199 protein-coding genes, 1 tRNA gene and 1 pseudogene (1 of these 201 cut by a window edge) are annotated in these 230,686 nt (G+C 54.9%); 112 read left to right on the forward strand and 89 right to left on the reverse strand.

Features of this window, described 5'->3' with window-relative positions:
• Positions 1-206: 206 nt before the first annotated feature.
• Positions 207-821: a flavin reductase family protein gene (locus tag IAE50_RS00005; protein WP_094420414.1), complete on the reverse strand. Its 615-nt coding sequence runs from the start codon at positions 819-821 to the stop codon at positions 207-209.
• Between the two features lie 94 nt (positions 822-915).
• Between IAE50_RS00005 and rlmF the strand changes: the two genes are divergently transcribed.
• Entirely contained in the window at positions 916-1,851 is a 936-nt protein-coding gene (gene rlmF, locus IAE50_RS00010) for a 23S rRNA (adenine(1618)-N(6))-methyltransferase RlmF (protein WP_094420413.1), read from the forward strand.
• Here the strand turns inward: rlmF and ybiO are convergent.
• The 6 genes from ybiO to rhtA all read right to left on the reverse strand — a co-directional run bounded on the left by ybiO (position 1,841) and on the right by rhtA (position 8,462).
• Positions 1,841-4,078 (reverse strand): mechanosensitive channel protein, encoded by a 2,238-nt coding sequence (ybiO, locus tag IAE50_RS00015; RefSeq protein WP_200579254.1) that lies wholly within the window; start codon positions 4,076-4,078, stop codon positions 1,841-1,843. The genes rlmF and ybiO overlap by 11 nt on opposite strands.
• Before the next feature lie 115 nt (positions 4,079-4,193).
• Positions 4,194-4,916, reverse strand: a complete 723-nt coding sequence (glnQ, locus tag IAE50_RS00020; protein WP_023481528.1) for a glutamine ABC transporter ATP-binding protein GlnQ — start codon at positions 4,914-4,916, stop codon at positions 4,194-4,196.
• Positions 4,913-5,572 carry a glutamine ABC transporter permease GlnP gene (glnP, locus tag IAE50_RS00025; RefSeq protein ID WP_023481646.1) on the reverse strand — a complete coding sequence of 220 codons (660 nt, stop codon included), beginning with the start codon at positions 5,570-5,572 and terminating at the stop codon, positions 4,913-4,915. Before glnP ends, glnQ begins: the two co-directional genes overlap by 4 nt.
• Before the next feature lie 86 nt (positions 5,573-5,658).
• Positions 5,659-6,405: a glutamine ABC transporter substrate-binding protein GlnH gene (gene glnH / locus IAE50_RS00030; RefSeq protein WP_094420411.1), complete on the reverse strand. Its 747-nt coding sequence runs from the start codon at positions 6,403-6,405 to the stop codon at positions 5,659-5,661.
• 368 nt (positions 6,406-6,773) lie between these two features.
• Entirely contained in the window at positions 6,774-7,277 is a 504-nt protein-coding gene (gene dps, locus IAE50_RS00035) for a DNA starvation/stationary phase protection protein Dps (RefSeq protein WP_023481476.1), read from the reverse strand.
• Between the two features lie 294 nt (positions 7,278-7,571).
• Positions 7,572-8,462: a threonine/homoserine exporter RhtA gene (gene rhtA / locus IAE50_RS00040; RefSeq protein ID WP_200579255.1), complete on the reverse strand. Its 891-nt coding sequence runs from the start codon at positions 8,460-8,462 to the stop codon at positions 7,572-7,574.
• A 358-nt stretch (positions 8,463-8,820) separates the two neighbouring features.
• Between rhtA and ompX the strand changes: the two genes are divergently transcribed.
• Positions 8,821-9,336 (forward strand): outer membrane protein OmpX, encoded by a 516-nt coding sequence (gene ompX, locus IAE50_RS00045; protein ID WP_023481426.1) that lies wholly within the window; start codon positions 8,821-8,823, stop codon positions 9,334-9,336.
• 68 nt (positions 9,337-9,404) lie between these two features.
• On the opposite strand, the gene IAE50_RS00050 is transcribed toward ompX, so the two are convergent.
• Positions 9,405-10,994 carry a phosphoethanolamine transferase gene (locus IAE50_RS00050; RefSeq protein ID WP_200579256.1) on the reverse strand — a complete coding sequence of 530 codons (1,590 nt, stop codon included), beginning with the start codon at positions 10,992-10,994 and terminating at the stop codon, positions 9,405-9,407.
• 277 nt (positions 10,995-11,271) lie between these two features.
• On the reverse strand, positions 11,272-11,403 hold the full coding sequence (mntS, locus tag IAE50_RS00055) for a manganase accumulation protein MntS (RefSeq protein ID WP_054804083.1): 132 nt from the start codon (positions 11,401-11,403) through the stop codon (positions 11,272-11,274).
• 186 nt (positions 11,404-11,589) lie between these two features.
• Here mntS and mntR point away from each other — a divergent pair, with 186 nt between their 5' ends.
• The 9 genes from mntR (at position 11,590) to IAE50_RS00100 (ending at position 22,264) form a co-directional block, all read left to right on the forward strand.
• Entirely contained in the window at positions 11,590-12,060 is a 471-nt protein-coding gene (gene mntR, locus IAE50_RS00060) for a manganese-binding transcriptional regulator MntR (RefSeq protein WP_023481508.1), read from the forward strand.
• The gene (locus tag IAE50_RS00065; protein WP_200579257.1) at positions 12,057-13,166 is read left to right on the forward strand and encodes an anion transporter; all 1,110 of its coding nucleotides are present in this window, start codon (positions 12,057-12,059) and stop codon (positions 13,164-13,166) included. Before mntR ends, IAE50_RS00065 begins: the two co-directional genes overlap by 4 nt.
• Before the next feature lie 101 nt (positions 13,167-13,267).
• On the forward strand, positions 13,268-14,377 hold the full coding sequence (locus IAE50_RS00070) for an HlyD family secretion protein (RefSeq protein WP_200135712.1): 1,110 nt from the start codon (positions 13,268-13,270) through the stop codon (positions 14,375-14,377).
• The gene (locus IAE50_RS00075) at positions 14,374-15,945 is read left to right on the forward strand and encodes a DHA2 family efflux MFS transporter permease subunit (protein ID WP_076769596.1); all 1,572 of its coding nucleotides are present in this window, start codon (positions 14,374-14,376) and stop codon (positions 15,943-15,945) included. The genes IAE50_RS00070 and IAE50_RS00075 overlap by 4 nt, the downstream gene beginning before the upstream one ends.
• A gap of 1 nt (position 15,946) precedes the next feature.
• Positions 15,947-17,470, forward strand: coding sequence for an efflux transporter outer membrane subunit (locus IAE50_RS00080; RefSeq protein WP_124969010.1), 1,524 nt, complete (start codon positions 15,947-15,949; stop codon positions 17,468-17,470).
• A 100-nt stretch (positions 17,471-17,570) separates the two neighbouring features.
• Positions 17,571-18,611 carry an aldo/keto reductase gene (locus IAE50_RS00085; RefSeq protein ID WP_200579258.1) on the forward strand — a complete coding sequence of 347 codons (1,041 nt, stop codon included), beginning with the start codon at positions 17,571-17,573 and terminating at the stop codon, positions 18,609-18,611.
• A 200-nt stretch (positions 18,612-18,811) separates the two neighbouring features.
• Entirely contained in the window at positions 18,812-20,188 is a 1,377-nt protein-coding gene (locus IAE50_RS00090; protein WP_094420403.1) for a glycoside hydrolase family 1 protein, read from the forward strand.
• A gap of 23 nt (positions 20,189-20,211) precedes the next feature.
• Positions 20,212-21,531, forward strand: coding sequence for a PTS sugar transporter subunit IIC (locus IAE50_RS00095; protein WP_200579259.1), 1,320 nt, complete (start codon positions 20,212-20,214; stop codon positions 21,529-21,531).
• Between the two features lie 16 nt (positions 21,532-21,547).
• Positions 21,548-22,264 (forward strand): GntR family transcriptional regulator, encoded by a 717-nt coding sequence (locus IAE50_RS00100; protein WP_023481777.1) that lies wholly within the window; start codon positions 21,548-21,550, stop codon positions 22,262-22,264.
• A 179-nt stretch (positions 22,265-22,443) separates the two neighbouring features.
• Here the strand turns inward: IAE50_RS00100 and ldtB are convergent, their stop codons facing one another.
• Positions 22,444-23,364 carry a L,D-transpeptidase gene (ldtB, locus tag IAE50_RS00105; RefSeq protein WP_023481393.1) on the reverse strand — a complete coding sequence of 307 codons (921 nt, stop codon included), beginning with the start codon at positions 23,362-23,364 and terminating at the stop codon, positions 22,444-22,446.
• 207 nt (positions 23,365-23,571) lie between these two features.
• Here ldtB and IAE50_RS00110 point away from each other — a divergent pair, with 207 nt between their 5' ends.
• Positions 23,572-25,164, forward strand: a complete 1,593-nt coding sequence (locus IAE50_RS00110) for an ABC-F family ATPase (protein WP_023481823.1) — start codon at positions 23,572-23,574, stop codon at positions 25,162-25,164.
• Positions 25,165-25,687: 523 nt separating this feature from the next.
• Here the strand turns inward: IAE50_RS00110 and IAE50_RS00115 are convergent.
• Together IAE50_RS00115 and IAE50_RS00120 are read right to left on the reverse strand one after the other, a co-directional pair.
• The gene (locus IAE50_RS00115; protein ID WP_200579260.1) at positions 25,688-28,054 is read right to left on the reverse strand and encodes a TIM-barrel domain-containing protein; all 2,367 of its coding nucleotides are present in this window, start codon (positions 28,052-28,054) and stop codon (positions 25,688-25,690) included.
• A 15-nt stretch (positions 28,055-28,069) separates the two neighbouring features.
• Positions 28,070-29,371, reverse strand: a complete 1,302-nt coding sequence (locus tag IAE50_RS00120; protein ID WP_023481536.1) for an MFS transporter — start codon at positions 29,369-29,371, stop codon at positions 28,070-28,072.
• Positions 29,372-29,675: 304 nt separating this feature from the next.
• On the opposite strand from IAE50_RS00120, the gene IAE50_RS00125 reads away from it, so the two are divergent.
• On the forward strand, positions 29,676-30,749 hold the full coding sequence (locus IAE50_RS00125; protein WP_200579261.1) for a LacI family DNA-binding transcriptional regulator: 1,074 nt from the start codon (positions 29,676-29,678) through the stop codon (positions 30,747-30,749).
• Here IAE50_RS00125 and IAE50_RS00130 read toward each other — a convergent pair.
• The 6 genes from IAE50_RS00130 to moeA all read right to left on the reverse strand — a co-directional run bounded on the left by IAE50_RS00130 (position 30,746) and on the right by moeA (position 38,810).
• Positions 30,746-32,005, reverse strand: a complete 1,260-nt coding sequence (locus IAE50_RS00130) for a DUF1479 domain-containing protein (RefSeq protein WP_200579262.1) — start codon at positions 32,003-32,005, stop codon at positions 30,746-30,748. The two genes, IAE50_RS00125 and IAE50_RS00130, sit on opposite strands and share 4 nt — an antisense overlap.
• A 151-nt stretch (positions 32,006-32,156) precedes the next feature.
• Positions 32,157-32,972, reverse strand: a complete 816-nt coding sequence (locus IAE50_RS00135; RefSeq protein WP_023481346.1) for a Cof-type HAD-IIB family hydrolase — start codon at positions 32,970-32,972, stop codon at positions 32,157-32,159.
• Positions 32,973-33,206: 234 nt separating this feature from the next.
• The gene (locus IAE50_RS00140; RefSeq protein ID WP_200579263.1) at positions 33,207-35,639 is read right to left on the reverse strand and encodes a formate C-acetyltransferase/glycerol dehydratase family glycyl radical enzyme; all 2,433 of its coding nucleotides are present in this window, start codon (positions 35,637-35,639) and stop codon (positions 33,207-33,209) included.
• Between the two features lie 4 nt (positions 35,640-35,643).
• The gene (locus IAE50_RS00145) at positions 35,644-36,543 is read right to left on the reverse strand and encodes a glycyl-radical enzyme activating protein (RefSeq protein WP_200579264.1); all 900 of its coding nucleotides are present in this window, start codon (positions 36,541-36,543) and stop codon (positions 35,644-35,646) included.
• Positions 36,544-36,804: 261 nt separating this feature from the next.
• Positions 36,805-37,575, reverse strand: a complete 771-nt coding sequence (gene moeB, locus IAE50_RS00150) for a molybdopterin-synthase adenylyltransferase MoeB (RefSeq protein ID WP_200579265.1) — start codon at positions 37,573-37,575, stop codon at positions 36,805-36,807.
• 2 nt (positions 37,576-37,577) lie between these two features.
• Positions 37,578-38,810, reverse strand: coding sequence for a molybdopterin molybdotransferase MoeA (gene moeA, locus IAE50_RS00155; protein ID WP_200579266.1), 1,233 nt, complete (start codon positions 38,808-38,810; stop codon positions 37,578-37,580).
• Between the two features lie 170 nt (positions 38,811-38,980).
• On the opposite strand from moeA, the gene gsiA reads away from it, so the two are divergent.
• The 6 genes from gsiA to IAE50_RS00185 all read left to right on the forward strand — a co-directional run bounded on the left by gsiA (position 38,981) and on the right by IAE50_RS00185 (position 45,696).
• Positions 38,981-40,852: a glutathione ABC transporter ATP-binding protein GsiA gene (gene gsiA / locus IAE50_RS00160; RefSeq protein ID WP_192869573.1), complete on the forward strand. Its 1,872-nt coding sequence runs from the start codon at positions 38,981-38,983 to the stop codon at positions 40,850-40,852.
• A 33-nt stretch (positions 40,853-40,885) separates the two neighbouring features.
• Positions 40,886-42,424 carry a glutathione ABC transporter substrate-binding protein GsiB gene (gsiB, locus tag IAE50_RS00165; protein ID WP_200579267.1) on the forward strand — a complete coding sequence of 513 codons (1,539 nt, stop codon included), beginning with the start codon at positions 40,886-40,888 and terminating at the stop codon, positions 42,422-42,424.
• Positions 42,425-42,473: 49 nt separating this feature from the next.
• The gene (gene gsiC, locus IAE50_RS00170; protein WP_200579268.1) at positions 42,474-43,394 is read left to right on the forward strand and encodes a glutathione ABC transporter permease GsiC; all 921 of its coding nucleotides are present in this window, start codon (positions 42,474-42,476) and stop codon (positions 43,392-43,394) included.
• 2 nt (positions 43,395-43,396) lie between these two features.
• Positions 43,397-44,308: a glutathione ABC transporter permease GsiD gene (gene gsiD / locus IAE50_RS00175; protein ID WP_034813897.1), complete on the forward strand. Its 912-nt coding sequence runs from the start codon at positions 43,397-43,399 to the stop codon at positions 44,306-44,308.
• Positions 44,309-44,490: 182 nt separating this feature from the next.
• Positions 44,491-44,709 (forward strand): hypothetical protein, encoded by a 219-nt coding sequence (locus IAE50_RS00180; protein WP_200579269.1) that lies wholly within the window; start codon positions 44,491-44,493, stop codon positions 44,707-44,709.
• Positions 44,710-44,967: 258 nt separating this feature from the next.
• Entirely contained in the window at positions 44,968-45,696 is a 729-nt protein-coding gene (locus tag IAE50_RS00185; RefSeq protein ID WP_200579270.1) for an HNH endonuclease, read from the forward strand.
• Positions 45,697-46,013: 317 nt separating this feature from the next.
• On the opposite strand, the gene rimO is transcribed toward IAE50_RS00185, so the two are convergent.
• The 4 genes from rimO to IAE50_RS00205 form a co-directional block, all read right to left on the reverse strand.
• A complete protein-coding gene (gene rimO / locus IAE50_RS00190) occupies positions 46,014-47,339 on the reverse strand; it encodes a 30S ribosomal protein S12 methylthiotransferase RimO (RefSeq protein WP_200579271.1) in 1,326 nt (441 codons plus the stop codon).
• Between the two features lie 152 nt (positions 47,340-47,491).
• Positions 47,492-47,803 carry a hypothetical protein gene (locus tag IAE50_RS00195; protein WP_232045049.1) on the reverse strand — a complete coding sequence of 104 codons (312 nt, stop codon included), beginning with the start codon at positions 47,801-47,803 and terminating at the stop codon, positions 47,492-47,494.
• 8 nt (positions 47,804-47,811) lie between these two features.
• Complete coding sequence (locus IAE50_RS00200; RefSeq protein WP_200579272.1) at positions 47,812-48,156, reverse strand: cupin domain-containing protein; 345 nt, start codon at positions 48,154-48,156, stop codon at positions 47,812-47,814.
• A 72-nt stretch (positions 48,157-48,228) separates the two neighbouring features.
• On the reverse strand, positions 48,229-49,119 hold the full coding sequence (locus IAE50_RS00205) for a DMT family transporter (RefSeq protein ID WP_200579273.1): 891 nt from the start codon (positions 49,117-49,119) through the stop codon (positions 48,229-48,231).
• 102 nt (positions 49,120-49,221) lie between these two features.
• Between IAE50_RS00205 and IAE50_RS00210 the strand changes: the two genes are divergently transcribed.
• Complete coding sequence (locus IAE50_RS00210; protein WP_200579274.1) at positions 49,222-50,556, forward strand: PLP-dependent aminotransferase family protein; 1,335 nt, start codon at positions 49,222-49,224, stop codon at positions 50,554-50,556.
• On the opposite strand, the gene IAE50_RS00215 is transcribed toward IAE50_RS00210, so the two are convergent.
• Positions 50,553-51,302, reverse strand: coding sequence for a nucleotidyltransferase domain-containing protein (locus tag IAE50_RS00215; protein ID WP_200579275.1), 750 nt, complete (start codon positions 51,300-51,302; stop codon positions 50,553-50,555). The two genes, IAE50_RS00210 and IAE50_RS00215, sit on opposite strands and share 4 nt — an antisense overlap.
• Before the next feature lie 14 nt (positions 51,303-51,316).
• Complete coding sequence (locus IAE50_RS00220) at positions 51,317-52,066, reverse strand: DeoR/GlpR family DNA-binding transcription regulator (RefSeq protein ID WP_094422890.1); 750 nt, start codon at positions 52,064-52,066, stop codon at positions 51,317-51,319.
• A gap of 104 nt (positions 52,067-52,170) precedes the next feature.
• On the opposite strand from IAE50_RS00220, the gene IAE50_RS00225 reads away from it, so the two are divergent.
• Positions 52,171-52,557: an NUDIX hydrolase gene (locus tag IAE50_RS00225; RefSeq protein ID WP_200579276.1), complete on the forward strand. Its 387-nt coding sequence runs from the start codon at positions 52,171-52,173 to the stop codon at positions 52,555-52,557.
• Positions 52,558-52,571: 14 nt separating this feature from the next.
• Positions 52,572-53,174: a LysE family translocator gene (locus IAE50_RS00230; protein WP_200579277.1), complete on the forward strand. Its 603-nt coding sequence runs from the start codon at positions 52,572-52,574 to the stop codon at positions 53,172-53,174.
• Between the two features lie 10 nt (positions 53,175-53,184).
• Here the strand turns inward: IAE50_RS00230 and IAE50_RS00235 are convergent, their stop codons facing one another.
• Positions 53,185-53,643, reverse strand: coding sequence for a YbjP/YqhG family protein (locus IAE50_RS00235; RefSeq protein ID WP_200579278.1), 459 nt, complete (start codon positions 53,641-53,643; stop codon positions 53,185-53,187).
• Between the two features lie 192 nt (positions 53,644-53,835).
• On the opposite strand from IAE50_RS00235, the gene IAE50_RS00240 reads away from it, so the two are divergent.
• Together IAE50_RS00240 and IAE50_RS00245 are read left to right on the forward strand one after the other, a co-directional pair.
• Positions 53,836-54,501, forward strand: a complete 666-nt coding sequence (locus IAE50_RS00240) for a DUF2625 domain-containing protein (protein ID WP_200579279.1) — start codon at positions 53,836-53,838, stop codon at positions 54,499-54,501.
• A gap of 121 nt (positions 54,502-54,622) precedes the next feature.
• Positions 54,623-55,516, forward strand: a complete 894-nt coding sequence (locus tag IAE50_RS00245; protein WP_200579280.1) for an alpha/beta hydrolase — start codon at positions 54,623-54,625, stop codon at positions 55,514-55,516.
• Here IAE50_RS00245 and IAE50_RS00250 read toward each other — a convergent pair whose 3' ends face one another.
• The gene (locus tag IAE50_RS00250; protein WP_200579281.1) at positions 55,517-56,098 is read right to left on the reverse strand and encodes a histidine phosphatase family protein; all 582 of its coding nucleotides are present in this window, start codon (positions 56,096-56,098) and stop codon (positions 55,517-55,519) included.
• An 18-nt stretch (positions 56,099-56,116) separates the two neighbouring features.
• A complete protein-coding gene (locus IAE50_RS00255; protein ID WP_139568160.1) occupies positions 56,117-56,500 on the reverse strand; it encodes a helix-turn-helix domain-containing protein in 384 nt (127 codons plus the stop codon).
• 110 nt (positions 56,501-56,610) lie between these two features.
• Here IAE50_RS00255 and IAE50_RS00260 point away from each other — a divergent pair, with 110 nt between their 5' ends.
• Positions 56,611-57,660, forward strand: coding sequence for an NAD(P)-dependent alcohol dehydrogenase (locus IAE50_RS00260; RefSeq protein ID WP_094420382.1), 1,050 nt, complete (start codon positions 56,611-56,613; stop codon positions 57,658-57,660).
• A gap of 10 nt (positions 57,661-57,670) precedes the next feature.
• Here the strand turns inward: IAE50_RS00260 and IAE50_RS00265 are convergent, their stop codons facing one another.
• Positions 57,671-58,036, reverse strand: a complete 366-nt coding sequence (locus tag IAE50_RS00265; protein ID WP_200579282.1) for an SH3 domain-containing protein — start codon at positions 58,034-58,036, stop codon at positions 57,671-57,673.
• A gap of 183 nt (positions 58,037-58,219) precedes the next feature.
• On the opposite strand from IAE50_RS00265, the gene IAE50_RS00270 reads away from it, so the two are divergent.
• Positions 58,220-58,603, forward strand: coding sequence for a biofilm formation regulator BssR (locus IAE50_RS00270; protein WP_042718451.1), 384 nt, complete (start codon positions 58,220-58,222; stop codon positions 58,601-58,603).
• 130 nt (positions 58,604-58,733) lie between these two features.
• The gene (locus IAE50_RS00275; RefSeq protein WP_200579283.1) at positions 58,734-59,840 is read left to right on the forward strand and encodes a PQQ-dependent sugar dehydrogenase; all 1,107 of its coding nucleotides are present in this window, start codon (positions 58,734-58,736) and stop codon (positions 59,838-59,840) included.
• 152 nt (positions 59,841-59,992) lie between these two features.
• Here IAE50_RS00275 and IAE50_RS00280 read toward each other — a convergent pair whose 3' ends face one another.
• Complete coding sequence (locus IAE50_RS00280; protein ID WP_200579284.1) at positions 59,993-60,622, reverse strand: glutathione S-transferase family protein; 630 nt, start codon at positions 60,620-60,622, stop codon at positions 59,993-59,995.
• A gap of 233 nt (positions 60,623-60,855) precedes the next feature.
• Between IAE50_RS00280 and dacC the strand changes: the two genes are divergently transcribed.
• Positions 60,856-62,058 (forward strand): serine-type D-Ala-D-Ala carboxypeptidase, encoded by a 1,203-nt coding sequence (dacC, locus tag IAE50_RS00285; protein ID WP_200579285.1) that lies wholly within the window; start codon positions 60,856-60,858, stop codon positions 62,056-62,058.
• Between the two features lie 28 nt (positions 62,059-62,086).
• On the opposite strand, the gene deoR is transcribed toward dacC, so the two are convergent.
• Positions 62,087-62,845, reverse strand: coding sequence for a DNA-binding transcriptional repressor DeoR (gene deoR / locus IAE50_RS00290; RefSeq protein ID WP_124968939.1), 759 nt, complete (start codon positions 62,843-62,845; stop codon positions 62,087-62,089).
• Between the two features lie 64 nt (positions 62,846-62,909).
• Positions 62,910-63,518: an undecaprenyl-diphosphate phosphatase gene (gene ybjG, locus IAE50_RS00295; RefSeq protein ID WP_200579286.1), complete on the reverse strand. Its 609-nt coding sequence runs from the start codon at positions 63,516-63,518 to the stop codon at positions 62,910-62,912.
• Between the two features lie 252 nt (positions 63,519-63,770).
• On the opposite strand from ybjG, the gene IAE50_RS00300 reads away from it, so the two are divergent.
• Positions 63,771-65,003, forward strand: a complete 1,233-nt coding sequence (locus tag IAE50_RS00300; protein ID WP_042711731.1) for an MFS transporter — start codon at positions 63,771-63,773, stop codon at positions 65,001-65,003.
• Positions 65,004-65,032: 29 nt separating this feature from the next.
• Here IAE50_RS00300 and IAE50_RS00305 read toward each other — a convergent pair whose 3' ends face one another.
• Entirely contained in the window at positions 65,033-66,235 is a 1,203-nt protein-coding gene (locus IAE50_RS00305) for an MFS transporter (protein ID WP_042711730.1), read from the reverse strand.
• A gap of 170 nt (positions 66,236-66,405) precedes the next feature.
• Between IAE50_RS00305 and IAE50_RS00310 the strand changes: the two genes are divergently transcribed.
• A complete protein-coding gene (locus IAE50_RS00310; protein ID WP_200579287.1) occupies positions 66,406-66,870 on the forward strand; it encodes a hypothetical protein in 465 nt (154 codons plus the stop codon).
• A gap of 197 nt (positions 66,871-67,067) precedes the next feature.
• The gene (locus IAE50_RS00315) at positions 67,068-67,286 is read left to right on the forward strand and encodes a hypothetical protein (protein WP_200579288.1); all 219 of its coding nucleotides are present in this window, start codon (positions 67,068-67,070) and stop codon (positions 67,284-67,286) included.
• 322 nt (positions 67,287-67,608) lie between these two features.
• Here IAE50_RS00315 and IAE50_RS00320 read toward each other — a convergent pair whose 3' ends face one another.
• Positions 67,609-69,294, reverse strand: a complete 1,686-nt coding sequence (locus IAE50_RS00320; protein WP_023481407.1) for an aspartate:alanine antiporter — start codon at positions 69,292-69,294, stop codon at positions 67,609-67,611.
• 280 nt (positions 69,295-69,574) lie between these two features.
• On the opposite strand from IAE50_RS00320, the gene IAE50_RS00325 reads away from it, so the two are divergent.
• The 11 genes from IAE50_RS00325 (at position 69,575) to IAE50_RS00375 (ending at position 80,989) form a co-directional block, all read left to right on the forward strand.
• Positions 69,575-69,946 carry an inner membrane protein YbjM gene (locus tag IAE50_RS00325; RefSeq protein WP_094420370.1) on the forward strand — a complete coding sequence of 124 codons (372 nt, stop codon included), beginning with the start codon at positions 69,575-69,577 and terminating at the stop codon, positions 69,944-69,946.
• Between the two features lie 84 nt (positions 69,947-70,030).
• Complete coding sequence (nfsA, locus tag IAE50_RS00330; RefSeq protein ID WP_200579289.1) at positions 70,031-70,753, forward strand: oxygen-insensitive NADPH nitroreductase; 723 nt, start codon at positions 70,031-70,033, stop codon at positions 70,751-70,753.
• A gap of 73 nt (positions 70,754-70,826) precedes the next feature.
• Positions 70,827-71,729 carry a 30S ribosomal protein S6--L-glutamate ligase gene (gene rimK, locus IAE50_RS00335; RefSeq protein ID WP_200579290.1) on the forward strand — a complete coding sequence of 301 codons (903 nt, stop codon included), beginning with the start codon at positions 70,827-70,829 and terminating at the stop codon, positions 71,727-71,729.
• Between the two features lie 85 nt (positions 71,730-71,814).
• The gene (locus IAE50_RS00340) at positions 71,815-72,297 is read left to right on the forward strand and encodes a YbjN domain-containing protein (protein ID WP_200579291.1); all 483 of its coding nucleotides are present in this window, start codon (positions 71,815-71,817) and stop codon (positions 72,295-72,297) included.
• A gap of 349 nt (positions 72,298-72,646) precedes the next feature.
• Complete coding sequence (gene potF, locus IAE50_RS00345) at positions 72,647-73,759, forward strand: spermidine/putrescine ABC transporter substrate-binding protein PotF (protein ID WP_076769621.1); 1,113 nt, start codon at positions 72,647-72,649, stop codon at positions 73,757-73,759.
• Between the two features lie 139 nt (positions 73,760-73,898).
• Positions 73,899-75,032: a putrescine ABC transporter ATP-binding subunit PotG gene (gene potG / locus IAE50_RS00350; protein ID WP_023481693.1), complete on the forward strand. Its 1,134-nt coding sequence runs from the start codon at positions 73,899-73,901 to the stop codon at positions 75,030-75,032.
• A 9-nt stretch (positions 75,033-75,041) separates the two neighbouring features.
• On the forward strand, positions 75,042-75,995 hold the full coding sequence (gene potH, locus IAE50_RS00355) for a putrescine ABC transporter permease PotH (protein ID WP_023481728.1): 954 nt from the start codon (positions 75,042-75,044) through the stop codon (positions 75,993-75,995).
• Positions 75,992-76,837 (forward strand): putrescine ABC transporter permease PotI, encoded by an 846-nt coding sequence (gene potI / locus IAE50_RS00360; RefSeq protein ID WP_042716478.1) that lies wholly within the window; start codon positions 75,992-75,994, stop codon positions 76,835-76,837. Before potH ends, potI begins: the two co-directional genes overlap by 4 nt.
• A 66-nt stretch (positions 76,838-76,903) precedes the next feature.
• A complete protein-coding gene (locus tag IAE50_RS00365) occupies positions 76,904-77,380 on the forward strand; it encodes a YbjO family protein (protein WP_232045018.1) in 477 nt (158 codons plus the stop codon).
• A 42-nt stretch (positions 77,381-77,422) separates the two neighbouring features.
• Positions 77,423-78,550 carry a 23S rRNA (uracil(747)-C(5))-methyltransferase RlmC gene (rlmC, locus tag IAE50_RS00370; protein WP_200579292.1) on the forward strand — a complete coding sequence of 376 codons (1,128 nt, stop codon included), beginning with the start codon at positions 77,423-77,425 and terminating at the stop codon, positions 78,548-78,550.
• A 111-nt stretch (positions 78,551-78,661) separates the two neighbouring features.
• Entirely contained in the window at positions 78,662-80,989 is a 2,328-nt protein-coding gene (locus IAE50_RS00375; RefSeq protein WP_200579293.1) for an FdhF/YdeP family oxidoreductase, read from the forward strand.
• A 240-nt stretch (positions 80,990-81,229) separates the two neighbouring features.
• Here the strand turns inward: IAE50_RS00375 and artJ are convergent, their stop codons facing one another.
• The 6 genes from artJ to IAE50_RS00405 form a co-directional block, all read right to left on the reverse strand.
• Entirely contained in the window at positions 81,230-81,961 is a 732-nt protein-coding gene (artJ, locus tag IAE50_RS00380; protein ID WP_023481799.1) for an arginine ABC transporter substrate-binding protein ArtJ, read from the reverse strand.
• Between the two features lie 168 nt (positions 81,962-82,129).
• Positions 82,130-82,798: an arginine ABC transporter permease ArtM gene (gene artM, locus IAE50_RS00385; protein ID WP_023481628.1), complete on the reverse strand. Its 669-nt coding sequence runs from the start codon at positions 82,796-82,798 to the stop codon at positions 82,130-82,132.
• The gene (gene artQ / locus IAE50_RS00390) at positions 82,798-83,514 is read right to left on the reverse strand and encodes an arginine ABC transporter permease ArtQ (protein WP_200134004.1); all 717 of its coding nucleotides are present in this window, start codon (positions 83,512-83,514) and stop codon (positions 82,798-82,800) included. The genes artM and artQ overlap by 1 nt, the downstream gene beginning before the upstream one ends.
• A 6-nt stretch (positions 83,515-83,520) precedes the next feature.
• Entirely contained in the window at positions 83,521-84,252 is a 732-nt protein-coding gene (gene artI, locus IAE50_RS00395) for an arginine ABC transporter substrate-binding protein ArtI (RefSeq protein WP_023481785.1), read from the reverse strand.
• Positions 84,253-84,271: 19 nt separating this feature from the next.
• A complete protein-coding gene (artP, locus tag IAE50_RS00400) occupies positions 84,272-85,000 on the reverse strand; it encodes an arginine ABC transporter ATP-binding protein ArtP (RefSeq protein ID WP_023481454.1) in 729 nt (242 codons plus the stop codon).
• 209 nt (positions 85,001-85,209) lie between these two features.
• Positions 85,210-85,725 carry a lipoprotein gene (locus tag IAE50_RS00405; protein WP_200579294.1) on the reverse strand — a complete coding sequence of 172 codons (516 nt, stop codon included), beginning with the start codon at positions 85,723-85,725 and terminating at the stop codon, positions 85,210-85,212.
• Between the two features lie 100 nt (positions 85,726-85,825).
• Here IAE50_RS00405 and IAE50_RS00410 point away from each other — a divergent pair, with 100 nt between their 5' ends.
• Positions 85,826-86,671 carry an N-acetylmuramoyl-L-alanine amidase gene (locus tag IAE50_RS00410; RefSeq protein ID WP_200134003.1) on the forward strand — a complete coding sequence of 282 codons (846 nt, stop codon included), beginning with the start codon at positions 85,826-85,828 and terminating at the stop codon, positions 86,669-86,671.
• A 35-nt stretch (positions 86,672-86,706) separates the two neighbouring features.
• Positions 86,707-87,267: a WG repeat-containing protein gene (locus IAE50_RS00415; protein ID WP_232045017.1), complete on the forward strand. Its 561-nt coding sequence runs from the start codon at positions 86,707-86,709 to the stop codon at positions 87,265-87,267.
• Positions 87,268-87,272: 5 nt separating this feature from the next.
• Here IAE50_RS00415 and IAE50_RS00420 read toward each other — a convergent pair whose 3' ends face one another.
• The 4 genes from IAE50_RS00420 to poxB form a co-directional block, all read right to left on the reverse strand.
• Positions 87,273-88,286: an NAD(P)-dependent oxidoreductase gene (locus tag IAE50_RS00420; RefSeq protein WP_054804032.1), complete on the reverse strand. Its 1,014-nt coding sequence runs from the start codon at positions 88,284-88,286 to the stop codon at positions 87,273-87,275.
• Positions 88,287-88,376: 90 nt separating this feature from the next.
• Positions 88,377-89,813, reverse strand: coding sequence for a DUF2867 domain-containing protein (locus IAE50_RS00425; protein ID WP_200579295.1), 1,437 nt, complete (start codon positions 89,811-89,813; stop codon positions 88,377-88,379).
• Between the two features lie 9 nt (positions 89,814-89,822).
• Complete coding sequence (gene ltaE, locus IAE50_RS00430; RefSeq protein ID WP_042716327.1) at positions 89,823-90,821, reverse strand: low-specificity L-threonine aldolase; 999 nt, start codon at positions 90,819-90,821, stop codon at positions 89,823-89,825.
• A gap of 38 nt (positions 90,822-90,859) precedes the next feature.
• Positions 90,860-92,578, reverse strand: a complete 1,719-nt coding sequence (gene poxB, locus IAE50_RS00435; RefSeq protein WP_200134000.1) for a ubiquinone-dependent pyruvate dehydrogenase — start codon at positions 92,576-92,578, stop codon at positions 90,860-90,862.
• A gap of 152 nt (positions 92,579-92,730) precedes the next feature.
• Between poxB and IAE50_RS00440 the strand changes: the two genes are divergently transcribed.
• A complete protein-coding gene (locus tag IAE50_RS00440; RefSeq protein WP_042716323.1) occupies positions 92,731-93,159 on the forward strand; it encodes a DoxX family protein in 429 nt (142 codons plus the stop codon).
• 114 nt (positions 93,160-93,273) lie between these two features.
• On the opposite strand, the gene hcr is transcribed toward IAE50_RS00440, so the two are convergent.
• The 3 genes from hcr to IAE50_RS00455 form a co-directional block, all read right to left on the reverse strand.
• Positions 93,274-94,242: an NADH oxidoreductase gene (gene hcr, locus IAE50_RS00445; RefSeq protein ID WP_200133999.1), complete on the reverse strand. Its 969-nt coding sequence runs from the start codon at positions 94,240-94,242 to the stop codon at positions 93,274-93,276.
• A gap of 10 nt (positions 94,243-94,252) precedes the next feature.
• Positions 94,253-95,905, reverse strand: a complete 1,653-nt coding sequence (gene hcp / locus IAE50_RS00450) for a hydroxylamine reductase (RefSeq protein ID WP_200133998.1) — start codon at positions 95,903-95,905, stop codon at positions 94,253-94,255.
• A 143-nt stretch (positions 95,906-96,048) separates the two neighbouring features.
• Entirely contained in the window at positions 96,049-96,948 is a 900-nt protein-coding gene (locus IAE50_RS00455; RefSeq protein WP_200133997.1) for a lysine exporter LysO family protein, read from the reverse strand.
• 177 nt (positions 96,949-97,125) lie between these two features.
• On the opposite strand from IAE50_RS00455, the gene IAE50_RS00460 reads away from it, so the two are divergent.
• Positions 97,126-98,784 (forward strand): ATP-dependent endonuclease, encoded by a 1,659-nt coding sequence (locus IAE50_RS00460; protein WP_200579296.1) that lies wholly within the window; start codon positions 97,126-97,128, stop codon positions 98,782-98,784.
• On the opposite strand, the gene IAE50_RS00465 is transcribed toward IAE50_RS00460, so the two are convergent.
• The gene (locus tag IAE50_RS00465) at positions 98,781-99,737 is read right to left on the reverse strand and encodes a VirK/YbjX family protein (RefSeq protein ID WP_200579297.1); all 957 of its coding nucleotides are present in this window, start codon (positions 99,735-99,737) and stop codon (positions 98,781-98,783) included. The two genes, IAE50_RS00460 and IAE50_RS00465, sit on opposite strands and share 4 nt — an antisense overlap.
• A gap of 159 nt (positions 99,738-99,896) precedes the next feature.
• On the opposite strand from IAE50_RS00465, the gene macA reads away from it, so the two are divergent.
• On the forward strand, positions 99,897-101,012 hold the full coding sequence (gene macA, locus IAE50_RS00470; protein ID WP_200133994.1) for a macrolide transporter subunit MacA: 1,116 nt from the start codon (positions 99,897-99,899) through the stop codon (positions 101,010-101,012).
• Positions 101,009-102,955, forward strand: coding sequence for a macrolide ABC transporter ATP-binding protein/permease MacB (gene macB / locus IAE50_RS00475; RefSeq protein ID WP_200579298.1), 1,947 nt, complete (start codon positions 101,009-101,011; stop codon positions 102,953-102,955). The genes macA and macB overlap by 4 nt, the downstream gene beginning before the upstream one ends.
• A gap of 63 nt (positions 102,956-103,018) precedes the next feature.
• Here macB and cspD read toward each other — a convergent pair whose 3' ends face one another.
• Positions 103,019-103,240, reverse strand: a complete 222-nt coding sequence (cspD, locus tag IAE50_RS00480) for a cold shock-like protein CspD (RefSeq protein WP_023481381.1) — start codon at positions 103,238-103,240, stop codon at positions 103,019-103,021.
• A gap of 573 nt (positions 103,241-103,813) precedes the next feature.
• Between cspD and IAE50_RS00485 the strand changes: the two genes are divergently transcribed.
• From IAE50_RS00485 to clpA, 3 genes are all read left to right on the forward strand, one after another.
• Positions 103,814-104,971, forward strand: a complete 1,158-nt coding sequence (locus tag IAE50_RS00485; protein WP_076769633.1) for a triacylglycerol lipase — start codon at positions 103,814-103,816, stop codon at positions 104,969-104,971.
• Between the two features lie 331 nt (positions 104,972-105,302).
• Positions 105,303-105,623 carry an ATP-dependent Clp protease adapter ClpS gene (gene clpS, locus IAE50_RS00490; protein ID WP_023481436.1) on the forward strand — a complete coding sequence of 107 codons (321 nt, stop codon included), beginning with the start codon at positions 105,303-105,305 and terminating at the stop codon, positions 105,621-105,623.
• A 31-nt stretch (positions 105,624-105,654) separates the two neighbouring features.
• On the forward strand, positions 105,655-107,943 hold the full coding sequence (gene clpA, locus IAE50_RS00495) for an ATP-dependent Clp protease ATP-binding subunit ClpA (RefSeq protein ID WP_023481807.1): 2,289 nt from the start codon (positions 105,655-105,657) through the stop codon (positions 107,941-107,943).
• 603 nt (positions 107,944-108,546) lie between these two features.
• Here the strand turns inward: clpA and infA are convergent.
• The 6 genes and pseudogenes from infA to trxB all read right to left on the reverse strand — a co-directional run bounded on the left by infA (position 108,547) and on the right by trxB (position 114,427).
• The gene (gene infA, locus IAE50_RS00500) at positions 108,547-108,765 is read right to left on the reverse strand and encodes a translation initiation factor IF-1 (protein ID WP_001040187.1); all 219 of its coding nucleotides are present in this window, start codon (positions 108,763-108,765) and stop codon (positions 108,547-108,549) included.
• Positions 108,693-108,869 (reverse strand): annotated as a pseudogene (locus IAE50_RS25890) (hypothetical protein); the annotation flags it as partial. The gene infA and the pseudogene IAE50_RS25890, both read right to left, overlap by 73 nt.
• Before the next feature lie 185 nt (positions 108,870-109,054).
• Positions 109,055-109,756 carry a leucyl/phenylalanyl-tRNA--protein transferase gene (gene aat, locus IAE50_RS00505; RefSeq protein WP_054804024.1) on the reverse strand — a complete coding sequence of 234 codons (702 nt, stop codon included), beginning with the start codon at positions 109,754-109,756 and terminating at the stop codon, positions 109,055-109,057.
• Between the two features lie 102 nt (positions 109,757-109,858).
• Positions 109,859-111,580 carry a cysteine/glutathione ABC transporter ATP-binding protein/permease CydC gene (gene cydC / locus IAE50_RS00510; RefSeq protein ID WP_200579299.1) on the reverse strand — a complete coding sequence of 574 codons (1,722 nt, stop codon included), beginning with the start codon at positions 111,578-111,580 and terminating at the stop codon, positions 109,859-109,861.
• Positions 111,581-113,347 (reverse strand): cysteine/glutathione ABC transporter permease/ATP-binding protein CydD, encoded by a 1,767-nt coding sequence (gene cydD / locus IAE50_RS00515; protein ID WP_200579300.1) that lies wholly within the window; start codon positions 113,345-113,347, stop codon positions 111,581-111,583.
• Between the two features lie 114 nt (positions 113,348-113,461).
• Positions 113,462-114,427 carry a thioredoxin-disulfide reductase gene (gene trxB, locus IAE50_RS00520; RefSeq protein WP_200579301.1) on the reverse strand — a complete coding sequence of 322 codons (966 nt, stop codon included), beginning with the start codon at positions 114,425-114,427 and terminating at the stop codon, positions 113,462-113,464.
• 548 nt (positions 114,428-114,975) lie between these two features.
• Here trxB and lrp point away from each other — a divergent pair.
• The 6 genes from lrp (at position 114,976) to IAE50_RS00550 (ending at position 124,510) form a co-directional block, all read left to right on the forward strand.
• The gene (lrp, locus tag IAE50_RS00525; protein WP_000228469.1) at positions 114,976-115,470 is read left to right on the forward strand and encodes a leucine-responsive transcriptional regulator Lrp; all 495 of its coding nucleotides are present in this window, start codon (positions 114,976-114,978) and stop codon (positions 115,468-115,470) included.
• A 120-nt stretch (positions 115,471-115,590) separates the two neighbouring features.
• Positions 115,591-119,595, forward strand: a complete 4,005-nt coding sequence (gene ftsK, locus IAE50_RS00530; RefSeq protein ID WP_200579302.1) for a DNA translocase FtsK — start codon at positions 115,591-115,593, stop codon at positions 119,593-119,595.
• A gap of 117 nt (positions 119,596-119,712) precedes the next feature.
• Positions 119,713-120,324: an outer membrane lipoprotein chaperone LolA gene (gene lolA / locus IAE50_RS00535; protein WP_094420343.1), complete on the forward strand. Its 612-nt coding sequence runs from the start codon at positions 119,713-119,715 to the stop codon at positions 120,322-120,324.
• A 9-nt stretch (positions 120,325-120,333) separates the two neighbouring features.
• Positions 120,334-121,677 carry a replication-associated recombination protein A gene (locus tag IAE50_RS00540; RefSeq protein ID WP_054803086.1) on the forward strand — a complete coding sequence of 448 codons (1,344 nt, stop codon included), beginning with the start codon at positions 120,334-120,336 and terminating at the stop codon, positions 121,675-121,677.
• Positions 121,678-121,769: 92 nt separating this feature from the next.
• Positions 121,770-123,062 (forward strand): serine--tRNA ligase, encoded by a 1,293-nt coding sequence (gene serS / locus IAE50_RS00545; RefSeq protein WP_200579303.1) that lies wholly within the window; start codon positions 121,770-121,772, stop codon positions 123,060-123,062.
• A gap of 299 nt (positions 123,063-123,361) precedes the next feature.
• Positions 123,362-124,510: an MFS transporter gene (locus tag IAE50_RS00550; protein ID WP_042714176.1), complete on the forward strand. Its 1,149-nt coding sequence runs from the start codon at positions 123,362-123,364 to the stop codon at positions 124,508-124,510.
• A 79-nt stretch (positions 124,511-124,589) separates the two neighbouring features.
• On the opposite strand, the gene pflA is transcribed toward IAE50_RS00550, so the two are convergent.
• The 4 genes from pflA to ycaO all read right to left on the reverse strand — a co-directional run bounded on the left by pflA (position 124,590) and on the right by ycaO (position 130,880).
• The gene (gene pflA, locus IAE50_RS00555) at positions 124,590-125,330 is read right to left on the reverse strand and encodes a pyruvate formate lyase 1-activating protein (RefSeq protein WP_042714174.1); all 741 of its coding nucleotides are present in this window, start codon (positions 125,328-125,330) and stop codon (positions 124,590-124,592) included.
• A 192-nt stretch (positions 125,331-125,522) separates the two neighbouring features.
• Positions 125,523-127,805, reverse strand: a complete 2,283-nt coding sequence (gene pflB, locus IAE50_RS00560; protein ID WP_094420341.1) for a formate C-acetyltransferase — start codon at positions 127,803-127,805, stop codon at positions 125,523-125,525.
• 51 nt (positions 127,806-127,856) lie between these two features.
• Positions 127,857-128,714, reverse strand: a complete 858-nt coding sequence (gene focA / locus IAE50_RS00565) for a formate transporter FocA (RefSeq protein WP_042718762.1) — start codon at positions 128,712-128,714, stop codon at positions 127,857-127,859.
• A gap of 405 nt (positions 128,715-129,119) precedes the next feature.
• A complete protein-coding gene (gene ycaO, locus IAE50_RS00570; RefSeq protein WP_200579304.1) occupies positions 129,120-130,880 on the reverse strand; it encodes a 30S ribosomal protein S12 methylthiotransferase accessory factor YcaO in 1,761 nt (586 codons plus the stop codon).
• A gap of 137 nt (positions 130,881-131,017) precedes the next feature.
• Between ycaO and IAE50_RS00575 the strand changes: the two genes are divergently transcribed.
• From IAE50_RS00575 to IAE50_RS00640, 14 genes are all read left to right on the forward strand, one after another.
• Entirely contained in the window at positions 131,018-131,710 is a 693-nt protein-coding gene (locus IAE50_RS00575; RefSeq protein ID WP_054803088.1) for a DUF421 domain-containing protein, read from the forward strand.
• A gap of 162 nt (positions 131,711-131,872) precedes the next feature.
• Complete coding sequence (gene serC, locus IAE50_RS00580; RefSeq protein ID WP_042714146.1) at positions 131,873-132,958, forward strand: 3-phosphoserine/phosphohydroxythreonine transaminase; 1,086 nt, start codon at positions 131,873-131,875, stop codon at positions 132,956-132,958.
• Positions 132,959-133,024: 66 nt separating this feature from the next.
• Positions 133,025-134,308, forward strand: a complete 1,284-nt coding sequence (aroA, locus tag IAE50_RS00585) for a 3-phosphoshikimate 1-carboxyvinyltransferase (protein WP_200579305.1) — start codon at positions 133,025-133,027, stop codon at positions 134,306-134,308.
• Between the two features lie 134 nt (positions 134,309-134,442).
• Positions 134,443-135,210 (forward strand): M48 family metallopeptidase, encoded by a 768-nt coding sequence (locus IAE50_RS00590; protein WP_023481474.1) that lies wholly within the window; start codon positions 134,443-134,445, stop codon positions 135,208-135,210.
• A 163-nt stretch (positions 135,211-135,373) separates the two neighbouring features.
• The gene (cmk, locus tag IAE50_RS00595; protein WP_023481374.1) at positions 135,374-136,057 is read left to right on the forward strand and encodes a (d)CMP kinase; all 684 of its coding nucleotides are present in this window, start codon (positions 135,374-135,376) and stop codon (positions 136,055-136,057) included.
• A 121-nt stretch (positions 136,058-136,178) separates the two neighbouring features.
• Positions 136,179-137,852, forward strand: a complete 1,674-nt coding sequence (gene rpsA, locus IAE50_RS00600) for a 30S ribosomal protein S1 (RefSeq protein WP_023481457.1) — start codon at positions 136,179-136,181, stop codon at positions 137,850-137,852.
• A 180-nt stretch (positions 137,853-138,032) separates the two neighbouring features.
• Positions 138,033-138,317 carry an integration host factor subunit beta gene (ihfB, locus tag IAE50_RS00605; protein ID WP_007374142.1) on the forward strand — a complete coding sequence of 95 codons (285 nt, stop codon included), beginning with the start codon at positions 138,033-138,035 and terminating at the stop codon, positions 138,315-138,317.
• A 217-nt stretch (positions 138,318-138,534) separates the two neighbouring features.
• The gene (locus IAE50_RS00610) at positions 138,535-140,799 is read left to right on the forward strand and encodes a ComEC family protein (RefSeq protein WP_200579306.1); all 2,265 of its coding nucleotides are present in this window, start codon (positions 138,535-138,537) and stop codon (positions 140,797-140,799) included.
• A 36-nt stretch (positions 140,800-140,835) separates the two neighbouring features.
• Entirely contained in the window at positions 140,836-142,584 is a 1,749-nt protein-coding gene (gene msbA / locus IAE50_RS00615) for a lipid A ABC transporter ATP-binding protein/permease MsbA (protein WP_042714223.1), read from the forward strand.
• Positions 142,581-143,558 carry a tetraacyldisaccharide 4'-kinase gene (lpxK, locus tag IAE50_RS00620; protein ID WP_200579307.1) on the forward strand — a complete coding sequence of 326 codons (978 nt, stop codon included), beginning with the start codon at positions 142,581-142,583 and terminating at the stop codon, positions 143,556-143,558. Before msbA ends, lpxK begins: the two co-directional genes overlap by 4 nt.
• A gap of 45 nt (positions 143,559-143,603) precedes the next feature.
• Complete coding sequence (locus IAE50_RS00625; protein ID WP_200579308.1) at positions 143,604-144,836, forward strand: winged helix-turn-helix domain-containing protein; 1,233 nt, start codon at positions 143,604-143,606, stop codon at positions 144,834-144,836.
• Between the two features lie 50 nt (positions 144,837-144,886).
• Positions 144,887-145,069: a Trm112 family protein gene (locus tag IAE50_RS00630; RefSeq protein ID WP_200579309.1), complete on the forward strand. Its 183-nt coding sequence runs from the start codon at positions 144,887-144,889 to the stop codon at positions 145,067-145,069.
• Entirely contained in the window at positions 145,066-145,815 is a 750-nt protein-coding gene (kdsB, locus tag IAE50_RS00635; protein WP_200579310.1) for a 3-deoxy-manno-octulosonate cytidylyltransferase, read from the forward strand. The genes IAE50_RS00630 and kdsB overlap by 4 nt, the downstream gene beginning before the upstream one ends.
• Before the next feature lie 133 nt (positions 145,816-145,948).
• Positions 145,949-146,842, forward strand: coding sequence for a YcbJ family phosphotransferase (locus tag IAE50_RS00640; protein ID WP_023481603.1), 894 nt, complete (start codon positions 145,949-145,951; stop codon positions 146,840-146,842).
• Here the strand turns inward: IAE50_RS00640 and elyC are convergent.
• Positions 146,819-147,598 (reverse strand): envelope biogenesis factor ElyC, encoded by a 780-nt coding sequence (elyC, locus tag IAE50_RS00645; protein ID WP_094422882.1) that lies wholly within the window; start codon positions 147,596-147,598, stop codon positions 146,819-146,821. The two genes, IAE50_RS00640 and elyC, sit on opposite strands and share 24 nt — an antisense overlap.
• A 118-nt stretch (positions 147,599-147,716) precedes the next feature.
• Between elyC and cmoM the strand changes: the two genes are divergently transcribed.
• The 7 genes from cmoM to IAE50_RS00680 all read left to right on the forward strand — a co-directional run bounded on the left by cmoM (position 147,717) and on the right by IAE50_RS00680 (position 158,357).
• The gene (gene cmoM, locus IAE50_RS00650; protein WP_094420333.1) at positions 147,717-148,511 is read left to right on the forward strand and encodes a tRNA uridine 5-oxyacetic acid(34) methyltransferase CmoM; all 795 of its coding nucleotides are present in this window, start codon (positions 147,717-147,719) and stop codon (positions 148,509-148,511) included.
• Complete coding sequence (mukF, locus tag IAE50_RS00655) at positions 148,504-149,826, forward strand: chromosome partition protein MukF (RefSeq protein ID WP_094420332.1); 1,323 nt, start codon at positions 148,504-148,506, stop codon at positions 149,824-149,826. Before cmoM ends, mukF begins: the two co-directional genes overlap by 8 nt.
• Positions 149,807-150,511 carry a chromosome partition protein MukE gene (gene mukE, locus IAE50_RS00660; protein ID WP_023481680.1) on the forward strand — a complete coding sequence of 235 codons (705 nt, stop codon included), beginning with the start codon at positions 149,807-149,809 and terminating at the stop codon, positions 150,509-150,511. The genes mukF and mukE overlap by 20 nt, the downstream gene beginning before the upstream one ends.
• Entirely contained in the window at positions 150,511-154,959 is a 4,449-nt protein-coding gene (gene mukB, locus IAE50_RS00665) for a chromosome partition protein MukB (protein ID WP_200579311.1), read from the forward strand. Before mukE ends, mukB begins: the two co-directional genes overlap by 1 nt.
• Before the next feature lie 181 nt (positions 154,960-155,140).
• On the forward strand, positions 155,141-156,946 hold the full coding sequence (ldtD, locus tag IAE50_RS00670) for a L,D-transpeptidase (RefSeq protein WP_200579312.1): 1,806 nt from the start codon (positions 155,141-155,143) through the stop codon (positions 156,944-156,946).
• Positions 156,947-157,134: 188 nt separating this feature from the next.
• A complete protein-coding gene (locus tag IAE50_RS00675) occupies positions 157,135-157,683 on the forward strand; it encodes a YcbK family protein (RefSeq protein WP_054803098.1) in 549 nt (182 codons plus the stop codon).
• Positions 157,684-157,709: 26 nt separating this feature from the next.
• The gene (locus IAE50_RS00680) at positions 157,710-158,357 is read left to right on the forward strand and encodes an MBL fold metallo-hydrolase (RefSeq protein WP_023481588.1); all 648 of its coding nucleotides are present in this window, start codon (positions 157,710-157,712) and stop codon (positions 158,355-158,357) included.
• 47 nt (positions 158,358-158,404) lie between these two features.
• On the opposite strand, the gene IAE50_RS00685 is transcribed toward IAE50_RS00680, so the two are convergent.
• The 4 genes from IAE50_RS00685 to pncB form a co-directional block, all read right to left on the reverse strand.
• Positions 158,405-159,595, reverse strand: coding sequence for an amino acid aminotransferase (locus tag IAE50_RS00685; RefSeq protein ID WP_054803099.1), 1,191 nt, complete (start codon positions 159,593-159,595; stop codon positions 158,405-158,407).
• 186 nt (positions 159,596-159,781) lie between these two features.
• Entirely contained in the window at positions 159,782-160,870 is a 1,089-nt protein-coding gene (locus tag IAE50_RS00690; protein ID WP_124968848.1) for a porin, read from the reverse strand.
• A 606-nt stretch (positions 160,871-161,476) separates the two neighbouring features.
• On the reverse strand, positions 161,477-162,877 hold the full coding sequence (gene asnS, locus IAE50_RS00695) for an asparagine--tRNA ligase (RefSeq protein WP_023481622.1): 1,401 nt from the start codon (positions 162,875-162,877) through the stop codon (positions 161,477-161,479).
• 159 nt (positions 162,878-163,036) lie between these two features.
• Entirely contained in the window at positions 163,037-164,239 is a 1,203-nt protein-coding gene (gene pncB / locus IAE50_RS00700) for a nicotinate phosphoribosyltransferase (protein ID WP_094420327.1), read from the reverse strand.
• Between the two features lie 263 nt (positions 164,240-164,502).
• On the opposite strand from pncB, the gene pepN reads away from it, so the two are divergent.
• On the forward strand, positions 164,503-167,115 hold the full coding sequence (gene pepN / locus IAE50_RS00705; protein ID WP_200579313.1) for an aminopeptidase N: 2,613 nt from the start codon (positions 164,503-164,505) through the stop codon (positions 167,113-167,115).
• 343 nt (positions 167,116-167,458) lie between these two features.
• Here the strand turns inward: pepN and ssuB are convergent, their stop codons facing one another.
• From ssuB to ssuE, 5 genes are read right to left on the reverse strand one after another with little or no spacing between them, the layout of a single operon-like run.
• Entirely contained in the window at positions 167,459-168,235 is a 777-nt protein-coding gene (gene ssuB / locus IAE50_RS00710) for an aliphatic sulfonates ABC transporter ATP-binding protein (RefSeq protein WP_124968837.1), read from the reverse strand.
• Positions 168,232-169,020: an aliphatic sulfonate ABC transporter permease SsuC gene (gene ssuC, locus IAE50_RS00715; protein ID WP_042716665.1), complete on the reverse strand. Its 789-nt coding sequence runs from the start codon at positions 169,018-169,020 to the stop codon at positions 168,232-168,234. The genes ssuB and ssuC overlap by 4 nt, the downstream gene beginning before the upstream one ends.
• 7 nt (positions 169,021-169,027) lie before the next feature.
• On the reverse strand, positions 169,028-170,173 hold the full coding sequence (gene ssuD / locus IAE50_RS00720) for an FMNH2-dependent alkanesulfonate monooxygenase (RefSeq protein ID WP_042716666.1): 1,146 nt from the start codon (positions 170,171-170,173) through the stop codon (positions 169,028-169,030).
• A complete protein-coding gene (locus tag IAE50_RS00725; RefSeq protein WP_023481445.1) occupies positions 170,170-171,141 on the reverse strand; it encodes a sulfonate ABC transporter substrate-binding protein in 972 nt (323 codons plus the stop codon). The genes ssuD and IAE50_RS00725 overlap by 4 nt, the downstream gene beginning before the upstream one ends.
• Complete coding sequence (gene ssuE, locus IAE50_RS00730) at positions 171,134-171,709, reverse strand: NADPH-dependent FMN reductase (protein WP_094420323.1); 576 nt, start codon at positions 171,707-171,709, stop codon at positions 171,134-171,136. The genes IAE50_RS00725 and ssuE overlap by 8 nt, the downstream gene beginning before the upstream one ends.
• Positions 171,710-171,958: 249 nt before the next feature.
• On the opposite strand from ssuE, the gene pyrD reads away from it, so the two are divergent.
• Together pyrD and zapC are read left to right on the forward strand one after the other, a co-directional pair.
• Positions 171,959-172,969 carry a quinone-dependent dihydroorotate dehydrogenase gene (gene pyrD / locus IAE50_RS00735; RefSeq protein WP_023481354.1) on the forward strand — a complete coding sequence of 337 codons (1,011 nt, stop codon included), beginning with the start codon at positions 171,959-171,961 and terminating at the stop codon, positions 172,967-172,969.
• A gap of 167 nt (positions 172,970-173,136) precedes the next feature.
• Positions 173,137-173,679 carry a cell division protein ZapC gene (zapC, locus tag IAE50_RS00740; protein ID WP_094420322.1) on the forward strand — a complete coding sequence of 181 codons (543 nt, stop codon included), beginning with the start codon at positions 173,137-173,139 and terminating at the stop codon, positions 173,677-173,679.
• Here zapC and IAE50_RS00745 read toward each other — a convergent pair.
• Positions 173,676-174,785, reverse strand: coding sequence for a YcbX family protein (locus IAE50_RS00745; RefSeq protein ID WP_200579314.1), 1,110 nt, complete (start codon positions 174,783-174,785; stop codon positions 173,676-173,678). The genes zapC and IAE50_RS00745 overlap by 4 nt on opposite strands.
• A 100-nt stretch (positions 174,786-174,885) precedes the next feature.
• Between IAE50_RS00745 and rlmKL the strand changes: the two genes are divergently transcribed.
• The 6 genes from rlmKL (at position 174,886) to rmf (ending at position 182,819) form a co-directional block, all read left to right on the forward strand.
• Positions 174,886-176,994: a bifunctional 23S rRNA (guanine(2069)-N(7))-methyltransferase RlmK/23S rRNA (guanine(2445)-N(2))-methyltransferase RlmL gene (gene rlmKL / locus IAE50_RS00750; protein WP_200579315.1), complete on the forward strand. Its 2,109-nt coding sequence runs from the start codon at positions 174,886-174,888 to the stop codon at positions 176,992-176,994.
• A gap of 12 nt (positions 176,995-177,006) precedes the next feature.
• Entirely contained in the window at positions 177,007-178,914 is a 1,908-nt protein-coding gene (locus IAE50_RS00755) for an ABC transporter ATP-binding protein (protein WP_094420319.1), read from the forward strand.
• A gap of 11 nt (positions 178,915-178,925) precedes the next feature.
• Positions 178,926-180,197, forward strand: coding sequence for a membrane integrity-associated transporter subunit PqiA (gene pqiA, locus IAE50_RS00760; protein ID WP_042714229.1), 1,272 nt, complete (start codon positions 178,926-178,928; stop codon positions 180,195-180,197).
• The gene (gene pqiB / locus IAE50_RS00765; RefSeq protein WP_200579316.1) at positions 180,187-181,827 is read left to right on the forward strand and encodes an intermembrane transport protein PqiB; all 1,641 of its coding nucleotides are present in this window, start codon (positions 180,187-180,189) and stop codon (positions 181,825-181,827) included. Before pqiA ends, pqiB begins: the two co-directional genes overlap by 11 nt.
• Positions 181,824-182,396: a membrane integrity-associated transporter subunit PqiC gene (pqiC, locus tag IAE50_RS00770; RefSeq protein ID WP_200133969.1), complete on the forward strand. Its 573-nt coding sequence runs from the start codon at positions 181,824-181,826 to the stop codon at positions 182,394-182,396. Before pqiB ends, pqiC begins: the two co-directional genes overlap by 4 nt.
• Before the next feature lie 255 nt (positions 182,397-182,651).
• Positions 182,652-182,819 (forward strand): ribosome modulation factor, encoded by a 168-nt coding sequence (rmf, locus tag IAE50_RS00775; protein ID WP_023481470.1) that lies wholly within the window; start codon positions 182,652-182,654, stop codon positions 182,817-182,819.
• A 69-nt stretch (positions 182,820-182,888) separates the two neighbouring features.
• Here rmf and fabA read toward each other — a convergent pair whose 3' ends face one another.
• Together fabA and IAE50_RS00785 are read right to left on the reverse strand one after the other, a co-directional pair.
• Positions 182,889-183,407, reverse strand: coding sequence for a bifunctional 3-hydroxydecanoyl-ACP dehydratase/trans-2-decenoyl-ACP isomerase (fabA, locus tag IAE50_RS00780; RefSeq protein ID WP_023481591.1), 519 nt, complete (start codon positions 183,405-183,407; stop codon positions 182,889-182,891).
• Between the two features lie 84 nt (positions 183,408-183,491).
• Positions 183,492-185,237: a Lon protease family protein gene (locus IAE50_RS00785; RefSeq protein WP_200579317.1), complete on the reverse strand. Its 1,746-nt coding sequence runs from the start codon at positions 185,235-185,237 to the stop codon at positions 183,492-183,494.
• Positions 185,238-185,419: 182 nt separating this feature from the next.
• Between IAE50_RS00785 and matP the strand changes: the two genes are divergently transcribed.
• Complete coding sequence (gene matP / locus IAE50_RS00790; RefSeq protein WP_023481810.1) at positions 185,420-185,872, forward strand: macrodomain Ter protein MatP; 453 nt, start codon at positions 185,420-185,422, stop codon at positions 185,870-185,872.
• A gap of 86 nt (positions 185,873-185,958) precedes the next feature.
• On the opposite strand, the gene ompA is transcribed toward matP, so the two are convergent.
• The gene (gene ompA, locus IAE50_RS00795) at positions 185,959-187,008 is read right to left on the reverse strand and encodes a porin OmpA (protein WP_023481315.1); all 1,050 of its coding nucleotides are present in this window, start codon (positions 187,006-187,008) and stop codon (positions 185,959-185,961) included.
• 367 nt (positions 187,009-187,375) lie between these two features.
• Positions 187,376-187,885, reverse strand: coding sequence for an SOS-induced cell division inhibitor SulA (sulA, locus tag IAE50_RS00800; protein WP_200579318.1), 510 nt, complete (start codon positions 187,883-187,885; stop codon positions 187,376-187,378).
• A gap of 216 nt (positions 187,886-188,101) precedes the next feature.
• Here sulA and IAE50_RS00805 point away from each other — a divergent pair, with 216 nt between their 5' ends.
• Complete coding sequence (locus tag IAE50_RS00805) at positions 188,102-188,722, forward strand: TfoX/Sxy family DNA transformation protein (protein WP_054803149.1); 621 nt, start codon at positions 188,102-188,104, stop codon at positions 188,720-188,722.
• On the opposite strand, the gene yccS is transcribed toward IAE50_RS00805, so the two are convergent.
• Positions 188,719-190,845 carry a YccS family putative transporter gene (yccS, locus tag IAE50_RS00810; protein ID WP_200579319.1) on the reverse strand — a complete coding sequence of 709 codons (2,127 nt, stop codon included), beginning with the start codon at positions 190,843-190,845 and terminating at the stop codon, positions 188,719-188,721. The genes IAE50_RS00805 and yccS overlap by 4 nt on opposite strands.
• A 16-nt stretch (positions 190,846-190,861) precedes the next feature.
• The gene (locus tag IAE50_RS00815) at positions 190,862-191,308 is read right to left on the reverse strand and encodes a YccF domain-containing protein (RefSeq protein WP_094420311.1); all 447 of its coding nucleotides are present in this window, start codon (positions 191,306-191,308) and stop codon (positions 190,862-190,864) included.
• Positions 191,309-191,430: 122 nt separating this feature from the next.
• Here IAE50_RS00815 and helD point away from each other — a divergent pair, with 122 nt between their 5' ends.
• Entirely contained in the window at positions 191,431-193,485 is a 2,055-nt protein-coding gene (gene helD, locus IAE50_RS00820) for a DNA helicase IV (RefSeq protein ID WP_200579320.1), read from the forward strand.
• Positions 193,486-193,511: 26 nt separating this feature from the next.
• Here the strand turns inward: helD and mgsA are convergent, their stop codons facing one another.
• Complete coding sequence (gene mgsA / locus IAE50_RS00825; protein WP_023481788.1) at positions 193,512-193,970, reverse strand: methylglyoxal synthase; 459 nt, start codon at positions 193,968-193,970, stop codon at positions 193,512-193,514.
• Between the two features lie 136 nt (positions 193,971-194,106).
• Here mgsA and IAE50_RS00830 point away from each other — a divergent pair, with 136 nt between their 5' ends.
• Positions 194,107-194,520, forward strand: coding sequence for a CoA-binding protein (locus tag IAE50_RS00830; RefSeq protein WP_200134056.1), 414 nt, complete (start codon positions 194,107-194,109; stop codon positions 194,518-194,520).
• Positions 194,521-194,549: 29 nt separating this feature from the next.
• On the opposite strand, the gene hspQ is transcribed toward IAE50_RS00830, so the two are convergent.
• Both hspQ and rlmI read right to left on the reverse strand, forming a co-directional pair.
• Positions 194,550-194,867, reverse strand: coding sequence for a heat shock protein HspQ (hspQ, locus tag IAE50_RS00835; RefSeq protein WP_023481608.1), 318 nt, complete (start codon positions 194,865-194,867; stop codon positions 194,550-194,552).
• A 60-nt stretch (positions 194,868-194,927) separates the two neighbouring features.
• Positions 194,928-196,118: a 23S rRNA (cytosine(1962)-C(5))-methyltransferase RlmI gene (rlmI, locus tag IAE50_RS00840; protein WP_200133965.1), complete on the reverse strand. Its 1,191-nt coding sequence runs from the start codon at positions 196,116-196,118 to the stop codon at positions 194,928-194,930.
• A gap of 91 nt (positions 196,119-196,209) precedes the next feature.
• Between rlmI and yccX the strand changes: the two genes are divergently transcribed.
• Positions 196,210-196,491, forward strand: a complete 282-nt coding sequence (gene yccX, locus IAE50_RS00845) for an acylphosphatase (RefSeq protein WP_076769648.1) — start codon at positions 196,210-196,212, stop codon at positions 196,489-196,491.
• On the opposite strand, the gene tusE is transcribed toward yccX, so the two are convergent.
• Together tusE and yccA are read right to left on the reverse strand one after the other, a co-directional pair.
• Positions 196,488-196,817 carry a sulfurtransferase TusE gene (gene tusE, locus IAE50_RS00850; RefSeq protein WP_054803116.1) on the reverse strand — a complete coding sequence of 110 codons (330 nt, stop codon included), beginning with the start codon at positions 196,815-196,817 and terminating at the stop codon, positions 196,488-196,490. The two genes, yccX and tusE, sit on opposite strands and share 4 nt — an antisense overlap.
• A gap of 88 nt (positions 196,818-196,905) precedes the next feature.
• Positions 196,906-197,565, reverse strand: a complete 660-nt coding sequence (yccA, locus tag IAE50_RS00855) for an FtsH protease modulator YccA (protein ID WP_023481827.1) — start codon at positions 197,563-197,565, stop codon at positions 196,906-196,908.
• A 268-nt stretch (positions 197,566-197,833) separates the two neighbouring features.
• Here yccA and IAE50_RS00860 point away from each other — a divergent pair, with 268 nt between their 5' ends.
• Complete coding sequence (locus IAE50_RS00860; protein ID WP_200579321.1) at positions 197,834-199,462, forward strand: ABC transporter substrate-binding protein; 1,629 nt, start codon at positions 197,834-197,836, stop codon at positions 199,460-199,462.
• Positions 199,463-199,602: 140 nt separating this feature from the next.
• A tRNA-Ser gene (locus IAE50_RS00865) sits at positions 199,603-199,690 on the forward strand.
• Positions 199,691-199,817: 127 nt separating this feature from the next.
• Here the strand turns inward: IAE50_RS00865 and IAE50_RS25895 are convergent.
• The 7 genes from IAE50_RS25895 to IAE50_RS00895 form a co-directional block, all read right to left on the reverse strand.
• Positions 199,818-200,297, reverse strand: a complete 480-nt coding sequence (locus tag IAE50_RS25895) for a hypothetical protein (RefSeq protein ID WP_232045011.1) — start codon at positions 200,295-200,297, stop codon at positions 199,818-199,820.
• Positions 200,290-201,156 carry a transcriptional regulator gene (locus tag IAE50_RS00870; protein ID WP_200579322.1) on the reverse strand — a complete coding sequence of 289 codons (867 nt, stop codon included), beginning with the start codon at positions 201,154-201,156 and terminating at the stop codon, positions 200,290-200,292. Before IAE50_RS00870 ends, IAE50_RS25895 begins: the two co-directional genes overlap by 8 nt.
• Positions 201,157-201,448: 292 nt before the next feature.
• The gene (locus tag IAE50_RS00875) at positions 201,449-202,126 is read right to left on the reverse strand and encodes a fimbria/pilus periplasmic chaperone (RefSeq protein ID WP_200133962.1); all 678 of its coding nucleotides are present in this window, start codon (positions 202,124-202,126) and stop codon (positions 201,449-201,451) included.
• Positions 202,116-203,759 (reverse strand): hypothetical protein, encoded by a 1,644-nt coding sequence (locus IAE50_RS00880; protein ID WP_200133961.1) that lies wholly within the window; start codon positions 203,757-203,759, stop codon positions 202,116-202,118. Before IAE50_RS00880 ends, IAE50_RS00875 begins: the two co-directional genes overlap by 11 nt.
• A complete protein-coding gene (locus IAE50_RS00885; protein WP_370568975.1) occupies positions 203,749-206,280 on the reverse strand; it encodes a CS1-pili formation C-terminal domain-containing protein in 2,532 nt (843 codons plus the stop codon). Before IAE50_RS00885 ends, IAE50_RS00880 begins: the two co-directional genes overlap by 11 nt.
• An 18-nt stretch (positions 206,281-206,298) precedes the next feature.
• Entirely contained in the window at positions 206,299-206,967 is a 669-nt protein-coding gene (locus IAE50_RS00890; RefSeq protein WP_200133960.1) for a hypothetical protein, read from the reverse strand.
• 53 nt (positions 206,968-207,020) lie between these two features.
• On the reverse strand, positions 207,021-207,602 hold the full coding sequence (locus tag IAE50_RS00895) for a common pilus major fimbrillin subunit EcpA (RefSeq protein WP_076769653.1): 582 nt from the start codon (positions 207,600-207,602) through the stop codon (positions 207,021-207,023).
• A gap of 1,085 nt (positions 207,603-208,687) precedes the next feature.
• Between IAE50_RS00895 and IAE50_RS00900 the strand changes: the two genes are divergently transcribed.
• From IAE50_RS00900 to IAE50_RS00980, 17 genes are all read left to right on the forward strand, one after another.
• Positions 208,688-211,426, forward strand: coding sequence for a filamentous hemagglutinin N-terminal domain-containing protein (locus tag IAE50_RS00900; RefSeq protein ID WP_200579323.1), 2,739 nt, complete (start codon positions 208,688-208,690; stop codon positions 211,424-211,426).
• Positions 211,427-211,491: 65 nt separating this feature from the next.
• On the forward strand, positions 211,492-213,132 hold the full coding sequence (locus IAE50_RS00905; RefSeq protein ID WP_232045010.1) for a ShlB/FhaC/HecB family hemolysin secretion/activation protein: 1,641 nt from the start codon (positions 211,492-211,494) through the stop codon (positions 213,130-213,132).
• A 5-nt stretch (positions 213,133-213,137) separates the two neighbouring features.
• Complete coding sequence (gene acpS / locus IAE50_RS00910; protein WP_042713458.1) at positions 213,138-213,521, forward strand: holo-ACP synthase; 384 nt, start codon at positions 213,138-213,140, stop codon at positions 213,519-213,521.
• A gap of 19 nt (positions 213,522-213,540) precedes the next feature.
• Positions 213,541-214,296, forward strand: coding sequence for an SDR family NAD(P)-dependent oxidoreductase (locus tag IAE50_RS00915; protein ID WP_200133958.1), 756 nt, complete (start codon positions 213,541-213,543; stop codon positions 214,294-214,296).
• Positions 214,297-214,299: 3 nt separating this feature from the next.
• Positions 214,300-214,848: a 3-hydroxyacyl-ACP dehydratase FabZ family protein gene (locus IAE50_RS00920; RefSeq protein WP_200133957.1), complete on the forward strand. Its 549-nt coding sequence runs from the start codon at positions 214,300-214,302 to the stop codon at positions 214,846-214,848.
• Between the two features lie 14 nt (positions 214,849-214,862).
• A complete protein-coding gene (locus tag IAE50_RS00925) occupies positions 214,863-215,144 on the forward strand; it encodes an acyl carrier protein (RefSeq protein ID WP_200133956.1) in 282 nt (93 codons plus the stop codon).
• A 30-nt stretch (positions 215,145-215,174) separates the two neighbouring features.
• Positions 215,175-216,332 carry an aminomethyltransferase family protein gene (locus IAE50_RS00930; RefSeq protein ID WP_200133955.1) on the forward strand — a complete coding sequence of 386 codons (1,158 nt, stop codon included), beginning with the start codon at positions 215,175-215,177 and terminating at the stop codon, positions 216,330-216,332.
• 98 nt (positions 216,333-216,430) lie between these two features.
• Positions 216,431-218,989, forward strand: coding sequence for a beta-ketoacyl-[acyl-carrier-protein] synthase family protein (locus IAE50_RS00935; protein WP_200133954.1), 2,559 nt, complete (start codon positions 216,431-216,433; stop codon positions 218,987-218,989).
• Positions 218,990-218,993: 4 nt separating this feature from the next.
• Entirely contained in the window at positions 218,994-220,220 is a 1,227-nt protein-coding gene (locus IAE50_RS00940) for a beta-ketoacyl synthase N-terminal-like domain-containing protein (protein ID WP_200133953.1), read from the forward strand.
• Positions 220,217-221,209 carry an ATP-binding protein gene (locus IAE50_RS00945; RefSeq protein WP_232045009.1) on the forward strand — a complete coding sequence of 331 codons (993 nt, stop codon included), beginning with the start codon at positions 220,217-220,219 and terminating at the stop codon, positions 221,207-221,209. Before IAE50_RS00940 ends, IAE50_RS00945 begins: the two co-directional genes overlap by 4 nt.
• On the forward strand, positions 221,206-221,913 hold the full coding sequence (locus tag IAE50_RS00950; RefSeq protein ID WP_200133952.1) for an ABC transporter ATP-binding protein: 708 nt from the start codon (positions 221,206-221,208) through the stop codon (positions 221,911-221,913). The genes IAE50_RS00945 and IAE50_RS00950 overlap by 4 nt, the downstream gene beginning before the upstream one ends.
• A gap of 49 nt (positions 221,914-221,962) precedes the next feature.
• Positions 221,963-222,553: a hypothetical protein gene (locus IAE50_RS00955; RefSeq protein WP_232045008.1), complete on the forward strand. Its 591-nt coding sequence runs from the start codon at positions 221,963-221,965 to the stop codon at positions 222,551-222,553.
• An 11-nt stretch (positions 222,554-222,564) separates the two neighbouring features.
• Positions 222,565-223,863 carry an ABC transporter permease gene (locus IAE50_RS00960; RefSeq protein WP_200579325.1) on the forward strand — a complete coding sequence of 433 codons (1,299 nt, stop codon included), beginning with the start codon at positions 222,565-222,567 and terminating at the stop codon, positions 223,861-223,863.
• Positions 223,864-223,912: 49 nt separating this feature from the next.
• On the forward strand, positions 223,913-224,644 hold the full coding sequence (locus IAE50_RS00965; protein WP_232045508.1) for an outer membrane lipoprotein-sorting protein: 732 nt from the start codon (positions 223,913-223,915) through the stop codon (positions 224,642-224,644).
• Entirely contained in the window at positions 224,641-226,029 is a 1,389-nt protein-coding gene (locus tag IAE50_RS00970) for a hypothetical protein (protein WP_232045007.1), read from the forward strand. The genes IAE50_RS00965 and IAE50_RS00970 overlap by 4 nt, the downstream gene beginning before the upstream one ends.
• Before the next feature lie 11 nt (positions 226,030-226,040).
• Complete coding sequence (locus tag IAE50_RS00975) at positions 226,041-226,973, forward strand: ACP S-malonyltransferase (RefSeq protein ID WP_200579327.1); 933 nt, start codon at positions 226,041-226,043, stop codon at positions 226,971-226,973.
• A 10-nt stretch (positions 226,974-226,983) separates the two neighbouring features.
• The gene (locus IAE50_RS00980) at positions 226,984-227,985 is read left to right on the forward strand and encodes a hypothetical protein (RefSeq protein ID WP_200579328.1); all 1,002 of its coding nucleotides are present in this window, start codon (positions 226,984-226,986) and stop codon (positions 227,983-227,985) included.
• 48 nt (positions 227,986-228,033) lie between these two features.
• Here IAE50_RS00980 and IAE50_RS00985 read toward each other — a convergent pair whose 3' ends face one another.
• A complete protein-coding gene (locus IAE50_RS00985; protein ID WP_200579329.1) occupies positions 228,034-228,603 on the reverse strand; it encodes a LuxR C-terminal-related transcriptional regulator in 570 nt (189 codons plus the stop codon).
• A gap of 381 nt (positions 228,604-228,984) precedes the next feature.
• Here IAE50_RS00985 and IAE50_RS00990 point away from each other — a divergent pair, with 381 nt between their 5' ends.
• Positions 228,985-230,367, forward strand: a complete 1,383-nt coding sequence (locus IAE50_RS00990; protein ID WP_200134051.1) for a diguanylate cyclase — start codon at positions 228,985-228,987, stop codon at positions 230,365-230,367.
• Here IAE50_RS00990 and IAE50_RS00995 read toward each other — a convergent pair whose 3' ends face one another.
• A protein-coding gene (locus tag IAE50_RS00995) for an AraC family transcriptional regulator (protein WP_232045006.1) crosses the window boundary here: on the reverse strand, positions 230,368-230,686 show its 3' portion. The gene runs 572 nt beyond the window's last position; 319 of the gene's 891 nt are visible here — the last part of the coding sequence; its start codon lies beyond the right edge, outside the window; it ends in the stop codon at positions 230,368-230,370.

Here is a 230,686-nt window from a genome sequence, read left to right on the forward strand (position 1 = left end):
GATTGACAAGGGGGGAGCGGTCCCCCCCTTGTCCCGTTCACCGCATAAGAGATTGATGAAACTCCCGAGCGCCTGGTGAACGGAACCGTTCCACAAAATGCCATATGCTAGGCCCATTGCCGGATGGCGCGTCCCGCTTATCCGGCCTACGCCGTTTCAGAAATAATCGTTTTGTAGGCCCGTCGATAATAGCCTGGCGGCGTTGATTAACGATTATCCGGGCGAACCAGATCGAAACGCTGATCCTCGCTAATAGCGTAATAAGCGGACGGTCCTCCGGCACGCAGCACCGGCTGTGCCTTCGCCGTCTGGTAAATCCCCTCTTCGAGCAGCGACTCATCAATATGCACCGCCACCACTTCCCCCAGCACCAGCCAGCTCTCAATCGGGCTGCCGTCGGCGGCGGTGAGCTGGATGCACTGCGACAAACGGCACTCAAAGTTAACCGGGCTTTCCGCCACGCGCGGGGCGCGCACCAGGCGGCTCTCTGCCGGGGTCAGCCCGGCGCGGGCAAACTCATCTTCGCCGTGGGCCAGCGATGCGGAGGTCTCATTCATCTGTACCGCCAGATCGCGGGTGGTTAAATTCCAGACAAACTCTTTGCTCTCGACGATATTCTGCACGCTATCTTTCCAGCCGCTGCTGGCAAAACCAATAATTGGTGGGCGATAGTTAAAGCAGTTGAAGAAGCTATAGGGCGCCAGGTTGCGGCGGCCTTGCCCGTCCAGCGAGGCGATCCAGCCGATAGGGCGCGGGCCGACAATGGCATTCAGCGGGTCGTGCGGCAGGCCATGACCTTTCGCGGGCTCATAAAAATACATAGCGTCTCCTGATGGCAAAAAGTTTCTTCAGGCTCCCTTATTTACCCGGCTGGCGTCAACGGGTATCTTACGCCGCTGTTAACAGGAGAATGCCATGAATGCCCAGAAGCCGGGTCTGCACCCGCGTAACCGCCACCACAGCCGCTACGACCTCGACGCCCTGTGCGCCGTCAACCCGTCGCTGCGCGCCTTTATCACGCGCAATCCGAACGGGGAAGAGACCGTTAATTTTGCCGATCCGCAGGCGGTGAAAGCCCTGAATAAGGCGCTGCTGGCGCATTTCTACGGCGTGCGCGAGTGGGATATCCCGGACGGCTTTCTCTGCCCGCCGGTGCCGGGCCGCGCGGATTATCTGCACCATCTCGCCGATCTACTGGCAGAGAGCGATAACGGCACCATTCCGGCGCAGGCCAGCGTGCTCGATATCGGCACCGGTGCGAATTGCATCTATCCGCTGATTGGCGCCCATCAATATGGCTGGCGTTTTACCGGCAGTGAAGTCAACGCCGAAGCCTTTGCCAGCGCGCAGGCGATCATTGCGGCCAACCCTGGCCTGACCCGCGCGGTGCGCCTGCGTCGCCAGAAAGATACGGCGGCGATCCTCACCGGCATCATTCATAAAAATGAGTCCTACGATGCCGTTATCTGTAACCCACCTTTCCATGACTCGGCGCAGAGCGCGCAGGCAAACAGCGAGCGCAAGCGGCGCAACCTTGGCCAGTCTGTGACGGACGCGGCGAACTTCGGCGGCCAACAGCAGGAGCTGTGGTGTGAAGGCGGCGAAGTAGCCTTTATCAAGACGATGATTGCCGAGAGCAAGCAGTTTGCCCGCCAGGTGCTGTGGTTCACCTCGCTGGTGTCGCGCGGCGACAACTTGCCGGAACTCTACCGCGCACTGACGCAGGTCGGCGCAGTTAAAGTGGTGAAAAAAGAGATGGCGCAGGGGCAGAAGCAGAGCCGCTTTATCGCCTGGAGCTTCCTCGACGAGGCCCAGCGTAAACGCTGGGCACAGAGCCGGTTTAAAGGGTAGGTTGTGCGGGCGGCGTACCGGCGTTCGCCGCCGGTTGCGCTTGCCCAATCCCTTCCGGTGCCGACACCATCTGGTAGGTCTGCACCGGCGGGCGTACGTGGGCGAGGTCGAAATGCTTTTTCACCATCGTGTCGAGGGCGAAACGTACCGTCCACTGCTTTAGCGGCAGGGTGGTGAAGGTGACACGCAGCGTAAAGGCGGTGTTGGTCAGCCCGACCAGCCCGGCAAAATTTGGCTCGCCGATAATCAAACCGCGAATCTCCTCCTGCTCCATCAGTTCCGCCACCGCATCCTTCAGCGCCTGATTGGCCTTGTCTGTATCCTCATGACGATCGACATCGTAGTTCGCCACCACTGAGCCAATCCCGCGTACAAAGTTGGCGAAGGTGGTGATCGATGACCACGGGATAATGTGATACGCGCCGGTATCCTGACGCACGCCGACGGAACGAATGGTCATCCGCTCCACCGTGCCGGTAAGCGGGCCGATGGTCACCAGATCGCCGGTGTTCATCCCATTCTCGAACTGAATAAATATGCCGGTGATAATATCTTTCACCAGGGTCTGCGAACCGAACGAAATCGCCAGCCCCAGCGCCCCGGCACCCGCCAGCAGTGGCGCAATATTCACTCCAATTTCTGAGAGCACAATCATCACCGTAATGGTGCTGATCACCACCGCCAGCGCGTTGCGAAACAGCGTCAGCAGGGTACGTGTGCGCGCGCTGGGCAGCGGGCGACCATGAATATCGGATGTCAGGCGGTTCTCAATAATCGTTGCCAGCAGCGTCCAGCCGACGGCGGAGAAGAAGAGGATCAGCGCGATGCGGATCAGAATATCGACCGCCTTCTCCCCGGCACCATAATTGAGCCAGTGCCAGAAATCGAACAGCCCCCACGCGCTTAACAGCAGCAGAATAGTGGTGCAGGCCACCAGGAAACGGGCGGTCTTCATCGAGGCGGATAACCAGCCGTTAAGACGCTTTTGCAACTCCGGATAGTTGCGCTGCACCTGTGGCGACAGGGTGATGGTTTTATCGAGCCAGCGCGACAGCACGCCGGAGATAAACGCCGAGACGCTGAGGATCGCCAGGCTGCTCAATGACGCACCCATCATAAACTTCAGGCTGTTGCCCGGATCGAACAGCGAGAAGAAGAAGAGCACGATGAAGTAGGCACTGGCGAGCCAGTGCCACACCAGCGCAAAGGCGCGGATAAAGAGGCTGAAGAAGGCCAGCGAGCGGTCTGCCAGCAGGATCAGGTTGTGCTGGATCTCGCGCTTGTTATGAAAAATAAGGTAGAGCGCCCAGAGGGTAATGCAGAGCATGATCACCACATTGGCGAGCGCGCCGAACTGAATGTTCACCTGATTGGAGATAATAGGCACCGCTACCAGCAGCCCATAGCCAATCAGGCTGCTGAGCGCGCTTAAACGCAGGTGCCAGTAGCGCGCCGTCTCATCACGAATATGAAACGGGCGTAGATCGGGAATGCGCGGGCAGAAGATAAGCCGCAGGATCGCTTTGAAAAATTCAATCAGCGCGAAAGCGTTAAGAAACAGGCTCTGCTGAAAGGCGATAGTGCTGTTGCCACCGGTAAGATTGGCGCGCAGCACCTGGCCGACAAACAGCGTCAGCGCCAGCAGCATGATGTCGATAATAAAAGCCCCGACGATCATCGACGGCAGCTGTAACCAGTTGCTGCTGTCGCGGTTTTTACGCCGCCCCCACGCGCCCATGCGGCGGTAAACCGGCGAGACGCAGAAACGCACGGTCCACCAGAAGGCGAAGACCAGCACCGCGAGCAGCATGAAGTGGCTGGCGGCATTGGTGAAGGTTTGCGGGTTAAAGGCTTTATGCGGCGAGCCAGTGATATTGCGCCACAGCTGGGCAAAGCGGGTCGAGAGCGCCTCGCCATAGTAATCCGCCACTTCGGTAACCTTCTCCAGCACCGTTTTCTGCTCTTCAATGGCGGGCGGCGAGATAACCGGCACTGGCTCCTGCGGCGGCGTGGTGGCGACTTTACGCAGCTGGTCGATCAGCTCTTTGCGTGATTCATCATTCTCCAGCACATCGGCCAGCGCGCCATAGGCCGCTTTTTTCTGTTCAACATCGGGTTCGCTGGTTTGCGCTGAGGTGGGTGTAGTGGTTGTGGCGGTAACGCCGGGTATCGTCGCGGCCTGAAGCGGCGCGCACAGCAGGCTAATCAGTAACAAAATCCACGGCATAGCTCCTCCGGTGAGAAAATCCCGCAAAGGGATAAGTATAGGTGCCGGGGGAGGGCGGGAGAAAATTGCGCACAATCCGCAAAAGAAAAACCCCTCCGGCTGGAGGGGTTGGCTGTCAGGAGACGTGTTGCAGGAACTCCTGCAAACGCTGGCTGGGCGGATTCTCAATCAGCTGCTGCGGGTTGCCATCTTCGGCAATGCGGCCCTTATCAATGAAAATCAGACGCGAAGCCACTTTTTCGGCAAAGCCAATTTCGTGGGTCACAATCACCATTGTCATCCCCTCTTCGGCCAGATCCTGCATCACTTTCAGCACTTCGTGACGCAACTCCGGATCGAGCGCCGAGGTCGGCTCATCAAACAGCATCATCTTCGGTTTTACCGCCAGCGCGCGGGCAATCGCCACGCGCTGCTGCTGGCCGCCGGAGAGCTCGGACGGGTAATGATGGGCGCGCTCGGCAAGACCCACTTTCGCCAGCAGCGCTTTCGCCTGCTTTTCCGCTTCCGCTTTGTTGGTGCCGCGCACGCGCAGCGGGCCAAACATCACGTTCTCCAGCGCCGTCAGGTGCGGGAAGAGGTAAAACTGCTGGAACACCATGCCTGCTTCCTGGCGGATCAGGCGCTCATCCACTTTCGGGTCGTTGACCTTCAGACCATCAACAATCAGATCGCCTTTGGTGATCTCTTCCAGCTTGTTGATGCAGCGCAGCAGGGTCGATTTACCGGAGCCGGACGGCCCGATAATCACCACCACTTCGCCCTGGGTAATGTTGAGGTCGATATCATGCAGCACCTGGGTTTTACCGAAGTGCTTGGAAACGTTTTTAAATTCAATCACAGGATTTTCATCCTTTTTTCAAGACGGCGAAGCACGATGTTGAGTGCCTGGGTAATGATGAGATAGATAACGCCGACGGCGGTCCAGATCTCCAGCGCGCGGAAGTTCCCGGCGATGATCTCCTGGCCCTGGCGGGTCAATTCAGCCGCGCCGATAACAATAAACAGCGAGGTATCTTTGATACTGATGATCAGCTGGTTGCCAAGCGGCGGCAGCATACGGCGCAGCGCCAGCGGCATAATGACGTGGCGAATGGTTTCGCGGCGCGACAGACCAAGCGCCATGCCCGCTTCGCTAAAGCCTTTATGGATCGACAGCACCGAACCACGGGTGATCTCGGCAATATAGGCACCGGAGTTGATCATGATCGTCACCACCGCGGCGGTGAAGGTGTCGATGCGCAGATCCGGCAGCGCCATCGGCAGGGCGAAGTAGATGTACATCACCTGCACGACAATCGGCGTGCCGCGGACAATTTCAATAAACACGAGGGCGACGTGGTTTGAGATCCACCCACCGTAGGTACGGGCTAAACCAGCCATCAGGCCGATAACGATACCGCCAGCCAGACCGAGGATCGAGATCCACAAGGTCATTTTGGCCCCGTCCAGTAGAAGCGGAATGGCGGGCCAGATGGCGCTCCAGTCAAACTGCATGTGATTAATTCCTGTATACCGTAGAAGAGACAAATAGCGCGGGGACGAAAGCCGCCCCCGACGTTTAACCTGTTACTTTTTAATAATTATTTAGGCTCAGAACCGAACCATTTTTTGTAGATTTCGTTGTACGTACCGTTCTCGCGCAGGGTTTTCAGCGCGCCGTTCACTTTCTCACGCAGATCGTCGCTGCCTTTCGGGAAGGCGATGCCGTACTGCTGCGCTTCCAGAGAGTCGCCTACCGCTTTAAAACGACCGTTGCCGGCGGTTTTGATGAAGTAGAGGATGTTTGGCGTGTCGTGCAGAACCGCGTCAGCGCGGCCGGTACCCAGTTCCATGTAGGCGTTATCGATGTTCGGGAACTGGCGCAGATCTTTAGTTTTGATATTTGCTTTCGCGTAATCCACGGAGCCGGTGCCGCTCTTAACTGCGATCACTTTACCGTTGAGATCTTTCGCGCTTTTCACGTCGTTGTTGTCGGCTTTCACCATCACCAGCAGGCCGCTTTTGTAGTAGCCGTCGGAAAACTCGATCGCTTTTTTACGCTCTTCAGTAATGGTGATGCCCGCCAGTGCGACATCAACGTTTTTGGTTTGTAGCGCAGGGATGATGCCGCTGAAGTCCATCGGCTTCAGTTCATAATCCAGCTTCAGCTCTTTCGCCACGGCAGCCCACAGGTCGATGTCGAAACCAACGTACTCATTGCCTTTTTTGAATTCGAAAGGAACGAATGCAGTATCGGTAGCCACAACCAGTTTTTTATCAGCAGCCTGAGAAGAAACAGCAAAGGCGAGAGCGAGTGCGGCAAGGGAGAATTTCAATACAGACTTCATAGTGTTTCCTTTTGTATCGGGGGAGCGAGCCCCTGCGAGAATGAACGCAGTATGAAAAAATCATGCCAAGTTTACAACCTATTGTTTTGTAAAGGCGAAGCTTTAACCGGTTGCACAATAAGTGTAGCAATGACACCGCAATGCACCATTTTGAGTCACTCTTTTGGTGCGCTCGCGCGCGATTGTCGGCAGTGCTGCTATTTAGCGCACAACGTGGGCGAGAAACAATCACTTATTAACAATTTTGTGATGAAATAATTACGAAGCGGTAACTTTGTGGCAGGAAGGGGGGAGAAGTGGTGCACCATAAAAGTGCAAACCCCCGCACCGGAGGCGCAGGGGTCAGAACAATAGCGAAAAGATCTGGCTTATTCGATGTTCGCTTCGATAAACCACAGGTACTGATCCAGATCGCGGGAAGCGGCGGTAAAGATATCTGCGGTATCTTCATCTTTCGCTTCGGTGATGGCTTTACGCAGGTCGTTCGCGACAACCGCGTAACGATCGGCCAGCTCTTTCAGGTGATCCTGCACGCTGTGAATGTCCAGCGGGTAGCTTTTCAGTGCCGTTTTGCTGTTGATCACCTGAGTGGTACCCAGTGCAACACCGCCCAGCTGAACCGCGCGCTCTGCCATGGTATCAAGGTGCGTTACCAGCGAAGTACGGAACTGATCCAGCATTTCGTGCACGCCAATAAAGTTCGCGCCGCGCATGTTCCAGTGGGCCTGCTTGGTGATCAGAGACAGGTCAGTGAAGTGGATCACCTGGCGATTCAGCAGCTCAATGGTCGCTTGTTTGTCGCTGTCCGATACATCGTTACGGGTATAAAGCAGATTAGACGCTTTCGTTTTTACCAGTTTAGCGGTACTCATAATCCATATCCTCTTGATGTTTGTGTCCCAGGTAATTACCGGAACTAAGTATAGCACCAGATTAACCGTCGTCGGTTTTGGCTATGCCTATCAGTTCGATAGCGTGATTTAAATATAGGTCACGATTTCGAAAACGTGCAACTAATCGAATGAAATGTAAGATAAATCTAATAAAGAGACAGTGGATAACTAAGAATAATTCTAATTAATAAAGAATTTACTTAAAGCGTAAAAAATAATGTCAAAGGTCTGAATGAATATTCAGCATGAGCGAAATCTCATGCTGAATAATTATTATTTACCAATATCCACTTCTTTTATTGTGGTCTCGCGGCGCAGGGTTAATGTCGACCCCATTGAGGCAATCACAATCGCCATCAAGGCCAGCACCTGCTGGAGCGCAAGCGTCTCACCGAGGAAGATCATGCCCGAGACGGCCGCGAGTGCCGGCTCCATGCTCATTAGCGTGCCGAAGGTACGCGTCGGTAAACGGGTGAGGGCGATCATCTCAAGGGAGTAGGGCAGAGCAGTTGACAGAATCGCCACCGCAATACCGAGCGGTAAAATCGACCAGTGCCACAACACGTCGCCCGCCTGGAACGCGCCAAGGGGAACAAAAACGATTGCGGCAATCAGCGAGCCCAGCGCCACCGTCGCCGGGCCATGATCCTCGCCCGCGCGCTGCCCGCTCAGAATATAGATAGCCCAGCAGGCTCCCGCGCCGAGCGCAAACGCCGCGCCGGTTAAATCAACATGCGCCACATCCTGGCCCAGCGGCAACAGATACCACAGCCCGAGCACGGCGAGGATCACCCAGATAAAATCGACCGCACGGCGGGAGGCGAAGAGGGCGACGGCCAGCGGACCGGTGAACTCCAGCGCCACGGCCACACCGAGCGGCACGGTCTGGATCGCCAGATAGAACATGTAGTTCATCGCGCCGAGCGACAGGCCATAAAAGAGCAGCGGCAATCGCTGTTCACGGGTAAAACGCAAACGCCATGGTTTAAAAACAACCGCCAGGATAAGCGTGCCGAGGGCAAGACGCAGCGCGGTGACGCCGGGCGCGCCAATCAGAGGAAAGAGTGATTTCGCCAGCGACGCCCCTCCCTGAATCGAGGTCATCGCGATAAGCAGAATGATAACCGGTACCCACACCGGCAGTTTACGCGGCAAAACAGGCATCCCTTCTCCGTTAAGTGTCAAATGAGGCAGAGCCGACAGTCTACTTGAAATAGTATTCAGACGGTTGATGGTTGGTTGTAAAAAAGGCTGAAAAAATCCGTATAATGGCGTCCGGGCGGTCGTTTATTGGCCTGTTTATTTAAGAATAATCTGGATGAACGAATTCCAGAACAGGTACCATAATAGTCCGACTCTTGAGAAAAGTGCTTTTTAATGAATGAGTTGTTAAGAAGCGGAAACTTTCTGTTACATGAAAGAACGCTTTAGACTCTATTTCTCTCAAAGAGTTTCCTTATAATTTTTGATATATTTAAATGCGTAGTACCCAGGATTTCTTGAAGCACATTTGAGGTGGATTATGAAAAAAATTGCATGTCTTTCAGCACTGGCCGCTCTTCTGGCGGTTTCTGCAGGTTCCGCAGTAGCATCAACTTCTACTGTTTCCGGCGGTTATGCTCAGAGCGACGCTCAGGGTATTGCTAACAAAACCAACGGTTTCAACCTGAAATACCGTTACGAGCAGGATAACAACCCGCTGGGCGTTATCGGTTCCTTCACCTACACCGAAAAAGATCGTACTACCGGTGAAGGCGTTTATAACAAAGCTCAGTACTACGGCATCACTGCTGGTCCGGCTTTCCGCATCAATGACTGGGCGAGCATCTACGGTGTAGTTGGTGTTGGCTACGGTAAATTCCAGCAGACTGCTGACGTTGCTAAAGTGTCTGACACCAGCGACTACGGCGTTTCTTACGGTGCTGGTCTGCAGTTCAACCCGATGGAAAACGTTGCTCTGGACTTCTCCTACGAGCAGAGCCGTATCCGTAGCGTTGACGTTGGCACCTGGATCGCTGGTGTTGGTTACCGCTTCTAATCGCTTTTGCGATAATAAAAATCCGCCTCAAGGGGCGGATTTTTTTTGCCTGCAAAAAGCATAGACCGTTAACGGCTGCTGCGCGTGTCGAACAGGTCGGTGCCGAGATGGTTATAGTCCACTTTCTGTAACTTAAAGTTGGTTACGTAGACGGGCCCCGCTTTTTTCCCCGAGATGAACGGATAGGCATTTTTGATCTGCGTGGCGGTAATCCCGGTCCACTGCGAGAAGAAGCTCAAAAAGTCGTTGGCGGAGCGGCGCGCCTTAATCAGACGATGTTTTGTCGCATCGCTTGAGACCACCATAAACGGCACCTGGAAGTTCTGCTGAAAATGGTCGTCATGGGCGAGATACTGCACCTCTTTGCCGCGCTCTTTAAACGCCAGACCATGATCGGAGAAGTAGACCATCGAGAAGCTCTCGCCGCTGTTGCGCAGCTGGGAGTAGATCTTGCCCAGCAGATCGTCGGTTTGCGTGATGGAATATAGGTAGCAGGAGGTCTCTTTGGACTGCACAAACTCGTTGTACTTGCCGCCGGTGCGATCGCACGCCTGCGGGTGCGACCCCATCAGATGCAGCACAATCAGCTGCGGTTGATTACGCCGCACGCTCAGCACCTGGTTGGTGAGTTTTAACAGATCCTCATCGCGGGTATTTTTATCCGCTTCAAAGTCGCCCCGTTTCAGGAACTGCACTTCATCGGCGCGCTTGGCAATGCTGGCGATCGCCGTGTCATATTCGCCAATCTGCCCCTGGTTTGAGAACCACCAGGTCTGGAAACCGGCGCGGCTCGCCAGCGTGACAAAGTTATCCTGATACTGCGGCTTGTCGTTGACCACGCGGTTTAAGGTCAGGCCAAGGGACTTCTGTGTCGATCCGCTGGCGGCAATATAGTCGGTAAAGAGATCGCCATTCACCTGGCTGGCAAACGGCGTATTGTTCCAGTGCCCACCAAAAGCGCCCAGCGCATCGCGGCGCGCGCTCTCGCCAATCACCACCACATAGACGTGATACTTCGGATTTACTGCGGTGACCGTCCAGGTATCTTTCATCCCGGAGAGCTGCGCCATGTTCTCCTCTTCCACCTTCACTTCGTGGTAGTTGTAGGCGACATCGCGCACAAAGCGCAGCACCGGCACGCCGGTGTCGATCAGGCGGAACTCAAAGCCGCGAAAGTGGTTCTGTACCGGGCCGATAAAGTAGGCGGCGACGCAAAAGATCACGCCCAGCGTGTCCCACTTCAGCCACGGCGTCGAAGGCACCAACACCCGGCGGCGCAGCGCAATCACGCCCAGCGCGAGGATGCCAACGCTAATCACGTAGTGATACCACGGGAAGATGGTCAGAATTTCTGACGACTCTTCAATATTGGTGGAACGCAGCGCCAGCAGGGTGTTGAAGTTGGGTGCGCCATAAGCCTGACCAAACGGAAAGTAGCTGGCGGCGACCAGCGTGGTGATGGTCAGAAAGATTTTTTGCGCACGCGGCGCATGACGCCAGAGCACGCAGAGCGCGCAGGTGGAGACCACCGCATACAGCACGCTGAATTCGTAGCCGAGCGCAAAGTTAATTAACAGGGACTGCAGGAAATAGAAACCAATCCACGGATTGATCGACTGACCGCGCAGGGCAACGGACTCTTTAAGGATTACGCTCATAGATGATTTCGTGAAACGCCATGTGCTCACCCTGGCGTAAGGGTCAAAACCTGCCGGACAGCGCGCTGAGAGGGGGAGGGGATCCGCGTCTGCGGTGCGCATTGAGTGCAGGGCTGCGCAAAGATAAAGCGCGGCGGGTTCAAGGTCAACAGCAGCTAAGAGATTGTTTTGCGAGAGTGATTGCAAATCCAGCAAAATTACGCGGATTTTGGGGAAAACAGGTCAGTATGAAGCGATAAGATGACAGAAAAATGAAGCGGCGTACCGCGACGCCGCATCAGTGGGTAGGTTTATCTTCGTTCGGCTGCGGCTTACCGTTGACGATATCGCACAACATATTGAGCAGCATTAAACGGACTTTAAAGGGAGAGTGGCTAAACACGCGCATACACCTCTTGAACTCATTCATTGTCACCTCCTGATGATTAGGACCCCTTCGATCCATGAAAGGTGAACGCATTACATACAGATATAGCACAGGCTATATTACATAGCTACGGCTAATACGTTAATTTTTTGTACTGATTCACGGATGGTTTACAATGCGCCTCTCTTATATGATGCTGCACAGCGTCTCACCGTCAGGGGAAGCACTATGAACCGTCGCGCAGGTAAGCAAACAATAAAAAAAGTGACGCTGGTTAATGTCGAAGAGCATGTCGAAGGTTTCCGCCAGGTCCGCGAAGCGCACCGCCGCGAGCTGATTGATGACTATGTTGAACTCATCTCCGATCTGATCCGCGAAGTGGGGGAAGCCCGCCAGGTGGATATGGCCGCGCGCCTCGGGGTGTCGCAGCCCACGGTGGCGAAAATGTTAAAAAGGCTCGCCTCGGTCGGTCTTATTGAGCAGATCCCGTGGCGCGGCGTCTTTCTCACCGCCGAAGGGGAGAGGCTGGCGCAGGAGAGCCGCGAGCGCCACCAAATCGTTGAGAGTTTCCTGCTGGTGTTAGGCGTCAGCCCGGATATCGCCCGGCGCGATGCGGAAGGGATGGAGCACCACGTCAGCGAAGAGACCCTTGAATGTTTCCGTCGTTTCACGCAGCAACACGAGACGCCATCTGAATGAACCTCCCTTTTATTCGCGCCCTGGCGCGTGACCGCTTTCTCCACCTGTTACTGTTAATCGGCGTCGCCCTATGCTTCTTTGTGCCCTTTGCGCCAAAGAAGTGGCCCGCTGCCATCGACTGGCACACCATTATTACCCTTAGCGGTTTAATGCTGCTGACCAAAGGGGTGGAGCTGAGCGGCTATTTTGATGTGATTGGCCGACGCATGGTGCGCCGTTTTCAGCATGAACGTCAGCTGGCTATTTTCCTCGTGCTGGCGGCGGCGGTGCTCTCTACCTTTCTGACTAACGATGTCGCGCTCTTTATTGTCGTGCCGCTAACCATCACGCTGAAGAAGCTGTGCGAAATCCCGGTTAACCGGCTGATCATTTTTGAAGCGCTGGCGGTCAACGCCGGATCCCTTTTAACGCCTATCGGTAACCCGCAGAACATCCTGATTTGGGGCCGTTCGGGGCTCTCTTTCCCGGCCTTTATCTGGCAGATGGCACCGCTGGCGCTGGCGATGATGATCACCTTGCTGGTGCTGTGCTGGTTCTGTTTCTCCGCGAAAGCGCTGACTTACCATAGCGGGCAGAGTTCGAGCGAGTGGAAACCGAAGCTGGTCTGGAGCTGCCTCGGCTTTTACCTGGTCTTTATCACCGCGCTTGAACTGAAGCAGGAGCTGTGGGGGCTGGCGATTATCGCCGTCGGCTTCCTCTTCCTGGCGCGCCGGGTGGTGATAAGCGTTGACTGGACGCTGCTGCTAGTCTTTATCGCCATGTTTATTGATGTCCATCTGCTGACGCAGCTGCCAGCGCTGCACGCGACGCTTGCCAGCACCGGCCAGCTCTCACAGCCGGGCTTATGGCTGACCGCGATTGGCCTGTCGCAGTTTATCAGCAATGTGCCAGCGACCATTCTGCTGCTCAACTATGTGCCGCCCGATACATTGCTCGCCTGGGCGGTGAATGTCGGTGGTTTTGGCCTGCTGCCGGGATCGCTGGCGAACCTTATTGCCCTGCGTATGGCAAACAATCGTCGCATCTGGTGGCGCTTCCATCTCTACTCCATGCCGCTGCTGGTGTGGGCTGCGCTGCTGGGATACGGATTACTCTTAGTCATATAGTGCTGATTTGTCAGTTTATCCTGGCAAATGTATAGCAACCGCCTAAGTTTAGTAAACGGCGCACCCTCGGCGCCGTTACCTGACAGGAACGTTGCGAGATTATGGCAGAAAAGAGAACCCAACCTGACGACGTTCAGGACGACGAAAAAGAGCAGCAAGACGACAAACCCCGCAAACGCCCCGGAAAGAAGCCGCTGATTATTCTCGGCATTGTCGTCGTAGTGATGGTTGTTGTGGCGCTGGTGTGGTGGTTATTAACCCGCAACCAGGAGACCACCGATGACGCCTTCACCGACGGCGATGCAGTGACCATTGCGCCGAAAGTGGCGGGCTACGTGACCGATCTGCGGGTGAAAGATAACCAGCGGGTGAAAAAGGGCGATCTGCTAGTGGTGATCGATCCGCGCGATGCCACCGCTCAGCGCGATCAGGCGCAGGCCCAGCTTGGGCTGGCAACCGCGCAGCTTCACCAGGCGCAGGCGCAGCTCGCGCTCTCCAAAGTGCAGTACCCGGCGCAACGGGATGAAGCCCGCGCGCAGGTACTGAAAGCGAAGGCCGACCTGGCTAACGCCGAAGCCGCGTATAAACGTCAACGCGGTGTCGATCCCCGCGCGACCACCCAACAAAACATTGATACCGCTAATGCGCAGTTGCGCAGCGCCCAGGCGCAGCTTGCCAGCGCGCAGGCGCAGCTGGAAGTAGCCGAGCAGGTGCAGTTGCAGATCCGCCAGCAGGAGACCAACGTCGAGGCGCGCGAGCAGCAAGTAGCACAGGCGAAAGCGCAGCTGGAAACCGCTAACCTCAACCTCTCGTGGACTAACGTCCGCGCGCCGTTCGATGGTTATGTCACCAAGCGTAATGTGCAAAACGGTACGCTGGTGCAGGCCGGAAGCGCGCTCTTTTCGCTGGTCTCCCAGGAGGTGTGGGTGACGGCGAACTTTAAAGAGTCGCAGCTGGAGCGCATGCGTCCGGGTAATAAAGTGACGGTCACCGTCGATGCCTGGCCGGATCTGGAGCTGGAAGGGCATGTCGACAGTATCCAGCAGGGGAGTGGCTCGAAGTTCGCCGCCTTCCCGTCGGAAAACGCCACCGGTAACTTTGTGAAGATCGTTCAGCGCGTGCCGGTGAAGATCGTTATCGATAAGGGACTGGACCCGAACAAACCGCTGCCGCTCGGCCTCTCAGTTGAACCGAAGGTTACGCTGGAATGACCGACCACAGTCATGAAAACTGGCGTCCGGCCAGTAACCCGTGGGCGGTGGCGTGGGTCGTCACCCTCGCGGTGTTTATGGAGATCCTCGACACCACCATCGTCAACGTGGCGCTGCCGCACGTCGCCGGGTCGCTCTCCGCCAGTTATGACGAATCCACCTGGGTGCTGACCAGCTACCTGGTGGCGAACGGTATTGTGCTGCCCATCTCGGCTTTTCTTAGCCGTACCTTTGGCCGCAAACAGTTTTTCCTTATCTGCATTGTGATGTTCACCGTCTGCTCCTTCTTGTGCGGTATCGCCACCGAGCTGTGGGAGATCATTCTGTTTCGTATTTTGCAGGGCTTCTTCGGCGGCGGCCTGCAACCGACGCAGCAGTCGGTGCTGCTGGATTACTTCAAACCGGAAGATCGCGGCAAAGCCTTTGGTCTCTCCTCCATCGCCATTATCGTCGCCCCGGTGCTTGGCCCGACGCTCGGCGGCTGGATCACCGATAACTACTCCTGGCGCTGGGTCTTCTTTATCAATATCCCGGTGGGCATCGTTACGGTGCTGGCGATCTATCAGCTGCTGGAAGATCCGCCGTGGGAGCGTAAATCAAAACAGAAACTCTCCATCGACTGGCCGGGGATTGGCCTGATCGCCCTCGGTCTTGGCTGCCTGCAGGTGATGCTGGATCGCGGGGAAGATGAGGACTGGTTTAACTCCGACTTCACCCGCATCTTTGCGGTGCTGACAGCAGTAGGGATTGTCGGCGCGATCTACTGGCTGATGTATGCCAAAAAGCCGGTGGTCGATCTGCGCTGCATGGCTGATAAAAACTTTACCGTCTCCAGCCTGCTGATGGCCGGGATGGCGATGATCCTCTATGGCAGCTCGGTGGTGATCCCGCAGCTGGCGCAGCAGGATCTCGGTTACACCGCTACCTGGTCAGGGCTGGTGCTCTCGCCGGGAGCCATATTGATTGTGTTAACCATTCCGCTGGTGTTGAAGCTGATGCCGGTGGTGCAGACGCGCTGGATCATCGCCTTCGGCTTCTTCTGCCTGGCGGCCTCCTTCTGGTGGACGCGCTCGCTGACGCCGGATGTCGACTTTGAAACGCTGGTGCTGTTCCGCAGTGCGCAGTCGATCGGGCTGGGCTTCCTGTTTGTGCCGCTCACCACCATCGCCTTTATCACCATTCCGCGGCAGCTGAATGCCGATGCGGCGGCGCTGTTTACTATGTTCCGTAACGTAGCGGGATCGATCGGCATTTCGCTTTCAACGGCGGCGATCACCGAGCGTTCGCAGGCGCATATGTCGCACCTCTCCGAACACACGTCGCCCTTTAATGAGCAGTTCCAGCTGGCGCTGCGGTCAATGGCGGAGTCGGTGCGCAACTTCACCAGCCTGGCGGGCGATCCCTTCTCGAACGCCACTGGACAGATGTACAAAGCGATGGTCGCCCAGTCGCGCATTCTGGCCTACATCGATGTCTTCACCATATTGAGCGTGGTGGCGGTTCTGTTGATCCCATTTTGTCTATTGCTTTCGCCGATCAAGAGCGAAGGCAGCGCAGGAGCACATTAATATGGCATGGCGTCATTTTCCCGTTACCTTTCTGTCACTGTGCCTTGCCGGGTGCGCGGTCGGGCCGGATTACCAGCCCGCGCAGCCGCAAACCCCGGCGCGCTGGAACGATCCGGGTGATGCGTCGGTAAAATCCCGGGCGACGCCGCAGGCGGTTAATCCGCGCTGGTGGACGACCTTTAACTCGCCGCAGCTTAATAGCCTGATTGAACGGGCGATTGCCGGAAATCTATCCCTGCAACAGACGGTGCTGCGCATTGCCGGTGCCCGTGAGCAGATCAACCAGGCGGGCGGCGCGTTTCTGCCAGCGGTGAACGGCTCACTACAGGCGACGCGCCAGCAGCTGGGGCTGGAAGGGGAGCTGAAATCCCATGATGTCTACGGCCAGCTGGAGAATGCCGATCCGGCGGTCAGCGGCGCGCTGGGCGCCTTAACTCAGCCGGTCAATCTCTACCAGGGCAGCTTTGATGCTCAGTGGGAGCTGGATTTGTGGGGCAAAGTGCGCCGTCAGGTCGAGGCCACCACCGCCCAGCAGCAGCAGGCGATTGAGCAGCGCAACGATGCGCTGGTATCGCTGGAAGCGGAAGTGGCGCGCGCCTGGCTGCAACTGCGCGGCGCGCAGAGCATCATTGCTTCACTGAATACCCAGATTCAGAGTGCGCAGGAGACCTTGACCCTGACGCAAAACCGCCAGCAGGGCGGGCTATCGCCGCAGCTGGATGTGGAGAATGCCCGCGCCCAGGCGGCGAACCTCGAAGCGCAGCTGCCGCAGTATCAGGCGCAGGAGCGCCAGGCGATGAACGCGCTGGCGGTGCTGCTCGGCAAAACGCCGGGTGCGCTGGATAGCGAACTGCGCGGCACGCAGCCGCTCCCGGCCTTGCCGGACGTAGTGCCAACCGGCATTCCCTCCACTTTAGCGCGCCGTCGCCCGGACGTGCGCGAAGCGGAAGCGACGCTGCATGCGGCGACCGCGCAAATCGGCGTCTCCGTCGCACAGCTCTTCCCGAGCCTGACGCTTAGCGGCCAGTTTGGTCTGCGTAATAGCGAAACCAACTGGCTGACGGACTGGAGCAGCCACTTCTACAGCTTTGGCCCGCAGGTCTCGATCCCTATTTTCCAGGGCGGACGGCTGGTGTCGAGCGTCAAGCTGGCGCGTGCGCAGCAGGGTGCCGCGGTGCTCAATTATCGCCAGACGGTGCTCAGTGCGCTGAACGATGTCGAGAATGCGCTGGTCAGCTACCGCGCCGATCAGCAGCGTGAAGCGAGCCTCGATAAGACGCTGGAAGCGTTGCAGAACGCCTTCTCGCTTGCCAGCGACAGCTACCGCAAAGGGATTGCCAGCTTCCTCGATGTGCTCGACGCCCAGCGCCAGCTGGCGCAGGCGAGCCAGCAGCGCGAGCAGGCGCGGGTGCAGAGCAGCCTCGATCTCGTCGCGCTCTACAAAGCCCTCGGCGGCGGCTGGGAGCCGTACCAGAATGTGCAACTGCCTGATTACAAAGTCTTTGGCGACGCGCCGCGCGGATAATCAGAGGATTGGGCAAGAAACAGGCAGGATCCCCACATTCGCCGCGCAGGCACGGAGCGTATAACTGATTGCGTCAAACAACCGATGAGGAGACGCTACCATGCGCTACAAAAAACTGGGCAATACCGGACTGTTTGTTTCTGAACTCTGCCTCGGCACCATGACCTTCGGCGGTCAGGAGGATATGTGGGGCAAAATCGGCCAGCTGCAGCAGGCACAGGCTGAAGAGCTGGTTGGTCGCGCTCTCGATGCCGGAATCAACTTTATTGATACCGCTGATGTTTACTCCGGTGGACGCTCGGAAGCGATCACCGGCCAGGCGTTAAAAAACCTGAAGGTGCCGCGCGAAAATGTGGTGGTAGCCACCAAAGTCTTTGGCGAAACCGGCACCGCGGGCGTCAACTCGCGCGGCAGTTCACGCTTTCACATTATTCAGAGCGTGAAAGCGAGCCTCAAGCGCCTGCAACTCGATCATATCGATCTCTACCAGCTGCACGGGTTTGATCCGGCGACGCCAATGGAGGAGACGCTGTACGCCCTCGATACGCTGGTGCAGCACGGGCATGTGCGCTATATCGGCGTCTCCAACTGGGCGGCGTGGCAGATTGCCAAAGCGCTGGGCATCTCTGAGCGCCTGGGCCTCGCGCGTTTTGCTTCGCTACAGGCCTATTACACCATTGCCGGACGCGATCTGGAGCGTGAGTTGGTGCCGATGATGCAGAGCGAAAATGTCGGGCTGATGGTCTGGAGCCCGCTGGCGGGCGGCCTGCTGAGCGGCAAATATGACCGCGACGGCAAAGCCGAAGCGGGCGGTCGCCGGGTGGAGTTTGACTTCCCGCCGGTGAATAAAGATCGCGCTTTCGATTGTGTCGATGTGATGCGCACTATTGCCGACAGCAAAGGCGTCAGCGTGGCGCAAATCGCGCTGGCCTGGCTGCTGCACCAGCAGGCGGTGACCAGCGTGATCATCGGCGCGAAACGCCCGGAACAGCTGGATGATAACCTCGCTGCAACCACCGTGCAGTTGAGCGACGAGGAGCTTAAACAGCTTGATGCCGTCAGCGCGCTGCCGCGTGAATACCCCGGCTGGATGCTGGAGCGCCAGGGCGAGTATCGCCGTAATCAACTGAATCAGCAGTAATTTACCCTCAGAAATAAAGCACAGGCCGGATAAGCATTGACGCTATCCGGCCTGCTGCACTTTGCACCGCTCATCTCTCCCGTTTCACACAATTCTTTCGAAAAGCGTCACAAAACCGCGCTTCTCTCTTTGCCTGTTTTTTCGCCATTCGCTATATGACTAGTCATATACACGAAATGACTAGTCATGGAGAAAGCGCAATGAGCAGAACATTACCGACCGGTTTTTTATGGGGCAACTCTGTCTCCAGTATGCAGACCGAAGGGGCGTGGAATGAGGGCGGAAAAGGGATGTCGGTCTACGATATCCGCGAGGCCAGCGAATTTGCCTCCGACTGGAAAGTCGCCACCGACTCCTATCACCGTTACGAGGAAGATTTCGACCTGATGCAGGATCTGGGCATGAACTGCTACCGCTTTCAGATCGCCTGGAGCCGCGTCTGCCCTGAGGGCGATGGTGAATTCAATCAGCAGGGCATCGATTTTTACGCGCGCTTTATTGATGGTCTGCTGGCGCGCGGCATTGAGCCGATGGTCTGCCTTTACCACTTCGATATGCCGCTGGCGCTGGCGGAAAAGTATAACGGTTTTGTCGATCGCCACGTTCTGGACGCCTTTGTGCGCTACGGCCAGAAGATGATCGACTGCTTCGGCAGCAAGGTGAAGTACTGGCTCACCTTTAACGAGCAGAATATCTACCATATGCCCGGCGCGTTTCAGGTTGGCGGCTACCTGAAGGGCGAGAAAACCCTGCGTGAGCTTTACCAGATCCAGCACCACGTGATGATGGCGCACGTGCTGCTGACCCACTATCTGCACGATACCCAGCCCGGCAAACTGATGGGCGGCATGCTGGCGCACCAGCTGATCTACCCGGCTACCTGCAAACCGCGCGATATCTTCTGCGCCATGCAGTATGACGAATTCCTCAATCAGAACCTGCTGCGCGTCTACGCCGGGCAGGGCTACAGCCCGGCAGTGATGGCGGTGGTGGAAAAAGAGGGATTTGGCGATATCTACCGTGATGAGGATTTGGCGCAGATCGCGCGCGTCAAAAACGACTTTATGGCCTTTAGCTACTACGCCAGCAAAACGCTGGACAGCGACGCCATTGGCACGGATACGCCGGTCAACTACTACCTGCACGAAGGCGACAAGCCCAATCCTTATCTTGAGGCGACAGAGTGGGGCTGGCAGATCGATCCGCTCGGTTTTCGCGCCATCATAACCCGCTACTACAACGACTGGCGGCTGCCGGTCTTCCCGATTGAGAACGGCATCGGTGTGATTGAGGAGTGGGACGGCGTCAACCCGATTGATGATGAGTACCGCATTGCTTATCACCGCGATCACCTGCAGGCGATGCAGGATGCGATGTTTGAAGATGGCGCGCAGGTGATTGGCTATCTCGGCTGGGGGCTTATCGACATCCTCAGCTCCCAGGGCGATATGCGTAAACGCTATGGCGTGGTCTACGTTAACCGCGATAACCACGACCTGAAGGATATGCGACGCGTACCGAAAAAGAGCTACCGCTGGCTGCAACGGGTGATCCGTAGCAACGGGCGTGACATGTAACGCAGTGATAAGAGGGCAGCGCAATGTCTGAGACAAAAATCACGCCGAAAATGCAGTCATTCGTCGATAAGTTCGTGGAGTTCTCCGCCCGCCTGGCAAACCAGGTGCATCTGCGATCCCTGCGAGATGCGTTCGCGGCGGTGATGCCGATATTCATCCTCGCCGGGCTGGCGGTGCTGATCAATAACGTCATTTTCCCCTGGGTGCTGGAGGGCGAGACGCTGGCACGCTTTAAGGTGTGGGGCGAAGCGGTGATTAACGGCACGCTGAATATCGCGGCCCTGTTAATTGCGCCAATGACCGCCTGGTCGCTGGCGCGCAATAAGAACTTCGAAAACCCGGTCTCAGCGGTGGTCATTGCGATTGCCAGCTTTATTATCATGATGCCGATGCAGCTTGATGTGGTGCCGGTGGGGAGTAAAACCACGGTGAGCGTCGCGCAGATGCTGTCGTTTGCCAATATTGGCACCACTGGTATCTTCGCCGGGGTGATTATCGGCCTGCTCTCGACGGAGCTCTTTATCCGCGTCGCCAGCGTGAAGCGCTTCTCCATTTCGCTCGGCGATAATGTGCCGTCGGCGGTGGGGCAATCCTTCTCGGCGCTGATACCGACCATCATCACCCTGTCGCTCTTCGCGATGGTGGCGGCACTGCTGGCGAACCTACTGCATACGGATTTGATCCATCTCATCACCACCCTGATTCAGCAGCCGCTGCGCCAGATCAACACCAGCCTGCCGGGCACGCTGTTTATCTACAGCTTCGGGAACTTCCTCTTTACGCTCGGCATTCACCAGACGGTGGTCAACGGCGTGATCCTCGAACCGCTGCTGCTGATTAACACTAACGAGAATATGCTCGCCTTCGCCAACGGCCAACCGATCCCGCATATCATCAACAGCATTTTTGTGCCGACTTTCGGCATGATTGGCGGCACTGGCAGCACGCTCTCTCTACTGATCGCTATCTTTATCTTCGCAAAACAGCAGTCGGCAAAGCAGGTGGCGCGGCTGGCCATTTCGCCAGGGCTGTTCAACATCAACGAACCGGTGATTTTCGGCCTGCCGATTGTCTTTAACCTGCCGCTGATGATCCCCTTTGTGCTGCTACCGGCGCTTGGGATTTGGTTTGCCTGGTTCTGCACCACGATGGGCTGGATGGCGCGCTGCGTGGTGATGATCCCGTGGACTACGCCACCGATTTTAAGCGCCTGGCTGGCGACGGCGGGCGACTGGCGGGCGGTGGTGGTTCAGTTGATAATCATCATCTTTGGTGTATTCTTCTACCTGCCTTTCCTCAAAATTGCCGAGAGAGTGGCCTTAAGAAACAATGGGATAGACTAAATTACCGGGACGGGTCATGGCGGCAAAATATATCACCATCGCGCGGGAAATTAAGCGGCGCATCCTCAGCCAGCAGTATCCTGCCAGCGCGCCGTTGCCGGACCAGTTCGCGCTGGCGGCGGAATTTAATACCAGCCGCATGACCATCCAGCAGGCGATGCGTCAGCTGATTGTTGAGGGGCTGGTCTATACCCGCCAGGGGCAGGGCACCTTTATCCGCAAAAACTTCCTCCAGCTGTCGCGCTGGGATCTGCCGGGCAGCGACTATTTTGGAGCCACCAAAACCTGGGAGAACGTTGGCGAAGTGACGAGCAAGATCGTGCGCTTCGATCTGCGTTTTGCCAGCGAAAAAGAGCAGGCTTCGCTGCTGGTGGGGCCGGATGAGCCGGTGTATGACTTTGTACGCCTGCGTCTGCTGGAGGGTGAACCGGTGTCGCTGGAGTTCACACTGATGCCCGTAAACCTGGTCCCGGGGCTCAATCGCAGCCATCTCGAAAGCTCGGTGTTTCGCTATGTGCAGGACGATCTGGCGCTAAAAATTATGGGGTCGTACCGCATTGTCCGCGCGCTGAAGCCGTGCGACGAAGATAAGCAGTACCTCAATTGTGATGAGACCGATCCGGTGCTGGAGGTGGAGCAGGTTATCTACCTGGAGGATGGCACGCCGCTGGAGTATGCCCATTGCCATTACCGCTACGATCACGGCGGGGTGATTGTGGTTAACCACGGATAAAAAAGTGCCGCTTTTATTGCCGGATGGCGCGATGCTTATCCGGCCTACAAAACCCGTTACAGGCCACATATCGCGTAGCCGCCATCCCACATAAAAAAAGCGGAGCCGACGCTCCGCTTTTTAAATCAGTTGTAGGCCGGATAAGCGCAGCGCCATCCGGCATTCAAACCGACCGCATATTAGTTCAGACGTACCGGCATACCGGAACGGTTCTGGATCGCCTGGTCAACCACGCTTGAATCAACGTCCGCCTGGCTGGTCACCGCCTGCACCGCTTTGGTCAGCGCGATCGGCACGATTTCGCCGCCGGTAAACTGCGCTTCAGTGGTGGAGAGCGGGTTGTGAACTTCGATATAGCGGCTGCCATCCGGTTCGGTGGTCGCTTTTACCGGCTCATCAATAAACTGCACGCGGGTGCCGACCGGCACGTTCTCGAACAGGAATTTGATGTCGTCGTTACGCAGACGCACACAGCCGTGGCTCACGCGCAGGCCGATACCGAAGTTGGCGTTAGTGCCATGGATCGCATACAGGCGGCCAATATAGAGCGCGTAGAGACCCATCGGGTTATCCGGGCCAGCCGGTACCACCGGCGGCAGCGGTTGACCCATTGCCTGATATTCGGCGTGCATTTTTGCCGTTGGTGTCCAGGTCGGACCGGCTTTTTTACGCTCGACTTTGGTGGTCCAGGCAATCGGGGTATCTTTGCCCAACTGACCAATACCGATTGGCAGCACGATCACCGTGTTGGTGCCTTTCGGATAGTAGTAGAGGCGCATCTCCGCACTGTTAATCACAATCCCTTCATGAACGGTATCCGGCAGGATCAGCTGCTGCGGAACGTTCATTACCGTGCCACCTTTCGGCAGATAGGCGTCAATGCCCGGGTTAGCTTCCAGCATGTTGGAGAGACCCATCTGGTATTCAGCCGCAAAGTATTCCAGCGGCTGGTTATTGCCTTCAGGAATGGTTACGACCTGGTTCTGACCGATCAGACGGCTGCCATCAGTCGGCAGCGGATAAGTCACAGCAGACGCGCTATTGCAAAATCCCACGACAGCAAAGGCCGCCGCGAAGAGAGTTCTTAATTTCATATTCATGTTGTGCGAGATTATTGCCACACTGGCCGTTGGGTTGAGAATGCAGGAAGCGCATTATATGTGCATTCCCCCGTCCAGGGAATTCAGATGTTGACGAAATCACACTTTTTTCCCGTTGTTTGCAGTGTAGCGGCCTGACAGCGGGCAAGAATCTAATTCGGAATTGTGGCATACTATGGCGTTTGTCACATATTTCAGGATATCGCCGTGTTAGTCACCAGCAACGTCACCATGCAGTTCGGCAGTAAGCCGCTGTTCGAAAACATTTCCGTCAAATTTGGCGGCGGCAACCGTTACGGCCTGATCGGCGCGAACGGGAGCGGTAAATCCACCTTTATGAAGATCCTCGGCGGCGACTTAGAGCCGTCGCTGGGTAACGTCTCTCTCGATCCGAACGAGCGCATCGGTAAGCTGCGCCAGGATCAGTTCGCCTTCGAAGCCTTCAGCGTGCTCGACACGGTGATCATGGGTCACGCCGAGCTGTGGGAAGTGAAGCAGGAGCGCGACCGCATTTACGGCCTCGCCGAGATGAGCGAAGAAGATGGCTATAAAGTGGCCGATCTCGAAGTGCTGTATGGCGAAATGGATGGCTACTCGGCGGAAGCGCGCGCGGGCGAACTGCTGCTCGGCGTCGGTATTCCGGTAGAGCAGCATTACGGCCCGATGAGCGAAGTTGCCCCCGGCTGGAAACTGCGTGTGCTGCTGGCCCAGGCGCTGTTCGCTAACCCCGATATTCTGCTGCTCGATGAACCAACCAACAACCTGGACATCGACACCATTCGCTGGCTGGAGCAGGTGCTGAACGAGCGTGACAGCACCATGATCATCATTTCGCACGACCGTCACTTCCTGAACATGGTCTGCACCCACATGGCGGATCTCGACTACGGCGAGCTGCGCGTCTACCCGGGTAACTACGACGAATATATGACTGCCGCCACCCAGGTGCGCGAGCGTCTGCTGTCGGATAACGCCAAGAAGAAAGCGCAGATTGCCGAGCTGCAATCCTTCGTCAGCCGCTTTAGCGCCAACGCCTCTAAATCGCGTCAGGCAACTTCCCGCGCCCGCCAGATCGATAAGATCAAGCTCGACGAGGTGAAAGCCTCCAGCCGTCAGAACCCGTTCATCCGCTTCGAGCAGGATAAGAAACTGTTCCGTAACGCGCTGGAAGTGGAGCAGGTGACAAAAGGCTTCGATAACGGCCCGCTGTTTAAAAACTTCAATATGCTGATGGAAGTGGGCGAGAAAGTCGCCATCCTCGGTACTAACGGCGTCGGTAAAACCACGCTGCTGAAAACGCTGGTCGGTGAGCTTACGCCAGAGAGCGGCACGGTGAAGTGGTCGGAAAACGCCCGCATCGGCTACTACGCGCAGGATCACGCGGCGGATTTCGATAACGACCTGACGGTGTTCGACTGGATGAGCCAGTGGAAGCAAGAGGGCGATGACGAGCAGGCGGTGCGCAGCATCCTGGGTCGTCTGCTGTTCAGCCAGGACGATATCAAGAAACCGGCGAAGGTGCTCTCCGGCGGTGAGAAGGGCCGTATGCTGTTCGGCAAGCTGATGATGGAAAAACCGAATATTCTGGTGATGGACGAACCGACCAACCACCTGGATATGGAATCAATCGAATCGCTGAACATGGCGCTGGAGATGTACCAGGGCACGCTGATTTTCGTCTCTCACGATCGTGAATTTGTAAGCTCACTGGCAACCCGCGTGATTGAGATTACGCCGCAGCGCGTGGTCGATTTCACCGGTAACTATGAAGATTATTTGCGTACCAAAGGTATCGAATAAATTTACCGTCTTTACCGTCGTCTTTCACGCCGCAGGTGCGTTGGCTGCACCGTCGTACCCCGGTCACTTACTTCAGTAAGCTCCCGGGGATACTCAGGTTTGCCGCCTTCCTGCAACGCGAAATACTTAGGTAAATAAAGAAACACATTGCCGGATGGCGCGTAAACGCTTATCCGGCCTACGGGATCGTTACTGCTTTTGTAGGCCGGATAAGGCGAAGCCGCTATCCGGCAAAGGAGCCGATGCCGGATGGCGCGTAAACGCTTATCCGGCCTACGGAATCGCTCTGCTTTTGTAGGCCGGATAAGGCGAAGCCGCCATCCGGCAAAGGAGCCGGTGCCGGATGGCGCGTAAACGCTTATCCGGCCTACGGGATCGTTACTGCTTTTGTAGGCCGGATAAGGCGAAGCCGCCATCCGGCAAAGGAGCAGATGCCGGATGGCGCATAAACGCTTATCCGGCCTACGGGATCGCTACTGCTTTTGTAGGCCGGATAAGGCGTAAGCCGCCATCCGGCATTTTTTTACCTGAATGACCACGCCGTTGCCGGCTTGCCGTTAATCACTAACCGGCGCTTTTCCCCGGCGGGCAAGGTAACATTCAGCGTCTGCCACGCCGGGCGGTAATCGCCGCGCGCGGTAACCTCAAGGTTTATGGTTTCGCTGTCGCAGACCATCTCCCAGCTTAACCACAGCGCATTGCCCTCTTTATAACCCCACGACTCACCATCATCCTCAAACAGCAGGCCGCTGGAACGCCCGGTACCTTTCAGCGGGAAGAGTTGCAGTTCGCGGAAGGTATCGCTTTTCGCCTCCACATGACGAATGCGATCGCTCAGCGGCAAACCAGCACCGGCGCGCACAAGCAGCGGTAATTTTTCCAGCGGTGCATCCAGCGTCACCCACTGGCCCGGCGCGTACCACGCTCCGGTATAAAAATCGTACCAGCCGCTCTCATTGGCGGGCAGCCAGAGACAACGCTCGCGCTGGCCCGGCTCAACCACGCTGGCGACCAGCAGATCGCGCCCGAGCAGGAAGTCGTCGCACTCCTCAAAGGTCTGCGCATCGTGTTCATGATCGAGGAAGGTCGGGCGCAGCATCGGCTCATCATCGGCATGCGCCTGCCACAGCAGGGTGTAGAGATAGGGCAGCAGGCGGTAGCGCAGCTCAATCGCGCTGCGGATCGCAGGCGTTACCGCCGGGTACATCCATGGCTCGTTTACCGTCTGGTCATCATTCCACGAGTGGATGGTAAAACGCGGATGCATCACGCCGTTCTGCACCCAGCGCACAAACAGCTCGGCATCGGGTTTATCACCGGAGAAGCCGCCAACATCGTGCCCGACGTTATAAAGCCCGGACAAACTCATCCCCAGCCCCATGCGGGTGTTGTAGCGCAGCGTCTGCCAGTTGGTGCGGTTATCGCCGCTCCAGGTCTGCACATAGCGCTGCATCCCGGCGCAACCGGAGCGGGAGATGAGATAAGGGCGTTTGTCCGGCGCGAAACGCTGCTGCGCTTCCATCGAGGCGCGCATCATCAGGAGCGGCATCACCGGGCGAATATGCTTGATGGCGATCTCCTCGCCAAAACCGGCGCAGCGCGCTTCGCCATCCCACACTTCAAACTCGTTATTGTCGTTCCAGGTGGAGTCGATCCCCATCTCCAGCAGCTGCGTGGTGACGCCCTCCTGCCACCAGGCGATGGTCTGCGGGTTGGTGAAATCGAGATGCGAACCCTCGTCATCCCAGAAGCTGGAGCGCTCCGGCCCGGGGTTCTCCGAATCGCGAATAAACAGCCCTCTCTCTGCCACTTCGTGATAGCGCGGATGATCCTGCAACAGGCAGGGTTTGATATTGGCCGCCAGCTTCAGCCCGGCATCGTGAAACGCCTGGCTCATCACCTTCGGCTGCGGCACTTTGTCGTAGTTCCAGTTAAAGACGTAGCGTTTGCCGTTGATCGAGGTGTAACCCGATGAGAGCTGGAACGAGTCGCAGGGGATCGCATGCTCTTCACACAGGCGAATAAAGTTCATCAGCTGGTTTTGCGCATCCGGCGCATCGGTGTAGTGCATGGTCGAGCCGCTGTAGCCGAGGCTCCACTTCGGCCCGAAGAGGGTTTTGCCCGTCAGGCGCACAAAGGCTTTAGTGACATCCAGCGCACGCGCGCCAGTAAAAATGTAGTAATCGATATCGCCCGCTTCCGCCTGCCAGCGGCGATAGGCGGTGTGGTAGTTATCGATCTCATTCCCGAGATCCAGCCAGCAGCTGCTGAGGTTGTCATAAAACAGCCCGTAGCTGACATCATCCCGACGGGTGAGGGTGAAAGGGACATGTTTATAGAGCGGGTCGGTGCTTGCCGCGTTGTAGCCCATCGCATCGAGGTTGCGCATCTCATAGCGCTGTCCGGTGCGTTGCAGGTTGCCCGCTTTCTCGCCGAGGCCGTAAAAACGCTCCTCCTTTTTACGGCTGAGGTAGTGCGCCACGCCGTCACCGTGAGCATTGATCTGATAAGCGCTGGTGGGGCGATCGCCTGCCAGCCACTGCCACGCGCCCGCTTCATTGCGGTAGTGCCACTCCAGCCATAACGGCTGGTGCACCGTCACGCGCAGTTGCTCGCTCTCAACGGTCAGCGTCTCCTGCTGCTGTTCAAGCTTCCACGCGGGCAGGCTAAAACCACTCAGATCCTCACGGCTGCGCCCCTCCCACGGCACATCCTCCTCTGGCGCGATGCTCCAGGTGCGCGCCAGCGCCAGCTCGCCCTTGCGCTTAATCAACACGCGAAACAGGTTCGCTTCCAGCACATAGAGGCAGAGCGTATGTTGCCCATCAACCAATAGTTCAACGTGATGAGCGCTCTGTTTTTGTAACGTCCAGTTCTTCAGCGTTTTCATAGCAGACTTCCACAATCAGGCGCGTTTTGCGCGACGTTCAGCAATAAATGCCACCAGGAAAATAGCGCCAATCAGGTCAAAGAAACCCATGGCAATAAACAGCGGGTTGAAGCCAATCTTGTCGGCGGTAACGCCAATCAGCAGTGAGAAGAGGAAGCTGGCGATCCACGCCGCCGAGCCGCGCATGCCGTTGACGGTTGCCATCTGGCCTTTGTCGAATGACTCAACCACCAGCGCGCTCAACATGCAGGAGATGATCTGGTGGCCGAAGCCGCCAATCGAGATCAGCACAATGGTGATATAGGGATCGCGGGTGATCGCCACAATGGCCAGCGAAATCATCAGGAATGCGCCGGTGAGAGAACTGGCAACCACCGAGTTAACGCGTGAGCAGCCGAACCAGCGGGTATAGAGTTTGGTGAGATAGCCGCTGGCGACGCTGCCGAGATCGGCGGCGAGGAAGGGGAGCCAGGCGAACATCGCAATCTGTTTCAGATCCATGCCGTGCTCTTTCGCCAGATAGAGCGGCACCCAGAAGCTCAGCACCGCCCACGCTGGTTCCGCCATAAAGGCCGGAATAGCGATGCCGTAGAAGCGTTTGTTTTTCGATACGTTTTTCAGCGCGGTAAGGAAGGGCAGTTTCACCGCTGGCGGCTCATTATCCTGCTGAATAAAGGCCAGCTCTTCGCGGCTCAGGTTCGGGTGTTTGTCCGGGTTGTGATAAAACGCCCACCACAAAATCACCCACAGCAGCGCCAGCACGCCGGTAAACATAAACGCCCCCTGCCAGCCAAACGAGGCGTGGGCGAAGTAGATAATCGGCGGTGCCAGCATCGCGCCGATGGAGAAGCCGACGCCCGCCCAGCCAGCGGCGACCGGACGCTCCGATTTCGGGAACCACTCGCCGATCGTTTTGGCGTTAGCAGGCGTTGCCGCCGCTTCCGATGCGCCCATGGTAAAGCGCAAAATCGCCAGATGGATCCAGCTGCTTGCGCCAGCGTGGAACATACAGGCCAGCGCCCAGATGATCGCGCAGACCATAAAGCCCACTTTTAGGCCAATCACATCGATTAACCAGCCACACAGCGGCTGGAACAGGGTATACGCCAGCTGAAAGGCGCCGACAATCCATGAATATTGTTCGGTAGTAATACCGAGGCTGGTTTTCAGTTCCGGTGCGAGGATGCCCAGCGAGTTACGGGTGATGTAGTTCACCGTCACGCCAAACAGAAAGAGTACCAGCATCCACCAGCGTAATTTTTTGAAGATCCGGCGACTGCTGGTGGCCGCCACGTCGTTGTTAATCCCCTGGCTCATGGTGTTCTCCGCTCATCGTTTTGTAGGGACGTTGCGTTATCGCGGCCGGGTGAAAAGTTGTTATACCGCCAGGCGCGCGTGATGATTTTTTTCTTGGTTTTTGTCTTAAGAACACACACAACTAGTATGGAAGTTGTATGACACATTTACCGTAGGGGAGAAAAAAGCGCGGCTAAAGTCGAATTTGTGCAAGGATTCTCATCAATCGACCGAATATTGCGGCACACTGCAATCAAAGCCATAAATATCAGGCTTTACGCTCTATGAAAATTTTCCCATTTCACAAACGGAGCAAGATCACAGAATGGATAAAAAGCTCAAAATCAGCGAAATTGCCCGGCGCACAAATCTGTCGACCAGCACCGTTTCGCGGGTGCTGGCGGGAAAAGCCAACACCAGCGAAAAAGCGCGCGCGGCGGTGCTGGCCTGCGCCCGTGAACTGGGGGTGATGGAGGGAATTGCCGCCGGACGGCTGCTGCTCAATAACCTGATTGTCTTCGCGCCGCAGCGCGCCTTTGATGAGCGCTCCGATATCTTCTACTACCGTGTCATTCAGAGCATCAATAAAGCGCTCGAGCCTCACGACGTGCGGCTGCGCTACTTTGCGCTGGAGGAGCTGGACAGCGATGCCAATGAATTTCTGGCGCGTATGAATGCGCCAGAGACGCAGGCGGCGATCCTGCTCGGCATTGACGATACCCATATTCACGAGCTGGCGGCGGATATCGGCAAACCCTGCGTGCTGATCAACTGCCGCGATGGGCGTATGCGCCTGCCTTCCATTGCGCCGGATCACCGCACCATCGGCGAGTTTGCTGCCCGCTATCTCTTTGATATGGGTCATCGCGATGTGGTGAATGTGATGTGCCTGCGCCGTTACACCATGGATCTGCGTCTGGCAGGCATTAAAGCGGCGTGGCAGCAGCAGAACCTGCGCTTTAACAGCAAACGGGATCTCATCACCGTACCCAGTTTTAGCGCTAAAGAGGCGGCGCTACGGGTAGCGGAGTGGCTGGACGATCCAGCGAACAAAACGCCACCGACCGCGTTTCTGGTCAGCGGCGATTTTATGGCGCAGGGGACGGTGCAGGCGCTGCTTCAGCGGGGGTTGCGCGTACCGCAGGATGTGTCGGTGATGAGCATTGACGCCTTTAATCTTGCGGCAATTCAGGATGTGCCGCTCACCGCGGTGCATGTTCCGCGCGATGAACTGGGTGCGGAAGCGGTGCAGCTATTGCAGCAGCGCCTGATCCGCCCACAGGCACCGACCGGCTCGCTGCTGTTAAACGGCACGCTGGCAGTGCGTGAGTCGGTGCGGCGGATACGCCCGGGACAGCGACGCACCGCCGTGGCTGGCGACGGGCTGTATGATGCTTAACTCTCCATCCCCAGCGCGCGCTTACCGTGCGCATTCAGATCGGCGAGCGTAAAGCGGCCTGACCAGTCGCGCTCATAATCCTCGCGCGGGAAATCACCGGGCGAAGCGCCTTGCTCCAGCGCAATCTTCACGGTGCGGGCATAAGCCAGGTTCTTCTCACACAGCGGGGCGGCGGGGATATACATCACATTGCCCCAGCCCTGCTGGTTTTCCACCGGGGCGACTGAGTGGATCACATCGCAGTGCCACCAGACGGAATCGCCCGCTTCCAACGGAGGAATGCTGCTCAGCGCTTCCATCAGCAGCGGGTGCCACTGCTCTGAAACCGGCAGCACGCGGCCGGGTGCCACGCCGCACAGCTCATCGTCCGGCACGTCGTCCAGCAGTGGGCGCAGCAGAATATAGGCCATCGCCTCGGGGATCGGCACCACGTGCAGCAACCCCTGACCAGCGATCATATCCGACAGCGCCGTCCACCCCTGGAAGGTGCGAAAAACCGAACATTTGGTGGTGTTCTCAACCGTGTACTCCTCCACCTCAGTACGGTGCGCCGCATCCCATGGATCATATTGATCCAGTTTGCCGTTAAAGACGTTGGCAAAGACGCGCTGATAGGCCGGCAGCAGCCAGCGCTCCAGCGCGCCGGAGTCCGTATGCGCCCCAAGCCCTTTCGAGGTGGTGCCCGGCGGGCGGCGGCGAATGCGATCCGGATAGATGACGCTGATATCGGGGTTAAACCACGCGCGGCCTTCGCTCTCAAACCGCCACAGCCGGTTGAGGAAAGATTGCGCGGCCGCCATCTCATCGCTCTGGCGCGCCTGCATCTGCGCCTGCGACCAGTAGATCGGGTAGATCTCCGGGCGCGAAGCCTCCAGCGTGCCGAAAAAGCTGTCGCCCGGGCCTTTATAGACCTCATCAAAATGGTTTTCCGCCAGGTAGTCGAGCATCGCGCGATCCCAGCCCAGCGCCTGCTCGCGCGGGAAATGGCTTTTAATCACCACGCAGCCGCGACGTTTGATCAACGCGCGCTGCGCCTCGGTCACGCGCCCGTTGGCGAGATCGGCATAGTTCAGTTGCGGCCAGACGGATTCGCCGCGTGCTTTTATCGCCTTAATCTCCTCCACGCGCTCACTAATACGCGCGCTGAGTTGATCGAAGAGCTGTTGTACATCGCCAATTTGCGCACGCAGCGCCTGTTTCATCTGGCGGATAGCGCCTTTGTGGTCGGCAGGAAGGGTTTCATGGGTAAACGTCATAGGTACCTCTATCTTTCATTCGAAAGTAATTAAGATTACAAATGACAATCTAAGTTAAAAATAAGTTAATGCAAGTTTAAAAACTTGATGGATTGCACAAAGCGGGAACAGGCAGAGGGAGAGTGCCGACGGCGGGGCGTCGGCAGGGGGATCAGCGGTCGAATGGGGCAGTGTTATCCAGCACGGCCTGAATCACATTCAGCACGCCGTGGTGGTTGTTGTCATCGGTCTGGTGACGGGCAATGGCTTTAATCGCGTCGGTGGCGTTGCCCATGGCGAAAGAGTAGTCGGTCATGCGCAGCATCTCGGCGTCGTTTCCGCTATCGCCCAGCGTCACACATGCTTGCGGGGAGAGGTTCCAGCGCTTGAGCAGACGCGAAATACCGTTGGCTTTATGCAGGCCGGGGATAATCAGATCGACAAAGCCGAAGCCGCTGGTCACCGGTTTCATAATCCCGTCGAGCGAGGTGTGCAGTTCATCAACCAGCGCCGGGATCTCGCTGTCCGGCAAATTCAGGGAGAATTTAAACAGCGTATCGTCAATCTGCGTGAAGTCGCGCACCGGCTTTAAGCGGTGATAGTGCTCCGCCATCAGATCGACGAACTCTTGCGGCGCGGCTTCGTTGATATAGGCGCTCTCAAGCCCACAGGCGACAAAGTTCATACCGCCGCCTTTTAACAGCTCGCCCATCACCACCTGGGATTCGTGGCGGGTCAGTTCACCGTGGAACAGCTGCTGCCCATGTTCGTAGACCAGCGCGCCGTTTTCGGCGACGAAGGAGATGCGATCTTTAAGCTCCGGGAAGAAGGAGATGAGCTGGTAGTACTGGTTGCCGCTGGCAACCACGAATTCGATATTGCGCTGCTGGAGTTGCTCGAATTGCGCCATAAACCGCGTGCGATCGTACTTTTTGGCGTCATCAAGAAAAGTTCCGTCCATATCAGTGACGATAACTTTGACGGTCATATATAGCGCTCCTGAATGTCATAACGAGGAGCAACATTCTAGAGAGAATGTGATGAGTTACACAAATTTTATTTCATTCGAAAGTCAACCGTCGTCTTTCGAGCCGCAGGTGTGTTGGCTGCGGTGGCTTACCCCGGTCATTTACTTTTTGTAAACTCCCGGGGATGCGCCACCTTGCCGCCTTCCTGCGATTCGAAATACTTGGTTAAAGCGGAATGGTTTCTAACCTTAACATCACAACGTATGTTCGGTGCGGGCAATAATATCGTCCTGCGCATCCGGCGACAGGGCGGTGAAAAACGCTGAGTAACCGGCAACGCGCACCACCAAATCACGATACCGATCCGGGTGCTGTTTTGCGGCCAGCAGTGTTTCGCGCGAGACAATGTTGTACTGAATATGCCACCCCTTATGAACCTCAAAAAAGGTGCGCAGCAGCGCCATCAGCTTCTGCCGATCGCCGTCATTGTCGAGCGTGGAAGGATTAAGTTTCTGGTTAAGCAGCACGCCGCCGAGGATCGCGCCAACCGGCAGTTTGCCGACGGAGTTGATCACCGCCGTCGGCCCAAGATGGTCGGTACCGGAGGCCGGGCTTGCCCCCTCTGCCAGCGGCGTATGGGCTTTGCGCCCGTCCGGCGTGGCCATAGTTGCCGCGCCAAACGGCACGTTGGCGGAGATCGACGAGGTACCCGCGTAGTATTTGCCGCCAATCGGCCCACGCCCGTAACGCGGGTTATGATACTGCTTCAGCTCGTCGATATAGGTCTGATACGCGCGCACCAGCAGGGCATCCACGCTCTCATCATCATTGCCATACTTCGGCGCGCTGTTGATAAGCCGCTGGCGCAGCTGTTCATGGCTCAGGCCGTCGAAATCTGCCGCCAGCGCTGCGGCCAGCTGCTGTTGACCGATAAGGCCCTGCTCAAACACTAACTTTTTCACCGCCGCGAGGCTGTTGCCAAGGTTGGCGATGCCCACCTGCAGGCCGGAGACCCAGTCATACTTCGCGCCGCCCTGTTTGATGCTCTTCGCCCGCTCAATGCAGTCGTCGACCAGCGCCGAGCAGAGAATATCCGGCACGTTCTCCTCAAGCATGGTGTCGACAACATACTCAATCTCAATCGATTTGCGCGTGTAGTAGCGGATCTGCCGGTCCCATGCCGCTGTCACGTCATCAAAATGGCGGAAGTTGCCTGCCGACAGCGCCTCGTTTTGCGCCAGGAAAACTTTGCCACTGGTGGCGTCACGCCCGCCCTCCAGCGCCGCCAGCATCACGCGGGCGAAGTTGATAAAGCTCATGCCGGTGCAGCGGTAGCCCCATTTGCCGCCGACGGCGGTCTCGATACAGCCAATCGCCGCGTAGTCGTACGCATCGGCAGGCTCCACGCCCAGCGCGATAAAGGCCGGAATGACAATCTCATCATTATTAAACGCCGGCATGCCAAACCCGCAGCGGATCACCTGTACGCAGGCCTCAAGAAAATCGTCACTCATTCCGGCGTGATAGCGCACGCTGAGGTTTGGCTGCGTGGAGCGCAACTGCCCGCAGGATTCGAGGATGGCGTAAGAGAGCGGGTTAACCGCGTCGTGGATCTGGCCGTTGTGCCACACCTGCCCGCCGATGGTGACATTCTGGTAGAGCGGGCTGCCCGCCGAGGCTTTCGAGTGGCTGCCGGAGCGGATTTTGTTCACCTCCAGCAGCTTCAGCCAGCAGCTCTGCAACAGCTCAATGCCCTGCTCGCGGTGCAGCGTCTGTTGCAGCTCGACATCGCGACGCCAGAAGGGGTAGAGATACTGATCCATTCGGCCAAACGACACTGAATGACCGTTGGATTCAATCTGCAACAGTAGCTGGATAAAGTAGCAGAGTTGCAGTGCCTGCCAGAAGGTGCGCGGCGGCTGGTGGGCAATAAGCTCACAGTTCTCGGCGATGGCCAGCAGTTCGTCGCGGCGGCTTTCGCGCGGCTCGTCGGCCGCCATCGTGCGCGCAAGGTCAGCAAAACGCACAATATGCAGGCTGACGGCCTCAAGCACGATATCAATCGCTTTCAGGAACTGCTCGCCGTGCAGATCCGCAAGCTGCGTCAAATCAATCCGCGTGCGGCGCTCGCGCACCTGCTCACGCAGCCCATCCAGCCCTTTTGCCAGCAGCAGCGGGAAGTTCACCGCCAGGTGCGCATCGCCGGAGGTCATATTGCCTTCGGCTTTGATAATGCCGCTCGCAAGCAAAGCTTTTTGTTCGTCGGTAAACATGCCGTAGCAGCGATCCTGCACCGTCTGCCCGCGCCACCACGGGCAGACTTCATGCAGCACGCGTTTATTCGCTTCGCTGACCGCAAAGCCCGCGCCGGGGCGATCCGCAAGTTCATCAATCTCTTTCTCGATCCACGAGACGGTGTATTCCGGGAAGATCGGCGCGGCGCGCACTTCGCTTGCCTGGTTGCCGATAATCAACTCGTCATGTTTGATCCAGATAGTGCGCTGCGCCAGGTGATGAGCTAATGCCAGCGCCCGGCGCACCGGCAGTGGCTTATCCATATGCTGCTGGTAAATCTGCGTGTAGTGCAGCGCGCGTTCGGTGCAGATCGGCGGTTTTACAATCGAGATCAGCGCCTGTTTATGCGCGCGGATGCGCTCAGGCAGCGTGTTGAGTTGCATCAGGGTCATGGTCTTATCCTCGCAATGTCGTCGCCAGCCCTTTCTGGCGGGCAAATGCCGCGGCGAATGCCAGCAGTTCAGGGTCGTCGAGCGGTTTTTCAGGAGCGGTACAGGTTTCGCCGAGCAGGTCAAACTTCTGCATGCCCAGCGTGTGATAGGGCAGAAAGTGGATCTCGCCGACGTGCAGCTGGTCGGCCGCAAAATTAGTAATGGCTTCAATGGAGGCTTTATCGGCGTTAAAGCCAGGGATCAGCGGCACGCGAATAATCATCTTTTTCCCGGCGCGGGCGAGGCGTTGCAGATTATCGAGCACGCGCGCGGCAGAGCCATTCGTCCAGGCACGAAAGGCATTCTCATCGACATGTTTAAGATCGGCGAGAAAGAGATCCACCCACGGCAGTGAGGGTTCGATATAACGCCACGGCACATGCAGGCAGGTCTCAACGGCGGTATGGATGCCGTGCTGATGGCTTTCGCGCAGCAGCGCCTCTGAAAGTTCGGGGTGCATAAAAGGCTCGCCGCCGGAGAGGGTCACGCCGCCGCCGCTGCGATCGTAAAAGGGTTTGTCGCGCAGCACCGTCGCCATCATCTCCGCCACGGATTTCTCCTCGCCACAGACACTCAGTGCTTCGGTCGGGCAGCAGCCGGTGAGGGCATCCAGCGCTGCATCGGTGATCTTTTCACGCTGGATTAAGAGACGATTTTGCGCGCGTTCAATCACCGCGGGCGCAGCGCGCTGGCACAAGTCGCAGCCGGTAAGGCAGAGGCGAGGGTCAAACAGCAGGTCGCGCGAGCGGGCGCGGCTTTCCGGGTTCTGGCACCAGCGGCAGCGCAGCGGGCACCCTTTCAGAAACACCACCGTGCGGATGCCGGGGCCGTCATGGGTTGAGTAGCGCTGAATATTGAAAATCATCGACCATCTCCACATATTTCATATGGAGATTAAATAACTTTCGAATGAAAGTTGCTGTGATGGGGTTCGCGGTTTATGCATCGTGCCCGACAGCGAAATTGCCGGGTGGCGCTGCGCTTACCCGGCCTACAAAACCGCCACCATCCGGCAAAAAGAAGCCCGCAAACCCGTAGGCCGGATAAGGCATTTATGCCGCGATCCGGCAAAAAGACGTCCGCAAACCCGTAGGCCGGATAAGGCGTTTACGCCGCCATCCGGCGATTAAGCCGCGGGCGGTGCGCCATCGCCGCACACTTCACACTGCGGGTTACGCATAAGCTTCATCTCGCGGAACTGGCACTGCATCGCATCGTACATCACGATCTTGCCCGCGGCGGGCGTGCCGTAATGGGTCAACACCTTAATCGCTTCCATCGACTGCATCGATCCGATAACGCCGACCAGCGGCGCCATCACGCCTGCTTCCACGCAGGTCAGCGCATTCTCGCCAAACAGGCGGCTCAAACAGCGATAGCAGGGCGCGCCGTCCGTCCAGGTAAAGACGCTGATCTGCCCCTCCATGCGGATCGCCGCGCCGGAGACCAGCGGCACTTTATGCTGAAAACAGCCGGCGTTGAGTTGGTTACGGATCGCTACATTATCGGTGCAGTCCAGCACCAGATCGTGCGCGGCAATCTGCGCGAACAGCGCCTCTTCATCAAGCAGGGCATTAACGGTGACATACTCGACATGCGGGTTGATACGCAGCAGCGACTCGCGGGCAGAGTCCACTTTAGCGCTACCGATATCCGCATCGCCGTGTAGCGTCTGGCGCTGCAGGTTTGACAGCGCTACCGTATCGAAATCGAGCAGCGTCATGGTGCCTGCGCCCGCTGCCGCCAGATATTGCGCCGCCGCGCAGCCAAGGCCGCCAAGCCCGACCACCAGTACGCGCGCGGCTTTTAAGCGCTCCTGGCCGTCAAAATCGAACCCGCGCAGAGTAATCTGCCGGTTGTAGCGCATCATCTCGCTGTCGCTTAGCTCTTCTGCCATCGTCAGCCTCCGAAGAGATGATTAAACATCTCCACATCTACCCATTCGCCCGCCGCCACGTTGCCGCGCTCGCGCTCCAGCACCACAAAGCAGTTGCCCTGGCTGAAGGAGCTGAAAATGTGCGAGCCCTGATGGCCGGTGGTGCGCACTTCGAGCGTGCCATCTTCGCCACGGCTGACAATCCCGCGCTGGAAATCGAGGCGTCCCGGCGACTTTTTCAGCCCGCCGATAACGCGCGCGCGAAAACGCAGTGGCGTCACATCCGCGCCATTGCCGCTCAGTTTCGCCAGCAGCGGCAGCACCAGTTGGTAGAAGGTTAATGTGGCAGAGACCGGGTTGCCCGGCAGGCCGCAGAACCAGCTATTTGTTAGCTTGCCGAACGCAAAAGGTTTGCCCGGTTTGATCGCCAGCTTCCAGAAGGCGATTTCACCCAACTCATCAAGAATGGTTTTGGTGTAGTCCGCTTCGCCCACCGACACGCCGCCGGTGCTGATCACCACATCCGCCTGGCTGTCGGCGGCGATAAAGGTGTCGCGCAGTTTCTGCGGATTGTCCGGCACAATTCCAAGGTTAATCACCTCATAACCAAGCTGTTCCAGCATCAGGTGGACTGAAAGGCGGTTAGTGTCGTAAATCTGCCCGTCAGCCAGCGGCTGGCCCGGCAGTTGCAGCTCATCACCGGTGGAGAAGAGGGCTACGCGCACTTTGCGCACCACGCTGACGTCGGCAATGCCGAGAGAGGCGAGCACCGGCAGCTCGGCGGCGGTCAGTTTTGTGCCCGCCGTAAAGACGCTGGCGCCTTTGGCGATATCTTCGCCCGCGCGGCGAATGTTTTGGTTAGCGCGCACCTCAGCGGTAAAACGGATGCCGTCGTTGCTCTGCTCCGTCTGCTCCTGCATCACCACCGCCTCGCAGCCCGCCGGGATCGGTGCGCCGGTCATAATGCGTATGCAGGTGCCTTGCGGCCACTCGCCGCTAAAGGGCTGCCCGGCAAAGGCTTTGCCTGCTACCGGCAGCGCATTGCCGCCGTTGAGATCCGCCAGGCGCACGGCATAGCCGTCCATCGCCGAGTTATCAAAACCGGGGACATTCAGCGGCGAAACAACATCTTGCGCGACTACGCGGCCAAAACAGGCGAGCAGCGGCAGGGTTTCATGCTCAGTAAGCGGTGAAATGCGTGACAGCATTTTCGACAGCGCCGTCTCCAGCGAGATCAGGCCATTTGCAGATTCCATAATTTCTATCCAGTCAACGCGAGAAGCGGCCATTATGGCAGAAAAGGGGAGGGGTCAATATGACTTGCGTCTACCTCATTGTTATCACATTGCTTTACATCGTTGTAACGACTTCCTATATTCAGAAATCGTCTTTCCCAAAGGCAGCTATCGTAAAAAAGGAGAGTGGGGTGTCGCAAGGCTTTGAACCAGAGGCAGACGTGGTTCTTGACGTCAGCAATCTGAATATCGCATTTAGCCATGAGAAGCAGCTTACCCCGGTGGTACGTAACCTCTCTTTTAATCTGAAACGGGGCGAAACGCTGGCGATTGTCGGCGAATCTGGCTCCGGGAAGTCGGTTACCGCGCTCTCGCTGCTCAAGTTGATTGAGCAGGCGGGCGGCGAAGTGAACTGCGATCATATCTGCCTGACGCGGCGCAACCGCCAGAAGGTCGATATCAACACGCTCTCCTCCTCGCAAATGCGCAGCGTGCGCGGGGCGGATATCGCGATGATTTTCCAGGAGCCGATGACCTCGCTCAACCCGGTTTTCCCGGTTGGTGAGCAGATTGCCGAGTCGATTCGCCTCCATCAGAAACTGGGCCGCGAGCAGGCGATGCGCGAAGCGCGGCGTATGCTCGACCTGGTACGCATTCCCGAAGCGCAATCCATTCTCTCCAGTTTTCCCCATCAGCTCTCCGGCGGCATGCGCCAGCGGGTGATGATCGCCATGGCGCTCTCCTGTCGCCCGGCGGTGCTGATTGCCGATGAGCCAACCACCGCGCTGGATGTCACGATTCAGGCGCAGATTTTGCAGCTTATCGCCGTGCTGCAAAAAGAGATGTCGATGGGGGTGATCTTTATTACCCACGATATGGGCGTGGTAGCGGATATCGCCGATCGCGTGCTGGTGATGAACCAGGGCGAAGCGGTGGAGACCGGCAGCGTCGAGTGCGTCTTCCGCGACCCGCAGCACCCCTATACCAAAGCGCTGCTGGCGGCGGTGCCGAAGCTTGGCGCGATGAACGGCAGCGATCTGCCGCGCCGCTTCCCGCTTATCTCGGCGAAAAACCCGCAGGTGCAGGAGCCGGAAACGGAGCAGGATACCGTGGTGCCCGGCGAGCCGATTTTGCAGGTTCGCGACCTGGTGGCGCGCTTTCCCCTGCGCGGCGGCTTGCTTAACCGCATCACCAAAGAGGTGCATGCGGTAGAGGGCATCAGCTTCGATCTCTGGCCTGGCGAAACGCTGGCGATTGTCGGCGAATCAGGCAGCGGAAAATCGACCACCGGACGCGCGTTGCTGCGGCTGGTAGAGAGCCAGGGCGGCTCGATTACCTTTAACGGCGAGCGCATCGACACCCTGCCGGATCACAAGATGAAGCTGGTGCGCCGCGATATTCAGTTTATTTTTCAGGATCCGTACGCCTCGCTCGATCCGCGCCAGACGGTGGGCGATTCAATTATTGAACCGCTGCGCGTGCACAATCTTCTCGGCGAAGCGGAAGCCCACCAGCGCGTGGAGTGGCTGCTGGAGCGCGTCGGGCTGAAGCCGGAGCACGCCTGGCGCTATCCGCACGAGTTTTCCGGCGGCCAGCGCCAGCGTATTTGCATCGCCCGCGCGCTGGCGCTGAATCCGCGCGTGGTGGTGGCCGATGAGTCCGTTTCGGCGCTGGATGTCTCGATTCGCGCGCAGATCATCAATTTGCTGCTCGATCTGCAGCGCGAGTTGGGGATCGCGTTTCTCTTTATCTCCCATGATATGGCGGTCGTGGAGCGGATCAGCCACCGTGTGGCGGTGATGTATCTTGGGCAGATTGTTGAGATCGGCCCGCGCCGCGCGGTGTTTGAAAATCCGCAGCACCCCTATACCCGCAAGCTGATGTCGGCGGTGCCGGTGGCCGATCCTGCCCACCAGCCGCCGCAGCGGGTGCTCTTATCCGATGATATGCCGAGTAATATTCGTAAACGCGGGGAAACAATGCAGCGCGTACAGCTGCAAAACGTGGGGCCGGGTCACTTCGTCGCCAGAACGACGCCCGGCAGCACGCAGTCGCGTTTTTAATTGATGACAGACAGGGTTTTTCAGGAGAGCAGCATGACAGAGATCATTTCCCGACACTGGCGGGCCGTTGCAGGCGTGGTTGTCGCGCTGACCGCCCTCCCGGCATTTGCCGCGAAAGATGTGGTGGTAGCGGTCGGTTCCAACTTCACCACCCTTGATCCCTATGACGCCAACGATACACTCTCGCAGGCAGTCGCTAAGTCCTTCTATCAGGGGCTGTTTGGCCTCGATAAAGAGATGAAGCTGGTCAATGTGCTGGCAGAGGGTTACACCGTCTCCGACGACGGGCTGGTCTACACCATCAAGCTGCGCAAAGGGGTGAAGTTCCAGGACGGCACCGATTTTAACGCCGAAGCGGTGAAAGCGAACCTCGATCGCGCCAGCAACCCGGCGAACAGCCTTAAGCGCTACAACCTTTATAAAAACATCGCCAGCACCGAGGCGGTCGATGAGAGCACGGTGAAGATTACCCTCAAGCAGCCCTTCTCGGCGTTTATCAATATCCTCGCCCACCCGGCGTCGGCGATGATTTCACCGGCGGCGCTGAAAAAATATGGCAAAGAGATCGGCTTCCACCCGGTCGGCACCGGCCCCTATACGCTGGACGCATGGAACCAGACCGATTTTGTGAAGGTGAAAAAGTTTGCTGGCTACTGGCAGCAAGGCCTGCCGAAGCTGGACTCCATCACCTGGCGCCCGGTGGTGGATAACAACACCCGCGCGGCGATGTTGCAGACCGGCGAGGCGCAGTTCGCCTTCCCCATCCCCTACGAGCAGGCGGCGGTGCTGAAACGAAACAGTAAGCTGGAGCTGGTCACCAGCCCGTCGATTATGCAGCGCTACATCAGCATGAACGTGACGCAAAAGCCGTTCGACAACCCGAAAGTGCGCGAGGCGATCAACTACGCCATTAACCGCCAGGCGCTGGTGAAAGTGGCGTTTGCCGGTTTTGCCACGCCAGCGACCGGTGTATTGCCGCCGACTATCGCCTATTCACAGAGCTATCAACCCTGGCCGTACGATCCGGCTAAAGCGCGCGAGCTGCTGAAAGAGGCCGGCTATCCGCAGGGCTTCACCACCACGCTCTGGTCTTCCCATAATCACAGCACCGCGCAGAAGGTGTTGCAGTTCACGCAACAGCAACTGGCGCAGGTGGGGATCAAAGTGCAGGTGACGGCGATGGATGCCGGGCAGCGCGCGGCGGAAGTGGAGGCGAAAGGGCAGAAGCAGAGCGGGGTGCGTATGTTCTATACCGGCTGGACCTCTTCGACCGGAGAAGCGGACTGGGCGCTCTCGCCGCTGTTTGCGTCATGGAACTGGCCGCCAACCCAGTTCAACACCGCCTTCTACAGCAACCCGCAGGTTGATAAAGATCTGGCCGACGCGCTGAAAACCACCAGCACAGATGAAAAAGCGCGGCTCTATAAAGAGGCGCAGGATATCCTCTGGAAAGAGTCGCCGTGGGTGCCGCTGGTGGTTGAGAAGCTGGTTTCCGCTCATAACAAAAAGCTGACCGGTTTTTACATCATGCCGGATACCGGCTTTAGTTTTGATAACGCCGATTTGCAATAGATAACTCACGCCGCCTTGCTGAACTGGGGGCGGAGTGAGGGAAGATGAGATGCTGAATTATATTATTAAACGCTTGCTGGGCCTGATTCCGACGCTGCTGATTGTGGCCGTGCTGGTGTTTCTGTTTGTCCACCTGCTGCCGGGAGATCCGGCGCGCCTGATTGCCGGGCCGGAAGCGGATGCCGAGGTAATTGAGCTGGTGCGTCGACAGCTCGGGCTGGATCAGCCGCTGTGGTTGCAGTTCTGGCACTACGTCACCAGCGTGTTGCAGGGGGATTTCGGCGTGTCGATGGCGTCGCGCCGCCCGGTGGTGGAAGAGATTGCCAGCCGCTTTATGCCGACCTTCCTGCTCACCCTCACCAGCATGCTGTGGGCGATGCTGTTTGGGCTGGGCGCGGGTATCGCCGCCGCCGTGTGGCGCAACCGCTGGCCCGATCATCTGGGGATGGCGGTGGCGGTGACGGGGCTTTCGTTCCCGGCCTTTGCGCTCGGCATGCTGCTGATGCAGGTCTTCTCCGTTGAGCTGGGCTGGCTGCCAACCGTTGGCGCGGAGAGCTGGCAACACTATATTCTGCCGTCGCTGACCCTTGGCGCGGCGGTGGCGGCGGTGATGGCGCGCTTTACCCGCGCCTCCTTCGTCGAGGTGCTCAATGAGGACTATATGCGCACCGCGCGGGCAAAAGGGGTCAGCGAAAAGTGGGTGATCCTCAAGCACGGCCTGCGCAATGCCATGATCCCGGTGGTGACGATGATGGGGCTGCAGTTTGGCTTCCTGCTCGGCGGATCGATTGTGGTGGAGAAGGTCTTCAACTGGCCGGGGCTCGGGCGTTTGCTGGTCGATTCGGTGGAGATGCGCGACTACCCGGTGATTCAGGCGGAAGTGCTGCTCTTCTCGCTGGAGTTTATTCTTATCAACTTAGTGGTGGATGTTCTCTACGCCGCCCTTAATCCCGCTATCAGGTATAAGTAAGGATGCGATTGTTAAACTGGCGTCGACAGGCGATTTTAAATGCCATGCCCACGGTAAAACCGGGGCATGTGCGCACTCCGTGGCATGAGTTCTGGCGGCGCTTCTGCCGTCAGCCCGTGGCCATGACCGCCGGGCTGTTTGTCCTGCTGCTGATCCTGCTGGCGGTGATTGCGCCGTGGATCGCCCCGTTTGATGCGGAGAACTACTTCGATTATGACCGGCTGAACGAGGGGCCATCTCTGGTGCACTGGTTCGGCGTAGACTCGCTCGGGCGCGATATCTTTAGCCGCGTGCTGGTGGGCGCGCAGATCTCGCTGGCGGCGGGTGTTTTCGCGGTGCTGATTGGCGCGGCGATCGGCACGGTGCTGGGGCTGCTGGCGGGTTACTACGAAGGGTGGTGGGATCGCATCATTATGCGCATCTGCGATGTGCTGTTCGCCTTTCCGGGTATTCTGCTGGCGATTGCTGTCGTTGCGGTTATGGGCAGCGGTATGGCGAATGTGATTATCGCCGTCGCGGTCTTCTCGGTGCCGGCGTTTGCCCGGCTGGTGCGCGGCAATACGCTGGTGCTGAAACAGCAAACCTTTATCGAGTCGGCGCGCAGTATCGGTGCCAGCGATGCGGTGATCCTCTTCCACCATATTCTGCCGGGCACGGTCTCCTCCATTGTGGTCTATTTCACCATGCGCATTGGCACCTCGATTATCTCAGCGGCCAGCCTCTCGTTCCTTGGCCTCGGTGCTCAGCCACCGACGCCGGAGTGGGGCGCGATGCTTAATGAAGCGCGTGCGGATATGGTGATTGCCCCGCATGTGGCGCTCTTCCCGTCGCTGGCGATCTTCGTCACGGTACTGGCGTTTAATTTGCTGGGTGACGGGCTGCGCGACGCGCTGGACCCGAAAATTAAGGGGTGAGAAGGGGGGCGGAGTTAATAAAACTAACGCGGGCACCAACTCATTGAGATGAGATTCAACTAATGTCCGCTCTGAGCGAGGAGCGGACGTTGGTCATTCATATATTTACGATTTTCTCGTTGACCTGCCTAGACGTATATATCATTAATTCAGAGACTCATTAGTATGCTCGGAGGTTGCATATGTTGGTATATAACGTTTTTGGAAGGCATATAGGTGTTCAACGTAAGAATGAACGGTGGTTGGTATTTCGTGCTGACTTAACGGAGAGAAAGTTTTCTCGACTTTATGACATCGCTATTCCTGACGATATGACTGAAGGCGAAATTGCCGGCTGGCTTGGTGACATATTCCATGAAGCCGCAACCGAGCGTCACCCAAATGTGGAACGCATCGAATAAGGATTTGATGAATAGCATTACTATGAGTACGCTTTTGGCACAAAGCGGACGAACTAACAGAGCTTAAAGTCCGCTCTGTGCGAGGAGAAGATGTTGGCGATTGTTATCATCCGTCAGTAAGGTTTTACTAGAATTATCATGTGAAAATTAACGAGGCTGGTTTGCTTGAAATGGCGAGGCACAGTTTATTGCGTCCCAATCCTAATGCTGGCATAGTGCAAGGATAAAACTCGAAAAACTCATATAAAGGTCTCTCGCATGAGCGAATCACGGAAGCAATTTATATTATCTAAAGGTGCGACTTGTAATAACTGGAACTGGAGTTGGTCATTTACTAACCATGAAAAGAAAATGGTTATCTTTGGTGCATGGAATTTCAATACTGACAATGATAAATCATTGATAATGCACAAAGATTGGGAATATAAAAACAATCGCCGACAAGCTGGTTACTCTCAAGCAATCGAGCATTTGAAATTATTAGATCAAGGATATAACCTATATATTTTTTATCAAGAAAATATTAGTGATGATGAAGATGGACCAAAGATTGGAGAAATTAGTGACAATATCTTTAAAGCTTACATAAAATATGAGGGAGAAGCCTGGTATGCATACCGAAACGCATTCGACTACTTACCTGATGAAATAAGTGAAGAAGAAAATTATTTTGAAGGGACTCGAAAGCTAGTAGCTGTAAATTCTTATGAAAGAAATAAAGATGCTAGAGAGAAATGCATTAGCATTCATGGGCATAAATGCAAAGCTTGTAATTTTGATTTTGAAAAGAAATATGGTGAGCACGGAAAAGGTTTCATCCATGTACATCATATCATACCCTTGAACATGATAGGAAAGCGTTATAAGGTCAATCCAGAACATGATCTTATACCTTTATGTCCTAATTGCCATGCAATGGTACATCGCTTTAAAAATAACGAATTAGATTTAGAAAAATTGAAAGAACTAATATCATCGTGCAAATAATAATATTAAATAACTTCTCGCCTTTAACCATCATCAAAAGGGGCTCTGTAAGCTAAGCAATGTCGGCTCTTGGCACAAATCAGCCTCTCAATAACTCCCCGATAAAATCATTCAGGCTCAGATTAATAAGAGTGATATTGCCCAACGTTGCTCATCCACGTCCTCGTATCCCAGGACAACGAAAATGCTGCAACATCAGGACAAAGCTGGGCAAATTGCCGGATGGCGCGTAAACGCTTATCCGGCCTACGCATTTGTTGAGCCATTCTCTCGCAATAAGCACAAAAAACCCGGCGGGTGCCGGGTTTTTTTATCGCTTAAACGCGTGTGCCCCACAGGTCATACTCGTCGGCGTTCTCTACTTTCACGCGAACTATATCACCTGGTTTGACGTTAGTTTCACCGTTCAGATAGACCGCGCCGTCGATTTCCGGGGCATCGGCCATGCTGCGGCCAATCGCGCCTTCCTCATCCACTTCGTCGATCATCACCAGGATTTCGCGACCGATCTTCTCCTGCAGACGTTCAGCGGAGATACGCTGTTGCAGCTGCATAAAGCGGTTCCAGCGCTCCTCTTTCACCTCTTCCGGCACCTGATCCGCCAGTTCGTTGGCGGTGGCACCCTCAACCGGGCTGTATTTGAAGCAGCCGACGCGATCGAGGCGCGCTTCGGTCAGGAAGTCAAGCAGCATCTGGAAATCTTCTTCGGTCTCGCCAGGGAATCCGACGATAAACGTGGAGCGCAGCGTCAGCTCCGGGCAGATTTCGCGCCAGCGCTTGATGCGTGCCAGCTGGCGATCAACCGCGCCAGGGCGCTTCATCAGCTTCAGAATGCGCGGGCTGGCGTGCTGCAACGGGATATCAAGGTAGGGCAGAATTTTGCCTTCCGCCATCAGCGGGATCACGTCATCCACGTGCGGGTAGGGGTAAACGTAGTGCAGACGCGTCCAGACACCAAGTTTCGCCAGCTGCTCGCAGAGGCCAACCATGCTGGTTTTCACCGGCTCACCGTTATAGAAGCCCATGCGGTGTTTCACATCAACGCCATAAGCGGAAGTGTCCTGCGAAATCACCAGCAGCTCTTTAACGCCAGCATCGACCAGGCGTTTCGCTTCGGACAGCACATCGCCAATCGGGCGGCTCACCAGATCGCCACGCATCGACGGAATGATGCAGAAAGTGCAGCGGTGGTTACAGCCTTCGGAAATTTTCAGGTAAGCGTAGTGGCGCGGCGTCAGTTTCACGCCCTGTTCCGGCACCAGGCTTAAGAAGGGGTTGTGCTGCGGTTTCGGCACATAGTGATGAACATGGGCGAGAACCTGCTCATAGCTGTGCGGGCCAGTGATCTCCAGCACTTTCGGGTGCACTTCGCGGATCTGATCCTCTTTCGCGCCCAGACAGCCGGTGACAATCACTTTACCGTTTTCATTCAGCGCTTCGCCGATCGCTTCCAGCGACTCCTGCACGGCGCTGTCGATAAAACCGCAGGTATTGACGATCACCATATCGGCATCATCGTAACTCGGGACAACATCGTAACCTTCGGTACGCAGCTCTGTAAGGATGCGTTCGGAGTCGACGAGATTTTTTGGGCAGCCAAGAGAGACAAAGCCGATTTTCGGCTGCAGGTTCACATTGCTCATAGTTCAAAAAGTAATCAGTTATAGGATCTTAGGCGAGGGATTGTACAGAGTTCCGGGCGGGATTTATAGCGGATTATCAGCGCAGCGGCATCGCGTGCGGTAAGTTATTTTGCTTCTTTATAGATTGCTGGCTGCGTGTGTGCAGTATGGCTTTAGTCAGGATCAAGAATCTCCTGCACCCAGTCATCCCAGCATGTGCAGCCAAGGTCTGCGACCACCGCGTTTTCATTGGTCTCCAGCCACCACTTTTTAACGGTGGCATACTCCTCAGAAGTCAGCGCAAAGGGGTGCCAGGTGCCCATGCGGCAATCCTGGTCGCAGGGATCGCTGCCCCGTAACAAGAAGTCGTTCAGAAAGGCCAGCGGGGGAAAGTAACCGCTGCCGTCAATAATGCTGAAAATGCCATACGGCACGTGAATATTTGCAGTAAGAATACGTATCGCTTCCGCGCTCTGGTTCATCATTGACCCTTTTACCGCTCCGCTACATCGGTGCGATCACCGCGCGGGGTCGGGTGAGAGAAGACGATAAACTCGACCGCCGCATCAGAATCATTGCGCGCCTGATGTTTTGCTAAAGGCGGGATCTCAATCCCTTGCTGGGCGGCAATATGCTGCTTTGCACCTTCCAGTTCCATTGTCAGCACGCCGCTGAGCACAAAGAAAAATTGCCGCGAGACGGAGTGATAATGGCGCTGCTCCTGTGTCCCGGCGGGCATTTTCTCATGGATAATCATCATCTCAGGCCGCTTCACCAGGTACCAACCGTCGCACCCCTCGCCCCAGTGATAATGCTCGGCATTCTCTTTTGAAATCATTTACTTCTCCTGGTGTACACCTCTTTCCCTACCGTTATACCCATCATCGACGCGCGGCATAACCTGCCTGAATTAGCGGGCGCACTTCCGCGAGCCAATCACGCAGAGGATAACGCCCAGCGTCACCAGTAGCATCAGCGGGCTGACACGCTCGTTGAGCAGCAGGGCGGAGAGGGCAAGCCCGAAAAAGGGCTGCAACAGCTGTAGCTGGCCGACGGCGGCAATCCCGCCGCGGGCCAGGCCGTTGTACCAGAAGATAAAGCCTATCAGCATGCTGAAGAGCGAGACGTAGCTCAGTGCGCCCCAGGCTTGCGCGCTGATATCAACAAGTGTGGCGGGTTGCGTCAGCCAGGCGGCGGGCAGCATCACCGGAAGCGACAGGATCAGCGCCCAGCAGATCACCTGCCAGCCGCCGAGCGTGCGGGTTAAGGCTGCTCCTTCGGCATAGCCCAGCCCGCACACTATCACTGCCGCCAGCATCAGCAGATCGCCAGTCAGCGACACGGCATGACTCTGCGCCAGCGCAAAGGCCACCACCAGCAGGCTGCCAAGCAGTGAGAAGAGCCAGAAGGCGCGCTTTGGCCGCTCGCCGCCGCGCAGCACCGCAAAAATCGCCGTGCAGAGCGGCAGAAGGCCGAGAAAAACAATCGAGTGGGCGGAGGTGACATGCTGTAGCGCCAGGGCTGTGAGAAGCGGAAAGCCAATCACCACGCCGCAGGCGACGAGCAGCAGGGGGAACAGCTGCGCGCGCTGCGGGCGTGGTTCGCGCAAAACACAAACAAGGAGAATCGCCAGCAACCCGGCGAGCGAGGCGCGCAGAAAGGTGAGGAAAAAGGGCGACATCTCCAGCACGGCGATGCGCGTGGCGGGTAGCGAGCCGCTGAAAATCACTACCCCCAGCAGGCCGTGGAGCCAGCCTGACAGCGCGGAATGTGCCGGTTTGTTTAGCGCGGAGTTCACCATCTTGACCTCGTTATAACTGATTAGTGGGAGCTTGAGCATTGATGGGCTGAATGGTAGGTTGAGCCACTTAAGACAATCAAATTATTGTCATGGATACATTTGATGAAAGCGCGCTACAAACAGCTGGTTGATCGCTTCGCTGTGCAGATCCGTACCGGCGAGCTGCCGCCCGGCACGCGTTTGCCGACGCACCGCTGCCTCGCCGGGCAGGAACATATTTCGCTGGCGACCGCCACCCGCGTCTATCATGAGCTGGAGGCGATGGGGCTGGTCAGCGGTGAAACCGGCCGCGGCACCTTTGTCAGAGAGATTGCCCTTCCTCCCGGTCACGGCATCGATCAGCTTGCCATCGCCAGCGACGTGCTGGATCTCAACTTCAACTACCCGTCGGTGAGCGGGCAGGGCGAGCTGCTGCGCGAGGCCCTCAAACGCACGGCAGTGGAGGGCAATATCGAAGCGCATTTGCGCTACCAGCCTCATAGTGGGCGCATCACCGAGCGAGAGGTCTTCGCCGCGCACTTCACGCAGGGGACGTTTCGCCCGGCGGCTGAAAATCTGCTGCTGGTGAATGGCGCGCAGCACGGCTTGACCATTACGGTTATGGGGCTGCTGAAACCGGGCGATGTGGTGGCGGTGGACGCGCTGACCTATCCCGGTTTTAAGGCGCTGGCCGCGCTTTATCATCTGGAGCTGGTGGCCATTCCGGCAGCGCAGGATGGCCCGGATCTGGCCGCACTGCGCCAGCTCTGCCAGCAGCGGCGTATTCGCGCGGTGTATACCATGCCGACAATGCATAACCCGCTGGGCTGGGTGATGAACAGCCCGTCGCGTAAAACGCTGGCCGCTATCGCCCGTGCTCACGATCTGTTGATCATTGAAGATGCCGCCTACGCCTGGCTGGTTCGCCGCGCACCGCCGCCGCTCGCCTGCTTTGCGCCAGAAAGAACGGTTTATGTCAGCGGATTTTCGAAAAATGTAGCGACCGGCCTGCGGGTTGGAGCGGTGATCTGCCCGCCTGAACTACGGCCTGCGCTGGAACGAGCCATCCGCGCTACGACATGGAATGCGCCGTCGCTCATGACTTCGCTGGTCAGCCACTGGATAGAGGAGGGGACGGTGGTCGAGCTCGAAAAGCGCAAGCGGGAAGATGCCCGGCTGCGCCAGCGAATTCTGCAAGAAACCCTGGCCGGTCTGCCGTGCGTGACCCACCCCGACTCTTATTTTGCCTGGCTGCCGCTCTCTGAAGAGTCGCGCGCCGATCGGGTAGTCAAGCAGTTGATGGATAGCAATATCTCCCTCTCAACCGCTGAGCCCTTCTGCACCGCGCAATCGACGCCGCAGGCGCTGCGCGTAGCCCTCGGCTCGATCGCTGTCGACACCCTGCGAGGAGCGCTGCTGATGATCCGCGAAGCAATAGAGTATGAAGCGAGCCGCTAGCGGCGACTCTCCTCCAGCCAGCGCATCAGCGCGTTAAGCCGGGCGGTGAAGTGCGCCGTGTCATCCTCTGGCGTATGGCACTGTTGCAGCAGCCAGCCGATGGCCTGCTGCTGCTGTGGAAAGCGTTGTATAACCCGGCTGGCATACTCCTCCAGCGTCTCGGGCCAGTCGGTATCCTCATCGCTACGTAACAGGTTGGTTGCGCGCAGCAGTTTACGCGCCGCCGCCCGCTGAAGCAGCCGTGCATCGCTCGCCGCTGCCAGCTGCTGCAGGTAGCCTTGCAGGACGGGAATGAAATCACCGTTTACCGCTATAGCAATCTCGCGCGAGGGGGTAAAAGGGGTGAAGCGCAGGGAGAGATCCTCACCCGACACGCAGCGGCAGTGGTGCTTAAGCCAGTAACCCCAGCTGAACCGGTTTTCGTCGGCCAGCGCCTCTGCCAGCGTGCCGCAATCAAAATCGACTTTGCTGATAACCGGATGCTGCGTCTGCACATGCTCCGCAATCACTCGCAGAAGATCGCGTTCCGCCGCGTTCAGCGCGCGCCGGGTAATCAGGCAGACGTCGAGATCCGAGACCCCTGCCACCGCCGCACCTTTCGCCACGCTGCCGTAGAGGTAAATGCTGTGCACGAGGGTGTCGAACCGGGCGTGTAACAGGCCGATCACCTCATCGACCACCGGGCGAAACGCCGGTTGCAGCGGGGTGTCGGGTAAACAGGCGATAAAGCCGTCGGCATCAACCATCGAAAGCGCCTCCGCTACAGCACGCTGATCTGCAACTGCTGGAACAGCGCGCTCATCTTCTCATCGAGCGGCTCATCGACCAGCAGCGTGCTGGCGAGCGTCAGATCGCCAATGCCAAAGGCCGAGGCGGAGTTGATCTTCTCCGGCGACGCCAGCACCACGGTTTCCGCCGCGCGCTCCGAAAGTGCGCGCTTCACGCAGGCCTCTTCATAGTTACCGGTGGTAAAGCCTGCCTGCTCATGCACGCCGGTGACGCCCATAAAAAAGAGGTCAGCATTGATGCGGCGAATGGACTCAATCATCGATGCGCCCACGGTGACCATTGAGTGTTTATATAACTGCCCGCCGATGACGATCACGTCCACATTTGGCAGGTTAATCAATCCGGCGGCGATGGTCGGGCTGTGGGTGACTACGGTAAAGGCCAGATCCGGCGGCAGCAGGGTGATCATCTCTTCCGAGGTGGTGCCGCCGTCGATGATGACGATATTGCCCGGCTGAATAAGATTGACAGCTTTCTGCGCAATGACGCGTTTTGCATGAATGTTCACGCTTTTGCGTACTTCAAATGGCGCAATCGCCGCCGACACCGCCAGCGCGCCGCCGTGCACCCGTTGCAGCAAGCCATCTGCCGCTAACTCCCTTAAATCCCGGCGAATAGAGTCTTCAGAGATAGCAAAGTGCTGGCTTAATTCGCGGGACAAGACCTGCTTATCACGCGCCAGCATCTCGAGTATCTTCTGCTTACGTTGACTGGATAACACGTTTTCCCCTTACACGATTGATCTTGATCTTGCACGATTATGCATGTTAGCGTGCCGCTTGTCAGCCTGACGATCCTAATTTTACGCAGTTTACAGGGGAAACTATGCACGCCATGCTTATTTTAATTGCCGGACCCGTACGCAGCGGCACAAACGGTGATGATGCGTTAATCAAACAGAATCTCGATGCCATGACGCGGGTTGCCGCTAAGGTGTTCGAAAAGGGCCATACGCCGGTGATTGGCGAGTGGCTGGCGATGCCGCTGGCGGAATCGGCCGGGTCGAAGAAGATTGGCGATGAGATTAGCCAGGTCTTTTTGTACCCCGTCGCCCACCGCCTGATTCAACACTGCGATGCCATTTTACGCCTGCCCGGCGATTCGGCAGGCGCCGATAACGATGTGCGCATCGGGCGCGAGCGGGGCCTTACCATTTACAGCGCCGTTGATGAGATCCCCGACTGCGCCGCGCGGGAGTCATCTGTGGCTTAACGAAACGGGATGTAATGGAAATCAATATCATGGGGTTTATCCCCGTGCTTTTACCCGTCGCGCTCTCTCCGGGCGCGAGTTTTACCCTCGCGATGAACAGCGCGCTGGCCGGCGGGCGGGTCGGGTTGCTGCGCACACTGGCGGGCACCGCGCTCGGCATCTACACCCATGCGCTGCTGATTGGCCTTGGGGTAACGGCGATCCTCGTCTCCTCTCCCGCGCTGTTTAACGTGCTGAAATATGCGGGGGCGGCGTATCTGATGTGGCTTGGTGTGCAGCTGATTCGCAGCGGGTTAACGACGAGTGAGATGACGCTACGCGCGGATGGACCAACGGTGACGCTAAAAGAGGCGTGGCTGGCAAACGTGCTCAACCCAAAAGCGATCGTTTTTTATCTCACCGTGGTGTCGCAATTTGCCGGCAGCCGCGGCGATGTCAGCCACTATCTGCTGCTGGCCACGGTGCATGTGCTGGTGATGGGCGCATGGCTGATTGCCCTGAGCAACGTGCTGGTCTTCTCGGCGAAAAAAGCCAATCCGGCACGGCTCAAAAAAGGGGTGAATGTGGTGGGCGGCGCGCTGTTACTCATCTTCTCCGCCCTGTCACTGCTGCACTGAACAGGGTGTGTCAGTAGAGCTTCTGTTCAAAATGCTCCCCGGCGTCAACCACCCGCCAGATTTTCCACTCGCCCGCCTCTTTACGCGTCCAGACCTGAAGATGAGCATGCTTGTTATCTTCTATACCCAGCCAGACATCCAGCAGCATGTTGTCGCCATCGGGCCGCGCCGGTGAAACTTTGAGGTGCGGGATCCACGCGGGGTCGTAATCCTGGGTGTAGGTGAAGTAGTCCGCTGCGAGGATCTCCTGCTCCGGCATCTCATAAATTTCAGCTATACGCCTCAGCAACTTAGCGGAGACATAGTGCCGCATTTCCGCTGTTTTAATCACTTCGTCCGGCGACGTGTTCTCGAAGGCATGCAGATAGAAGTTATAGAACCCGGTCACGTTTTTCTGTACGTCGGTCGCGGTATTAGCGCTGGCGAAGGGCAGATAACAGGCGAGCAGCAGAGAGATAACCAGACGCATGGCGATTCCTGCGAAAGAGAGGTGGGATAGAAAAAGTGCGCTGATCCTGACATTGACCCAGGGCGGAAGAAAGCCTTTTATGCGCTCCGGCAGGGCAGATTTTGGTAGGGTGCAAAGCGGCTTCGCAGCCTTATGGCCAGGCCGCTTTCCGGTATGATGGCAAAGACTTTTACCCCGCCAGCAGGAGAGCGGATGAAGACCTTAACTGAACTTATCGATGTGCACGATCCCGGCTGGGCGGTGGTGCAGGAGTGGCTTAACGCGGCCAGCAACCCTTACGAGGTGCTGGCGAAAGAGGAGGGCAACGCCGAACAGGCGCTGCTGCAATTACAGGTTACCACCCGCTCCCCGCTGGGGGCGCTGGTGTATGAAACCGGCGGGCTGCTGATTGATGATGGCTGGCTGCGTATTCTCGGCTCCGGCAGCGCGCGGCTGGCGCGCGATCCGATGGGCTGGACGCAAACGGTGACAGACGCGGGATCTTTCGGTGCCTTACTGATTGCAGATGATGCGTCGGGCGGCTTTTTTGCCCTTAACGGCGGCGGGCTTGGAGAGGATATCGGCAACGTCTACTACTTCGCGCCGGATGCGCTGGCCTGGGAAGGGCTGGAAGTGGGCTACTCTGCGTTTGTCGAGTGGGCGCTTTGCGGCGATCTGGCGCTCTTCTACCAGACGGTGCGCTGGGCCAACTGGCGGGAAGAGGTGCGTAACCTCGGCGGCGAGCAGGTTTACGCCTTCTTTCCCTTTCTCTGGACCGAGCCGCAGTTGCCGTTGGATGAACGCAAGCGCACGGTGACGCCGATTGAAGAGCAGTGGCGGCTCGCGCAGGAGCTGGCTGAGTCTATCCCTAAGTCGTAAAGGGGCAGAGCAGCGGAACCCGCTGCCGCTTCTCTGTTGCAATCAATAATGATTCCCATTAACGTCTTCCTCCTGATGTTATCTTCAGCCCGCGCGGCTGATGTACAGGGAGAATGGGATCATGCTTTATCGTTTTCACGCCGTGCGCCTGGCGGCGCTGGCTCTGCTGTTCGCCTGGCAAACAAGTTATGCCAGGCCGGATATGGCGCCGCTCGGGCCGAACATCGCCGATCGCGGCTCTGCTTACTATCACTTCACGCAAAAGCAGTTCGATTCCCGGGATGGCAAACGCCACTACAAAGTCTGGACAGGCGTACCCAAAAAAAGCGCGCCGCCCGGCGGTTTTCCGGTGCTCTATATGCTGGATGGCAACGCGGCGATGGATAAGCTTTCGGAGGCGTTTTTACAAAAACTCTTCGCTGCCAACCCGCCGGTGCTGGTGGCGGTCGGGTATCAAACCGATCTGCCATTCGATCTCGATAGCCGGGCGTATGATTACACGCCACCGGGCACCGCCATGCAGCAGCTGCGCGGCGGAGCGGGCGGTGGCAGTGCAGCGTTTCGCCAGTTGCTGGAGGAGACCATCGCGCCAGCCGTCGAAAAGGGGATTGCCATTAACCCGGCGCAGCGCGGGCTGTGGGGGCACTCCTACGGTGGGCTATTCGTGCTGGAGAGCTGGCTCACTTCCTCCTTTTTCACCACCACTTTTTCCGCCGTGCCTTCGCTGGCGCGCAATGATTTTCAGTTGCTGAAAACGATGGAAGCGGTCTCGCCGCAGCAGGCAGCGGGTAAGCACCTCTATCTTATGGAGGGGGACGGGGATCGCCGCGCGCAGGATGAGAACAGCGAGCCTGGCGTGCTGCCGCGTGTTCGCAGCACTATTGCGCAGCTTGATCAGCATGGCGTCCCGGCTACTTACCGCTTATTCCCCGGCCTGACGCACGGGGCGATGTTCGCCACCTCGCTACAGGCGGCGTTACTTCAGCTCTCGCAGGCGGAAAAACAGTCGCTCTGATTATGCCGCCGGGTTATTGTGCCCGGCGGCAGTGAACGTTACCGATGACCAGTAGCCGTTTCCGGTGTGCTCGTGTTTTGCCCAGCCCGCCTTTTCCAGCTCGCGCGCAATCAGGCGGTTAATCACCCCGTGACCCATGCTGATCACACGCTCATGCTGCTGCGCATGGGCGATCAGCATATGCGCCATTTTCTCTGCCCGCTGCATCGTCTGCTTTTTGGATTCCGGCCCTGCCAGCGCGCCGCTGAGCCAGCAGAGGCGAAACAGCACCAGCCACGTCTGTGGCGAGAGGCGAAGCCAGGGGAGGTTGAATACCGGCAAGGGCGCTTCGCGCAGTTCGTCGGCAATCAGATCGGGGGTGAGGTTCACCGCCTGTAACGACGCACGGGCGCGCGGCAGCGGGCTGCTGATAACAAAAGCGTGGCGTTTATCCGCCAGAACGGCGTGGCAATCGGGTTCGCCAGTGACGCCGGAGGCATCATAGCCTGCAATCCAGCCGGGCATGTCCGTGGCTTTTACCCGTGCGGAACCCTGCTGAGCGCTGAATTCAGGCTCGCCATGACGCATTAAAACTATCTCCATTTCACGCTCCTGTGTGTGTTAGCCCTGTGCTTTACGGTAATGGGCTTCCATCTCATCCAGCGCGGCCTGGTTCTCCAGCCCCCACTGGTACATCTGCTCAATCGGCCCGGCGAAGGTTTTGCCCAGCGGCGTGAGGCGGTAATCGACTTTCGGCGGGACAACGTCATAAACGTGGCGGGCGATCAGGCCGCGCTGCTCCAGCTCTTTTAGCGTCTGAAAAAGCATTTTTTTGGATATCCCTTGTAAGCTGCGTTGCAACTCGCCGGTGCGGGCACGCTCATCAGGCCAGTGGTAGAGCGCGTGCAGCACCATTGTGCTCCATTTGACGGAGAAGAGATCCATCAGGCGGCGCGGCGGCGAATCCGCGTAGAAAAAGAGTTTGCCATCAACCCAGGCTGGCATAAGAAGCCCTCATCTGTGGTCACCAAATGGTAACTACTATCAATTGTGAACCTTGCGGACTATAGTCTGCCGCCTTCACGTTATTAACGCCAGCCCAACCTGGAGGCCTTATGAAAATCAATGCACTGGTCGCGGTCGATGCCGCAAAACCGCTGACGTCCGGCGACATTACCCTTCGCCCGCTGCAAAACCAGGATGTGAAAATCGACATTCTTTACTGCGGCGTCTGCCACTCCGATCTGCATATGGCGCGCAATGAGTGGGCGGTAAGCCGCTATCCGCTGGTGCCGGGACATGAAATTGTCGGCCGCGTCAGCGCCACTGGCGCAGGCGTGTCGGCCTTTCAGGTCGGCGATATTGTTGGCGTCGGGGTGATGGTGGACTCCTGCCGTGAATGCCACTTCTGCAAACAGCATGAAGAGCAGTATTGCGAAGCGGGCTTTACCGCCACCTATAACGGGATTGATAAATACACCGGCGACAGCACCTGGGGTGGTTACGCCGAGAGCGTGATTGTCGATCAGGATTTTGTCGTCTCGGTGCCGCAAAACCTGCCGCTGGCGGGCGTTGCACCGCTGCTCTGCGCAGGCGTTACCGTCTGGTCGCCGCTGCGCCACTTCAACGTTAAAGCGGGTGATGCAGTGGGCGTTGTCGGCCTTGGCGGTTTAGGGCACATGGCGGTTAAGCTGGCGAGCGCGATGGGCGCCGAAGTAACGCTGTTTACCACCTCGCCGGAGAAGGGCGAAGATGCCCGCCGTCTCGGCGCAAAACGCGTGGTTGTTTCGCGCGATGCCGCACAAATGGCCGCCTGCCACACCTCGCTGGATTTTATTATCGACTGCGTCGCGGCACCGCACGATCTCGACCCCTACCTGGCGACGCTGAAAACCAACGGTCGCCTGGTGCTGGTGGGTATTCCCGATCAGCCCCACGCGTCACCCAACATCACGCCGATGGTCTTTCGCCGCTTAAGCATCAGCGGATCGTCGATTGGCAGCATCCGCGAGACGCAGGAGATGCTCGATTTCTGCGGCCAGCACGGCATCACGGCGGATGTGGAGATGATTGGCGGTGAAACGATCGAAAGCGCTTTCGCCCGCATGCTGAAAGGCGATGTGAAATACCGCTTTGTTATCGATATGCAGGCTACGCGCTGGTAAACCGCCAGCCTTACATAAGCGCGACGTGCTCCTGCGGTACCCAGCCGAGGTCGCCGTCCGCTTTTTCTGCCAGATACCAGTCGTTAAGGCTCTGATGCACCGTAAGTCGCTCACCGGTTTGCACGGTCAGTTCGTGCGCGCAGTAGGCCTGCTGGCAGACGCCTTGATGGGTGCTGACTGGCGTAAAGAGCTGCTGGGGCGCCCAGCCCGCTTTTCCCGACTCTAATGTCACCCAAATCCAGCCGCGCCATTGCAAATCGCAGTGGCCAATTTGTGCTCTTTCCCCCTTGCGGATAGTCAGCGGATCGGGATAGGCCGAGCGATAGTCACGGATCACTTTTACGGTAGTTTGCTGCGGGTAAGCGACTGCTTTCATTCTCCTTATCTCCTGACGTCGCGAAGCGCTTTTTTAACAAGCGAAACGGCAGCCCAGCCCAGAGCTGGCGCGGCCTGTGTAAAAGATCGTCAAAAGGAGAATATTATTGACCAAACCCATGCCTTTGGTCAAAAAGCGGCCATACTATTAGTCTGCCCAATGGCTGACAAGGGAGGTAAAAGTATGACCGCTGATGAACTCGCTCGTCGTTTAGTTATGAAGTTGATGGCTGCCAGAACAGACCTTGCGGCCTATATCCAGATGCGCAAAGCGAAAGGGTATATGTCGGTCAACGAAAACGATCGTCTGCGAGAGATGTTTTTTGCCCTGGCGCTGGAGATCCGCGATAAAAGCGAAAGACTGCAAGAGATACAGGATCGCGATACGCGCAGCGCCATGTACAGTGCCGAAGAGGCGCTCTCCTCCGCCGCCGTTTCACTGATGAGCGGGCGAAGAGATTGCGCCAACTTTATCTCGGTGAATGTCGATAAGCTGGAGCGTTCGCTCAATATCCTTGATTACAGCATTCAATATCTGAATGAGCACTCTCCGCTTGCTGAAGCCTGAAGCGCTTCCACACCCTGACCATAAGGGGAGCCCGCTCCCCTTTATGCTTAAGCTTTTGTAAAAGCAAACCCACCCGCGAAATCGATGGCTAACCTTTATCCAGGCTTACCGCTTAATAAAGGAGTGCCGTATGCGCCATCTTCCCCTGTCATTACTGTTTCTCTCAACCTCTGTGCTCGCTGCCCCGGCTGCGGTCAACGTCGATGTCCTGCAAACAAAACTCGATCACCCCTGGGCGCTGGCCTTTTTACCCGATGACGGCGGAATGCTGATCACCCTGCGCGGCGGCGAGTTGCGCCACTGGCAGGCGGGTAAGGGGCTTTCCGATCCGATAAGCGGTGTGCCAAAAGTGTGGGCGCAGGGTCAGGGGGGCTTGCTTGATGTGGCGCTGGCACCTGATTTTGCCTCATCAAGGCGTGTGTGGCTGAGCTACGCCGAAGCAGGGCAGGATGGCAAAGCGGGCACCGCCGTCGGCTTTGGTCGCCTGAGCGACGATGGTAAACAGCTTGAGCAGTTCCAGACCGTTTTCCGCCAGCAGCCAAAACTTTCGACCGGTAACCACTTTGGTGGCCGCATGGTGTTTGATGGCAAAGGTTATCTGTGGGTAGCGCTGGGTGAGAACAATCAGCGGCCGACGGCGCAGGAGCTGGATAAGCTGCAGGGCAAGCTGGTGCGGCTGACGGATCAGGGTAAAGTGCCGGAGGGTAACCCGTTTGCAGGCAAACAGGGTGCGCGGCCGGAGATCTGGTCTTACGGCATCCGCAACCCGCAGGGGATGGCGATCAACCCGTGGAGCCAGGCGCTGTGGCTAAATGAGCACGGCCCGCGCGGCGGGGATGAGATCAACGTGCCTGAAAAGGGTAAAAATTATGGCTGGCCGATTGCCACCAGGGGGATCAACTACAGCGGGCTGAAGATCCCGGAAGCGAAAGGCGGCATTGTCGAGGGAACCGAACAGCCAATTTTCTACTGGAAGGAGTCACCGGCGGTCAGCGGCATGGCTTTTTACAATGCCGATACTTTTAAACAGTGGAAGAACAAGCTCTTTATCGGCGCGCTGAAGGATAAGGATGTCATTGTGATGAGCGTCGATGGCAACAAAGTGAGCGAAGATGGCCGCATTCTTGGCGATCGCAATCACCGTATTCGCGACGTGCGCGTCGGGCCGGATGGGTATTTGTATGTCTTAACCGACGAGAGCAACGGCGAGTTGTGGAAGGTGAGCCCGACATCGTAATCGCGCCGGGTGAGTGCCGGATGGCGCGCAGTTATCGGTGTAGGGCAGGTGCGGTTTGTCTTGCCGGATGGCGGCTGCGCCTTATCCGGCCTACGCGTGCACAATGCTTTTGTAGGCCGGATAAGCGCCAGCGCCATCCGGCAATCAAGCCATCACGTTACCGGGATCATCACGTTATGGCGAAACGCCGGGCGCTCGCAAAGCTGCGCGTACCAGCGCTGCAAATGCGGGTGCGTGGCCCAGCTCAGGCCGGGAATATTAAACAGGTTATAGATAAACGGTGCGACGGCGATATCGCCACAGCCAAACGCTTCGCCCGAAAGCCACGGCGTATTTGCCAGCTCATTATCAAGCAGCTGTAACGCGCCATCGAGCGCCTCTTTTGACGACGCAATCACCGCCTGATCGCGCTTTTCTGGTGCCGTTCGTACCAGGTTCATCAGCAGTGGGCTATGTTTGGGGGCCAGCATACTCAGCGACCAGTCCATCCACTTATCACCCTGCGCCCGTGCGGCAGGCGACTCCAGCCACAGGCGGCTCTGACCATACTGCGCGACCAGGTAGCGAACAATGGTGTTCGATTCCCACAGCACGGCACCGGTTTCGTCGTCGCGCAGCAGCGGCACCAGCCCGTTAGGGTTCATCGCCAGATATTCAGGATCGTGATTAACGCCAAACTCCCGGCCCGCCAGAATATGCTCATAGGGCAGCTCAAGTTCATCCAGCAGCCAGCGCACTTTTTTGACATTCGTCGAATTATTCCTTCCCCACAGCGTGATCATTTTTACCCCCGTGCAAAAGTGTGTTTCAGTGAATCTATCGTGGGCGAAACTTAACGTTCTGGCAACGACTTAGAAAAATAATGCACAACAGGCGCGCAACAGGCTGTTATTGCGTAAACTTTAAAAACTTTACCCAGTAGCGGTTTTTTTCGTTTCGTTTGTGCGTTATTACTCACCGTTTGTTACGGCACGGTGATGTGACGTTTTATTGAAAGGATACTCGGGTGGCTTATATGACGCAGTTCTCTCTATCCCTTCGCGGCCTGGCAGCAGGATCCGCGCTGTTGTTTCTCTTCTCCCCGTCGTTATATGCAGTGGAACAGACGCCTGCCGCGCCGCCGGTCGATGCCCGTGCGTGGATCCTGATGGATTACGCCAGCGGCAAAGTGCTGGCCGAGGGCAACGCCGATGAAAAACTCGACCCTGCCAGCCTGACCAAACTGATGACCAGCTATGTGGTCGGCCAGGCGCTGAAAGCGGGGAAAATTCACCTCACCGATACCGTCACCGTCGGCAAAGATGCCTGGGCGACCGGCAACCCAGCGCTGCGCGGATCGTCGCTGATGTTTCTGAAACCGGGCGACCAGGTATCAGTAGCAGACCTGAATAAAGGGGTCATTATTCAGTCCGGCAATGACGCCAGCATCGCCATTGCCGATTATGTTGCTGGCAGCCAGGACTCCTTCGTCAGCCTGATGAACAGCTATGCGCAAAAGCTCGGCCTGACCAATACCACGTTTAAAACCGTCCACGGGCTTGATGCGCCGGGGCAGTTCAGCACCGCGCGGGATATGGCGCTGCTCGGCAAAGCGCTGATCCACGACGTGCCGGATGAGTACGCGATCCATAAAGAGAAAGAGTTCACCTTCAATAAAATCCGCCAGCCCAATCGCAACCGGCTGCTGTGGAGCACCAGCATGAACGTGGACGGAATGAAAACCGGCACCACCGAGGGGGCGGGCTATAACCTCGTCGCCTCGGCAACGCAGGGCGACATGCGCCTGATCTCCGTGGTGCTGGGAGCGAAAACCGACCGCATCCGCTTTAACGAGTCAGAGAAATTGCTTACCTGGGGTTTCCGCTTTTTCGAAACGGTAACACCGGTGAAACCTGACGCCACCTTTGTCAGCCAGCGCGTCTGGTTTGGCGACAGCAGCGAAGCGAAGCTTGGCGCGGGCGAAGCAGGCTCAATCACCATCCCCAAAGGGCAGTTTAAAAACCTGAAAGCGAGCTTCACCCTCAACCAGCCGGAGCTTGAAGCGCCGCTGAAGAAGGGCCAGGTGGTGGGCACCATCAACTTCCAGCTCAATGACAAAACCATTGAGCAGCGCCCGCTGGTGGTGATGGAAGCGGTGAATGAAGCGGGCTTCGTTGGCCGGATGTGGGATTTTGTCCTGCTGAAGTTCCACCAGTGGTTTGGTAGCTGGTTCTCGTAGCCGTGGTGACCGTGCCCGGCGGGCGCGGTCAGTAGAGAAGGGTGATCTGCTCTTTTTTCGCCGCGCTGACCAGGCCATCATCCGGCCGGCGGTCGCTGACAATCACATCGAAACGGTTTAACGCGCCCATGCAGGCCGGGCGCACTTTGCCAAATTTACTGTGATCGACCACCAGCACATGACGCTGCGCGCTGTTCATCGCCCAGTGTTTTACCGGCAGCTCTTCAAGGTTAAAGCAGGTCGCGCCCTGTTCCGTGTGCACGCCCGCCGCCGAGTAGAAAGCGATGTCCGGGCGCAGGTTGCTCAGGGTTTCATTGAAGTTCAGCGGCTTGAAAATGGCGTTGCTGGCGTGAAATTCGCCACCGCTGAGAATGGCGCGGCACAACGGTTTCTCCTGCAGCGCCAGAAAGGTGTTCAGCGAGTAGCAGACGGCGGTGAAGGGCAGATCTTGAGGCAGCGCGTCGATGATCCACGGCGTGGTGGTGCCGCAGTCAAAAAAAGCCATCTGGTGCGGTTGCAGCAGGGCAGCGGCGAGTTTTGCCGCACGGCGCTTCTCCTCGACGAGGCGGTTTTTCTGATCGCTTAACAGATAGTGGCTGGCGGAGCGCGGTTCGAGCACTATATAGCCGCCGAGCAGCACCACCGGAGCGCTGTTGGCACTGAGATCGCGACGAATGGTCATTTCAGAAACGCCCAGTAGGCTGGCTGCCTCTTTCAGATGCAGCTTATCGCTGCGCTTGAGCGCTGCCAGCAGCTGGTTGATCCGCTCGTCACGTCTTGTTTCCATAATTCACCCGAATAAAAGAAAGCCCCGCATAAGCGGGGCCTTTATCTTACCTGCGCCCTGGCGCTTAGTCACGCACCCAGCCGCGACGGATCGGCAAGGCAAAACAGAGGCGATAGATCTGCTGCGCGGCGTGATAAATCTTCTCGCCGAAGGCCTGCCACAGAATTTGTGCGCTCAGGCAGCCGCAGATGCCGACCAGCAAGCCGCCGAGCATATCCAGCGGCCAGTGGACGCCAAGATAAACTCGTGACCAGGCAATGGCGAACGCCGTCACCATCAGGCCTGCGCCGGACCAGAAACGGTGCCAGGCAAGAAACGCGACGGCAAAGGTGAAGATCACCGTACCGTGATCGCTCGGGAAGGAGTCATCCGCCGCGTGTGGCAGGAAGTTATAACCAACATGATCGACAAAAGGCCTGTCGTGGGGAAAGGTATGGCCTAAAATCCATGAGAGCGAGAGGCTGACCACGATCGCCAGCGCCACTTTGATCACCAGCTGACGCTGGGCGCTGACCTGGCTGCGCGGCCCCCATAGCCAGAGACCAACCGCCAGCAGCGGCACGATATTGATCAGATCTTTGGCAATAAAGTGGGCGGCGGTCAGGAGCCAGGCGGGCGAGTCGGGCGTGGCGTTAATCCAGTAGAACAGGGTGTGATTCAGGCTCTCTAACATAGACAGATTACTCTTTGATGACAGTCCGGATTGATCAAAGCGCTCACCATAAAAGCGGTGCGGCACAGGGTAAAGGGGTTTTGTCTTACTCCGCAGAGAGTTAGACGATTCCTGGTCTCAGAGTACGCCCTGTCACTTAAGCAAACCTTAAACGAGTGAATAAGTGCTTTATCTGTTTTTACGGGAGAATTCACTACCGTCGCGCGGTGGCTTTGATTACACTCTGCGCGATTTTTCAAAGGAAGAGATTGCATGCAAAACCATACCCTTTCCGGCCAACGTCTGGGACGACGGGCGCTGTTATTCCCCCTCTGTCTGGTGCTTTACGAATTCTCCACCTATATCGGCAACGATATGATTCAGCCCGGTATGTTGACGGTGGTCGAGCAATATAACGCGGGCATTGAGTGGGTTCCGACCTCGATGACCGCCTATCTGGCGGGCGGCATGTTCTTACAGTGGCTGTTAGGGCCGCTCTCCGATCGCATTGGTCGTCGCCCGGTGATGCTTACCGGCGTGGTGTGGTTTATTGTCACCTGCCTTGCGACACTGCTGGCGCAGAACATTGAGCAGTTCACGCTGCTGCGTTTTTTACAGGGCATCAGCCTCTGCTTTATTGGCGCTGTGGGGTACGCAGCGATTCAGGAGTCGTTTGAGGAGGCGGTCTGTATCAAGATCACCGCCCTGATGGCCAACGTCGCGCTGATCGCCCCCTTGCTTGGCCCGCTGGTGGGCGCCGCCTGGGTGCATGCCGCGCCGTGGGAGGGGATGTTTGTCCTCTTTGCGCTGCTGGCGGCCTTCTCCTTCTTCGGGCTTCAGCGGGCGATGCCGGAGACCGCCACCCGGCTCGGCGAGAAGCTGTCGTTTAAATCCCTGTGGCGCGATTACGCCGAGGTGCTGAAGAACGTGCGCTTTGTTGCTGGCGCGCTGGCTACCGGCTTTGTCAGCCTGCCGCTGCTGGCGTGGATTGCCCAGTCGCCGATTATTATCATCAGCGGCGAGCAGCTCAGCAGCTATGAGTACGGCCTGTTGCAGGTGCCGATTTTCGGCGCGCTGATTGTTGGCAACCTGGTGCTGGCGCGGCTGACTTCGCGGCGCACCGTGCGCTCGCTGATCATCCTTGGCGGCTGGCCGATTGTGGCCGGTCTGCTGCTGGCGGCGGTTGCCACGTTTGCCTCTTCCCACGCCTATTTGTGGATGACGGCCGGGTTAAGCGTTTACGCCTTCGGCATTGGCATTGCCAACGCCGGGCTGGTGCGCCTGACGCTGTTTGCCAGCGAGATGAGCAAGGGCACGGTATCGGCGGCGATGGGCATGTTGCAGATGTTTATCTTCACCGTCGGTATTGAGGTGAGTAAACATGCCTGGCTGATCGGCGGCAACGGGCTGTTCAGCCTGTTCAACCTGCTGAACGGTATTATCTGGCTGGGGCTGATGGTGGTGTTTCTGCGCGATAAGCGCATGGGGAATTCGCTGGAGGGATAGGGCGGCAGCCCGCAGGCGCCGCCCGATAGTTAGCCGGGTTCCGCCTGGGCTTGCGGTTCCGGTTTGGCCACCGCGCGCGCCACCAGCGCGGCAATCAGCACCAGACCAAGCACCACCAGCATCGCGCTGCGCAATCCGTAGTGCTCGCCGAGGAAGCCGAGCAGCGGCGGGCCAACAAGGAAGGCGAGATAGCCGGTTGTTGCCACCACGCTGACGCGCGTCGCGGCATCCGGCCCGGTATCGCTGGCCGCCGAGATGGTCAGCGGGAAGCCGAGCGATGCGCCTAATCCCCATAAAATGACCGAGAAGCCCGCCACCCAGGCGCTGTCGACAAAAATAATCAGGCCGATGCCCAGCGCGCCCATTATCGCGCTGGCACGCACCACGGCGACGCGGCTGTAGCGGTCAATAAACCAGCCGCCGCAGAAGCGCCCGGTGGTCATGCCCAGCGTAAAACCGGTGTAGATCAGCGAGCCGGAAGTAGGGCTGAAGCCGTGACCATCCACCATCAGCAGCGGCAGCCAGTCGTTAGCCGAGCCTTCAGCGAACGCCATCGCCAGCACCACCACGCCAATTAACAGCAACTGCGTATCGCGCCAGAAGGGCATCCCTTTTTGACGGTTCGCGTGCTCTTCGGCGCTGTTTTGCCCGGTCCCCTCCGGCACGGCGGAGATCGCCAGAATAATCGGCACAATCGCCACCAGCGCCGCCAGCAGAATGTGCAGGTCCGCGCTGATGCCAAGGGCAGTTAACGACATCCCGACGCCTGCGCCAACCAGCGTGCCGAGGCTGTAAAAGCCGTGCATCATCGGCAGCACGGTTTTGTTCATCTCCTGCTCAACCACCGCGCCTTCGATATTCATCGCCACTTCGCCCGCGCCCAGGCTGCCGCCAAAGCAGGCCAGACCGACGGCAAAGAGCAGCGGCGAGGCAAACCACAGGGCAATGCTTAAAATCACCATCCCGAGCACTGAGAAGGACATGCTGGCGCGGATCACTTTGCGCGCCCCGAAGCGCTTCACCAGCCATGCCGATGAGAGAATGCCGCTCATCGACCCGACCGACAGACCAAACAGCACCGCGCCCATTTCAGCCGTCGAGACCGAGAGCACATCGCGGATCGCTGGCGTGCGTGATGCCCATGAGGCCATTAATAATCCGGGGAGAAAGAAGAAGGTGAACAGCGCCCATAAGCGATGGCGCAGGGCTTTTCGGGAGGCGTTTTCAGTCATAGATTCACATCAAAAAAAGTAAGGTGAAGTAACACTAGCATTTTTTGCGAGCTTCAGGATTTGTTATGCCAGAAGAAAAGGGCAGATGAGAAAGTTTTTCACTCTCTGCGCTATTGGTGGCAGGATGTTCGCTTTTATAACATGAGCAACGTGATGCAGGCAGGGAAGGGATGATTATCAACACAATAATGTGGTTAGCGTCGACGGCGGCGCTTTTTGCGTGGGTATTCAAGGTCACCCTCAAAAACACCTTTAAAACTAATGCGAAATACTTCGGGATATTCATAGTGGTGCATCTGGCGCTGAATATCGGCGCGATGGCGTTGAGCAAACATGGGGTTGTGCTGGTAAAACACCACTCCAGCGCGATGACGGTCGCAGCCATGACGATCCTGCTGAAAAGCTATATGGTGCTGATGGCGATTATGGCCCTGAGCTTTTTTATCGCACTCGCGGGCAAAGGCGCAGAGAAAATGACGCAGTTTCACACCACCCATAATGCAGCCAACCTGCACCGTAACCCGCTGAAGTTTTACCTGCGCAACCAGTCAGGGATTGTTAACGTCTATCGATGGTTCTTCCTGATAGGTGGGGTTTATATGCTGTGGGCGATGTGGTTTAGGATGAGTTTTTGAAAAGCGCGGCTATGGTAAATATCCGGCGAGGCTGAATTTTAAAAATGCGGAGTCATCTTAAAACCAGGTTGCTGAAGTCGCCGTCCTAAAAACCTCTCCTGTGAATCTGTATATGTTTTATTTTCTTGCCGAAAAAGAACTGGAGCCTAACCAGATTTATATTCGCCGCTGCCTGATCCAGTGCAAAGGAATGGAGAATGAAGTTTGCACAATCTTCTCCCGCTAAGTTTTGTAAATTCATCGGGCTTCAGTCTGCCAGCCTTGTTGAAGGCGTATCGACCGGCGTTTGCTCTTTTGCTTCTTTCGGTAGCCTGTTTATTTTGGATGGCTGGCTTAAATTGGCGGGATTTGTGGGGTTTTTTATCCTGGCCTATTTGATCGCGTGGTTAATGGACTTTCTGAAAGGCGAAGTATAAAGGCATTAAGACACCGGCACGATATACAGACTACGGAAGACTCGTTCAATGGTGGCCACTTTTCATTGTTTTAAAATCAATGAAGAGCGAAACCCGAGAGTTTACGCTGTTGCCGTTATAGCCTCATCAGTTGGTTTACGTGTGTTTAATTTCTTGTTTTTAATTTTTTTAGGCAACAAAAAACCCATCAACCTTGAACCTAAGCGGCGGGGTTGATGGGCTCCACAATCGGGGGACATCAAAGAAAAGCAGTGGCACTAGTTATGACTGACACCCCACAAAAAAGTTCTGCGTATAAGCGAAATATTTCTTAGCTTCGGAGTTATCCGAGCCCTGGCCAGATAATAATGATCAATGTCCCGGCGAGGGTAAGCAGCACGTTGGCGATGGCGTAGGTGCCAGCATAGCCCAGCGCGGGGATGTTGCTGCGCGCGGTATCACTGATGATCTCCATTGCCGGTGCGCAGGTGCGCGCACCCATCATTGCGCCGAAAAGCAGGGCGCGGTTCATTTTCAGCACGTAGGCACCAAACAGGAAACAGATCAACACCGGCACGAGGCTGACAAGCAATCCGGCGATCAGCATCTGTCCGCCGACAACGCCGAGGCCGTTGCCGATGCCGCTCCCGGCGCTTAAACCGACCCCGGCCATAAACACCATCAGGCCGAACTCTTTCACCATCATTAGCGCGCCCTGCGGAATGTAACCAAACGTCGGGTGGTTCGCGCGCAGGAAGCCGAGCATGATACCGGCGAAGAGCAGACCGGCGGCATTACCGACGCCAAAGCTGAAGGAGCTGAACTGGAAGGTGATCATGCCGATCATCAGGCCGACAATAAAGAAGGCGCAGAAGGCGAGCAGGTCGGTCACCTGGCTGTGAATGGAGATAAAGCCGATGCGGTCAGCGATGGTTTTCACGCGCCGCGCATCGCCGCTCACCTGCAATACGTCCCCTTTGTTGAGCACGATATTGTCGTCGATAGGCATTTCAATCTGGCTGCGGATCACGCGGTTAAGGAAGCAGCCGTGATCGGTCAGCTTCAGCTGCGCCAGGCGGCGGCCGACCACATTGTGGTTTTTCACCACCACCTCTTCGGTGACGATGCGCATATCCAGCAGGTCGCGGTCGAACACCTCTTTCCCGTTACGGAAGCTTGGGTCGAGGCGCGCATGGGCGTCCGGGTAGCCGACCAGCGAGATCTCATCGCCCATCTGCAACACCGCGTCCCCGTCCGGGTTAGCGAGAATACCGTTGCGGCGAATACGCTCGATATAGCAGCCGGTCTGGCGGTAGATCCCCAGCTCGCGCAGATTTTTGCCATCCGCCCAGGCCACCAGCTCCGGCCCGACGCGATAGGCGCGGATCACCGGCAGGTAGACTTTGCGGTGAGCATCGGTATCCAGACCGCGCTCGCGGGCGATCTGCTGGGCGCTGGTCTGCAAATCCTGATGCTGTAACTTTGGTAAGTAGCGGGCGCCAAAGATCAGGCTCACCAGACCAATCAGATACGTTAAGGCGTAGCCGAGGCTGAGATTGTCCAGCGCGCTGGCAAGCTGGCTGCTCTCCATGCCCGAGTGGCGCAGCGTATCGCCCGCGCCAACCAGAACCGGCGTCGAGGTCATCGAACCGGCGAGCATCCCGGCGGTTAAGCCGATATCCCAGCCGAAGAGTTTGCCGAGACCGAGCGCAATCAACAGCGCGCTACCGACTAATACCAGCGCCAGCATCAGGTAATTCTTACCGTCGCGGAAAAAAATTGAGAAAAAGTTAGGTCCGGCTTCGACACCAACGCAGAAAATAAACAGCATAAAGCCGAGGTTCAGGGCATCGGTGTTAATGCTGAAATGTTGCTGGCCTAATAATAAAGAAACGACTAAAACGCCAATAGAATTACCCAGTTGGATAGATCCCAGTCGTAATTTTCCAAGGCAAAGCCCAAGCGCCAGAACCACAAACAATAACAGTATGTAATTCCCATTTAACAAATCTGCGACGTTTATATTCACGGAGTCTAACTTCTTGTTTACTTGTAAGCTGTTGATAGAAATGGTGATTTGAGCTAGTGTTTTGCCTATGCGCTGGCGGATAAATTAAAGCCGTGCAACACCAGACACCCCGCACAAAACATAAACTGGCCGTTAGTTTAATCTCATTGCATAACAACGGCTAGTGACAATCGTCTGTTTGCACGGGTGCCATTCAGGCAATAATTGCCGCAACGCTTTATCCGTCCGACATTCTTTAAAACGGTGTAAACGTCGATAGAGAAAAAGTCAGGAGGCGTGTTTGAAGAACAGGCGTAGTTGGTTCGGCGTTATCTGCTGTGGTCTCCTTTTTATCGCAATTTGTCTCTCTCTGGTGATGAATATGCAGGGCAAACTGCCCGCGCCTGGCGATCCGGCGACCGGTTTGCTGCTCTTTACCCTGCCAGGCATCCTGGGCGGTCTGGTCTCCCGTCGCCGCCGCGCCATCGTGCCGCTGGTGGGCGCGCTGCTCGCCGCACCCCTTTGTTATATTTTGATTCATATTTTATTCACCCCGGTACGCACCTTCTGGCAGGAGGTGGCCTGGCTCTTCAGTGCCATGTTCTGGTGCGCTCTCGGCGGCCTTGGCTGCGACTTCGTTTACCGGATTGCGCGCGCGCGGCGGCGCGTCTGACAGGTTGTTCGCAACTTCCGCTTACAACGAGCGCAGCGGCTTAGCCTATACTGAACGACTTGTTTAACTGGGGGATTATTCAACATGACACCTACTATTGAATTGCTGTGCGCCCATCGTTCCATTCGCCACTTTACCGATGAGCCTATTACGGACGCACAGCGCGAGGCGATTATCGCCAGCGCTCAGGCGGCATCGACCTCCAGCTTTTTGCAGTGCAGCTCCATTATCCGCATCACCGATCCGGCTATGCGCGAGCAGCTGGTAACGTTAGCAGGCGGACAACCGCATATCGCACAGGCGGCCGAATTCTGGATCTTCTGCGCCGATTTCCACCGCAACTTTGAGATCTGCCCGGAAGCAAAACCGGGTCTCGCGGAGCAACTGCTGCTCGGCGTGGTCGATACGGCAATCATGGGGCAAAACGCCTTTACCGCTGCGGAGTCGCTGGGGCTGGGCGGCGTCTACATCGGCGGCATCCGTAACAATATCGAAGCGGTCGGCGAACTGCTGCGTATTCCGAAGCAGGTGCTACCGCTGTTTGGTCTCTGCCTCGGCTGGCCTGCCGATAACCCGGATATCAAACCGCGTATGCCAGCTGCCATGCTGGTGCATGAAAACCACTACCAGCCGCTCGATGAAAAGAAACTGGCGGAGTATGACGCGGAGCTGGAGCACTACTATATGACGCGCGACAGCAATAAGCGCCGCGATAACTGGAGCGATCATATCCGTCGCACCATCATTAAAGAGAGCCGTCCGTTTATTCTCGACTATTTGCATAAACAGGGCTGGGCAACGCGCTAATACCCGTTCATCCTGCCCCGTGCTGCGTGTATCATACGCAGGCTTTTAACTGGTCTTCTGCGCGAGGTGCAGGGTGAAAATAGCCGTATTATCCCGGGATGGAACGCTTTACTCCTGTAAACGCCTGCGTGAAGCCGCTGTGCAGCGCGGGCACCAGATTGAGATCCTCGATCCGCTCTCCTGTTATATGAACATCACCCCGGCTGCCTCCTCGATTCACTACAAAGGCCGCCAGCTTCCCCATTATGATGCGGTGATCCCGCGCATCGGCTCGGCCATCACCTTTTATGGCACCGCCGCGCTGCGCCAGTTTGAGATCCTCGGCAGCTATCCGCTCAACGAATCGGTCGCCATCACCCGCGCCCGCGACAAGTTGCGCTCCCTGCAACTACTGGCGCGCCAGGGGATCGATCTGCCGGTTACCGGCATTGCGCATTCGCCCGATGACACCAGCGATCTGATCGATATGGTCGGCGGCGCGCCGCTGGTGGTGAAACTGGTGGAAGGGACGCAGGGGATCGGCGTGGTGCTGGCAGAGACACGCCAGGCGGCAGAGAGCGTGATTGACGCCTTTCGCGGCCTCAACGCCCATATTCTGGTGCAGGAGTTTATTGCGGAAGCGAAAGGATGCGACATCCGCTGCCTGGTGATCGGCAACGAAGTGGTGGCAGCGATTGAGCGGCGGGCGAAAGCGGGGGATTTCCGCTCCAATTTGCACCGCGGCGGGCAGGCGACCGTGGTCGAGATCACGCAGCGCGAGCGGGAGATCGCGCTGGCAGCGGCGCACACGCTCGGGCTGGATGTCGCCGGGGTCGATATTTTGCGCGCCAACCGCGGCCCGCTGGTAATGGAAGTCAACGCCTCGCCGGGGCTTGAAGGGATCGAAAAAGCCACCGGGCTGGATATTGCCGGGCGAATGATCCACTGGATCGAGCGCCAGGCGATGCCGGGATTCTGCCTGAAAACCGGCGGCTAAGAGGATTTTCCTGCCTGAGCATGGTGCGCCCACGGCTTTTTGCGTAAGCTATGGGCAATTTTTTTCCCAACAGAGCACGTTTTCTATGGATTCACTGGTCGTCCCCGGTCTGGACACGCTTCGTCAATGGCTTGATCAACTCAGCATTAACTTCTTTGAGTGCGACACCTGCCAGGCGCTGCACCTGCCACATATGCAGAATTTTGACGGCGTGTTCGATGCAAAAGTTGACCTGGTCAATGATGTTCTGCTCTTTACCGCCATGGCGGAAGTGAAACCCTCTGCGCTGCTGGCGCTGGCGGCAGATCTTTCGGCGATCAACGCCAGCTCGCTGACGGTCAAAGCGTTCCTCGATATGCAGGATGATAATCTGCCGAAGCTGGTGGTGTGTCAGACGCTCAGCATTGGCCCCGGCATCGCCTTTGAGCAGTTCGCGTGGTTTATGCGCCAGAGCGAAGAGCAGGTCTCGATGGTGATTATGGAAGCCAATGCGCACCAGCTGCTTTTCACGCCGGGCGAGGAAGATTCGCTTTCCGGCGACGAAGAGCCGAACAATTTTCTCCACTGATTCCCGCATCAATTAGCGCAGCCACTACCACAGCGGTTGCGCTGCCACATTTTTTATTCTGCTTTTAACCTTTCTTTAAAGAATGATTCACCATCATTCCTCCGCTTCTGGCTTATCCCATAGAGACTTATTGCATAAAAAATTGATAAAAGGCGGTTTTTTATCTGCCCTATAGCCTCAAACCCTGGCTACAGTTATTCTTGCGCTGCTTTAAAAAGCGTGCGGCGTCTGCCGGAGCGATTTTACGCTTCGGCGCAGAGCAGAGTGACAAACTATGCATGAATCTTGCATATCCCAGAAAGCGTAGATTTAGTTCGTAGCTTAACGAGCTTTCCAGAAGGAATGAGATATGAGTGCCTCAAGAAAAAAATGGGTATCGGGTGTTGTTGCGGGTGCGTTAATGGCTCTCTCTGCCGGCACGCTCGCCGCCGGGCAAAAGACGCTGCATGTGTACAACTGGTCTGACTATATTGCGCCGGACACCGTCGCAAATTTTGAGAAAGAGACCGGCATTAAAGTGGTTTACGACGTGTTCGACTCCAACGAAGTGCTGGAAGGCAAATTAATGGCCGGCAGCACCGGGTTTGATCTCGTCGTGCCGTCCGCCAGTTTCCTTGAGCGCCAGCTTTCGGCGGGCGTCTTCCAGCCGCTCGATAAGAGCAAGCTGCCGAACTGGAAAAACCTCGATCCGGAAGTGTTGAAGATGGTCGCGAAGCACGACCCGGATAACAAATACGCTTTCCCTTACCTGTGGGCGACCACCGGTATTGGCTACAACGTCGATAAAGTCAAAGCGGTGCTCGGCAAAGATGTGCCGATCGATAGCTGGGATGTGGTGCTGAAGCCGGAAAACCTTGAGAAGCTGAAGAGCTGCGGCGTCTCCTTCCTTGATGCGCCGGAAGAGATTTTCGCCACCGTGCTGAACTACCTCGGCAAAGATCCCAACAGCACCAAAGCGGATGATTACACCGGCCCGGCGACGGATCTGCTGCTGAAGCTGCGTCCGAACATCCGTTACTTCCACTCTTCGCAATATATTAACGATCTCGCGAACGGCGACATCTGCGTAGCCATCGGCTGGGCGGGCGATGTCTGGCAGGCGGCTAACCGTGCGAAAGAGGCGAAGAACGGCGTTAACATCAACTACATCATTCCGAAGGAAGGGGCGCTGGCCTTCTTTGACGTCTTCGCCATGCCGAAAGATGCCAAAAACACCGATGAAGCCTACCAGTTCCTCAACTACCTGATGCGTCCGGACGTGATGGCCCACATCAGCGACCACGTCTACTACGCGAACGGTAACAAAGCCTCTGTGCCGCTGATCAGCGAAGAGGTGCGTAACAACCCGGCAATCTTCCCACCGCCGGATGTCTTCGCCAAGCTCTTCACGCTGAAAGTGCAGGAGCCGAAAATCGACCGCGTACGTACCCGCGCCTGGACGAAAGTCAAAAGCGGCAAATAAATCAATCACCTGACTGGTGAAAGCGCTGCACCGCGCCGGTGCAGCCGCCCCAAAACGGGACAGCGGGCGCACCTGCTGTCCCGTCATCTGTATGACAACCTGTTGAAGCAGGGTGATGCTTATGCCGGAGAGCACCGTAGTGAATGACGCTATTCCCCGCCCGCAGGCGAAGAGCCGCAAGGTTCTGACGCCGCTGCTGGAGATCCGTAACCTGACCAAATCCTTCGACGGCCAGCACGCCGTGGATGATGTCAGCCTGACTATCTATAAAGGCGAAATCTTTGCCCTGCTCGGCGCATCGGGCTGTGGTAAATCGACGCTGCTGCGCATGCTGGCAGGCTTCGAGCAGCCGACCCACGGGCAGATTATGCTCGACGGCGTCGACCTGGCCCACGTGCCGCCCTACCTGCGCCCGATCAATATGATGTTCCAGTCCTACGCGCTCTTCCCGCACATGACCGTTGAGCAGAATATCGCCTTTGGCCTCAAGCAGGACAAGCTGCCGAAAGCGGAGATCGCCAGCCGCGTCGCCGAAATGCTGCACCTGGTGCACATGAGCGAGTTTGCCAAACGTAAGCCGCACCAGCTCTCTGGCGGCCAGCGTCAGCGCGTGGCGCTGGCGCGCAGCCTCGCTAAGCGGCCAAAACTGCTGCTGCTTGATGAACCGATGGGCGCGCTGGATAAAAAGCTACGCGACCGCATGCAGCTGGAAGTGGTCGATATTCTTGAGCGCGTCGGCGTCACCTGCGTGATGGTGACCCACGATCAGGAAGAGGCAATGACCATGGCCGGGCGTATCGCCATCATGAATCGCGGCAAGTTTGTGCAGATTGGCGAGCCGGAAGAGATTTACGAGCATCCGACTACCCGCTACAGCGCCGAGTTTATCGGCTCGGTCAATGTCTTCGAAGGGTTGCTGAAGGATCGTCAGGAAGATGGTCTGGTAATTGAGTCGCCGGGGCTGGTGCATCCGCTGAAAGTCGACCCTGATGCCTCGGTGGTGGATAACGTGCCGGTCTATGTGGCGCTGCGCCCGGAGAAGATCATGCTGTGCGACGATCCGCCGGCCGATGGCTACAACTTTGCCGTCGGCGAAGTGGTGCATATCGCCTACCTTGGCGATCTCTCTATTTATCATGTGCGGTTGCAGAGTGGGCAGATGATCAGTGCCCAGTTGCAAAACGCGCATCGCTACCGCAAAGGCGCGCCAACATGGGGCGATGAAGTGCGTCTCTGCTGGGATGCCGACAGTTGTGTGGTTCTGACGGTTTAAGGAGCGGCGATGAGTACACTCGAGCCACCGGCCCGCGTAACAAAACCGGGCGGTGTAAAGCTGTGGCTGGCGCGCCTGCAAATGCGCCACGGGCGCAAGCTGGTGATTGCGCTGCCCTATATCTGGCTGACGCTGCTGTTTCTGCTGCCGTTTTTGATCGTCTTCAAAATCAGCCTCGCGGAGATGGCACGTCAAATCCCACCCTATACCGATCTGCTGGAGTGGGCCGACGGGCAACTGACGATTACGCTTAATCTCGGCAATTTCCTGCAACTGACCGACGATCCGCTCTATATCGAAGCCTATTTGCAGTCGTTGCAGGTGGCGGGCATCTCGACCATCTGCTGCTTGCTTCTCGGCTATCCGCTGGCGTGGGCGGTGGCGCACAGTAAGCCGTCGACGCGCAATATTCTGCTGCTGCTGGTGATTCTGCCGTCGTGGACCTCGTTTCTGATCCGCGTTTACGCCTGGATGGGGATCCTGAAAAACAACGGCGTGCTGAATAACTTTCTGCTCTGGCTGGGGGTTATCGATCAGCCGCTGACTATTCTGCATACCAATCTCGCGGTCTATATCGGCATTGTCTATGCCTATCTGCCCTTTATGGTGCTGCCGATCTACACCGCGCTGACGCGTATTGACTACTCGCTGGTGGAAGCCTCCCTCGATCTTGGCGCGCGTCCGCTGAAAACCTTCTTCAGCGTGATTGTGCCGCTGACCAAAGGGGGAATTATCGCCGGTTCGATGCTGGTGTTTATTCCGGCGGTCGGTGAGTTCGTGATCCCGGAGCTGCTCGGCGGGCCGGACAGCATTATGATTGGCCGCGTGCTGTGGCAGGAGTTCTTTAATAACCGCGACTGGCCGGTGGCCTCGGCGGTGGCGGTGATCATGCTGCTGCTGTTGATTGTGCCGATCATGTGGTTCCACAAGCATCAGCAGAAACAGACGGGGGAGAAGGCATGAGCAATTTACCGGTAGTGCGCTCGCCCTGGCGCATCCTGATCCTGGTGATAGGTTTCACCTTCCTTTATGCCCCCATGTTGATGCTGGTGGTCTACTCTTTTAACAGCTCAAAACTGGTGACGGTGTGGGCAGGGTGGTCAACGCGCTGGTATAGCGAGTTGTTCCACGATGATGCGATGATGAGCGCGGTAGGCTTAAGCCTGACGATTGCCGCCTGCGCGGCGACGATGGCGGTGATTTTAGGCACGATTGCGGCAGTAGTGATGGTGCGCTTTGGGCGCTTTCGCGGCGCGAACGGCTTCGCCTTTATGATCACCGCGCCGCTGGTAATGCCGGATGTGATCACCGGCCTGTCGCTGCTGCTGCTGTTTGTCGCGCTGGCGCACGCCATCGGCTGGCCAGCGGATCGCGGCATGCTCACCATCTGGCTGGCGCACGTGACTTTCTGTACCGCTTATGTGGCAGTAGTGATCTCCTCGCGGCTGCGCGAGCTGGATCGCTCGATTGAAGAGGCGGCAATGGATCTTGGCGCTACGCCGCTGAAGGTCTTCTTTGTGATTACGCTGCCGATGATTATGCCAGCGATTGTCTCCGGTTGGCTGCTGGCCTTTACCCTGTCACTGGATGACTTGGTGATCGCCAGTTTTGTCTCCGGTCCTGGTGCCACTACGCTGCCAATGCTGGTCTTCTCCAGCGTGCGGATGGGAGTCAACCCGGAGATCAACGCGCTGGCATCGATTATTCTCGGCGTGGTGGGAATTGTCGGTCTTATCGCCTGGTTCCTGATGGCGAGAACGGAAAAACAGCGCCAGCGTGATATCCAGCGTGCAAGACAGGGCTGAACTCATTAGAATCTGGAAATTGTGTCGTTGATGCCGCGCTTGCGCGGCATTTTTCACAGGGAAATCATGGGATTGGGGTTCTTCAACAAAACCACGCACCACGCGACGCCAAATATACCGGCGTTGGTTCAGGTGGCGGCTATCGCCATCATTACCATTCGCTGTGTCGACGTGCTGATGATCATGAACCTGCTCGGCTGGCGCGGGCTGCTCGACTTCGTGCACCGCAGCGCCCAGACCTGGAGCCTGACGCTGATCTTCCTTGGCAGCCTGATGCTGGTCTTTGTCGAGATCCTCTGCGCCTTCTCGGTGATAAAGGGGCGGCGCTGGGCGCGCTGGCTCTATCTGGTAACGCAACTCACCTCGACCGCCTACCTCTGGGCCGCGTCACTGGGCTATGGCTACCCGGAACTCTTCAGCATCGCCGGCAGTTCGCGCCGTGAGATCTTCCACTCCCTGATAATGCAAAAGCTCCCCGATCTGCTGGTGCTGTTCCTGCTCTTTGTACCGACGCCGAGCCGACGCTTTTTCCGCCTGCAATAACGGTGGTACAATCCTGCCCCCGCAAATTGAAAGGCTTTATCTATGCAGTGCGCTCTCTTCGACGCCGGTCGCTGCCGCTCCTGTGAGTGGATCGACCAGCCGCTCCCGTTGCAACTCTCCGCCAAGATGGATCATCTACGCGCATTGCTCGCCCCCTTTGCGGTGGAGTCATGGTGCGAGCCGCTGAGCGGCCCGGAGCAGGGCTTTCGTAATAAAGCCAAAATGGTGGTCAGCGGCAGCGTTGAAAAACCGCTGCTCGGCATGCTGCACCGCGACGGGACGCCGGAAGACCTCACCGCGTGCCCGCTCTACCCGGAGACCTTCGCCCCGGTATTTGCCGCTCTGAAACCCTTTATCGCCCGCGCCGGGTTAACGCCCTATAACGTGGCGCGCAAACGTGGTGAACTGAAATACCTCTTATTGACCGAGAGCCAGCTCGACGGCGGCATGATGCTGCGTTTTGTACTGCGCTCAGAGGCGAAAATTGAGCAGCTGCGCGCCGCGCTGCCAGCGTTACAGGCGCAGCTGCCGCAGCTAAAGGTGATCTCGGTAAATATTCAGCCGGTGCATATGGCGATCATGGAAGGGGAGAGGGAGATCTTTCTTACCGACCAGCAGGCGCTGGCGGAGAACTTCAACGGCGTGCCGCTCGCTATTCGCCCGCAGAGCTTTTTCCAGACCAACCCAGCGGTCGCCAGCCAGCTCTACGCCACGGCGCGGGACTGGGTGCGCCAGGTTCCGGTTAACCATATGTGGGATCTCTTCTGCGGTGTTGGCGGCTTTGGCCTGCACTGTGCCACGCCGGAGATGAAGCTGACCGGAATTGAGATCGCGCCGGAAGCGATCGCCTGTGCGACGCAATCCGCCGAGGCGCTGGGTCTGCACAATCTCCACTTCCAGGCGCTCGATTCAACCCGTTTCGCCACCGCGCAGGAGTCGGTGCCGGATCTGGTGCTGGTCAACCCGCCGCGCCGCGGCATTGGCGCAGAGCTGTGTGACTACCTGAGCCGCATGGCGCCGCCGTGGATCATCTACTCCAGCTGTAATGCGCAGACGATGGCGAAGGATTTCGCCGCGCTGGCGGATTACCGCGTTGCGCGCGTGCAACTGTTTGATATGTTTCCCCATACTGCCCATTACGAAGTGCTTACCCTGCTTATCAGGCGTTAATTCTCCCGCTTAAACGCCATTTGGCGCGACGAAATACTGACTTTTTTGCCCCACAGGCGCGTTTTTTGTACCAGGCTTAAGCCAAAAGAGACGCGAACAGTGTGGGGCAATATGAAAGAGCAGAAACAATCAACGGTAGGGATCGCGCCATACGGCGGCTCGGCAGGTGGCTGGGGCGCGTTAAAAGCGGTGGCCGATGCGCTGCGTGGGCAGATGTCCGTCAAGCAGGATGTGATTGCGCTATTTAAAGTCAACCAGCCGCAGGGCTTTGACTGCCCCGGCTGCGCGTGGCCAGATCCGCAGCACACCTCCTCATTCGAATTTTGTGAAAACGGTGCTAAAGCCGTCTCGTGGGAGGCGACCAGCAAGCGCGCGACGCCGGAATTTTTCGCGGCGCACACCGTCAGCGAACTGTGGCAGCGCAATGCTTTTGAGCTGGAAGGCGAGGGGCGCTTAACTCACCCGATGAAATATGACGCTGAGAGCGACACCTATCAGGCGATTGAGTGGGAGACCGCATTTCAGGAGATTGGCGCGCTGCTGCAAAGCTATGACGACCCAAATAGCGTTGAGTTTTACACCTCCGGGCGTGCCTCTAACGAAGCAGCGTTCCTCTGGCAACTCTTTGCCCGCGAATATGGCACCAACAACTTCCCCGACTGCTCGAATATGTGTCATGAGCCGACCAGCGTCGGGCTGCCGGAGTCAATTGGCGTTGGTAAAGGCACCGTCGAACTGGAAGATTTTGACCACTGCGACCTGGTGCTTTGCATCGGTCATAACCCTGGCACTAACCATCCGCGTATGCTCGGGACGCTGCGGGAAGTCTCAAAACGCGGCGCGACCATCGTCGCCATCAACCCGCTGCGCGAGCGCGGCCTTGAGCGCTTTACCTCACCGCAAAGCCCGATAGAGATGCTGGCCCTTAGCTCAACCAAACTCGCCTCGACCTACTACAAAGTGCGCGTCGGCGGTGATGCGGCGATGCTGAAAGGCGTCATGAAGATCCTGCTGTCGATGCACGAGCAGGCGCTGGCGAACGGTGAACCGGGCGTAATCGATGAGGTGTTTATCCGCCAGCACACGCAGGGTTTTGCGGAGCTGAAAGCCGATCTCGACGCCACCGACTGGGACCATATCCTGAAAGTCTCCGGTATGGAGCGCGAGGAGATCCAGAATATCGCCCGGCTCTACGCCGAGTCTGAACGCACCATTATCTGCTACGGCATGGGCATCACCCAGCATCAGTACGGCACGCAAAACGTGCAGCAGATTGCCAACCTGCTGCTGCTGCGCGGCAATATTGGCAAAAAAGGGGCCGGCATCTGCCCACTGCGCGGCCACTCCAATGTGCAGGGCGACCGCACCGTTGGCATCACTGAAATTCCCTCTGCCGGGTTTCTCGATAACCTCGAACGGGTGTTTGGTTTTAAACCGCCGCGTGAGCATGGGCACGGCGCGGTGGCTGCCATTCAGGCGATGCGCGACGGCAAAGTGAATGCGCTGCTCTGCCTGGGCGGTAATCTGGCTGAGGCGATCTCCGATCCGCAAGTCACCTTCCCGGCGATGCGCAAGCTCGATCTGGTGGTGCATATGGCGACCAAACTGAACCGCTCCCATCTGCTGCTCGGCAAACACAACTACCTCTTCCCGGTGATTGGGCGGACCGAAACCGATGAGCAGTTATCCGGGGCGCAGAGCGTAACGGTGGAGGATTCAATGTCGATGGTGCACGCCTCACGCGGATCGTTAAACCCGGCCTCTCCACATCTGAAGTCGGAACCGGCGCTGGTGGCGGCCCTTGCGAAAGCGACGCTGCCGCAGACGGTGGTGAACTGGGACCGGATGATTAACGACTACAGCAATATTCGCGACGCCATCGAAGCGGTCTTCCCGGCGTTTGCTAATTTCAATGAACGGGTGAAACAACCGGGCGGCTTCCGCCTGCGTAATGCCGCCTCCGAGCGGGAGTGGAATACACCGTCGGGCTTTGCCGAGTTTAAAGTGATGCAGGGGATTAATGAGGATCCGCGCTCGCTCAAGTGCCACGACCTTGTGCTTACTACCTTACGCAGCCACGATCAGTACAACACCACGCTTTACGGGCTGAATGACCGTTATCGCGGCGTGACCGGGCGGCGGGATGTGCTGTTTATCAATGCCGATGAGGCGGAGCGACGCGAGTTGCGCGTCGGCGATCAGGTGAATGTGGTGGCGCTCGATCCCGAAGGGAACCCCACCTCGCGACGCATGGATAACCTGACGGTTGTGGTGATCGATATGGCACCCGGCTCGGTAGGGGCCTATTACCCGGAGGCCAATATTCTGGTGCCGCTGGACAGCCACGACACCAAAAGCGGTATCCCGGCGTATAAAAGCATCCCGATAGCGATGGAGCGCGTCGAAACGCCGGTCGCCACCTCGGGCGCACGGCGTTAAACGTAAAACCCGTAGGCCCGATAAGCGCAGCGCCATCGGGCATTTGTGCCGAGTTAATTGCCGGATGGCGGCTCCGCCTTATCCGGCCTACAAAAGCGCGCCATCTGGCATTGGTGTGGGATGTAACTGCCGGATGGCGGCTGCGCCTTATCCGGCCTACAAAAGCGCGCCATCTGGTATTGGTGTGGGATGTAATTGCCGGATGGCGGCTAGCGCCTTATCCGGCCTACAAAGAACGGCTTACTGCGGGAACCACTGGTCGCTGATTTTCTGGTAAGTGCCGTCGGCTTTAATCGCTTTCAGTGCAGCGTTGAGCTTCTCAAGCAGCGCTTTGTTATCCGGGCGCACGGCAATGCCAAGACCGGTGCCGAAATATTGCGGGTCGGTCACTTTCGGCGTGGCTACACCCAGCTGCGGGTTGGTTTTCAGCCACTCATTCACCACCGCGGTATCACCAAACACCCCGTCGATACGGCCATTTTTCAGGTCGATAATCGCATTCTGGTAGCTGTCATACGCCACGGTGGTCACTTCCGGGTGCTTATCCTGCAAATATTTTTGATGGGTGGTGCCATTTTCCATACCGATGCGTTTGCCCTTCAGATCGTCGAAGGATTTAAAGGCATCTTTTTTGGCGATCACCAGCGCGGAGTTGGCGTAGTAGGGGTCGGTAAACGCCACCTGTTTGCTACGCTCCGGAGTAATGTCCATCCCGGAGATCACCGCATCATACTTCTTAAATTTCAGCGCCGGGATCAGGCTGTCAAAGGCGTGGTTGGTAAAGGTGCAGTTGGCCTGCATCTGTTTGCAGAGCGCATTCGCCAGATCGATATCGAAACCGACAATCTTATTGCCCGCATCCAGGGATTCAAACGGGGGATAGGTCGCCGACACGCCGAAGCTGATCTTATCGGCCGCAAAGCTCCCTGCAGAAACGGTAGCGAGAAGAGCGGCCAGTATCATTTTTTTCATCAGTAAACTCCTGTCTGTCTATCTTATTGTTGTTACCCGGAGGCATGGGATTAACAATGCCAGTGTATGAATTTATATGCAACTATAATGCTTATTTATTTTATTGAAGATAAAAATAAAGGCGAGTAATGGGGTCATTAGCTCGCCTCTACAGATTACCTATGCAGTTTAGTTGCGCCGCTCAAAGGCCAGCGCTTTGCGTTCAATCAGGCGCATCATCAGCGTCAGCAGGCCATTAACCACCAGATAGATTAAGCCGGCTGCGCCAAACACCGTCACATCGTAGGTGCGTCCATACAGCAGTTGCCCGTGACCCATCACTTCCATCAAGGTAATGGTGTAGGCCAGCGAGGTACTTTTAAATACCAGCACCACTTCGTTCGAGTAGGAGGAGAGCGCACGTTTAAAGGCGTAGGGCAGCAGGATCGCCAGCGTATCTTTCTTACTCATCCCCAGCGCGCCGCAGGATTGCCACTGCCCATCCGGGATGGCGCGAATAGCACCGTAGAAGAGCTGCGTGGTATAGGCCGCGCTGTTAAGTGACAGCGCAATAAGCGCGCAGAGCCACGGCTCAGAGAGCAGACGCCAGATCGCCGGATAGTTCTGCAATGACGGGAACTGCCCCGGCCCGTAGTAGATCAGGAAGATCTGCACCAGCAGCGGCGTGCCGGTAAAGAGCGTGATATAGGCGCGGACAATCTGCGTCAGCACCGGCGTTTTCAGCGTCAGCACGATAGTGAAGAGCAGTGAAAGCACCAGCGCGACAATCAGCGAGGCTACCGTCAGCGTCAGGCTGGTATGCAGCCCCTTGAACAGCTCGGGCATAAACTCAAGCATTATCCCGGCCTCCGTTCAAAGCGCGTCGCGCGCAGATCGATGCGTTTCAGCACCCACTGGCTGAGCAGGGTGATCACCAGATAGATCGCCGCCGCCACGATATACCAGGTAAACGGCTCCTGGGTGCGGGTGGCAATACTTTTGGTTTGCAGCATCAGATCGTTAACGCTTATCAGCGACACCAGCGCGGTATCTTTCAGCAGCACCAGCCACTGATTACCCAGCCCCGGCAGCGCGTGACGCCACATCTGCGGCATCACCAGGCGAAAGAAAATCGCCCCTTTCGATAAGCCCAGCGCCTGGCCTGACTCGCGCTGTCCCTCCGGCACCGCTTTTAACGCACCGCGCAGGGTTTGCGAGGCATAAGCCGCGTAGAGCAGGGAGAGGGCAATCACGCCGCAGAGGAACGGGCTGACGTCGAAATTCTCAATCTGCATCTGTACCGGGATCTGCACAATGCCGAGGTTGAGGGTAAAGCCGTCCGACAGCAGCAGCAGCAGCTGTGAGGCGCCGAAATAGATAAACAGCACCACCAGAATCTCTGGCAGGCCGCGTAAAATCGTCACCAGCGCGGTGCCGATCCAGGCAATCGGTCGCCATTTGACCGACTCCCAGACGGCAAAGATCATCGCCAGCACCAGGCCGATGATCAGCGCGCAGACGGCAAGGCCGACGGTCATCCCGGCGGCGCTTGCTAATGGAAACATTTCATTCATTCAGTATTACTTCTGGAACCATTTGCTGTAGATGGTCTGGTAAGTCCCATCTTTCTTCACTTTTTCCAGCGCGGCGTTAAATTTCTGCTGCAGCTCGGTGTTACCCTGGCGTACCGCGATACCGAGGCCGGTGCCGAAGTAATCTTTGTCGGTCACTTTATCGCCAACGGCGGCCAGTTTAGCGTCAGACTTCAGCCACTCTGTCACTACCGCCGTGTCGCCGAACACGGCATCAATACGGCCATTTTGCAGATCCAGACGCGCGTTCTGGTAGCTGTCGTAAGGCACGGTGGTGATTTCCGGGTGCTTATCGGTGATGAATTTCTGGTGCGTGGTGCCGTTCTGCACGCCGACACGCTTGCCTTTCAGCTGGTCGATGCCGGTGAATTTACCCTTCTGGCCGACGAAGAGCGCAGAGTTGTCGTAATACGGGGTGGTGAACAGCACCTGTTTTTCACGCTCCGGCGTGATATCCATCCCGGCCATTACCGCGTCGAAGCGGCGGAATTTCAGGCTTGGGATCAGGCTGTCAAAAGCCTGGTTGGTGAAAGTACAGGTGGCGTCGATCTCTTTACACAGGGCGTTCGCCAGATCGACATCGAAACCGACGATTTTGTTATTGGCGTCGGTCGATTCAAACGGAGGGTAGCTCGCTTCGGTGGCGAAACGGATGGTCTGGGCTGCTGTAGCGCTAAGGCTGATGCTGGCAACAAGTGCGGCGATCAGTAATTTTTTCATTGTCATTATTCCCGAGTCTTCAGTGAGATAGGTAGTATTTAAACGCGTCGGTCTGCGGCGCGGCAAAGCAGCCCGCATCCCCTTGCTCAACAATGTGACCATTTTCCATATACACCACGCGACTGGCCGTCTTGCGCGCCACTTCCACTTCGTGGGTCACGATAACTTGCGTAATACCGGTTTGCGACAGCTCGCGAATGATGCTGACGATCTGTGCGGTGATCTCTGGATCGAGCGCGGCGGTTGGCTCATCAAACAGCAGCACCTGCGGCTCCATCATCAGCGCGCGGGCAATCGCCACGCGTTGCTGCTGGCCGCCGGAAAGGTGCAGCGGATAGCGATCGCTGTAGGGCTTCAGGCGTAAACGCTCGAGCAGCTTCTCGGCGCGCGCCAGCGCCTCATCTTTGCGTAATCCGAGCACGCGGCACGGCGCTTCAATCAGGTTCTGCTGCACGGTGAGGTGCGGCCAAAGATTATATTGCTGGAACACCATGCCCACATTCTGGCGCAATTCGCGAATCGCTTTATCAGAAGGGGTTTTGGCGAAATCGAAATGATTGCCTGCGATGGTCAGCTGGCCAGAGCGCGGCATTTCGAGCAGGTTCAGCACGCGCAGCAGCGAACTTTTCCCCGCGCCGCTTGGGCCGAGCAGCACCAGCGTTTCACCCTGCGGGCACTCCAGTGTGATATCGAACAGCGCCTGGTGTGCGCCGTAGAAGCAATTGATGCTGTTTAATTTAATACTCATCGAAGCAGTCTGATAGCAATTGAGGCCGCAAATAGTAACGTTGACAGAATAGTTATGCAATATTTGTGCGTTAAAACTTAAAAATAAACCAGGTTTCTACATAAAGTTAGCACATATCACTGGTCGACGTGGGAACCAGGCATAAATGTCGGCATTCCTCACAGAATGCCAGACATTTTACGGGGGTTATTGATGGGTTTAGTCAATACTTACCGGTGTTCAACCGACTGGCGCAGCGTGCCGGCCGGGGCATGCACCGTGCCGCCGAGGTAGCGCACATCATCAACCGTCCAGCACTGGCCTTCGCGGATCATCAGCACCTCGTCCTGCCAGCGCTGATCGCCTTTGGTTAAGGTCACGCGCAGCGGGATATTACGCGCGTCGCTGTTAGGGATGGTAGAAGCGCTGACGACATCGGCTTTCTCCGGTGCCAGGTTACGGCTGGAGAAGGGATCGCCCTTCAGCAGCACGTTATTGCGCGCGTCGCGGCTGGCGGCAGTAAGCATTTTGCTCAGATCGTCACTCAGGTAAGGACGCAGCGAAGACCAGTTAGCGCCCGGATGTTCAATGCGGTAGTCATAGAATTGCTGTGCCACACTATCTGGGCCGCCTTCAACGCAGGCACCGACGCGTGCGCCGGTATCTTTGAAAGCGGGCTCAACGGTGGTACAAGCGCTTAACAGCAGCGCGCACGGCATAACAAGAGTCAAAACTGAATAGCGCATAATGATTTCCTTATTTCTGTTCAGAAGTCGCAACCTTTCAAGAATAGTGTATTGCTCTCATAATGTGTCTGGTAACGCATTGATGGTTAAAAGGAGAAGCATGAAAACGTGGGGAATAGTGCTACTGGCGCTGATACTGGCAGGCTGTGCCAGTGATAAAAAAGATGACAACAAAGGCGTTATTGAGAAACCTGGCTATCAACTGGTGACCCGTTATCAGGCGCAAGCGGCTTATCCCCGCATCAAGGTGCTGGTGATCCATTATACGGCAGATGATTTTGATGTCTCGTTGACTACACTGCTCGGCAAAGATGTCAGTTCGCACTACTTAATCCCGGCCAATCCGCCGCGCGATAAGGGTAAACCGCGCATCTGGCAGCTGGTGCCGGAGCAGAAACTGGCGTGGCATGCGGGGGCCAGCTTCTGGCGTGGCTCGACGCGCATTAACGACACTTCAATCGGCATTGAGCTGGAAAACCGCGGCTGGGAGAAGACGTCGGGCGGCAAAACCTTCGTTCCTTTTGCGCAGGCACAAATTAATGCGTTGATTCCGCTGGTAAAAGATATCGTCGCGCGTTACAACATCCCGCCGCAGAATGTGGTGGCGCATGCGGACATCGCCCCGCAGCGCAAAGACGATCCCGGCCCGCAGTTTCCCTGGCAGGTGCTAGCCGCGCAGGGGATTGGCGCCTGGCCCGATCCGGCGCGGGTGGCTTTTTACCTCAATGGCCGCGCGGAGTACACGCGGGTCAGCAACGCGGCACTGCTCGACCTGCTGGCGCGTTACGGGTATGACGTCAAATCGTATATGACACCGCTGCAACAAAAGCGGGTCATCATGGCATTTCAAATGCATTTTCGCCCGGCGAAGTGGGACGGCGTAGCTGACGCCGAAAGCTTAGCGATCGCCGAGGCTTTACTGGAAAAATATGGTCAGGCAGAGTGATCTCTGCCGACCGGCTTATGACGAGGTCAATGGAGATGGGTTTACGCATCCTTACCGGCGCGCTGCTGATGACGGCTTTTGCCGCTCACAGTGCGCCGACACCGCCCTTTAGCTGTGCTTACTGGGATAAAAAAACCGACAACGTCGAGACCCTCGCCAACTGCGCCACCCTGCAGGAGGGCAAGCTGCTGTTCCTGCCGGAGCTGTTCGAAAAGAGCCAGGATGTGGATGGCATGTCGTGGGTTGGCTTATATGACTATACCCGCCAGGCCGGGCTGCCGGATGCCGATTACTATGTTCGCGCGCCGGATCGCTATCTGCCGGTAGTGCATTTCGATAACGGGCCGGACTGGTTTGTCGAAGGGCTGGTACGCGCCCGGCAGAATGGCAAAGTGGGTTACTGGGACGATTCGTTCCGCAACCATATTGCGCCGCAGTTTGATTACGCCTGGCAGTTTCAGGAGGGTAAAGCGCTGGTCTGTAACGGCTGCAAGCCGCAGCGCGAGGGCGAACATACGGCGCTGGGCGGCGGTGAGTGGTTTTATATCAATAAAAACGGCCAGCGGGTTTCCGAAATCAGGTCCGGGCCGTTTTGAGTCCCTTAGCGGTGCAGCTTGCCGTGATCTTTTAGCCAGAACGCCGTGCGTCTGATGCCCTCATCGAGCGTCACAATCGGCGTGTAGCCCAGCTCCTGCTGCGCGCGTTTGATATCCAGCGTGAAATCAAAATTGAGCTTCGAGACGCCGTAGTGCGTAAAGGCGGGCTCTTTCGCGCGCTTGTCGCCGAAGCGCTCCATACTGCGGGCCACCATATCCAGCATGGTATAGGGCACGGAACGAATACGGCAGTCGATACCCAGCTCATCGATCAGTGTCTGCACAATGGTGCGCAGCGAGCGCGGTTCGCCATTGGTGATATTAAAAGCGCGCCCGGAGGGAAGGGCGTCGCATTCCGGCTGGCTCGCCAGCCACATTGCATGCACCGCATTTTCGTAATAGGTCATATCGACCAGCGCATCGCCGCCGCGCGGTAGCAGCACGCTGCGGTAGTGCTGCATCATCTGCGCCAGGCGCGGGATAAAGACTTTATCGTGCGGGCCAAACAGGCTCTGCGGGCGCAAAATGGTAAAGCGGGTTTGCGGGTTCGCCTGCGCCAGCAGATCGATAACCTGCTCCCCGGCGGCTTTACTGCGGGCAAACTCGTTGGCGAAGCGCCGCGGGCGGAACGCTTCATCAATGTCGCGGTGGTGGTGATAGTCGAAATAGAGCGACGGGGAGGAGATATGAATAAAGTTACGCACGCCCCAGGCAACCGCCCATTCGCCGAGACGGCGCGTGGCGCGCACGTTGGCGAGATCAAACGCTTCCTGAGTACCCCAGGGCGAGGTAAAACTCGAGCAGTGCCACAATGTATCGATACCCGCGAGCATCACTTTCGCCTGCGAAGAGACCAGCTGGGTTAAATCCGCCGGTACAAACTCAGCGCCCATCTTGCAGAGCAGCTTGCCCATCGCTTCGTTGCGGCCCGTCGCCCGGACTGCAATGCCTTTTTGCCGCAGATATTCGACCGCGTTTCGGCCTAAACCGCTGGTTGCGCCCGTGACCAGAACCTTCATAGCAATCCACTGTGTTAAGCGTTTATCGCGCGCATTCTTTCGTGAATCACGTCGTGATGCAATGGGATTGTTAAAAGAAAGGCGATGGGCTCAGACTTTTTCACTGCCTTTTTCCGCAAGCCTGGCGATACGTTGCGCCATACCGCGAAAAATAAACAGATGCGCCGGAAACATCAGCAGCCAGTAAAAGAGCCCCGGCATACCGTGCGGATGCCACCAGGCGCGCACATCCAGCACCCGGCAATCGCCCTTATCTGTCACGGTAAAAACTAACCGCCCAAGCCCCGGCGCTTTCATGCCAAACAGCAGGGCAAGCTGCTGCTCCGGCTCAACGATAATCACCTTCCAGCTGTCTACCGCATCGCCAACCTGCAAATAGGGGCGTTGCGGCCGCCCGTGTGCCAGCTTATGGCCAATAAGCCTGTCGAGCGCGGCGCGGGTTTGCCACAGAGGATTGCCAAAAAAGTAGCGCTCTTTGCCGCCGATGCCGTTGATCACCCGCCATAACGCCTGCGCGCTGGCCTGGGTGGTAACGCTGAAACCGGCCTGCTTCGGGTAGTAGCCATATTGCGGCCGCCAGCGGGAGAAAGCCTGCGGATCGTAGCCCCAGTCGCTGGAGTTCACCAGCTTCTCCTCCTCCTTGAGCGTCCGGCGCACCGCTTCATCAAAGGAGATTAGGGTTTGCGGAATCAAGGCGCGCAGAGTGCGGTCATCCGCCAGCAGGTCATGTTTCAGCCCCTGGATTAACGCTTTCGCAATAGAGGGCGGCACGGAGGTGATGAGGTGTAAAAACCACACCGAGATAAGCCGCGTGGGCAGCGGGAGCGGGATCAGCGGGCGCTTGACGCCGCTCACCGCCATAAAGCGGATAAACTGCTGCTGATAGGTGAACACCTCCGGCCCGGCGGCTTCAAACACCCGGTGCGTATCGGTCGGATGGTTGAGCAACTCAAGCAGGTAGTGCAGCAGATTCTCCAGCGCGATGGGGGTGGTGCGCGAACGCACCCAGCGCGGCGGGGTCAGCACCGGCAGGTTGAAGACCATGTCGCGCATCACTTCAAACGCCGCCGAACCGGCACCAACAATGATCCCGGCGCGCAGCTCGGTGACCGGCACGCCCGCGGCGCGCAGCAGATCTCCAGTGTACTGACGCGCCAGCAGATGATCGGAGTCGCTTCCCTCGTGGGCTTGCAGAGAGCTGAGATAGATCACCTGTTTCACGCCGGAGCCCTGTAGCGCGTCGCGCACATTAAGGGCGATCTGCCGCTCATGAGCGACAAAGTCGCCGCTCTCGCCCATGCTGTGCACCAGATAGTAGAGGGTATCGACATCCTCCAGCAGTGCGGGCAGCGCCTGCGGCCAGAAGAGGTCAATCTCATGCAGCGAGACATTCGCCAGCGCCAGCTTTTGCAGCCGCCCTAAGCGCCGCGCCACGGCTTTCACCTGATGCCCCTGCTCACTAAGGGCTGTTACCAGCCGCTGCCCGATATAGCCACTGGCACCGAGCACTGCTATCCGCTGCGCCACATTTGCTCCTTAGCGCTGCAAAAAGGCCTGCCAGTGGCGAACCACCTCGCCAAGCTGCTGGCGGCTGACATCCAGATGCGTCACCAGCCGCACTACGCTGCCTGCGGTGATCGTCACCCCGCGCTCGCGCATAAACGCGCCCAGCGCCTGGGCGTTATCCCCGACGCGAACAAACACCATATTGGTATCGTGGCGCATCACGTCGACGCCGAGTTCGCGCAGCTGTGTCGCCAGCCAGGCGGCGTTCTCATGATCCTCTTTCAGCCGCTCAACGTTGTTTTTCAGCGCATAGAGCCCGGCTGCGGCTAAAAAGCCCGCCTGGCGCATGCCGCCGCCGGTCATCTTGCGCCAGCGGTTAGCGCGGGCGATATAGGCTTTATCACCGACCAGCAGCGAGCCAACCGGGGTGCCGAGACCTTTGGAGAGGCAGATGGTAAAGGAGTCGCAATATTGCGCGATCGCTTGCAAATCGCAGCCATACTCCACCAGCGCGTTAAAGATGCGCGCGCCGTCAACGTGCAGCGCCAGCCCGCGCTCGCGGGTGAAATTCCAGGCCTGTTGCAGGTAGTCGCGCGGCAGCACTTTGCCGTTATGGGTGTTTTCAAGGCTCAGCAGTTTAGTGCGGGCAAAGTGGATATCGTCAGCTTTGATTTTTGCCGCGACCTTATCCAGCGGCAGTGTGCCGTCGGCGGCAGCATCAATCGGCTGGGGCTGAATACTGCCCAGCACCGCCGCACCGCCCGCTTCGTAGAGATAGTTATGCGCGCCCTGGCCGACGATGTACTCTTCGCCGCGTTCGCAGTGGCTGAGCAGGGCGACCAGGTTAGCTTGTGTGCCGGTAGGTAAAAAGAGGGCGGCCTCTTTGCCGCTCAGTTCAGCGGCGTAGGCCTGAAGTTCGTTAACCGTTGGGTCATCGCCATACACATCATCCCCGACCGGGGCGGCCATCATTGCCTCCAGCATGGCGCGTCCAGGTCGGGTCACGGTGTCACTGCGTAAATCAATCACGGCATTTCCTTATCTTGCGATGGGTAATGCCCTCTGTTTTACCTGAGCCAGTTGGTTTTCGCCAGTTCAACCACCTCATCGCCGCGCCCGTTAATGATCGCGCGCAGCATATAGAGGCTGAAGCCTTTCGCCTGCTCAAGCTTGATTTGCGGCGGCATGGCCAGCTCCTCTTTGGCGACGGTGACGTCAATCAGCACCGGGCCATCAATGGCGAAGGCACGCTGTAGCGCCTCGTCAACGTCGGAGGATTTCTCTACGCGAATACCGGTGATGCCGCACGCTTCGGCGATGCGGGCAAAGTTTGTGGCCTGCAATTCGGTGCCATCGGTCAGATAGCCGCCCGCTTTCATCTCCATCGCCACAAAGCCGAGCACGCTGTTGTTAAAGACGACGATCTTCAGCGGCAGCTTCATCTGCGCCACCGAGAGGAAATCGCCCATCAGCATGCTAAAACCGCCATCACCGCACATCGCAACCACCTGGCGCTGCGGGAAGGTGGCCTGAGCGCCAATCGCCTGCGGCATGGCGTTAGCCATCGAGCCGTGGTTAAAGGAGCCAACCAACCGGCGTTTGCCGTTCATCTTCAGGTAGCGCGCGGCCCACACGGTCGGGGTGCCGACATCGCAGGTGAAAATGGCGTCATCATCGGCGAAATCACTGATGCGCTGGGCCAGATATTGCGGGTGGATCGCCTTATCGCTCGGCTTCGCCAGATCGTCCAGCCCTTTGCGCGCATCGCGGTAGTTCTCCAGCGCTTTATCGAGGAAGGCGCGATCCGTTTTCTGCTCCAGCAGCGGCACCAGCGCCGCCAGCGTCGCTTTGATATCGCCGACCAGCGCCATATCCACTTTACTGTGCGCACCGAGGCTCGCCGGGTTGATATCGATCTGGATGATCTTCGCATCGCTCGGGTAGAAGGCGCGGTAGGGGAACTGGGTGCCGAGCAGCACCAGCGTGTCGGCGTTCATCATGGCGTGGAAGCCGGATGAGAAACCAATCAGCCCGGTCATGCCAACATCAAAGGGGTTGTCATACTCAACGTGCTCTTTGCCGCGCAGGGCGTGAACAATCGGCGCGTTCAGCTTACCGGCGAAGGCCAGTAGCTCTTTATGCGCACCGGCACAGCCGCTGCCGCACATCAGCGCGACATTGCTGGAGTAACGCAGCAGCTGCGCCAGCTTTTGCAGCTCCTCCTCAGCGGGAACCACCACCGGCTGCGGTGCGCGATACCAGTGGCTGCTGGCGCTTTCCGGTGCCGCCTGCAGCGCGACATCGCCGGGCAGCACCACGACGGAGACGCCACGGTTGAGGATCGCTTTGCGCATCGCAATCGCCAGCACTTGCGGGATCTGCTCCGGGTTGGAGACCAGCTCGCAGTAGTGGCTGCATTCACGGAAAAGCTCCTGCGGATGCGTCTCCTGAAAATAGCCGCTGCCGATTTCGCTCGACGGAATATGCGCGGCGATGGCCAGCACCGGTACGCGGTTGCGGTGGCAGTCAAACAGGCCGTTGATCAGGTGGAGGTTCCCCGGCCCGCAGGAGCCTGCGCACACGGCCAGTTCGCCTGAGACCTGCGCTTCGGCGCCTGCGGCAAAGGCGGCGACCTCTTCATGGCGGGTGGGCATCCAGTCGATGGTGCCCATGCGGTTCAGGCTGTCGCTTAGCCCGTTGAGGGAGTCGCCAGTGACGCCCCAAATCCGTTTTACGCCCGCCTGTTCGAGGGTTTTGGCGATATATGCGGCCACTGTCTGTTTCATATTGAGGCTCCTTTTTGTGATCACGATTACAAGCTTAGACAATCAACCGCTGACGAGGCGGGAATATTATATCCATAAGTGAAACAGGGGTTTATTTTGACAGTGAAGAGGCATAGGTTGGTGTCATTCAACGAAAACAGGAATAATTTCAGATGGTTAAATCATTGTTAAATTCAGTTAATAAGATGTTTTCGCATGAGGATTTGGGGCGCTTGCTGCTGCGTCTGGCCGTCGGTGGGCTGATGCTGTTTCACGGCGTGCATAAGCTGATTGGCGGGATTGATGGCATTGCCGGGATGCTGGCGGCAAAAGGGCTGCCGGGGTTTATTGCTTACGGCGTGCTGGTGGGGGAAGTGCTCTGCCCGGTGCTGATTATTCTCGGTATTTTTACCCGCCCGGCGGCGCTGGTGCTGGCGTTTACCATGGTTGTCGCCTGGCTGATGGTGGGCATTGGCGAAACCGGTTCGCTGGAGGTGACCGGCGCGTGGGCGATTGAGAGTATTGTTTACTTCTTCCTTGGCGCGCTGGCGGTGGCGTTTATGGGGGCAGGGCGATATTCCGTCGCGCCCGCGTGGAAGTAATGGTGATGTAAAAATGCCGGATGGCGGCTAGCGCCTTATCCGGCCTACCAGGGCATGTCACCTTTATTTGTAGGCCGGATAAGCGCAGCGCCATCCGGCATGTTGACTTGCACCTTATGCTAAAACCAAATCCCCCTGCGGGTGGCAGGAGCAGGCGAGCACAAACCCCTCGGCAATCTCCTTTTCAGTCAGCGTCATGGTGCTGCTGACTGAATACTCCCCGGAAATCACCTGCGTTTTGCAACAGCCACACACGCCTGCGCGACAGGCGGCGTTGACCGGCATTTTGTTGCTCTCTAGCGCCTCCAGCAGCGTGCTGCCCACCGGCGCATAGAAAGTTTTCATCGGTGAGAGCTTGCTGAACTTCAGCCCGCTGGTGGCGGCTTCGGCAACCGGCGTAAAGAACTGCTCTTTAAAGAAGCGGGTGACGCCAAGTGCTTTCACCTCCTGCTCAACCCATGCCATATAGGGCGCCGGACCGCAGGTCATCACCGTACGCGCACTCAGATCCGGCACCGCGCTCAGCAGCTCGCGGCTTAACCGCCCCGCCACAAAGCCCTCGGTGGCATTGTGCTCCGCCACCAGCGTTACCGGGTAGTTCTGCCACTCATCGGCAAAGATCACATCCTGCGGCGAGCGCACGCTGAAAATCACCTGCACATCCGCCTGCGGACGGTGCTTCGCCAGCCAGCGGCGCATCGACATAATCGGCGTCACGCCGCAGCCTGCCGCCAGCAGCAACAGCTTATCGTTCGGTTCGTTATCGCAGGTAAATTCCCCCTGCGCGTCGGAGAGCCAAAGATAATCGCCGCGCTTAACCTCACGCGTCAGCCACTGCGAGCCTGTGCCCTCATCAATACGGCGAATGGTCAGCGTAATGTATTCACTGACGCCCGGCGTCGAGGAGAGCGTATAGGCACGCAGCGTGTTGGCGCTGTTGCCAATGCTCACCAGCGCATACTGCCCGGCGCGGTAGGGGTAGTAATCATGGCACAGCAGCGAAAGCGTCCAGACATCCGGCGTCTCCTGGTGGATATGGTGCACCTGCATCCGCCACGGGCATTGAGGGGTTGGCATGCTCATTTTTCGCTCCTTATGCGCTCAGTAACTGCTGCATATCCTGCTCGACGGTGGTCACCTGGCGCAGGCCGAACTTCTCGTTCAGCACCGCCAGCAGATCCGGCGTCAGGAAGCCCGGCGCGGTGGGGCCGGTGACAATATTTTTCACACCCAGTGAGAGCAGGGTCAGCAAAATGACAATCGCTTTCTGTTCAAACCACGACAGCACCAGCGAGAGCGGCAGATCGTTAACGCCGCAGCCGAGCTTGTCGGCCAGCGTCACCGCCAGAATTATTGCCGAGTAGGCATCGTTACACTGCCCGGCATCAACCAGACGCGGCAGGCCTTCAATATTGCCAAAGTCGAGTTTGTTAAAGCGGTATTTACCGCAGGCCAGCGTCAGGATCAGGCAGTCATCCGGCACCTGGGTGGCAAAATCGGTGAAGTAGCTGCGCTCCCCGCGCGCGCCGTCACAGCCGCCGACCAGGAAGAGGTGGCGCAGTTTTTCACGGCTCACCAGATCGATCAGCGTATCGACCGCGCCGAGCAGCGTCTGGCGACCAAAACCAACGGTGATCAGGTGTTCGATCTCGCTAAACGGGAAGCCGGACATCTGCTGCGCCTGGCGGATCACCGGGGCAAAGTCGTCGCCTTCAAGGTGGTTAACACCCGGCCAGCCGACGATGCTGCGCGTCCAGATGCGGTCATCATAGGAACCGACGGTTGGGTCGATAATGCAGTTGGAGGTCATCACAATCGGGCCGGGGAAACGGGCGAACTCAACCTGCTGGTTCTGCCAGCCGCTGCCGTAGTTACCGACCAGATGTTTGAATTTACGCAGCTCCGGGTAACCGTGCGCCGGCAGCATTTCGCCGTGGGTATAGACGTTTACGCCAGTGCCTTCGGTCTGTTGCAGCAGGTTATAGAGATCTTTCAGATCGTGACCGGAAATAAGAATGCATTTGCCCGCCACCGCTTTGACGTTGACCTGGGTTGGCGTCGGGTGACCATAGAGGCTGGTCTCACCCGCGTCGAGAATGCTCATCACGCTGAAGTTCATCTTACCGATCTCCATCGCGCACTCCAGCAGGGCGTTCATATCCGCCGGCCAGGTGCCGAGCCACGCCATGATGTTGTGGTAGCGTGCGTAGAGATCGTTATCGTACTGACCGAGCACGTGGGCATGTTCCATGTAGGCCGCCGCGCCTTTCAGGCCATACAGGCAGAGCAGGCGCAGGCCAAGAATGTTTTCGCCAATCGCCGCTTTATCTTTGTTCGGGGTAAATTCCGCTGCCTGGCGCTGTAACGCGCCGAGATCGTCGCTCACCAACTGTAAATCGGCCATCGGGTTGTCTACCTGCGCCTGCGGATCGATCGCCAGACAGAGGGCTTTCAGTGCTTCTCGTTTGGCAATCGCTTCCCGGGCATAACCAATAATGCGCACGGAATCGAAGTTAACGTTGGTCAGGGTGGAGAAGAAGGCGCGCGGCGCGAAGTTATCAATCTCGTGGTCAATCAGATCGTAGTCGCGCGCTTTGCAGGCCCAGGCGGAAAGCCCCTGCAGGGCGGCAATCAGCAGATCCTGGAGATCGGAGGTTTCAGCGGTTTTCCCGCACATCCCCTGCGCGTAAGAACAGCCATTTCCTGCCGGGGTACGGATGGTTTGTTCACATTGCACACAAAACATGGTCACACCTTCTCTAAAGTTATATTTAAAATACATGTTTAAGATTAATAGTGCGGGCGAAGGCGTGAAAGGTCTTTTAGCGGCTATTTACGCAGAGATTGATTTAGCGCAAGTTTGGCGGCAGAAACCCACCGCCGAAGGGATCAGGCAGAGAAGAGCGCCATTAACAGCGGCACCAGCAGGCTGAGTACGAATCCGTGGACAATGGCGGCGGGCACCATCTCCAGCCCGCCAGAGCGCTGCAACACCGGCAGGGTAAAATCCATCGACGTCGCGCCGCATAACCCCAGCGCCGTGGAGCGGCTGCGGCCAATCAGGCCAGGAATTAGCATAATGGCGATCAGTTCGCGCGCCAGATCGTTAAAGAACGCCGCACTGCCAATCACCGGGCCAAAGGATTCAGTAAGCAGAATCCCGGAAAGGGAGTACCAGCCAAAGCCGGAGGCCATCGCCATCCCCGTTTTCAGCGGCAAATCGAGGAGTAGCGCGTTGATCACACCGCCCACCAGCGAACTGGCAGCAACGACCACCGCGATAATCATTCCCCGGCGGTTAAGCACAATCTGTTTCAGGGTCATGCCGCTGTTACGCAGCTGAATACCGACCAGCAGCAGCAGGAAGATCAGTGTGTATTCGCTGGCTTCGGTCGCGTGCTGCAAAAACGCCAGGCCGCTCAGGCCAATCACAAAACCGAGCAGCACTACGCCGCACAGGCGCAACGACTCCAGCGCCATCGCCAGCCGCGATGGCAGCACTTCCTGCTGATGGTGATGGTGCCACGGCAGGGATCGCTCCAGCCACAGCAGCGCACAGGCGTTGCAGAGTAAAATAATCACCACGCTGACCGCGGAATAATGCAATATCGACAGCAGGTTAGCGCTAAGGTTATCAAGGAAGGCGAGGCTGATACCCATAAAAAAGAGGATCACGTAGACAATCCAGCTGAGCAGTTTATTGATCAGTTTGAGTGCAGCAGCATGACGCAGCGGAATGAGGTAGCCCGCCACCAGCGGCAGAAGAATAATTAACAATCCTGAAAACATGAACAGCCCAAATCCTTACGTAAATTTATATGCACTGCAACACACTACAGAAAGGCTGAAAGTGAGTAAAGCTGCGAAAAGTGAGCGATTTTATGCAAATGCAGATTTCAATGGCGCTTCCCGCATGCCGTTATGCTGTTGGCGCAGGGAGAGGGCAACACACCAGGAGGATGAGAGATGATTCTGGAGCGAGTTGAGGTTGTGGGATTTCGGGGTATTAATCGCCTCTCATTGCAGCTTGAACAGAACAACGTGTTGATTGGTGAGAACGCATGGGGCAAATCAAGCCTGCTGGATGCGCTCACCCTGCTACTGTCGCCGCAAAACGATCTCTACCACTTTGTGCGCGATGACTTCTGGTTTCCGCCGGGCGACATCAACGGCCGCGAGCACCACCTGCACATTATTCTCACCTTTCGCGAATCGGAGCCGGGGCGGCACAAAACGCGGCGCTACCGACCGCTGGCGGAGTGCTGGGTGCCCAGTGACGATGGTTATCACCGCCTCTTTTACCGCCATGAAGGTGAGCTTTCCGCCGGGGGCGAAGTAAGGACGCTGCGCGGTTTTCTCGACACTAAAGGCGAACTGCTGCCGCTGCGTGACAGTGATGAGATGGCGCGCCACCTGATTCGCCTCTCGCCGGTGCTGCGCCTGCGCGATGCGCGTTTTATGCGTCGGCTGCGCAGCGGCGGCACGCCGGAAACCCCGCTGCTGGAGAGTACCGCGCGCCAGCTCGATTTTCTCTCCCGCGAGCTGGTCTCACGCCCGCAAAACCTGACCGATGCGCAGATCCGCCACGGCTTATCGGCGATGGTGCAACTGCTGGAGCACTACTTTGCCGAGCAGGGCAGCGGTACGTCGCTGCCGCGCCTGATGCGCCGCCGCTCCCATGATGAGCAGCGCAGCTGGCGCTATCTCGACACCATCAACCGCATGATTGATAAGCCCGGCGGGCGCATGTACCGGGTGATCCTGCTGGGCTTTTTTTCCACGCTATTGCAGGCCAAAGGCTCTGTGCGCCTCGACCGCAATGCGCGTCCGCTGTTGCTGGTGGAAGATCCCGAAACGCGGCTGCATCCGATTATGCTCTCCGTCGCCTGGCAGTTGTTAAACCTGCTGCCGTTGCAGCGTATTACCACTACTAACTCCGGCGAACTGCTGTCGCTGACGCCCGTCGAGCATGTCTGCCGTCTGGTGCGCGAATCGTCACGCGTCGCGGCCTGGCGCCTCGGGCCGGGCGGGCTGAGCGCAGAGGATGGGCGACGCATCGCGTTTCATATTCGCGTCAACCGTCCTTCGGCGCTCTTTGCCCGCTGCTGGCTACTGGTCGAGGGGGAGACGGAAACCTGGGTGATTAACGATCTTGCGCGCCAGTGTGGGCACCACTTTGATGCTGAAGGGATAAAGGTGATTGAGTTCGCCCAGTCCGGCCTGAAGCCACTGATCAAATTTGCCCGCCGGATGGGCATTGAGTGGCATGTGCTGGTGGATGGCGACGAAGCGGGGAAAAAATATGCCGCCACCGTACGCGGCGTGCTCGATAACCATCCAGACCAGGTGCGGGTTCATTTAACCGAACTGCCGGCGCGCGACATGGAGCACTTTATGTATCGCGAAGGGTTTGATGATGTCTATCACCGCGTGGCACAGCTGCCGGCAAACGTGCCGATGAACGCGCACCGGGTGATCACCAAAGCGATTCACCGCGCGTCAAAACCGGATCTGGCCATTGAGGTGGCGATGGAAGCGGGCAGGCGCGGCGTGGAGGCGATCCCGCCGCTGCTGCGTAAAATGTTCTCCCGCGTGCTGTGGCTGGCGCGCGGGAGAGCCGATTAACGCTGGCAACGTGCGGCAGTCTGGCTTTGCAGGCTGTCGAGCAGCTCATAACGGCGGCGATACTCTGCGCGTTTTTTGCTGGCGATCTCCTCGATCGGTTTACGCGGCATCATCAGTGGCAGCACAAAGTCTCTCTGGCCATCGACAACGCCACCGAGCGATTCCCAGAAGCTGTTGTAGTCGGCATGCAGCTGGCGCAGTTTTTTCTTGCGATAGCGCAGGCTCTGGTAGATGTGGGTTTCGTTGCTTACCGCGCGGATCGTTTCTACTTCTAGGAACTGCGCCAGCATCATTGCCGCTTCGACCAGTAGCCGCTTCGGGAACAGCCCGTGACAGGCTTTGGTCGCGCCCTGGATCGCTTCGTGCGGCACATGGGATTTTGGCCCTTGCAGCCCGCCAATGTAGAGCGTGGTCAAACCGTTAAACGGGCAGATGGTGAAGGTGAGGCGCGCCAGCGGCGTCTCCAGCTCGTCATAGAAGGTGAGCGTCGCTTCGCCCTCTTTATCCAGCGCTGCGTCTGACCAGAGACGAATGGAGTAACTCTGCTCATCTTTTCCGGTCAGCCGGGCCAGCCTGCAGCCCGACGTCGTGAGATAGCTGTTCACCATCCCTTCGGGCAGCAGACGATTAAACGTGTCGTAGTGCCAGCAGATCGCCTCGCTGGTTTGCTGACGCGTCAGGTTGACGGAGAGCCAGGGGCGGTGTAACCGGCACGGCAGACCCGGCTGCATATGCAGCTTGCGGGCGAGGTGCGGCTGGTCAACGAGACGTGACAAAAAGTGCGCGGTGGCAAAAGGCATCGCCAGCGAGCGCAGCAGGAATTTACGCCGGTGGGAGCCTTTCTCCCAGGCGGGTCCCGGCACAAGATCGCCGGTAAGCAGAGAAGCGAATAGCTGCCAGGCCGTTTTCGGGAGCGGCCGTTGAGGTTCAAAAACAGTAGCGATAACGGACATGGTGCAACTCACATTTCATTAAGAGATCTCAATTTCATCAGGTGCTGACTCAACGCCTCTTCAATGGATAAGGGAGAAAATGCGAATATGAGGTTTCGTTGAGCCGCTGTTTAGTTAAAATTGCTCTCTCCATCGCATGTCCGATTATCTGGAAATTTTATGAAACTGAAGGGAAAACGCAGGACAGGGTTGTTTGTGCTGATCGTCATCATAGTGCTGGCGGCTTTCTGGCTCTGGAGCAAGTTAAATGCGCCGGTGGTGCAGTATCAGACGCTGATTGTTAAGCCGGGCGAGCTGCAACAAATGGTGCTGGCGACCGGCAAACTCGACGCGCTTCGCAAAGTTGACGTCGGTGCGCAGGTCAACGGTGAGTTACAACGCCTGACGGTCAACATCGGCGATAAGGTGAAGAAAGATCAGCTGCTGGGCATCATTGACCCGGCGCAGGCGGAAAACCAGATTAAAGAAGTGGAAGCGACGCTGATGGAGCTGCGTGCGCAGCGCCGCCAGGCGCAGGCCGAGCTGAAGCTGGCGCAGGTGACTTATGGACGTCAGCAGCAGCTGGTGCAGAGCCACCTGGTGTCGCGCCAGGATCTTGACACTTCGGCCACGGATGTCGCCGTAAAACAGGCGCAGATTGGCACCATAGATGCGCAGATCAAACGTAACCAGGCAACGCTGGATACGGCAAAAACTAATCTCGATTACACCCGCATTCTCGCGCCGATGGACGGGGAGGTGACGCAAATTACCACTCTGCAGGGGCAGACGGTGATTGCCATGCAGCAGGCACCGAACATTCTGACGGTTGCCGACATGAGCACCATGCTGGTGAAAGCGCAGGTCTCCGAAGCGGATGTCATTCATCTCAAACCCGGCCAAAAAGCATGGTTCACCGTGCTGGGCGATCCGGGTACCCGCTATGAAGGGGTACTGAAAGATATTCTGCCGACGCCGGAGAAGGTCAACGACGCCATCTTCTATTACGCGCGTTTTGAAGTGCCCAACCCGCAGGGCGTGCTGCGTCTGGAGATGACCGCGCAGGTGCAGATCCAGCTTACCGGGCAGAAAAACGTGCTGACCATTCCGCTGGCGGCGCTCGGCGAGCCGGTTGGCGATAACCGCTATAAGGTTAAAGTGCTGCGCAATGGCGAGACCCGCGAGCGGGAGGTGATCCTCGGCGCGCGTAACGATACCGATGTGGTGGTGGTCAAAGGGCTGGACGCGGGCGATGAAGTGGTGATCGGCGAGCGGAAAGAGGGCGCGGCGCAATGACCGCCCTGCTTGAACTGAAGGAGATTCGCCGCAGCTACCCCTCCGGCGACGGCATGGTCGAAGTGCTGAAAGGCATTACGCTCACCATAAACGCCGGCGAGATGGTGGCGATTGTGGGCGCTTCCGGCTCCGGTAAATCGACGCTGATGAACATTCTCGGCTGTCTCGATAAGCCGACCCGCGGCACCTATCGCGTGGCGGGAACGGATGTCTCGACCCTTAGCGGCGACGCGCTAGCGCAGCTGCGCCGCGAGCACTTTGGTTTTATCTTTCAGCGCTACCATCTGCTATCCCATCTAACCGCCGCACAGAATGTTGAAGTGCCAGCGGTCTATGCCGGGACGGAGCGCAAAGCGCGGCTGGCCCGCGCCAAAGAGTTGCTGACGCGCCTCGGGCTTGGCGATCGCAGCGAGTATCAACCCTCGCAGCTCTCCGGCGGCCAGCAGCAGCGCGTCAGTATTGCCCGTGCGTTGATGAACGGCGGGCAGGTGATCCTCGCCGATGAGCCAACCGGCGCGCTGGATAGCCACTCCGGCGAAGAGGTGATGGCGATCCTCCATCAGCTGCGCGATCGCGGCCACACGGTGATTATTGTCACCCACGATCCGCAGGTTGCCGCGCAGACCGAGCGGATCATTGAGATCCGCGATGGTGAAATTATTGCTAATCCGCCGGCAAAAACTACCTCCGCTTCTGCGGCAAAACATGAAGGCGTTGTTACGTCCGTCGGCGGCTGGCGGCAGTTCACCAGCCGTTTCCAGGAGGCGCTGACCATGGCCTGGCGGGCGATGGCGGCCAACAAAATGCGCACTCTACTCACCATGCTCGGTATTATTATCGGCATCGCCTCGGTGGTGTCGATTGTGGTGGTGGGCGACGCGGCCAAGCAACTGGTGCTGGCGGATATCCGCTCTATCGGCACCAACACCATTGATGTCTACCCCGGTAAAGATTTTGGTGATGATGAGCCGCAAAACCAGCAGGCGCTGAAGTATGACGATCTGCTTGCCATTCAAAAGCAGCCGTGGGTGCGCTCAGCCACGCCATCGGTATCGCAAAACCTGCGTCTGCGTTACGGCAATATCGACGTGGCGGCCAGCGCGAACGGCGTCAGCGGGCAATATTTTAACGTTTACGGTATGACCTTTAGCGAAGGCACCGCATTTAACGCCGAGCAGCAGGGCAGGCGCGCGCAGGTGGTGGTGCTCGACAGCAATACCCGGCGGCAGCTCTTCCCGGACAAGGCCAGCGTGGTGGGCGAAGTGATTCTGGTGGGTAATATGCCGGCGACGGTGATTGGTGTGGCGGAGGAGAAGCAGTCGATGTTCGGCAGTAGCAAGATCCTGCGCGTCTGGCTGCCTTACAGCACCATCGCCGGGCGAATTATGGGCCAGTCATGGCTTAACTCCATTACCGTGCGCGTAAATGAGGGCTACAGCAGTGAACAAGCCGAACAGCAGCTGACGCAACTGCTCAATCTTCGCCACGGTAAAAAGGATTTCTTTGTCTGGAATATGGACGGGGTGCTGAAAACGGCGGAGAAAACCACACGTACGCTGCAACTCTTTTTAACCTTGGTGGCGGTGATCTCGCTGCTGGTGGGCGGAATTGGCGTGATGAATATCATGCTGGTGTCGGTCACCGAGCGTACCCGGGAGATTGGCATCAGGATGGCGGTGGGCGCACGCGCGGGCGACGTGCTTTCGCAGTTTCTGATTGAGGCGGTGTTTGTCTGCCTGGTGGGCGGTGCGCTGGGTGTGATGCTGTCGATGCTGATCGCCTTCACTCTACAACTCTTTCTGCCCGGCTGGGAGATTGGCTTCTCGCCGGTTGCGCTGTTAACGGCGTTTTTGTGCTCCACCTTTACCGGCGTGCTGTTTGGCTGGCTTCCTGCCCGCAATGCCGCGCGGCTCGATCCGGTGGATGCGCTGGCACGCGAGTAATAAAAATGCCAGCCCACCGGGCTGGCATTTCACTGCACTTTGTACACAACGAGGTCACAGGCGTCAGGCTATCGCTTCCAGTTCTACTGGCACGATAAGACTGGCATGATTGCCTTTAGGGCCCTGGTGTACATCAAACCGGACCGTCTGCCCGGCTTTTAACGTTCTGTAACCATCCATCTGGATGGTGGAGTAATGGGCGAAGATATCTTCACCACCGCCTTCCGGGCAGATGAAGCCAAACCCTTTGGCATTGTTGAACCACTTTACAGTACCCATTTCCATGCTTCGACATCCTTCGTAAAACTTATTTAAGTAAGATGGAATGAACCGGTGGCGGAGCGGCGGGTTGTTCAAAACCTCGCCAACTCACGACTCTACAATTTAGATAATTCGTATAATGCGTCAAGTATTTGGCAAGCATTCTGGGAGACAGCGCATCAATTTTTTGAAGCAGTTAACGCTATGGTAAAAAAATGTGATGCAGGTCTCGAATATGGCTATTCCACAGCTATCTGTTGCGCAATAGAAACCTTAATTACCAGTGATTTAAGATGTAATTTAATAAGTTATTAATTCACGTGAATTATCCTAATTCAAATAAATTAATTACCCTTTCGCCTTAATACGACAATTCAAAAATTATCCGAGAGCATTCTTGTATATTAATCCACTTTAAGGGCTGAAAAGAAAAGCACCGTGAAAGGTACTATTAGCGTCGCAACGTTGGTGTAAATAAAAAAGGATGAAGTTACATTGAAAACTTTAAAGAAATTATCTTTAGCGCTATTGGTATCAGCTTCGCTTATTAATTCCTCTTTCGTCGCGGCAGAGACAGTCGACGCGGCTCCACAAAATATGGCCCAAAAAGGAAATCACTATCCCCTTATTTTTGTTCATGGTGTTGTCGGCTGGGGCCCCGATGAAATGCTGGGTTTCAAATATTGGGGCGGGTTTGATGACACCATTGCCTATCTAAATAGCAATGGGGTGGAGTCTTACGCCGCCGTTGTTGGGCCGGTTTCCAGCAACTGGGATCGCGCGGTTGAGCTCTATTACTATATTAAAGGCGGCACCGTTGATTATGGCGCCGCCCATTCCCTGAAAGCGAACCATGCCCGCTATGGTAAAACCTACCCCGGCATCTATCCGCACTGGGATGAGCACCATAAGATCCACCTCGTTGGGCACAGTATGGGTGGGTTAACCAGCCGCCAGCTGGTGGATATGCTGCAGGACGGCAGCGAAGAGGAGCGTGCGTTCCATGAATCGCACCCGGGAACAGAGCTCTCTCCGCTTTTTGAAGGCGGGAAAGATTATGTTTTCAGCGTCACGACCGTCGCGACGCCAAATAACGGCAGCTCGTTTGCACAAGATAAAAACCTGATCGTTGGCCTGATTGAAGATATGGTTCGCAAAGCGGCGACTATTGCCGGCGTATCGTCGCTCTCTTCATTTGTTTATGATTTCAAACTCGACCAGTTTGGCCTGCGTCGCGACCCGGATGAGAGCCTGGCTGAATATATTCGTGATGTTTTCACCAGCAGCATCTGGGATTCGAAGGATATTGCCTCTTACGATCTCTCGGTAGTTGGCGTCAGTGCGAATAAGCAGTACCTGGAGACTAAGCCCAACGTCTATTATTTCTCACATACCGGTAAAACGACCGTTGGCGTGCCGTTTACCTCTTTCCAGATCCCCGGCGTCTATACCAATCCACTGCTGGTGCCGTCAGCAACCTATATGGGTAAAACCATTACCGATCCGCAAACATCGTTAATTAATGCCACCTGGACGACGAATGATGGGCTGGTGAATTCAGTCTCCAGCTATTACCCCTTTGGTGCCGATGCGAAACCCTATGATGGCCAGCCGAAAAAAGGGCAGTGGAGCTATTACCCGGTAATGTACGATTGGGATCATCTCGACTTTATGGGATTTGATGTTATCCCGCAGGCTTACGTTAATGCTTTCTATGCCGATGTTGCGAGGTCATTACTGGAGCTGGATAAATAGTCCTGAAATAAATAAAAAGACGAACCCTCAGCGGTTCGTTTTTTTATTTAGCATAATGTTTAAAATTTAAAAAAAAGAAAAATAAGAAACATTGAAATCTTTTTACAAAGGTGAAATGGCAAGGATCGCCAAAAAAACCTATAATCGAGCCATATAATGTGCACTAAGCAGGACATCTTCACATAACCATCCACTTAATGTTGTTATTCAAATGCAGGGCGATCCATTATAGTTGCCTGACATCTGATGCTGATTGAAAATGCATCTAAACTCATGTAATCGGCCGATTAGACGTGCGCCGGAACCTGTAACCTAAGATGAAGCGCTAACGATGGGTAAGAGCAATAGCTGGCTGGATTTTGAGCAATTGGCGGAAGATAAACTGCGCGACGCGCTCAAACCGCCATCGATGTACAAAGTGATGATAATGAACGATGACTACACGCCAATGGAATTTGTTATTGACGTGCTACAAAAGTTCTTTTCTTATGATGTTGAACGTGCAACGCAACTGATGCTAACGGTTCACTATCACGGTAAGGCTATCTGCGGTGTTTTCACCGCCGAGGTCGCGGAGACGAAAGTTGCCATGGTGAACAAGTATGCAAGGGAGAACGAGCATCCGTTGCTGTGTACGCTGGAAAAAGCCTGACGTCAGGCAATAAAACTTGGGGGAGGTGCCTATGCTCAATCAAGAACTGGAACTCAGTTTAAACATGGCTTTCGCCAGAGCGCGCGAGCACCGACATGAGTTTATGACCGTCGAGCACTTGTTACTGGCTCTGCTCAGTAACCCATCTGCCCGTGATGCGCTGGAAGCGTGTTCAGTGGATCTGGTGGCGCTGCGGCAGGAACTCGAGGCCTTCATCGAACAAACCACACCCGTCCTGCCGATGAGCGAAGAGGAGCGTGACACGCAGCCGACGCTCAGCTTCCAGCGCGTTCTGCAGCGCGCGGTGTTTCACGTTCAATCTTCCGGACGCAGCGAAGTCTCCGGTGCGAACGTGCTGGTTGCCATCTTCAGCGAGCAGGAGTCGCAGGCGGCTTACCTGCTGCGCAAACATGAAGTCAGCCGCCTCGACGTGGTGAACTTTATCTCTCACGGCACGCGCAAAGACGAGCCGGGTCCATCCTCTGACGCGGGCAGCAGCAGTAGCAGCCAGGCGAGCAGCGAAGAGCAAGCAGGCGGGGAGGAACGTATGGAAAACTTCACCACCAATCTTAATCAGCTTGCTCGCGTGGGCGGAATCGATCCGCTGATTGGACGTGGCAAAGAGCTTGAGCGCGCCGTCCAGGTGCTGTGCCGCCGCCGTAAAAACAACCCGCTGCTGGTGGGGGAATCGGGCGTCGGTAAAACCGCGATTGCCGAAGGGCTGGCCTGGCGAATTGTGCAGGGCGACGTGCCGGAAATTATGGCCGACTGCACCATCTACTCGCTGGATATCGGCTCACTGCTGGCGGGTACTAAATACCGCGGCGATTTCGAAAAACGCTTTAAGGCGCTGCTGAAACAGCTCGAGCAGGACAGCAACAGCATTCTGTTTATCGATGAGATCCACACCATCATCGGTGCGGGCGCTGCGTCCGGCGGGCAGGTTGACGCCGCAAACCTGATTAAGCCGCTGCTCTCCAGCGGTAAGATCCGCGTGATGGGCTCCACGACCTATCAGGAGTTCAGCAACATCTTTGAAAAAGATCGCGCCCTTGCGCGCCGCTTCCAGAAAATTGATATCACTGAACCTTCCGTTGAGGAAACGGTGCAGATTATCAACGGCCTGAAGCCGAAATATGAAGCGCACCACGATGTGCGTTACACGGCGAAAGCGGTACGCGCCGCGGTTGAGCTGGCGGTGAAATACATTAACGACCGCCATCTGCCGGACAAAGCGATTGACGTGATTGATGAGGCTGGCGCGCGAGCACGGCTGATGCCGGTCAGCAAACGCAAGAAAACGGTTAACGTGGCGGATATTGAATCCGTGGTTGCCCGCATTGCGCGTATTCCTGAGAAGAGCGTCTCTCAGAGCGATCGCGATACGCTGAAAAGCCTCGGCGACCGTCTGAAAATGCTGGTGTTTGGTCAGGATAAAGCCATTGAGGCCTTAACCGAAGCGATCAAAATGAGCCGCGCAGGGCTGGGTCAGGACCACAAACCGGTCGGCTCCTTCCTGTTTGCTGGCCCGACCGGCGTCGGTAAAACCGAGGTGACGGTACAGCTGTCGAAAGCGCTGGGCATTGAGCTGCTGCGTTTTGATATGTCCGAGTATATGGAGCGCCACACCGTGAGCCGTTTGATCGGTGCGCCTCCGGGCTATGTCGGTTTCGATCAGGGTGGCCTGCTGACCGACGCGGTGATCAAACATCCGCATGCGGTTCTGCTGCTTGATGAGATCGAAAAAGCGCATCCTGATGTCTTTAACATCCTGCTGCAGGTGATGGATAACGGGACGCTGACCGATAACAACGGGCGCAAGGCCGATTTCCGCAACGTCGTGCTGGTGATGACCACCAACGCCGGTGTGCGTGAAACCGAGCGTAAATCCATCGGCCTTATCCACCAGGATAACAGCACCGATGCGATGGAAGAGATCAAAAAGATCTTTACGCCGGAGTTCCGCAACCGTCTGGACAACATCATCTGGTTCGATCATTTGTCTACCGAGGTGATCCACCAGGTGGTCGACAAATTTATCGTCGAACTTCAGGTGCAGCTGGATCAGAAGGGCGTTTCGCTGGAGGTCAGCCAGGAAGCGCGCGACTGGCTGGCAGAGAAAGGCTACGACCGTGCGATGGGTGCCCGACCAATGGCGCGTGTGATTCAGGACAACCTGAAAAAACCGCTCGCCAACGAACTGCTGTTCGGATCGCTGGTTGATGGCGGCCAGGTCACCGTCACGCTGAATAAAGAGAAGAATGAGCTGGAGTATGGTTTCCACAGTGCGCAGAAGCACAAACCGGAAGCAGCACATTAATCTCTGCATTAACCTCATCAAACCGGGCCCTGTGCCCGGTTTTTTTATGCCTGTCGATAAGTGTGCGTGAAAAAGCGGCGCACCTTCTACTTTGTCAACGCAAGACCTTTTCCGTCACCGCATTAAAACCGTGAGATAAACGGTTCTACAGAGCTAACTGCGGTACTTTGTGTAAACATTCCTAATGTAAATTATTGATATTAATAAAAATATTGCCGTGTAAGTCGTTTTTTTGTAGGTTGTTTTTATGCGCAATAGCGCTGAAGTGGGTTATTGCCATGAAACGGAATCAGAAGTTGGTCAAAAAGGAGGAGATACCATGAGGCATATTTTTATACCTGTCATACTCAGTTTTTTACTGCTTGCTCCGCTTGCCGGAAAAGCCGCTCCCTGTAACTTCTACAGCAAATGGTGGCCAATCTGTCGCGATCCGGCGTCAGGCCCGGATATCGGTACCGCTGAATGGAGAGCCTGTCGCGAGCGGGGCGGCTGCCACTATCCCTGATCGTTAAACAATCTTTTAAATAGGGCTGGAGCAGAAACAGAAAAGGCCGGGATTACCCGGCCTTTAAATTAGGTGCGCAGTTGCGCTAACGGAAGATCTTAGCGGCTACGGAAGACAATGCGGCCTTTGCTCAGGTCGTACGGGGTCAGTTCCACAGTCACTTTATCGCCCGTCAGGATACGGATGTAGTTTTTACGCATCTTACCAGAGATATGCGCAGTGACCACGTGACCGTTTTCCAGTTCTACGCGGAACATCGTATTAGGTAACGTTTCAAGAACGGTACCCTGCATCTCAATATTGTCTTCTTTGGCCATCTAATCCTCGGGGGTATCACTACCATAATTTTTTGAATCGGCAAGATAATGCCGAAGTTCGTGTGTTAAGTAAAGATTTGTGCTGATAAAACGCAGCAAAACAGCTTTTGCCGATTCCCCGCACGCCGCAGCCAGAGCGCCAGTAAAGCGCAACCGTAAAGGGGAGCGGTAGAAGTAAACGAAGGGCATCCCTGATACGAACGACTCCCGGATGGGGCGGGGCAACAGGCAAAAGCTGCTACGAGCGACCATTATAACACTCTGAATACAAATGTGCCGAAAACATTCTTCAACGAGCCGGAAAGAGCCGACGGGGCACCCAAAAGTGCGAAGGCAGCGGGGCCAGACGTAGTTCCGCGAGGTATTGCAGATAGTCGCGGCGGGGGATCTCCACCGCGCCAAGGGAAGCGGTATGGCTATTAAGCACCTGGCAATCAATCAATTTACCGCCAAGTCTCGCAAACTCCTCGCTAAAGACCAGCAGGGCGGTTTTCGAGGCATTTACGCGTCGGCTGAACATCGACTCACCGCAGAAAAGCGAGCCCTGCGCGACGCCATACATCCCGCCTACCAGCTCGTCGCCTTCCCACACTTCAATCGAGTGCGCATGACCCAGTTCATGCAAACGGTGGTAAGCCATGACGATATCGGGCGTAATCCACGTGCCTTCGTCACGATCGTCTGAACAGCCATCAATGACCTGGCCAAAAGCGTGGTTCAGCGTCACGCGATAAGGTGAGGTTTTATGAAAGCGCTTCATGCTGCGGCTGACGTGAAAATTTTCCGGCCATAATACGGCGCGCGGATCGGGCGACCACCAGAGGATAGGATCGCCCGGTGAAAACCACGGGAAAATCCCGCGCTGATAGGCCATCAGCAAACGCGCCGGACTTAAGTCGCCACCGAGCGCCAGCAGCCCGTTGGGTTCACGCAGCGCCGCTTCCGGCGAAGGGAATGCAATAGAGTGACGAGAAAGCTGAACCAGGCGCATGACTGCAACGCTCCACAATGCGACAAGTGACCTCTGTTAATATCGTCATCTTTCGCTCTTGCTTCAGTGTTGGTGACGCGAGAGCGAAAATGAGTCAAACCACTACAGACGCTGCTTAAACTGGTAGTACCGCCCCTGTTTCGCCATTAACGCTGCGTGATTACCTTGCTCAATTATTTGCGCGTTGTCCATTACAATTATCCGATCGTAATTTGCCAGCCCGCGCAGACGATGGGTGACCATTAACAGGGTTTTACCCCTCATCACTTCATCAAGGAGATCAAGGATTTGGCTCTCAGTGGAGGCATCAAGTCCTTCGGTCGGTTCATCCAGTAACACCAGCGGGGCATCATGTAGCAGCGCGCGCGCAATCGCCAGGCGACGCAGTTCACCGCCGGAGAGCTGACGTCCGCCTTCACCGAGCCAGGCGTTAAGGCCATTCTCATCCAGCAGCTTCTCCAGCCCCACGCGTTCCAGCGTCGCGCTCAGTATCTCATCGCTTGCCTGCGGTGAAGCCAGCAGCAAGTTATCGCGCAGCGTGGCGCTAAACAGGTGGACGCGCTGCGGCACCATACTGATAAGCGAGCGCAGATCGGCCTCAGCATACGAGCGTAAGGGGCGATCCTGTAAATGAATCTCGCCCTGCTGCGGATCCCAGGCGCGCGTCAGCAGTTGCAGCAGCGTCGATTTACCACAGCCCGTGCGGCCTAAAATGGCAACATGCTCGCCTGCGGCAATCGATACGTTGAGGCTATCCAGCGCCCGCTGCGGCTGTCCCGGATAGCTAAACGACACGTCGGTCAGCGCCACGCTAACTTGCCGGGGCACGGCGGTGCGCGTGGCAGGAAACGTGACTTCCGGCTGACAGTCAGTAAGCTGCGTCACCCGCGTGGCGGAGGCAATAACTTGCCCAAGGTGCTGGAAAGCGCCGGTAACCGGGGCGAGCGCTTCAAACGCCGCCAGCGCGCAGAAGACAAAGAGGGCGATCAGCGCGCCAGGCTCGGTATTACCGCCGACATCACCAGAGGCGAACCACAGCATGACGATTACCGCCGCGCCGCTAATCGTCAGCATCACGGCCTGCGACACGGCGCTCAGATCGGACTGACGGCGCTGCGCCTCGTGCCAGCTTAATTCGGTGTTTTCCAGCTGCTCGCGATAACGCTGGCTGGCACCAAAAATGGTCAGCTCCGCCTGACCCTGTAACCAGCTGGTCAATTGCTGGCGATACTGCCCGCGGAGTGCGGTGAGGTTTTCCCCCGTCGCTTTGCCGGCGCGATAAAAGAGGGGCGGCAGAATAAGCAGCGTCGCCAGCATAATGCCGCTTAACATCAGAGCCAGCGAGAGATCGAGCACGCTCAGGCCGACCAGCACGACGATAATCACCACCAGCGCCCCCACCAGCGGCGAAATTACACGCAGGTAGAGGTGATCGAGCGTGTCGACATCGGCAACTACGCGGTTAAGCACATCGCCCTGACGAAAACGCGCCAGCCCGGCGGGGGAGAGGGGTAATAATTTACTAAAGGTAGTCACGCGCAGATGTTCCAGCACGCGGAACGTGGCATCGTGGCTGACCAGCCGCTCGAAATAGCGCCCGGCGGTACGGGTGATCGCCGCCCCGCGCACACCGGCGGCGGGTAGCATATAGTTGAAACTGTATAGCCCGGCGACGCCAACCACTGCCGAGGCGGAGAGGAACCAGCCTGAAAGCGTTAACAGCCCAATGCTGGCCAGCAGGGTAACGACCGCCAGCACCACGCCCAGCGTCAGCATCCATTTATGGCGTTTATATAATGCGAGATAAGGCAGCAAGGCGCGCATTTAAATCTCCTCCTGACGATGTGCCAGCAGCGCGGCAAACACGCCCCCGGCGGCGGCAAGCTCGGCATGGCTGCCCTGTTCCACAATGCGTCCCTCCTGCATCACCCAAACGGCATCCCACTCTGCGAGGTTTTCCAGCTGGTGGGTCACCATCAGCGTGGTTTGCTGGCGCGAAGCGCTGGTCAGCGCCTGCATCACGCGCTGCTCGCTGTGCGCATCAAGGCTGGCGGAGGGTTCATCCAGCAGAAGCAACTGGCATGAAGAGAGCAGGGCGCGGGCGACGGCGACACGCTGCGCCTGACCGACGGAGAGGCGAACGGCCTGATCGCCAGGCTGTGTTTCTAGCCCTTCCGGTAACAGGGGCAAAAATTCGCTTACCCACGCCTTATCCAGCGCGGCGTGTAAGGCCGCTTCGCTGGCATCCGGGCGTGATAACAGAACATTCTCGCGCAGCGTGGCGGCGGGCAACTGCGGGTTCTGGCCGACCCAGCTTATCGCGTTGCGCCAGCTGTCGGGCTCAAGCGCGCTCAGTTCAATACCGTTAACGCGCAGCGACCCTTCATAAGGCAGGAACCCCAACAGCGCATTAATTAGCGAGCTTTTCCCCGATCCGCTGCGCCCGACCACCACAACCCGCTGTTGGGAGGAGAGGGTAAAGGTGAGCGGGCCGGCCAGCACCGCGCCTTCGGGCGATTTAACAATTAAATCCTCTGCCGTCAGGGTGACAGGTTCACCCGCGTTAAGCGTGATATCGCCGCGCTGCGGATGGGCAAGCGGCGCTTCCATAAAGGTTTTCAGGCTATCCGCTGCGCCTACTGCCTGCGCCTTCGCGTGGTAAAAGGTACCCAGATCGCGCAGCGGCTGGAAAAACTCCGGTGCCAGCACCAGCGCAAGAAAACCGGCAAACAGCGTCACGCCGGTACCGTAATGGCCGAAATTGAGTTCGCCCAGATAGGAGAAACCAAAGTAAACGGCGACCAGCGCAATGGAGAGCGACGCGAAAAATTCCAGCACCCCGGAGGAGAGAAACGCGAGGCGCAGCACTTCCATCGTGCGGCTGCGAAAATCCTGCGACGCGCGGCGGATGCTTTCCGTTTCCGCTTCGCCACGGCCAAAAATACGCAGCGTCTCCATGCCGCGCAGGCGGTCAAGGAAGTGACCGCTCAGGCGCGCCAGTGCTTTAAAGTTACGGCGGTTAGCATCGGCTGCGCCCATCCCGACCATCGCCATAAACAGCGGGATCAGCGGTGCGGTGCCAAGCAGGATCAGCGCTGCTGCCCAGTTAATCGGGAAAAGGGTGATCACAATTAGCAGCGGTACGCTTGCCGCCAGCGCCATTTGCGGCAAATAGCGGGCGTAGAAGTCATGCATGTCGTCGATTTGTTCAAGGATCAGCGTCGCCCAACTGCCGGCGGGTTTGCCCTGAATCCATGCCGGGCCCGCCTGTTGCAGACGGTCCAGCACGCGGCGGCGTATCGCAAAGCGGATCTGGGCCCCCGCATGAAATCCTACCCGCTCGCGCAGCCAGACCACCCAACTGCGCAGAATAAAGACCAGCACCAGCAGCGCAAAGGGCAGCAGCAGTGCCTCGCGAGGAATGTGCTCGATAATCATATGGTTGAGAATGCTGGCGAGTAGCCACGCTTGCGCGACGATCAGGACGCCGCTTACCACGCCAAGCAGGCGGGAGAGCGTCAACCAACGACGAGAGATAATGCCTTGCTGTTTTAACCAGCGAGTGAGTTCTTGCTGACGGGTTTTATTCATTGCGCGCTTTGCAGGTGAAGTTATCGGATTTTTAGCCTGCGCAATGTTACAACGGTGCAAAAATAAAGGCGACTTAATGTCGCCTTATTTACCTTTGTTACTGACTTGTAAAGATTATTTCTGAACAGCCAGCCCATCGAGGTAGCGTTCAGCATCCAGCGCCGCCATACAGCCAGTGCCAGCGGAGGTGATCGCCTGACGATAGATGTGATCCATCACGTCACCTGCGGCAAACACGCCGGGAATGCTGGTTTGCGTCGCATTGCCATGAATACCGGACTGCACCTTGATGTAGCCGTTTTCCAGCTCAAGCTGACCGTCAAAGATCGCAGTGTTCGGGCTGTGGCCGATAGCGACAAACAGACCGGCAATGTCCAGCGACTCGATATTATCCGCATTTTGCGTATCGCGCAGGCGCAGGCCGCTAACGCCCATCTGATCGCCCGTCACCTCTTCCAGCGTACGGTGGGTATGCAGCACGATATTGCCGCTCTCAACTTTATCCATCAGGCGCTTGATCAGGATCTTCTCCGCGCGGAAGGTATCGCGGCGGTGGATCAGATGCACCTCAGAGGCGATATTCGCCAGGTAGAGCGCCTCTTCAACTGCGGTGTTGCCGCCGCCGATAACCGCGACTTTCTGGTTGCGGTAGAAGAAACCGTCACAGGTGGCGCAGGCAGAAACGCCGCGGCCTTTATAGGCTTCTTCAGAGGCGAGGCCTAAATAGCGCGCGGAGGCGCCGGTGGCGATAATCAGCGCGTCGCAGGTGTACTCAGCGCTATCGCCAATCAGGCGGAACGGACGGTTCTGTAAATCGACGCTGTTGATATGGTCAAAAATGATTTCAGTATCAAATTTGGTCGCATGTTCATGCATGCGCTCCATCAGACCCGGGCCGGTCAGATCGTGCGGGTCGCCCGGCCAGTTTTCCACTTCAGTGGTGGTGGTGAGCTGACCGCCTTTTTCCATACCGGTGATCAGCACCGGCTGCAGGTTTGCACGCGCAGCATAGACCGCTGCGGTATAACCGGCAGGGCCTGAACCAAGGATAAGCAGCTTACTGTGTTTGGCCGTCCCCATGAGATCCTCATTATTGTTTGGCAGACATTGGGCTGGATTGTAGGGAATTTGCGGGCGTAAAAAAAGGGCGTAGCGATTTTGTTAACGATGTGTGTGATAGAAAAGACCGATGGCGGGGCAATGATTTATGCCAAAAACATAACAACTTCTACTGAGAAAAAGGCAGTTATAAGATGAATAAATGAGGATAAGGAATCGACCTTGATGAATATCTGGCATGTTGTACTAAAAAAAGATGTTTTGCTTTGACAATCCCCTGCGCTTTTGCGAAAACATCAAAGGAAGAAAAAAAGCAGTATTTCGCGCGTAACGCACGTTTACGCATGTAAATGCCATTTTACCGGGCTAGCGAAATCTACGCATGGCGTGGACAGACGCCATCCGTGATATCGATAGCTGCCGCAGGCACCGGTCTTCTCAACACAGCCCCTGGGATTATGCAACGGTCAGCTTGCTGGCGCGGCACAATACGACGGGCAAAGATCCTGAACAGTGAAGTGCACAGGGTCAAGACAGGAGTAGGGAAGGAATACAGAGAGACAATAATAATGGTAGATAGCAAGAAGCGCCCTGGCAAAGATCTCGATCGCATTGACCGCAATATTTTAAATGAACTGCAAAAAGATGGGCGTATTTCCAACGTCGAGCTTTCTAAACGAGTAGGGCTTTCGCCAACGCCGTGCCTTGAGCGCGTGCGCAGGCTGGAAAGGCAGGGGTTTATTCAGGGCTATACGGCACTGCTTAACCCGCATTATCTGGATGCATCACTGCTGGTCTTCGTTGAGATTACTCTGAATCGTGGTGCGCCGGATGTGTTTGAACAATTCAACGCTGCAGTGCAAAAACTTGAAGAAATTCAGGAGTGTCATCTGGTTTCTGGTGATTTTGACTACCTGTTGAAAACGCGCGTACCGGATATGTCGGCCTACCGCAAACTGCTGGGCGAAACGCTGTTACGCCTGCCAGGCGTAAACGACACCCGCACCTATGTGGTGATGGAAGAGGTCAAACAGAGTAATCGTCTGGTTATTAAGACGCGCTAATACGGAACAGGTGCACAATCGCTGTTTTTTGATTACACTCCTGTTAATCCATACAGCAACAGTGCCGGGGAGACCCGGCGCTGTTGTCCGTTTTAGCATCAAGGACCTGGAGAGCCTGTCTTGAGCCAGGAATACACCGAAGACAAAGAAGTCACTTTTAACAAGCTAAGCAGCGGACGCCGACTCCTCGAAGCGTTGCTGATCCTCGTTTCCCTTTCTGCCATCTGGCTGATGGCGGCGCTTCTCAGCTTTAACCCATCCGATCCAAGCTGGTCGCAGACCGCATGGCATGAGCCGATCCATAACCTTGGCGGCGTGCCCGGCGCATGGCTGGCGGATACCCTGTTTTTCATTTTCGGCATTATGGCCTACACCATTCCGGTCATTATTATCGGCGGCTGTTGGTTTGCCTGGCGCCATCGCGCCACTGAAGATTACATCGACTATTTCGCCGTCTCGCTACGCCTGATTGGCGCGCTGGCGCTGATCCTGACCTCCTGTGGTCTGGCGGCGATCAACGCGGATGATATCTGGTATTTCGCCTCGGGCGGCGTGATCGGTAGCCTGCTCAGCACCACGCTGCAGCCGCTGTTGCGCAGCAGCGGCGGAACGCTCGCACTGCTCTGCATCTGGGCCGCCGGGCTGACGCTCTTTACCGGTTGGTCATGGGTCACCATCGCTGAAAAAATCGGCAGCGTTATTCTCAATATTCTTACCTTCGCCACCAACCGCACCCGTCGCGATGACACATGGGTTGATGATGAAGAGTATGAAGAAGAGGATGAGTATGATGAGGACGAGGCAAACGACGCGCCTCGCGAATCTCGTCGCGCCCGTATTCTGCGCGGTGCGCTGGCGCGCCGTAAACGTATTGCGGAGAAGTTTGCCAACCCGATGGGGCGCAAAACCGACGAAGCGCTCTTCTCCGGAAAGCGGATGGATGATGAAGAGGAGATCGCCTACAGCGCGCGCGGTGTGCCTGCGCAGCCAGACGACGTGCTCTTCTCGGGACATCGCGCGACGGAAGTTGAGCAGGAGTACGATCCGCTGCTCAATGGTCGCAGCGTGACGGAACCCGTTGCGGCGGCTGCCGTCGCGACAACCGTTGCCGCGCAAAGCTTCGCTGCGCCAACGGAGCCGGTCATGCAAACGCCGCAGCCCGCCGAATGGCAGCATGCGCAGCAGGCACCAGCTTATCCCAATCAACAGGCTGCTTATCAGCCGCCGATGCATAGCGACCCGCAGGCCGCTTATCAGCCGCCGGTGCATCCCGATCAACAAGCTGCATACCAACCACCGATGCAGGGTGATTCGCAGCACGCTTATCAGCAGCCAACGCATTATGACGAAACGGCTGCTTATCAGCACCCTTCCGCGCAGTCCGTGCCAGAGTGGCAGCAGCCGATCGCGGAAGAGCCGTGGACGCCAGATGCGCCGGTAACCCCGCAGCCGCATCAGGAAGAGGTCTACTGGCAACCGCAGCCTGATTCCCAGCAGTGGCAGCCTGAACCGCAAATCGCCCCCGCGCCGGATCCGGTTATTGAACCTGAACCCGTTGTGGAAGAGGCGAAACATACCCGTCCGCCGCTCTACTACTTTGAAGAAGTGGAAGAGAAGCGTGCGCGCGAACGTGAGCAACTGGCCGCCTGGTATCAGCCGATTCCTGAGCCTGCCGAGCCAGAGCCGGTAGCACGACCTTCTGCGCCGTCGATGCCTGTTCCACCAGCTGTGGATCCAACGGCAGTGGCAGAGAGCGTCCTGCCCGCTGCTGCTCAGGCCGCTTCAACGGCCGGTACTGCCGCCGCAGCAGCGGCAGCCAGCGCGCCGGTGTTTGGTCTTGCCGGTGGCGCGCCGCGCCCGCAGGTAAAAGAGGGGATTGGCCCGCAGCTTCCGCGACCTAACCGCGTGCGCGTGCCGACGCGTCGCGAGCTTGCGTCCTATGGCATTAAACTGCCTTCGCAGCGCATGGCTGAAGAGCGTGCGCGTGAAGATGAGGTGCGTGAGCCAGATCAACATCTCTCCGATGATGATGCCGCTATGTTTCAGCAAAACGAGCTGGCACGTCAGTTCGCCGCCACGCAGCACGATCGCTATGGTGAAGAGTATCAGCATGAAACGCCGCAGTTTGCTGCCTCTGAAGCGGAGTTGAATGAAGCCGAAGCGGAAGAGGCTGAGCTGGCGCGTCAGTTTGCCGCATCTCAGCAGCAGCGCTACGGCGCTGAGCAGCAGGCCTTTACGCCGGAAGATGCCGACGTCTCGCCGATGAACACGGCACCTGTGGAGCGTGCGAACGCACCGCTGTTCACACCGCAGCCGCAAGCCTCTGCACAGCCTCATTATCAGCAGCCGCAGCAGCCAGCCGCGCAGCCGATGCAGCCGTCTGCCTATGGTCAGCCTGCCCAGCAGCCGCAGCAGCACTATCAGCAGCCAGCCGCGCAGCCGGTTCAGCCGCCTGCTTATGGTCAGCCTGTTCAGCAGCCGCAGCAGCACTATCAGCAGCCAGCGGCGCAGCCGGTGCAGCCTCCTGCCTATGGTCAGCCTGCCCAGCAGCCGCAGCAGCAATCTGCTCCGCAGCAGCAGGAGAGTCTGATCCATCCATTGCTGATGCGTAATGGTGACAGCCGCCCGGTGCAGAAGCCGACTACGCCGCTGCCGTCGCTCGATCTGTTAACGCAGCCGCCAGCAGAAGTGGAGCCTGTGGACACCTTTGCGCTTGAGCAGATGGCTCGTCTGGTTGAAGCTCGCCTGGCCGATTTCCGTATTAAAGCGGACGTGGTCAACTACTCGCCGGGTCCGGTAATCACCCGCTTTGAGCTGAACCTCGCGCCTGGCGTGAAAGCGGCGCGAATCTCCAACCTGTCACGCGATCTGGCGCGTTCGCTCTCCACCGTCGCTGTGCGCGTGGTGGAAGTGATCCCGGGTAAACCTTACGTTGGCCTTGAGTTGCCGAACAAGAAGCGCCAGACCGTCTATCTGCGAGAAGTGCTGGACTGCGTGAAATTCCGCGAAAGTCCGTCACCGCTCACCGTGGTACTGGGTAAAGATATCGCCGGGGATCCGGTGATTGCTGACCTGGCAAAAATGCCACACCTGCTGGTCGCTGGTACCACCGGTTCCGGTAAGTCGGTCGGCGTCAACGCCATGATCCTCAGCATGCTCTACAAAGCGACGCCGGAAGATGTGCGTTTCATCATGATCGACCCGAAAATGCTCGAGCTGTCGGTCTATGAAGGCATTCCGCATCTGTTGACCGAAGTGGTTACCGACATGAAAGACGCCGCCAATGCGCTGCGCTGGAGTGTCAATGAGATGGAGCGCCGCTACAAGCTGATGTCTGCGCTGGGCGTGCGTAACCTCGCCGGCTACAACGAGAAGATCGCCGAAGCCGCGCGGATGGGTCGCCCGATCCCGGATCCCTACTGGAAGCCGGGCGACAGCATGGCAACCGAACATCCGGTGCTGGAAAAACTGCCGTACATTGTGGTGATGGTCGATGAATTTGCCGATCTGATGATGACGGTCGGTAAAAAGGTGGAAGAGCTGATTGCCCGCCTGGCGCAGAAAGCGCGCGCGGCCGGTATTCACTTGGTGCTGGCCACACAGCGCCCCTCTGTGGATGTGATCACCGGCCTGATCAAAGCCAACATCCCGACGCGTATCGCCTTTACCGTATCGAGCAAGATCGACTCCCGTACCATCCTCGATCAGGGCGGTGCGGAATCGCTGCTCGGCATGGGGGATATGCTTTACTCCGGCCCGAACTCAACCTCTGCCCCGGTGCGTGTCCACGGCGCGTTTGTTCGCGATCAGGAAGTCCACGCCGTGGTGCAGGACTGGAAAGCGCGCGGGCGTCCGCAATACGTTGACGGCATCACCTCCGACAGCGAAAGCGAAGGCGGCGGCGGTGGTTTTGACGGCGGTGAAGAGCTGGATCCGCTGTTCGACCAGGCCGTTAACTTTGTCACCGAAAAGCGCAAAGCCTCGATCTCCGGCGTGCAGCGCCAGTTCCGTATCGGCTACAACCGTGCGGCGCGCATTATCGAACAGATGGAAGCGCAGGGGATCGTCAGCGAGCAGGGGCACAACGGTAACCGTGAAGTGCTGGCTCCACCGCCGTTCGAGTGATGCAAAGTTAGGTAAATAGTACAAATTCAGTTTTTTCTTCTGCCACTCTGGCGTTTCGCTTTCTAGAGTGACAGAAGGATTCTCCCACGTCGGGAGTGACGTATCAGAGGAATGACAATGAAAAAAATCGCCATGGTTTGTGCACTGATGGGCTCCTTAGTGGTCAGCAATGTCTGGGCAGACGCGGCAAGCGATCTGAAAAGCCGCCTCGATAAAGTCAGCAGCTTCCACGCCAGCTTTACCCAGAAAGTGACCGACGGTAGCGGCGCTGCGGTACAGGAAGGCCAGGGTGATTTGTGGGTTAAACGCCCGAACCTGTTTAACTGGCATATGACCCAGCCTGACGAGAGCGTACTGGTTTCCGACGGCAAAACGCTGTGGTTCTACAACCCGTTTGTTGAACAGGCGACGGCAACCTGGCTGAAAGATGCTACCAGCAACACGCCGTTTATGCTGATTGCCCGTAACCAGACCAGCGACTGGCAGCAGTACAACATTGCGCAGAAGGGCGATGATTTTGAACTGACGCCAAAAAGCAGCAACGGTAACCTGAAACAGTTCACCATCAATGTCGGCCGCGACGGCACCATCCATCAGTTCAGCGCTATCGAACAGGATGACCAGCGCAGCAGCTATCAGCTGAAAGCGCAGCAGAACGGCGCTGTCGATGCATCGAAATTCACCTTTACCCCGCCGCAGGGCGTAACGGTTGACGATCAACGCAAGTAAGAGGCGTGCATGAGTAACATGTCGCTCGATTTTTCCGAGAACACGTTTCAACCTCTGGCCGCGCGTATGCGGCCAGAAAATTTAGCGCAGTACATTGGTCAGCAGCATCTGCTGGCGCCGGGCAAACCCCTGCCGCGCGCCATTGAAGCCGGTCATCTGCACTCGATGATCCTGTGGGGACCGCCAGGCACCGGCAAAACCACGCTGGCAGAGGTCATTGCCCGTTATGCCGATGCTGATGTCGAGCGCATCTCTGCGGTCACCTCAGGCGTAAAAGAGATCCGCGAAGCCATAGAGCGCGCCCGCCAGAACCGTAACGCCGGACGCCGCACCATTCTGTTTGTCGATGAAGTCCACCGTTTTAACAAAAGCCAGCAGGACGCCTTTCTGCCGCATATCGAAGATGGCACCATCACCTTTATCGGCGCGACCACCGAAAACCCTTCGTTTGAACTCAACTCCGCACTGCTCTCCCGTGCGCGCGTTTACCTGCTCAAATCCCTCACCACAGAGGATATTGAACTGGTATTAACGCAGGCGATGGAAGATAAAGCGCGCGGTTACGGCGGCCAGGATATCGTTCTGCCGGACGAAACCCGGCTGGCGATTGCCGAACTGGTGGGTGGCGATGCGCGCCGGGCGCTCAACACGCTTGAGATGATGGCGGATATGGCGGAGCTCGATAAAAGCGGCAAGCGTGTGCTCAACCCTGAGCTGCTTACGGAGATTGCCGGTGAACGCAGCGCGCGCTTTGATAATAAAGGCGATCGTTTTTACGACCTGATCTCCGCGCTGCACAAATCGGTACGCGGAAGCGCGCCAGATGCCGCGCTCTACTGGTATGCGCGCATTATCTCTGCCGGCGGCGACCCGCTCTATGTTGCGCGCCGCTGCCTGGCAATCGCCTCCGAAGATGTCGGCAATGCCGATCCGCGCGCCATGCAGGTTGCTATCTCCGCGTGGGACTGCTTTACCCGCGTCGGCCCGGCCGAAGGCGAACGCGCCATTGCGCAGGCGATTGTCTACCTGGCCTGCGCGCCAAAAAGCAACGCCGTCTATAAAGCTTTTAAAGCTGCGATGGCCGATGCGCGACAGCGCCCCGATTATGATGTGCCGCCGCATCTGCGCAACGCGCCGACCAAGCTGATGAAGGAGATGGGTTATGGGCAGGAGTATCGCTATGCCCACGATGAGCCCAACGCTTTTGCCGCCGGGGAGGAGTATTTCCCGCAGGAAATGGCAGAAACGCGCTACTATCAGCCGACGAACAGAGGTCTTGAAGGCAAGATTGGCGAAAAGCTCGCCTGGCTCGCTGAACAGGATCATAAAAGCCCTATAAAACGCTACCGCTAGTGCGGGCGTTGCGGTAAGGTTACGGCTCATACCCTCGATCGCACTCTGCGGTCGGGTTCCTTTTATTTCAATTCGATAAGCACAGGAAAAGCATGCTCGATCCCAATCTGCTGCGTACCGAGCCAGACGCAGTCGCTGAAAAACTGGCACGCCGGGGCTTTAAGCTGGACGTAGAGAAATTACGCGCGCTCGAAGAGCGTCGTAAAGTCCTGCAGGTCAACACTGAAAATCTGCAGGCAGAGCGTAACTCACGATCGAAATCCATCGGCCAGGCGAAAGCACGCGGGGAAGATATCGAGCCATTACGCCTGGAAGTGAACAAGCTGGGTGAAGAGCTGGACGCGGCGAAAGCCGAGCTGGAAACGCTGCTGGCTGAGATCCGCGATATCGCGCTGGCCATTCCGAACCTGCCTGATGATAGCGTACCGGTTGGCCGTGACGAGAACGATAACGTTGAAATCAGCCGCTGGGGCACGCCGCGCCAGTTTGATTTCGAGATCCGCGATCACGTCACCCTCGGTGAGATGCACAGCGGCCTGGATTTTGCCGCTGCGGTGAAGCTGACCGGCTCCCGTTTCGTGGTGATGAAAGGGCAGATCGCCCGTATGCACCGCGCGCTGGCGCAGTTCATGCTGGATCTGCACACTGAGCAGCACGGCTACGCGGAAAACTATGTGCCGTACCTGGTCAACCATGACACCCTGTACGGTACTGGCCAGCTGCCGAAGTTCGCCGGCGATCTGTTCCATACCCGTCCGCTGGAAGAGGAGTCCGACAGCAGCAACTACGCGCTGATCCCGACTGCGGAAGTGCCGCTGACCAACCTCGTGCGCGATGAAATTATCGATGAAGAGAGTCTGCCGATCAAAATGACCGCGCATACGCCGTGCTTCCGTTCTGAAGCGGGGTCTTACGGTCGTGACACGCGCGGTCTGATCCGTATGCACCAGTTTGATAAAGTCGAACTGGTTCAGGTGGTTCGCCCTGAAGATTCCATGGCGGCGCTGGAAGAGATTACCGGGCATGCAGAGAAAGTGTTGCAGCTGCTCGGTCTGCCTTACCGCAAAGTGCTGCTCTGCACCGGCGATATGGGCTTTGGTGCCTGCAAAACCTACGATCTCGAAGTGTGGGTTCCGGCGCAGGGCACCTACCGCGAAATCTCCTCCTGCTCCAACGTCTGGGATTTCCAGGCGCGCCGCATGCAGGCACGCTGCCGCAGCAAGTCCGACAAGAAAACCCGTCTGGTGCATACCCTGAACGGCTCTGGTCTGGCAGTGGGGCGTACGCTGGTTGCGGTGCTGGAAAACTACCAGCAGGCCGATGGCCGCATAGAGGTGCCGGAAGTACTGCGCCCTTATATGAACGGGCTGGAGTACATCGGTTAATCCTGCCGATACAGCATGTTTTTAAAAGCGCCTGCGGGCGCTTTTTTATTGCCTTTTTCGTGCGTCTCAATCATTAATCTTCATGAATTTTTTCAACTGAAAAAATTGTCGTGGTTTATAGATTACTGGCTTCTTTTCAAAGAGATATAACGCGACGGCGCGCGGTAAGTGGCAAAGAGGATAAGTTTTACAAATCGTCGTCGATAAAAAGCTCACTCTGGCGAAAAACAGTGGATTGACAATGTTTTTGCCGGTGGCATGATGCGCACGCAATCTGAACTTCCTCACGGTTTTAACCCATGACCACCTATACCCGGCCAGTGCTTTTATTGCTCTGTGGCCTGATGCTGTTGACCCTGGCTATCGCGACGCTGAACACGCTCGTGCCCCTTTGGCTCGCCCATGAAAATCTGCCAACCTGGCAGGTCGGCATGGTTGGTTCCTCCTATTTCACCGGCAATCTGCTGGGCACGCTACTGACCGGTCGACTGATCCGCCAGATGGGCTTTAACCGCAGCTACTACATTGCGTCGCTGATTTTCGCCGCAGGTTGCGTCGGGTTAGGGCTGATGGTGGGTTTCTGGAGCTGGATGATTTGGCGTTTTATCGCCGGCGTCGGCTGCGCCATGATTTGGGTGGTGGTGGAGAGCGCGCTGATGTCCAGCGGCACCGCTCACAACCGCGGTCGCCTGCTGGCGGCCTATATGATGGTTTACTATATCGGCACCGTGCTTGGCCAATTGATGGTCAGCAAACTGCCAACCGAACTGATGAGCGTGCTGCCGTGGGTTACCGGTATGGTGCTGGCGGCAATGCTGCCGCTGCTCTTTACGCGCATTGTTAATCAGCACAGCGAAGAGCAGGTAGCTTCTTCGATCTGGCCAATGCTGCGCCTGCGTCAGGCCCGTCTTGGCGTTAATGGCTGCATCATCTCCGGGATTATTCTTGGCTCACTCTATGGCCTGATGCCGCTCTATCTGTCGCATCAGGGCGTCAGCGACTCCGGCATTGGTTTCTGGATGGCGCTGATGGTCAGCGCGGGGATTATTGGTCAGTGGCCGATTGGCCGTATCGCCGACCGCTTTGGTCGCTTGCTGGTGCTGCGTGTGCAGGTTTTTGTGGTGATCATCGGCTGCTTCGGCATGCTGAGCAACGCGGCGATGGCGCCAGCGCTGTTTGTGCTGGGCACGGCAGGTTTTACGCTCTACCCGGTGGCGATGGCCTGGGCTTGTGAAAAAGTTGAACACCATCAGCTGGTGGCGATGAATCAGGCGCTGCTGTTGAGCTATACCATCGGCAGCCTGCTCGGACCAACGCTTACTTCCATGCTGATGCAGAGCTACTCCGACAGCCTACTGTTTGTGATGATTGCTGGCGTATCGCTGGTCTACCTGGTGATGCTGATGCGCAAAGCGGGCCACCACCCGACGCCGGTGGCACACGCCTGACGGTTCTCCGGCTCATCCGGCAGACAACAAAAAAGCCACAACACTATGTTGTGGCTTTTTTTTTTATACGTTTCGCGGCTCAGTACATCACTTTGTGGCCGTACTGCTCAAGGATCCCTTTCACGCGCTCCATGGTCTCTTTTTTCGGCGGGTGAATGCCATCCAGCTTGTACTCTTCGCCCATCGCCACCCATTTGTGTTTGCCAAGCTCATGGTAGGGCAGCAGTTCGATTTTCTCGACGTTGCCCATGTCGCGGGTAAACTCGCCGAGGCGGTGCGCGGAGTCGTCGTCATCTGACCAGCCCGGCACGACGACGTAGCGGATCCAGACCTTAATCCCTTTCTTCGCCAGATACTGGGCGAACTCCAGCGTGCGATGGTTGGAGACGCCGACCAGATTCTGGTGGATCTCATCATTCATCTGTTTCAAATCGAGCATCACCAGATCGGTGACCTCCAGCAGCTCATCGATCACCGGATCGTAGCGGCGAACAAAGCCGTTGGTATCAAGACAGGTATGAATGCCCTCTTTTTTGCAGGCGCGGAACCAGTCACGGACGAACTCCGCCTGCAAAATCGCTTCGCCGCCCGAGGCGGTCACGCCGCCGCCGGAGGCATTCATAAAGTGGCGATAGGCCACCACGTCTTTCATCAGCTCTTCAACGGTGATCTCTTTACCGCCATGGGTATCCCAGGTATCACGGTTATGGCAGTAGAGGCAGCGCATCAGGCAGCCCTGAAAGAAGGTGATAAAGCGGATACCCGGGCCGTCGACCGTACCGCAGGATTCGAAGGAGTGTATGCGACCAATAACTGACATTGCGGTGTTTTCTCCAGATGTGGCCCATCCGGGGCCTGTGTCTGTGCAGTTTCATTCCTTCTGCACTAAGTCTGTTTTGGCAGGCATCCGGTTAATAGATGGCTGACGAAGCAGGCTCTGGTTGTGAAAAAGGCCCCACAGACGTGGAGCCTTTAGTGTACGCTTTTTACAAGCTTCTTTCAGCCAATACCATTACATGGTCTGGGTGAAAGTACGGGTAATCACGTCCTGCTGCTGCTCTTTAGTCAGGGAGTTAAAGCGCACAGCGTAACCGGAAACGCGGATGGTCAGCTGCGGATATTTCTCCGGGTTTTCCATCGCGTCGAGCAGCATTTCGCGGTTCATGACGTTGACGTTGAGGTGCTGACCACCTTCGATTGAGGCTTCATGGTGGAAGTAACCATCCATCAGGCCTGCGAGGTTGGTTTTACGCACTTCATCATCTTTACCCAGCGCGTTCGGCACGATAGAGAAGGTGTAAGAGATACCATCTTTCGCGTAGGCAAACGGCAGTTTTGCAACGGAGGTCAGAGAGGCAACAGCACCTTTCTGGTCACGGCCGTGCATCGGGTTAGCACCCGGTCCAAACGGTGCACCAGCGCGACGACCATCCGGGGTGTTACCGGTTTTCTTACCATACACAACGTTAGAAGTGATGGTCAGAACCGACTGAGTAGGGATCGCGTTGCGGTAGGTGGTCAGTTTCTGAATTTTCTTCATGAAACGTTCTACCAGGTCAACCGCCATGTCATCGACGCGGGCGTCGTTGTTACCAAACTGCGGGTATTCCCCTTCGATTTCGAAGTCGATAGCCAGACCGTCTTCGTCACGAATCGGTTTAACTTTCGCATATTTGATAGCAGACAGGGAGTCAGCGGCAACCGACAGGCCAGCGATACCGCAAGCCATGGTGCGAACTACGTCACGATCGTGCAGCGCCATCAGAGAGGCTTCGTAGCTGTACTTGTCGTGCATGTAGTGGATAACGTTCAGGGCGGTGACATACTGTTTAGCCAGCCAGTCCATAAAGTGATCCATACGTTCCATCACTTCGTCGAACTTCAGCAGGTCGCCTTTGATAGGTTCAGATTTCGGACCTACCTGCATTTTCAGTTTTTCATCCACGCCGCCGTTGATTGCGTACAGCATGGTTTTCGCCAGGTTTGCACGGGCACCGAAGAACTGCATCTGTTTGCCGACAACCATCGGGCTTACGCAGCAGGCAATCGCGTAGTCATCGTTGTTGAAGTCCGGACGCATCAGGTCATCGTTCTCATACTGCAGAGAAGAGGTGTCGATGGAGACTTTAGCAGCGAATTTTTTGAAGTTCAGCGGCAGTTTTTCAGACCACAGAACGGTGATGTTCGGCTCCGGAGACGGCCCCATGGTGTAGAGGGTGTTCAGGAAGCGGAAGCTGTTTTTGGAAACCAGCGTACGGCCGTCAACGCCCATACCGCCGATAGATTCAGTTGCCCAAATCGGGTCGCCAGAGAAGAGCTCATCATACTCAGGAGTACGCAGGAAGCGGACCATACGCAGTTTCATGACCAGGTGGTCAATCATTTCCTGTGCGTCCTGCTCGGTGATTTTGCCCGCTTTCATGTCACGTTCAATGTAAACGTCCAGGAAAGTGGAGACGCGACCGAAGGACATTGCAGCGCCGTTCTGAGACTTAACTGCGGCCAGGTAGCCGAAGTAGGTCCACTGAATTGCTTCCTGAGCAGTGGTTGCCGGACCGGAGATATCACAGCCATATTTTGCTGCCATCTCTTTGATCTGACCCAGCGCGCGGTGCTGTTCAGCAATCTCTTCACGCAGACGGATAGTCGCTTCCAGGTTTACGCCGTTTTCCAGGTCAGACTGCAGAGACTGGAACTGGGCATATTTGTCTTTCATCAGGAAGTCGATACCGTACAGCGCAACGCGACGGTAGTCACCGATGATACGACCACGGCCGTAGGCGTCCGGCAGACCGGTCAGCACGCCAGATTTACGGCAGTTCAGGATATCTTTGGTGTAAACATCGAATACGCCCTGGTTGTGGGTTTTACGGTATTCGGTGAAGATTTTTTTCAGCTGCGGATCCAGTTCGCGGTTGTACGCTTTGCAGGAACCTTCAACCATTTTGATCCCGCCGAACGGGATGATGGCGCGTTTCAGCGGTGCTTCGGTCTGCAGACCAACGATCTTCTCGAGCTGCTTGTTGATGTAGCCCGCATCGTGAGAGGTGATAGTGGAAGCAACGGAGGTGTCGAAATCAACTGGCGCATGCGTGCGGTTTTCCAGTTTCACGCCTTCCATGACTTTGTCCCACAGCTTGGTGGTCGCGTCAGTGGCGCCCGCAAGGAAGGACTCGTCACCTTCGTACGGAGTGTAGTTTTTCTGGATAAAATCACGTACGTTTACAGCGTTTTGCCATTCACCTTGAGTAAAACCTTCCCAGGCTGCGGCTAATTTTTCGTTAAGTTCGGACATGTAACACCTACCTTCTTAAGTGGATTTTTTATTTACTGCCTGAAACGATCTTTAGTGGTGATCGTTGCCACGCAGGTAAATGACCCAGTATGTCAACCCGACCAGTAAGCCTCCACCGATGATGTTCCCGATTGTTACCGGGATCAGGTTATCGGTAATAAAGTTCATGACTGTCAGGTGAGAAAAACTTTCCGGGCTGGAACCAACGGCGGTCCAGAACTCCGGGCTTGCAAAGTTGCGAATCACGATGCCCATCGGGATCATAAACATGTTCGCAATACTGTGCTCAAAACCGCTGGCGACAAACATCGCGACCGGCAGCACCATAATCATTGCTTTATCCATCAGGCTGCGGCCGGAGTAACTCATCCATACCGCCATGCAGACCATCAGGTTGGCGAGGATACCCAACGCCACCGCTTCAATGAAGGTGTGGTGCACCTTGTGATCGGCGGTCTGCAATACGTTTAAGCCCCAGCCGCCGTTGGCGACCATATATTCGCCGGACAGCCACATTAATAAGACGAAGAGCAGCGCACCCACGAGGTTGCCAACGTAAACGTTGATCCAGTTTCGAGCCAGTTGCCCCCACGTGATGCGCCCGCTGGCTTTCGCCACAACAATCAGCACCGTGGAGGTAAAGAGGTCGGCGCCGCAGATAATGCAGAGAATCAACCCAAGTGAGAAACAGATGCCGCCGATAAGTTTTGCAATGCCGTAAGGCATCGTTGCTGTACCGGTGGTAGCCGTTATATAGAAAACGAACGCAATGGAGATAAACACACCGGCGGTAATCGCCAGGTAGAAGGTCTTAAGCGGATGTTTAGTCGCTTTATAGACACCAGCTTCTTCGGCCACTTTGGCCATCTCTGCTGGAAGTATTAGATCAAAAGGGTTGTCAGCTTTCACACTAACTCTCTCTTTATTAAGTCGGCGACGAGATACTAACAAAGCATTATAGAAGACAATTTGATATGGATCATATCTCGCCTGGCTTATAGGACCGCAAAGCGTATGGTTTTTCTGCTAAATCGGGGTAACGTGTTGATTATCAAAATAAAAATAAATTTTAAAATTTATAAGAAGCGTTGAATTTTTTTGTGCGATTCTCCGTTAACGGTTAATTAATATGGAGTAATTGCCATTAGAAGTAACAATACTAGCGCTGCGAATATAATTATATTTACCCGCAATTAACTTAAATATTACATTTAAGATTCATCACCAAAATATAATAAAAAAGGGGCAATAAAATTGCCCCGTAATATAGCGTAGACTTGCGAATAAGCCTACCTGTTGTAGTGTTATTTATCGTTACTTAGACCAGTAAGCGACTTTCGCACGTTGTAATTTTTCGTAAGCGGCTAACAGTGCCTGATGAGCCGGGAACGCCTGCAGCGTGCCGTCGGCAGGCTGCAGATCGTAAAACGGCGCTTCACCGCTGAGGGCGGCGCTGGCGGCTTCAACGGCCTGCGCGCCATACATGCGCACAAAAGCGTTCAGGTATTGCAGCGGTTGACGCTCCTCTTCCTGCGCCAGCAGGAGCAGCGTTTGCAGGCAGCGGTAGTAGTTGGCGCGTTCAGGGCTGAAGATTGAGGTGTTAAACTCAATCGTCCACTCGGTCCAGGCCAGTGCCTGATCAAGATCGCCGCCCGCCAGCGCCAGCATTGCTTTCAGCTCGCCGATGCGCAGGGTATACCAGCCGTTATCTTTGCCCGTTGCCAGACCCAGCAGCTCGCGCACGCGCGTAAAGTCATCGTGACCTTCATCATCCAGTTGGGCGATAAGATCGAGATAGGCCTCTTTATCCCACTCGCTGCCAGGCAGGGAGAGGATGGTTTCACGCAGGTGGGTACCCATGGTGTTATTCGCCAGCCACAGATCTTCCGCCGGATAGATATCAGACATGCCCGGCACCAGAATACGGCAGGCGTAAACGCCCAGGTGCTCATAATCCGCGATGTAAACCTCTTTATCTTCCTTCTGGAAGATACTCATCAGCGTCGCGAACTCCTCTTCCGTGGTGCCAGCAAAGCTCCAGTCGACAAAGGGATAATCGGCATCCTGTTTAAACAGATCCCAGGAGATGAGACCACTGGAGTCGATAAAGTGCGTTTCAAGGTTGGCGTGTTCTGCCACTTCTTCATCATCGAAGGTCGGCGGGGTAAAGACATCCAGATCCTTCAGACCGCGGCCCTGCAGCAGTTCCGTCACCGTACGCTCCAGCGCCACGCCGAAGTCCGGGTGCGCGCCAAACGAGGCGAAGCAGGTGCCATTCGCCGGGTTGAACAGCACCACGCAGATCACCGGGTAGTTACCGCCCAGCGAGCCGTCGTAGGCAAAGATCGGGAAACCTTCCGCTTCCAGCTTGGCAATCGCTTCGACCACGCCCGGATAGCGCGCCAGCACCTCCTGCGGGATCTCCGGCAGGCTGATGCTCTCGGCAATAATACGGTTTTTAATGTGACGTTCGAAAACTTCAGACAGCCCCTGCACGCGCGCTTCGTTACGGGTGTTGCCCGCCGACATGCCGTTGGAGACATAGAGGTTGCCGACGATATTCATCGGGATATAGACCGTCTGCTCATCCGACTGGCGGGTAAAGGGCAGTGCGCAGATGCCGCGCTCTTCATTACCGGATTGCAGATCGATCAGCATACCTGCAGCCAGCTCATTTTCCGGATCGTAGTAGGCGCGCAGACGTGCATCGAGAATGCCTTCCGGCAGCGAGTCATTTTCCGGCAGCGGGAACCACTTCTCATTCGGATAGTGGACAAACGGCCCCTGGGCAATGGCGTCGCCAAGCCAGAAGTCAGCAAAGAAGTAGTTGGTGGAGAGACGTTCGAAATATTCGCCGAGCGCGGAGGCCAGCGCCGCTTTCTTCGTGGCGCCTTTACCATTGGTAAAGCAGAGCGCGCACTCTTTATCGCGGATATGCACCGACCAGACGTTTGGCACAGGGTTTAGCCAGGAGGCCTCTTCAATATTGAAACCGAGATCGGTCAGTTTCTGCTGAAAGCGGGCGATGGAGTCTTCCAGCGCGGCGTCTTTACCGGGGATAAATGTTTGGGTCATGGCGGTCACTTTTTTCGTACGTAAAGCGCGCAATGATACGGGTTTTACGTGGCAGGCGCTATCGTCCTTCGTGGTGCGGCGAAAATAAAAGTTCTGGCTATGCTTATCAGGAGTAACTCACTGTTAAGGCAATAAAAATGAAAGCGTTTGACCTGCATCGCATGGCGCTCGACAAAGTTCCCCTCGAATTTCTGGGCGAAGTAGCGCTGCGCAGTCTCTACACCTTTGTGCTGGTTTTTCTGTTCCTTAAAATCACCGGCCGACGCGGCGTACGGCAGATGTCGCTGTTTGAAGTATTGATTATTTTGACTCTCGGTTCGGCGGCGGGCGACGTCGCGTTCTATGATGATGTCCCCATGCTGCCGGTGCTGGTGGTCTTTATTACTCTCGCGCTGCTCTACCGTCTGGTGATGTGGCTGATGTCGCACAGCGAAAAGCTTGAGGATCTGCTGGAGGGTAAGCCGATCGTCATCATTAAAGAGGGCGAGCTGGAGTGGGAGAGGCTGCATAAAGAGAACATGACAGAGTTTGAGTTCTTTATGGAGCTGCGCAACAACGGCGTCGAGCAGCTCGGGCAGGTACGGCTGGCGATTATGGAGACCAACGGTCAGCTCAGCGTCTATTACTACATTGATGAAGAGGTCAAACCCGGGCTATGCATTCTGCCTGAGGGGTGCAGCGAGCGTTTTATCACCGTGCCGGAAGCGGGCGATTATGTTTGTGTCCGCTGCAGTAAAATTTCTGCGTTGCAGGCGGGTGAAAAAAAAGCCTGCCCGCGCTGCGCAAATCCGGAATGGTCGAAGGCCAGCAGGGCGATTCGCGTCACATAACAGGGTTTTTATCGGATCTGCTTTCGACTGGCAAAACATTCTGCTATGTGATGGGACGCACAACTTTCTCTTGCCTCTGATTACTCGTTGCGACCTGTGGCGGTGAATGATAAAACCGATGTCACAGGAAAAACGTTTTGCTTTATAGGGTGGTAAGGGGAAATGACGCAGGTTTTCAATTTTAGTTCTGGCCCGGCCGTATTACCGGCGGATGTGCTTAAGCAGGCTCAGCAGGAGTTGTGTGACTGGCAAGGTCTCGGCACGTCGGTGATGGAAATCAGCCACCGTGGCAAAGAGTTTATCCAGGTGGCGGAAGAGGCAGAAAAGGATTTTCGCGATCTGCTCAACATCCCCTCCAACTATAAAGTGCTGTTTTGTCACGGCGGCGGGCGCGGCCAGTTCGCAGGCGTTCCGCTCAATCTGCTGGGCGATAAAACCACCGCAGATTATGTCGATGCCGGTTACTGGGCGGCCAGCGCGGTCAAAGAGGCGAAGAAGTACTGTACGCCGAACGTTATCGATGCCAAAACCACCCTCGACGGCCTGCGCGCCGTTAAACCGATGCGCGACTGGCAGCTGAGCGACAACGCAGCCTATCTGCACTACTGCCCGAACGAAACGATCGACGGCATTGCCATTGACGAAACGCCGGACTTTGGCGATGTGGTGGTGGCAGCGGATTTCTCCTCTACCATTCTTTCTGCTCCGCTGGATGTCAGCCGCTTTGGCGTGATCTACGCCGGTGCGCAGAAAAACATTGGCCCGGCAGGATTAACGCTGGTGATTGTGCGTGAAGATCTGCTCGGTAAAGCGCACCATTCCTGCCCGTCGATTCTTGATTACAGCGTGCTTAACGATAACGATTCAATGTTCAACACCCCGCCGACCTTTGCCTGGTACCTCTCCGGCCTGGTGTTCAAATGGCTGAAGCAGCAGGGCGGCGTGGCGGCAATGGACCGCATCAACCAGCAAAAAGCCGATCTGCTGTATGGCGTGATCGACGGCAGTGATTTCTACCGTAACGATGTGGCTAAGGCGAACCGCTCGCGCATGAACGTGCCTTTCCAGCTGGCTGACAGCGCGCTCGATAAACTCTTCCTCGAAGAGTCCTTCGCAGCTGGTCTGCACGCGCTGAAAGGCCACCGTGTGGTGGGCGGCATGCGTGCTTCCATCTATAACGCCATGCCGCTGGCGGGCGTGCAGGCGCTGACGGACTTTATGGTTGAGTTCGAACGCCGTCACGGTTAATGCAGTAATGACGATCCCCGTAGCCCGGCTGCGGGGTTTTATTTTGTCCGTAGAGAGTGAAGTTTCATGGAATCCCTGACGTTACAACCCATCGCGCGCGTGGATGGCACCATCAATCTGCCTGGTTCAAAGAGTGTTTCAAACCGCGCCTTGCTGCTTGCCGCATTTGCCCGTGGCACTACCGTGCTGACCAACCTGCTGGACAGCGACGATGTTCGCCATATGCTCAATGCCCTGACTACGCTGGGGGTTCACTATACGCTGTCAGCCGATCGCACCCGCTGTGAAGTGACCGGCGTGGGCGGCCCGCTGAAGGCGGCAGAAAAAGTTGAGTTATTCCTCGGTAATGCCGGCACGGCAATGCGTCCGCTGGCTGCCGCGCTCTGCCTTGGCGACGGCGATGTGGTGTTGACCGGCGAGCCGCGCATGAAAGAGCGCCCGATTGGCCATCTCGTTGACGCGCTGCGTCAGGGCGGGGCGAAAATTGATTACCTTGAGCAGGAAAACTATCCGCCTCTGCGCCTGCGCGGCGGGTTTAACGGCGGTGAAGTGAGCGTTGATGGCAGCGTCTCCAGCCAGTTCTTAACCGCGCTGCTGATGACCGCGCCGCTGGCACCGCAGGATACGGTGATCACCATCAAAGGCGATCTGGTGTCGAAACCCTATATCGATATCACCCTGCATCTGATGAAAACTTTTGGCGTTGACGTTGATAACCAGCAGTACCAGCGTTTTGTTGTGCGTGGCGGGCAGCACTATCAGTCACCGGGGCACTACCTGGTTGAGGGCGATGCCTCTTCGGCCTCCTACTTCCTTGCGGCGGCGGCCATTAAGGGCGGTACGGTCAAGGTGACCGGTATTGGCCGTAATAGCGTGCAGGGCGATATTCGTTTCGCCGACGTGCTGGAAAAAATGGGCGCGACCGTGGTCTGGGGCGAAGATTATATTGCCTGTTCGCGCGGCGAGCTGAACGCCATTGATATGGATATGAACCATATCCCCGATGCAGCGATGACCATTGCCACCACGGCGCTCTTCGCGAAGGGTACTACCACGCTGCGTAACATCTACAACTGGCGCGTGAAGGAGACCGATCGCCTCTTCGCCATGGCGACGGAGCTGCGCAAAGTGGGCGCAACGGTGGAGGAGGGCGAAGACTTTATTCGCGTGACGCCGCCAGCCGCGCTGCAGGTTGCAGAGATTGGCACCTATAACGATCACCGCATGGCGATGTGTTTCTCGCTGGTGGCGCTGTCAGATACGCCGGTCACCATTCTCGATCCGAAATGCACGGCGAAAACCTTCCCGGATTACTTCGAGCAGTTAGCGCGTATCAGTACGCTTGCCTGATGTTCTTACCGCCCCGCATCCTCTGCGGGGCGCAATGACCTGCCATTGTTAAGAGGGTGAAAAGCCGCTGCGCTGTGCTACCATTTGCGCGGGACTCTTTCCCTCAATTCAGTTAGTTAATACATGGACTGTCAATGAAAAAAACAATGATTTTTAGCTGCCTCGTCGCAGCAACGCTTGTCTCTGGTTGTAAGAACATGGGTGGTATTGATACGGATGCGCTGACCAAATCCGGTATGTCTGCTTATAAAGCGGCGACGCTGAGCGACGCGGATGTGAAAACGCTTTCTGAGCAGTCATGTGCTGAGATGGACAAGCAAAACACCATCGCGCCTGCATCGAGCACCTACGCGAAGCGTCTGAACAAGATTGCTAAAGCGCTGGGCAACAACATCGATGGCACGCCGGTCACTTACAAAGTCTATATGACCAAAGAAGTGAACGCGTGGGCGATGGCGAACGGCTGTATTCGTGTCTATAGCGGTCTGATGGACATGATGACCAACAACGAAGTTGAAGCGGTTCTGGGCCATGAAATGGGCCACGTTGCGCTGGGTCATAGCCGTAAAGCGATGCAAACCGCGTATGCCACACTGGCCGCGCGTGATGCGATCTCCGCCAGCAGCGCGGCAGGTGCACAGCTCTCCCAGTCTCAGCTGGGCGATCTGGGTGAGAACCTGATCAACTCTGCCTTCTCCCGTAGCCAGGAGTCCGCAGCGGATGATTTCTCCTACGATCTGCTGAAAAAACGTAACATCAGCCGTCAGGGTCTGGTTACCAGCTTTGACAAGCTGGCGAAGCTGGATGCCGGTTCTGAGAAATCGATGTTTGATTCTCACCCGCCGTCAGCTGAGCGTGCGAAGCATATCCGCGACCGTATCGCCGCAGATAGCAAGAAGTAAGTTTTATTCCGGGCTGGTGCAAATCAGCCCGTACTCCCGCGCAATTAATCTACACTCAGCCTCATACTCTTCCGTTATTCGCACGCAGCAGTAACTTTCGTGCGCGTTGGCGCGTATAATGCGCGGCGTTATATAACGATATGCCTTGATTAAGGAGAAAAAGATGACGGCAATTGCCCCGGTAATCACCATTGATGGGCCAAGCGGTGCGGGAAAAGGCACGCTTTGCAAGGCAATGGCGGAAGCGTTGCAATGGCATCTGTTAGATTCAGGCGCAATTTATCGTGTGCTGGCGCTGGCCGCACTGCATCATCACGTTGATGTCTCTTCGGAAGATGTACTGGTGCCGCTCGCCGTGCACCTGGATGTGCGTTTTGTCTCAACCGACGGTCATCTGGAAGTGATCCTCGAAGGCGAAGATGTCAGCGGCGAAATTCGTACCCAGGAAGTGGCCAATGCCGCGTCGCAGATTGCTGCGTTCCCGCGCGTGCGTGAGGCGCTGTTGCGTCGCCAGCGCGCCTTCCGCGAAGCGCCCGGTCTTATTGCCGATGGCCGCGATATGGGCACGGTGGTTTTCCCCGATGCGCCGGTAAAAATTTTCCTCGACGCCTCGGCGGACGAGCGTGCGCATCGCCGCATGCTACAGTTGCAGGAGAAGGGCTTTAGTGTTAACTTTGAACGCCTTTTGGCTGAGATAAAGGAACGAGACGACCGCGATCGTAATCGTCCTGTTGCACCGCTGGTTCCCGCTGCTGATGCTTTAGTGCTGGATTCTACCCGCTTAAGCATTGAGCAAGTGATTGAAAAAGCGCTACAATACGCCCGCCAAAAGTTGGCTCTCGCATAACATATGCGACCGAATTCGTAGTACCCCCTGCTGCAACGGAGTGTGAGCAGGCATGTGAAACAACCCCATCCGGCATGAAGCCAGGTGGACGTTAAATTGAAGAATCCTGAAGATTATCAATATGACTGAATCTTTTGCTCAACTCTTTGAAGAGTCCCTGAAAGAAATCGAAACCCGCCCGGGTTCCATTGTCCGCGGTGTTGTTGTTGCTATCGACAAAGATATCGTACTGGTTGACGCCGGTCTGAAATCTGAGTCCGCCATTCCGGCTGAGCAGTTCAAAAACGCCCAGGGCGAGCTGGAAATCCAGGTTGGTGACGAAGTTGACGTTGCTCTGGATGCAGTAGAAGACGGCTTCGGTGAAACCCTGCTGTCCCGTGAGAAAGCGAAACGTCACGAAGCTTGGATCACGCTGGAAAAAGCTTACGAAGACGCTGAAACTGTTACCGGTGTTATCAACGGCAAAGTCAAGGGCGGCTTCACTGTTGAGCTCAACGGTATTCGCGCGTTCCTGCCGGGTTCCCTGGTAGACGTTCGTCCGGTCCGTGACACTCTGCACCTGGAAGGCAAAGAGCTTGAATTCAAAGTAATCAAGCTTGACCAGAAGCGTAACAACGTTGTTGTTTCCCGTCGTGCGGTTATCGAATCCGAAAACAGCGCAGAGCGCGATCAGCTGCTGGAAAACCTGCAGGAAGGCATGGAAGTTAAAGGTATCGTTAAGAACCTCACTGACTACGGTGCATTCGTTGATCTGGGCGGCGTTGACGGCCTGCTGCATATCACTGATATGGCATGGAAACGCGTTAAGCATCCGAGCGAAATCGTAAACGTTGGCGACGAAATCACTGTTAAAGTGCTGAAGTTCGATCGCGAGCGTACCCGTGTATCTCTGGGCCTGAAACAGCTGGGCGAAGATCCGTGGGTTGCTATCGCTAAACGCTACCCGGAAGGCACCAAGCTGACTGGCCGCGTGACCAACCTGACCGACTACGGCTGCTTCGTTGAAATCGAAGAAGGCGTTGAAGGCCTGGTTCACGTTTCCGAAATGGATTGGACCAACAAAAACATCCACCCGTCCAAAGTTGTTAACGTTGGCGACGTAGTGGAAGTTATGGTTCTGGATATCGACGAAGAACGTCGTCGTATTTCCCTGGGCCTGAAGCAGTGCAAATCCAACCCGTGGCAGCAGTTCGCTGAAACCCACAACAAGGGCGACCGCGTTGAAGGTAAAATCAAGTCTATCACTGACTTTGGTATCTTCATCGGCCTGGACGGCGGTATCGACGGCCTGGTTCACCTGTCTGACATCTCCTGGAACGTTGCAGGCGAAGAAGCAGTTCGTGAATACAAAAAAGGCGACGAAATCGCAGCCGTTGTTCTGCAGGTTGACGCAGAGCGTGAGCGTATCTCCCTGGGCGTTAAACAGCTCGCAGAAGATCCGTTCAACAACTACGTTGCACTGAACAAGAAAGGCGCAATCGTAAACGGTAAAGTCACTGCAGTTGACGCTAAAGGCGCAACCGTAGAACTGGCTGACGGCGTTGAAGGTTACCTGCGCGCTTCTGAAGCTTCCCGTGACCGCGTTGAAGACGCAACTCTGGTTCTGAATGTTGGCGACGATGTTGAAGCTAAATTCACCGGCGTTGACCGTAAAAACCGCGTAGTTAGCCTGTCTGTTCGTGCGAAAGACGAAGCTGACGAGAAAGATGCAATCGCTTCTGTTAACAACAAACAGGAAGAAGGCAACTTCTCTAACGCTATGGCTGAAGCTTTCAAAGCAGCTAAAGGCGAGTAATTCAAGCACGCTGTCTCATTTGCGCTGTAGCGCGACGTAAGTCGGTCGTTATAGCGCAATTGATGATGAGCAACTTGACAGATTACAAGATTCGTCCTGTAATCAATGACAAAGGGCGGCTACGGCCGCCCTTGTTCAAGCTACTAAGCTAACCTTGCGTTGAAGGAGACCGGAGGAATCATGACCAAGTCAGAATTGATCGAAAGACTTGCAAGCCAGCAATCGCATATTCCGGCTAAAGCTGTTGAAGATGCAGTGAAAGAGATGCTGGAGCATATGGCCTCTACTCTTGCCCAGGGTGAGCGCATTGAGATCCGCGGTTTCGGCAGTTTCTCCCTGCACTATCGTGCACCACGCACCGGGCGTAACCCAAAAACAGGCGACAAAGTGGATCTGGAAGGTAAATACGTTCCGCACTTTAAGCCGGGTAAAGAATTACGTGACCGCGCCAATATTTATGAATAAGCCTTAGCCAACGCTAACGTTTACTCGTCGAAAGGGCACCCTTAGGGGTGCTTTTTTCGTTTTTAGCATCGCTAACTTTTCCGGCCTGCCTCGCAAAAATATGTCGCTGTAGCGTAACCCTGTTAACACCCTCCGATACACGCCGCAAACCGCGAAATACGCTCCTGACATCACTATCTCTGCATCTCATACTGCGCCCCATAACACGGAGGTGGAGATGAGACTGACCGCGCTGGCTGCCTGTATCACGCTCGGGATTATGCCGCTTGCCTGGCTGCCGGCATTGCCGGGCATCAGGACAATCTGGTGCGTCATCATTGCTGGATTTCTGCTGGGTTGCCAACGCTACCTCGTATTGCGCTACGCTGGCATGGCCCTGCTTGTTTTTGCGTGGGGGATCCTTGCCGCAATGGAGGCCATCTGGCCGGCCCAGCACCTGCCAGCAGCGCATCGCCAGATCGAGTTTGAAATTACTCACAGCGATAATGCTACCCGTCATCAGGGAAAAATCCGTCGTCTTGATGGCAAGCGGCTTCTCGCCGCACCGGGCATTACGCTCTACGGGCAATATCTGCCCGCTCCGGCCTGCGCCGGGCAACGCTGGGCAATGACTATCCGCGCGCGGGCCATTCACGGGCAGCTGAACGAAGGGGGATTTGATGTACAGCGCTACGCGCTGGCCTCGCATCAGCCGCTCACCGGTCGCTTTATCGACGCCAGCTTACTGGAAGCACGCTGCAGCTGGCGTGCAGACTACCTTCACTCGCTGAGCGAAGTGCTGGCTGAACGGCAGTGGAAAGGGGTTATTCTTGCGCTCGGTATGGGTGAGCGCGCAGCGCTTAGCCCGGAGATAAAGGAGACCTTTCGCCAGACGGGAACCGCGCATTTAATGGCGATATCCGGTTTACACATCGCGCTGGCCGCGATGCTTGGCTGGCTGTGTGCCAGAGCGGCACAGCTTCTCTTACCTGCGCACTGCATTAACTGGCGTTTTCCACTTTTAACCGGATTAATCTGTGCGGTCTGCTACGCCTGGCTTACGGGGTTACAACCGCCAGCACTGCGCACTGCAATATCGCTTTGCGTCTGGGCGCTGCTGCGTCTTTCCGGCAGGCAGTGGACGTCCTGGCAGGTGTGGATATGCTGTGTGGCCGTGATTCTGTTTATCGATCCGCTGGCGGTGCTCTCTGATAGCCTCTGGCTCTCCGCCTTTGCCGTTGCAGCCTTGCTGTTCTGGTTTCAGTGGTTTCCTGCGCCGCTGAAAGCGCACACGTGGCTCGCACGGGGTGCGCTTAACCTGCTGCATCTGCAGATCGGAATGCTGTTTCTTTTGCTGCCAATGCAGCTCGCTATCTTTCATGGTCTGAGCCTGAGCGCGCTGGTGGCGAATCTGATAGCCGTCCCGCTGGTAACGTTTGTGACGGTGCCGCTCATTCTCTCCGGGATGCTGCTGCATCTGTCCGGCTCCACGGTTTTACAGCCGTTCTGCTGGGGGCTGGCGGATATGAGCCTGGAGGTGCTGTTTACGTTTTTGCGCGGGTTGCCGCCCGGCTGGATCAATATAGACACGCGTTGGCAATGGCTCTCCTTTGCGCCCTGGCTGTTACTGGTTGCGCTACGCTTTCGCCTGTGGCGCACGCTCCCTGCCATCTGTCTGGGTTGCCTGACGCTACTCGCTTATCCCGTCTGGCGCAGCGCGCGGCCTGATAACTGGTCAGTACATATGCTGGATGTCGGGCAGGGCCTGGCGATGGTGATAGAGCGTCGGGGAAGAGCGCTGTTGTATGACACCGGCATCGCGTGGCCGGGCGGCGACAGTGGCGCACAGTTGATCGCGCCCTGGCTGCGCTGGCATGGTCTGCAGCCGGAGGGAGTTATTCTCAGCCACGATCATCTCGATCATCGCGGTGGTTTGGATTCGTTGCTGAAAGTCTGGCCGCAGTTGTGGATCAGAAGCCCTCTTGGCTGGACAGGGCATGCGCCCTGTTTTCGCGGCGAGCGTTGGCAATGGCAGGGGTTAACCTTTACCGCGCACTGGCCCCTAAAAGAGACGCGTACGCAGGGCAATAACCGCTCCTGCGTGGTGAAAGTCGAGGATGGTCGCTATAGCGTGCTGCTCACCGGAGATATCGAAGGGCAGGGGGAGATGGCGATGCTCAGCCATTACTGGGCGCATTTGCAGGCTACACTGATGCAGGTGCCTCACCACGGAAGCCAGAGCTCCTCGATATTGCCTTTTATACAGCGTGTCGGCGGCGCGGCGGCACTGGCTTCAGCCTCGCGTTATAACGCCTGGCGCTTGCCCTCGGCAAAGGTAAAAAAACGCTACCAGCAGCAGGGCTATCAGTGGTACGACACGCCTCACCAGGGGCAGATTACCGTCTCATTTTCGCCTCAGGGCTGGGAAATCCACAGCTTACGCGATCAACTTTTACCACGTTGGTATCATCAGTGGTTTGGCGTCCCCCAAGATAACGGGTAGAATATGCGGCTATTTCAACAAGTGCTGGTTTTTTGAATGCATAACGACAAAGATCTCTCTACATGGCAGACATTCCGCCGTCTATGGCCGACTATTGCGCCTTTTAAAGCGGGGCTGATCGTGTCGGCGATCGCGTTAATCCTCAACGCAGCCAGCGATACCTTCATGTTATCGCTCCTCAAACCGTTACTGGACGATGGTTTTGGTAAAACGGATCGCTCAGTGCTGCTATGGATGCCGCTGGTGGTAATTGGCCTGATGATCCTGCGCGGCATCACCAGCTACATTTCGAGTTACTGCATCTCCTGGGTTTCCGGCAAAGTGGTGATGACCATCCGCCGTCGCCTGTTCAGCCATATGATGGGCATGCCGGTCTCCTTCTTCGACAAACAGTCCACCGGCACCTTGCTGTCACGTATCACTTACGACTCAGAGCAGGTGGCGTCATCGTCGTCCGGCGCGTTGATCACCGTGGTGCGCGAAGGTGCCTCAATCATCGGGCTGTTTATCATGATGTTCTGGTACAGCTGGCAGCTGTCGCTGATTCTGATCGTGCTGGCACCGATCGTGTCGATCGCCATTCGCGTTGTCTCCAAACGTTTTCGCAGCATCAGTAAGAATATGCAAAACACGATGGGGCAGGTGACCACCAGCGCAGAGCAGATGCTGAAAGGGCACAAAGAGGTGCTGATGTTTGGCGGTCAGGAAGTGGAAACAAGCCGCTTTGACAAAGTCAGCAACAAAATGCGCCTGCAGGGGATGAAAATGGTTTCGGCCTCCTCCATCTCCGACCCGATTATTCAGCTTATCGCTTCTCTGGCGCTGGCCTTTGTGCTCTATGCCGCGAGCTTCCCGAGCGTCATGGCGACGCTGACGGCCGGTACTATCACCGTGGTCTTCTCGTCGATGATTGCACTGATGCGTCCGCTAAAATCGCTGACCAACGTCAACGCGCAGTTCCAGCGCGGAATGGCGGCCTGCCAGACGCTGTTTGCCATCCTCGATAGCGAGCAAGAGAAAGATGAAGGCAGCCGCAATATTGAACGTGCGCGTGGCGATCTTGAGTTCCGCAATGTGACCTTTACCTATCCCGGGCGTGAAACCCCAGCGCTGCGTAATATCAATCTCACCATTCCGGCCGGTAAAACCGTCGCGCTGGTAGGGCGCTCTGGCTCAGGTAAAACCACCATGGCCAGCCTGATCACGCGCTTCTACGATATCGATGAGGGTGAAATTCTGCTGGATGGTCACGACCTGCGCGAGTACACGCTCTCATCACTGCGCAACCAGGTCGCACTGGTTTCTCAAAACGTCCACCTCTTCAACGACACCGTGGCGAACAACATTGCTTACGCGCGTACGGAAGAGTACAGCCGTGAAGAGATTGAGCGTGCCGCTGAAATGGCCTATGCCCTCGACTTTATCAATAAGATGGATAACGGTCTCGATACCATCATTGGTGAAAATGGCGTTCTGCTCTCTGGTGGTCAGCGTCAGCGTATCGCCATTGCGCGCGCGCTGCTGCGCGACAGCCCGATCCTGATCCTTGATGAGGCAACCTCTGCACTCGATACCGAGTCCGAGCGCGCCATTCAGGCGGCCCTGAATGAGTTGCAGAAAAACCGCACCTCGATGGTCATCGCGCACCGTTTGTCGACCATTGAACAGGCCGACGAAATTGTGGTGGTGGAAGATGGCCGCATCGTCGAGCGCGGTAGCCACACTGAGCTGCTGGCGCAGCGTGGGGCGTATGCGCAGCTTCATAAGATGCAGTTTGGCGAATGATTGCGCGCATTTGGTCCGGTGAATCCCCGCTGTGGCTTTTGCTGCTGCCGCTCTCCTGGCTCTATGGCCTGGTGAGCGGCGCAATCCGGTTTGCTTATCGTATCGGATTAAAAAAAGCCTGGCGTGCGCCGGTCCCGGTGGTCGTTGTCGGTAACCTGACGGCGGGTGGCAACGGTAAAACGCCGGTGGTCATCTGGCTGGTCGAGCAGCTCCAACAGCGCGGAGTCCGCGTGGGAGTGGTCTCCCGTGGCTACGGCGGTAAAGCCGAACGTTATCCGCTGCTGTTGACGCCTGAAACGTCAACAGCGCAGGCGGGAGATGAGCCGGTGCTGATTTATCAGCGTACCGGCGCGCCGGTGGCGGTTTCGCCTGACAGATGTGAAGCGGTCAACGCGTTATTGTCGCAGCATCCGCTGCAGCTGATCGTTACCGACGATGGTTTACAGCACTACCGGCTGGCGCGTGATAAAGAGATCGTGGTGGTTGACGGCGTGCGGCGCTTCGGCAACGGCTGGTGGCTGCCGGCAGGCCCGATGCGTGAACGCGCGTCACGCCTGAAAACCGTCGATGCGGTGATTGCCAATGGCGGTACGCCGCAGGCGGGTGAAATCGCCATGCGCCTGCGCCCGGGTCTGGCGGTCAACCTGTTGACGGGCGAGCGCCGTGCGGTAAACGAGCTTGGCCAGATTGTCGCGATGGCGGGAATTGGCCATCCTCCGCGCTTTTTCGCCACCCTTGCTGAGTGTGGCGCAACGCTTAAGCGCAGCGTGGCGCTGGCGGATCACCAGGCGCTGGCTCAGAAGGATGTCGACGCGCTGCTTCAGCCCGGTGAAACGCTGGTGATGACGGAAAAAGATGCCGTTAAGTGTCGTCCTTTTACGCAGGCTAACTGGTGGTATCTGCCGGTTGATGCCGAGCTTGCGGGCGATGCGGCCGAAAAATTATTGCTGGATCTGCTCACACTGGTGCGCTGAGGATAGCCGCCTCGGCTGCGCCCTGTTTCATTAACAGGAACGCCTATGTCTGTGCCGCAACTTTCGATTACCGCCGCTCGCCATCTTCATCTCGCCGCGCAGGGCCTGCTGCGAAAACCCTCCCGACGTGCAAAACCGGAGGATATCCTGTCGACCATCCGGCGCATGTCGCTGTTGCAGATCGATACCATTAATATCGTCGCCCGCAGCCCTTACCTGGTGTTATTCAGCCGCCTCGGCGCCTTTGAGCCGCACTGGCTGGATGATGCCCTGCGCAACGGCGAGCTGATGGAGTACTGGGCGCATGAAGCCTGCTTTCTGCCGCGCGAGGATTTTGCCCTCGTCCGTCACCGCATGCTGGCGCCCGACAAAATGGGGTGGAAGTACCGCCAGGCGTGGATGCAGGAGCACGCGGCTGAGATTGAGCAGCTTATCGCGCACATTGAACAGCACGGCCCGGTGCGATCCGCTGATTTTGAGCATCCGCGCAAAGGCACCAGCGGCTGGTGGGAGTGGAAACCCCATAAGCGCCATCTTGAGGGGCTGTTCACTGCCGGAAAGGTGATGGTCATTGAGCGGCGTAATTTCCAGCGCGTCTACGATCTGACGCAGCGCGTGATGCCGCAGTGGGACGACGTGCGCGATCTGCTCTCGCAGGAGCAGGCCGAAGCCATCATGCTGGAAAAGAGCGCCCGCAGCCTTGGGCTATTTCGTGCGCAGTGGCTGGCGGATTACTATCGCCTGCGTCGCCCGGCGCTTGCTCAGGCATTGGCGCAGATGCAAGAGGCGCAAACCATATTACCGGTTAATGTTGAGGGGCTCGGGCCGGCTTGGTTACACGCCTCTTTGCTGCCGCTGCTGGAACAGGCCCAGGCGGACAAACTCACCGCCACCCACAGCGCGGTGCTATCGCCGTTCGATCCGGTGGTCTGGGATCGCAAGCGAGCGGAACAACTCTTTGGCTTCAGCTACCGGCTGGAGTGTTATACCCCGGCACCAAAGCGGCAATATGGCTATTTTGTCCTGCCTTTGCTGCACCGGGGGCGGCTGGTCGGGCGGATGGATGCAAAAATGCACCGTAAAACCGGCGTGCTTGAAGTGATTGCCCTGTTTCTGGAAGAGGGTGTTTCCCCGTCGCTTCAGCTGGAGAAGGGGCTGCAGCGTGCGATTACCGACTTCGCGCGCTGGCAAGGTGCGCAGCGCATTACCTTTTCACGCCTGCCCGATGGCCTGTTTTCATCATTGCGTGCCGGTCTGGAGATAGACGCGGCGTCATAATTGCCTATGATAAGTTCAATCTGCTCATCATCGGTTTCTCAGGAGGAAAGATGGATCACCGTTTACTCGAAATAGTTGCCTGCCCGGTCTGCAACGGCAAACTCAATTACACCCAGGATAAGCAAGAGCTGATCTGCAAAGTCGACAGCCTGGCTTTCCCGGTACGCGAAGGCATTCCGGTGCTGCTGGAAACTGAAGCCCGCGCGTTAACCCCAGAAGAGAGCCGTCCATGAGCTTTGTGGTAATCATTCCCGCGCGCTACGCCTCGACGCGCCTGCCGGGTAAGCCGCTGGTCGACATCAACGGTAAACCGATGGTGGTGCATGTGCTGGAGCGCGCTCGCGAATCTGGCGCAGAGCGCATTATCGTTGCCACCGATAACGAAGAAGTGAAGGTAGCAGTGCAGGCGGTGGGTGGCGAAGTGTGCATGACCCGCGCCGATCATCAATCCGGCACCGAGCGTCTTGCTGAAGTCGTTGAAAAATGCGGTTTCAGCGATGAGACAGTGATTGTTAACGTGCAGGGCGATGAGCCGATGATCCCGCCGGCGATCATTCGCCAGGTCGCAGACAATCTGGCCGCGCGCCGCGATGTCGGTATGGCAACGCTGGCCGTGCCGATTGAGAGTGCGGAAGAGGCCTTCAACCCCAATGCCGTGAAAGTGGTGATGGATGCGCAGGGCTACGCGCTCTACTTCTCGCGCGCCACCATTCCGTGGGATCGCGACCGTTTTGCCGCCTCGCGTGAGACCATCGGCGACAGCTTCCTGCGTCATATCGGCATCTATGGCTATCGCGCCGGCTTCATTCGCCGCTATGTCAGCTGGCAAACCAGCCCGCTGGAGCAGATCGAGATGCTCGAGCAGCTGCGCGTGTTGTGGTACGGCGAAAAAATCCACGTCGATGTAGCAAGCGTGGTGCCCGGCACCGGCGTTGATACACCAGAGGATCTTGAACGCGTCCGCCAGGCGATGCGTTAATCTATTCATCCCCTCCGCCCGGAGGGGATTTGCTCTGGCTCGTCAAATAATCACCCTGTTTTGATCTCATTGGGGTGACATCTCCCGGTATGGCGCTCATTATAAAAGCAGTCGTTTTTGTAGGGGCATTGCTATGGAACAACTTCGCGCCGAACTCAGTCATCTGCTGGGAGAGAAATTAAGCCGCATGGAGTGCGTCAGTGAAAAACCTGATTCGGCGCTCTGGACGCTGTACGACAGCCGGGGAAACCCGATGCCGCTGATGGCTAGAAGCTTTACCACCCCGGGGCTGGCACAACAGCTGGCGTGGAAAATCTCAATGCTCGCCCGCAGCGGCACGGTGCGCATGCCGGTGGTGTATGGCGTGATGACCCACGAAGAGCACCCCGGTCCTGACGTGTTGCTGATTGAACGCCTGCGCGGCGTGCCGGTTGAAGCACCTGCGCGCACGCCGGAGCGCTGGGAGCAGCTCAAAGATCAAATTGTTGAGGGTCTGCTCTCCTGGCATCGGCAGGATAGCCACGGCTGCGTGGGTACCGTCGACAGTACTCAGGAAAATATCTGGCCCTCCTGGTATCGTCAGCGCGTCGAAGTGCTCTGGACCACCCTCAATCAATATCAAAACACCGGCCTGACGATGCAGGATAAGCGCCTGCTGTTTCGCACCCGCGAATGCTTGCCCGCGCTGTTTGAAGGATTTAACGATAATTGCGTGCTGGTGCACGGTAGTTTTAACCTGCGCAGCATGCTGAAAGATGCCCGCAGCGATCAGCTGCTGGCGATGGTCGGCCCCGGCATTATGCTGTGGGCACCGCGAGAGTATGAGCTCTTCCGCCTGGTGGATGGCCCGCAGGCGGAAGGGTTGCTGTGGCACTATTTACAGCGCGCGCCGGTTGCCGAGTCGTTTATCTGGCGGCGCTGGCTCTATCTGCTGTGGGACGAAGTAGCGCAGCTGGTGAATACCGGTCGATTCAACCGTGCCAATGTCGATCTGGCCTCGAAATCACTGCTCCCCTGGCTGGCCTGAACTGCCTTTTAGCCACTGCCAGATGCGCCCCAGCGTCTCGTATCCCACCCGGTCGCTGTGCATCAGCCAGACCGGGGAAGGGATCACACGTTCCCACGGGTTAAGCGGTGAGTCGATGGCCAGCTGATTCGCTGGCGCAGGCAGCGGTTTTAACCCGACGTGCTGGAAGAAGATCATTGCTCTCGGCAGATGCGACGCGGAGGTCACCAGCAGGAAAGGCGCATCGCCGATAGCCTGCTTCACCGCAGCCGCTTCCTCTTCCGTATCCTTAGGTTGATCAAGGGTGATGATATCGCTGCGTGGTACGCCTAGGCTCTCGGCAACCCTGGCGCCCGCTTCTGCGGTGCTTACCGGGTTGGTTTTGGCCGCCGCGCCGGTAAAGATCATTTTGGCACCGGGATTAGCCCGCCATAAGCGGATCCCTTCATTAAGCCGCGGCAAGCTGTTACTAATCAGGTTCGAACTTGGCGCCCAGGCGTCATTCCACGTATAACCACCCCCCAGCACAACGATGTATTGCACCCGCTCGCTACCGTGCCAGGTCGGGTAGCTCTCCTCAATCGGTTTCAGCAGGCGATCCGCCACCGGCTGGATGCTTAAAAGCAGCAGTAAAAGCCAGCCGACGCTGATAAAGACCTTGCCGGTTTTCTGCCAGCGGCTAAACCAGACCAGCGCAATTCCTGCCCCGATAACCAAAAGTAAAAGAGGTAACGGCAGCATCAGGCCACCAACAATTTTTTTCAGTGTGAAAAGCACTGTATCCGTCTCCTTTTTGAGCATACAGCAGGCGATTTCCGCGGATCTTACACCAGATAGGTTCATTATCGGCACGGCTGTGACAAAATAGCGCTTTTGCCAGGAGCGTAGGGCGGCTATGCAGGATCGCAATTTCGACGATATCGCCGAGAAATTCTCGCGCAACATTTACGGCACGACAAAAGGTCTGCTGCGTCAGGCGATCCTGTGGCAGGATCTTGATATATTACTGGCAGAAATGAATGACGGTCCGTTGCACGTGCTTGACGCGGGCGGCGGTGAGGGGCAAACGGCGATCCGCATGGCGCAGCTTGGCCATCATGTGACCCTCTGCGATGTGTCGCAAGAGATGCTTAAACGCGCGCAGGCCGCGGCGGAAGAGAAAGGCGTCAGCGGTAACATGCATTTTGTACACTGCCCGGTTCAGGATATTGCTCAACATTTGGCATCGCCGGTTGATCTGATATTGTTCCATGCGGTTCTTGAATGGGTCGCCGATCCCGTCGCCGTGCTGCAAAAATTGTGGTCGGTATTAAGGTCGGGCGGTGCGCTGTCGCTGATGTTTTACAATGCTGACGGCCTGCTGATGCATAACATGGTGGCAGGAAACTTTGACTATGTGCAGGTGGGGATGCCGAAGCGGAAGAAGCGTACGCTCTCCCCGGATTACCCGCGTGCGCCCGCCGAGGTTTACCGCTGGCTTGAGCAGATTGGCTGGCATATCACCGGCAAAACCGGCGTGCGTGTTTTCCATGACTATCTGCGCGACAAAACTCAGCAGCAGCGCAGTTTCGAGATGCTGCTGGAGCTGGAAACTCGCTACTGCCGGCAGGAACCCTATATTAGCCTCGGCCGTTATATCCACGTGACAGCCCGTAAGCCGCAAATCGATGGAAGGACAAACGATGAGTGAATTTTCCCAGACAGTCCCCGAACTGGTTGCCTGGGCCAGGAAAAATGATTTCTCCATCTCGCTGCCGGTCGACAGGCTCTCCTTTTTGCTGGCTGTCGCCACCCTTAACGGCGAGCGTCTTGATGGCGAAATGAGTGAAGGCGAGCTGGTTGACGCCTTTCGTCATGTGAGTGAAGCGTTTGAGCAAACCAGCGAAACCGTTAACCAGCGTGCGAACAACGCGATTAACGATATGGTGCGTCAGCGTTTGTTGAACCGCTTTACCAGCGAGCAGGCAGAGGGCAACGCCATCTACCGCCTGACGCCGCTGGGCATCGGTATTACCGATTACTATATTCGCCAGCGCGAATTCTCCACGCTGCGCCTCTCGATGCAGCTCTCTATTGTGGCGGCCGAGTTGAAGCGCGCTGCCGATGCAGCAGAAGAGGGCGGAGATGAGTTTCACTGGCACCGGAACGTGTTTGCGCCGCTGAAATACTCTGTTGCAGAGATTTTCGACAGTATCGATCTCACCCAGCGCATCATGGATGAGCAGCAGCAGCAGGTAAAAGATGATATCGCCCAGTTGCTGAATAAGGACTGGCGCGCCGCCATCTCCAGCTGTGAGCTACTGCTCTCTGAAACCTCCGGTACGCTGCGTGAACTGCAGGATACGCTCGAAGCGGCAGGCGATAAGTTGCAAACCAACTTGTTGAGTATCCAGGAAGCGACGATGGGGCGCGACGATCTCGAGTTCCTCGATCAACTGGTCTTTAACCTGCAAAGCAAGCTCGACCGTATTGTCAGCTGGGGGCAGCAGTCCATCGACCTGTGGATCGGTTACGACCGCCACGTGCATAAATTTATCCGTACCGCCATCGATATGGATAAAAACCGCGTCTTCGCCCAGCGTTTGCGCCAGTCGGTGCAGAGCTATTTCGACGCGCCGTGGGCGTTAACCCACGCCAGCGCCGACCGCTTGCTGGATATGCGCGATGAAGAGATGGCGCTGCGCGACGAAGAGGTGACCGGTGAGCTGCCGACGGAGATGGAGTTCGAGGAGTTTAACGAAATTCGCGAACAGCTCGCGGCGCTGATCGAACAGCAGCTGGCTATCTATAAAACCAAAGGTGTGCCGCTCGATCTCGGCCTTGTGGCCCGCGAGTATCTGGCGCAATACCCGCGTGCGCGTCATTTTGACATCGCGCGCATCGTAGTTGATCAGGCGGTACGCCTCGGCGTAGCGCAAGCAGATTTCACCGGCCTGCCGCCGAAATGGCAGCCGATTAATGATTACGGAGCCAAGGTACAGGCGCATGTCATCGACAAATATTGAACAAGTGATGCCGGTTAAACTGGCACAAGCGTTGGCAAACCCGCTGTTTCCGGCGCTGGATAGCGCACTGCGCTCAGGGCGGCATATTGGCCTCGACGAGCTGGATAATCACGCCTTCTTGATGGATTTCCAGGAGTATCTCGAGGAGTTCTACGCCCGTTATAACGTGGAGCTGATTCGCGCGCCGGAAGGTTTCTTCTATCTGCGCCCGCGCTCCACCACCCTGATCCCGCGCTCGGTGCTCTCTGAGCTGGATATGATGGTTGGCAAAATTCTGTGCTACCTCTATCTCAGCCCGGAGCGTCTGGCCAACGAGGGGATTTTTACCCAGCAGGAGCTCTATGACGAACTGCTGTCGCTGGCGGATGAAAACAAGCTGTTGAAGCTGGTGAACAACCGTTCAACCGGCTCCGATCTCGACCGTCAGAAGCTGCAGGAAAAGGTGCGCTCTTCCCTCAACCGTCTGCGCCGTCTCGGCATGATCTGGTTTATGGGCAATGACAGCAGCAAGTTCCGCATCACCGAATCGGTGTTCCGCTTCGGGGCCGATGTGCGTTCGGGTGACGATGCGCGTGAAGCTCAGCTGCGCATGATCCGCGACGGTGAAGCGATGCCTGTGGAAAATCACCTGCAGCTCAATGATGAGCCTGAAGAGAACCAGCCGGACAGCTCGGAGGATGAGTAATGATTGATCGCGGTAAATTTCGTTCGCTTACGCTGATTAACTGGAACGGCTTTTTTGCCCGCACCTTTGATCTCGACGAGCTGGTCACCACCCTTTCAGGCGGTAACGGTGCCGGGAAATCGACCACCATGGCGGCGTTTGTCACGGCGCTGATCCCGGATCTGACGCTGCTGCACTTCCGTAACACCACCGAAGCGGGCGCGACGTCCGGCTCACGCGATAAGGGTCTGCACGGCAAACTGAAAGCCGGCGTCTGTTATTCGGTGCTGGATGTGATCAACTCCCGCAACCAGCGCGTGCTGGTTGGCGTGCGTTTGCAGCAGGTCGCCGGTCGCGATCGCAAAGTGGATATTAAACCTTTTGCGATTCAGGGCTTGCCAACTTCGGTGCTGCCAACGCAACTGCTGACGGAAACCCTCAATGAGCGCCAGGCGCGTGTTCTGACGCTGCAGGAAGTAAAAGATAAGCTCGACGCGATGGAAGGGGTGCAGTTTAAGCAGTTCAACTCCATCACTGATTACCACTCGCTGATGTTTGATCTGGGGATCGTGGCGCGTCGCCTGCGCTCCGCCTCCGATCGCAGCAAGTTCTACCGCCTGATTGAAGCCTCGCTCTACGGCGGGATCTCCAGCGCCATTACGCGCTCCCTGCGCGACTACCTGCTGCCGGAAAACAGCGGCGTGCGTAAAGCGTTCCAGGATATGGAAGCGGCGCTGCGCGAAAACCGCATGACGCTGGAGGCGATCCGCGTTACCCAGTCCGATCGCGATCTGTTTAAACACCTGATCAGCGAAGCCACCGATTACGTGGCGGCAGACTATATGCGCCACGCCAACGAGCGCCGGGTGCATCTGGATAAAGCGCTGGAGTATCGCCGCGATCTCTTTACCTCGCGCAAGCAGCTGGCCGCCGAGCAGTATAAGCATGTCGATATGGCGCGCGAGCTGGCGGAACATAGCGGTGCGGAAGGGGATCTGGAGGCCGATTACCAGGCCGCCAGCGATCACCTGAACCTCGTGCAGACCGCGCTGCGTCAGCAGGAAAAAATTGAGCGCTACGAAGCCGATCTGGAAGAGTTGCAGATCCGCCTCGAAGAGCAGCAGGAAGTGGTGGCGGAAGCCGCCGAGCGCCAGGAAGATAACGAAGCCCGTGCCGAAGCGGCCGAGCTGGAAGTGGATGAGCTGAAAAACCAGCTTGCGGACTACCAGCAGGCGCTGGACGTTCAGCAAACCCGCGCGATCCAGTACAACCAGGCTCTGCAGGCGCTGGAGCGGGCAAAAACGCTCTGCCATCTGCCGGATCTGACCATTGAGAGCGCCAATGAGTGGCTCGAGACCTTCCAGGCGAAAGAGCAGGAAGCAACCGAGAAACTGCTGTCACTGGACCAAAAAATCAGCGTCGCGCAAACGGCGCACAGCCAGTTTGAGCAGGCCTATCAGCTGGTGGCCGCCATTAATGGCCCGCTGGCGCGTAATGAAGCCTGGAGCGTGGCGCGTGAATTACTGCGCGATGCAGTTAACCAGCGCCATCTGGCGGAGCAGGTTCAGCCGCTGCGCATGCGCCTGACGGAGCTGGAGCAGCGCCTGCGCGAGCAGCAGGACGCCGAGCGCCTGTTGGCGGAGTTCTGCAAACGCCAGGGCAAACAGATTGATGCCGATGAGCTGGAAGCGCTGCATCAGCAGCTGGAAGCGCAGATTGCCGCGCTCTCAGATAACGTTTCTGCCGCCGGTGAGCAGCGTATGGCGCTGCGTCAGGAGCTGGAGCAGTTACAGTCGCGCATTCAGACCCTCACCAAACGCGCGCCGGTCTGGCTGGCGGCGCAGAACAGCCTGTCGCAGCTGTGTGAACAGAGCGGCGAGCAGTTTGAGTCGGGCCAGGACGTTACCGAGTATCTGCAACAGCTGCTGGAGCGCGAGCGCGAAGCTATCGTTGAGCGCGATGAGATCGGCGCGCGTAAACGTGCGGTCGATGATGAGATTGAGCGTTTAAGCCAGCCGGGCGGTGCGGAAGATCAGCGCCTCAATGCGCTGGCCGAACGCTTTGGCGGCGTCCTGCTCTCGGAAATCTATGATGACGTCAGCCTCGAAGATGCCCCTTACTACTCGGCGCTGTATGGCCCGTCACGCCACGCTATCGTGGTGCCGGATCTCTCGCTGGTCGCCGGAATGCTCGAAGGGCTGGAGGATTGCCCGGAAGATCTCTACCTGATCGAAGGGGATCCGCAATCCTTTGATGACAGCGTGTTTAGCGTGGATGAGCTGGAAAAAGCGGTAGTGGTAAAAATCGCCGACCGCCAGTGGCGCTACTCCCGCTTCCCGACGCTGCCGATCTTTGGCCGTGCCGCGCGTGAAAGCCGGATTGAAAGCCTGCACGCCGAGCGGGAAACGCTGGCGGAACGTTTCGCCACTCTGTCGTTTGACGTGCAGAAAACCCAGCGTCTGCATCAGGCCTTCAGCCGCTTTATCGGTAGCCACATTGGCGTGGCGTTTGACGACGATCCGGAAGCGGAGATCCGCGCCCTCAACAGCCGCCGCGGCGAGCTTGAGCGTGCGATCAGCAATCATGAAAATGATAACCAGCAGAATCGCGTTCAGTTCGAGCAGGCGAAAGAGGGCGTAGCCCAGCTTAACCGCCTGCTGCCGCGCCTGAGCCTGCTGGCGGATGAGACCCTCGCCGATCGCGTCGATGAGATCCAGGAGCGGCTGGATGAAGCGCAGGAAGCCGCGCGCTTTATTCAGCAGTTCGGCAATCAGCTGGCGAAGCTCGAGCCAATGGTCTCCGTGTTGCAGAGCGACCCCGAGCAGTTTGAACAACTTAAAGCTGACTACGCCGCGTCGCAGCAGGTGCAGCGTGATGCGCGCCAGCAGGCCTTCGCGCTGGCGGAAGTGGTTCAGCGCCGGGCGCACTTCAGCTACTCCGACTCCGCCGAGATGTTTAACGGCAATAACGATCTCAACGAGAAGCTACGCCAGCGTCTGGAGCAGGCTGAAGCGGAGCGTACCCGCGCGCGCGAAGCAATGCGCAGCCATGCCGCGCAGTACGGCCAGTACAACCAGGTGCTCGCCTCGCTGAAGAGTTCGTTTGATACCAAAAAAGAGCTGCTTAACGACCTGCAAAAAGAGCTGCAGGATATCGGCGTGCGCGCCGACAGCGGGGCAGAGGAGCGCGCGCGTCAGCGTCGTGACGAACTGCATGCCCAGCTCTCCGGCAACCGCTCGCGCCGTAATCAGCTGGAAAAAGCGCTCACCTTCTGTGAAGCCGAGATGGATAACCTGACACGCAAGTTACGCCGTCTGGAACGAGATTATCACGAGATGCGTGAGCAGGTGGTGAGCGCGAAAGCGGGCTGGTGCGCGGTGATGCGTATGGTGAAAGATAACGGCGTTGAGCGTCGTCTCCACCGTCGCGAGCTGGCCTACCTCTCTGCGGACGAACTGCGATCCATGTCGGATAAGGCCCTTGGTGCGCTGCGCCTGGCGGTGTCGGATAATGAACACCTGCGCGATGTGCTGCGCATGTCAGAAGATCCGAAACGCCCGGAGCGTAAAATCCAGTTCTTTGTCGCGGTCTACCAGCATCTGCGCGAACGTATCCGTCAGGATATTATTCGCACCGACGATCCGGTCGAAGCGATTGAGCAGATGGAGATTGAGCTGAGCCGCCTGACGGAGGAGCTCACCTCCCGCGAGCAGAAGCTGGCGATCAGCTCCCGCAGCGTGGCGAATATTATTCGCAAAACCATTCAGCGTGAGCAGAACCGTATCCGCATGCTCAACCAGGGCTTGCAAAGCGTCTCGTTCGGTCAGGTCAACAGCGTGCGCTTAAACGTGAACGTGCGGGAGACCCACGCCACGCTGCTGAACGTGCTTTCAGAGCAGCACGAGCAGCATCAGGATCTGTTTAACAGCAGCCGTCTGACCTTCTCGGAAGCGCTGGCGAAGCTCTATCAGCGTCTCAATCCGCAAATCGATATGGGGCAGCGCACGCCGCAGACCATTGGCGAAGAGCTACTCGACTACCGCAACTATCTGGAGATGGAAGTGGAAGTTAACCGTGGTTCCGACGGCTGGCTGCGCGCCGAGTCGGGCGCGCTGTCGACCGGGGAAGCGATCGGTACCGGGATGTCCATTCTGGTGATGGTGGTGCAGAGCTGGGAAGATGAAGCCCGCCGCCTGCGCGGCAAGGATATCTCGCCGTGTCGCCTGCTGTTCCTTGATGAAGCGGCGCGTCTTGATGCCCGCTCTATCGCCACACTCTTCGAGTTGTGTGAGCGTCTGGAGATGCAGCTGATTATCGCCGCGCCGGAGAATATCAGCCCGGAGAAAGGCACCACCTACAAACTGGTGCGTAAAGTGGTGCAGAATCAGGAACATGTGCATGTTGTCGGCCTGCGTGGCTTTGCCCCGCAGCTGCCGGAAACGCTCCCTGGGACGGCGGACGTTTCCTAATCGCAGCACAATATATAAAGAGCGGCCTCAGTGCCGCTCTTTTTGTTTTCTGAAAAAGATTGCCAGTCGGCGTTTAATCTTTAAACTTCTTTACAGTAGGGCAGACAAATGTTTTTTTGTCTTTATATACTGAGAAAAAGGTGACATTTAGTCACATGCAAGGTGAGAACAGGGGGCAGGGATGTTGCTTTTGAAGTCGTATGGTCGTCGAATGTCGGCGTTGAGTTTGTGCCTGGCATTCGCATTCGCTCCGCTGTTTAATGCGCAGGCCGATGAGCCTGAAGTTGTACCGGTTGATACCTCGGCGACGCCGGGCGATCAACCCACCCTATTACCGCAGCCGCTGGAGCAATCTCCGGCCACGGCGATGATGATTGGTGTGAAACCCTATCCGAACGGTGTCTCGGTTGCCGATGTGCGGTCACAGCTGCAATCTCAGCTGCCGGCAAACTGGACGCCGGTCTATATGGATCAGCTCGCGGCGCTCTATGCTGCACGCGGCCAGAAGCCGATGTGGGAGAACCGCGAAGCGGTTCAGGCTTTCCAGCAGCAGCTGGCAGAAGTGGCGATTGGCGGCTTTCAGCCGCAATTTACCACCTGGGTCGAACTGCTGACCAACCCGGATGTGACCGGCATGGCGCGGGATGTTGTACTCTCCGATGCAATGATGGGCTACCTGCAGTTTGTGGCCGGTATCCAGGCGAAGGGCCAGCGCTGGCTCTATAGCGATAAACCTTATACGCTCGCGACGCCCGCTATTTCGGTGATCAACCAGTGGCAATCTGCGCTTGATAACGGCTCTCTGCCGGCATTTATTGCCACTCTGGCACCACATCACCCGCAATATGCGGCGATGCATCAATCCTTGTTGACGCTGGTGGCGGATTCGCGCCCGTGGCCGGAGATGACCGGTACAGCGTCATTGCGCCCGGGGCAGTGGAGCAATGACGTTCCGGCGCTGCGTGAGATCCTGCAGCGCAACGGCATGCTGGAGAGCGGCGCGGAGATTGCGCTGCCGGATGGCAATACCGCGGTCAGCACCTCGGCAGAGCCTGCACCTAAGAAAAAGCCCGCCGCGCGCGAGGCCTATGACCGCACGCTGGTTGAAGCGGTAAAACGCTTTCAGGCCTGGCAGGGTTTGCATGCTGATGGCGTGATCGGTAAAAGCACGCGCGACTGGCTGAACGTCACGCCTGCGCAGCGCGCCGGTCTGCTGGCGCTTAATATTCAGCGTCTGCGCCTGCTGCCCTCTACGCTCTCGACCGGTATTATGGTCAACATTCCGGAGTATTCGCTGGTCTACTACCTCAACGGCAATGAAGTGCTGTCGTCGAGAGTGATCGTCGGTCGCCCGGACCGCAAAACGCCGATGATGAGCAGCGCGCTTAACAACGTTGTGGTTAACCCACCGTGGAACGTGCCGCCGACGCTGGCGCGCAAAGATATCCTGCCGAAGCTGTGGAACGATCCCACCTACCTTGAGCGCCACGGTTACACCGTGCTGCGCGGCTGGAACAGCAAAGAGCCGATCGATCCGACTATGGTCGACTGGGCGACGATTACGCCATCCAACTTGCCTTTCCGTTTCCAGCAGGCGCCTGGCGTAACTAACTCGCTTGGGCGTTATAAGTTCAATATGCCGAGTTCTGACGCGATTTACCTGCATGACACGCCGAACCACGCTCTGTTCCAGAAACAGGGCCGAGCGCTTAGCTCTGGCTGCGTGAGGGTGAATAAATCCTCTGAGCTTGCCAATATGCTGTTGCAGGATGCGGGCTGGAGCGATACGCGTATTTCGGATGCGTTAAAGCAGGGCGATACGCGTTACGTGAATATTCGCCACGATATTCCGGTCAATCTTTACTATCTGACCGCGTTTGTTGGCGCGGATGGACGCACGCAATACCGCACAGATATTTACAATTATGATCTGACGGCGCGCACCGGTGCGCTTGTTCTGGCGAAAGCTGAAAAATTAATCAGGTAAATGAAGCAGTTTGCGATTTTCCGTTGTCATAGTGACAGGCAATTCCCGGGTAGTTCAGGCTACAGAGCCCGGGATTGCTGGGGAGAGGCCGCCTTGACGCGGCGTTTGATGCCCGGTAAGGTGCCTCTCGTGCGCTAAAGCAGTGCATAAAAATCGTTCAATGCACTTTTTCTGTAGATCTGATTATCATGGATAAATTTGACGCTAATCGCCGCAAATTGCTGGCGTTGGGTGGAGCTACACTCGGTGTTGCTCTTCTGCCCACCCCCGCTTTTGCGACGCTCTCCACGCCGCGCCCGCGTATTTTGAGATTGAATAATCTTAATACCGGGGAGTCTATTAAAGCTGAGTTCTTTGATGGTAGAGGCTATATTCAGGATGAATTAGCAAAACTCAACCATTTCTTCCGTGATTACCGCGCAAATAAAATTACGCACATGGATCCTCAGCTATTTGATCACCTGTTCCGCCTGCAAGGCCTGTTAGGCACGAATAAACCTGTCCAACTCATCTCCGGTTATCGCTCTGTTGATACCAATAATGAGCTGCGTGCTCATAGCCGCGGTGTGGCGAAAAAAAGCTATCACACCAAAGGCCAGGCAATGGATTTCCATATTGAAGGGATTTCCCTGAGTAATATTCGCAAAGCTGCGTTATCTCTGCGCGCGGGTGGTGTAGGATACTACCCCAAAAGCAATTTTGTGCATATTGACACCGGGCCGGTAAGGCACTGGTAAAACTCAGTCTGAGCTACAGGAGCAGTATGAACTATCGTATTATTCCGGTTACCGCGTTCTCCCAGAATTGTTCGCTAATCTGGTGTGAACAGACGCAAGTCGCTGCCGTGGTTGATCCCGGTGGCGACGCAGAGCGCATTATTCAGGAAGTGGATGCGTGTGGTGTGACGGTGACGCAAATCCTGCTGACGCATGGTCATCTCGATCATGTTGGCGCAGCGGCGGAACTGGCGCAGCATTATGGTGTGCCGATTATTGGCCCGGAAAAAGAAGATGAGTTCTGGCTACAGGGATTACCGGCGCAGAGCCGCATGTTTGGCCTCGAAGATTGCCAGCCGCTGACGCCCGATCGTTGGTTAAATGAAGGCGACAGCGTAGCCGTAGGCAATATCAGCCTGCAGGTGCTGCACTGTCCGGGACATACACCGGGGCATATCGTCTTTTTTGACGCGCAGTCACGTTTGCTGATCTCGGGCGACGTGGTCTTTAAAGGCGGCGTAGGACGCAGCGATTTCCCGAAAGGGGATCACGCGCAACTGATTCACTCCATCAAGCATAAGCTGTTGCCGCTTGGTGATGACGTGACCTTTATTCCGGGTCACGGGCCACTCTCGACATTGGGGAATGAGCGGTTGCACAACCCGTTCCTGCAGGATGAACAACCGGTGTGGTAAACAAAAAAGGGTCGCGTAAGCGACCCTTTTTACTTCCTGCGTCTTGCTTACAGGACGGCGACAATCGCCTCGCACAGCGGTGCCATATTGTCCGGCGTCATGCCGGCGACGTTGATACGCCCGGAAGCCACGGCATAGATGCCGAACTCTTCACGCAGGCGCAGCACCTGCTCTTTAGTCAGGCCGCTGAATGAGAACATGCCATTCTGGCGGGTGATAAAGCTAAAGTCGCGGTTTGCGCCTTTCTCCTGCAGCGTATTCACAAACAGCAGACGCATACGCTGAATGCGCTGGCGCATATCGGTCAGCTCCTGCTCCCAGATCGCACGCAGGGCAGTGTTGCTGAGGATAGTTGCAACCACTGACGCGCCGTGGGCCGGCGGGTTGGAGTAGTTCGCGCGTATCACTGATTTCATCTGGCTGAATGCGCGATCGGCAGTATCTGCATCGGCGCAGACCAGCGTACAGGCACCTACACGCTCGTTGTAGAGGCCGAAGTTTTTCGAGTAGGAACTGGCGACCAGCAGCTCTTTATGCAGCGCAGCGAAGGCACGCAGCCCCTCAGCATCCTCTTCCAGACCGCGAGCGAAGCCCTGATAGGCGAAGTCGAACAGCGGCAGCCATCCTTTCTCTACAGAGCGCTTCGCCAGCGTCTCCCACTGCTCCAGCGTCGGATCGATACCGGTCGGGTTGTGGCAGCAGCCGTGGAACAGCACCACGTCACCCGCCTGCGCCTGCTCGAGGCTGGCCAACAGCCCTTCAAAATCGAGGGTATGGTTCTGTGCATCGTAGTAAGCGTATTCACACACTTCCAGGCCAGCAGAGTTAAACACGCCTTTATGGTTCGGCCAGCTCGGGTTGCTGACCCAGACGCGTTTTACGCTGGTATTTTTGGCAAGGAAATCTGCGGCAACGCGCAGACCGCCGGTGCCGCCTGGGGTTTGTGCCGTCCGTGCGCGTTTGTCATTGATAATGGCGCTGCCTTTGCCGAAGAGTAACTCCTGGGTGCAGCGGCCAAATTCTGGAATGCCGTCGATGCCGAGGTAGTTTTTGGTGGCTTCGTTTTCCAGCAGATAGAGCTCTGCTTTCTTCACGCTGGTCAGCACCGGCGTCTTACCGGTTTCATCTTTATAGACACCGATGCCTAAGTTAATTTTGTGCGGGCGTTCATCGGCGCGAAACAGATCGGCCAGGCCCAGAATAGGGTCGGCAGGGGCAGCGGTAATATTCTCAAACATGACGAGGTTCCATTTTGATGACAGAAGGGAATTCCGTTATCAGGTTAACGGCTGGCAGGGGAATTGCCAACCGTTTGCAATAAAAAGCGCGACGCTTTTCAAAAGTCGTCGCGCTTTTTGCCGCAGGCATAAAAAAACAGGGCCGAAGCCCTGTTTTAAATGCCTATAACAGTCGAGGGTGACTGATTAGAACTGGTAGGTCAGACCTACAGCTGCCTGATCGTCGGTACCCACGTAGCTGCTGGAGTATTCGTTGGTATCAAGCAGGTTGAAACGGTAATCCAGGAACACGTTCATGTTCTTGTTGAAGTAGTACGTTACGCCAGCTTCGATGTATTTAGCCAGATCCGCACTGCTTTCCCCGCCGTTCAGACCCTTGCCTTTGCTCTGTACATAGGACAGGCTCGGACGCAGACCGAAATCGAACTGGTATTGAGCGATAGCTTCGAAGTTGGTGGTTTTGTTAGCGAACTCAGTCCCGACGAGGCTGCTCTGTACGATGCTCAGGTTACGGGTTTCCGAATAAACAGTTGCCAGGTAGATATTGTTAGCGTCGTATTTCGCGCCAACAGCCCAAACTTCTGCATTTTTACCGTTACCATCAGCTTCCTGAGCGGTAGTGCGGTCTGAATTTGCATAAGAAGCAGAAACGCCGAAACCTTCTGCAAAGTCATAGGCTAAAGAGTAACCTACGCCGTCGCCGTTCTGTGCGATGAGGCTGTGGTTATCTTCGTTTTTAGCCTGATACTGAACAGCCAGAGCGAGGCCATCAACCAGACCAAAGAAATCGGAATTACGATAAGTCAGGACGCTACCAGCACGGCTGGTCAGGAAGTTATCGGTGTATGCGCCACCCCAGGTTTCGCCCGAGAAGTATGGGGCCATATCGGTGTAAGACTCAACGTCATACACAACGCCGTAGTTACGGCCATAATCCAGGGAGCCTGCATTAGCAACTTTCAGGCCAGCAAATGCCAGACGAGTGTTGCCATTCTGCTGCTCACCTTCAGCACGAGCTGCGCTGACACGGTATTCCCATTGACCGTAGCCAGTGAGATCGCTATTGATTTGCGTTTCGCCTTTGAAACCAAGCTGAGCGTAGCTGGCATCGCCGTTGGAGCTGTTATCACCAGTGGTAGTGAAAACATGACGGCCTACAGCTTTACCGTACAGATCAACTTTGTTGCCATCTTTGTTATAGATCTCAGCAGCGTTAGCTGCGCCCGCTACGAGCAGGGCAGGGATAACCACTGCCAGGATATTGCGCTTCATCATTATTTATTACCCTCATTGGTTTTTTTTGGACACCTGCCACTGCCGCCGTGTAAATCCGTCAAAAAAAATTTACGGAACTACAGATGAGAGTTTGGTGTCTTTCTGTGTCTGAGAGGCATCTTTCCAAACAAGTAAGCGTTTCGCTAGCCTGAAAGTGCTACAAATGTCTTAAAGAAGTAACAAGAAGAAATATTGTGTAATATTTTGTGAATTTGACGGAACTTTGTGAACCATCTCTAAATTCCGCAGCTGCCGCGTAAAAAAACAGCTTCGCCATTGCTATTTATATGAATTACTTATGTTTAATTGAGATAAAGGCATACCTTATGCACAAAAGCGGCAGATAAGGCTTTTTCTTATATTTGTGTTTAGACGTCCAGATAGCTGTGCTAATTTTGACCAAATGTGCTAATCATTCGAATGAAACACTTTGAAATATTCACGTCCGTGATTTTTGTTGCGAAGCAATTCAGGCGTAAAAAAACGCAAAGAAATGTATAAACGGCGATTTATCAGGCGGGATAAAGTGTGACCGCGTTAACAAAAGTTGACAGCAGATAATAAAAAGGCCAGCAATTATGCTGGCCTTGTTTGACATGGACGCAATCAGAAGGTTGCGTTGCGCGGCGTACGCGGGAACGGGATCACATCGCGAACGTTCTGCACGCCGGTAACATAGGCGATCAAACGCTCAAAGCCGAGACCAAAACCGGCATGCGGTACGGTGCCGTAGCGGCGCAGATCGCGATACCACCAGTAGTCCTCTTTATTGAGCCCCATTTCAGCCATGCGTGCGTCCAGCACGTCGAGACGCTCTTCACGCTGCGAGCCGCCGATGATTTCGCCGATGCCCGGTGCCAGCACGTCCATCGCCGCCACGGTTTTACCGTCATCATTAAGGCGCATATAGAACGCTTTAATCTCTTTCGGGTAGTTTTTAACGACAACCGGCGCTTTGAAGTGCTTCTCAGCCAGATAGCGCTCGTGTTCGGAGGCGAGATCGACTCCCCAGTAGACCGGGTTTTCGAACTTCTCACCGCACTTCTCAAGGATCGCCACCGCATCGGTGTAATCGACCTGCGCGAAGTCAGCCGCGATAAAGCGCTCCAGACGACCGATAGCATCTTTATCGACGCGCTCGGCGAAGAACTGCAGATCGTCCAGACGCTCTTCCAGCACCGCTTTAAAGGCGTATTTCAGCATCGCTTCTGCCAGACGGGCGTTATCGTCGAGGTTCGCGAAGGCGATCTCCGGCTCCAGCATCCAGAACTCAGCCAGGTGGCGGCTGGTGTTGGAGTTTTCAGCGCGGAAAGTCGGGCCAAAGGTATAAACCTTTGAGAGCGCGCAGGCATAGGTCTCTGCGTTCAGCTGACCGGAAACCGTCAGGAACGCCTCTTTGCCAAAGAAATCTTTGTCGTAATCAACTTTGCCTTCGGCGTTACGCGGCAGGTTTTCCATATCCAGCGTCGAGACGCGGAACATTTCGCCAGCGCCTTCGGTATCGGAGGCGGTGATCAGCGGAGAAGAGACCCAGAAAAAGCCCTGCTCGTCAAAGAAGCGGTGCAGCGCCTGCGCCAGCGTATGACGAACGCGCGCGACGGCACCGATCAGGTTGGTGCGCGGGCGCAGGTGTGCCACTTCACGCAGGTATTCGATACTGTGACGCTTTGCCGCCATCGGGTAGGTGTCCGGATCTTCAACCCAGCCGGTCACTTCCACGGATGTTGCCTGGATCTCCAGGCTCTGACCTTCGCCCGGCGAGGCCACCACTTTGCCGGTAACCACCACCGAGCAACCGGTGGTCAGATGCAAAACGTCATCATTGTAATTGGGCAGAGAATTATTAATAACGGCCTGTACAGGATTAAAGCAGGAGCCGTCATAAACGGCGAGGAAGGAGATACCAGCTTTAGAATCTCGGCGGGTGCGCACCCATCCGCGAACCGTCACTTCACTGTCAACGGCAACGCGACCATGGAATACGTCGGCTACAGGCACAACGCTCATAATATTCTCTCTATTAATAGTCGGAAAAAATAAACACTTGTCCACCCGAAATGGGCGGGATCACCTATGTTACCTGGCGAGCGCCATCAGACAAGCAGAATTCGCAGGCAGCATTAATAATTTGTCATGAAAAAAGGGAGCCGGCTGGCTCCCTGATGATTAACTCGCCTTTCGCACCTGCGGCAGGTCGAAGGCCTCGCGCAGCGCGCGGACAAACGCTTTGTCATGGCAAATCGTTTTGCCGGGGCTATCGGATAATTTCGCCACCGGTTTACCGTTACACTCCACCAGCTTAATCACGATATTGAGCGGCTTAACGCCCGGAATATCGCAGGTAAGCCGCGTACCGATGCCGAAGCCCAGCTGGATACGCGAAGCGAAATGGCGGTAGAGATCCAGCGCTTTATTGAGATCGAGGTTATCGGAGAAGACCAGCGTTTTCGACAGCGGATCGATACCGAGCTTTTCATAATGGGCTATCGCTTTCTCGCCCCACTCAGCGGGATCGCCAGAATCATGGCGCAGCCCCTGATAACGGGTCGCGAACTCCGGGCCGAAATCGCGCAGGAAGGCATCCATGGTGATGCAGTCCGTCAGGGCGATACCCAGTTTATCCGGGTACTCAGCAAGCCAGGCAGCCAGCGCGGCACGCTGGCTGGTCGCCAGATCTGGGCTAATCTGCTGATGCGCCTGGAACCACTCATGAGCCTGCGTACCCATCGGCGTCAGCGACAGGCGACGGGCGAGATCGTAATTGCTGGTACCAACGAACCACGGCTCCTGTTTAAGCCGCTCAACAATTGCTTGCTGGACGTCGGCAGAGAAGCGACGGCGGGTACCGAAATCCATCAGCCGGAAACCGGACATATCCAGCGACGCGGTGCGCGCAGCGAAATCTGCCAGTTTACTCTCCAGATGCAGCAGGGCCTGCTGGACGCCCGCTTCAGGCGAGCGGCAGCGGTGCACCACTTCGCTAATCAGCGCCAGCAGCGGCACTTCCCACATAATCACCTCGCGCCATGGGCCGGAGAGGCGAATCGAGAGCTTGCCATTATCGTTGCTGATGGTGACCTGCTGCGGATCGTAACGGAAGTTACGCAGCCAGGCGAGGTAGTCAGGTTTGAAGAAGGGCAGGCCGGAGAGCCAGAGGAATTCGTCATCCTGCAAGCGCAGATGGCGCATCGCATCAACCTGCTCGCGGATCGCGTCGGCATAAATGCCCAGCAGATCGTCGCCGCGACAGCGAAATTCCGCCGAGACATGCACATCATAGTAGTGATGGAACACCGCTTGCTGCATGTGCAGTTTGTAGGCATCGGTATCCAGCAGCGTTTGCAGACCAGAAAAAGCGAGTTGAGTCATGGCGCGCAGTAGCATCCTCTTACAGGAGCGTTTAGTAGATTAAACAAAGCAAGTAAGTCGCTGGAGTATACCTTGTTTACTCATTTAGTGAACCCCATCACACCATATCGTCGGAAAAGGGTCGATGGCTTTTCGTGCCCACTGTTATAAAAATGTAGCAGACAGAGCTTTTCCCTCTGAAAAGATAAACATTCTGCGTGGCGCGTTTGTAGCAACCGGAATAGACTGGAACCGTAACCAACAGAAGATGCTAAAGGTTTTTTATGACACAACAGCCACAAGCCAAATACCGCCACGACTACCGTGCGCCGGACTACCTGATTAGTGATATTGACTTGACCTTCGACCTTGACGCCGCGAAAACCGTCGTCACTGCGCTGAGCAACGTGTCACGCCAAAGCGCCTCTGCTGCGCCGCTGCGCCTGGATGGCGGCGATCTGACCCTTATCTCCCTGCATATTAATGACCAACCCTGGACGAACTATAAAGAAGAGGGCGGTCAGCTGGTGATCGACGGTCTGCCGGACCGTTTTACCTTACGCATCGTTAATGAGATCAGCCCGGCGGCGAATACCGCGCTCGAAGGGCTCTATCAATCCGGTGAAGCGCTCTGTACCCAGTGTGAAGCGGAAGGGTTCCGTCATATCACCTGGTATCTCGATCGCCCGGACGTGCTGGCGCGCTTTACTACCAAACTGATTGCCGATAAAACCCGCTACCCGTTCCTGCTCTCCAACGGTAACCGTGTCGATCAGGGCGAGCTGGATAATGGCCGTCACTGGGTGCAGTGGCAGGATCCCTTCCCGAAACCCTGCTACCTCTTTGCGCTGGTGGCCGGTGATTTTGACGTGCTGCGCGATACCTTTACTACCCGTTCCGGTCGTGAAGTGGCGCTGGAGCTCTATGTCGATCGCGGGAACCTCGACCGCGCGCCGTGGGCGATGACGTCGCTTAAAAACTCAATGAAGTGGGACGAGCAGCGTTTCGGCCTGGAGTACGATCTCGACATCTATATGATCGTCGCCGTCGACTTCTTCAATATGGGCGCGATGGAGAACAAAGGGTTGAACATCTTCAACTCCAAGTATGTTCTCGCCCGCACTGATACCGCGACCGATAAAGATTATCTCGATATCGAGCGCGTGATTGGACATGAATATTTCCATAACTGGACCGGTAACCGCGTCACCTGCCGCGACTGGTTCCAGCTGAGCCTGAAAGAGGGGCTGACAGTGTTCCGCGATCAGGAGTTCAGCTCCGATCTCGGCTCCCGCGCCGTTAACCGCATCAATAATGTGCGCACCATGCGCGGCATGCAGTTCGCCGAAGACGCCAGCCCGATGGCGCACCCGATTCGCCCTGAAAAAGTTATTGAGATGAATAACTTCTACACCCTGACGGTGTACGAAAAAGGGGCGGAAGTGATCCGCATGCTGCACACCCTGCTGGGGGAGGAGAACTTCCAGAAAGGGATGCAGCTCTATTTTGAGCGCCATGACGGCAGCGCGGCGACCTGCGATGATTTTGTGCAGGCGATGGAAGATGCGTCCAATATCGACCTCTCCCATTTCCGCCGCTGGTATAGCCAGGCCGGCACGCCGATTGTCTCGGTGCAGGATGATTACAACCCGAACACTGAACAGTACACGCTGACGATCAGCCAGCGCACCCCGCCAACGGCGGAGCAGCAGGAGAAGTTGCCGCTGCATATTCCGTTTGATATCGAACTTTACGATAACGAAGGGAAGGTGATCCCGCTGCAGAAAGAGGGCCACCCGGTGCACAACGTGCTGAACGTGACGCAGACGGAGCAGACCTTTGTGTTTGATAACGTCTACTTCCAGCCGGTTCCGTCGCTGCTGCGTGATTTCTCCGCACCGGTGAAGCTGGAGTATAAATGGAGCGATCAGCAACTGACGTTCCTGATGCGCCATGCGAAGAACGACTTCGCGCGCTGGGATGCGGCGCAAAGCCTGCTGGCGACGCATATCAAGCTGAACGTTGCGCGTCATCAGCAGGGGCTGGCGCTCTCGCTGCCGCTGCATGTTGCCGATGCGTTCCGCGCAATCCTGCTCGATGATCAGATCGATCCGGCGCTTGCCGCTGAGATCCTGACCCTGCCGTCGGTCAATGAGATTGCCGAGTTGTTCGACATCATCGATCCGGTGGCTATCGCTGCCGTCCGTGAAGCGCTGACCCGCACGCTGGCCACCGAACTGGCTGACGAATTCCTCGCGGTCTACAACGCCCATAAACTCGACAGCTATCGCGTGGAGCATGAGGATATTGGCAAGCGCTCCCTGCGCAATACCTGCCTGCGTTATCTCGCCTTTGGCGATGCACAGCTGGCGGATAAACTGGTCAGCCAGCAGTATCACGAGGCGGATAATATGACCGATGCGCTGGCTGCGCTCGCGGCGGCGGTTGCCGCCCAGCTCCCTGGCCGCGATCTGCTGATGCAGGAGTACGATGACAAGTGGCATCAGGACGGTCTGGTGATGGATAAGTGGTTTATTCTGCAGGCTACCAGCCCGGCGGCGAATGCGCTGGAAACGGTGCGCGGCTTGCTGCAACACCGCTCTTTCACCCTCAGCAACCCGAACCGTATCCGCTCGTTGATTGGCGCGTTCGCCAGCAGCAACCCGGCGGCGTTCCATGCTGAAGATGGCAGCGGGTACCGCTTCCTGGCCGAAATGCTGACGGAGCTTAACAGCCGTAACCCGCAGGTTGCGTCGCGTCTGATTGAGCCGCTGATCCGCTTCAAGCGTTACGATGAAGGTCGTCAGGCGTTGATGCGTAAAGCGCTGGAACAGCTGAAAGCGTTGCCGAATCTCTCCGGCGATCTCTACGAGAAAGTCAGCAAAGCGCTGGCATAACCGTGTGGAGCACCTTATCCGACCTGCGCGCGTTGTAGGCCGGATAAGCGTGCATGGGTTTAACTGTAGGCCGGATAAGGCGAAAGCCGCCATCCGGCAGTAATGCCCGATGGCGCTACGCTTATCGGGCCTATGGAAAGCGTGCATGGGTTTAATTGTAGGCCGGATAAAGCGAAAGCCGCCATCTGGCAGTGATGCCCGATGGCGCCGCGCTTATCGGGCCTACGGAAAGCGTGCATGGGCTTAATTGTAGGCCGGATAAGGCGTCAGCCGCCATCCGGCAGCAATGCCCGATGTCGCTGCGCTTATCGGGCCTACGGGCTGGTACTGTTCGTTACTAACATCACGCGTGGCGGGTTCGGGGCACAACGCTGTTTTCGGACTCGCCGCGCTGCATCACGCGGTTCAACACCTGCTCTTCGAGCTCGGCCAGTCTGACCGATCCGAGGCGGCGTGGGCGCGGCAAATCGACACTCACATCAAGGCCAATTTTCCCCTCCTCAATCAGCAACACGCGGTCTGCCATCGCTACCGCTTCACTGACATCGTGCGTCACCAACACCACCGTAAATCCCTGCTCCTGCCACAATTGCGTGATCAGCGCCTGCATCTCCAGCCGGGTGAGGGCATCCAGCGCGCCTAACGGTTCATCAAGCAGCAGCAAACCCGGTTTATGCACCAGCGCGCGCGCCAGCGCAACACGCTGCTTTTGCCCGCCCGAGAGCGCCGCCGGCCACTCTGCCGCGCGCTGCTCCAGCCCCACCGAGCGTAACGCGGTTTCTGCTGCCTCTCGCCAGCGGCCTTTCAGCCCGAGGCCGACATTATCAATTACCGATTTCCACGGCAGCAGACGTGAGTCCTGAAACATCATGCGCGTATCATGTTGAATGCTGGCAAGGGGCGTGGTGCCTGCCAGCAGCTCACCGCTGTTAGGCGTCTCCAGCCCCGCTAACAGACGCAGCAGCGTGCTTTTCCCGCCGCCGCTGCGGCCCACCACCGCGATAAACTGCCCGGCGGCAATATGCAGATCGAGCCCATTTAACACCGTGTTGGCGCCATAACGTTTGGTGACGCCATTTAACAGCAGCGGGATGCCTTGATTCAGTCGGGCAGTATTCATGCTGTCGCCTCCTTCGTATGGTATGCGGGGTGCCAGCGCAGCCACAGACGCTCCAGCGCCAGTGCGCTGATATCGGCCAATTTGCCGAGCAGGGCGTAGAGAATGATGGCCACCACCACCACATCGGTTTGCAGAAACTCGCGCGCGTTCATCGCCAGATAACCGATACCGGCATTCGCTGAGATGGTTTCGGCGACAATCAGCGTCAGCCACATCAGGCCGAGCGCAAAGCGCACGCCAACCATAATCGACGGCAGGGCACCGGGCAGGATCACATGGGCGAAGAGCGCAAAGCCGGAGAGGCCATAGCTGCGCGCCATCTCCACCAGTCCGCGGTCGATATTACGGATCCCGTGCCAAGTGTTGATATAGATCGGAAACAGCGTCCCGAGCGCGACGAGAAAAATCTTCGCCGTCTCATCAATACCAAACCACAAGATCACCAGCGGGATCAGCGCCAGATGCGGCACGTTACGCAGCATCTGAATCGAGGTATCCAGCAGGCGTTCTCCCCAGCGCGAGAGACCGCTAATCAGCCCAAGCGTCAGGCCAATGCTGCCGCCGATGGAGAAACCAATCGCCGCGCGCCAGGCGCTGATCGCCAGATGCTGCCACAGCTCACCGCTGGCGCTCAGCGTCCAGAACGCTTCTACCACCCCTTCCGGCGACGGAAAGATACGGCTTGAGAGCCAGCCGAAGGTCGAGGCGAGTTGCCAGACCGCGACTATCAGCGCTGGCAACAGCCAGGGAGCCAGGCGCAACAACCACTTATTCTCTTTCGCCATCACAACCTCAGCTTTGCGCCACGTTACGCGGAATAAACTCGTTCGCCACCGTTTCACCCTGCGGCTGTAACGGCTGCGGCTGCGGGATCTCGGGGATAGCGACATCCAGATGCGGGAAGAGCAGTTCGCCGACGCGATACGCCTCCTCCAGATGCGGATAGCCTGAGAGAATAAAGCTATCGATACCGAGAGCGGCATATTCATTGATGCGCGCTGCAACCGTCGGGCCATCGCCCACTAACGCCGTGCCCGCGCCGCCACGCACCAGACCGACCCCGGCCCACAAATTAGGGCTAATTTCGAGCTTATCGCGACGACCGTTGTGTAAGGCGGCCATACGCTGCTGACCAATCGAGTCCTGACGGGCAAAGGCTGCCTGCGCTTTTTCAATCGTTGCATCATCAAGGTGTGAGATCAGGCGGTCCGCTGCCTGCCACGCCTCGGCATTGGTTTCACGCACAATCACATGCAGACGGATACCGAAGCGCACTTTTCGCCCGTGGGCAGCGGCTTTGGCGCGCACCTGCTCAATCTTCTCTTTTACCTGCTCCGGCGGCTCGCCCCAGGTGAGATAGAGATCGACCTGCTCTGCCGCCAGATCCTGCGCCACGTCGGACGATCCGCCGAAGTAGAGGGGCGGGCGCGGCTGTTGTACAGGAGGGAAGAGCAGCTTCGCGCCGCGTACCTGTAAATGCTTACCAGTGAAATCGACGGTGTCGCCCTCCAGCAAACGACGCCAGATATGGGTAAATTCCGACGACACCTCATAGCGTTCGCTGTGATCGAGGAACACACCGTCGGCTGCCAGCTCCTGCGGATCGCTGCCGGTCACCAGGTTAAACAGCGCCCGTCCATTGGAGAGCCTGTCGAGCGTCGCCGCCTGGCGCGCGGCGACCGTCGGTGAGATCACGCTCGGGCGCAGGGCAACCAGAAACTTCAGGCGCTGGGTAACCGGAATCAACGAGGCGGCCACCAGCCACGCATCTTCACAGGATCGCCCGGTCGGGATGAGCACGCCGCTAAAGCCGAGCCTGTCGGTTGCCTGGGCGATCTGCTGCAAATAGCCATAATCAACCGGCCGCGCGCCGTGGTCGGTGCCAAGATAGTGACCATCACCGTGGGTCGGTAAAAACCAGAACAGATTCAGACTCATGATTTCGCTCCTTCTTGGGTCGGCTGCCAGATGCGGCTACGGATATCGACTTTTTTCGGTACCAGATGGTTTTCATAGAAAAGATCGGCGGTCTGTTGCTGCAGTGCGGCCGTTGCCTCATTTACCGGGGTGATTTTGGTCGGTGGACGGTGATCGAAATAGGTGGCGATCACCGGCTGCGGCAGCCCCATGGTTTTGGCAAACAGGGCAACACTCTCGTCACGCTGGCTAATCGTTAATGCATCCGCTGCGCTGAAGGTATCCAGTACGCCCTGAATAAAGGCGCCGTTCTTCTCGGCATAGGGACGCGCGGCTAAGTAAAACGAGCCGGTCTGTTTGAGGGTGGTGCCATCTTTCAGCACCCTCACACCGCCTTGTAACAGGGCGGCAGAGTAGTAGGGATCCCAGATAGCCCAGGCGTCGACATTGTGTTGCTGGAACGCGGCACGCGCGTCTGCCGGGCTGAGGAACACCGGCTGGATATCGCTGAATTTAAGTCCGGCCTGTTGCAGCGCCCGCAACAGCAAGTTATGGGAGCTGGAGCCCTTCTGGAACGCGACTTTATGGCCCTTCAAATCCGCTACGCTTTTGATTGGGCTATCTTCAGCCACGAGGATCACTTCCGCTTTCGGTTTTGGCGGCTCGACGCCGACATAGACCAGATCTGCGCCCGCAGCCTGGGCGAAAATCGGCGGGATATCGCCGGTGCTGCCAAGATCGATACTGCCGACATTGAGCGCTTCAAGCATTTGCGGCCCGGCCGGGAACTCAATCCAGGAAATTTTGGTATGCGGATAGCGCTTCTCCAGCAGGCCGTGGCTTTTCGCCAGCACCATGCTGACGCTCCCTTTCTGATAGCCAATGCGCAAAGCCTCCGGTGCCGGCTCGGCGGCTTGCGCCCAGGCGGAGAGGGTGAGCAACCCGCCAAGCAGCAGCCCGGTGGCGGAAAATGAGAGGCGGTTAAACATGAGCAACTCCTTGCGGGGCGTGGAAATCCGGGGCTTTAATATCGCGGCGGTGCAGCGCCTGCCAGAAGGTCTCCAGCGCGCTATCCAGTCGGCCTTGCAGATTGGGCGTCAGGCTCGGTTTATGTTGATAATCGAGCACCTGGCTGTCGTCAGCGAAGACGCCGTGGAGGATCTCCTGTGCCTTGAGGGCGCTCAGCACCGGTTTCAGGGCGTAATCCACCGCCAGCAGATGCGCTACCGTACCGCCCGTTGCCAGCGGTAATACCACTTTGTCTGCCAGCGCGCGTTCGGGAAGCAGGTCGAGCAGGGTTTTTAGGGCTCCGGAATAGGCTGCTTTATAGACCGGGGTGGCGACAATCAGCCCCTCAGCGGTGCTGAGTTGCTCGATAAAGGTTTGCAGTGCCGGGCTGTCGAAGCGGGCATAAAGCAGGTCTTCAGGATCAAAATTGTGCAGATGCCAGTGGTTAACCTCAACGCCCTGCGCGGAAAGCCGATCGCGGGCATACTCCAGAAGCGCGCTGGAGCGCGAGGGAAAGCGGGGACTGCCGGCCAGGGTGACAACGCGCATGCTTACTCCTTATAACCAAATGTTTGCTTTTAGATAACATTGATAACAATTTCAGGCAGTGTGACAGAGGCGGTTTATTCCCCTAAATGATTTATTCGGGGAAAAGTTGCTGAAATTTGCATAAAGAGAGGGTCTGAGAGGAAAACGATTGCGCGGAATAGGCTTTTTTTGCCACAGGTCAATTCCCTTTCGCTGCGCTTTCACTGATAATACGCCCCCGGTTTGCACACCGGGAATCCAGGAGAGTTCATGTACTACCCCTTCGTTCGTAAAGCCCTTTTCCAGTTCGATCCAGAACGCGCTCATGAATTAACGTTCCAGCAGCTGCGCCGTATTACCGGCACGCCGCTCGAAGCGCTTGTCCGCCAGCGTGTACCGGCAAAACCGGTGCAGTGCATGGGACTGACCTTTAAAAATCCGCTCGGTCTGGCCGCAGGTCTGGATAAAAACGGTGAGTGCATTGATGCGCTGGGCGCGATGGGGTTTGGCTCAATCGAGATTGGCACCGTGACGCCGCGCCCGCAGCCGGGAAATGATAAGCCTAGGATCTTCCGCCTGGTGGAAGCTGAAGGGCTGATTAACCGCATGGGCTTTAACAATCTTGGCGTCGACAACCTGGTCGAGAATGTCAAAAAGGCGCATTTTGACGGCGTACTCGGTATTAATATCGGCAAAAATAAAGATACGCCGGTTGAACAGGGAAAAGATGACTACTTGATCTGCATGGAGAAAATTTACCCCTATGCCGGTTATATCGCCATCAATATCTCTTCGCCAAACACCCCAGGTTTGCGCACTTTGCAATATGGCGAAGCGCTGGATGATTTACTCAGTGCCATTAAAATTAAGCAGAATGATCTGCAAGCTCGCCACCATAAATATGTTCCGGTGGCGGTGAAAATTGCGCCCGATCTTTCTGAAGAAGAGCTAATCCAGGTCGCTGACAGTTTAGTTCGCCACAATATTGATGGCGTTATTGCCACCAATACCACGCTCGACCGGGCATTGGTTCAGGGAATGAAGCACTGTGATGAAACCGGTGGTTTAAGTGGACGTCCCCTGCAATTAAAAAGTACGCAAATTATCCGACGTCTGTCACAAGAATTATCCGGGCGTTTACCGATTATTGGTGTCGGCGGAATCGACTCGGTGATTGCCGCACGCGAGAAGATGGAAGCGGGCGCTTCGCTGGTGCAAATTTATTCTGGTTTTATTTTTAAAGGCCCACCGCTGGTAAAAGAGATCGTCACCCACCTCTGATCTTTTTCCCCTCCTGCGTAACCAGGGCTTTATTTCCGGCCCTGGTTGTTTTATATTCCGTCACTGTTGCTAATTTAAACATTTCAGTCTTCAATTATTAAGTTAATAAGCGAGGCGGCACAACGGATGAAAAAACAACAGGATGTTTAGGGGGAAAGGGGGAAACAATGCGAATTAAACCTGACGATAATTGGCGCTGGTATTTTGATGATGAGCACGATCGTATGATGCTCGATTTAGCCAATGGTATGTTATTTCGCTCCCGATTCGCCCGTAAAATGCTGACGCCTGATGCCTTTTCCCCGTCTGGTTTTTGTGTTGATGACGCTGCGCTTTATTTCTCCTTCGATGAAAAATGCCGCGATTTAGAATTATCTAATGAGCAACGCGCCGAGCTGGTGCTCAATGCGCTGGTGGCAATCCGCTTTCTTAAACCGCAAATGCCGAAAAGCTGGCACTTTTTGAGCCACAACTCCCCGTGGACGCCCGCCACTGGCGACGGTGCCTGCGTCTGGTTAAGCGATACGCAAGAGTGCGTGAATTTGCTGGTGGTAGAGCCAGGAGAGAACGCGACGCTCTGCCTGCTGGCGCAGCCCGGCGTGGTGATTGCCGGGCGCACGATGCAGCTGGGCGATGCGATAAAAATTATGAACGATCGCCTGAAGCCGCAGCTTAATGCCGCGAGCCTCGCTTTCGAACAGGCGGTTTAAGACTCCAGCCGCAGCGACGTTTTCGGTACGCAGCTGCAACTGAGGATAGTGCCATCCTCACCCAGCGCTGACTGTTTCAGCGCGCTCACTTCCCCTTCGACTAAACGTATCCGGCAGCAGCCGCAGATGCCTGCGCGACATGAGTAGGGCACGCGGATCCCCTGGTTTTCCAGCTGCTCCAGCAGCACCTGCTGGTTATTACCGCGAAAGGTCTGACCCTGCCACTCAATATCCACCGTGCCTGCGGGTTGCGCCTCCGGTTCAAGTGATTCAACGACCGCACCCGCGCCATATACTTTCGCCGGGCCGGTAGCCAGCACCGCAACCTCATCGCCGGTGCGAATGACGCCGCTGTTGCGGGCAATTAAGTTCTGACCGAAATCGACGTCGCCATTATCCTGCGCCGTGCGGAACTTTTGCAGCGTGGCGAGCGGCTCGCCGGCAGGGTGTTTCTGGCCGCGCTCGGGGCTGACGGTGGTAAAGATGCAGCGGCTGCACGGTTTAACCACGTCAAACACCACGTCGCCAATGCGCACCACTTTCCAGCTATCCTCCTCCCACGCCTGCGCGCCGGTCACCACCAGGTTGGGTCGAAACTGCTCCATCTGCACGCTGGCAGGGCATCGTTGTTGCAGATCGCGCAGCGAGGCTTCATTAGTTAACAGATAGGGAAAGCCATCGGCAAAGGAGAGGGGAACCTCTTCGTGGCGCTTAACGCGGCGGGTCGGCTTTGTGCCCACCCAGCGCAGCTGCACCTCGCGGTCGAAAAATCCGCTCAGCCACTGGTTGATGGCCGCAGGGGCAATCAGCGCCGTAAAGTGGTTGCCCCACACCTCGGTAGGTGCGGCGTCGGGGGCAAAATCGGCAAAGCGGATCACCGCACTACTGCCGTCGGGCGCGGTCAGATGCAGGCCATCCGTTAAAGGCGAGGGCAGAAAACGCACCATCTGCGGAAACTGACGTGCGGTAATAAAGGTGCCATCAGGTTGCGTGACCATAAAAACCCGGTCAAACGCAAGGCCGCTGGCATCGGCGAGGGCATGCGTCAGGCCAATACCGCGCATGGATTTCACCGGATGGATATAAAGACGTGAAAGGGTAGGCACGTCTTCCTCCCTGTTAGACGAAAATAAGCCCTCAACTTTATGACATGAGGGCGAGATTAGCTATAATGCGCAACAATTTTCGTAGAGTGTAAGTGACATTATGATTTCTCTGTTTGCCAGTACGGCCCGTGGGCTGGAAGAGCTGTTAAAAACTGAACTTGAAAAACTCGGCGCCGTGGAGTGCCGCGTCGTTCAGGGTGGTGTCCATTTTGAAGGCGACACGCGGCTCCTGTACCAAAGCCTGATGTGGAGCCGCCTGGCCTCGCGCATTATGATGCCGCTGGGAGAGTGCAAGGTTTACAGCGACCTTGATCTCTATCTCGGCGTGCAGGCGATCAACTGGACAGAGATTTTCAACCCGGGCGCAACCTTTGCCGTGCACTTCAGCGGGCTGAACGATGAGATCCGCAACAGCCAGTACGGCGCGCTGAAAGTGAAAGATGCGATTGTCGACAGCTTTACGCGCAAGAACCTGCCGCGCCCGAATGTCGAGCGTGAAATGCCGGATCTGCGCATTAACGTTTGGCTCAACCAGGAAACGGCGCATATCTCGCTCGATCTGAGCGGCGAAGGTCTGCACCTGCGCGGCTACCGCGATCGTACCGGCATCGCGCCGATCAAAGAGAACCTGGCCGCAGCAATTGTGATGCGCTCTGGCTGGCAGCCGGGCACGCCGCTGCTCGATCCGATGTGCGGCTCCGGCACGCTGCTGATTGAAGCTGCCATGGCGGCAACCGATCGCGCGCCTGGCCTGCACCGTGGCCACTGGGGTTTTAGCGGCTGGGCGCAGCATGATGATGCCATCTGGGGCGAAGTGAAAGCCGATGCGCAAAACCGCGCGCGCCAGGGGCTGGCGACCTATGAATCCCGTTTTTATGGCTCTGACAGCGATGCCCGCGTCATTGAGAATGCCCGTAAAAACGCCCGTCGCGCCGGAATTGGCGAGCTGATTACCTTTGAAGCCAAAGATGTCGCGCAGCTCAGCAACCCATTGCCGCAAGGCCCGTACGGCACGGTTATCAGTAACCCGCCTTACGGCGAGCGCCTTGAGAGTGAACCGGCACTGATCGCCCTGCATAGCCTGCTGGGTCGTCTGCTGAAGACGCAGTTTGGCGGCTGGAACCTGTCGCTGTTTAGCGCCTCGGTCGATCTGCTCAACTGCCTGCAGCTGCGCGCCGACCGTCAGTTCAAAGCCAAAAACGGCCCGCTCGACTGCGTGCAGAAAAACTACCATCTGGCGGAAAACACCGGCGAAGCGAAAGCGCCAGCGATGGCTGAAGATTTCGCTAACCGCCTGCGTAAAAACGTTAAGAAGCTGGAGAAGTGGGCGCGTCAGGAGGGGATTGAGTGTTATCGCCTGTATGATGCCGATCTGCCGGACTACAACGTTGCTGTCGATCGCTATGCTGACTGGGTGGTGGTGCAGGAGTACGCCGCGCCGAAAACCATCGATGCGCAAAAAGCGCGTCAACGCCTGTTCGATATTATTGCCGCCACCATTCACGTGCTCGGTATTGCGCCTAACAAGCTGGTGCTGAAAACCCGTGAGCGCCAGAAGGGCAATAATCAATATCAGAAGATGAATGAGAAGGGCGACTTTATTGAGGTGAGCGAATATAACGCGCGCCTGTGGGTCAACCTGACCGATTATCTGGATACCGGCCTGTTCCTCGATCACCGTATTGCCCGCCGCATGCTGGGCCAGATGAGCAAAGGCAAAGATTTCCTTAACCTCTTCGCCTACACCGGCAGCGCCAGCGTCCATGCGGGCCTCGGCGGCGCACGCTCAACCACCACCGTGGATATGTCCCGCACCTATCTGGAGTGGGCAGAGCGTAACCTGCGCCTTAATGGCTTAAGCGGCCGCGCGCATCGCCTGATCCAGGCGGATTGCCTCGGCTGGCTGCAGGAGACCGATGAGCAGTTCGATCTCATCTTTATCGATCCGCCCACCTTCTCTAACTCCAAGCGCATGGAAGAGTCTTTTGATGTGCAACGCGACCATATGCGCCTGATGGAAGACCTGAAGCGTCTGATGCGCAAAGGGGGCACCATTATGTTCTCCAATAACAAACGCGGTTTCCGTATGGATCTCGACGGGCTGGCGAAGCTGGGGCTTAAAGCACAAGAAATTACCCAAAAAACGCAGTCGCAGGATTTTGCCCGCAACCGTCAAATCCACAACTGCTGGCTGATTACCGCAGCCTGAAAGGATAAATAGATGTCATTAATTAGTATGCACGGCGCGTGGCTCTCATTCAGCGACGCACCGCTTCTCGATAATGCGGAACTGCATATCGAAGAGAATGAGCGTGTTTGTCTGGTTGGCCGTAACGGCGCAGGCAAATCGACGCTGATGAAGATCCTCAACCGGGAAGTGAATCTCGATGATGGTCGCATTGTTTATGAGCAGGATTTAGTTGTTGCGCGTCTGCAGCAGGATCCGCCGCGCAATGTCAGCGGCAGCGTCTACGATTTCGTTGCCGAAGGTATCGAAGAGCAGGCAGAGTATCTCAAGCGTTATCACGAGGTCTCTCACCTGGTGATGACCGATCCGAGCGACAGAAACCTCGCGGAACTGGCACGTGTGCAGGAGATGCTGGATCACCACGGCCTGTGGCAGCTGGAGAACCGCATCAATGAAGTGCTGGCGCAGCTCGGCCTGACGGCCGATATGTCGCTCTCGGCGCTCTCCGGCGGCTGGCTGCGTAAAGCGGCGCTGGGGCGTGCGCTGGTCAGCGGGCCGCGCGTGCTGCTGCTTGATGAGCCAACCAACCACCTCGATATTGAAACCATCGACTGGCTGGAAGGGTTCCTGAAGTCTTTCGGCGGCACCATTATCTTTATTTCGCACGACCGTTCGTTTATCCGCAATATGGCGACGCGGATTGTCGATCTCGATCGCGGCAAGCTGGTCTCCTATCCGGGCAATTACGACCAGTATCTGCTGGAGAAAGAGGAAGCGCTGCGCGTAGAGGATCTGCAAAACGCCGAATTCGATCGCAAGCTGGCGCAGGAAGAGGTGTGGATCCGCCAGGGCATTAAGGCGCGTCGTACCCGTAACGAAGGGCGCGTGCGCGCACTGAAAGCGATGCGCCGCGAGCGCAGCGAACGCCGTGAGGTGATGGGCAGCGCAAAAATGCAGGTCGAGGAGGCATCCCGCTCTGGCAAGATCGTCTTCGAGCTGGAGCATGTTAACTACGGCGTCGACGGTAAAGCGCTGGTGCGTGACTTCTCAACTCAGGTGCAGCGCGGCGATAAAATTGCGCTGATTGGCCCGAACGGCTGCGGTAAAACAACTCTGCTGAAGCTGATGCTTGAACAGTTGAAAGCCGATAGCGGCCGCGTTCACATTGGTACCAAGCTTGAAGTGGCTTACTTCGACCAGCATCGTGCTGAGCTGGATCCCGACAGAACCGTAATGGACAACCTGGCGGAAGGTAAGCAAGAAGTGATGGTCAACGGCAAGCCGCGCCATATTCTCGGCTACCTGCAAGACTTCCTGTTCCATCCGAAGCGGGCAATGACGCCGGTACGCGCGCTGTCAGGCGGGGAGCGTAACCGCCTGTTGCTGGCGCGGTTGTTCCTGAAACCCAGCAACTTGCTGATTCTCGATGAACCGACCAACGACCTGGATGTGGAAACCCTCGAACTGCTGGAAGAGCTGATTGATAGCTACCAGGGCACGGTTCTGCTGGTAAGCCACGACCGTCAGTTTGTTGATAACACTGTGACCGAATGCTGGATCTTCGAAGGCGAAGGGCGCATCGGGCAGTATGTTGGTGGTTATCACGATGCGCGCGGTCAGCAGGCAGCTTCGCAGGCGTTTAAACACGCTGCGGTGCAGAAAAGTGCCGAGGCGCCTGCCGCCAAAGCAGAAACTGTTAAACGCAGCGCCAGCAAACTAAGCTATAACCTGCAGCGTGAGCTGGAACAGCTGCCGCAAAAGCTGGAACAGCTGGAAGCAGAGCTGGAAACCTTGCAGGCGCAGGTAGCGGATGCAAGTTTCTTCAGCCAGCCGCACGATCATACGCAAAAAGTCCTCGCTGATATGGCGTCAGCCGAGCAGGCACTGGAAGCGGCGTTTGAACGCTGGGAGTATCTGGAGGCGCTGAAAAACGGCGCATAGAGGAAAGCGGTATGTGTGAACACCACCATCATGGCACGCGCCACATTCTCTGCTCGCAATGTGACATGCTGGTGGCGTTACCGTCGCTGCAACATGGACACCGGGCGGCGTGCCCGCGCTGCGGCACAACCCTGACGACCGAATGGCAGGAGCCGCGGCAGCGTCCGACGGCGTACGCCCTCGTCGCCCTGTTTATGCTGCTGCTCTCTAATCTCTTCCCCTTCGTCAATATGCAGGTGGCGGGCATCGGCAGCGAAGTGACGCTGCTTGAGATCCCAAGCGTCATGTTCTCGGAAGATTACGCCAGCCTTGGCACGCTCTTCCTGCTTTTTGTCCAGCTGGTGCCTGCCTTCTGCCTTATCACTATCCTGCTGCTGGTAAACCGGGTGCGGATGGATTTTCGCCTTAAAATCGCGCTGGCGCGGGTGCTGTTTCAGCTGAAAAGCTGGGGCATGGCGGAGATTTTTCTTGCTGGCGTGCTGGTGAGCTTCGTTAAACTGATGGCCTATGGCGATATCGGCATCGGCAGCAGCTTCATTCCGTGGTGCCTCTTTTGCCTGCTGCAGCTGCGCGCGTTTCAGTGCGTCGATCGCCACTGGCTATGGGATGACATCGCGCCTGCGCCTGTACTTGAGCAACCTCTGCATGCGGGCATTACCGGGATCCGTCAGGGGCTGCGCTCTTGCCCCTGCTGCACGGCAATCGTTCCGATGGATAATCCGGTTTGTCCGCGGTGCCATACGCGCGGTTATGCCCGGCGACGCCATAGCATACAGTGGACGCTGGCGCTGCTCGTCACGGCGATCATGCTCTATCTGCCGGCCAATATTTTGCCGATCATGATTACGGATCTGCTGGGCGATCCGACGCCATCGACCATACTGGCGGGGGTGGTGCTGTTATGGAGCGAGGGCTCCTATCCCGTAGCGCTGGTGATTTTTATTGCCAGCATTATGGTGCCGACGCTGAAAATGATCGGCATTGCCTGGCTCTGTATTGATGCGAAAGGCTATGGCAGACGTGACAGTGAACGGATGCATTTTATTTATGAGGTGGTCGAGTTTGTTGGCCGCTGGTCAATGATCGATGTCTTTGTTATTGCGGTGCTATCTGCGTTAGTTCGCATTGGCGGGCTGATGAATATCTATCCTGCAATGGGTGCGCTAATGTTTGCGCTGGTCGTTATTATCACGATGTTTGCGGCGATGACTTTCGACCCGCGTCTCAGTTGGGATCGGGAGCCACAAACGCACCATGAGGAGTTGTCAGAGCATGGAGAATAAACAGGGCGAAGCCCAGGTGCAAAAAGTAAGGAACTGGTCACCGGTCTGGATTTTCCCGATCGTGACCGCGCTGATTGGCGCCTGGATCCTCTTTTATCACTACAGCCATCAGGGGCCGGAAGTGACGCTGATCACCACTAATGCTGAGGGCATTGTCGGCGGGAAAACGACGATTAAGAGCCGCAGCGTGGATGTCGGCGTCGTAGAGAGTACAACGCTGACCGATGATTTAACCCACGTGGAGATTAAAGCGCGGCTCAACTCCGGTATGGAAAAACTGCTGCATAACGACTCGGTATTCTGGGTGGTAAAACCGCAGGTCGGTCGGGAAGGAGTTAGCGGCCTCGGAACGCTGCTCTCGGGTGCTTATATTGAACTTCAGCCGGGTGCCAAAGGCAGCGTGCCCGATCAATATACCCTGCTGGATGCCCCTCCGCTGGCACCGCCGGATGCCAAAGGTATCCGCGTGATCCTCGACAGCAGCAAGGCGGGTCAACTCTCACCTGGCGATCCGGTGCTGTTCCGTGGCTATCGTGTGGGCTCGGTTGAAACCAGTAACTTTGATACGCAAAAACGGACCATGACCTATCAGCTCTTCATCAATGCGCCGAACGATCGGCTGGTGACCAGCAATGTCCGTTTCTGGAAAGATAGCGGTATCGCTGTCGATCTCACTTCTGCCGGGATGCGTGTCGAGATGGGATCGCTGGCGACGCTGTTTGGCGGTGGCGTCAGTTTTGATATCCCGGATGGGCTGGACTTAGGACAGCCGGTGGCGGAGAAGAGCGCCTTCAAACTCTATGACGATCAGCGCAGTATTCAGGATTCGCTCTATACCGACCATGTCGACTACCTGATGTTCTTTAAGGATTCGATTCGCGGCCTGCAGCCGGGTGCGCCGGTGGAGTTCCGCGGTATTCGCCTTGGAACCGTGAGCAAGGTGCCGTTCTTTAACCCGGGCATGCGCCAGGCGCTGAACGATGATTACCGCATTCCGGTGCTGATCCGCATTGAGCCTGAGCGGCTGGCGAATCAGCTGGGACAGGATGCCGATATGACCGCACATATGAAAGAGCTACTTAATCGTGGCCTGCGCGCATCGCTGAAGACCGGGAATATCGTCACCGGCGCGCTGTATGTCGATCTCGATTTCTACAACAATGCGCCGCCGATGAAAGAGTTCACTGAGTTTGAGGGCTACCCAATCATCCCAACGATGAGCGGCGGCCTGGCGCAAATCCAGCAGCGACTGATGGATACGCTGGATAAGATTAACAACCTGCCGCTCAATCCAATGATTCAGCAGGCGACAAATACGCTGTCAGAGAGCCAGCAAACCCTTAAACGTCTGCAAACGACGCTGGATAACCTGAATAAATTGACTGCCAGCCAGTCAATGCAGCAGCTTCCGGCAGATATGCAGTCTACGCTGCGCGAGCTTAATCGCAGTATGCAAGGGTTCCAGCCGGGGTCGGCCGCCTACAACAAGATGGTGGCGGATATGCAGCGTCTGGATCAGGTGTTACGGGAACTGCAGCCGGTGCTGAAGACGCTGAACGATAAGAGCAATGCGCTGGTATTCGAAGCGAAAGGGAAAGACGATCCGCAGCCGAAGAGGGCGAAACAATGAGAAAGAGCGCACTGGCGATGCTTGTCCTGTTATTAACCGCCTGCAGCAGCGGCGGTGATAACAAAAGTTACTACCAGCTACCTTCGCCGTCGGTAACCACGACGCAGTCGATGACCGGGCAAACCCAGGGCAACCGCCAGCTCTGGGTTGAGCAGGTCTCTGTGCCAGACTATCTGGCGGGGAATGGCGTAGTATATCAAACCAGCGATGTGCAATACGTTATTGCCAATAACAACCTCTGGGCCAGCCCGCTCGATCAGCAGTTGCGTAATACGCTGGTGGCGAACCTGGGCAATGCCTTACCCGGCTGGGTTGTGGCATCGCAGCCGCTGGGTAGCGAGCAGGACACGCTGAATGTGACGGTAACCGGTTTTCATGGTCGCTATGACGGGCGCGTTATTGTCAGCGGCGAATGGCTGCTTAAGCATCAGGGCAGCTTAATTAAGCGGCCTTTCCATATCGAGCTGAAGCAGCAAGAAGATGGTTACGATGCGATGGTCAAAACCCTGGCGCAGGGCTGGCAGCAGGAAGCCGCCAGTATCGCTGCGGAGTTAAACCGTCTGCCATAAGTAGATTTAATGATCAAACGAGCCGCAACGGGTCTGTGCCTGCGGCGGCTTTTTTTATTTTTGAGCTCAGAAACTTAGTCCGATAAACGCGCATTTATTGTACAAATGAAGTTTTGTCCAGGTCACATTTATGACACTGGCGTGAATTTTGCGCATTGACGACGCGGTCTATTCAAGGTATTTGTGACCTGTGGTTGCACATTAAGTGACCACTGTTTTCTTTTCCACCAGATAAAAGAATGAGGGAAACGAGGCATGAAGAGACAAAAACGCGATCGCCTGGAACGGGCACATCAACGTGGTTATCAGGCTGGTATTACGGGGCGCTCGAAAGAGATGTGTCCGTACCAAACCCTGAATCAAAGGTCCGAGTGGCTTGGAGGCTGGCGACAGGCCATGGAGGACAGGGCAGTGACTGCCTGATTCTGTCTCTTTAGAAAAAGAAACCTCCGCATTGCGGAGGTTTCGCGTTTTGGCAGGGCTACGCTGCTATCAGAAAGCAGAGGTGTCCTGGAACAGACCGACCTTCAGATCGGATGCTGTGTAGATAAGACGATCGTCAACCAGCACTTCACCATCAGCCAGACCCATGATCAAACGACGGTTAACGATGCGTTTGAAATGAATGCGGTAGGTGACTTTTTTCGCTGTCGGCAGAACCTGACCGGTAAATTTCACTTCACCTACGCCAAGCGCACGGCCTTTGCCTTCGCCGCCCAGCCAGCCGAGGTAGAAACCAACCAGCTGCCACATGGCATCAAGACCGAGGCAGCCCGGCATAACCGGATCTCCGATGAAGTGGCAACCGAAGAACCACAGGTCCGGATTGATATCCAGTTCAGCTTCAACGTAGCCTTTATCGAAGTTACCGCCGGTCTCGGACATTTTGACCACACGGTCCATCATCAGCATATTCGGAGCCGGTAATTGCGGGCCTTTTTCGCCAAACAGTTCGCCGCGACCAGAGGCAAGAAGATCTTCTTTTGTATAGGATTCGCGTTTATCTACCATGTTCTTAATAAGCCTTATTTGTAATTTCGCACGCAGGATAGCTAACACGTGTACGCTGAACAAGTCCGATCAGTTAACAGTGAACTAGTTTAGCCAACGTAACGGCCAGGGAAAGCGATGGCGAGCCTCTTGTTGGGTTGCCTGCGCGATACGTTCGAGAATGATTTGCTTGAGGTTGGTTTGCCCTTCAGCGTCCCATGCCAGACCCATCAATAAGGGTAGCGCATCTGTCACATCATCCACTGCCCAGATGGAAAATTGCTTCGCCTCAATGGCATCCAGCAACTCCTGGCGTAAACACAAATGCCGAACATTCGCCGCAGGAATGATGACCCCTTGCTCGCCGGTCAGTTCACGTTGCTGGCAGATGGCGAAAAAGCCTTCAATTTTTTCGTTTAAACCACCGACCGGCTGGCAACGACCAAACTGATCGACTGAGCCGGTAATAGCAAGACGTTGATTAACCGGCACCTCTGCCAGCGCACTGATCAGCGCGCAAAGCTCAGCCATTGAAGCGCTATCGCCATCCACTTCACTGTAAGACTGTTCAAAGGTGAGTGAGGCAGAGAAAGGAATTTGTTGTTCAAGATCCAGCTCGGACATCAGAAATGCCTGCATGATCATCATGCCTTTTGCATGGATGTTGCCACCGAGTTCCGCTTTGCGCTCGATGTCATTGAATTCCCCGTCACCGATATGCACAACACAGCTGATGCGCGAGGGTTCGCCAAACGCTCGCGGGTGACCCGGGAATTCAATCACGGAAAGGGCATTAACCTGGCCGATACGTTCACCTTCGGTTTCGATGAGGATCTGCTCAAGCAGGATCTCATCCTGCATCCGCTCCGCAAGGAACCCTTCTCGCCACTCACGCTGAGCAAGCATGGAGGTCAGGGCATCGTTATCAAAAGTGTTGTCGGCCGTTAATGCCGCAACTTCGCGCAGTTGGCGCGAGAGCCACAAAGGGCAGAGCGGTAATGTTTCTTGATCGCCGGTATAACGCACGGCTTCACGAATTAGCGTGGCCCAGGCATCTGCCGCCGGCGTCGGTAATTGTGCGGCGCTGGCCGTTTGTTCTACCCACTGACGCCATACGCGCAGTGTGTCGGTATCTGTAACCTGCAGGGTCTCTTCGTATTCGCTATAAATCGCCTGTGCAGCGAGTTCCGGCTCCATCTCCTGGAAATCTGCCAGCGACTCACGCTCGCCGACCAGAACAACTTTCAGATCCAGCGGCATAGATGGTACCGACACCGGAAGCGGGCGCGACTCGTCAAACGATACCCAGTCGAAACGGCGCTGCGTCACCATGGTTTTCAGACGCATCCAGAGTAATGGCTGGGCTAAAAGAGCTCGCAACGAAATCAGTAATACGCCGCCGTTTGCCTGATGAACCAGGCCTGGCTGAAGGGTAATCTCTTGATTAAACTGACGCAGGCAACCGAAAAGCTGCTCGGCTTCAACCCAGTCGGCAACCACAACAGGTTGCTTACCGACGAAATTACTCGCGGGATTAGTAGTGGGTTCGAAACGCACAGTTGAGCCATTAATATCGTACTGCCCGCCTAAAGGGGTGTGCGTGGCAGGCAGTAGCGAGGTGAGCGTTTCACCAATAAGCGTGAGATATTCGGCTTCTTCTGGCGCTTTTGTCAGTAAAAAGCGCGATGTTGCGCGCGGGTAGAGCAACTGCTCAAGCGCATATTGCAATCGGGGCTGAGTATCGGCCAGTGAGAAGTCCGTTTCGCTCGCTAATGCGGACGATTCAAACACGTCCTGATAACTATCTGTATCAGGAACCAGGTCGTTCCATTCAAGTTTTGTAGTGGTCAAAGTCGTTTTTTTAGTTAGCTGTAAAAGGCGGGATTATACCGTAAACGCTGGCGCATCACACAATGATTACAACTTTCAGCCAGCCTGACCCGGCAGATCGACTCTTCCTGGTGATTTCTTCTGAGCAGAGTCTTAAAAAACTGATATTCTGGACTCAGTTACGCGGTTACGTTGAGAGAGAAATGAAATATCAACAACTGGAAAATCTCGAAAGCGGCTGGAAATGGAAGTATCTGGTTAAAAAGCACCGTGAAGGGGAGTTAATCACCCGCTATGTGGAAGCGAGTGCGGCTAAAGAGGCCGTCGATAATTTATTGACCCTCGAAAATGAGCCCGTGCGCGTTAACGCCTGGATAGAGCAGCATATTAATCCGGCGTTAATCAACCGGATGAAGCAGACTATTCGTGCGCGCCGTAAGCGGCATTTCAATGCCGAGCATCAGCATACGCGTAAAAAATCAATCGACCTGGAGTTTGTTGTCTGGCAACGACTGGCGGGGCTGGCACAGCGCCGCGGGAAGACGCTTTCCGAAACGATTGTCCAGTTGATTGAGGATGCAGAGCATAAAGAGAAGTATGCGTCGAAAATGTCGACCATAAAGCACGACCTGCAGGCGCTGCTCGGAAAAGAGTAGTCATCGGGCTGCCTGACTCTTCCCATATCCAGACGCTACATAATAAAAAACCCCGCGCAATGGCGGGGTTTTTTCTGACGGAGAACTTAAGCCTGCGGCTGAGTTACAACGTCTTTGATACCTTTAACTTCGATCTCAACGCGACGATCCGGACCCAGGCAATCGATCAGAGCAGCGCGTGCTTTCACGTTGTCACAGGTGTTGCCGGTAACCGGGTTGGATTCACCCATGCCACGTGCGGAGATTTTGTTAGCCGGGATACCTTTAGAAACCAGGTAATCAACAACGGACTGAGCACGTTTCTCAGACAGACCCTGGTTGTAAGAGTCAGAACCGATGCGGTCGGTGAAGCCCAGAACCACTACGGAACCGTCTTTCGGATCCAGGTTGCTCAGCTGGCTGTACAGCTGATCCAGTGCCTGCTGACCTTCCGGTTTCAGGGTTGCTTTGTTGAAAGTGAACAGAACGTCAGACTTCAGAGTGAAGTGCTTGGTCTGTACTTCCGGAGCCGGAGCCGGAGTCGGAGCAACTACCGGTGCGGAATCTTCCTGCTGACCGAAACGGTAAGAAACACCCAGGCTCAGCAGACCGTTGTCCGGACGACCACCAACGGTGTTCGCGTCACCAATGTTGTTGGTCCATTGGTATTCCAGACGGGTAGCGATATCACGGGTAACTGCCCACTCAACACCACCAGCGAAGACCGGAGAAACGCCGGTATCGTGATCTTTGAAGCCCTGGTTGTTTTTAGCGTCTGCACGCCAAACCATACCACCCAGACGGGTGTACAGATCAACGTCATCAGCAATAGGGTAACCCAGTTTAGCGGTCAGCTGAACGCCCTGAGCTTTGAATGCGCCGTTTACATCGCTGCCTTTGTACGGCATGCGACCCAGCCAGTCATAGCCCATTTCAAAGCCAACGTACGGGTTAACCTGATAACCACCGAACGCACCAGCGCCTAACTGGCTCTCGTGAGTCGGGCCATTGTTAGGGATCTGGTTGTTACCAACATCGTGGAACTGAGACCAGCCCAGTTTAGCACCGGTGTACCAGGTGTTATCTTTCGGAGCGGCCTGCGCTACGGTAGCGAAGCCAGCCAGTGCCACTGCAATCGCGATAGCTGTCTTTTTCATTTTTTGCGCCTCGTTATCATCCAAAAATCGCCATGGAAATCTCGTCGAGAAGTCACGGTTAAATCCTTCACCGGGGGCATTGCTCACTGACAACTCTGCAGATATCTTTACCGATATCTTTGGCTTATGCCGAGCACCCCTGGCGATGTAAAGTCTACAACGTAGTTGGAAACTTACAAGTGTGAAGTCCGTCAGGCATATGAAAAAAAAGGCTTTGTGTACACAAAATTTAACATTTGTGCTCAGATATCGTTCATCATTGATATATGGCAAACCACGCCGCACAAGCTTTGCGGCTCTATTTAGCTAATAAATAGGGGATACTGGAAGCGGCGAAAAATAATCCCAGGAAAACTCCTAAATTTACTCAATGATACAAATTTGAGTGAATTTTTATCCCGGAAAGCTGTCTCGCAGCGAGGGGATTGCGACGAATTGGACGCATAACAAAGCCAATCGCATTGCCTTCTTCGGCTGCCGATGCCAGGCGGCGATGTTCATCTTCCGTCAACTCCTCAGTATGCCAGCCAATGACAACGCTGAAATTACCGGTACGTAACGCCCGGATCATAGAGTCCAGCGTAACCCCGGGAGAGAGTTGGTTAATCTGCATCACTTTAGTCAGCGGCAAGCCAGCAGACTGAACCCATTCACGGCTTAATTTCTGTTGCGGTGTTAACCACAGCTGCCAGCGTGACTGTTGACCAAGCTGCTGTAGCAATGGCAGCAATAATAACTGAGTCATCATGGGCTGGTCTTCATGGTAAACCACTTCGCTAATCAGCCCGGTAGCGAGAGTATTCGAATCGCTCTGGTTCAATGTGTTAATCGCGGAAGCGGATGTTTTAGAACGATTTGCATAGCCTGAAGTGTGCATAAGCAATCCAGCCCTCTGAGTTACTGTATAAACATACAGTACCTGTTGAGTGTTTAAAGATCAACCTCAATTTCTGAAAGCATCTCGCATTTTTGTTTTGTGGATGCGGCTCAATACAAAATTTGCTTGCCGTCGCGCGCGCAGTTGCCTATGTTCCTGATTACTGGATCCGCTTACGGAAAAACGCATTACCAGGTGATTTATAAAGGAAAAATCATGGAAGACCTATCTTATCAACGGATATATCAATCGCGCGAATATCTCACTTCACTCGGACAAATTAGCCATCGCGCCCACTTTGGTGGTTATAGCCTTGCAGTGGATAACATCGTTTTTGCGATGATAGCCGAGGGGAAACTCTACTTACGCGCCTGTGATGAAAGCGCGCAGTATGACGTCGTCCGGCGTGCACCGCTTTTAAGTCTCAACAAGCGGGGGCGTCAGATATCGTTAAATTATTTCTATGTCAGCGACAATGTATGGGGTGACCGCGGCTTACTGCTGAAGCTTTCTACACTTGCGCTTGATGCAGCACGGCGGGAGAAAACACAGCGCGAAAAACTTTTTCGGCTGCGCGATCTACCCAATCTTTCCAGTCAACTCGAGTTTCAATTGCAGCAGGCCGGCATCAAAGATGCGCAAATCCTGCGGCTACTTGGTGCGAAAGTTTGCTGGCTCAGACTTCGGAAAATGAATAAACAACTCAGTGTAAAAGTGTTATTTGCACTGGAAGGGGCCATCGTCGGCATTCATGAAGCAGCGCTTCCGGCAAGTCGTCGCCAGGCGCTGCTTGAGTGGTCTAATGATGTGATCAATAAAGGAGCTAACCCTCTCTAGACTATTTGGCTTTTTAAACGAGAAACTTCCGGCAATAACGCTATCAACAGGCCAACCTGTTGTAATACAAGCGGCTCTTTGCTGTCGGGGCGCGGATCCAGTTGCTTGATGCGCTGCGATAAATCAGCAAGCGCATCCTGCACCCGCCCCTGATCGACAGGCGAATGGTGGAGGGCATCATCCACGTAACACACCGCGTCATCCAGTAGACGCAACACTTCAGGTTGGGTTAATTGCTCGCGATGCGCACCCAGCGCAGAAATGTAGCTTATAAAAGTCTGATTAAGGCACAGCAATCTGAACGCCACTTCACGGAGCTCAGGTGAAGTACCCGGTTCCGAAGACATATTCGATACTACCGAAGCCAGCTCGGCATCGCGGTTGTAAGCGTTACGCCTGGCGATGCGATAGGCAAGGCGATTATCACGTCCTTGATGATACTGCTCGAGGATCGCGTCAAGATAACGGCAGTTGGCGTTAAATGCTTTCTCCGTGACGCTCGACAGGTTCCTGAAGCGCCAGTCCGGCCAGATAAAGCTTACTGCCGCCCAGGCGATAGCGCAGCCAATCAACGTATCGATAATGCGTGGAATAGCGACTTCAAACCCTTCCCCGAGCAGGTTGAAACAGAGCAAAACCAGCAGCGTGATGAACATTGTGGCATGAGCGTATTGCACCGTGCGGAATGAGAAAAAGAGCACGCCAGTAATAACAATCAGCAGCAACTGTCCCTCTTGGGAAGGAACAAAATAGAGTACCGGCAAACCGATAGCGACACCTACCAGCGTGCCGATGACGCGCAAGCTCAGACGATGGCGCGTGGCATTATAGTTCGGCTGGCAAACGAACAGGCTGGTTAACAGGATCCAGTAGCCATGTTGTAAACCGGTGAGATGGATAAAAGCGTAGCCGATACAGAGCACCACCGACATACGCACCGCATGGCGAAACAGGGCAGATTCGGGCGTCAGATTTTGGCGCAGGCGTAACCAGACGTCGTGAAAGCCGTTCAGGCTGTCGTCGGCGAGCTGATTTTCCGTCTCGCCATGAGCCTGAGGATGAGGCTGTCCTGATTCAATTGCTGCCAGTTGCGCGTCGATCGCGCGCAGATTGTCGAGTAAAAAACCGAGCGCTTTAACATGTTCGGGAGTCGTTTCCCCGCTGTTTTTTATCCGCGCCAGCGCGGCGTCAAGGTGAAGGAATACCCGTTCAAACCGGCTGTCATGCTGATAGGGCTCACGCAGCAAAATCGCGCGGGAGAGCTGCGCGCAGGCCTGAGATTGCATCGAAAGAAGACGTTGAAAGCGGAACATCACGTCGCTATAGCGAAAATGCTCGCGCAGGGTTTGATACTGAATGTGCGATGAGCTCGCGCGTTCATGGATATCTTGTGCTGCAAAGTAGTAATGCAGCGCCTGACGCGTACTTCGCTGCCCACGATCGCCCCGTAAACGGGTGAGCATTGTGCCCTTTGTCTGATTAAGCGTGGTAACCAGTTGGCCATTAGATAAGGCGAGTTCATATAAAGGTGCCTGGCTGGCTTCCTCAATATCAGGATCGAAAAGGCGTGATTTCAGTTCCAGGTAGTGCGCTAGCTGCTCATAGCAGCGCGCCAGGTTGTCCTGCAGCGCGCGAATGGGGAAAACAAGATGCCCGACCAGCGTCAGGAGGTTGAACCACACGGCGCCAGCCAGCAACAGCAGAGGTTGCTGGTACCAGTGCTCGAAAAGCGACACGCCCAGCATGGTGTAAACGGCAATCAGCAGCGCACCAAAGGCAATAGTGGCATATCGTTGACCTAACCCTCCCAGCAAAATAAAGCCGATAGTGGAGCTGACCAGGCCAAGTGCGAAGAGCCATGGCCAGGGGAATAGTAACTCCACCGATGCCGAGGCGATAAAAAAGGAGACCAGCGTAATGACCAGGTTTTTTAACCGCCCGGTAAGACGGTCATCGAGGTCGGCCAGCGCCGCAGCAACCACGCCGAGGGTTAATGGAATGGTCAGTTTAACTTCGCCAAGGTGCCACGGTAACGCGGCGGTGCCGCAAAGGGCGATAAAGATCCTGACGTTATATAGCCAGGCGCTGTTCCAGGTGTAACGACGAAGCAAGGGGCTCAACATAGGGCAGGGGATCCGATTACTGAAAACGACGACGCGCGTTGGCTTCACGTGCAGCCCGTGCCGTTTCAACGGAAACAACACGACGCCCCACCGGCCACAATGCGATAGCGGCGATTTTAAAATTCGCCACGCCAACCGGGATACCAATAATTGTCAGGCATTGAGCCACGCCGGCAATAATATGCATCACGCAAAGCCACCAGCCGAACAGGATAAACCAGACAACATTCAGTAAGGTTCCCCCTGCGTTTAGCAGACCATTTCTGCCGTCTGGAGAGAGTTCATCGACGTGGACCGCCTCATTTCCCCACGGAATAAGGGATAACTTAGTGATCTCCCAGCATGAGCGCGTGAGCGGAAGGGTCACGATTAACAACACGCTAACAATGGTTGCCACCAGCCAGCCCAGTGTTGTGGCAAAACCACCGAGGACAAAATTCAGGATATTCAAAATGGTACGCATAAAACCTCAGTTGAGTTCCGGGTATTGATCGTTCCGGCAATTGTAACGATTTTTTGGACTGGAGCACCAATTCTCTGACAGGTAAACTGGCAATAATTGTCACAAGCTGAGATCACCAAGAGATGGAACTGAAAGCGACTTCCCTGGGAAAACGCCTGGCACAGCACCCGTACGATCGCGCGACCATCCTGCATGCAGGTATAAAAGTAGCGGGCGACCGCCATGAATACCTCATTCCCTTTAATCAATTATTAGCGATTGAGTGTAAGCGGGGCATGGTTTGGGGAGAGATGGAGTTTCAGTTGGCTGATAACAAAGTGGTGCGCTTGCATGGCACTGAGTGGAGTGACACGCAGCGTTTTTACCACCTTCTGAATGAGCGCTGGTGCAGCTGGAGCGCGGAGATGAGCGAGGTGGCAGCTGAACTCCTGTCGGGCCAGTTGACACTTATCTCTGAACGTATTGATCCATCCAGATGGTTGACGCGTAACCAGTTGACCGGCGTACAGCGCCAGTTGCAGGAAGCTTTCGCTGCGCTTCCGATACCCACCAGTCGTCTGTCGGAGTTTGATAATTGTCGCACGCTCTGGCAACAGTGCCAGGCATGGCTACAGGATGTTGAAGGGCGTCGGGCAGAACATAATCAAGCCTTTACCGAAACGATGCTGAAGCAGTATGCGACCTTTTTTGAACAGGTTGAAAGCTCGCCTCTAAATCCGGCGCAAGCGAGGGCAGTGGTCAATGGTGAGCACTCTCTTCTGGTATTGGCTGGCGCTGGCAGCGGTAAAACTTCCGTGCTGGTGGCGCGTGCCGGTTGGCTACTGGCACGCGGTGAGGCCTCTGCCGATCAAATTCTTCTGCTCGCCTTTGGCCGTAAAGCAGCGCAGGAGATGGATGAGCATATTCGCGAGCGGCTGCATACCGATGAGATCACTGCGCGGACTTTTCATGCACTGGCTCTGTACATCATTCAGCAAGGCAGCAAGAAAGTGCCTGCATTGAGCGAGCTGGAAAACAATACTGCCGCACGACTGACGCTGTTAACCCAAACCTGGGTGCAGCAGTGCAGCGAGAAAAAAGCGCAGGCAAAAGGGTGGCGTCAGTGGCTGGAAGAGGAGCTGAACTGGCAGATTCCTGAAGGGAATTATTGGGATGATGAGGCGTTGCAGCGGCGCGTTGCACCACGTTTGGATCGCTGGATAAGTTTGATGCGCATGCATGGCGGTGCTCAGGCGGAAATGATTGCCAGCGCACCGGATGAGATACGCGATCTCTTTGCCAAACGCATCAAATTGATGGCGCCATTGCTGAAAGCATGGAAGAGCGCGCTTAAGGAAGAGAACGCCGTCGACTTTTCGGGGCTTATTCATCAGGCCATCAATGTGCTGGAAAAAGGGCGCTTTATCAGCCCGTGGAAGCATATTCTGGTGGATGAGTTCCAGGACATTTCACCCCAGCGCGCTGCGCTACTGGCGGCGTTACGCAAACAAAATACGCAAACAACACTTTTTGCAGTCGGCGATGACTGGCAGGCGATATACCGCTTCAGCGGCGCGCAACTTTCCCTTACCACTGCGTTTCACCACTATTTTGGTGAAGGCGATCTCTGCGCCCTTGATACAACCTATCGCTTTAATTCCCGCATCGGTGAAGTGGCGAACCGCTTTATTCAGCAAAACCCCTCGCAGCTTGCCAAGCCGCTTAACAGCTTGCTGGCAGGTGATAAAAAATCCGTAACGCTGCTGGCAGAAGATCAACTCGATGCGCTGCTCGATAAGCTAAGCGGTTTCGCGAAGCCGGAGGAGCGCATCCTGGTATTGGCCCGTTATCATCACGCCAGGCCAAAAAGCCTGGACAAAGCGGCAACGCGATGGCCGAAACTGCAGCTGGATTTTATGACGGTTCATGCCAGTAAAGGGCAGCAGGCCGATTATGTCATTATTGTTGGCCTAAAAGAGGGGCAAGATGGGTTTCCTGCGCCAGCGCGGGAATCGATTATGGAACAGGCGCTTTTGCCTGCGGAAGAGGAGTTTCCTGACGCAGAGGAGCGTCGTCTGCTCTATGTTGCACTGACGCGAGCACGTCATCGCGTTTGGTTGCTGTTCAACAAAGAGGAACCTTCACGCTTTGTTGAAATACTCAAATCGCTGGATGTGCCCGTTGCCAGAAAGCCCTGAACTCAGGCGGCGGGTGCCGCCTGACGTTACTTCAACCGTTCAGCCAGATAGCGCTGATAATCTGGAATCAAAATATCAACGCTGTGATTAAATTGCGGGGATTCGATAATAAAATCGGCGGTTGAAAGGTTGGTTGCCACAGGAATATTCCATACCGTCGCCAGGCGAAGCAGGGCTTTTACATCAGGATCGTGAGGGACGGCATTAAGCGGATCCCAGAAGAAAATGAGTACGTCGATTTTACCTTCCGAGATGAGCGCGCCGACCTGCTGATCGCCACCCATCGGGCCGCTCAGCATTGCATTCACTTCCAGCCCAGTTGCGCGTTGAATCAAATTACCGGTAGTGCCGGTTGCATAGAGTTGATGTGCTGCCAGCACGGGCTGGTGCCGCTCAACCCATTTCATTAACAACTGCTTGCAGTGATCGTGCGCGACAAGGGCGATATTCTTGCGTACGGGTAGCGTGCGAGTGGTTGATTCCATGATCTATTTCCGTCAGTGATGTTTGCTACAGATTACTGGAAGCACTTGATGCTGCAAGAGAAGCGAATAAAAAAAACAGAAAATGGTTGAGTTACCCCGATTGATTTACACTTTGTGAAATCAAGCGGAGGAAATGATGAAAGAGAACGATATTGCCGAGATTTTACGCGCTACGCATACCATCGCTCTGGTTGGAGCAAGCGACAAACCCGATCGTCCCAGTTACCGCGTCATGAAGTACCTGTTAGATCAGGGCTATCATGTGATCCCAGTCTCACCAAAAGTGGCCGGAACGACGCTGTTGGGTCAGCAGGGGTATGCGACGCTGGCAGATGTGCCAGAGAAAATTGATATGGTGGATGTGTTCCGTAACTCCGAGGCCGCATGGGACGTCGCGCAAGAGGCGATTGCCGTAGGGGCGAAAACGTTATGGATGCAACTGGGCGTGATTAACGAACAGGCTGCTGTGCTGGCGCAGGAAGCGGGGTTGAACGTAGTGATGGATCGCTGCCCGGCGATTGAAATTCCGCGCCTGGGTTTGGCGAAATAAAAAAATACCCCGCTGGTTGCGGGGTACGATCAGTTTCGCAATCTTGGAGCCTGCAGCTGGCGCCGAATGGTCCGCGCCAGTTCATCCATTGAGGGCTGTTCGGGGTGCTCATCCGTTATTTCGCTGGTGAGCTGCGCTTCGGCCAGATAAGTGTGAACGGGTTGACCGTCGTCATCCTCCATCACTACATGGTACCAGGGCAGTATGCGTAACTCGTCATTGACTGCCAGCTCGTCTGCTGACGGCTCATCAAGCGAGTACTCTGGGTCGATATCGACCACTACGCCAAGATACCCCAGCAGTGAGTGGCGAACCTGCTGACCGATACCGAATTTGCTGGCTATCATTGTCACCTCCCGGGAACCTTTGATAACCCCAAATATGGGGACGCGGCTCCAGATTTCAACTTACATGACGCGACAGGCAAACCCTTTCAGATAAAGCCCTTCCGGGTAGGTTGCGATCACCGGGTGATCGGCGGCCTGACGGAACTGGTCTATAAATTGTATATCACGCCCGGCATCTAAGGCGGCATCAGCGATGATTTTCTGAAATAAATCGGTGGTCATCAAACCTGAGCAGGAGAAGGTCAGCAGCACGCCGCCGGGATTGAGCAACTGAATAGCCAGCATGTTGATATCTTTGTAGCCGCGGCAGGCACCCATTAGCTGGCTTTTGTTTTCAACGAATTTCGGCGGATCCATCACAATCACATCGAAGGTTTCGCCCTGATCGCGATATTTACGCAGCAGTTTGAACACATCATCGCGTACAAACTCCGCTTTGCTCAGATCAAGCTTATTCAGGGTAACGTTCTGCTTCGCAACGTCCAGCGCTTCCTGTGAGGTATCAACGCTAACGACCTCGCGACAGCCGCCCATCAGTGCGGAGACGGCAAAGCCGCCAGTGTAAGAGAAGCAGTTAAGTACGCGTTTGTCAGCCACGTAGCGACGTGTCGCCAGGCGGCTGTCGCGTTGGTCGAGGTAATAACCTGTCTTATGGCCGCCCTGAATATCAACAAACAGCTTCATGCCGTTCTCTTCGATAGGTAACAGCGGCGGAGGCAGCTCGCCTGACACCGTACCTTGTGTTAACTCCAGTCCCTCTTTTTTTCGCACCGCGACATCACTGCGATCGTAAATAGCGCATTCCGGATAGAGCGTTTGTAGTGCAGAAAGGAGTGCCGGACGCTGATATTCCGCTCCGGCGCTCAGAAGTTGCAGCACCAAAAAATTGCCGAAACGGTCAATCGTTACACCGGGTAAGCCGTCAGATTCGCCCGCAATCAGACGATAGCTGTCCAGACCATCACGCCCGGCGAGCCAGTTACGCCACTGCTGCGCTTGCTGTAAACGGCGGGTGAAGAAGTCGATATCAACGCTTTCGTCTTTATCAAAGGTCCAGACGCGCGCGCGGATTTGTGAAGCGGGAGAGAGCGCTCCGCGGGCCAGCCATTTACCCTGATGATCGACGATATCCACGGTTTCTCCGAGGCTGGCTTTGCCTTCCATTCGCGCTACGGCGCCGGAAAACACCCAGGGATGACGACGCAATAATGACTTCTCGCGTCCTTTGGCTAACACTAAACGTACACTCATATTTGGCTATTCTGTCGGCTGAAGAAAATGGGCGCTATTGTCACGGGTTCGCCGGGTAAATGCAACGCGCCCGCATTGATGGAGATAAGATATGGCTCAAGTTTGCACAATCGCCTGGGTACACGGCAGCGTACAAGGTGTTGGATTTCGCTACACCACACAACACGAAGCGCAGCGTCTGGGATTAGTCGGATATGCGCGAAATCTGGATGATGGCAGTGTTGAGGTGGTTGCCTGCGGTGAGGCGGAGAATGTCAACAAACTGATTGAGTGGTTAAAAGCGGGTGGGCCGCGTAGCGCGCGGGTCGATAAGGTTTTGACCGAGCCTCATCAACCCGACAAAGCGTGGAGCGATTTTGGGATCCGCTACTAGATGCACTTAACCGGTTTAGGCAGGCCTGCAATTTTCGTGGCCTGTTTAGCCGGGCCTTTTGGAAAGAGGCGATAGAGATAGCGGCTGTTGCCTTTCTCTTCGCCATATTTATTGGCCATTGCCTTTACCAGCATGCGAATAGCAGGTGAAGTATTGAACTCCAGATAAAAGCCGCGCACGAAACGCACCACTTCCCAATGTTCAGGGGAGAGAGAAATGCTCTCTTTCTCTGCAATCGCCTCTGCCAGAGCCTCGCTCCACAGCGAAGTTTCTTTTAAATAACCTTCGCTATCTGTTTCGATTTCTTTACCTTCAAAGATCAACATAGTTTCCACAACGGCTGTTTATGACGGCGGGAGTGTAACAAAAAACAAAGCCCCGCATAAGCGGGGCCTGATGGAGAAGGGATTGGCTTTAGTCTCTGCTGGCGAAGCCCAGAATACTCAGCAGGCTAACAAAGATGTTGTAGAGCGATACATAGAGACTCACGGTCGCACGGATATAGTTCGTTTCGCCACCATGAATGATATTGCTGGTTTCATACAAAATCGCGCCGGTAGAGATCAGAATAAATACTGCGCTGATTGCCAGGTGCAGGGCAGGAAGCTGAAGGAAAATATTCGCAACCATACCGATTAGCACAACCACGATGCCGGCCATCAGCATACCGCCCAGGAAGGACATATCCTTACGGGTAGTCAGCACATAGGCTGAGCAGCAGAAAAAGACCAGTGCGGTACCGCCAAGCGCCAGCGCAATGACGTCACCCATCCCGGCAGACAAATACGCGTTCAGCATTGGACCAAGGATGTACCCAAGGAAGCCGGTAAAAGCAAACGCAGCAATAATACCGCTCGGCTTATTCGCCAGTTTGTAGGTTAAGAACATCAAACCATACATCCCAACCAGCGTAAGGATAAGCCCCGGCGAAGGGAGCATCAGTACGGTACTTGCAGTTGCTGTGATCGCAGAAAAAGCCAGTGTCAGACTGAGCAGAAAATAGGTATTACGAAGAACTTTGTGCGTGCTCAGCAGCGAGCTGCGGTCACGCGAAGAAGTAATTAGACGATCCATAAGCCACTCTCTTATGACAGATGTAATTAGAAGTCGAGTCTAGGAAAGTCTTGCTTGCGGTAAAAGACGTTTTACCCATCTTTACTCATCGCAGCGGCTGCCGATGCCTGTTTTATCGATAAAAAATGTGATTAGAAGATTCTGGAAACAAATGTGATGCAGAGCCATATTTATCTCTTATATCGCTCGAAATGTTTTGCCGTCTAATCTTTAGCACGTTAAGAGTGTAAAGGCGTCGTTATATAACAAATTTCAAAGGCGAATGGATATGAAACCACAAACACTAAACAACATAACTCACGTTTTATTGGCAGTCGGGATGATGTGCGCAACGACCCTGGCTTATGCGGCAAGCGTACCCGCAGGGGTTGAACTGGCGGCAAAACAGGAATTAGTGCGTAACAACGGCAGCGAGCCGGCATCGTTGGACCCGCATAAAGTTGAGAGTGACATCGAGTTCAATATTATTCGCGATATGTTCGATGGGTTGCTGGCAGTCAAAAAGGATGGTTCTATTGAGCCGCTTTTAGCCGAAAAATGGGAAAACAAAAATAATACTGTCTGGACGTTTCATTTACGCCCGGGGATCACCTGGTCGGATGGTACGGCAATTACAGCTAAAGATGTGGTCTGGAGTTGGCAGCGTCTTGTTGATCCGAAAACGGCCTCTCCTTACGCCAGCTATCCGGGCAATATGCATATCCTCAATGCAGAAGATATCGCACAAGGTAAAAAACCAGTTGATTCGCTGGGTGTAAAAGCAGTGGATGACTCGACTCTTGAGGTTACCCTGACTCAACCGACAGCCTCTTTTTTATCTATGTTGGCTCACCCCTCAATGGTTCCGATCGATCCAGTGCTGGTTAACCGCTTCGGTGATAAATGGACAAAACCGGAACATATCGTCACCAGCGGAGCGTATAAAGTGACTGATTGGGTGGTCAACGAGCGCATCGTGGCGGAACGTAACACGCGCTACTGGAACAATAAGGCGACAGTGATCAATAAAGTCACCTATCTACCTATCAGCGCGGAAACTGCAGATGTAAACCGCTTTAAGGCCGGGGAAATTGATATTACCTACACAATTCCTGTGAATCAGTTTGCCCAGCTACGTAAAACATTTGGCGAGCAGGTCAGCGTTGAGCCTCAACTGGCGACCTATTATTACGAGTTCAATACCACTAAACCCCCCTTCAACGATCCACGTCTGCGCCGCGCGCTCAATATGGGGTTAGATAAAGATATTATTGCTGACAAAGTGATGGCGCAGGGTCAAAGGCCGGCATGGGTCATCAGCCAGCCAGAAATCGGCGGAGTGAAGTTATCTCCGCCAGATTATTCCACATGGCCGCGTGAAAAACGCCTTGCAGAGGCGAAGAAATTGTTAAACGAGGCGGGCTTCAATGAAGCGCACCCTCTAAGTTTTAACCTTCTCTACAACACGATGGAGACGCATCAACGGATTGCCATTGCTGCGAGTTCAATGTGGAAAAAAAATCTTGGCGTAGAGGCAAAGCTGCAGAATCAGGAGTGGAAAACAATGCTGGATACGATGCATACCGGCAATTTTGACGCAGTGCGCTATGCATGGATTGCGGATTACGATGATGCGGCGACCTTCCTGAACAACTTCCGTACCGGAAGTAGTGAGAATACCAGTAAGTACAGCAATTCAGCCTATGACGAGGCGCTGGATAATGCAGCGAAGGCGAAAGATGTTGCTGAGCGAGGAAAATATTATCAGCAAGCAGAAGATCTTCTGGCGCGTGATGTACCGGCAATCCCTGTTTATCACTATGTACGTACGCATTTGGTGAAACCATGGGTGGGCGGTTTCAATCCCGATCCACTGGGTTACTATCTCACGCAAGATATGTACATCAAAAAACATTAAAACGCTGTCCTTATCCGCTTCTTTATTGAGCACTGTGTTGATGTTTAAAGCGATTAACCTGTTTTTGGTTGTTTTTCACGCAAACGAACATTGTCACGCTTTACATGAGGGGCAGGGATGTTTATAGTGCGCCTCACACCGGAAGTGTGGCCGAGCGGTTGAAGGCACCGGTCTTGAAAACCGGCGACCCGAAAGGGTTCCAGAGTTCGAATCTCTGCGCTTCCGCCATATCTGATAAGGGGTTACCGAAAGGTAACCCCTTGTTTTTTTGCTTAGCAAGTAACCCCCCTTTTATACGCCGCTAAAAACTATCAAATACCCAACTTACGTCTCTGCTGCCTTTCCTGTACGTTGATCACCTGGTACAGACAAACAATGGGCGTTTACCAACACTGAACAGAAAGCTGCTACTCCCTTGCGGTTGAATTGTATAATTCACCCGTCTGTTAGGGTAAACATAGAACGCCGGCAGGACAGTAGCGATAACATCCTCAGGTAAGCTTTCAACATTATCGACCTTATTAATATTGGTTGATAAAAGGTGAAAAGTGTTTTTGTTCTCAACCCACGTATAAGTGACATCCCTCCTTATTGTACCCTCCGTATAGTTGGGATCACGGTAACGCCCGCTAACCGAGACGATACCGCTCAGGGTTCGTCTGTTGTACATAAAGTCCAGTGTCAAATTAGCTTGGGCGTCCTTGTTAAACACAACAACAACCGCCGTGCAGGTTTCTGCAGCGCGGAAGTGTGTCGTTACCGTGAGGTACAAATAGCCGAATCCGAGACCTGCTAACAGACAAATTATTAATAAGCTAACCCTCTTTTTAGTCATCTCGCTTGATTCCGGTAATATGAAGAGAGATACATCCTGGCGAAGATTCCGTTGTATATTTATTTTTACAAGCTAACGCAGTCAAAGTAGGGGAGGTAACGGAAAGAGGGAAATAGACCCAGGGATAACTTTTGCAACTTAAGCCCGTATCCAGAATTAAGGACTTATATTTTGAATAGGGATTATTGTTATCATGAATGTCATTTATGGTGTAAAGATGACAACCGTTGTCAGTTTCTATAAGTGTATAAGTGTTGAAGAAGGCGGGTTCAACATGCCTGTACCAAATGAAGCTCGTGACAATAAAGCCAGTAATAAAAGAGATAAGAATGAGCAGGAGAGGCAAAAGTATGTTCTTAATTCTATTTTCATCTTCACCAGGTAATGGTTGGGAAGTCGGTGTTAATACAGGCTCGGGTGAGGCATCCTCATCCTCTGAAACTGCGATCTTTTCAGGCTCATCTGAGCTCGGGACGTCAATAGCAGGAAGCTCAATCGTATTATCTGCCTTTACAATATCCTCTTGTTTAAGGATCCTGACGCCATCATCAATTTGAAAGCCTTTACGAGGGATGGTAGCGATGAGCTTTTGATCTGTATCGCCCACTGCACGCAAGCCGCGGCGGACAATAGAAATGTTCTGATAGAGAGTATTAGCAGGAACCAACATACCTTCCTCTTCCCATACTTTCTTGAAAAAATCTTGCTGTAAGACGATATCGGGAGAGGCTTCAAGTAATAACAGAAGACACCGACTTGCTGGTGTGGTTAAGATCACACTTACTTCAGGGTTTTTAAGGGAGGTCAATTTCTTTAAAACGGGCCTGAATTCAATATATTCGTTTATAATCCAGTGCATATGCCTATCAACGCAGCGAAAGCTGAGTTCCTTATCAACATTCCATATTTAAGACAGCCATTACTCCATCCGGTAATTTCAACATGATGGGGGCGCAATTTCCATGATTTTTTTATGACTTAAATGAATATTGATTAGGCGGCTTTAAGATCTCAAATCATCAATTTTCTTATATAAGAGTTTAACGTGACTAATACTGAAGTGAAATCGTAGTTAAACTTACCAGCAATCCGATTATATCGGTATGGTTGTACAGATAATGATTCCATGAAATATAAAAATCAGTTATGCGTTAGGTGCAATCATCATGAATTTTTATAAAAGCATCGTTATAAAGTATGAAAATTTCACCTGCCTTTTTTACATGACCACTGTGGAGTGATTCACCGGGCCGAAGATACCATGTCGTACTGGCATCTTCGTTTGCTCCACATCCGGGTTTTAATAGCGCCTTAAACCATGTATTTCCATTATTCGCAACCTCTCCTTTGGAGTGGTCCAGAGACCATTTGAAATTTATCTTACGAGGTCTCACTACAAGAATGGTGTCCATCACGATGACCGGGACCATACTTATAATGCTGTCATTAGCATTTTTTGATGTTCTGTTCTGAGGTGGTATCTCTTCGAATGCAACGCGGTAGTAACGTTCTTTATCATCTGCAGGGCCATGGTAATAAAACTTGAAAAAATCGCTTTCTCCTGATTGCAGCATCATTTGTCGAGGTGCGAACAATAGCTCCCCGTCAGCAGGTTGAGAATAAACTTCGGATATACCTGGGCTGTCGATTGCCCTGATAGTTATACGATAGAGACGAGCGGATTTATTATTATTCATCACCAATTTTGCGAACATATTGCTTTCAGCATCAATCGAAAAGGTTTGATTGCCAACATATATAGCATTCGCAAAAAAAGGAGCAAGCAAAAAAAGCAAGCAGGTGTAATTTATAACTTTTTTAATTAACATTCCGCCAGGTCGCCTTAATTCTAATTTCTCCCGATGCGCTAACATCCCCGAACCATGTTGATTGATTTAATGTATACAAAGAGCGTTCATCGTTCATAGGAATGGAAAAGCGGACGTTTGATTTGTTCATCAATCCCATAGCCCCATTTGAGCTAAACCAGGGTGTTGTTAACCAAAAGGCATCTGTCATATCACGCCATAGCCCATCGCAGCCGACATCATAGGTTTTATTAACCCCATTTCTGGTTTTATAAGTTAATGACGCTGGAAAAGGAACCTGAGTTAAGCTATCTAAAGATTTAAATATACACCATGAACGCCCGTAAATTTTTTGTGTAGGTCCTGTTACGCTGATTAGTACTTCATCAGCCGAGGTCTTGCCATTTGTCGTTACGATATAATCAAAATCAAGTGAAGGACTATTTCTACCGATTTTCCCTGTACGAGAGGGATTTTGGACATAATCTTTAGAAATTATGCTCACACTAAAATCCCTTGGTTTAATAATAAGCTGGTTGGATGTAGAAAATTCATACCAACCGGATTCAGGTGCAAGGGCATTATGCATTCTGAAATTAAAAAGGTCGTTTGTATTGCTGTCGCTGATACCTAATTTAACCATTTGCTTGAAAAAATTTTGTGAAAGAAAAATATAAACACTTCTTTTTCCTTTGAGTTCATTAAAAGTAAAGTAGTGACTCGTTTTGCTTACTGTTTTCCAGGTGTTGCTATCGAGACTAAATTGCATATCTTCAGCATTTATCACTGATTCGAGAGCGGGTTTGTTTATTGATGGGAAAACTTTTATTGTTGAATTACTCATCCCATTATCACGCAGGGAATAGGTAAGCATTTTACAGGCCAGGCCAGAGGTTTTTCCGATAACCAGGGGGTAACAGCTTGAGTTTCCTTCGCCGAGCGTCGGAACTCCATCGCTATTAATGAAAACTTCCGTAATCCCGTTAGTATTTTCAAACTTGAGATGAGCACCTTTTGTATAAGAGACTTTACGAACGTACCAGTTACCTGAGGTCATATTGCGACAGCGTTGACCAAAATGAGCGCTGTAACTTTCTGCAGTCGTACAAGTATTAATGGTCATGGTGAAGTTACTCCCTACGGAGGCGTTATTAAGATAATGATAGAATTGATCGCTCATCATTCCATGCATCCATTTAGCACCACCTGACGGGACAGAGACACCATAAAATCCTGCTGCATCTGTAGCTTCTGGCAGAATCAAGCTTGTCGCCATATCGCAGCCTTTATACCAATTAATGCAGCGTAACCCAGTAATTAAATGTGATGTCGGCGCGTTTTCAAGCCACATATCGAAACGACGGTTGCTCAATAAAAGCGTATTATAGCCGTTGTCAATATAGCCAAGGCTCTGCTGGTAAATGGTTCCGGAACCATTGTATTTTAGGCCCGTCCAACGGTTAGAGCCTGTCATCCGTGGATCGAGGGCACCAGTAGGAGTAACGAAAAAATTATCGTTGTTATTATTTTCTACGAAAATATATTCACGAGTAGGAGCATCGGAAAAGACGGTTTTGTTCATGGCAGCTTCAACAATATTAACTGTTAAGAGGAGCGAAACAAAAGCTAAAAGCCAATATAAATTAACCTTCATTTATCTCTCCATCAACCATAGCGCTGGCGAACGTTTTTAACCCCTGGCAAATAATATCACCTACCCAAACAGCCCCACGCGCATTACTTATATCCAGATTTGCCTCGCAAAGTTTATTATCATCGTAATTGAAATCAACGGTAGGAAATTTCTTATCAATATCCATCACGAACTCGCCATTGCTATCCGTGCGTGTTCTTCCAATATGGTTGTTGATGTGAGCATTGGCAAGTAATGTTCCGTCCTCAGCGCGTATCCGGCCCGAAACGGTTACCATCTGTTTAATTTCGGGCACCATGGTTACAACGTTGCCCGGATAGAGTGTAAATTGCCCTTTTCTGCCATTTGCGATGTTATAGCTATCGATAGATTTTTTACTATTAAGAATCTCAATTTCATAACGCGAGTAAGGATCCAGAGGAAGATAGTTACGTTTTCCTAATAATGGGAAAAGGCGACCATTGACTCTTGCAGTGAGTTGGCCATCATGTTCAATGTCAGTACGTAATATCACGCCAGCGTTACCCTCTGTGCTGCCGCTCATACCTATCTCACTTCCTTGCCAGCCGAGACTACCATTAGCCGTAAAATTTGTGCTTAAGTATCCATCAAGGCTGCTATTGACACTTAATGTACCGGTTGAAAAGCGACTCTCATATTTTGTCCATGCCGTGGCGCTCAAGTTTTTATTATTACTATTTTTTCTAGAAATGCCTCTGGAAATATCGGCACCGATAGCTTGGATAGTGTCACCCTCGTCGAACTGCTTCTGAGCTGATATGTTTGCCATAGCATAGCCATTCTGCTGCGTTATTCCGGCTCGAAAAGCGCTTCCGAGCGGGAGCAGAAAATCAAAAGCAACATATTTTTGCATACGGGTTGTTTGCCGACTATTGCTGTGCTGATAACGTTGTAATCCTGCTCGTAAACCTAAGGAACCGAACTGCCCGTTATAGAGGGTCTGCGTATAATCAGCCGTATAATAATGACTGTTATGTTGGCGATCTTTGTTATAGCTTACGCTGAAGGAACCTAGTCGGGTCCAAAGCGTATTAAGATTTAATGATGCGCCAATTGCAATATTGGTAGCATCGCTACGCCGAAGGGTATTGCCAATAGACGTTTTTTCCTGGCTTAACCAGACAGAACTAAATTTTCCGGGCAAAGTTGCATTTAGACTGCTAATGGAACTCCATGATCCATCGGTAGCTAACATATTTTGCATGCTGATTTGTAAAGCTTCGGTAATAGGCCATGAGAGCTGAAGCTCTCCGACAGTGACAGAGTCATAGTTATATGCTGAAGCCATCCAGGCTAACGCATTAAGCCCGCCGGAAGTGGACAATCCGACAAGGAGACTATTTTTAGCTTTCTGGATTTCCCTTTCGCCACTCTCCCATCGATCCATATGTATATTACCTCCCCAAAATTGCCAACGGAATGGCATTCCTGCTGATTTACCCCGCGCAAAAAGTTTGTTAACTCGTTGAATATTTTGGCTTATATATTGCCCATTAACGATCACATCGACTTTGATATCGTAAATGCCATAGGGGAGTCCGCTGGTGTCAACTTCATGACTGCCCATGCTGAAGTTCTGCACGCTGAGAAGTTTACCATCCCGAGAAAGGTGAACTTCGCCAGCAGAGGGCAGGAAAACAATGACGGGGATAACGGAGTGCGAATCATTGAAGACCGTTGACTGCGCGTGGTTGCCCCAGGAGAAACCATAAATTTTTCCAGAAGGTAGCGCAGTGACCGACCCAAGAGATTGTAAGTTCCAGGAGTCCAGCATGCCACCGGCGAGCCTGAAGCCTGAAAAGTCACGTTCGTACATGGCACGGTAGATCTGAGCCTGTTGGGAGTTCGATCCCAGGCCATACACAGTGCCATTCATCATTAAATGGTGCTCTTTTAGGGCTGTAACTGAATCAAATGAAAGGTAATTTGAAGTACTACTATCTCCGCCCTTCATTTTATTGTTATAGATGCCAAAGTTATAACCAATTGTACTACTAAGATCATCTGCACTTGATTCACCGATATCCTCCATTTTAGGGCGGAAAAGGGTTTTAAGTGCTTGCTGAGTGACGATTACTTGCAATGTAAGTTGTTGGAAGTTTAGGTATAACCAGGCATTATCGGTAATGGGTATTTTAGACTCTTCATTAAACGGAATATCTTTTAGACTATTAATTTTTGACCGTGTGTGATCATTCAAAGACGCATTGCCATTCTGATCTTCAAGCTCAATTAAGCGTACTTTCACCATATTATCATCGAGCCAAATGGAAGCTGTGCCGATACGCTGATCATCTTGCGTACCAGAAACTCCATTCAGATGGATGAATAAAGGGATACTCATACCATCTTGTAATGCTTTCCTAAAAGCATCAGGAACCATAATGCCGGCAACATGTAAACTCTGAAGAGGAGATGAGTAAACTTCACTCATGCCAGCAAAGAAAATGGCGGTATAAGTTACGCAAGCTTGGAAGGTTTTATTCTCGACAATGCGCACAGACAACATCTCCCAAAACTATTTAACTGAAACGAAATGATTCTCTTGCCAGAAAGCTACACGGCCATTCTTATCTGCAACATTGACTCGGGTGAATGTTCGCGACTTACCAGGCATAAGATAGTAATTTTCTTTGCAAGACTCCCCATCAGTCGGTTTCAAACATGGGCCATAGGCGATAATACGTAATGTCGCATTTCCAGGGTTGGTGATTTTTCCTGTGGAATATTTGTATTCATAATTAGCCTTACGAGGAGCAACAACTAATATTGAACTAATAAGCGCTGATGCTGTGGCAACAGCATGGCGCTTGGCGTTGCTTCTTTTACCTTCGCTTAACGATTGATCGGACCAAAGAATTCGGTAGTAACGTTCTTTTTCGTCAGTGGGTCCATTGTAAAAAAAACGAATGGTCTCATTACTATTAGCGGGTAGCAATAAACTCCCTGGCGTCAAAAGAAGTTCGTTTTTACTCTCCATGGGAATGATTCTACCTCCTTCTAGAGGGTTTGTTATTCTTTCAACTCTGATATTGATAAGACGACCTGTATTTGTAGAGTTCTTTATCTCCTTACTGATAACGGAACTATCGCTATACATAAAAGAAGATATATCTCCAATATCTAATGCATATGCGGGCATCATGACAGTTAAAGATAAATTCAACGCAAAAATAATTTTTTTCATAATTTCTTATCCTAAAAAAAAGGAGCGGTCCCTCGCTCCTTAATTAATTAAAGTTAGCTAGTCCATGTTGCATCAAACTGGACGCTAACATCGCCACTCCAAATACCTTCTGGCAATACACTTAAATCAGTTGCAGGTGTTGTGCCATCAGTAGTTGCACTTGCGATCGAGAATGTAAATGCATCCTGACCAGCAAAACGACCCGCTTGATTATAATTAGAAGCAATATTGCTCAGACCACCACTTTTGCCTGTAAGGGTGTCAACAAGAACTGTATCTGACGTTTTGTCGACCGCATTACCAAAGTAATTAACTCCAACATTCAGCGTTGATCCTGATCCATCAAGCTGTGTTAGCGTGTTACTTACTAATCGTGAGGTTAGTTTAAATGCCGTTGCGCTTGAATCTCCTTCAACTGCAACGTCAAAAAGACCTTTTTGAGTATTGAACCCTTTAACGCCCTCTGCGTACTGGAACGAAAGACTTCCCAGAGGAGTAACCACTAATTTACTAGTGGTATCTTTTTTTGCTGTTGCGGACCATGTCGCCACAGCTTGTGCTGTAGTATCAGCTGCTTGAACTGCACCCATGCTAAAAGAAGACAATAATGCAAGCGCTAAAATTTTACGTTTCATAAATGCACCTTACTCTTGATGGTTTTAACCTTGAAGGTTCCTTGTATTAACAAGGCTTTTTTCAACTCGGATCTCATTAATCGCTAATCCAATTGAGAGAAGCTAAAGGATATAACTTGATTAAGTGTGCTAATAACAAGTCAATATTGTACATTCACGTTTGATAGCGAACATAAGCTTACTCGAATGAACCGCGATCTCACGCAAAGCCACTGCTTCCGACAAAAATAATAACCTTGACGTAAAAAGATTGGATAGCAATAAAGTGTTAATTCGCTAATAAATAATATGTGTTAAATTATTGATCTCTTTTTACATGTGAAAACGCGGTTTCCAGCCATTCTGATAACATATCAGTAACGTATTTATGTTGTATTGATGAGATCTCTTATTCGTTTTTAAGAAGAACATAAGCATTGCTTAAATGGTAATTTCATTATTTAAGAACGATGTGGTTCGATTTTGTACAATATTTTATGTGCGGCTATTTTTCTCATTTAATAATATGAATATATCCTCACTATTACTTAGGGGAGCTTTTGTGCTCCCATTGACTCTTTGATAAGTGTATTGGCTGAAGAAAGGCAAGTACTACCTGATGCGACCTATGTGAATTTTTAATACAGAGTTATTTTGATGTGCTGAATATTGGTAGTAGTTATATGAAATAATCTTAAATTCATGAGTGGTATAGGTTGTTTTTATAACGGTTTGAATTGAAAGGTAAAATCATAATTCATCTTAATTTTGCTTGGTAAGCACTTGGCTTTTTTTTAAGGACAATTCACTTGTTTTAATGCGCTCTTTAGTAATAATTAAAAAATTCCTATTAGCTCTTCATAGTTAGAAGGGCGTGAAATAAAAGCATGTTTGATTTTAACTAAGTTTAGGGTATGTGTTTTTGGTAAGTGTATTGCCAATCTGTATGCCGAAATTAGGGTTAAGACAAATAGCGGAGCTCCAATGTTAGCGTGGTTTCAACCTGCATAACGAGTTTAGATGCCTACATAAAGTACTTCAAAAGTCGATTTTGTAAGCGGCTAAACTCACCTTAATAAGTTGCATAAATTACAGGTAGGAAATAAATGAAAGGTAAAAGAAAAACAGGGAGTTTGATGAGATTCAATCCAGTAGCGGCTTCTATTCTGCTCTCTCTACCGGTTCTTGCTCAAGCAGGCGATCTAAATATCAAAAATGGCACCATTACCAGTTCAAATGGCGTACCCGTAATCAATATTGTCAATCCCAATGATAATGGCCTCTCTCACAACGTTTATGATGATTTTAATGTTGGTAAGAACGGGGTTATTTTCAATAACAGCTCTTCTGGCACAAATACCGTAATTGGGGGAGTCATAGCGGGTAACAGCAATCTTACCTCTGGTAGCGCCAAAGTCATCCTTAATGAAGTCACTTCGAATAAAACCAGCATGCTTGAAGGCCTGATGGAGGTTGCAGGAGACAAAGCTCATCTGGTCATTGCCAACCCGAATGGTATCTCTACTAGCCTGGGCAGTGGTTTTATCAATACCAGTAAAGCCACTATTACGACCGCTAAACCAGATATTCAAAACGGCGTGTTAAGAGGTTATTCAGTTGGAGGTGGTGTTATTACTGTCAAAGGATTGATGAGCTCTTCGCCAACAGAAATTCTTGCTCGCTCCGTTGCAGTACAAGGGCAAATAGTGACGGATGAACTTACTGTCATCGCAGGTAATAATTATGTTAATAAAAATGCTGAGGTCTTAGGGCATGTAACAGCCAGCGGTATCAGAAATACATATGCGGTTGATGTGTCTGATCTTGGCGGGATGTACGCAAATCATATTAATTTAATCAGTACTGAAAGTGGAGTTGGCGTCAGAAATATAGGGGTTATTGCCGGTGGCGCTGATGATATCCATATTAATGTAAATGGTAAATTTATTAACACTGGCGGTGAGGTTCAATCAGTTGGCTCTACCAACATCACAACTAATGGTGCGCTGGAAAATATCGGTGGAGATATATCCGGTAAGGGCCAGATATTTATTAATACCACAAAGAATTCAATAAATAACACTAGCGCTGGTAGTATCGCTTCAGAGTCCGATATCTATATAGATAGCGGCGAGTTTAATAACAAAAACGGGAAAATTGCTTCTGGCGGGATTTTAGGCGTCAATACTAATGGCAAAACGTTAATTAATAGTGGCAAAGGTAGTTCTGCAGGTCTGGAAGCCGCTGTTGTCGCCCTGAAAACAGGTAAGTTAGATAACCGGACTGGGCAGATCAGGGGAGGTTATGTTGCTTTTGAAACTTCAGAGATAACTAATGTAGGAGGTGAAGTTCAATCTACCGGAAAAATTGATATGATCAGTTCCGGAAATATTGATAACACCAAAGGCCTTATTAGGTCGCAAGCAGGTGGCATTCAGATCGAGACGGCGAAGTATTTTATCAATAAAGATAATATCACTGCTGATGCTACCAGTAACGATTCCTTAGGATTGATTGCAGGTGACGATGGAATTAAGTTAAAAGCTGGCACGATTAATAATTCGACTGGTGGAATCAGTTCATCAGGTACGATCTCTCTGGAAAGTAGTAGTACGATCAACAATCGTAATGGGAAGATAGCCGCTGATAAAGCCGTGTCACTCTCTGCGATTGGCAATATCGACAACTCTAGTGGAAGGCTTCTGTCGAAAGACACCGTTTCGGTCATCGGTTCCACAATGGATAATAGTCTTTATGTCGGTCAAATTATGGGGGATCGTGGAGTTAACATAGATTTAACAGGGTATTTTAACAACCATATTGGTTTAGTAAGTTCACAGTTTGGTAATGTTGATATTAAAGCTAAAAATGTCAAGAACGTAGGTGGGGTGATTCTTGGTAAAGATATTTCAATCCAAACAGAAGCAGATGTTGATAACTATCATGGATTGATGGTTGCAAATAATCTGCTCAAGATTGATGCTAAAACCAGCGTTAATAACACCTATGGTGAAGATTTCGGATCGTGGTATGGTAATTACTTCGGAATACCTGGTCAGATTGGCGGGCTGATTGGGACTAATGGTGTGACAATCAACGCTAAGTCTATTAATAATACGCACAGTCGCATTATTGCTGAACACGGCCCGTTAACTTTGAATGTTGCAGAAACGCTCGATAATTATCGCGGCTTGCTAGTAAGTGGAGGTGATGCAAATATTAAGGCCAAACGTTTAGTTAACAATTATGCCACTCTCCATAGTGCTGGCGATCTAAATATTGATGTTGACTCTCTGTCAAATTACAGTTCAGGAACAATTGAAAACAATGACGCAACTGGAATAATTTCAGCTGACCGCCATCTCTCGCTAGTTGTCGGCAGCGATTTTAACAATTATGGGTGGATTAGTAGTAAGCAGAACTCAGTAGTACGCGTTGCGGGGGCATTGCATAACTACAATACTATTTCGGCTGATAATACACTGGAAGTTGATACAACTGGCACTCTTACTAATGAAAAGGATATTGCTGCAGGTACGGTGCTTTATGTTGAATCAGATGGTAATGTTGTTAATAGCAGTAAGGGCAACCTGGTTGGTAGTTCAGCATTCATCAAATCGGCACTTGATGTGACTAACTATGGTAATGTGGTTGCCTGGGATTATCTCGATGTCAACGCTGGTCGTACGATTTACAATTACAAAAATATCTATACTGAAGGCAACGCAGTAATTACTTCGAAATTAATCCACAACTCTGGTGCTAATGCTGTTTTAGGTGGTGAAAGGGGACTTGTACTTAACACCGCACAGTTAACCGGCACAGGCACTATCGTTGGTTTATGATTTAAAAACATTATAAAAGCAGCAGCGCCGCTGCTGCTTTTAATTCAATCCGAGTGACCTAAATAGTGCAACTCTATAAAATACATTTTCTTATTTGTTTCTTTTGCTTTCATGTAACCGCAGCCGACAATCTTGACCAGTTTGCGAGGGAACAGCAGCGCAACGACGCAAATCTATTGCGTGAGAACAAAATTGAGAAGAAAGATGTTTTCTCTGATAAAAGAGAGTTGATTATTAATAATATCAAGATTCCTGAGGAGAAAGTATGCTATCCCATAACCAGGTTTACTCTTAGTAATGATTTTATAAACGATAAAAATATTAAGGGTATTAAAAATAAATTCACTGGGGAGTGTCTCGGTGTCAATGGTATTCGCAGTCTGGCTAAAATTATTCAAGACTACTTTATTAATGCCGGCTTTGTAACAACGCGCATTGACATTCCCAGTCAAGATTTAACTACAGGCACGCTTGTTATAACGGTCACACCGGGTCGGATAGAGCGCATTTTAATTGAAAGTGGTGACGTTAACACTCACATCCTGCCTTTTAAAGAGGGCGATATTCTTAATCTAAGGGATATAGAGCAGGGGCTTGAGAATTTGCAAAGAACGCCCGCAGTTGATGTTAAGATAAATGTCGCACCCGGAAATCAAAACGGTTATAGCAATATCATTATAAATACCCACCGTACAAAAAAATGGAGTGCAAAAGCAAACTATAGTAATTGGGGCGATAAAAGCACTGGGCAACATATAACGAGTGGTGCATTTTATCTCTTCAATATCGCTGGAATAAGCGACATGGGTTATCTTTCCGGTGCGAGTAGTACAACTGGAGGCTACAAAAATATAACCGCTTTGTACTCTTTCCCATATGGTTTTTGGGACTATGAATTTATCTATAGCACTAGCGTCTCAAATCAAAATATACCCATTGTTGGCTGGGATTATGATTATATTGGCAGGAATAAATATTACAGTTTTAAAACTTCGCGCCTGCTTTTTCGCGATATGTCAAAAAAACTTTCTGCAAGCCTGGAAATTTTCAAGAGAAAAGCTGATTATGAGTTTGGCGGTGTCAAACTGGCAATGCAGAAACGCGATATGAGCAACGTAAAACTGGCCTTCAATTATATTCAGGGGTTTGATGGTGCTTCATTAGATTCAACAATAAGTTGGCAGCGGTTTACTAAATGGCTAGCCGGAAAAGAAACGCCAGATATGTCATCTGGCGACGTGGACCGCGCCAGTCATATCTTTAATTTAAATGTGAAATATTTAAAGGCACTGGAGTTGTCATCTCTGCCTGCCTGGTATGAGATGTCCATCGGTGCGCAATACAGCCCCGCAGCACTAACGATTCAGGATCAGTTTAATATTGGTAATCGTTGGAGTGTTCGAGGGTTTGAAAACAGTTCTGGTGTTGATGCAATAAATGGTTTCTACATACAAAATACTCTTAATGTTAACACTGGCTTTAACGGGGTCACCCCTTTCTTCGGGGCTGATTATGGGCAAGTAGGTGGGAGCAAGTCTACGCTGCAAATGTATGGTGGCAACAAACTCGTGGGGGTTACGGGAGGAGTCAAAGGGAATGTCCAGTCTTTAGGATATGAACTATCTTTGTCGCTTCCTTTGCTCTCTCCCTCAAAGATGATCGTCGATGATTTTACGGCGAAATTTAACATCAGTTATCAGCTTTAATAACTATGGCTAAAAAGCGCTTTTACCTTGGTACGGACATTGTTGAAGTAAGCAAGATTACACGAGCAATAAATAATGGTGGGGATGTTTTTCTCCATCGTGTCTTTACTCTTTCAGAGAGAGATAAATTTATCGCAGAGTGTCTGGATTATGAGAGAGCATCAGGTTTTTGGGCTGCAAAAGAGTCTCTTGTGAAAGCGTTAGGTTTGGGGTTCCGTGAGGGGATAACTTTTCAGGATATGGAGGTCCAGCATGACTGTTTCGGATGTCCCTATTTTTCTCTTTCCGGTCGGATAGCTCAGATAATTAAAGAGAGAGATATCGAACATATCTCACTGAGCATATCCCATTGTCGAACACACGCTATTGCAGTGACAATTATCTCCTGAGCGAGGATAAAGGAATAGAATGTATACATATAAGGATTTGAATACGAAAAACGTGCTTGTCTCAGGCGCAAGCGGCGATATAGGACTAGCGGTATGCGAGAAATACCTGGATCAGGGCTGTAACGTCTATGCAATATTCAAAAGCAATGCCGAACCTCTTCGTTTATTAAGCGAGCGTCACGGCAATGGCCACCGTTTAACAATTTTGCAGTGCGATCTTGCTAATCCCGCGAGTGTGAGTGATCTGGTTATCCATCTTAGTTCAGCTATCGAGCGGCTTGACGTTCTCGTTAACAATGCGGGTATCGTTAAAGATAATCTTTTTTCCTCAATGAGTTTCGAGGATTTCAATACCGTGATTGAAACCAACGTGTTAAGCACCTTTCATCTTACGAAAGATGTGTTGAAGCTCTTACGGAGCGCGGAAGGCGCGACGATTATTAATGTAGCGTCTATCGCAGGAATTATTTCCAGTGTTGGGCAAGCAAATTATAGCGCTTCTAAGGGGGCTTTACTCGGTTTTACCCGGACTCTGGCTGCTGAACTTGCTCCACGTGGAATCCGTGTCAACGCCGTGGCGCCGGGTATGATTGCCTCAAAGATGGTTAAAAAAGTTTCAAGGACCGTCGTTCGTGATGTGACCAACTCTATTCCCCTCAAGCGGCTAGGAGACTGTAATGAAGTCGCGAATACCATCGTTTGGTTATCTTCCTCAGCATCCAGCTATATCGTCGGGCAGACCATCGTTATTGATGGTGGGCTGGTCATGCGGTGATTTATGTCAAAATACGCTATTCCCCCAAAGCTCTTTCTTGAGATGGGCGCCTGGCGCCAGCCTCTTATAATGGTCGATCGTATAGAAGAGTATAAATATGGTGAAAATGGTTATATCCGGGTAATCAAACATGTTACCTATAACGACCCTTATCTGACCGGGCATTTTCCCGAAAATCCTATTATGCCGGGTGTGATTGTTGCGGAGATATTTGGTCAGGCGAGTGAGTATTTCTCTTTTATTAGCGATGTTTGCGACGCCTGTGCCGAACGTTTTGGTATGTCACTAACCACTTTACGCGATATTCATAATGTTATTCACAGGCCGGAATTAATCGCAATTATTCGCGAGCGCCGGGCGCAAGTCCGTGGCGTTCTGGCATCTCAGAACTTGAAATTCAAGGATATTGCTTATCCGGGAGATACCATCGAAGTGATAAGCAGGCCTTCTTTTACTGACCCCGCTGGTTTCAAACACTACTCCGTTACGGCAAATGTCGGTAAGAAAAAGATAAGCGATGGCACCATCATCAATTTTCGTGAAACTAAATAACAGGGATGAAAAGCATGACAATAATGCAAAGTAAAATCGAAGAGCGTAAAGAGGTTCTGTTTACCATCAAAACAGAGATCGTCCAGCGTTTAAACATCTCTCGCGAGCCGTCACAAATTGACGACGATACCCCCTTATTTGGCAATGGGCTGAAATTAGATTCCGTTGACGCCACCGAGATTATCGTAATGCTGGATAAGACTTTTGATATTGAAGTAAGTGAAAGCGATAACCCTTCTTATATGCGCAGCATTAACAGCCTTGCTTCTTTTGTGATAACGAAACGTCAGGCTTAATTTCGCTTAACTACTTTAATAAGGACTTCTATGAAATCGCTGCATGACTTGCATCTGGCCGGCAAGGCTAAAATGGGTATTTTCAATAATCATCTACTCCCAGCTGCTTATCACGAGCCTGCTATCGAATATAAAGCGGTAAGAGAGAATGCCCTGCTGGTTGATTACTCTCACATGTCTATAGTAAGCGTTATGGGGGATGATGCATGGGCTTTAGTCAATCATCTTGCTTCGGCTGATGTTTCCATTATTCGCGATGAGCAGGGGCTTTATTCCTTGGTGCTTAATGAGGATGGCACCATTAGAGGTGATGCCTATATTTTATGTACGCCGGACGGTTACTATATTTTGTCAGAAAACATTTCCGCGTCCGATATAATCAACTCTCTTAATAACCTTCTCCAGCATCCTGAAGAGCTGGAGATCGCAGAGCTACCTGCTATTAAATCGATGACGGAGGAGGCGTGGGGGGCGCTTATGGTTGAGGGCCCTTACTCCTGGGAGTTACTCGCGGAAGTTTATGGCTTCGATATTATCGGCTTACCCTATCATGAATATATTAATCAGGACGGAGAACTGATCCTCTTTCGCTGCGGCAAACACGGGGAGTTTGCTTATCTGCTAATTGGCCCACAGCCAACGCTCGTTGATACATGGTCAATGCTTGTTGAAAAAGGTGAAAAATATCAATTAAAAACCGGCGGTCTTGATTACCAACGCACCGTGCGCATCGAGAATATGTGCTGGGATGAAAGTATCTATGCCGATTTCAGCCGTCACCCGGTTGAGCTGCAAATGCAGTGGGCAGTGCAATACGATAAAGAGGGATTTATCGGTAAAGACGCGGCTATTGAGCGTTCCCTCGCGCCTGCAAAACGTAAAATTATCGGTATTTCTCCACTGACGGATAGCGCCGTTATTGCTTCCAATGACAAAGTGCTGGTCGATGATCGGCAGGTTGGCGTCATCATTAAATCCGCCTGGTCTCCTGCACTGGGCGCACCCATTGCCCTCGCGCTGCTCGATCATGATTACGCCTGGTCAGATATTTCAGGCTTCACTATCGAAACCGCGACCGCGAAGATCCCGGCGAAAACACAAAATCTTCCCTTCCTTTATAACTTGAGTTTGTTAGTCAGCCCGACGGAGCACAGTTATATCGACGCTATGAAAGCACGACACGCGTAATCATCCATAACGCCAGCTTTATGCAAATGCGCCGACTGGCGTTGTTATCCGCCTCGATCCGGGCGGTCTGTTTATCATTACCGCTGCAGGGAAGAATAATGAAGAGTAGTAGAAAAAGAGTCGTTATAACCGGGATGGGCATACTCTCGTCTCTGGCTGAAAATCTTGAGGATTTTAAATCCGCACTTCTTAATAAGAGATGTGGCGTAACGGATAGCCAACGTTTTGCTAAATGGTTCGAAAATGCCCGTGCCGCGGAGGTGTTGCACGACATTCAGTTCCCTGAGTTAGCTGATGAGATTGTGCAGTCATTGGATAACGCTGCGCTCTGGGCTTATAAAGTGGGTAAGGATGCGTTAAACCAGGCGGGGCTTCTCACAAACTCTCCTGTACTGGAAGAGACGGGGTTAATTGTTGGCGTCTCCTCTGCGGGTACCGAAGCCTTTCTGCCACTCTTTGAACAGCGCATCGAAGACTTTTCCCTGCGTAAGGCTGTTTATGCCGGCGGATTCGCCTCATGCTGTTCAAGTGTATCAACGCTGCTTGGTCTGAAAGGCGGGGTTGAACTGGTAGCGACCGCCTGTACGGCCAGCCCAAACGCCATTGGCATGGCGTTCGACTATCTGCAAAACGGCAAAAGCAAAACCATGCTTGCCGTGGGAACGGAACCGATCTATTTGCCGACCTTTGCCGGTTTCTACGCCCTTAACGTTATGCATCCGGATGCCTGTACCCCTTTCTCTGGCCAGCCCGGCATGTCAATCGGTGAAGGTGCAGGGGCGCTGGTACTGGAAGAGTATGAGCATGCCATAGCACGCGGGGCCACTATCTATGGCGAAATCATCTCCTATGCCACATCCTGCGACGCTTACCACGAGACCGGACCCGATCCGCGTGCTAATGGGGCGGTGCAGGTGATGCTCAAGGCGATGGAGAACGCGGGCGTCACCCCTGACCAGATTGACTACGTCAATGCGCACGGCACCGGAACGGAAGCCAACGACCGGATAGAGACCATGGCGATGAATAAAGTCTTCGCCCACCGCAAGGATTTGCTTGTCAGCTCAACAAAGTCCTATTTTGGTCACAACATCGGCGCAGCCGGCATCGTTGAGTTAATCGCCTGTCTGGTCACGCTACCTGACAATATCGTTTTGCCTACGCTCAACTTCTCTGTCCCGCGTCCCAATTGCGATCTGGATTACGTGGCAAATGAGTTCAGAGAGAAACAAGTTAATCTCTTTTTGAAAAACAACTATGCCTTTGGCGGTAATAACTGCTGCATGGTTATCAGCACCCGACCCGGAACCGTACCTGTAACACACTATTCCCCGAAACGCGTTGCAATAACCGGCGCTGGCGCCGTAACGGCTATTGGTCACACGGTAGGCGACATCTTGCATAACATCTGGCAGCGCAGCGCTACCGGAACCCTGGGCAGCGTGATGTTCCCGCAGGATACCCTCACCGAGGCGCGTGAGCTGTTAGCGGTTCTGGAGAAAACCAACCAACTGAGCGACATCTTAGGCAGTGAGCACGCCGTGCGGGCGGGAAGGCTGCCGGAAGAGGAGACGTGTTTTAAAACTTTTCAGGTGAACAATCTGGAACCCCGCAAATATCTGCGCCGCTTTGATTCACGTAAAGCCACTCGCGGGGGAACATTTGCACTGGTCGCGCTCTCAGAGGCGTTAAACAGCGCTAAGCGCAAAATTAAGCGCGACGGTGAAAACCTTGGCATGGTGATGGGCATGTCACGCGGTCCGCAGGAGACAACCTATAAATATTTGCAAAGCCTGAAACCCGATCCGCGCAAAGTTCGCACTTCGGAATTTCCCGGCTCGCTAATGAACGCTATTGCCACTTTTTGCGGTATTTCTGAAGGGATCAAAGGCTATACCACGACGCTTGCAACCGGTGAAAACGCTGCGCTCGGCGCACTGACCTATGGTTACGAACTTGTGCGGCAGAATCTGCAGCCGCAGGTCATTGTCGGCGGCGCAGATGAGTATTTTCCCTCCATGGCGCTCTATATGGATGCCGTTACGCAGAAAATCGCCATGATCGCCGATGCGGCCGATTATCAAATTTATAGCGAGAAGGCAAAAGGGTATGTACCGGGCGAAGGCGCCTGCATGCTGTTGCTTGAGGATCCGCAGGCTGCTCGCGAGCGCGGAGTTGAGGTACTGGCCGAAATCATTGGCTACGGCAAATCCTGTGATAACAGCTGGTTTGATCCTGCCCAGTCAGGCGATAAATCGGCTGCCCTGGTGCTGGCTATTCAACGTGCGCTTGCCGATGCCGGGTTGGGTGCCCACGAGATCGATCTGGTGTGCGGCAGCAGCCATGGCGGGCCAGCGCATTCGCAGGTTGAGATCGACGCCTTACACGCGGTTTTCCATCAGTCGCACCCGCAGGTGCCGGTTGTTAACTACAACGCTTACTTCGGTTTTGTCGCATCGGCGGCTGGTCTGTTGAACCTGCTGGTGCTTACCGAGTGCATGAAAACGCAAACTGTACCGGCGATTACTGGCACCGACTCCTTCTTTGATAAGCGAATGAATTTTGTGCGCCAACCACTCAAGCTTGCTGTTCGCCATGCGCTGCTGGTCGGCGCCACTGAGGGCGGCAACTACTACGCGATGGTTATAAAAGGATAACGCCGTGGAAAATGCAGCTTTGATTTCCGGCTACAGCCTTGCATTACCTTATGCAAATCATCCTGAGCAGCTGATGAACAATCTGCGGCAGGGTATGTGCGTTAACACCGCGCCCTGGTTTGCCAGCGAAGAGGAAGCTATCAAATGTGGGTTTAAGCGTAATGTCAGCGTGGCCAGGCTTAATGCGACAAAGGAGTCTGATCTTGACCTGATCTACCGCTTAATCGAAGAGGCAATGGCGCAGGCAGGTTTGACCTCTGCCGCGTTGGCAGGGGAGTCTGCGCGGGTCTATCTGACCGGTCTCGGACCGCGCATCGATGCGATGGATTACAAATCCTTTTACGACAAAAACGATATTGAAGACGTTGCGCTCTCTGCCTCGATAAAAAATCTGCATGTCAGAAATATGTCCCAGGATTATCTGGCTTTTAAACTGGCAGAAAAATACCGCCTGCAAATCCTGCCTGCTGCGATGCATTGCACCAGTAATTCCGCGTTGACGGCCATCCATTTGGGTTGTCAGGCAATTGAGCGCGGCGGCCTTGATCTGGTTTGTATTATTAATTGTTCAAAAATTAACACTCAGGATATCTGGTTCCTCGAAAATCAGTCGATGCTGGCAAGCAAGGTCGTACAGCCGTTTGGTAAAAACAGCCAGGCAGTCTTATTTGCAGAAGGTTGTTCGGTGATGTTACTGGAGCGCGATGGATATCGTGGCAGTCAGGAGAGGAACACCACTGTCCGCCTGAAATCAAATTACATCCAGACCAGTGCTGGGCGTAGCCACGATACCGGCTGGCTCAGCTCTAATCTCTTAAAAGTGATGCGCAGCGTACTGAGTGAAGCCGCGGTGACGCCAGAACAGCTCTGCGCCATTATTCCGCACGGCAATGGCTCTTCAACCAGCGACAAATCGGAAGCAAAAGCGATTTCAATGCTGGTGGGCGAGCAGAAGATACCGCTACTGGCCTATAAAGGCATGATGGGTTATACCGCGACCGGCTCCGGCCTTATCGATCTCATTATTGGTGCAGAGGCGTTGCGAAAGGGAGAGTTAATTCCGGCAGTGGCGAACGATGAAATAAGTGATGAAATATCTCATCAGCTATTGGTTAATCAGCCGATCATGCCCCATCAAAAGCTACACCTGTTAAAAACCGGTCTCGGCGTGGATGGCTCAATTATCGGCGTCGTCATCTCTCTCTTCGCGAAAGAGGAGACCAGTCGATGAACGATGCAATGTATCTTAATGCCTTTGCGATGACTGAGCCGGAAGATGATTTTTATATTTACTCCCCTGGATGGCTAAATGTCTGGGAATCGCATCTCTATAACCAGGCGCTGAAAGCAACGGCTAAACGTGGCTGGGGCTTTAAGCGCTTCGGAACCAGCAAAGCGGTCTATGCGGGAGAGATGGTGCGTAAACCGGACTATATCCACTATATCGAGGCGCTTGAGCAGGCAGCGGAAAGGGCATTACAGAGCCTGGGCGCAAAAGAACGGATGCTGTTATTAAAATCGCGCACCGCATTTATCTACGTTGATGCGTGGGGCGAGAGTGCCATTTTTGAAAATATCAGCAGCGCATTGCACACCTCAACTATCGATACTTTGCCGAAAAATCTCCTGAAGAAATTCGCCATCAAAGATGTCAGCTGCAAAATGCGCGGCGAGAAATTATCACTTATCGCCGCGATGCGCAGCGCGCAGGATTATCTTTGCTGGAATACATTTGATTTTGTGGTGGTGTGCGCCGCCTGGCGCGCGATACCGCTGCTGCTCTTCTCCGAAGCGGCATTAGCGGGCGAGGCCGGGAACAGAAGGGCGCAGCAAGTAAGCGGTATTCACTTAAGCGTTGAACGTGCCGGCTGCTTTATTTTTAGCCGCCGCGCAGGTGGCATCAGTGTTCGCTGCGGAAATTACCATAGCTGGCAGGATGGCGCGCAAACTCAGCGTGAACGCTATAAGAATGCGAGCGATATCGTCCTGTTTGCGCATACCGGACCGACCACACACCCCATTGAGCCTGAACAGGCGGTGAACATGCTCGATCTCAGCGCCATTTTTGGTTCCAGCGGCTGTTTAACCCCCGCCCTGAGCTGGGAGTACCTGCAACAGCACGTTCCTCGCGGGACAAAAATACGCACTATCGTAAAAGACAGTTTCGGCGGTAGCACCTGGTTCGACAGCTGGATCGACATGGAAAAGGAAGGCGCATGAAAAACAGCGTAAACGCTCTACCAGCCATTGTTCTCAGCGATATCTCAAAACAGTTCGGCACAGGTGAAAGCCAGGTTAGCGCATTAAAAGGGGTGAACCTTGAGATTGCGAAAGGGGAGTTTATCGCGCTGTGCGGACCCTCCGGCAGCGGCAAAAGTACGCTGCTTAATATCCTTTCCGGAATTGATCGGCCGAGCACCGGACAGGTTATTTTTTTAAATCATCTGCTCAACGCTCTTCCCGAAAAGGAGATGGCCGCGATTCGTGGTCAACATCTCGGCTTTATCTTCCAGTTCTTCAATCTGATCCCGGTGCTGAACGTGCTGGATAATATTTTTTATCCGCTGGTTCTCAACGGCTATTGCGATAAAAAAGAGGCGAAAGCGCGTGCATTACATGCGCTCGATAGCGTCGGCCTCGCGCAGCTTGCCCGGCGAAAACCGGGCCAATTATCCGGTGGTCAGCAGCAACGTGTGGCGATTGCCCGCGCGCTTGCGCATCAGCCTGGCGTTGTTGTCGCCGATGAACCGACGGGCAATCTGGATTTAGCCACCGGCCAGGCGATCATGGATTTGCTGTTAAAAATTAATCAGCAAACACAAACCACCTTTATCGTTTCCACGCATTCCACCCAGCTCAAGGATCGGGCAAAGCGGGTTATTGAAATCACGGATGGAGAATTAACTTATGATTCGGCCCGGTAAACGGTATCCACTTCGGAGTGTAATCACTGGTTTATCGCTGGTGGTCAATATGGCCTTTGCCGCGCCAGCGTCTGAAGTTGAGAAAATAATAGCGCAGGGTTTTCCAGCACAACAAAACGCGCTGATCGAAACCACCTCCGCATTATGGAATGAGTATCGCCGTGAACACCATGTCGCCTCGCTGATCTTTTACGCCTACGGTCTGTTACAACAGGCCAAACATTATGCGGCGATAAATGACTTTATCCACGCCGCAGAGTATGCAAAAACTGGTTTTTTCTATCTCGATGAGGCGGTTGAGTCAAACGACGATAATCTGCGATTACACTATTTACGTGCGCGTATTGATGCTTACTTACCTGCAAAAAGCGGTCGGTGCATCATCGCTCTGCATGATACCGAACGGCTGATAAACGCAACGGACTTATTCGATGAGAATATGCTCATCCCCATTCGTTATATGCGCTACCGCGCACTCATTGATTGCGGGCTGTCGCACGACGCCGGGCAACTGTTAAACGAATTAAGGCAAGCGGGAACGCGCGCGGAGAAATATACCCTTCTGCCGCCTGGCACCGCACCAGAGTGGGATCTGCAAGAGATGACGCAGATAGTTATGCCACTATTAAAAGAGAAGTAAGGGAATGCACCATGTTATTCGTTAATCTGGCGATGAGCGCTATCCTGCTTTTTATTCTTTTCTGTTTATTATTTCGATTCAGAGATGCGCAGTTTGCTTTATTGAATATTTTTCGCCATCGGCGGCGCACTTTATCCACACTGGCCGCAATAATGCTTGGCGGTGTCGCCATTTTTCTGTATGGCGGTTTTATTCAATACTCCTTCTGGATTTTGAAAGAGCAAACCATTCGTACCAATATTGGACATGTGCAAATTTATAATCCGGCCTATTTTGAGGGGGCAAAGAAAAATCAGAGCTTAATTGAAGATTATGCGGCGTTGAAGCAGACCATTCTTGCACAGCCGGATTTATCGGCTGATATTTCAACGATTTCAGGTCAGCTTGAGTTTACTGGCGTGGCCTCACACTATGAAAACGAAACCACCACTTATTTTTCCGGCCTCGGCGTCGAACCCTTAGCCGCATTAAAACTTGGCTCATTCGATAAGCTGATTGTTGGAAGCGACTTATCACGCGTAAAAACGGAGGAAGTGACCACAGGAAGCGGGCTGGCCAAATCACTTAACGCTAAGTATGGAAACTGGCTAGATATTATGGTGGTCAATGCCCAGGGGGGCCAAGGCGCTATCTCGTTAAAGGTACGCGGAATTTTTACCTCCGGCATTAAAGACTACGATGATACGGCAATGAAGATGCCGTTAACGACTGCGCAGCGTCTGATGGGAACTGAGGGTGTCAGCAAAGTGTTGATTCTGCTTAATACGGAAAACGTCTCAGGCTTTGCGGCTAAACTTCGACACTTTATTGCCCAACATCACTTACCGTTAATCGTAAAAGAGTGGAATAGTGTCTCGCCGTTTTACCAGCAGGTTGAAGATCTTCTCTCCGGGATTTACTTCTTTATAAAACTTCTTGTCGCGGTGATCGTTATTTTTATGATCGGCAACTCGCTCACCATGAATATCATTGAGCGTACCCGCGAAATTACCACCCTGCGCGCTATCGGACTTCGGCCATGGCATGTCACACGGCTATTTATTCTGGAAGGGATCTTTATTGGCATTATCGGTGCGGCAGGCAGTCTGGCAATAGGTTTCGCTCTTGCCTGGCTTATTAATATTAAAGGCATTGCGATGCCGCCCTCGCCGGGACAGTCACAGGGTTACACCGCATTTATTAAAACCACGGATATAGATACGGTCTGGTTTACCTTTTTCTTACCGATTATTACCGCGGCTTTCGCTTCGCTGCGTCCTTCATTACGCGCAGCAAAACTGAATCTGGCCGATGCTTTTAAATTTTCATAAAACAGGACAGCTTATGAATATTTTCTCTCTATGTTTTATCGCGCTGGCGATGATCCCTGCGGTCTGTAATGCGACGCCAGCGCAGGATATTATCCGCCGCGCTGATGAAATACGCTCTCCGAATCAACCGTTTCGCTATACCGTCACGGTGGGTGAATATAAAGAAAAAAGCGGTGAGGCGGTCAATACACAGATTTTCGATGTTTCGATGCGCTTTATGAAGCCCGAAAATGGCCAGCCTGCGGATGCAAGATCCCTTGTGCGCTTTATCTATCCTGCCAGAGATAAAGGCAAAATTATGCTCTCGGATTGGTATGACTTATGGTTCTACTCGCCGGAGTTACGTCGTCCAATGCCTGTTTCGCCTGAGCAGCGCTTAGTCGGACAGATCGCGAATAGCGATGTCATTGTTACCAATTTCAATTACGCCTATAACGCTCAACTCACTGGCGAAGCGGCCTGTGGAAAGAGCCTCTGTTATCGACTCTCCCTTGAGCGAAAAACCCCCGCAGCAACCTATCCCAAAATTGTCTATCTGGTCGAGAAAGGGAGTTTTCGCCCTTATAGCGCCTCCTTTTATTCACAGGATGAGAAATTACTTAAGGAGGTGAGTTATCTGGATTACCAGAGCGTGCTCGGAGAAGCACGGCCGATGAAAATCGTTGTGCATGATGCACGTCACCAGAAGGGATTTACCGTTATGGAATACAGCGACGTCAGACTCGAGTCTTTGCCCGAATTTTACTTTACCAGGGAAGCTATTCAGCGGGGTGTGAAGTGAAATCGCTCATTAATACTCTGCTTATTCCTCTCTCATTGCTTGCTTCTTTCTCGCAGGCGTCCTGCCTCTCCGGTGATGAGGTGGCCGCAAATAGCGAAACCGCGCTGATGCTGCAAACCTCCTATATAACGCGAACAGCTTCGCCGTGGAGAACCGCCGGAGAAAGTGCTTATACCCCGACAAATGCTTTTCAGGATGCCGGGATAAAATTCAGCAGCAAATGTGCGGTCATTGAAAATCGCCTGGATATCGATTTTTCCCTCTACGGTCTCGCTTATTACGCATGGCATCTGCCCGGCTCGTTTGAAAAGGATCAGCAGCGCTCGCGCGTGCTGCTAAACAGGTTACAACTTAGCTACACCCTTTCAGACCAGCTTCGCCTGGAGGCCGGGAAGTTAACGGCAACGCCGGGGCTCTTTTTTCTTAAATCGCCCGCTGCGCTGATGAGCAACTATTATGCGGGCTTTAAAAGCACGCGCATTTACGATCCCGCCATGCGGTCAAGCTATAGCGAATCATCATGGGGCGCGCGATTAGTCGATAACCATCGCGACTACAGCCTCGCATTTACGGTTGCGCCGCAGCTGGCAACCATTAACCAGCGGTATGAAACATCCAGCCACTGGTCAGCAAACCGGCGCGCCAATGCGCAGGCGCGGTATCTCTTAAGTTATACCGACTACCGTCTGGCGAACCACACGCCTGCTCTGAGCGTGCTGCTGGGTGATAAACGATCTCTCGCGCTCTCGGACAGCTTCAGCTATACCCCAGCGCTCACTTTTAACGGCGAAGTGGCGTTGCACAACGCTCAGCAATGGCGCCATTTCTCGCCTGAACGTGCCGCAGAGGTCGTGGATTATCAGTTTCCCTCTTCGCTTTATCGTGCAGACCGCAAACCGGGAGTAGAAGTGGCGTTAGGTGCGCAGTACACCACCCGCGACTTCGCTGTGCTGGGGCTTGAATACTACTTCCAGAGTGAAGGCTATTCAGACAGTGAATGGCAACAGCAGGCGCAACTTTCACGTTACCTGAACAGAGCATCGCAGTCGGCGTTATTAGATCAGATCTTTGACGCTTACAAATACCTGATGGGCGCCGAAATCGGCAATATTGCCAACAAAGGGCAACTGCAGGGAAAACACTATTTGAGCGCCTATGGCAGTTTTCGCAGTGAGAAGGGGGCAACGCTTCAGCCCTATATCACGATGAATATGCGTGATAACAGCACTGTGTTAGGCCTACACCTTTCGACGCCCTTAGCCTCCTTTGACGACAGCCTGAATGTCTATGCCGGCGGCTGGGCCGGGCTCGGCAAACAGGATACGGAATTCGCTTTTTTTGGCAAAACCGTCGGATTTTATCTGGGGCTTAACTATCTCTTATAAGGACATGACAGATGAGTGAACAAAAAACAGAAAAAGCGGTTGTATTACTGTTCGCCGGACAGGGGAACCCGGCCATCGGCATGGGGGCTGACTTATGGGATCTCAGTGCGGCAACCAAACATATTTGGGATTGTGCCAGCGATGTTTCGGGGATTGATATTCGGCGCCTCTGCCTGAAAGGCCCGATGAACCGGTTGATTCAGACGACAGTGCAGCAACTGGCGGTGACGGCCATTAATGTCACGCTTTATACCCTCTGCCAGCAAAAAATGGATCCCTGTGCGATTGTCGGTTCCTGCGGGCACAGCGTCGGAGAATATAGCGCCCTCTATGCCGCAGGTGCGCTCTCTCTGGAGACGCTGTTTGAGGCGATCCACTTTCGCGCGAAGGTTATGCATGAGATCAGCCGTCTGCACAAAGGCGAGATGGCGGCGGTGAAAGGTATCGATGCTCTGCGCCTGCGCGAACTGATCGACCATGCCGGGTTACTTGTCGATATTAGCTGTGATAACAGCCCTAAGCAGCAGGTCATTGGCGGGGCGAGCGCGCCGCTACGTGATTTTTCTCGTCTGTTGCTGGAGAAGGGATTAGAACCGGTCAAACTCGGCGTTAGCGGCGCGTGGCATACACGTTTGATGACCGAGGGCGTTGCCTTGATGCGGGACTATCTTGCCGGAGTGGACGTTACGCCACCGCGCCATGCGGTGGTCATGAATGTTTCCGGCAAGGCGGAGTATGATCCTGAGCAGATCAAAGAAAATCTCGCGCGCCATTTGACTCACACCGTTAAATGGCGTGACTCAATCGATGGGTGGCTTATTCATCAGCCGGACGTGCAGTTTGTCGAGATCAGCAATAAAGCCTACCTTGCACCGATGCTCACTGACTTTATCGGGTTTACGCCCGCGATGTCCCGGCACTGCAAAACGCTTTTATCAGCGTGAGGGCACCATCGTGATACCTGATTACCTGACTTTTATCCGCCACCAGGACAGAAAAATCCTGCTGCTGCTCTGCGTCATTATCTATTTGCTGCTGGGGCTATATTGGAAAAACGCGGCGTTTAACCTGACATCACAGGACGCAATGATCACCAGCGCGATCCTCGCGCTGGTGATGTTTCATTTTATCTGGGAGCTAAAAGCCTACTGGGCGTATAAATGTGTGATTAAAAATATCGATCTCTCATTCTTTATTGGCAAAAAAGCGGGTCGACTGGAAAGGGCGCTGTCGCGACCGGCAATCGCCAGCCTGCTGAGCGGAACGCTCTTTTGGCTTATCACCCAGGCGGCGCTGTTATTTTTTACACCACAGCGGGTGCTGCCATTTCTGGCTGCGCTATCGCCGCTCTTTCTTTTTGGTGTGTTTCGTTGTATCAGAAGCAGTTACATCAAGCTGATCGGCCAGGAGGCGAATGAAACAGTGCGGTTTAAGCATCTTTACCGTTATGTTGCCCGCTACCTGTTGATCAGCCTCGGCGTAAGCCTGTTAACCATTGTGCCGCTTAAAAACCAGCCTGAGTTCTCCCTCGAACAGGGGCTGTTCTTCGCGCCGCTGATGGTCGCGATGCTGCTGCTCTGCGCAATTGTGCTGGCGATGAATCTGCTTTTTGTCCGGTTATCGCGGCGCTATATCTTTCTTGGGCGCCTCTTTATGCGTGAAATTGATTTCTACTTCGCCAGCTCGCTGCCCCGGTTCATTAATACCGGTACGCCTTTCTGGCTGCGGCTTTTGAGTTTACTGGTAATTGAAGCGCTCTGGATCGCCGTGATCAGCTTATTACTTGATTTTTCGGGCGTGGCAATTTTCTTCGAAGCCTATTTTCTGCTGTGTCTGCTGCCGTGCCTCGCGTTTAGCTTCCTGCATATTTACAGGCTGTGGCATAACGATTTTTTGATGGCGTGTGATATGTGTTTTCGCTGGGATGAGATAAACAAACAGTCGCAGCTCTGGTAGTGGATGTCCGTCTGAAGTGGCTATACGCTGCAGACGGACATTCCCCGTTTAAGGAGAGAGAGTAGGGGATGACAGGTGGGCATGCTCCAGCAAATTATCTTTGATCAGCAGCAGATCGCTGATCTTTTTCCCGCCCATCTTTTTGCATGCTTTATTTCGGTAGGCATAAACCCGCTTCGGTGAAATAGAGAGGAGCTTGGCAATAAGATGGATATTTTTCCCCTTCAGCGATTCATTTAACACAATCCTTTCAATATCGCTGAGGACGTTTTCTTTATGGGTGGCCTCTTTCCTGAGTCTGGCGAGTTTTTTAATCGCGTGGCTAATCTCATTTAGCGAGTCCTGGGCTTTAAGCACAATATCTGCTTCGTCGATCAAAATATTTCGCGTTGTGCCGGAAATAACGAGAAGCTTGCATACTTTATTGAGCGGGGAGATGGCTTTAGCGTAAGCCATATTCTTTTTATCGAGATGGAGAATAACAACGTCGTCCAGAGTTAGTTCGGTGAGTAATTGCGGGTTGAACTGTTGCGCTTCAATTGTCCAGCCTCTTGCATTAGCCAATGAAATCATTCCGTTCTGAAAATATACATCATCGCTTATTGTATAGATCTTCATATGATTAATTACCATATAGAATAATGCCTGGGAGAGTGTTTCGGATTGTAAATTGCTCTTGCGCGAACCCGTAATTAAATAGTCTTAAATAAGATCTTAACGCTCAGGCCACATTATTATTGCTGGTTGTGATAGCAGTTGTACGGGCTATACTCTATTTCGGTACGTTTCTACTATTACCTTCTCACATGGTTAAAATGAATTCTAACGTGCTGTTTTACCATGTGATTTATAAATCGTGAGCGAGGATCGCCCGGACGCTAACCGAAGGAATATTTGGGCGGTGCCTCGATTATTTTGGCCCTGTCGATCTGCGTCGATAGACGTTTGTTTGCAACATCCTGAACGTAAGATGTGTTAACTACCGTAAGGGTCTGAATGATGGAAACTTATCTTAAATCGATGAAGGGTGAATGGCTTACCCTATTAGAAAAGACCGATCACAACATTCGCCGTCTCACCGCTGCGGTGGCTCATACCCACGCTCACGACCTTAGTGAAACCTTCTACCGCATCGTATTAACCGATCCCCATGCCCGTGAATTTCTCTCTAATGCTCAGGTTGAAATACATCTTAAATCGGCGCTGGAGCGCTGGATAAAGGAAGTTTTAGCCTGCACGCCGGATGATATCGAGCGCCTGATTCAGCAGCAGCACACGGTTGCCGAAGTGCATGCGCGCATTGGTATCTCCGTCGAACTGGTCGAGATGGGCTTTCGCGTACTGAAGAAGCTCTTCTATCCGGTGATTATTGAAAGTGAGTTCAGCGCAGAAGAGAAATTGCAGGTTTACCACCATGCGATCAACAGCATCGACCTTGCAATGGAAGTGATGTCGCGTGCCTTCTCGTTCAGCGAGCACAACTCAGCCAAAGAGGATGAAAATTATCGTATCTTCTCGCTAATGGAGAATGCAGAAGAGGAGAAAGAGCGGCAAACCGCGGCGCTTCTCAGCTGGGAAATCGACCTGATATATAAAATCATTATGGACGCTGATTTAGGCAATACGCTGGCCGTCAGCCAGTCCGATTTTGGTTTGTGGTTTAACCACAAAGGACGCCACTATTTTAGTGGGATCGCGGAGGTTGGCCATATCTCCCGTCTGCTGCAAGAGCTAGATGAAATATTTCGTTCTACCCGCGCCACACCCCGCGCATTAAGCAATCGCGCGCTGCGCGTTGGCTTTCTTATTTCCGTAAGAAAAAATGTGGTGCAGATAATCACATTGCTGCGGGAGCTATTTGAAGAGGTTTCCCGCCACGAAGTGGGCATGGATGTTTTAACGAAGTTACTCAACCGTCGCTTTATGCCAACCATTTTCAAACGTGAAATATCCCATGCGCAAAGGGCCTCAACGCCGCTGTCAGTGTTAATTATTGATGTCGACAAATTTAAGCAAATAAACGATAGCTGGGGACATCCCATGGGGGATGAGATCCTGCGTAAAGTCTCAAATGCTTTTTATGACAACGTACGCAGCAGTGATTATGTCTTTCGTTATGGCGGCGATGAATTTGTCATCCTGTTAACTGAAGCGACGGAGTTTGACACGCATCGAATTGGCGAACGTATCCGCTCTCGCGTCGAAAAGACCATCATTAAAACACCTGAGGGTGAGCGGGTACCGATTTCTCTCTCTATCGGTGCCGCCATGTTTGATGGTCACCCCGACTACGAGCGCTTTATTCAGCGCGCTGATGAAGCGCTCTATATTGCGAAAGCGCGCGGCCGCAACTGTGTTCATATCTGGCAAGCCGCAGAGTAATCACACCGGAGGAAATAGAGCAAAGGAGGCCCGCATCTCATTTGCCTCCTCCCGCGGGCTGCGGCCAAACAGGCGGCGAAACTCACGGTTAAACTGTGAAGGGCTCTCATAGCCGACGTGAAAAGCTGCACCCGCAGCGGTTGCGTTATCGCGAATCATCAATAAGCGTGCCTGGTTAAGCCGCACAGACTTGATGTACTGCAGCGGTGAGGTGCTGGTGACGGCTTTAAAGTGTTTATGAAACGCAGGCACGCTAAGACCAGCATCCTTCGCCAGCGTCGGAATATGCAGCGGCTCGGTAAAGTGTGTATGGATACGC

It is taken from the genome of Kosakonia sp. S42 (assembly GCF_016624785.1).
Classification (GTDB): domain Bacteria; phylum Pseudomonadota; class Gammaproteobacteria; order Enterobacterales; family Enterobacteriaceae; genus Kosakonia; species Kosakonia cowanii.

Coding starts and splice junctions, on each gene's coding strand:
- IAE50_RS00005 (WP_094420414.1), bottom strand. CDS start 821: ATGTATTTTTATGAGCCCGCGAAAGGTCATGGCCTGCCGCACGACCCG.
- rlmF (WP_094420413.1), top strand. CDS start 916: ATGAATGCCCAGAAGCCGGGTCTGCACCCGCGTAACCGCCACCACAGC.
- ybiO (WP_200579254.1), bottom strand. CDS start 4,078: ATGCCGTGGATTTTGTTACTGATTAGCCTGCTGTGCGCGCCGCTTCAG.
- glnP (WP_023481646.1), bottom strand. CDS start 5,572: ATGCAGTTTGACTGGAGCGCCATCTGGCCCGCCATTCCGCTTCTACTG.
- glnH (WP_094420411.1), bottom strand. CDS start 6,405: ATGAAGTCTGTATTGAAATTCTCCCTTGCCGCACTCGCTCTCGCCTTT.
- dps (WP_023481476.1), bottom strand. CDS start 7,277: ATGAGTACCGCTAAACTGGTAAAAACGAAAGCGTCTAATCTGCTTTAT.
- rhtA (WP_200579255.1), bottom strand. CDS start 8,462: ATGCCTGTTTTGCCGCGTAAACTGCCGGTGTGGGTACCGGTTATCATT.
- ompX (WP_023481426.1), top strand. CDS start 8,821: ATGAAAAAAATTGCATGTCTTTCAGCACTGGCCGCTCTTCTGGCGGTT.
- IAE50_RS00050 (WP_200579256.1), bottom strand. CDS start 10,994: ATGAGCGTAATCCTTAAAGAGTCCGTTGCCCTGCGCGGTCAGTCGATC.
- mntS (WP_054804083.1), bottom strand. CDS start 11,403: ATGAATGAGTTCAAGAGGTGTATGCGCGTGTTTAGCCACTCTCCCTTT.
- mntR (WP_023481508.1), top strand. CDS start 11,590: ATGAACCGTCGCGCAGGTAAGCAAACAATAAAAAAAGTGACGCTGGTT.
- IAE50_RS00065 (WP_200579257.1), top strand. CDS start 12,057: ATGAACCTCCCTTTTATTCGCGCCCTGGCGCGTGACCGCTTTCTCCAC.
- IAE50_RS00070 (WP_200135712.1), top strand. CDS start 13,268: ATGGCAGAAAAGAGAACCCAACCTGACGACGTTCAGGACGACGAAAAA.
- IAE50_RS00075 (WP_076769596.1), top strand. CDS start 14,374: ATGACCGACCACAGTCATGAAAACTGGCGTCCGGCCAGTAACCCGTGG.
- IAE50_RS00080 (WP_124969010.1), top strand. CDS start 15,947: ATGGCATGGCGTCATTTTCCCGTTACCTTTCTGTCACTGTGCCTTGCC.
- IAE50_RS00085 (WP_200579258.1), top strand. CDS start 17,571: ATGCGCTACAAAAAACTGGGCAATACCGGACTGTTTGTTTCTGAACTC.
- IAE50_RS00090 (WP_094420403.1), top strand. CDS start 18,812: ATGAGCAGAACATTACCGACCGGTTTTTTATGGGGCAACTCTGTCTCC.
- IAE50_RS00095 (WP_200579259.1), top strand. CDS start 20,212: ATGTCTGAGACAAAAATCACGCCGAAAATGCAGTCATTCGTCGATAAG.
- IAE50_RS00100 (WP_023481777.1), top strand. CDS start 21,548: ATGGCGGCAAAATATATCACCATCGCGCGGGAAATTAAGCGGCGCATC.
- ldtB (WP_023481393.1), bottom strand. CDS start 23,364: ATGAATATGAAATTAAGAACTCTCTTCGCGGCGGCCTTTGCTGTCGTG.
- IAE50_RS00115 (WP_200579260.1), bottom strand. CDS start 28,054: ATGAAAACGCTGAAGAACTGGACGTTACAAAAACAGAGCGCTCATCAC.
- IAE50_RS00120 (WP_023481536.1), bottom strand. CDS start 29,371: ATGAGCCAGGGGATTAACAACGACGTGGCGGCCACCAGCAGTCGCCGG.
- IAE50_RS00125 (WP_200579261.1), top strand. CDS start 29,676: ATGGATAAAAAGCTCAAAATCAGCGAAATTGCCCGGCGCACAAATCTG.
- IAE50_RS00130 (WP_200579262.1), bottom strand. CDS start 32,005: ATGACGTTTACCCATGAAACCCTTCCTGCCGACCACAAAGGCGCTATC.
- IAE50_RS00135 (WP_023481346.1), bottom strand. CDS start 32,972: ATGACCGTCAAAGTTATCGTCACTGATATGGACGGAACTTTTCTTGAT.
- IAE50_RS00140 (WP_200579263.1), bottom strand. CDS start 35,639: ATGACCCTGATGCAACTCAACACGCTGCCTGAGCGCATCCGCGCGCAT.
- IAE50_RS00145 (WP_200579264.1), bottom strand. CDS start 36,543: ATGATTTTCAATATTCAGCGCTACTCAACCCATGACGGCCCCGGCATC.
- moeB (WP_200579265.1), bottom strand. CDS start 37,575: ATGGCAGAAGAGCTAAGCGACAGCGAGATGATGCGCTACAACCGGCAG.
- moeA (WP_200579266.1), bottom strand. CDS start 38,810: ATGGAATCTGCAAATGGCCTGATCTCGCTGGAGACGGCGCTGTCGAAA.
- gsiB (WP_200579267.1), top strand. CDS start 40,886: ATGACAGAGATCATTTCCCGACACTGGCGGGCCGTTGCAGGCGTGGTT.
- gsiC (WP_200579268.1), top strand. CDS start 42,474: ATGCTGAATTATATTATTAAACGCTTGCTGGGCCTGATTCCGACGCTG.
- gsiD (WP_034813897.1), top strand. CDS start 43,397: ATGCGATTGTTAAACTGGCGTCGACAGGCGATTTTAAATGCCATGCCC.
- IAE50_RS00180 (WP_200579269.1), top strand. CDS start 44,491: ATGTTGGTATATAACGTTTTTGGAAGGCATATAGGTGTTCAACGTAAG.
- IAE50_RS00185 (WP_200579270.1), top strand. CDS start 44,968: ATGAGCGAATCACGGAAGCAATTTATATTATCTAAAGGTGCGACTTGT.
- rimO (WP_200579271.1), bottom strand. CDS start 47,339: ATGAGCAATGTGAACCTGCAGCCGAAAATCGGCTTTGTCTCTCTTGGC.
- IAE50_RS00195 (WP_232045049.1), bottom strand. CDS start 47,803: ATGATGAACCAGAGCGCGGAAGCGATACGTATTCTTACTGCAAATATT.
- IAE50_RS00200 (WP_200579272.1), bottom strand. CDS start 48,156: ATGATTTCAAAAGAGAATGCCGAGCATTATCACTGGGGCGAGGGGTGC.
- IAE50_RS00205 (WP_200579273.1), bottom strand. CDS start 49,119: ATGGTGAACTCCGCGCTAAACAAACCGGCACATTCCGCGCTGTCAGGC.
- IAE50_RS00210 (WP_200579274.1), top strand. CDS start 49,222: ATGAAAGCGCGCTACAAACAGCTGGTTGATCGCTTCGCTGTGCAGATC.
- IAE50_RS00215 (WP_200579275.1), bottom strand. CDS start 51,302: ATGGTTGATGCCGACGGCTTTATCGCCTGTTTACCCGACACCCCGCTG.
- IAE50_RS00225 (WP_200579276.1), top strand. CDS start 52,171: ATGCACGCCATGCTTATTTTAATTGCCGGACCCGTACGCAGCGGCACA.
- IAE50_RS00230 (WP_200579277.1), top strand. CDS start 52,572: ATGGAAATCAATATCATGGGGTTTATCCCCGTGCTTTTACCCGTCGCG.
- IAE50_RS00235 (WP_200579278.1), bottom strand. CDS start 53,643: ATGCGTCTGGTTATCTCTCTGCTGCTCGCCTGTTATCTGCCCTTCGCC.
- IAE50_RS00240 (WP_200579279.1), top strand. CDS start 53,836: ATGAAGACCTTAACTGAACTTATCGATGTGCACGATCCCGGCTGGGCG.
- IAE50_RS00245 (WP_200579280.1), top strand. CDS start 54,623: ATGCTTTATCGTTTTCACGCCGTGCGCCTGGCGGCGCTGGCTCTGCTG.
- IAE50_RS00250 (WP_200579281.1), bottom strand. CDS start 56,098: ATGGAGATAGTTTTAATGCGTCATGGCGAGCCTGAATTCAGCGCTCAG.
- IAE50_RS00255 (WP_139568160.1), bottom strand. CDS start 56,500: ATGCCAGCCTGGGTTGATGGCAAACTCTTTTTCTACGCGGATTCGCCG.
- IAE50_RS00260 (WP_094420382.1), top strand. CDS start 56,611: ATGAAAATCAATGCACTGGTCGCGGTCGATGCCGCAAAACCGCTGACG.
- IAE50_RS00265 (WP_200579282.1), bottom strand. CDS start 58,036: ATGAAAGCAGTCGCTTACCCGCAGCAAACTACCGTAAAAGTGATCCGT.
- IAE50_RS00270 (WP_042718451.1), top strand. CDS start 58,220: ATGACCGCTGATGAACTCGCTCGTCGTTTAGTTATGAAGTTGATGGCT.
- IAE50_RS00275 (WP_200579283.1), top strand. CDS start 58,734: ATGCGCCATCTTCCCCTGTCATTACTGTTTCTCTCAACCTCTGTGCTC.
- IAE50_RS00280 (WP_200579284.1), bottom strand. CDS start 60,622: ATGATCACGCTGTGGGGAAGGAATAATTCGACGAATGTCAAAAAAGTG.
- dacC (WP_200579285.1), top strand. CDS start 60,856: ATGACGCAGTTCTCTCTATCCCTTCGCGGCCTGGCAGCAGGATCCGCG.
- deoR (WP_124968939.1), bottom strand. CDS start 62,845: ATGGAAACAAGACGTGACGAGCGGATCAACCAGCTGCTGGCAGCGCTC.
- ybjG (WP_200579286.1), bottom strand. CDS start 63,518: ATGTTAGAGAGCCTGAATCACACCCTGTTCTACTGGATTAACGCCACG.
- IAE50_RS00300 (WP_042711731.1), top strand. CDS start 63,771: ATGCAAAACCATACCCTTTCCGGCCAACGTCTGGGACGACGGGCGCTG.
- IAE50_RS00305 (WP_042711730.1), bottom strand. CDS start 66,235: ATGACTGAAAACGCCTCCCGAAAAGCCCTGCGCCATCGCTTATGGGCG.
- IAE50_RS00310 (WP_200579287.1), top strand. CDS start 66,406: ATGATTATCAACACAATAATGTGGTTAGCGTCGACGGCGGCGCTTTTT.
- IAE50_RS00315 (WP_200579288.1), top strand. CDS start 67,068: ATGAAGTTTGCACAATCTTCTCCCGCTAAGTTTTGTAAATTCATCGGG.
- nfsA (WP_200579289.1), top strand. CDS start 70,031: ATGACACCTACTATTGAATTGCTGTGCGCCCATCGTTCCATTCGCCAC.
- IAE50_RS00340 (WP_200579291.1), top strand. CDS start 71,815: ATGGATTCACTGGTCGTCCCCGGTCTGGACACGCTTCGTCAATGGCTT.
- potF (WP_076769621.1), top strand. CDS start 72,647: ATGAGTGCCTCAAGAAAAAAATGGGTATCGGGTGTTGTTGCGGGTGCG.
- potH (WP_023481728.1), top strand. CDS start 75,042: ATGAGTACACTCGAGCCACCGGCCCGCGTAACAAAACCGGGCGGTGTA.
- potI (WP_042716478.1), top strand. CDS start 75,992: ATGAGCAATTTACCGGTAGTGCGCTCGCCCTGGCGCATCCTGATCCTG.
- IAE50_RS00365 (WP_232045018.1), top strand. CDS start 76,904: ATGGGATTGGGGTTCTTCAACAAAACCACGCACCACGCGACGCCAAAT.
- rlmC (WP_200579292.1), top strand. CDS start 77,423: ATGCAGTGCGCTCTCTTCGACGCCGGTCGCTGCCGCTCCTGTGAGTGG.
- IAE50_RS00375 (WP_200579293.1), top strand. CDS start 78,662: ATGAAAGAGCAGAAACAATCAACGGTAGGGATCGCGCCATACGGCGGC.
- artJ (WP_023481799.1), bottom strand. CDS start 81,961: ATGAAAAAAATGATACTGGCCGCTCTTCTCGCTACCGTTTCTGCAGGG.
- artM (WP_023481628.1), bottom strand. CDS start 82,798: ATGCTTGAGTTTATGCCCGAGCTGTTCAAGGGGCTGCATACCAGCCTG.
- artQ (WP_200134004.1), bottom strand. CDS start 83,514: ATGAATGAAATGTTTCCATTAGCAAGCGCCGCCGGGATGACCGTCGGC.
- artI (WP_023481785.1), bottom strand. CDS start 84,252: ATGAAAAAATTACTGATCGCCGCACTTGTTGCCAGCATCAGCCTTAGC.
- artP (WP_023481454.1), bottom strand. CDS start 85,000: ATGAGTATTAAATTAAACAGCATCAATTGCTTCTACGGCGCACACCAG.
- IAE50_RS00405 (WP_200579294.1), bottom strand. CDS start 85,725: ATGCGCTATTCAGTTTTGACTCTTGTTATGCCGTGCGCGCTGCTGTTA.
- IAE50_RS00410 (WP_200134003.1), top strand. CDS start 85,826: ATGAAAACGTGGGGAATAGTGCTACTGGCGCTGATACTGGCAGGCTGT.
- IAE50_RS00415 (WP_232045017.1), top strand. CDS start 86,707: ATGGGTTTACGCATCCTTACCGGCGCGCTGCTGATGACGGCTTTTGCC.
- IAE50_RS00420 (WP_054804032.1), bottom strand. CDS start 88,286: ATGAAGGTTCTGGTCACGGGCGCAACCAGCGGTTTAGGCCGAAACGCG.
- poxB (WP_200134000.1), bottom strand. CDS start 92,578: ATGAAACAGACAGTGGCCGCATATATCGCCAAAACCCTCGAACAGGCG.
- IAE50_RS00440 (WP_042716323.1), top strand. CDS start 92,731: ATGGTTAAATCATTGTTAAATTCAGTTAATAAGATGTTTTCGCATGAG.
- hcr (WP_200133999.1), bottom strand. CDS start 94,242: ATGAGCATGCCAACCCCTCAATGCCCGTGGCGGATGCAGGTGCACCAT.
- hcp (WP_200133998.1), bottom strand. CDS start 95,905: ATGTTTTGTGTGCAATGTGAACAAACCATCCGTACCCCGGCAGGAAAT.
- IAE50_RS00455 (WP_200133997.1), bottom strand. CDS start 96,948: ATGTTTTCAGGATTGTTAATTATTCTTCTGCCGCTGGTGGCGGGCTAC.
- IAE50_RS00460 (WP_200579296.1), top strand. CDS start 97,126: ATGATTCTGGAGCGAGTTGAGGTTGTGGGATTTCGGGGTATTAATCGC.
- IAE50_RS00465 (WP_200579297.1), bottom strand. CDS start 99,737: ATGTCCGTTATCGCTACTGTTTTTGAACCTCAACGGCCGCTCCCGAAA.
- macA (WP_200133994.1), top strand. CDS start 99,897: ATGAAACTGAAGGGAAAACGCAGGACAGGGTTGTTTGTGCTGATCGTC.
- macB (WP_200579298.1), top strand. CDS start 101,009: ATGACCGCCCTGCTTGAACTGAAGGAGATTCGCCGCAGCTACCCCTCC.
- cspD (WP_023481381.1), bottom strand. CDS start 103,240: ATGGAAATGGGTACTGTAAAGTGGTTCAACAATGCCAAAGGGTTTGGC.
- IAE50_RS00485 (WP_076769633.1), top strand. CDS start 103,814: ATGGCCCAAAAAGGAAATCACTATCCCCTTATTTTTGTTCATGGTGTT.
- clpS (WP_023481436.1), top strand. CDS start 105,303: ATGGGTAAGAGCAATAGCTGGCTGGATTTTGAGCAATTGGCGGAAGAT.
- clpA (WP_023481807.1), top strand. CDS start 105,655: ATGCTCAATCAAGAACTGGAACTCAGTTTAAACATGGCTTTCGCCAGA.
- infA (WP_001040187.1), bottom strand. CDS start 108,765: ATGGCCAAAGAAGACAATATTGAGATGCAGGGTACCGTTCTTGAAACG.
- aat (WP_054804024.1), bottom strand. CDS start 109,756: ATGCGCCTGGTTCAGCTTTCTCGTCACTCTATTGCATTCCCTTCGCCG.
- cydC (WP_200579299.1), bottom strand. CDS start 111,580: ATGCGCGCCTTGCTGCCTTATCTCGCATTATATAAACGCCATAAATGG.
- cydD (WP_200579300.1), bottom strand. CDS start 113,347: ATGAATAAAACCCGTCAGCAAGAACTCACTCGCTGGTTAAAACAGCAA.
- trxB (WP_200579301.1), bottom strand. CDS start 114,427: ATGGGGACGGCCAAACACAGTAAGCTGCTTATCCTTGGTTCAGGCCCT.
- lrp (WP_000228469.1), top strand. CDS start 114,976: ATGGTAGATAGCAAGAAGCGCCCTGGCAAAGATCTCGATCGCATTGAC.
- lolA (WP_094420343.1), top strand. CDS start 119,713: ATGAAAAAAATCGCCATGGTTTGTGCACTGATGGGCTCCTTAGTGGTC.
- IAE50_RS00540 (WP_054803086.1), top strand. CDS start 120,334: ATGAGTAACATGTCGCTCGATTTTTCCGAGAACACGTTTCAACCTCTG.
- serS (WP_200579303.1), top strand. CDS start 121,770: ATGCTCGATCCCAATCTGCTGCGTACCGAGCCAGACGCAGTCGCTGAA.
- IAE50_RS00550 (WP_042714176.1), top strand. CDS start 123,362: ATGACCACCTATACCCGGCCAGTGCTTTTATTGCTCTGTGGCCTGATG.
- pflA (WP_042714174.1), bottom strand. CDS start 125,330: ATGTCAGTTATTGGTCGCATACACTCCTTCGAATCCTGCGGTACGGTC.
- pflB (WP_094420341.1), bottom strand. CDS start 127,805: ATGTCCGAACTTAACGAAAAATTAGCCGCAGCCTGGGAAGGTTTTACT.
- ycaO (WP_200579304.1), bottom strand. CDS start 130,880: ATGACCCAAACATTTATCCCCGGTAAAGACGCCGCGCTGGAAGACTCC.
- IAE50_RS00575 (WP_054803088.1), top strand. CDS start 131,018: ATGAAAGCGTTTGACCTGCATCGCATGGCGCTCGACAAAGTTCCCCTC.
- serC (WP_042714146.1), top strand. CDS start 131,873: ATGACGCAGGTTTTCAATTTTAGTTCTGGCCCGGCCGTATTACCGGCG.
- aroA (WP_200579305.1), top strand. CDS start 133,025: ATGGAATCCCTGACGTTACAACCCATCGCGCGCGTGGATGGCACCATC.
- IAE50_RS00590 (WP_023481474.1), top strand. CDS start 134,443: ATGAAAAAAACAATGATTTTTAGCTGCCTCGTCGCAGCAACGCTTGTC.
- cmk (WP_023481374.1), top strand. CDS start 135,374: ATGACGGCAATTGCCCCGGTAATCACCATTGATGGGCCAAGCGGTGCG.
- rpsA (WP_023481457.1), top strand. CDS start 136,179: ATGACTGAATCTTTTGCTCAACTCTTTGAAGAGTCCCTGAAAGAAATC.
- ihfB (WP_007374142.1), top strand. CDS start 138,033: ATGACCAAGTCAGAATTGATCGAAAGACTTGCAAGCCAGCAATCGCAT.
- IAE50_RS00610 (WP_200579306.1), top strand. CDS start 138,535: ATGAGACTGACCGCGCTGGCTGCCTGTATCACGCTCGGGATTATGCCG.
- msbA (WP_042714223.1), top strand. CDS start 140,836: ATGCATAACGACAAAGATCTCTCTACATGGCAGACATTCCGCCGTCTA.
- lpxK (WP_200579307.1), top strand. CDS start 142,581: ATGATTGCGCGCATTTGGTCCGGTGAATCCCCGCTGTGGCTTTTGCTG.
- IAE50_RS00625 (WP_200579308.1), top strand. CDS start 143,604: ATGTCTGTGCCGCAACTTTCGATTACCGCCGCTCGCCATCTTCATCTC.
- IAE50_RS00630 (WP_200579309.1), top strand. CDS start 144,887: ATGGATCACCGTTTACTCGAAATAGTTGCCTGCCCGGTCTGCAACGGC.
- kdsB (WP_200579310.1), top strand. CDS start 145,066: ATGAGCTTTGTGGTAATCATTCCCGCGCGCTACGCCTCGACGCGCCTG.
- IAE50_RS00640 (WP_023481603.1), top strand. CDS start 145,949: ATGGAACAACTTCGCGCCGAACTCAGTCATCTGCTGGGAGAGAAATTA.
- cmoM (WP_094420333.1), top strand. CDS start 147,717: ATGCAGGATCGCAATTTCGACGATATCGCCGAGAAATTCTCGCGCAAC.
- mukF (WP_094420332.1), top strand. CDS start 148,504: ATGAGTGAATTTTCCCAGACAGTCCCCGAACTGGTTGCCTGGGCCAGG.
- mukE (WP_023481680.1), top strand. CDS start 149,807: ATGTCATCGACAAATATTGAACAAGTGATGCCGGTTAAACTGGCACAA.
- mukB (WP_200579311.1), top strand. CDS start 150,511: ATGATTGATCGCGGTAAATTTCGTTCGCTTACGCTGATTAACTGGAAC.
- ldtD (WP_200579312.1), top strand. CDS start 155,141: ATGTTGCTTTTGAAGTCGTATGGTCGTCGAATGTCGGCGTTGAGTTTG.
- IAE50_RS00675 (WP_054803098.1), top strand. CDS start 157,135: ATGGATAAATTTGACGCTAATCGCCGCAAATTGCTGGCGTTGGGTGGA.
- IAE50_RS00680 (WP_023481588.1), top strand. CDS start 157,710: ATGAACTATCGTATTATTCCGGTTACCGCGTTCTCCCAGAATTGTTCG.
- IAE50_RS00685 (WP_054803099.1), bottom strand. CDS start 159,595: ATGTTTGAGAATATTACCGCTGCCCCTGCCGACCCTATTCTGGGCCTG.
- IAE50_RS00690 (WP_124968848.1), bottom strand. CDS start 160,870: ATGATGAAGCGCAATATCCTGGCAGTGGTTATCCCTGCCCTGCTCGTA.
- asnS (WP_023481622.1), bottom strand. CDS start 162,877: ATGAGCGTTGTGCCTGTAGCCGACGTATTCCATGGTCGCGTTGCCGTT.
- pncB (WP_094420327.1), bottom strand. CDS start 164,239: ATGACTCAACTCGCTTTTTCTGGTCTGCAAACGCTGCTGGATACCGAT.
- pepN (WP_200579313.1), top strand. CDS start 164,503: ATGACACAACAGCCACAAGCCAAATACCGCCACGACTACCGTGCGCCG.
- ssuB (WP_124968837.1), bottom strand. CDS start 168,235: ATGAATACTGCCCGACTGAATCAAGGCATCCCGCTGCTGTTAAATGGC.
- ssuC (WP_042716665.1), bottom strand. CDS start 169,020: ATGGCGAAAGAGAATAAGTGGTTGTTGCGCCTGGCTCCCTGGCTGTTG.
- ssuD (WP_042716666.1), bottom strand. CDS start 170,173: ATGAGTCTGAATCTGTTCTGGTTTTTACCGACCCACGGTGATGGTCAC.
- IAE50_RS00725 (WP_023481445.1), bottom strand. CDS start 171,141: ATGTTTAACCGCCTCTCATTTTCCGCCACCGGGCTGCTGCTTGGCGGG.
- ssuE (WP_094420323.1), bottom strand. CDS start 171,709: ATGCGCGTTGTCACCCTGGCCGGCAGTCCCCGCTTTCCCTCGCGCTCC.
- pyrD (WP_023481354.1), top strand. CDS start 171,959: ATGTACTACCCCTTCGTTCGTAAAGCCCTTTTCCAGTTCGATCCAGAA.
- zapC (WP_094420322.1), top strand. CDS start 173,137: ATGCGAATTAAACCTGACGATAATTGGCGCTGGTATTTTGATGATGAG.
- rlmKL (WP_200579315.1), top strand. CDS start 174,886: ATGATTTCTCTGTTTGCCAGTACGGCCCGTGGGCTGGAAGAGCTGTTA.
- IAE50_RS00755 (WP_094420319.1), top strand. CDS start 177,007: ATGTCATTAATTAGTATGCACGGCGCGTGGCTCTCATTCAGCGACGCA.
- pqiA (WP_042714229.1), top strand. CDS start 178,926: ATGTGTGAACACCACCATCATGGCACGCGCCACATTCTCTGCTCGCAA.
- pqiB (WP_200579316.1), top strand. CDS start 180,187: ATGGAGAATAAACAGGGCGAAGCCCAGGTGCAAAAAGTAAGGAACTGG.
- pqiC (WP_200133969.1), top strand. CDS start 181,824: ATGAGAAAGAGCGCACTGGCGATGCTTGTCCTGTTATTAACCGCCTGC.
- rmf (WP_023481470.1), top strand. CDS start 182,652: ATGAAGAGACAAAAACGCGATCGCCTGGAACGGGCACATCAACGTGGT.
- fabA (WP_023481591.1), bottom strand. CDS start 183,407: ATGGTAGATAAACGCGAATCCTATACAAAAGAAGATCTTCTTGCCTCT.
- matP (WP_023481810.1), top strand. CDS start 185,420: ATGAAATATCAACAACTGGAAAATCTCGAAAGCGGCTGGAAATGGAAG.
- ompA (WP_023481315.1), bottom strand. CDS start 187,008: ATGAAAAAGACAGCTATCGCGATTGCAGTGGCACTGGCTGGCTTCGCT.
- sulA (WP_200579318.1), bottom strand. CDS start 187,885: ATGCACACTTCAGGCTATGCAAATCGTTCTAAAACATCCGCTTCCGCG.
- IAE50_RS00805 (WP_054803149.1), top strand. CDS start 188,102: ATGGAAGACCTATCTTATCAACGGATATATCAATCGCGCGAATATCTC.
- yccS (WP_200579319.1), bottom strand. CDS start 190,845: ATGTTGAGCCCCTTGCTTCGTCGTTACACCTGGAACAGCGCCTGGCTA.
- IAE50_RS00815 (WP_094420311.1), bottom strand. CDS start 191,308: ATGCGTACCATTTTGAATATCCTGAATTTTGTCCTCGGTGGTTTTGCC.
- helD (WP_200579320.1), top strand. CDS start 191,431: ATGGAACTGAAAGCGACTTCCCTGGGAAAACGCCTGGCACAGCACCCG.
- mgsA (WP_023481788.1), bottom strand. CDS start 193,970: ATGGAATCAACCACTCGCACGCTACCCGTACGCAAGAATATCGCCCTT.
- IAE50_RS00830 (WP_200134056.1), top strand. CDS start 194,107: ATGAAAGAGAACGATATTGCCGAGATTTTACGCGCTACGCATACCATC.
- hspQ (WP_023481608.1), bottom strand. CDS start 194,867: ATGATAGCCAGCAAATTCGGTATCGGTCAGCAGGTTCGCCACTCACTG.
- rlmI (WP_200133965.1), bottom strand. CDS start 196,118: ATGAGTGTACGTTTAGTGTTAGCCAAAGGACGCGAGAAGTCATTATTG.
- yccX (WP_076769648.1), top strand. CDS start 196,210: ATGGCTCAAGTTTGCACAATCGCCTGGGTACACGGCAGCGTACAAGGT.
- tusE (WP_054803116.1), bottom strand. CDS start 196,817: ATGTTGATCTTTGAAGGTAAAGAAATCGAAACAGATAGCGAAGGTTAT.
- yccA (WP_023481827.1), bottom strand. CDS start 197,565: ATGGATCGTCTAATTACTTCTTCGCGTGACCGCAGCTCGCTGCTGAGC.
- IAE50_RS00860 (WP_200579321.1), top strand. CDS start 197,834: ATGAAACCACAAACACTAAACAACATAACTCACGTTTTATTGGCAGTC.
- IAE50_RS25895 (WP_232045011.1), bottom strand. CDS start 200,297: ATGACTAAAAAGAGGGTTAGCTTATTAATAATTTGTCTGTTAGCAGGT.
- IAE50_RS00870 (WP_200579322.1), bottom strand. CDS start 201,156: ATGCACTGGATTATAAACGAATATATTGAATTCAGGCCCGTTTTAAAG.
- IAE50_RS00875 (WP_200133962.1), bottom strand. CDS start 202,126: ATGTTAATTAAAAAAGTTATAAATTACACCTGCTTGCTTTTTTTGCTT.
- IAE50_RS00880 (WP_200133961.1), bottom strand. CDS start 203,759: ATGAAGGTTAATTTATATTGGCTTTTAGCTTTTGTTTCGCTCCTCTTA.
- IAE50_RS00890 (WP_200133960.1), bottom strand. CDS start 206,967: ATGAAAAAAATTATTTTTGCGTTGAATTTATCTTTAACTGTCATGATG.
- IAE50_RS00895 (WP_076769653.1), bottom strand. CDS start 207,602: ATGAAACGTAAAATTTTAGCGCTTGCATTATTGTCTTCTTTTAGCATG.
- IAE50_RS00900 (WP_200579323.1), top strand. CDS start 208,688: ATGAAAGGTAAAAGAAAAACAGGGAGTTTGATGAGATTCAATCCAGTA.
- acpS (WP_042713458.1), top strand. CDS start 213,138: ATGGCTAAAAAGCGCTTTTACCTTGGTACGGACATTGTTGAAGTAAGC.
- IAE50_RS00915 (WP_200133958.1), top strand. CDS start 213,541: ATGTATACATATAAGGATTTGAATACGAAAAACGTGCTTGTCTCAGGC.
- IAE50_RS00920 (WP_200133957.1), top strand. CDS start 214,300: ATGTCAAAATACGCTATTCCCCCAAAGCTCTTTCTTGAGATGGGCGCC.
- IAE50_RS00925 (WP_200133956.1), top strand. CDS start 214,863: ATGACAATAATGCAAAGTAAAATCGAAGAGCGTAAAGAGGTTCTGTTT.
- IAE50_RS00930 (WP_200133955.1), top strand. CDS start 215,175: ATGAAATCGCTGCATGACTTGCATCTGGCCGGCAAGGCTAAAATGGGT.
- IAE50_RS00935 (WP_200133954.1), top strand. CDS start 216,431: ATGAAGAGTAGTAGAAAAAGAGTCGTTATAACCGGGATGGGCATACTC.
- IAE50_RS00945 (WP_232045009.1), top strand. CDS start 220,217: ATGAACGATGCAATGTATCTTAATGCCTTTGCGATGACTGAGCCGGAA.
- IAE50_RS00950 (WP_200133952.1), top strand. CDS start 221,206: ATGAAAAACAGCGTAAACGCTCTACCAGCCATTGTTCTCAGCGATATC.
- IAE50_RS00955 (WP_232045008.1), top strand. CDS start 221,963: ATGGCCTTTGCCGCGCCAGCGTCTGAAGTTGAGAAAATAATAGCGCAG.
- IAE50_RS00960 (WP_200579325.1), top strand. CDS start 222,565: ATGTTATTCGTTAATCTGGCGATGAGCGCTATCCTGCTTTTTATTCTT.
- IAE50_RS00965 (WP_232045508.1), top strand. CDS start 223,913: ATGATCCCTGCGGTCTGTAATGCGACGCCAGCGCAGGATATTATCCGC.
- IAE50_RS00975 (WP_200579327.1), top strand. CDS start 226,041: ATGAGTGAACAAAAAACAGAAAAAGCGGTTGTATTACTGTTCGCCGGA.
- IAE50_RS00985 (WP_200579329.1), bottom strand. CDS start 228,603: ATGAAGATCTATACAATAAGCGATGATGTATATTTTCAGAACGGAATG.
- IAE50_RS00990 (WP_200134051.1), top strand. CDS start 228,985: ATGGAAACTTATCTTAAATCGATGAAGGGTGAATGGCTTACCCTATTA.